Raw genomic sequence first — 230,686 nt, 5'->3', positions numbered from 1 at the left:
CCTTCGACATGTCATTAAACTTCAATGAAATCAGCTGATTATCTGGTTTTGTTGTATCGGCAACAAAATCGGCAATAATTTTAGCCATCTGTATAATTAGTCTATGAAAAACAATTCATTAGATTAGTTAAAGATCGGCATGCCAACACCAACCGAAACGCCTTATCGCATTGAGCCTTGTCTGCTGGAAAATCCGCCGCTGGATGTGGTCGATTTGGTGGCGGATTTGACTTCGCTGACCGAACAGCTAGGTGCCCGATTACATCCCGATGCCGCTGCAAGTTTGGCCGATATGGTGCGAATCATGAATTGCTATTACTCGAATCTGATTGAAGGCCATAACACCCTGCCCCGCGATATCGAACGCGCATTGGCCAACGAACTCGATCATGATCAAGCTAGGCGCAATTTACAGATCGAAGCCAGAGCGCATATTCGCGTACAAAAGCTGATCGACAAGATGCACATGCAAAATGCTTTGCCGGAACCCGCATCTTGCGATTTTTTGCAATGGCTACATACCGAGTTTTACCGAGACGCCAGTGATGAGATGCTAGTAATCAAGCAAGGTCAACAAGACTTCAAAATGGTGCCAGGCGAATTCAGGTCGTTAACCGTTCATGATGTGGCTGTCGGTCGTCACCTGCCACCCGGCACTGAAAAGGTGACGGATTTCATGCGGCACTTCGAACAAAGTTACCGGCTTGAAACCATGGGCAAAGGCAGCCGTATTTTAGCGATGGCCGCCGCGCATCATCGTTTAGCTTATATCCATCCGTTTGCCGACGGCAATGGCCGTGTCAGCCGCTTAATGAGTCACGCCATGGGGCTTAAGGCCGGAATCGGCGCATTCGGGTTATGGTCTATTTCCAGGGGATTGGCTCGCGGTCTGAACAGCAGGCAAGAATATAAACAGATGATGGATGTCGCCGACAGTCCGAGGCAAGGTGATTTGGATGGTCGTGGCAATCTGTCGCAAAAAGCATTGACCGAATTTGTCAGATGGTTCCTGTCGGCTTGTATCGATCAGGCGAAATTCATGACTTCATTATTCGAGTTTGATCAACTCGCCAACCGACTAAAAATTTACACCGAAAGACAAGGTTTGCGACCGGAAGCCTTTTTCATTTTGCATCGGATTCTATTGCAAGGGGAAATGCCACGCGGCGAAGCAGAGCGGGTGACCGGCCTGAAAGAACGTAGCGCCCGCATGGTGTTGGCCGATTTGGTCAAGGATGGCATAGTCAATTCTCAGACCCCCAAAGGCCCAATATCGCTGCGATTTACCAGCCAATCCATCGACATGCTGTTTCCCAGGTTATTTGCCGAGAGCTGATGTTGTTGGGTTGCTCAATCGAGTTCAGTTTGGCTGGATTTCAGTCAATACATACTGGCAGTCAGAATGTTTTTGTTCAGCCAAAATCCGACGGTTGGTTTGCTAATGTAGGCTGGGTTGAATGATAATGAAACCCAGCGTCGAAGGTGATTATTTGAGATATACAAATGATTGTTTTAAAGCTTTTGCTGGGTTTCGCGTTGCTTAACCCAGCTTATAGCCGTAAGCGAAATAAGGAATAAAAAATGGCAAACAATATTGACTTCATAACATCCATTAAAAGAGAGTCGGACTTTGAAGAATTAGTAAGGAGAATTGCTAAATACATATATGGAGCTGAAGCATATTTGGTAGGTGGCCCATATGATGGAGGAAGAGATCTTATATATAAAAAACTAGGAAAAGAAGCTAAAGAAGCAATTCAAATTTCAATTCAAGAGCAATCTATAGAACCAAAAATCCTGGAAGATGCTGATAAAACACGTAAACTTGTTAATGATTATGGCTATCCAGAGCGCCTTACATTTTTTTGGTCAAAAACACTTTCTGCATCCCGAAAATTAAAAATAAAGAAAAATACGCGGGACAGTACGGGAATTGAATTGGAAATATATGATGCAACTGAAATTGAGCAAATAATATCAGAAGAGCAGCCTGAATTACTACAATATCTTCTTCTTGAAATTCACAAATTTAATCCTGCACAACAGTCCTCAGTAGATGCGAAAGCAAGGGCATTTTACGATTATCTTGCACTCGGAAAGGATACATCAGATTTAAAAGGCTCGATTATCGATGCTCAGATTTTATCAATGCTACTCGACTCATCAAAAGAAAAAAGCTTGTTGATAACGGAACTAGAAGAGGCAGGAATAAAAAAAGGAGCTTCAAACTCAAGAATTCAAAAACTTATTAAAGCCGGAAAAATATTGGATATTGATAGCGTCATTTTACTTACAGAAAAAGAGGCAACAAGGATTAAAAATATCTTACAGAAAGATGAGTCGGATAGAGAAGCGTTAACTCTTCGCATTAAAGATTTTATGGAGAAAGAAATTGGTTTTGACATTTCTAATGAAGCACTTGATTTAATCAGACAAGTTTATCGTGCTGCTATAGAAATTCAAATTTCAGAATCATCCTTTGAGCCACCAAGACTCACAATAGCAAAAGACCTTATCTATAGACTTGAAAGCTTAATAAGAGACAAAGGGTTGGTGTCCGATACTGTAGCTTGCGATCTTGCAAAAAAACTCATCGAAATTGGCGCCGAAAATGAATACCTCTCAAATCAGTGTTCTTCTCTTCTTTGTGTAAACCTTTTAAACCAGAAGAAACTCGATAAATATATACAGGAAAGAGTATTTTATATTTACCTTGATGCCACTGTATTTATTCGATATTTAACATTGTTTAAATTCAAAAAGGCCGAGTCATTTGATACTGAAATGAAAGTCGCAGCGAATTTAAAAGAAGCTTTTAACGGGCTAAAATCACGCCAAATACTAATCACAAAAGAGCATTTAGAAGAGACAATACGTCATATTACTCAAGCCGAGAAAATTAGTCGGTTCGCGAATGATTCATTAATAAAACGATTCGGCGAATCAAAAAACGTATATTTCAATCTATATCTGAAACAAAAACAGGAAGTGAAAAACTACACTTTTGATAAATTTTTAGGTGATTTAATCGGCTATGAAAAAAATGTTACACCTGGGGCTAATCATTTCGAAGCATATCTTTACTGCGTAAAGCAATTCATAAACTTGGCAAATATATCTATTGCCGAATATTCAGGCGCTCCAATAGAGCATGATGGGAAGGCACGAAAAATTTTAGGGCGGTATGAACATTGGGCAGCGAATATAGGAAAACCACGAAAGCATCGTACTGCACTTAATGATCTTATTGCTTGCTATATTTTGAGCGATGATAAAAGACACGTTGACAATAATGGTTACGGTCACAACCCAATGTTTATTACATGGGATAGCACACAGCACCATTTACGAGATGAATATCGATCTGAGTATCCGTTTTCAGAATGGCTAATTTATTCGCCGCAACGTGCTCTTGAAAGATTCTTTATGATTGACTTTAAAATGCATAGCGACGTTATTAAGGACAATGTTTTAGCGATATTTGACGAGGATTACATGAAAGAAAATAGCTTGACAGACACGCTATCAATATTTCTTGGGGACGAGATGGTTGAGTCAGAAGCAATTATTTCCGTTCTGACAAAGCTATCTGGGCGGATGCACGGAGAAGCTGTGGATTCTGCACATTTTGAAATAGATGAACGTAATACTATAAGTAAAGCACTTCTAATTATTCAGAATGAATTCAGGGACAACTTTAATGTAATTTTAAAATTATTTTCAAGTCCTTCGGATGAAGAAACAATTATCGATATTCTTACTAGATATGTGGAAGGCAAGATCAAGGATGAAAGCTTAACATCTGAATTTGAAGGTTTAATAGAAAAACAAGATTTGTTGGATGGATAGAGAAGCTTATTTGCCCTTCATTATTGAATGTAGCTTTTGGGTCGCCAGCCACCAGCCAGTTCAGTCTCGATATTCTATCCAAAAAACTGACGGGCTTGATTGATGCGTAACCGTTGCCTAGCCCACCCGTTGCGCAAAGCTTTCAATTTGTTCCTGCCGTCGTTGCCTAAGTGTTGCCAAATCTTGAGCCACCGTCGCGCGTTCGGCATCTAAAGCATGGAGCCTTTGCGCTAATTCAGCGATCTCTTGTTCGAGGCTATTCATGGGTGAAAAATACCGATCGGTAACGTTTACCTGGCAAAGGGATGGCGCATCATTTAAAATTCCTGATCGGTAATATAATGACAACACGATGCCATGACAAACCCAAAACCACCGCTCGGTAATATTCAGAATGCCATGGAATTAGGAAAGATGGTTGCCAGCCAGCGTAAAGCCCAAGGCTTAACGCAATCGGATTTAGCCGGATTAGCTCAGACCGGCACACGCTTCATCAGCGATCTGGAAAATGGCAAAAGCACGGTGCAATTCGATAAGGTCATGCATATTCTGAATTTGTTAGGCTTGGATGTCGTGATCATGGATCGGCGATCATGAAACGCTTGGCCGTATTCGCTGGCGAGCAATTAGTCGGTTATTTACAGGAATGCAAACAGTACGAATTGGAATTCAGCTACACACCTGATTGGATAGCTAAATCCAATGCTTTCGCTCTTTCTCCCAGCCTACAACTCACCGAGCAAGCGCTCACTGGCGATGGCGTCACGGCGTTTTTCGAAAACCTGTTGCCGGAAGGCGATGTACTGAATTTCATCAGCCAAGCCGCGCAGATTTCTCAGGGTAATATTTTTGGCTTGCTGGAGCGATTTGGCGGCGATACCGCAGGCGCATTTTCGATTTTGCCGGAAGGCATGGAACCCACGGGCGAGCCGCATTATTTACCTGTTGCACCGGAAGCCATCAAAGCCTGGTTCGAGCGTTCAAGAGGCATTCCGCTGGATATTTCCGGCGAACAAGCAAGAATGTCGTTGTCCGGTGCTCAGGACAAGATGACCGTTTTTATCGATGCACATGGCAATCTTTTGATTCCACTGGGCGCCGCACCGTCCAGTCATATCATCAAGCCATCCATCCAACATCGGCAGGATATTCCTCATACCGCGATCAACGAAGCCTTGGTGATGACCTTGGCGGAACGAATTGGCATGAAGGTCGCCAAGATTCGCTACGCGCCGGAATTAACGGCGGCGATTATCGCTCGTTATGACCGAACCATTGATGCTGGTGGGTGCTTGCAGCGTTTGCACCAAAACGACCTTTGCCAGATTTTAGGTATCCCATCCGGCAAAAAATACGAAGCCGAAGGCGGACCTTCTCTCAAGACCTGTTTCGAAGCGGTATTGGCGCGTAGCAGTCAACCAGCGCTGGATAAAAAGCGACTGATCGAGTGGGTCATCTTCAATGTGCTGGTCAGCAACATGGATGGTCATGCCAAAAACCTGTCGTTAATGACCCAAGGTAAACGCACCCAATTAGCCCCATTTTACGATTTGGTCTGCACGGCGGTTTATCCCCAACTAAGTCAGAAGTTGGCGTTTAAAATTGGCGGAGAAAATCGACCCAAATGGTTGATGGTTCGCCATTGGCAACGATTTGCCGAGGATGTTGCCGTCAAGCCCAGATTTATCGAAAAATTGATGACTGAAATGATTGAGCGGATTGAATCGACATTGCCTAATGTCGTGGTGGAATTAAAGAGGATGATTTCCAATCAAGAAGAATTGCAGATGATTGAGAAGGTTAAAAACCAAATTGACCATTCAGTTGAATTGGTTAAATCCAGAGTCGAATCTTGATTCGGTAAAACTCAATATCCGAGCCAGCAGATTAACGAAGACCTATTTTTCAATGTTCATGCGCTGAATTTCAGAGTCTTCAATAGCAAGCCATTCAGTGATTCTCTCGCTGTATAAAAATCGGTGTGCGACTGGGCTGATCTTGAATGACATTCAGATTACTGCATTAACTAATGCAGAATATTTTTCGCTTCACAACTACCCACTATAGAATCAGCGTTTTCCCTGAGTCTTTTATAAATCCCAGTGTTCTTTGAGTCTGAACGGCAACACTTTTTTCGTCCCCTAACCGGCAAACGCCGAGAGTTGGTGGTCGCCTGTTTGCGTGTACTGTACGAGCGCTTGCACGGCCCTAGTGCGGATTATTCACAAAACCTGACGCGCGATGCTTTAAAGGATTTGCTGAGTGCGTCTGTGCAAGGATTGATGAATGATTTGGCGGTTGACTGTATTCAGGATGGTGACGAGCTTTCTGCGTTAGATTGCGCTGACGATCAGCAACTAATCACGGTGCTGATTCGTACCTTATTAAAAGACGGCTGGTTGGAAACCTTTGGTGACCGTTCAGGATTGGTCACAGCTTATCGCTTCAGTCGCGCGGGCAAACTCTTTGCCGAAGCGTTGTGGTCGCTGGATCGGATGCGTGCTCGAAGTCGTCAACGCAATGTCCGCAGTTGCCGCAATGCCCTGGAAGCCGCGCGTAAAAATATCGACGCTTACGATTTGATCGATGCCTACGACTACGCCGAAAAAATCATCAGCGACTTATCGGAAGGCGTGGATTATTTTCAGGAGTTGGTGCGTCGTTTGATGAGCGAAGCATCCAATACCCCCTGGGACGAATTCATCGAGTTTCTGGATCGCTTTGAAAAAGAGTTCAAAAAGCAACTAACTGCTGACAACGTAGATCGCCATCGTCAGGCCATCCTCGATAACTTAAGCCGCTTGCGTAATTTGGAGAGCAGCAAATTCCAGGCTCTTGAAAATCAGTTGCAGGATATTGCGAGTTGGGCAGATGCCGAACGCGGTGATAACAGTATTTTCGATTGGCTACTCGATCGGATTGAAGATCGGGTAGAAGTCGCCTGTACCGGCAAACATCCTGAACTGATCAAGGCCATGAATATCTACATGCGCCGTGCCGCCAATATTGTGCAACAAGCCTTGATGCTGCAAGGCGGACAAAGTCGGCAAGGTTTCAGTCGAGCGATTGCTCAAGTGGCGGCTCTGGAAGGTAATGATCAGACGCAATTTTTGCAGGCCTTGGGTGCTTCGATTGCCGCCAGCGAAGTGCGCTTATTGGACCCGGCGGCGTTTAAATTACGCAGTGCCTCGCAGCGCCGCAAGGCCTTAACGGTGACGGCATTGCCCAAAATCAGTCGTGATGCGCGATTAAATGCGGCCATACAACGCGCTGAAGCGGCGGCGTTTACCTTGTCTAATCAGGATGTGGTGGAATTCATACGCAGTGAATTGCGTTTGCGTCAACGACCCATTCGCTTGTCCAGTCTGCCGGTTGAAACCGTCACCGATTTATTACAAAACATGCAAATGGTGGAAGCAGTACGTGCTGCCCGCGATGAAAGTCTCACTGCAACGCAATTGCCCAGCCAACTGCAAACTCCTTACTACACCGGTAGTGACTACCAAATACAACTGAACCATGACCCTGACTCAAAGCCTGCTTGACCGTTTGCAGCCGGAAAACCTAAAGCTGCAACGTTTTCAGGAAATCGTTGCCCGTTTGTTTGCCTGGGGCATTATTGTGCGCGACGAAGACGGCGTGGAACAGCGCTGTTACGACGATGCCTGCCGCATCGAAAACTTATTGGTTGAATACTTTGCGCTTGCCGGTTTTCGGTTAATCCACGATCTGCAAAACGAGTTTTTCCGGTTGTACGCGCCTGGTGCGCAAATTCCCGGCATGGTCGAAGACGATGTCGATGTCGTGGCCTCGTTACGTGCGCGGTTATCGGCGGATTTTGTCGCAGCGGCGTTGGCTTTACGGTTTTTATATCAGCAGGGTTTAGTGGAAGGTGGTAGCCGCCTCAGCGATGCGGGTGAGATTCTGATTCGTTTTGACGAGTTGGCCACCACTTTGCAAACTCAGATCAAACGGACATTGCCCGACAATTTGGGCGACCGCGAGCGCTTGCTGAAAGACTTGAAACGCCACCGGTTGATTCAGTACAGCACATTGTTTTCCATGCAAGATGAAGATGCCCTGATCGCCATTAGGCCGACCATACTGGGTATTATCAGTGAGGATGTGCTGGCAGCCGCTCTGGAAGCCGAAGGGCAGATTGAAGTTACCAGTGAGCCGGATGGCAGCGGAGAGCAGGCATGAAGCTGGATAAATTAATTTTGGTTAACTGGGGTTCATTGCGCAGCGATGAATATCCGATGGGTAATATGACCTTGTTGACAGGCCCTACTGGCTCCGGCAAATCCACCTTGCTGGATGCCTTGCAAACCGTGATGACCGCTGCACATCAAAACATCTATAGCTACAACCCAGGACAAGACGAAACCACCCAAACCTCGCGCAGCAGCAAGAGTAAGCGCACGCTTTGGTCGTACATCGTCGGAGCCGAAGACAATCTGTTTGCCCGTCCCAACGGCGCTCATGGCTATGTGGCTGGCGTGTTCAAGCCGGATACGGGTGAAAATGGTAATCCATTTACCGCCTTGATTGCGGCGGCGGCGCGGGTCGACGGTTCCGGCGAACGTCGTCAGGCGGTGCAGGAACGTTTGGCTTTGCTGCTCATTGACGATGCGGTATTAAGCTTACCGGATTTGGTCAGCATGGACGGTGGCGAGCAGCTCTGCGTGGTTGAGGTGGAGAAAATCGAAAACCATTTGAAAGCCAAGTATCCGCAGGTGTTGAATTTACGTGATGCCAAGCGCGAATATCTGTGTCAACTCTATGGCCGGTTTCGGGGTCAACGCAATGTATCGTTTCAGGAAGCCGAACTGGCCGCTAAAGCATGGAGCCAATCGATTGCCCATAAACCCATTGGCAGCGTCGACGAGTTGGTCAAAACCCAGATTCTGGAAAACGATACCCAGCAATTGCCACAACGTATTGGACAAATCAGTGAGCTGATGCGACAGGTCCATAATCTTCGCCAGGAAGGTGATCGTCTGAAGGACAATGTACTGCGTCTGGAACGGGTGGAAAAGCTGATCGATCAGGCTAATACGGCGTATGAATCTGCCTTGCAGTATCAACTGGCTTTGTCGCAGCGTGATTTGCTACATGACCAGGGGCAAATCGATCAGGCAACCAGGGCTATCGTCGAACTGGAAAAAAACATTCACAGCGCACAGACCCAGATTGAGGGTTTAAACCGTGACAAAAAAAGCCTGTACGATAGTCAAGTACGCTTGGCCGCACGTTTAAGTGGCATTGAGGCATCCAATCAAAAACGGCACATTGAAGACCGGCTTAGCGCTGTATTGGCCCAAGCCAATGCCGCCGTTCTGAGTCTAAACACGTCGTTGCAGCAGGCCAGTCAATTGCACAGCACGGCTTTGAGCATTATTGGCATGGCTTTTCCGCCTGCCAAGCGAGAATTAGCCGAGGCCGCACAAACCCTGGCAGATATGCTGGCAGCGATTGAGCAAGCACCGTTAAATGAGCTGACACAACAAGTGACACAGCTTTGTCAGCAACCACTAGCCGACGCGCATCTATTGTTGCAGGTGGTGCGGATATTGGACGGCATGGAAGCACGGTTCCAGCAACTGCATCAAGTGCTAGCCGGTACCCAAAACAGCTTTCAAGCCGCAGTGCATAGTCAACTGGGGCAGTTACAAACTCGCCAGGAAAAAGCCAAAACGCAAGAACGACAATTGGCCGATCGCAAAGCCAACCTGGCCGAAGGTGGCGCGGATTATCCTCATCACATCGCCCGTGCGCTGAAGGCCTTTCGTACTGAGCTACCCGCTGCGCGTGCGCAAGTATTGTGTGACTTGATCGAGCCCAAAGGTCAGCAATGGCAACCGGCGATTGAAGGCTATCTGGCCGGAGCCCGTTTCAACTTTGTGGTCGATGAAGCCTGGGAAGCGCGCAGTATCGAGTTCGTCAAGCAAAAGCATCTGAATGCCAAAATCGTTCAAGGAGCTTTATGTAAACAAAAAGCCAAGCCGGAGTTGTTATCAAAAGACTCGATTGTTCATGAGCTGCATACCGAGCATCCCATTGCCTATGCCTATTTGGTGGATCAATTCGGTCCGGTAGTTAAAGTCGATACGGTTGAACAATTACGTTATACCCCACGGGGATTGATGAGGGATGGCAATGCCTCTGGCTCGCGCACCATGTTTACCTCTGAAACCGACAATTTAGTCTTTGGTAAAGAAGCGCAGTTTCAGGCCCGACAGAAGGCCATGGAAGACTACATCAGGGCCGAGCAGGAGTTACAAACCTTAAAAACCGAAGGTACACAGCTCAACGCCTTACTGGGCTTGTTAGTAAATTTACAGCCCCCCAGCTTTAGCGAGGCTGCCAAGCTAGAGCAGGCTTTACGCGATCACGAGGCAGCACAGGCCGATTTGGCACGTCTGGATTTAACGGAAGTGCAACTGCTGGAAACCGAGAAAGATACGCTAGATCAACAGATGTCCGCCTTGGAAAAACAGGTGCAACAGCACACGCTGAAAGCCGGAAAATTCTTGCATGACAAGGAGCAGCAACACAACACCCTGAGCCTTTTGCAGCGTGGTCTAGCCGCCAAACAGCAGAAAATTGAAGATGATTTACAACCGATTCAATGGCTGAGCATGGTCAACCAAGCACTATCGTTAACCAACATCCAACAACAGGTGGATGAACTGATGGTGAGTGCTTTATCCAATCATGAATTGCAGGATAAACACCGCACACAACTGATTGAGGCCACGGCAGCCTATGGTCGCATTCATGAAGGCATCGGCGATTACAACGTGCATGCACGTGGTCATGAGCAACTGCATTTACCGCACGATCATCAGATGCGTGACAGTGACTTTGCGGCGCAATATCGCCAGCTAATTCAATTATTGGAAGGCTTACGTCAGCAATTGCAGGAGCAGCGCGAGATTGGCTTCGTCAAAAATCTGGATAAATTGCGCACCGCCGAATCGTCCTTCAAAGACGTGTTCACCAAGCAATTTTGCTATGAGATCAGGAATAGTGTCGATCAAGGGGTAAAAACCCTGAAAATCCTCAACACCGAGCTCGGCAGACTGAAATTCGGCACCGATCAGTTCAAGCTGGACTGGTCGGTGTGGGTGCCAGAATTCAAGGAGTATTACGACTTCTTCTGTGCGGCCTACGATTTGTCGGAATCGCAGGATGCCGGGGATTTGTTCGACAATCAGGAACTCAGTCAAGAACAGTGCCTAATCCGTGATCGATTGGTCGGACTATTGCTGGCCGATGATCAGGAACAAGCCTTGAAGGAGTTGCAGCGGGTCGCTGATTATCGCAATTACCGCCGTTATGAAATCTGGAAAGACTCGGACAGCGGTTCGCGCGTGGCATTATCTGAATGGGGTACGGGTTCCGGCGGTCAGCTGGAAACACCGGCTTACATCATTCGCGCAGCTGTCGTCACCAATCGCCTCAAGCATTTCGATAAGGGTATGAATCTGAAATTACTGGTAAACGACGAATCATTTGCCAAAATGGACGAACGCCGCGCCCATGATGTCATCCGTTTTATCCGCGACAGTCTGGACATGCAATTGATCTGCGCCATGCCCACCAAACATGCCGGTGCCATCAAAACCGAATTCAACAAGGAATGGAGTTTTACGCGCACCGAGGCAGAAGGCAACGGCGAAGTGGATTTCATCTCGGAAGCCGATGAGCGCGATTTGCGTCCCGACAAGCTGCGTGAGCTGTGGGAATTGCGCCGCCAGCAAGTGCGTCAGCAAACCTTGTTGGCATTTGAGGCCGATGAACAATCGAACGCATGAATAGACCACACTGGCTGAATCAGTCAGACGTTCAAACCCTGCTGCATCGCCTGGTCGATAAACTCGATAGAGCCGACGACAAACCGTTGCGCCCAGTGAAACTCGATCGCAAAATTTTGCCCGCATTGTTTGATGCCGAGTTCGAAGCCGACAAAGAGGCTTATTGGTCATACTTAATGCAAATGCAGCAATGGGGCTGGCTGGCGATCAAAACCGACAAGACCCAACCCGGCAAAGCGCAATACGAATTAAATCCGCGTATTGAGATCGTTGATCCGGCGTTCTTACGCCAAGTCACCGAGCGCCCGCAACCGGTTAAAAGCTCGGCCCAGCTATGGCGTGATGCTGTGTATTCAAAATTGAATGTGGATGAAACCATTCGAGAGCAAGTTGCGGGACAGAAACTGGAAATCGCAGGCAAAACGGCAGCAAACATCGTCGAGCGGCTCAATCTGCTACCCAACTTAATCGATGAGCCTTTACTGTTACGCGAAGTCTCGGCCCGCCTATTCTGGGGGCAGTCCAAGGTGTTGGATAATCGGCAAGCTATGATCGCCACTTTGCTTAATGTGGATGAATGTCCGTTTCCAGAGTCGCCGATCCAATTACAGGTTTATTTGTCCACAACACCCTTTAGCGGCGTATTGTTCATCGAGAATCTAGCGACCTTTGAAAAAGCCAGCCGTGACACAACCGCTCGTTTTGACGGGTTGGTCTTAGTCTTTGCCTCTGGTTTTAAAGGCACTGCCAAGCGCTTACGCTCGGTTTCAGGCGTATCGGTGTATTTTGCGGCTCATGGTCATTTAGCAAATCAAGATTGCCAACGTTTTTGTGACTGGCTAATCCATGATTCAGAGAAACTGCCTGTTTGGTTCTGGGGTGATTTAGACTATTCGGGCATGCAGATTATAAAATCGCTACGTCACTCGTTTGAAGGACTCGATGCCTGGCAACCCGGCTATCAACCCATGCTGAATGAGTTACTTGCTGGCAATGGTCATGAAGCAATCGCCGCAAACAAGAGCAAGCAAAAGTCCATTGATTCAACAGGGGCCGAGTATGCCGATAATATTTTGCTATCGGCACTTGCTGCTGCCGGTAAGTTTTTAGATCAAGAATTTTAGTGTTAATCGCAAGTTTATTCCGAACTAGAGTAGTTATCGTTCAGTCAGATACTTATTAAGAATGTCTGAAGATATTTAATTACTCATTAATAACTGAAATCTCTAATAAAAACATAATCAACGCGCCCGACCGGTTGATCATCTTTTAAACTTCTAGAGTAGTCATTGCTTGTTAGGCTAATTCCTGTATGCCATATTTACGCTCCCTTTTTTCAAAGGCGTAACTTCCACCTTCAAGAATATTACATATATCAGCTCGTATCCCTGTATTTTCTTTAACATTCCCATCTTCAACAGAACCAGACTTGTAACGGATGTTTTCGCCTTGATTGTCTGCGATAATTATTTGTTCAGCATCCGTGTTTACCACTAAGTTCGCATTATGAGTAACGATTATAACTTGCCGATATTTTTTAATTTTCCTAAATAGAGGCACAAGTTGAGAGGTGGAGCCGAAAAATTGAACAGCCTGTTAAGTGAAAAACCTGCTACTTTTTAGGGTCCGCAAGGACACAGAAACGGAGCAGAAGATGTCCAAAAAACCAAGAAGAAAACATTCGCCAGCATTCAAAGCCAAGGTCGCTTTGGCGGCCTTGGCGGGCGATAAAACCCTGGCTCAGTTAAGTCAGGAGTTCGAAGTTCATCAGAACCAGATTGTCGAATGGAAAAAGCAATTGAACGAGCGAGCAGCGGAGGTGTTTGGTAAGCCGATAGAATCCGACTCGCCGCCGGTCGATCTGCAAGCCCTGCATGCGAAAATCGGCCAGCTGACACTGGAAAACGATTTTTTAGGGAACGCGCTCAACAAGGCGGGATTGCTGAGCGCAAAGCGATGATAGACCGAGAATCCAAACTGTCGATTGGTCAGCAAGCCCGGTTATTGGGGATCAGTCGCGGCAGTGTGTACTATTTGCCCCAACCACTGTCAGAACGGGATCGAGACACGATGCGCCGACTCGATGAATTGCATTTGAAGCACCCCTTCATGGGCGCGCGCCAGTTGCGGGATCAGCTGAACCTGCAAGGCATCAAAATCGGCCGTAAGCACGTGAAAACCTTGATGCAACGCATGGGCATCGAAGCGGTGTATGCAAGCCCAATACCAGCAAGAAAACGCCCGGGCACGAGATTTATCCCTACTTGCTGCGCGGCATCACCATTGATCGGGCTAATCAGGTGTGGGCCTTGGACACGACGTATATCCCGATGAGTAAAGGCTTTGCGTATCTGACAGCCGTGGTCGATTGGGCCAGTCGCAAAGTCCTGGCCGCCAAGGTCGCCATCACGCTGGAAGCCTGTCATGCAGTGGATGTGCTGGAACAAGCATTCCGGCAATACGGCAAACCGGAGATTGTTAATACCGATCAAGGTAGCCAATTTACGGCCAAGGCTTTTGTCGAGGCCGTGAAAAGCCAAGGGTGCCAGTTGAGCATGGACGGACGGGGCGCATGGCGAGATAATGTATTCGTCGAACGACTATGGCGATCGGTCAAATACGAACGGGTTTACCTATATGCGTATGATTCGGTGGCTCAGGCGAGAGAGAAGTGGCCCCATTGGTTTGAACAGTAAATCGATGATTTAAAGTGAAATCCCTGCCATGGTTTAGGCGGCCAACTTGAGGGTTGGCACCCCATCGTTATACGCCTGATGAGGCGTTTTTCGTTTCAAACTGGAATGCGGTCGTTCGTGGTTGTACCACTCGAAATAATCCAGGATTGAAGCGCGGGCTTGGCCGACGGAATCGTAGGCATGCAGGTAAACCCGCTCGTATTTGACCGATCGCCATAGGCGCTCAACAAAGACATTATCCCGCCAAGCACCCCGACCGTCCATACTGAGCAGACAGCCCTGACCTTTCACGGCATCGACAAACGCCTTGGCGGTAAACTGGCTGCCTTGGTCAGTGTTGACGATATCCGGCTTGCCGTAGCGCTTGAAAGCCTGTTCCAGCACGTCCACCGCATGACAGGCTTCCAGCGTAATCGCCACCTTGGCGGCCAGGACTTTGCGAGTGGCCCAGTCGACGACCGCCGTTAAATACGCGAATCCTTTGGCCAGCGGGATGTAGGTGGTATCCAGCGCCCAGACCTGATTGGCACGGTTGATGGTCATGCCCCGCAGCAAGTAGGGATAGATTTCATGCCCCGGCGTCTTCTTGCTGGTATTGGGTTTGCAGTACACGGCTTCGATGCCCATTTTCGCCATCAAGGTTTTCACATGCTTGCGGCCAATCGGGATGCCTTGCCGATTCAGCTGATCCCGTAACTGGCGAGCGCCCATGAATGGGTGTTTCAGGTGCAGTGCGTCGAGTCGGCGCATGATGTCAACTTCGCGCTCCGGAACCGGCTTGGGCAGGTAGTACACACTGCCGCGACTGATGCCTAATAGCTTGGCCTGCCGACCAATCGGCAATTTGGATTGACGGTCGATCATCGCTTTGCGCTCAGCAATCCCGCCTGGGTGAGCGCGCCTTCTAAAAAATCGTTCTCCAATGTCAGTTGACCGATTTTCGCGTGTAGGGCTTGCAGATCGACGGGGGGCGATTCCGGCTCCGCGGGCTTCCCAAACACCTCGGCGGCCCGCTCGCTCAGCTGCTTCTTCCAATCGACAATCTGATTTTGATGAACCTCGAATTCCTGGGTCAACTGCCCCAAGGTTTTATCGCCCGCCAAGGCCGCCAGGGCGACTTTGGCTTTGAAGGCCGGTGAATGTTTTCTTCGCGGTTTTTTAGACATCTTCTGCTCCATTGCTTTGTCCTTACGGACGTTCAAAAGTAGCAGGTCTTTCACTTAATCGGTTGTTCAATTTTTCGGCACCACCTCTCACCGGATACACCGGTTCATCCAGCGTATGGAGATGTTTACGGATGGTGGGGCGGAATAATTTGAATTGTTTGGCCAACTCGCTGACGGTCACTTTCTCCACAAAATGCAACCGCCGAATTTCGGCTACTTCTTCCACGTCTATCACTCCAGGATTCTCCGGCAAAAAGCCGGGCATTGAACAACCTGGGGTGGAAACTTTTCGACGCCCTTTTCCCCAGGACCCTGGAAAGTTTTGCACGCCGGTTAACAACTGGGATCTTGGAAAGACATGACAATGGTCATGCGTTATGCGCATCTATCGGCGGATCATCTGGCGGAATACGTCAGTAAAATCCAAAATCTTACGTGACACATTTACGACAAGCTGGATTTTAGGCATAAAAAAACCAGCCGACACATGTGCCTAACTGGTTGATTCATTTATCGAAAGTTGGTGGGTCGTGTGCGATTCGAACGCACGACCATCGCATTAAAAGTTACTTGTAACGTAACGCAATAGCATAAAAAGTAACGAAACCAATAACATACAAAGCGATAGCGTTACTACGCTAGACTATAAGCGACTATATCGTTGACGATTTGTTGACATTAACCGCCAAGTTTCTTAATGATCGATCTGGCAAGGTGTTCGTCGATTTCCGTGTGTCTTGGTACGGCCTGAGATTGTTGTGTGGTGGGGTTGGTATACCAATCGTGTTTACCGCCATGCCTGGTCAACGTGCATCCAAGCTCTTCCAGCCTCTTGATTAAATCCCTTCTTTTCATCAAGCGAACAATAACTTATCGGTATGTCGGATGAAGGGTACAGCATCGCTTTCCAAATCTGCTAACAAGTCTTTCAAGTGTTCGATGAGGTCTTCTTTAGTTTCGCCTTGGGTCATGTATTCAGGATAGGCATTTAGGTAACCCAAATAGAACTGCTCGCTTTTCCACCACGTGTATTCGATTTCTTTCATGATTTTGCCTCTTGCCTTACCTGCATTGTGTTTTTGCATTTGGGGTAATTTGGACAACCCCAAAAATTGCCGCCGGCATTTTTCCCGTTGCGGGCAGTTCGTTTAATCATCTTGACGTTGCACCTAACGCATGTAGGCGTGGTGTAATCGCCGGCTGTTGCAATTAAATCGATTCGCCGTTTGTCGATTTCATTAAGCCCATTGATTAACCCTACCAGCTCGTCGCAATCCACCAATAACAGATTTTTACCTTTTGCAAACTCTAGCGCGTCTTTGCTGTATTCCGAAGTAGTCAAAAAAATGCCGTGTTTGACTTTATCCGCTGCCATGACGCCGTATAGCTCCCGAATCAAACTGACGCCAATTTGTCGGTTCCACGCTTTACATTGCCCTATGGCAAATACCGTTCCAGCGCTGTCCGCTATCTTTATATCAATACCGCCGTCGGCACCAATACAAGTTACATTCGCTTGGCAATTCTTAATTCTTAGGTACTCCATGCAGACTTCTTCGTATCGCTTCCACTCCAGCGATTTGAGAAATGCTTTTGTCCAAATCACTTCGCTTTTTAATGCCTGTTTAGCCTGGCGGCTTTCTCGAATTTTGTTAAAAACATCTTCAGCGCGCATGTTATTGTCTATTATTCTGGCTTTATCTTGGGAGCTAAAAAAGTCGTCGTTTTCATTATCTTCATCTTGGTACTTACCGCGAAGTATGTCGTAACATACCTTGACAACTATTGTTGCGGTCATAAATGCCATTGCCAGTCCGATTAATTCATTCACGAATTATCTTCCTTAGGCTGAATAACAGCCTTCCATTTCAGTAAAGCCTTACTTGCCGTTATCCAGCCTGCTCTAGTTTTTGCCGGGTTTCCTCCAACTCGGGGCTTATTTGGCCGTTTTCAACGCATGTTTCACCAAACACTAGCCAGTATTTGTATTCTGGCCATAACTTGCTTAGCGCCTTAATGTGATCTTCGTTTGCTATTTGTTTTCCTATTTCTACAGCTTGCCATGTGTAATCGGCGATGCCTGTTACTTCTTGTAGCTTCCTTCTGCTTAACCCTTTGAATTTCCTTAGCTCTTCGATTCTTTGACCTATCACTTAGTTTTATTTCCTAAAGAACATTGACTTTGTATATTTTATTTAGTAATATTTCTCAAACCCTAGAAACGTACCCCAACCTCACCACATAGTACCCGAACCGTTAAAAACATGGAACAACCGACCGAATCACCTTTACAACCTTTCATACCCGTTATGAGCAAAGAGCGTTTCGCAGAACTAAGCGGCGTAGCCTTCGGTGTGGTGGATGGATGGTGCAATCGGGGGTATTTGCCCACGCTGCGGATAGGAAAACACTTGTTAATCAACATGGTACAGCTGAATCAAGACTGCCTCGACCAACTACCAAGATAGGAAACTGCCATGATTACCCAATCCATAAGAGAAGAGTTTCAATCCCTTATTTCTCGTTATCTTCTCGAATTCGAAGAGCTTTGTATTCGTCTTTTAGAATCGGCAGAGCAAAACCCCAATTTCAATTTTTATTTAGAACAAGAAAGATTGAACGATTATTTTTTTTCCTACCGTGGTCGTTTTGTATCTCTAATCGACCTCATTTGTTTTGAATCTGATGATCTTTTTAGATTCGCGTCTGATTCTAAAGATCATTTAATGGATATGGCTGATGATTTTTCTCGACGACTTTTGGATATTCAAATTTCAAATACACGGCGTCTTGTTGAAAGTCCTGTTTATGCTCCTACCACTAAATCAGTAGAAGGCATTTGCCTTCCCGTCAATGATGATCTGGAATTTGAAGAACTAATGGTGCCTGACAACGGCGAAACCCCGGTCCATTTTTCATGGCGCGGTAAACCCGGCGTCTATCATCAAGGTCATATCACCTTTAACGGTATGTATTCCTATCCCTTTCACTTGGCTATGTCTGACCTGCGCCAACTCATTACTCGATGCTGCGACGTGGATTCACCACGACTAATCCCATCTTCATCATAGGGACAGCAAAATGACCACAGAATTAACGTTAGACGTATTGCCGCCTATTCAGGCCGACAAACAAGCGACCGCGGTACGTCAATTACAAATCAGGCTACCTGTACAAGTATTTTTGAAACTAGAACTTGATGCTGCTAGGCGCGGCATGACTAGTTACAAACTGGCATCTGCCGTACTCAGCATGTACTTGAACGGAAAACTCGTACAAAAAAAAGAACTACTGAATGGCCCCGAAACTGACCAGCAACCTTTAGGGGGAGACCAATGATAGTAGTGTTTGGTGGGGGCCGCTCGCCGTCGCATCGGTCGCGGCTTTCCTTGCCAGATATACAGGGGCTGTCAAGGGGGAAAGCGCAGCGCACCTTGACAGCCCCTGTATATCTGGCAATCCCGCCGCAACATGACCGATGCAAAGGCGAGTGGAGCCCACCAAACACGGGTGGGGGCTGTGAGTCTGAGCTAAGGGAGCGACTTCAAAGGCCGGGGCCGCGAAAGGGATTGGAGTGGAAATTAACATTTGGTTACAGATTACAAGCCCTTAGCCAAAAATCTATGTAGCCATGCGGAATAGCATTTTTGGGTTAGGGCTTGTTTCAGTAACCAAAAGTTAATTGGAACGGAAAGCCCGTCCCGCAGGGTTCGCCCAAAACAACCAAAACAACGGGCCCCGAACGCTCCCGACGGGATACCTCGAAACCAAGGGACAAAGACAAAACACATTAACGATTAACGAACACATAAGGAAACCAACTCATGAAAACCACATTGATAGCGAACGTTCGAATGGTTCAAAAATACGACTCAGAAACCACCAAAGGCATCAATGTATTTTGCGAAGAAGACAATGAAGGCTTAAACGAAAACCTGCTTGGACCGATACAGCTCGTCATGGGTGGTCCCTTAGAACTCTTCCCCAGATTTCAAGACCTTTACAAACAAGGTCAATTACCCGGCCAACTCGAAATGACTGTAGACGTTGGTAGGGGTAGTGGTGGCAAAGCCAAGCTCACCATCCTAACAATCAAGGATCCGGCACTACAGCAACACTTAAGCCAGTCGGAAACAAACAAACAATCCTCAAAGCCGGAATCGAGCAAACAACCGGCAACCCAGAATTAGCGGAGTAATCCCTAATGCCAAACCTTGTACCCGTATGCCCGGAAACGATTACGGTCGATGTCAATGGCGCGTTGCAATGCTCGCAGCCCTGGCAAGCGGTTGAACAGCCTTTGCCGTTCGACTTCGCTCAAATCGACCCGTTAACGTTTGCCGAGTGTATGGGATCGGGGTTTGTTATTGCCTTCCCTGTGGTGCTGTTTGCCTGGGGCGGGCGTCTTATTTATCAACAAATCACAGGAAAAAAACCATGAAAAAATCAACTTTAGTGACCTTGGCAGCGGTCTTTACGTCATTGTTAGCCGCTCCGGCCTTTGCAGAAGGCGAAACGGGTCTTGCAGCGTTAACCGCGTCCGTCGATCTTACGGCGATTAGCACAGCGATGGCTGTCGTTTTCGGAGGCATGATTACCGTCGGCATTTTCCTCAAAGGCGGTTCAATGATCGCTCGCCGCCTGGGCTGGCGTTAAACCACAGTAGTGCCGCCCTCCGGGGCGGTACACCTTAACCGGGTGATGCCATGGAACATTATTATTATTTCGCGGCGTTCGTCGTCGGTCTATACCTGCCGTTCTACATCTTCAAGTCATGATTAGAATCGTTCTTGTCTTGTTGCTGCTGGGTCAATCCATGTCCGCGCATGCGGTCTCTGTTATCTGGAAAAGCGGGCGGTCTATTCTAGTCCGCACACCGTCGGGTATCGTGGCCAAACCGGGGATAGCGACGTTGTTGCAAAACGTTCCCGATTATGTCGGTGGCGCAATCAGTAAAGCCACCAATCCGATTAGCGTCGCCGGAAAAACCGTTACAGCCAACGTGAGCCGGGCAATCACCCCGGCTAATCTGGGGAAGGCGGTCGGCGTTGCGGGTCGCATGAATCCAGCGGTTTCGTTGGCCGTTCTGGCCTTCATGGGTTTGCAATACGAACGCGATCCTGAAAACAATTTACCGGCTAGACAAGTGCCTGGCGATACGACGCCACCTACGCAAACCCACGATACACCGGGCGGTTTTACGATTGTGAATGCACCCTCAAAAGCGTATGAGTGCGGCTACGTCGGGGCAACCACGAAAAGCGATATCGAACAAATCGCCGTTTGTGTCGAAAACAAAATCTATCCGAGCGGCAACGCGCGCAATCCGCGTTTTGTTACCGGACAATTTGCGGGTGAGTATGGCGTTCAGGTGACAATTTTTAGCGGTACGGCTGATACACCGTTGAATAGGGTCACGATTAACCGCAATTGTAGCGCCTTTCCCGGAACCACCTGGGACGAACCAAGCCTAAGCTGCGTTAAAACCGAATGCCCGGAAGGGTACACCTACACCGATAGCCTGGGCGGCATGTGCCAAGCCCCGCCCCAATGGCAACCGATTTCAGAAGATGAAATCGGCCAAGATGCGCAGAACGCGTTACAGCAGCAACCCGAAAAAGCCGGGCAGCTGGTAGACAAGCTCCTTGAGGAAGGCGTCGAACCTGAGTCTGAGGATACGATAGCCGATGATCCGTTACCCGAACCGATACGCGGGGATAGAACAGTAAAAAACAGCCAAGGAACCGACCCGGCAACCGGCGACCCGACCACCACCACCGAAACCACCGAAAAAACGATAGATTTTCAGAAGCAGGATTCCGGCAAGGTCGTTAACATCACCGAAAACACCACGGTAACGACAACCACCGTTAACAACGTGACCAATAACGTGATTAACAATAACGTGGTGAATAACGTCGTTAATGGCTCCGGCGATCCGGTAGGTGACGGCGGAACCGATACCGATACCGACAACGGCACTGAACAACAACCGATAGAGTGGGGCAACTTCTCCGGCCAATCGCCGAACGACGGCATAGCGGACGGCAAAGCCGCGATAAAAGACGCCTTATCATCGGCGTGCGGCGGCGACTGCACCAACGGCCCCACGGAAACCGTAAGCGACCGTATCGCAGCGTTCAAAAGTAAGTACGCCTTAAGCATGGGCGCATCGGGCGAATGTCCGGCGCTAATTGCCGATTTATCCGAGCAAGGCTACGGCAACCACAACGTAACCGGTCATTGCGATTTGATAGAGAACAATCGCGGCGCGATTGCCACCATTTTTAACATTATGATCGCGATAGCGTTCTTGTTGATTATCTGGAGCGCTTAACATGGGTCAAATCGTTTCCGATTTCTTCGCAAAGCTCATCGAATGGATCACCTACGGCGCCGAATACTTTGCCGGGGTCATTGCGGGCTTGTTTGAGGCCATGCTGGCCATTATCAAAAACCTGCTGTTTTTGCTGTTCTCCGCCTTGATGACCATCGTCGAAGGCGTCATCGACGGTTCGGGAATTTCGACCTACCTGGGGAAAATCAACACCAACTACACCGGGGCGCTTGGCTATTTCTTGGAGCTGTTCCAAGTCCCGCAAGCGGTCTCTGCCTTGGGTCTTGCTTATATCATTCGGTTTGCTATCCGGCGCTTGCCGGTTGTGGGTTAAGTCATGGCGGGCATAACAGGCATAACCGGATTACCGGGCGGCGGCAAATCGTACACCGCCACCGAACTATTCCTATTGCCAGCGCTAAGGGAAGGGCGGCCAATCGTGACCAATCTACCGCTACAAATGGACGTGATAGCCGGCCAATTTCCGGCCGCAACTATCCAGTTTATCGACTTCGAGCAATTCGACTTCAAGTTAAGCAACCTACCGGCTGGCTGCTTACTGGCCATAGACGAATGTTGGCGCAAATGGCCACAAGGCAAGCAAGCCAAGAACATCGCAGTTGATGAACTGGCAGTGTTTAAAGAACATCGCCACCACAGCGACCAAAACGGGCGGTCGATGGATATTGTGTTAATTACCCAAGACGTGGCCGACTTGGCTAAACCAATCCGCGACCTGATAGAGACCACGATTATCAGCGTTAAGCATCTGGATTTAGGCCGTGAGGATGCCTGTATTCGTTGGTATTGCAAGCGTAGCGCATCGATCACCAGCGACGGCAAGCCGCCGAAGAACGCGGTTATCCGGTCTGAAAACGTTAAATACAAGGCCGACGTGTGGCAATACTACAAAACCCATATGCACGCCCAAGGCGGGGCGGTCAACGAAACCCGCATCGTAAAAAGCACTGTGTTCGGCTCGTTCGCGTTCAAAGCCGGGGCCATCATCGCCGGCTTGGCGGTCGCCGTAACCATCTGGTCATTTATCAAAACCGGCGAAAACGTTAAAAAAGCCACCACCAAAAAAGAAATAGTAACCCAGACAGAAACACAGCCAAACCTCACGCAAGTAACCCAAACACAGGCCGCAACGTCCCCACAGCTAACCGACAAACGGCCTTACAGCATGACCTGGCGACTAGCCGGTACGCTGGAAAACTACGGCGGTCGAGGGCATACCTTATACATACTCGTTAACACGGCCGGCAGAATACGCAAATTGACCGACACACATTGCCGTTGGGCGGGTTATGAGCGGGAATGCGAAGTCGATGGTGAAATAGTCGCTAGTTACACGGGCTCAGCCGAGCCCAGCTATACCGGCGCACAAGCTCCGCAACGCGTGGCATCGCAACCAGTAGCGGTTGCAAGTGCTACTCCTTTAAAACCCCAAGAACAACCGTATGTATTCGGACTCGAAGACTAATGGGCGGCCGTTCAAGGCAATACAGCGATAGTCTCTCGCTACGCTTGGGCGATCCCCGCGAAAAATACCCGTGGGTATCTCAGCTTAGCGACGTTAGGCTGCACAACTATGGCGAATACAGCCTGATTTCATACCGTGAAGCCAGCGATTTTGGTGCAATGACGCAAACCGGCAAGCCCAAAAGCCCCGAACTACTTAATGCCGCGCTTGTTGAAGAATATATCGAACGACACAACACCATGCCGGCTTGGAGCTTGAAAGAACATCAAGACTCGGAAACAGTTCGCCGGCGCAATCTCGGCCTTAATACCGGTGAAAATCCGGATTAACGGCACAGCAAGGATCAACTGAGCAATAGCTGTACACTATGAGGCGAAATCTACCCTATATCCCTACCCTCGGCTATACCGGCGATTACCCGACTATCAGCAATAAGCGAGGTGACTTACCGCAAAGTATCAAATTTGGTCGTTACGGTAGCGGCAGCACAGGTCCATTTCATGGCTTTGTTGATGACTGGCGGCTTGAAGGGATATGGCGTGATCCTGCCTACATGTTGGATAAAGCCGGTCAAGCCGGCATAGTGATAGCACCTGACTTCTCCGTATTTCCCCACTATCCCCATTACTTCGCCTGTTACCAAGTGTGGCGCTCGAGATTAGTGGCCGCCTGGTGGCAAGCGAATGGCGTAACAGTAATCCCAGTCCTTCAATGGACGCATTCCGGCGATAGTCGCCTATCGCATTATTTCGCCGGCCTAGAGCATTGTGAACTGGTAGCAGTTAGAGCACCGTCTGTCGGTTTTGAAATGGACTGGCAAGCTGCTGCTGAATGTTTTGTATCGATGTATCCGGAAATAACGGTTTTGCATTTCGGACCACGCCGTGGTTCTGACGTTTTTCCCAACTGTATTTTGCAATCATTAAACCCCCGGATGTCCCTGTAGCACATCTTAAATAAATCGTTTATATCGATTGTTGATTGACAATAAACCTCCGTTAAGGCACATGAAAATAGGAAATAGTTATGGCTTCCAACCTTGGTAAATCGAACCCTAGAATTACAAACAATTGGTTATTTGACGAGGAAACAGCGGCCAAGTGCGGTGAGATATTTATTACATCGGCCGGCGGTCATTGGCATTCTTCAAGCGTCACTGTGCTGCATAACGACGTCGATACCGTCAAACAGTTGTATTCCGGTCTGGTGATTAAAGAATCGCTGGATATGCTCATCAAAGCCTATGATGCAAACACTCAAGAAATAGAAATTGACGGCACGCTGTGGCGCCTGGGGTCCGGCCGTCGCGGCGGTTACCGCTACTCGCTCAATAGCCGTGAACGTGGATTGGTCATACTCGTAGGTTCTTTCTATTGCCTGCCTGAATTTAATGGCCACCATCTGAAAATAGAAACCTCGCCATGTTTTACTTTGGACCGCACAGTTGATGAAATTCAGGCAGAACTAGACCGTGTGGCGAAACTATTCATTACCCAGCTTGCATATACGGGCTGTGCAGTCCACTTTTGCGCCGATGTGCAGGGCTGGGACTGTCCTCACGACCTTGATTATCGAATCACTGCGCGGGCCAAGCGCGTGATGCGCCACTCCGGCATTTCCACCTTCGAGTACAACGGCTCCGACGTTGCCATGTCTTACGGCAAAGGTCAGTCGTTTCTCTTTGGTACTGCATCATCCCTGCAATTCGCGGTATACGACAAGTCAAAAGCCGTGAAGGACAAAGGCGAAGAACATCTATGGCCGAAAATATGGGAAGCCAAACGTAACGCCGAATGTGAATCCGCTTATGATCCTGAACAAACGGTTTGGCGTATTGAAGCCAGAGCGCATCATTCCGTCGTTGAGCAATTTGCCCGCGGCATTAATGCCCAACTGAAATCTTTTAAGGCTGTGTCCGAGCATCTAACCGGACTGTGGCAATACGCCTTGAATAACTTCCGTTTGGATGCAGACAAGAACTACATTGATCCTTTCTGGCAATACTTACGTGACGATATTATTTTTTATCACGACGCTAAAGCCATTGAATATAAAAGGGTTTATAAAACGACTGATCAAAACCCTACACCGTCTGACCGTGCCGTCATGGTCTGTTTTGGTCAACTTTGTTCGCTGTACGCCAAAAACCAATTCTCCCTAGCCAAAGCGTCAAACTACCTGGTGAATTCCGGTATCTGGGCAAATCTTTGCAGTATTTACACCTCACGAAAGCTTACTCCGGACGATATATTCTTAGACCTGGACGCTAAGCTGTGTAGATTCCCGTTTTATCGTCAAAAGCAGCTTAACTTATGATAAAAAAGCAAGGTGAAAAGTGGCTGGTTGATATACAGCCTGGCGGACGTGGGCATAAGCGTTACCGCAAAGCATTCGATACCAAAGCCGAAGCCAAACGATTTGAATTGACCATTCAAAGCCGTATTGCTACGGATTCCAGTTACTCATTGCCTAAAAAAGACACGCGCAAACTAACGGATTTCGTCAATCTTTGGTATCAATCTACAGGCCAATTCTTGAATTCCGGTAAGGACTCCTATCAGCGCATGATTCAAGCCTCGGCCAAGATGGGTAATCCAGTGATGTCGATATTCAAACCTGTTATATTTATTGAATACCGCTCTGCTCGTATCAATGAAGGCTGCAAGTCGGCAACCTTAAACCGTGAACTCCAAACTTTTAAAGCCGTTTTTAACGACTTGATTCGCTCGGCTCAATACGATGGTAAAAACCATTTTGCGGCCGTCAAACAAATTAAGCTCTCCGAACCTAAGACCACCTATCTTTCAACCGATCAAATCAAAAAGCTCTTTTCGTATTTGGAGAAAAGCGAATCGGATGCTTACTTGATTGCATTGGTTTGTTTGGCAACCGGTGCAAGATGGGGTGAGGCACAATCCCTGACCTTATCGGACATATCCAGTGGAATGATTCATTACCATGAAACCAAATCCAAAAAGTCTCGTTCTGTACCTGTCACTGACGACCTGTATAAACGGTTGATGGACCGATTGACGCAAGGACCGTTTAATGACGCTTACTCCACATTTACCAGGCGTCTTTACGAATCCGGCATTAATTTGCCGGAGGGTCAACGAACTCATGTTTTACGTCATACCTTTGCCAGTCATTACATAATGAACGGCGGCAATATTCTTGCGCTACAAAAGATTCTAGGCCATTCGACTTTGAACATGACCATGAAGTACAGTCACCTAGCGCCCGACTATTTAAAGGAAGTTTTGCAAATCAATCCCGCGTTGGCACTTGGTTGACACTACAGGAAAAAAGACATAAAAAAAGGACTATCGCCTAAGCGTAAGTCCTTGATTCTGATGGTGGGTCGTGTGCGATTCGAACGCACGACCATCGCATTAAAAGTGCGGTGCTCTACCGGCTGAGCTAACGACCCGTCGTTGAATCCATACATTATATAGCTATAACCTAAATTTGCAAGTCTATTTTCAAAATTTGTCTTTTTTAGCCTGGATGGGTACTTGGCATCTTTTTACCTGAATCCGTGACCCCACATATTGCCAACCCCCTTTTATTTGTCAGGCTATTCTAAAATTCGCTGAATTCAAAAGTTCGCCCCTGGAGTCGAGTTTAACAGCTAGAAATTTTGCCAATTATCCGGAGTGTCAAACGGCTTTGAAAAGTTTCCAGTTTTCATGACTCCAGTCGAATTGACAGGTCTCGCCCGCCGGAAACAGCAGCGGCACGAAGGCTTGTTTGATCGCCGGACTCGCAGAACGCGATGCTTTCCACGTTTTACAAAACGTGGCACCGCACTGTAACCACCCACATAGCCTTCCACCTGTAAGCATTCATACAAGCGCTGAACGGTGCGTTTACGCTTTTTTGCCCGGCAAGGCCGCGCGGTCTCTAACCACGTCGTCAATTGCTCGGTAAAGGCACCCAGGCTGGCTATTGAGCTGCTCGAACTCGGATAGAGCAAACGTCGAGCGATGACGGGAAGCTGTGAGTGAATCCATAAACAAGCGGCCATTCAGTGCGGGAAGCATAACGTTGTGTTAGTCGGCGGCACAGGCACCGGCAAAACCCATCTGGTACTGCCTTGAGCGTCAAAACCATTACCGACTACGGCAAACGTGTCCGCTTCTGCTCTACCATTGATCTGGTCACGCAACTGGAACGGGAAAAGGCGGCAAGCAATCAAGGCAAATTGGCCTACCGTTTGATTCAAGTCGATTTGGTCATTCTTGATGAACTGGGCTATCTGCCATTTTCCAAGGATGGTGGCGCTTTGTTGTTTCATTTACTATCAAAACTGTACGAGCGAACCCGTGTGGTGATCACCACCAACTTGACCTTTGCCGAATGATCCAACGTGTTCAGCAATGCCAAAATGACCACCGCCTTACCGGATCGACTCACGCACCATTGCTATATCATAGAAACCGGCAATGAATCCTACCGCTTCCGGCAAAGCTCTGAAGAAGCCAAGGCAAGGATACAAGCCAGAGAGAAAGCGAAACGCAACGGAAAAACGCCAGACGATATCTTGTACGAGGAGAATCCGTTCTAAAAATCCCGCTGGGAAACGGATGGCAAAACTACCCGATTGCTATCCGTTTCCTTTACACTTATCCACAGCCGGTGACCCCAAAAACCGGTTCCGCCCCCTGGTCAAATTTCAACCGGTACGGTTGGTCAATTTTCGCCCGGCACCAACACCTTGTGTTTATTTTTTGGCCGGATTGAGAGACAACACGCCTAGCGCAACACCCCGCTAGCCGGGGTGTAACTATCCAATACCTGAATGTAATTGGCACGTTCGTAAGCGGCAGGGTCTATTGCGTGTTGTTGACTGACGCTCCCTTTCAGTTGCGCAACCGACTGGTATTCGTGAGCGTCCAGCCATTGCGCCAATTCAGTACGCATTTGGCCCAAATAATGCGGGCCTTTTTGCAACAGCACGCTGCACAATTGCACTACGTCCGCCCCGGCCAGCAACGCTTTGATGGCGTCGGCAACATGATGAAAGCCACCGGTAACCGCTAGCGACAGATTGACCCTGCCGAACATCAATGCCGCCCAGCGGACGCGCAACAACGCTTCGGCGGGGGTAGACAACTCCAATTTAGGCACTACCTCTAGGGTATCCAAATCGATATCGGCTTGATAGAAGCGGTTGAACAGCACGATACCGTCCGCTCCGGCCGCTTGCAGACGCTGGGCGAAATGAATCGGCGAACTGAATTGCGGCGACAATTTCAGTGCTAAAGGAATACTTACCTGCGCGCGCAATGCGTGCAAAATGTCCAAATACAACTGCTCCACGCAGACGCTGGACTCGGTCGAATCGGCCGCCAGATAATAAATATTCAATTCCAAGGCGTCGGCCCCGGCGTCCTGCAAGGCTTTGCCGTATTCTATCCAGCCGCCGGCACTGGTGCCGTTCAAGCTGGCGATGACCGGAATGGCCAATGCCGCTTTTATCCGCCGCAGTTCATCCAAATATTGATCTTGATAAGTCAAAATCCGCTCCGGCAAGGGATGGAACGAGTCGGCCTCGCCGTGCCCCAGGCTTTGGCTAAAAAAGAAGCGCTCCATTTGCTGAGTTTCGGCTTCTATTTTTTCCTCGAACAAGGACGGCAGCACGATAGCCGCGGCGCCGGCGTCTTCCATAATCCGCGCCGAGTCCAAATTCTTAGTCAAAGGCGAAGCGGACGGCACCAAGGGATGGGCTAGATTCAGCCCCAAATAACGGGTGGATAAATCAGCCATGTCAGGCCTCCTTGGCGGCTTCGGCCGCCGCTTGCGCTTTTAACGCCAAGACGCTGGCGGATTCGCTCCATTCCAGCTCAGACAATTGCTTGTAATAGCGATAACGGTGTTTAACCTGTTGCTGCGCTTGCGCCAGAAAAGCTTCCGCAGTCTCCGGGTGAGATTGCCATAACATGCTGAAGCGGGTTTCGCTCATCACAAACTCCCGGTAAGGTACCGACGGCTCCGGCGAATCCAGTTGCATCGGATTTTTGCCCTGCGCAATGCGCTTGGGATTGAAACGAAACAACGGCCAGTGACCGCTTTTTACCGCCAAATTCTGTTGCCTATGGTTATTGGACATGTCCACGCCGTGCGCGATGCAGGGCGCATAGGCAATAATGATGGAGGGACCGTCGTGCGCTTCGGCCTCCAAAAACGCGTTCAAGGTCTGCGTGTCCTTGCCGGCGTAGGCCACGTGGGCGACATAGACGTTGCCGTAATCCATCGCCAGTAAGCCCAAATCTTTTTTGGCCGTGGTTTTGCCGCCGGCCGCGAATTTGGCCACCGCACCCAGCGGCGTGGCTTTGGAAGTTTGTCCGCCGGTATTCGAATACACCTCGGTATCCAATACCAAAATATTGACGTTGCGGCCGCTGGCCAGCACGTGGTCCAAGCCGCCGTAGCCAATGTCGTATGCCCAACCGTCGCCACCAATGATCCAAACACTTTTCTTGCACAAAAAGTCGGCCAACTCCAGCAAGGTGTGCGCGGCAGGCTCGGCCAATCCGGACAAGCGTTGTTTGAGCTCGGCAACGCGTTGGCGTTGTTGGTAAATGCCCGGCTCGTCGGATTGGTCCGCCTGCAATAAGGCGTCGACCGTATCGCCACCCAGGGGCTCACGTAAACTATGCAACAATTCGGCGGCGAATTCGGCTTGCTTGTCTATGGATAAGCGCATGCCCAGGCCGAACTCAGCATTGTCTTCGAACAGCGAATTGCTCCAGGCTGGCCCGCGTCCGTCGGCATTTTTGCTCCAAGGGGTGGTCGGCAAATTGCCGCCGTAGATGGACGAACAGCCAGTCGCATTGGCGACTATCATACGGTCGCCGAACAACTGCGAAGCCAGCTTGATGTAGGGCGTTTCGCCGCAGCCTACGCAAGCGCCGGAAAATTCGAACAAAGGCTGCAACACCATGGCGCCTTTGATGGTGTTGAGTTTGATTTGGGTACGGTCGTACTCCGGCAGCGACAAAAAGAACCGCCAGTTTTCCCGTTCCTGTTCGCGGAGCGGCGGTTGCGGGCGCATGTTCAAGGCCTTGCGGCTGGCGTTGGACTTGTCCCGAATCGGACAAATATCCACGCACAAACTGCAACCGGTGCAATCTTCCGGCGCCACTTGATAACTCATCGCCAAGCCGGCCGGGAAATCCTTGCCCAGCATAGGCGCGGACTTGAAGGTCGGCGGCGCCGATGCCAGCGCTTCCGTTGGATAAATTTTGCTGCGTATGGCTGCATGTGGGCATACCATCGCGCATTTTCCGCACTCGGTGCATAAATCGGTTTCCCATACCGGGATTTCCAAGGCCAGATTGCGTTTTTCGTAAGCAGCGGTACTGGTGGGAAAGGTACCGTCCACCGGCAAAGCGCTGACTGGTAGGGCATCACCGCGGCCGGCGATGATCTCCGCGGTCACCCGCCGCACGAATTCCGGCGCGGTTTCGTCGATCCGGCCTTGCAAGTCGAAACTGGCAGTAGCCTGTTTCGGCAAAAGCACGTTATGCAAACCGGCCAGGGTGGCGTCTATGGCCTTGAAATTCAATTCCACGATACGCGGACCCTTTTTCCCGTAGGTTTTTTCGACCGCGTGCTTGATGGCGGCTATAGCCTGCTGTTGCGGCAACACACCGGAGATCGCGAAAAAACAAGTCTGCATGATGGTATTGATGCGTTTTCCCATGCCGCAGGCTTGCGCCACCCGATAGCCGTCTATCACATAAAAACGGATATTTTTATCCAGCATTTGTTGTTGCATGCGCAGGGGTAGGCTGTCCCAAACCGCGTCGGGCGCGACCGGAGTATTCAGCAAGAACACCGCATGATCGGCAGCGTTGGCCAACATGTCGTAATGGTCCAGAAATACCGTTTGATGGCAACCGATGAAATTGGCATCGTTTTCGCCGATCAGATAGGTCGATTTAATCGGCTTTGGCCCGAAACGCAAATGCGACACCGTAACCGCGCCGGACTTTTTGGAGTCGTAAACGAAATAGCCTTGCGCATAGGAATCGGTTTCTTCGCCTATGATTTTAATGGTATTTTTATTGGCACCCACCGTACCGTCGCTGCCCAAACCGTAGAACATCGCCTGCACCACGCCGCCATGGGCGTCGGTACGAAAAGCGGCATCCCAGTCCAGGCTGCTATGGGTAACATCGTCGTGTATACCCAGGGTGAATTGATTCTTCGGTTTGTCCTTAGCCAACTCGTCGAACACGGCCTTCACCATGCCGGGGGTAAATTCTTTGGACGATAATCCGTAACGACCGCCTACCACGACCGGCATTTGCGCAAACCGACCGTTGCCGGTCATCGCCGCTTGCGCGATGGCTGTCAACACGTCTTTATATAACGGTTCGCCGTCCGCCCCCGCTTCCTTGGTCCTGTCCAGCACGGCAATTTTTCGGCACGAGGCCGGCAACGCGGCCAACAAATAGTCGGGGGAAAACGGCCGGTACAAACGTACCTTCAACAAACCGACGTTTTCGCCTTGCCGATTCAAAAACTCGACGGTTTCCTCGGCAGCCTCGGCGCCTGATCCCATCATGATAACGATTCGATCGGCATTGTCCGCACCCACATACTCGAACAAACGGTAACGGCGCCCGCTCAGATCCGCGAACCTATCCATCGCTCGTTGCACGATGTCCGGTAATGCCGCATAAAACGGGTTGACCGTTTCGCGCGCTTGGAAATACACGTCCGGATTTTGCGCCGTTCCGCGCAACACCGGTTTGTCGGGAGTCAATGCCCGGCCGCGAAAGGCGCTAATCCATTCCTTTTCTATCATGGCCTCCAAGATTGCGTCGTCCAGTGCGAATAATTTAGCGACTTCGTGCGAGGTGCGAAAACCGTCGAAAAAGTGCATGAAGGGGATTCGGCCCTCCAGGCTGGCGGCCTGGGCGATCAACGCGAAATCTTGTACTTCTTGCGGAGCGTTGGAACACAGCATCGCAAAGCCGGTACTGCGCGCCGCCATCACGTCGCTGTGGTCGCCGAAGATCGACAAGGCCTGACAAGCCAGCGAGCGAGCCGCGATGTGAAACACGGTCGGCGTTAGTTCGCCGGCAATCTTGTACATGTTGGGCAGCATCAGCAGCAACCCCTGCGACGCGGTGAACGTGGTCGCCAGGGTGCCTGCCTGCAACGCGCCGTGAATGGCCCCCGCTGCACCACCCTCGCTTTGCATTTCGATGACCTGGGGTACGCTACCCCAGAGATTTGTCACGCCGCGCGCCGACCAGTCGTCGGCCCATTCCCCCATGGGCGACGACGGGGTAATCGGGTAAATGGCGATGACTTCGTTCAATTTATGGGCGACAGCGGCAGCCGCCTGATTGCCGTCGATAGTGAGTGTCTTAGAGGTAGTCATGACACACTCCTGTAGTTTGCGAAACCGTCATGGTAAAGTCGAAGAATAACCCTACGACTTGTCTAGGAAGTATAGTCCAGCGCAAACCGACAAGCGCTCCATTGCTACGGCGCTAAAAAACCGAGGCCTGCTTGACGAATCGGCAATCATGTTCTAGCGGGCTAAAGATATACACAAATTCTGTGGATAACTTTGTGTATTACGTGTCGAAAATTTGCTGCACCCCTAGAATTTCAAGGGCTAAGCTTAAATTGGCGCAAACTTTATCAGCCAAATAACTCTTTAAATATCAATAGCTTAATTTTTTTGAACTTTTTTCAACGAGTTGCAGTGTCAAGCGTTTTTTTATCGTGAGCACAATTCCGCTCTGTGCATAACCGAGATCGAACTGTCAAGGACGATTCGCTGAACCTGCAAACTTACCAAGGCGCAATCCTGCCGTCGTAACGAATGAAACCCCCGGTTTGCTTCAGTGTGAAAGCGTCCAATTGCGTCCGCATTCCCGCCACGCTTTCGCTCGCGTCAATCAACGCGTTTTTACCGCCCATATCGGTCTGCACCCAACCGGGATGCAAAATCAACACGCCCACCCCGCGAGGGCGCAAATCGATGGACAAACTCTTGTACGCCGCATTCAAAGCGGCCTTGCTCGTCCGATACAAATAACTGCCGCCGCTGGTGTTGTCGGTCATGCTGCCCATTAAGCTGCTGACAGCCGCGATTAATTTACCCTCGCTACGCTCAACTTGGGGAAGAAACGCTTCGGCCATTTTTACCGCCGCCAGTGTATTCACCCAAAATGCCTGCGCCCATACTTGATAATCCAAGTTTCCCAAACCGCTGTTATCCGGGTAGATTCCGGCGTTATTCAGCAACAAATCGCACGACTCTCCGGCCAATTCCGCACTTAAAGCGTCTATTTGCGAGAAATTTGCAACATCCAGAGCATGCAAGCTCAACAACGGAAAACGACTTGCCAATTCCGCCAAGGCAGCCGCATCCCCAGGCTCGCGGCAAGTCGCAAACACCCGCCACCCGGCCGCGGCGTATTGACGGCAAAACTCCAGACCCAAGCCGCGGTTGGCTCCGGTTACTAAAATGCTAGACATGACTAACCTCCCGCTAATGGATAGGAAAATGATTGTAACCCACTGCCTCCGGAACGCTGTATTTTCGGGTCAAACAGCGAAACGGCAATATTTCTAGGCCGGGAACATAGCAGTCAAACCCATGCTCGGCAGCATTTTGGAGCTAAGCGATTGGATAGGCCGACGCATGTCCTTACGAATCGATTAGTACGGACCATGCCTTACTGCGTATCCGAAACAGGCGAGCGGTGACCTTTCTGGCGGCCGGTACACGCCGCGGTGCCGCTATCCGCGGTGCAGATCCAGTCCGGTGGCGAGCACACAGCCAGCCGAGACTCGAAAATCGCTCACCCCATACAAGCGCAACGATGAACGCCGCCTCAGAAACGCCAGCACCGTGCGAGTCCAACAGCCATGAAACCGCTGCATCGCCGCGAAAAACGACAGGTCGCCGGAAAGAGCGACGTCCTTGTCGCGACCGTGGTGCCCCTCCCACAATGAGGTTCAGGGTGACGAATTATTGCCGCCCGCCGCACAAACAGGAGTACCATAGCCCGGTTAGGTTTTTCAATGCCCTCGCTATGCTGTCACACATCCTCCCCAAAGCCGAAATCTCCATTCGGGAAAACTTAAACTGGTTGTACATCCTGCGTAACCTGTTGTTGTTCGGAGTGGTCATCCTGGTGTTCATCGCCGTACACGGCTTGGGCATCGAACTACCGATGAACCAGTTATGGCTGGCGATTTTCGCGATATCGATTTTAAATCTGTATACCTGGCTGCGGCTGCGCACCCCGGAACCGGTGACCGAACACGAGATTTTTTCGCAAATCTGCATGGACGTATTGGCCTTGGCCTATCTCTTGTACTTGACCGGCGGAGCCTCCAATCCGATCATCTGGGTATTTTTGTTGCCGCTGATCGTCACCGCAATCATGCTGCCGCAATCTTACGCCTGGAACATGGTGATCATCACCTCCTGCGTCTACACCGTTCTGATTGCCTACAACATTCCGTTGCCGGCGCTGGCACCGCATGCCGAACACCACATGACCAACTTGACGCCGGAAATGAGTTTGCGCATGCAGCTGCTGGAAGACCGGCGCTATTTCAATCTGCACATTTTCGGCATGTGGTTCGGCTTCGTATTCAGTTCCGGCCTGGTGGCGTTTTTCGTGGTCGCATTGGCCAAGACTCTGAAAGAACGCGAGCGCAGCCTGGCCGAAGCGCGCGAAGCGGCCCTGCGCGACGAGCGAGTCGTATCGCTGGGCACGCTGGCCGCCAACGCCGCCCACGACATGGGGACGCCGTTAGGGACGATTGCCATCCTGACCCATCAAATCGCCGAAGACTTCCCCGAATGTCGCTTTCCGGAACTGAACGAAAAGTTGGTCATCCTCAAACAGCAATTAGACCGCTGCAAACAAGCCTTGTCGGTTATGTCGGCGTCGGCCGGCGAAATGCGCGCCGAATCCGGCAAAGTCGTCCACGTTAGCGAGTATTTGGACGACGTACTGAAACAATGGCGCACCCATAAAGCCGCCACCAAACTAAAATTGTTCATTGCGCATAATGTCGACCTGGACGCGCGAATCATCGCCGAACGCACGCTGACGCATTCCTTGATCAACATTCTCAACAACGCCTCGGAAGTCACTCGAGAGGATGCCGGTATCGAGTTTCACGCCGAATGGGACATAGACAACTTATGCGTTAAAATTCGCGACTTCGGCCCCGGCCTGCCGCCCGGACTGGTCGGTTTCGCCGGGCAACAGCCGGTCAAGAGCAACAAACAAGGCATGGGAGTCGGCTTGTTTTTGGCATGTACCACAATTAGACGCCTCAAGGGTACGATCAGCTTCAACAATTTGGATTCCGGCGGCGCTTGCGTCGAAATCCACTTACCGTTAATTACTAAGGAGAGTGCTTATGACCGAAGTTACCACGGATAAACCCAATTTATTGCTAGTCGACGACGACGTGACATTCTGTACGGTACTGAAGCCCGCCTTGGAAAAGCGTAACTTTCAAGTTACCATTGCCAACGACGTCAACACCGCCATTGCGCTGGCGGAACAAACCGAACCCGAATATGCGGTCATCGACTTGCGCATCGGTTACGACTCCGGTTTGGAGATGGTCAAAAAATTGATCTCGCTCGACAGCAACACCCAAATCGTCATGCTGACCGGTTTCGCCAGTATCGCCACCGCGGTCGAAGCCATTAAATTGGGCGCGATTCACTATCTGACCAAACCCGCCAGTCCGGACGAAATCGTCAGCGCCTTGCATAGAAACGAAGGCGACGCTAGCGTGGCAATCAGCGACAACCCGTTATCGGTCAAACGTTTGGAATGGGAACACTTGCAAAAAGTGCTGATGCAGCACGACGGCAACATTTCCGCCGCGGCCCGCGCCTTGAACATGCACCGGCGCACCTTGCAACGCAAACTGGAAAAGCGTCCGGTTAGGGAGTGACCCGATGTTAAACAACCGCACCTTAGACTTCAGCGTTTTGCTAGGCTTTTGCAGCCTGATTTTCTGGCTATCGGCCCAGGAAACCCTGCCGGTTCCCATGATGTTCGACTGGCAAGACAAGCTGGAGCATGCCGCCGCTTATTTTGCGATAGGCATTTGCAGCTGGCGCGCACTGCGCCACACCGGATTCGGCGAGTTGCGTCTGGCACTGGCGAGCGCTGCATTTTGCAGCCTGTACGGCCTTAGCGACGAATGGCACCAATCCTTCGTTCCCGGCCGGGAAACCAGCGCATTGGATTGGCTGGCGGATACCTTGGGCGCAAGCGCCGCGTCCGTCCTATGTTACCGCCGGCGTTTGCTGCCTCTGTTCAACGCCGTACCTTAACCGCCTGCGCCCCTAGGCCCTTTTCGTCCGGCCAACCCGATATTGCTCGGCAGCCCACCGCCTTCTGCCCGGATCGGACAACTCGGCCTCGTCCCAAAGCCGACAGCGTGTCTGCGTATTTCGGATTAAAGCAAAAAAAGATAAAATCGTTACATTCGCGTTAATTTTCGGAGTTTTAGGTGAGTATTTTGACGATCCTGGAATTTCCCGACCGCCGCTTGCGCAATGTGGCCGAGGAAGTTCCCGTAGTCGACGACCATATCAAAAAGTTGGTGGACGACATGTTGGAAACCATGTATTCCGCCAAGGGCGTCGGCTTGGCCGCGACCCAAGTCAATGTGCACAAACGCGTGATCGTGATGGACGTCAGCGAAAACAAGGACGAGCCGATTTGTTTGATCAACCCGCAAATCATCCAAGAAACCGGCAAAGAAGAGTCGGAAGAAGGTTGCTTGTCGGTGCCGGGTTTTTTCGAAAAAGTCAGCCGGGCCGAACGCATCAAGATCAAAGCGCTGAACCGGGCGGGCGAATCTTTCGAACTGGAGGCCGACGGTCTATTGGCCGTGTGCATACAACACGAAATGGATCATTTGCAGGGCAAGTTATTCGTGGATTATTTATCCGCCTTCAAGCGCAATCGCATCAAAGCCAAGCTGGAAAAAATTCACAAACAACAGGGCCAATAACATCGCCATGGACATCGTTTTCGCCGGGACGCCGGAGTTTGCCGTACCCAGTTTGCAAGCCTTGCTGAATTCGCAGCACAAGGTTTGCGCGGTTTACACCCAGCCGGACAGGCCCGCCGGCCGGGGCCGCAAATTAAGCCCCAGCCCGGTCAAGCACTTGGCGTTACAGGCCGGCCTACCGGTTTATCAGCCGGAAAACTTCAAAGCCGCCGAGGCCATTGCAGCGCTAAAGGCTTTAAACGCGGATTTAATGATTGTGGTGGCCTACGGCCTGATTCTGCCGCAGGCCGTGATAGACGCCGCCCGCTTGGGCTGCATCAACGTCCACGGCTCGCTGTTGCCCCGCTGGCGCGGCGCGGCGCCCATACACCGCGCCCTGATGGCCGGCGACCGGGAAACCGGGGTTACCATCATGCGGGTCGTCAAAAAGCTGGACGCCGGCGACATGCTGCATAAAGTCGCCTGTCCGATCACTGCGGCCAGCACCAGCAGTAGTTTGCACGATCAATTGGCGCAGATGGGTGCCGTAGCTCTGGTCGAGGTGGTCGATCGCATCACCGCCGGCAATGACTCGGCACAACCCCAAGACGAAGCCTTGGTCACTTACGCGCATAAACTCGACAAGCACGAAGCCGAACTGGATTGGCGGCTCAGCGCCGAGGAATTGGACCGCAAGATCCGCGGCCTGAACGGCTGGCCGGTCGCGCAAACCTTATTGCACGGCAAAGTGCTGCGGGTATGGAACTCCTGCCTGCCCGGCACGCGCAGCAACCTGCCGCCCGGCAGCGTCGATTGCGGCGCACATGCTCTCGACGTCAGCACCGGCGACGGCGTAGTCAGGTTGTTGGAAGTACAAATGCCCGGCGGCAAACGCGTCGCCGGCAAGGACTTTCTCAACGCCCACGCTATCGACGGCGTTCGACTGGGCGCATGAAACAACGCAACTGCGCAGCCGTAATACTGGCCAGAGTGATCGGCGACGGCCAATCCCTGACGGCGGCGCTGGACCAGCATCTAGGCAAGATCAAGGACAACCAAGACCGCGCCTTTATTCAAGCGGTTTGCTACGGCGTGATCCGCCATTACTTCGAACTGGACTACCTACTCGGGCGCTTGTTGGACAAGCCCTTGAAAGCCAAAGACAGCGACGTCAAAGCTCTGCTGCTGGCAGGCCTGTACCAGTTGCGCTATATGCGCGTCAAACCGCATGCGGCCGTCTCCGAGACCGTGGCCGCGGCCCATCACAAACCCTGGGCAAAATCCTTGGTCAACGCGGTGTTACGCCGCTATTTGCGCGACAGCGAAACGCTGCTGCAAGCCGCGGCGACCGAACGGCAGGCCAGGCAAAACCATCCGGCCTGGCTGTTGGATTTGCTAGAAAGCGACTGGCCCGAGCAGGCCGGCATGATTTTAACCGCCAACGACCGTTCGCCGCCGTTGGCTTTACGCGTCAACCTCAGCCGCAACGACCGGGCGCAATACTTAGAGAGCCTGACCGAACAAGGTATAGGCGCCAAACCGATAGCCGATTGCGCCAGCGGCCTGGTGCTGGATCAGGCCATAAGCGTCGAACAACTGCCCGGTTTCGCCGACGGCCGGGTCTCGGTACAAGACGGCGCCGCGCAACTGGCGGCCGAGCTATTGGAACTGCACAGCGACCAAAGGGTTCTGGATGTCTGCGCGGCACCCGGCGGCAAAACCGCCGCCATTTTGGAGCGCGAACCCCGTTTGCGTTACCTGCTGGCCGTCGACGTCGATCCGCAGCGGCTGGAACGGGTGGCACAAAATTTACGCCGCCTGGGACTGCAAGCCGAGCTGCGCGCTGCCGATGCGGCAGACCCGGCCAGCTGGGCGAGTGATACCGCGTTCGACAGGATACTGCTGGACGCGCCGTGTTCCGGCTTAGGGGTGATTCGCCGCCACCCGGACATCAAACTGCTGCGACGGCCAAGCGACATCGACCAACTGGTCGGCTTGCAGCGCGCTATCCTGGAAAGCGTATGGCCGTTGCTGGCGCCGGGCGGGCTATTGTTGTACGCGACCTGCTCCATATCGAAGCGCGAAAACGAACGGCAAATCGCCGAGTTTTTAGCCGGGCACCCCGAAGCGAGGGAATTGCCCATCAAGGCGCATTGGGGCATCGCCCGTCCGCACGGCCGGCAAATTCTGCCGGGCGACCGGCAAATGGACGGTTTTTATTATGCCAAGCTCGGTAAAACGGTTTAGCTGGGCGATTTTATTGTGGGCTTGGCAACTTGCGCCTGGCCAGGCCTTTGCAACTGACTTGGGTTTTGGTGTCGGCATCCGCCACGCACAACTTTCCGACACCTCGCAACACGCGCCGCCGGCCTACACGGTCGAGGCCCGCATCGATTATCAGCTGAGCCCCACCGCCAAAGACGCTTTGCTGAAAGGGGTAGCGCTAACCTGGATGGTAGACTTGCAAATCCGCGAAATCGGGCGCTGGTACGACGCGGTGGTATATGCCCGGGAACTGCCCTATACCCTGCAATTTCACGCCTTGTTGAACCAATACGAAGTCACCCCGCCCACCCGGCAAAGCGAAATGTATTTAACCCTGAATGCCGCGCTGAACTTCATGTCCGGCTTGCAAGGCCTGGCCCCAATTCCCGCAGCGCTGTTTCAGCCCGGCAAACGCTACAAACTGGCGTTAAAAATCAGATTCGACCGGGAAACGCTACCCGTTCCGCTACGCCCTTTCGCGTATCTGGATTCCCAATGGTCTTTATCCAGCGCTTGGTTCATATGCCCAATTCCAAAATAAAACTGCCCGCCAGCGCCTCCATTGCCATCCTGTTCGGCTTCATCGTCCTGTCCTTGCAGTTAATGAGCAGTTCCACCCAGGAATCCTCCAAACTCAGCGAGATGCATTCCTGGTTGTTGGTCATCAACACCCTGGGTTCCATCATGCTGTTGGCTCTGGTCGTGGTCAACGCCTATTCGCTGATCCGCGAACTGAAGAAAAAAGAAGCCGGCTCGCGTTTGACCACGCGCATGGTGTCTTTATTCGTCGTGCTGGCCCTGGCGCCGGCGGCCATCGTTTATTACTTTTCGGTGCAGTTCCTGCATCAAGGCATAGACAGCTGGTTCAACGTGGAAATCGACCGGGCGATGGACGACGCGCTGGAGCTCAGCCAATCGAGCTTGGCGCAACGCATGAACTGGCATATCAAACAAACCCGGCAGATCGCCGCCCGCTTGGAAGATAACTCCGACAGCCTGATCGCGCTGGAAATCGGCAGCTTATGGTTGGAATCCGGCGCCACCGAAATGGCGGCTTTTTCCAGCCAGGGGCGGATATTGGCCTCCAGCAGCGCCAATCCGACCGACATTTTGCCGCATATGCCGGACGAACAAATCTGGCTGCAACTGCGGCAAAACAAGGAATACTTCGCCTTCGACCCCGGCGACAACGACGAAATGCTGGTACGCATCATTTTGCCGATAGACCGCAATCAAAGCCGCTTTCTGCAAGTACTGTATCCGATTCCGGTTCGGGTCACGGATTTGGCCGATTCGATCGAATTCGCCTTTATCCGCTATCAGGAAATGACGTTTTTGCGCAATGCGCTGAAAACCAGCTTTTCGTTGATTTTGCTGCTGGTATTGCTGCTCAGCTTATTGGCCGCGATATGGGTGGCGTTTATCAGCATACGCAACATCGTGGCTCCGGTTAGAGAGCTGGTCAAGGGCACCCAAGCCGTGGCGGCCGGCGACTATCAACACGAACTGCCGGTGATGAGCCAGGACGACTTGGGCTTTTTGGTGGAATCCTTCAATCAAATGACCAAACGCATCGCCCGCTCGCGCGACGAAACCCGCGCCGCCGGCCTGGAAGTGGAAAACCAACGCGCCTATCTGGAAACCATTTTGTCCAACCTGACCGCCGGCGTGATCAGTTTCGACGCCACGTTTCATATTCGCACCGCCAATCAGGCCGCTTACCGGATTCTGCACATTCCGGTCAGCCATTTCGTCGATCAAACCCTGCCGGAGCTGGCCGGCCGCCACCAGGAACTGGCCGACGTATTGTTGACCATAGAACAGTTGCTGGAAAAAGCCGACGACATTTGGGAGCAGCGCATCGTGTTTTTAGGCCCGAACGGCCGCCAAGAACTGTTATGTCGCGGTACGCCGCTGTTTTCGCAACACGGCAGCCGGGTTGGCGCCGTGGTGGTATTCGACGACGTCACCGACTTGATCCAGGCGCAAAAGAATGCAGCCTGGGGCGAGGTCGCGCGCCGCTTGGCTCACGAAATCAAGAACCCGCTGACGCCGATTCAGTTATCGGCCGAGCGCTTGCAGCACAAATTGTCCAAGGAACTGCAAGACGGCCCGGCCGAATTTTTGCAACGCGGCACCCGTACCATCGTGCAGCAAGTAGAGGCCATGAAGCGCATGGTCGACGATTTTTCCGAATACGCTCGTCCGTCCAAAAAGCGGGTGGAAAAAATCAACTTGATCGAATTGATCCAGGAAGTGCTGGCCCTCTATCAAAGCGCCATCGTGTTTACTACCAAGTTCGCCACCCGGCAAGCCATCGTCGAAGTCGATCCGATCAGCATCCGCCAAGTGCTGCACAACCTGATCAAGAACGCCCAAGAAGCCACCGGCGAGCAATGCCACATCGAAGTCAGAATCGGCAAAGCGGAACGCAACAACGTCGATTTCGTCGAATTGGCGCTTTACGACAACGGCAGCGGTTTGAATACGGAACAAATCGAAACGATTTTCGAGCCCTATGTCACCAGCAAGGCTAAAGGCACGGGGCTGGGCCTGGCCATCGTCAAGAAAATCGTCGAGGAACACGGCGGCGTGATTTGGGTGGATACATCTTATAATGCGGGCGCTGGTTTCGTAATCCAGCTCCCGGTCTTTGAATATGGAAACAGTGCATGAACAAGCAAGCGCCCTACATACTGGTGGTAGACGACGAACAGGACATTCGTCAATTGGTATCTGAAATTCTGGCCGACGAAGGCTACGAAGTGGCCATGGCGGAAAACGCCGCCGAAGCCAGACGGCAAAAAAATCTGCGCCAACCGAATTTAATCCTGCTGGACATCTGGATGCCGGACTGCGACGGGATTACCTTGCTGCGCGAATGGGTGGCCGAAGATGGCGCTATGTGCCCGGTGATCATGATGAGCGGCCACGGTTCAGTGGAGTCGGCCGTGGAGGCTACCCGTTTGGGCGCCTACGATTTTCTGGAAAAGCCATTATCGATGGCCAAACTGCTGTTGATCGTGGAACGCGCGCTGGAAGCCAGCTTGCTGCAAAGGGAAAACGCCGGACTAAAACAACAATTGATGATCACCGTCGAACCGGTCGGCAAAAGCGCCGTGATCGAACGCACCAAAGACAAGGTCAAACGCTTGGCGCAACACGATACCCGTGTGTTGTTCGTCGGCGAACCCGGTGTCGGCAAAGAGATGTTCGCCCGCTATCTGCACAACAACAGCCCGCGCCGCGACGGCCCGTTCGTCGACGTCTCGGTGGGCAGCATCGCCCCGGAAAACGCTGCCGTGGAATTTTTCGGTCGGGAAGATAACGGTCGCATATATCGCGGTTTGTTGGAACAAGCCCATCGCGGCACTTTGTTCTTGGGTGAAATCGGCGGTATGGATCCGGAAACTCAGGCACGCCTGCTGAGCGCCATGGAGTCCAGCTCGTTTTTGCGGGTCGGCGGCAGCCAAGCGGTGCGGGTGGACGTACGGGTTGCCGCTTCAACCCGGATGGCCTTGGACGAAGAAGTCAACAGCGGCCGCTTCCGCCAGGATTTGTATTACCTGTTGAATGAGGTAACCCTGGAAATTCAGGCTTTGCGCGAGCACAGCGAAGACGTGCCCAGCCTGCTGAATTATTACGTGGACCATTTCATCATTCACGAAAAACTGCCGTTCCGCCGCTTTTCCATGGCCGCGCAAAACTATCTGCGCAACTACGTCTGGCCCGGCAATGTGCGCGAACTGCGCAATCTGGTTCAGCGTCTGATGATACTGGGCGCCGGCGACGACATCGAACTGGACGAAGTCAAAAACGCCCTGGGCTCGATCGCCGAGCAACCGAAATTGGGCAGCAACGTACCCGAGTTTTTCAACCTGCCGCTCAAAGAAGCCAGAGACCATTTCGAAAAGTCGTATCTGGAATACCATTTCGAAAAGAACGGCGGCAGCGTCGCCAAACTGGCCTCGGCCATAGGCATGGAACGCACCCATTTGTACCGTAAACTACATTCGTTGAAAATTAAACTGTAGGATAGTGCGACGCCGGTTTTCAACCGATAACAATAACAACAACGCTCAACCCTCGGAGACTGAGATGGAAACCAAACCACCCTTACCGCCCTTTACCGTCGAAACCGCCGCGCAAAAAGTGCGCATGGCCGAAGATGCTTGGAATAGTCGGGATCCCGAGCGAGTCGTGCAGGTGTATACCGAAGACAGCGGCTGGCGCAACCGAGCCGAATTCCCGATAGGCCGCGGCCAAATTCGCGAATTTTTGCAACGCAAATGGGCGAAAGAATTGGATTACCGCTTGATCAAGGAGTTGTGGGCCTATACCGACAACCGCATTGCGGTCCGCTTTGCCTACGAATGGCACGACGATTCCGGCAGCTGGTTTCGCAGCTACGGCAACGAGAATTGGGAATTCAATGAGCACGGCCTGATGTGTCGCCGCTTCGCCAGCATCAACGATTTACCCATCATCGAAAGCGAACGCCTGTTCTTTTGGCCGTTGGGCCGCAGACCGGACGATCATCCCAGCCTTAGCGAACTCGGGTTGTGAGGTCTTAGCCTATCTCGTTCGGTTCGCGCGCATTCGGCCGGGTATTTGCGCTAAGCTAGGCGGCATTTGAGACTCAGGTAATTTCGATGAACGCAGCCCCCAATACCGTGTTAAGCGCCGCCGGCGTCAGCATGCCGCGCATCCTCTACGGCACCGCGTGGAAACAGGAACGTACGCAAGAACTGGTCGAGCTGGCCATAGCCCAGGGTTTTCGCGGCATAGACACCGCCTGCCAACCCAAACACTATCACGAGGCCGGCGTCGGAGCGGCGATTGCCGCGGCCTGCGCCCGTTCCGAAATAGAGCGCAGGGACTTGTATCTGCAAACCAAATTCACCCCGCTGAACGGCCACGACCCGCTCCGCATCCCCTACGATGCCAACGCCGGACTGGCCGAACAAGTGGCGCAATCGTTCGCAACTTCACTCGACAATCTGCAAACCGACTATCTGGACGGTTTGATCCTGCATTCGCCGCTGGCCGATCGGAAACAAACCCTGGAAGCCTGGCGGGCGCTGGAGGCCTTGGTCGCGCAAGGCGACGTCAAACAACTGGGGATCAGCAATTGCTACGAGCCTGAATTGCTCGAATACCTTCACCAAACCGCGCAGGTTAAACCGGCCGTTGTGCAAAACCGTTTTTATGCGCAAACCGGCTACGACCAAGCCATCCGCGCCTTCTGCCGCAGGCACGGCATCGTCTATCAAAGCTTTTGGACGCTGACCGCCAACCCGCACGTGCTCAAACACGCGCTGCTCGTTAGCTTAGGCGAACGATACGGCGTGATTCCGGCGCAGATTTTCTTTCGTTGCCTAACCCAGTTGGGCATCGTACCGTTAACCGGCACCTCATCCCCGCAGCACATGCAACAAGATTTGGCGATTTTCGGCTTCGAGCTCAGCGCTTCGGAATGCGCCGAAATCGAGGCCCTATTGCTCGCGACTACGGATCAATCCTGATGCTCTCGCCGGTACCGTGACGCCAAACACAACCAAGGTCGCCGTCATCGGCGCAGGACCGGCCGGCCTGATGGCCGCGGAGGTTTTGTCGCAACGCGGTATCGAAGTAGACGTGTTCGACGCGATGCCGTCCGCCGGACGCAAGTTCCTGATGGCCGGCAAAGGCGGTTTGAACCTAACCCATAGCGAAACCTTCGATGCGTTTTTGTCCCGCTTCGGCAGCGGCAGTCGCGATTTGGAACCCATGCTGCGCGCCTTCCCGCCGCAAGCCCTGCGAGCTTGGGCCAACGATTTGGGGATAGAAACCTTCGTCGGCAGTTCCGGTCGGGTGTTTCCGAGCGAAATGAAAGCCGCGCCGTTATTGCGCGCCTGGCTGCACCGCTTGCGCGGGCGAGGCGTAGGTTTTCACATGCGCCACCGCTGGCTGGATTGGCACGACCGGCAGTTACGGTTTCACACTCCGCACGGCGATACGCTTTGCCGGGCCCGGGCGGTGTTACTGGCGCTGGGCGGCGGCAGCTGGCCGCAATTAGGTTCCGACGCGGCTTGGGTACAGGCATTAACCCGGCACGCCATAGACATCGCCCCGCTACGCCCGGCCAATTGCGGCTTCGAAGTCGACTGGAGCGCTCGCTTCCGGGAAACTTACGCCGGTCAGCCGCTCAAGCCGGTTCGCTTGGAATTTTCCGACTCATCCGGCCGCAGCCATGCCCTGCAAGGCGAATTGACCGTCAGCGCATACGGTTTGGAGGGCGGTTTGATCTACGCCGCTTCCGCACAGTTGCGCGACGCTATCGCAGCGGCAGGTCAGGCCGAAATCCGATTGGATTTATTGCCGGGCCGCTCGCTGTCCTCGACCTTGGAAAGGCTGCAACTGCCGCGCGGTAAGGAATCGACCAGCAATTACTGGCGCAAACGTTTGGGCTTAAGCGCCATTAAAATCGCCTTGTTGCGGGAAATTGCTGCGCCAGCCGTATTGAACGACGGCGACAAGCTGGCCGAGCTGTTGAAGGCCTTGCCCGTGCAGTTGCGAGCGCCCAGGCCGCTGGCGGAGGCGATCAGCAGCGCGGGCGGGGTAAAATTCTCGGAAATGACCGACCACCTGATGCTGCGAAAGTTGCCCGGCGTATTCTGTGCTGGCGAAATGCTGGATTGGGAAGCCCCCACCGGCGGCTACTTGCTCAGCGCTTGCCTGGCCAGCGGTCATTGGGCCGGAACCGCCATCGCCGACTGGCTGGCAACCGCCCCGGCCGACGGCGACTGACACTCATAAAGCCTGGGCGCCGTCCCTAAATCCATAGGTCAATCTGGTGGGAACGAGGCCGTGCCGCTACGAGACCGCGCCCCAGCAAACACATGCGCCTACTAACGCTTCGGGGCAAAGTCGCGCGGCAACGCGAGGTCGTCATAGTTATTACAAACAACTAAACTATCCGGACTTTCGACCGAACCGTAACCACAATCCCCGTAAACCTCATGGTAGATAGTCATTTTTGCAAGATGCTGGTTGCCCTTGTCTGTTGCTTTTGGCAAACCGGCTCTGCGGCACCTAGCGTGAAATTGACGGTAACGGCTCCCGATACCACCGCCGGAGCCGACAGCACTCTCACCGGCATTTACGCCACGATGCCCTGGCTTCCTTGCACCGAATCCAACGAAAGCTTCGGCCTGATCAACCCCGTCTCGCCGGCCGGCACCACCCAGCCAAAAGATGCCTTGCAATTCGATATTACCGTCACCAACCAGGATTTAAACGGCGACAACAAAATGGATTACGACTTGTATATCTTTTTATTGAACCCCAACGCGACCGGATCGGCGTCCGCCTTCAAATCCGCCGCCGATATGAGCGAAATCGTGCCGGTCGCCCAGGTTTGGGCGGTGATGAATGCGTCGTTTTCCGGCAATCCGTCGTTATTGAAACCATTTGCCAATTTGAAAACCCTAAAGCCGGCGCAAGCGGTGTTCAAAAAAGCCGGCAGCTTCACGTCGCCCACTTTTGCCGCAACCTTATTGGAGGGGCCGATGTTTTTCGACACCGCCTGGCGCGGGACCAGCGCCCTTGCCCAATACATGCCGCAAGGACCGTGGATCGCAGTGGCCATGCTGATCAACGCCAAAAAACTGCCCTGGAACACCATTAGCGCCAACCAGCTGCAGAATCCGCAAAATTGGGACGCTTGGGATGCGCGTAGCTTTTTGCTCGGTACGCCGTTTCCCAAGCCGACCACCGGCACCGGCTTAAGCGGAGGCAACGGCCAATGTCATTAAGGTTATGGTTACACATCAATTCCCTGTTTCGGGTAACCAGGACTTTCCCGTTCGTCCTAAGCTTGTCGAAGGATGGACGGGAAAGTCCGAGCATCCACCGCGCCAAACCGTTCATGCGTCGACCGAGCTCGGCACGCACGGTTTGGCAGGAAAAGTCATTTCGCGAAGTTATTTTTAGCCAAATCCTAAACAGCCCCCAAACCCTTCCGCACCGCATAAAGTTCTACCTCTATCCGCTCGCTTGCCTTCTGACCCTGCCGGTTTTAGCCGCGCCGTCGGTAAGCATTACTGTCACCGCCCCGGTCGCCAGCGCCGGTGCGGACGCGAATCTCGCCCGCATCTATTCGACTCAGCCCTGGTTGCCGTGCACCAAAACCAATCAAAGCTTCGGACTGGCGAAAGCCAATAAAGTCAAACCGGCCGCTACTACGCTGCCGTCCGACCAATTGAATTTCGAGATTACCGTCGTCAACGAGGACAACTTGACCGCCTCCGGTGCCGCCGCTAGCGACGGCATCATGGACAACCATCTATACGTGTTTTTGGTCAATCCGAACGCCAACGGAAGCAATAGCCAATTTCAGCAAGCCTGGCTGGCCGGCGGCTCCGACGCCGTCTTCCCATACGCGCAAATATGGGTAGTGACCAATCCGGCTTTCAACGACAACCCGGCTTCGCTGCAACCTTATTCCAATATCACGGAAGTAGATCCGGCCAAGGCCATTTACAAACCCGCAGACAGTTTTCTCGGCAGCGAGTTCTCGACAACCTTGTTCGGCGCACCGATGCTGTTCGACAAAGCGGCGCGCGGCAAGCGCCTACCACAAGGACCTTGGCTGATTACGGCATTTTTAGTCAATGCCAACCGGGCGGTCACCCTGAGCTCGGCCGAAATCCAAAATCCGCAATACTGGGAAGCCTGGGACGCAAAACCGTTTATCCTAGGTACCCCGTTTTTTAAACCCAATACCGGCAGCGGTCGCGGCCCGGTAAAAGGCGCTTGCCATTAAGATTATCCTGAATCCGTGACTTAAAAAGCCAAGCATGCCTGTATCTTAATGATTTAAAACGATGATTACTGGATAATACGCGCATTCCATAATTCGCTCGGATAGAGGCCGGCTTGGCTGTGGCGGAAACATCGGTCATGCGGTCATCAGTATTTTTCAATCCGGACACATGAGCCTGGACGAGGGTTGTTTGCGAGAACGATCTTAAGCGCCACTCTGTTGGGATTTATTGATTGAAAGAGTGTCGCCCTAGCCTCATTGAGGTGTTGGGCGGCGAATATCTCCAGCTTTTCCAAGGTGGTTTCCGGTTTGAGATAGCTTGCCGCCTCGGGCAATGAGCGAAACTTTTCATATATCGGCACGGGTGCAGCGGGCACAACGAAACTGCTTAAGCGTATCGCTCATCCAGCCGTAAGCCTCGACCCGATCCGCAGCGTAAACGCGACGGCCTGATTGCCGGAAACAAAGGCTCGTACTTACGCCAGCGTTTTAGTCCTTGAGTTTGTATCGTCACGAATGCCTCTATGCCCCCAACTTTTGCGCTTCCAAGCTCATCTCGCGCTGGAAATACAACGCCTCGCTCAGGCTCATGTGTCATTGGACAAGGCTGCGAAATTCCAACCGTTTGCTTGACCTACCGATAAAGTCCGGCTGCTGCCCTGCCAACCATATTTTCAAAATAGCCCAATTCTTTTGGCACGGCATTTAGCGCAACCGGCGCAACAGCGCCAGTTTCAAGTGCGTCTGTTCCTCCACGGCGCACTCCTGCAGGAAATTGACCCCGCCTTGTTGGCTGGCGGCCAGCGGCAGGCCGTCGCGGTACAGAATGCGCCGCCCGGTTTGCTTGGCGATGCGTTGGCCGGGCGTGACGATGCCGGTTAAGTTCAACGGATCGGCGGCGCCCAGGGTGACGAATTCGCCCGCCTTGGCCTGGCGCTTGACGGCGCGCAACATGTCCAAGGCCTCCGGCAAGGCAAACTGTTCTCCGGCAAAGCCTTGCACGAAGCGGCCGCCGCGCAGTTCGCCGCGCGCCTCCAGGCGGCGGAATACATACAATAAATCGCGCCAGCTCGGCAGTACGTCTTCCTGTTCCAGCAGTTTGCGGAATACTACGCCGTAACGGCGCAGCAGCACTTGCGCCAAGTATTCACAGTGATGGTAACGATCGGCGTCGACGACTTGCGGCGGCTGACGTAGCAAGGACCAGCGTCCGGCCGCGGCGAAGGGATCGTAGCCCGGATAGCGCTTGCTGCGCCGATGCAGTACCGGCTGCGGGGTAATCAAGGTGCGCAGGCCCTGAAAGCTGTCGGCGCTGACCAGACCCCAGGCCGCCAGTTCCGCCAGCGCACTTTCGGTTTGGGTTTTCAGCAAGCCGGCTTCGGCCACCAACTCTTCGAAAAAGCTGGCGCCCAAGCCTTTCAACACCTGGTATACCCTGAGCGCGATGCCGGACAGTTCGATGTCGGCTAAGGACGGCAGCGGCGCATAGGCGCGCCAGTGCGGCAAGCTGTCGCGGCCGAGCAGGCTAATAGCGCTGGCTTTGCCGGCCGGCAGTTTGCGCTGGCCGGGGCTTTTGCCGGCGGACGGGGCCAGTCGTAGCCAGACAAGTTTGCCGCTGGCGCACAGCGTGTCCAGTTCGCTCGGCAAATAGCCCGGCACCCGCGCCGGCAGCACCTCGGCCTCCCAGCTGATCGCCGGCAAGCTCAGGCCCTCCAGTTGCTGTAGGCGCTGCGGCAGATTGCTCTGTTCCCGGCCGGTCGCGTCCACGCCCTGCCAGCGGAATAGAAAGCGCATGAAATCGGCCGGGGCAACCGCCTCAATCTCGCTACGCAGCTGTTTCAAGGTATAGCGATGGATACGCGCCAACAGGCCGCGCTCGCACCATTCCACTTCGCTGCCGTCGCTAAACCGGCCTTGAATCGCGAAACCCTCGCTTTGCAAAGCCAGTAGAGCGGGTTCCAGCGCAGTCGCCGGCAGTGCCAAAGGTTCGGCCAATTGTGCGGCGCTGACCGGTCCCAAACCTTCCAGGCGGCTGCGAACGATTTCCCGCAGTGCGCTGTCGCGGTCGTCGGTTTCTACGTCTAACGCGGCAATCTCCGGTTCCATACCCGCCGCAGGAAATACGCTCAACAAGGCGTGCAAGCGTTCCGCCGCTACCCATAACGAATGACCGCCGGGAATCGTCAGCAAGGTGGCGCGGCGGTTGCGACGTAAATTGTCGAACCAGGGTGTGCAGTCCGGGCCGACTTCAGCCAGCGTGGCCGCCGCGCCGCGCCGCCCTTCCGCAGCGCTGATAAATCCCAGAACCGACAACGCGTCGTGCAATTCGTCGGGATTGGCGACCTCCGGCCAGGCTTCGCGCCGCACCCGAGCGATGGCGTCCGGATTCAGACGGCCGATCTCGGCCGCATCTTCCGGCGCTAGAAAACGCCGTTGTTGCACCGCCAGCGTGCGCCGCTCTTCGGCCGGCGCGTCGTCGAGAAAGGCGTAGGGTCGGGCGTTCAGGATTTCCAGCGCCAACGGCGAAGGGCTGGTCAAATCGCGCGCCACCACCGCGATAGTGCCCTGTTCGATACCGCTGAGGATGTTAAGCAAACCGTCGACGTCCATGATCTCGTGCAGGCAGTCGTACAAGGTTTGTTGCACCAAGGGGTGATCCGGCACTTGCCGCTCGCCGCTGATGTTTTCCTGGCAGGCCAATTGATCCGGGAACACCAGTGCGATCAAATCCTCGGCGTCGTTGCGCTGAAAATAGGCCGGGACTTTCTTGCCGCCGCGCATGCGCGGCACGGCCAACGCGGTATTGGCCACCCAACGCCAGCGGGTCGGGAACATGGGCGCGGCCAGCAAGGCCTGTATCAGTACTTGTTCCGCAGTGGCGGCCTTCAAGTATTGAGCGGGTTCGGCTACCGGAAAGCTGTGGGTCGGCCCCAGCGACAGCACCAGACTGTCTTCGTTGGCCGCCGCTTGCAGCTCAAAATTGAAGCGCCGGCAAAAGCGCTTGCGTAGCGCCAAGCCCCAGGCGCGGTTGATCCGCGAGCCGTAGCAGGAATGCACCACGAAATGCATGTCGCCGGTTTCGTCGAAAAAACGCTCGAACACGATGGTTTGTTGGGTAGGCAGCACGCCCAGCGCAGCTTTGGCAGTGGCCAGATAATGCAGCAATTGTTCGGCCGCCGCTGCCGGCAACGCCAACTCGCCATGTAAATAGCGGCTGGCGGCCTCTGTGCCCGTTTCCAGCAAGACGTCGATACGGCTGCGCAGCTCGGACACCGCTTGCGACAGTTCGTCGCTGCGCCCCGGCGCCTCGCCGAACCAGAACGGAATGTTGGGCGGTTGGCCGTGAGCGTCTTCGACGAAGACCCGGCCTTGTTCGATTTTCAGCATCCGGTAGGAATTGTTGCCGAGCTGAAAAATATCGCCCGGCAGGCTTTCGAAAGCGAAGTCCTCGTTCAGCGTGCCGATGAACAGGCCTTCCGGCTGCATGATCACGTCGTAGTCGAATTGGTCGGGAATCGCCCCGCCGTTTAAGACCGCGGTCAGGCGGGCGCCTTTGCGCGGCCTCAGCTGGCCGTGTACCGCGTCGCGGTGCAAGTAGGCGCCACGCCGCCCGCGCCGGGTGTGGTAGCCGTCGGCCAGCATCTTGACCACGTTGCCGAACTGCTCGCGACTAAGCGCGCGGTAGGGCCAGGCTCCGGCGAAGCTTTGAAACAAGTCCGGTTCCGAACACTCGCCGCAAGCGACTTCGGCGACGATCTGCTGAGCCAATACGTCCAGCGGATGGTCGGGGATGCGGATGCGGTCCAGTTCGTCGCGGCGGATGGCCGCCAGAATCGCGGTGCATTCCACTAAATCGTCGCGCGATAGCGGAAACAGCCGGCCCTTGGGCACTGCGCCCAGCCGGTGGCCGGAGCGGCCCACCCGTTGCAAGAAGGCTGAGATCGCGCGCGGCGAACCGAGTTGGCATACCAGATCGACCTCGCCGATGTCTATGCCCAGCTCCAGCGATGCGGTGGCAACCAAGGCGCGCAGCTTGCCCTGCTTGAGCCGCTGTTCGGCGTTCAAGCGGTGTTCCTTGGCCAGACTGCCGTGGTGAGAAGTGACGCAGTCCTCGCCCAGGCGCTCGGCCAGAGCCGCCGCCGCCCGTTCGGCCAGCCGGCGGGTGTTGACGAAGATCAAGGTCGTGCGATGCTCTGCGATCAAGTCTTCCAGCCGCTGATAGATTTCGCTCCAGACTTCGGCGGCCATCACCGCCTCTAGCGGCGAGCCGGTGACTTCGATTGCCAGATCGCGCCGGCGCACGTGCCCGGTATCAATGACGGTGCAAGGCCGCGCCTCGCTGCCGGTCAGGAATGCGGCCATCAACTCAATCGGCCGCTGGGTGGCGGAGATGCCGATGCGCACCGGCGGCGTCGGACACAAACGGTCCAGCCGTTGCAGCGACAGACTCAGATGGGCACCGCGTTTATTGCCGGCCAAGGCATGGATTTCGTCGACGATGACGCTATGCACCGTGCTCAGCATTTCTCGGCCGGAATCCGAAGTCAACAAGATGTACAGAGATTCCGGCGTGGTGACCAGGATATGCGGCGGATTACGTTTCATGGCTTGCCGCTCGGCAGGCGAGGTATCGCCGGTGCGGGTTTGGGCGCGAATCGCTACGTCCGGCAGGCCGGCCTCCAGCAACATGAAGCGGATTTCGGCCAAGGGTTGTTCCAGGTTCTTGCGGATGTCGTTGGACAGGGCTTTAAGCGGCGACACGTATAACACCCGGGTTGCGTCCGGCAACGGTGCACGCAATCCTTGCTGCAACAAGTCGTCGATCGCCGCCAAAAATGCCGCCAAGGTCTTGCCGGAGCCGGTCGGCGCCGCAATCAACGTCTGCCGTCCGGCCCGGATTGCCGGCCAGGCCTGGGTCTGTACCTGCGATGGCGCGGCAAATCGCCCGGTAAACCAATCGGCCACGAGGGGATGGAAAGCGGTTAAGGGCATAGGCGGTTCGCGCGCAACTGCAAGACGTAGTCTGGACGGGATGGCTTAGCCGCCGGCGGCACCTGGTACCGACGCATAGTGGGACACGGCCGGAAAAGGCTGATAAAAGTGATGGAGCAGCCATTTCCATTCCTGGTACCTCGGCGACTGGCGAAAGCCGGCTTCGTGGGCTTGCAGCGACGCCCAGCGCACCAACAGAATATATTCATTGGGATGCTCGAGACAGCGCCCCGGTTCGTGAGACAAGCAGCCGGGCATTGCCGAAATGATGTGCTGCGCTTCCAGGAAGGCGGCTTGGAATTCTTCAGCTTGACCGGCTCGGACCCGGAGTGGGGCGACCTCGAGAATCATGGTACGGACGCTACCTCTCCCAGCTGGTGCGGCGCAAGGACGGCGCGTCGACGCAATCCCGGTTTGAGCGAGGGACTGTGCGTGTTCATAGATGAATTGCCTCGATCCAAAGCTGTTGTTTGCCGACCTGCTGATACCAATTCTTAAACCGGGAACGGTCATGTTCAAAGGACTCGGATAACTGGGGACGCGGATCTTCGCTCAATGCGTACGCCATCCCTTCGATAAACCATTCGGGACCATGCCACACCTTTATTATGCCAAGTTGCTCGTATTGCAAGTGATGAATCATTTCGTGGCGCACATAGTAAGGCTTCCAAGCGCGAGGGCTGATCACAATACCCAAGGTGCCGATAGTAGCGGCCGAACGTTTCCCTAAGCCAAAGGCTTGAAAGCAGGCTGCGGTCGCGCAGAACGTGACGCGAGGCTTTTTTCCGATCGGGCCGGCGGCCGACTCGACAAAATGCACAGCCTCATCGTAAAGCGTAGCGGCTTCCGGGTATCGAGCCGGGGCGTCCGTGCAGATGAATTCGCTGCTGCATGAAATACCTGTCAGCCGGGGGGCAACGACCCGTACGGGCTTGATGAATGCCCAAGCGGCGGCGGGAAGTAAAAGTACAGCAATGAGTAATGAACGTTGCACCATAAAAGCCTTTCATGACGAATACCATAGCGCCAAGCTGCGTAAGCCGCTGTGGTTGCGCCGAATCGTGCTCACGCGTCAAATCGATGCCGGTCTGAGCCTCGCCGATAGTAACCATAACCATCGCGGAAAAAACGGTTGCCGGTTTCGATGCCGGGGCCTGCGAGGCGCGGGTAGAACGTCTCGTTGCAATCAATGCCCAAGATTTTGATTGGATCCGGTCGGGCTTGAAACCAGCACTTTGTCCACCCGGTTGCCGTCCATGTCCACAACTTCGATACGCAGACCTTGCAACTCGAAATGATCGGTGGCTTTGGGCACATAGCCCAGATGCAACATGACGAAGCCGCCAACGGTGTTGACGTGACTATCGGACTGTTCGGGGACCGGCGTCAAGCGAAAATGCGTCCGAAATTCGTGAATGTCCAGCATACCGTCCACCAGCCAGGAACCGTCCTCGCGTTGCAACATTTCCGGCCTATCTTCCAACGGACTGGTCGCCAAAGTGCCGACGATCGCTTCCAATACGTCGCCTAACGTCACCAAACCATTGATCTCCCCATATTCATCGGCTACCAGCGCGGTATGCAGGTGGGCTTGCTTGAATTGTTCCAAAAGGCCCATCAAGCTAATCGAATCGGGGACGAACAGCGCCTTGACCATGATTTTGTCGAGGCTGGGCTGGTCTCCCATCAATACCCGATCAAGAATATCCTTGACTTTGATAAAGCCAACGACCGTCTCCAGCCCGCCGGCGCAAAGCGGTAGCACCCCATGCGAGCTTTCGATGATCAGCCGGCGATTTTCCTGGAACGGTTTGCGCAGATCCAGCCAAACGATGTCCTGACGCCACGTCATGATGGAGGCGACATTGCGCTTGTCGAGTCTCAAGATGTTTTCCATGAAATGGAATTCGGCCTCTTCCAGTACGCCTTCCTCTGTACTTTGGGCCAACAGAAGCTTAATTTCCTCCTCGGTCATCGATGGTTCGTTTTTGGGCTTGATGCGCATCAGCCATAACGAGACTTCCGTGGCTAAGCTCAACAGCTTTACCGCCGGCAAAGCCAGCAAAGACAAGCCATGCATGGGTCGGGCTATCAGCGCGGCTATCCGTTCCGGAAAATTCAGCGCCAGGCGTTTAGGCACCAACTCGCCGACAATCAAGGACAAGAAAGTAATTAAAATCACTGTGGCGGCTAAAGCCAATTTTTCGGCATACGGCGCTAGGTAAGTAAACGACTGTAGCCAAGGTATCAATGGTTTGGTAATGGCCTCTTCGCCCAACGCGCCGCTAAGAATGCCGATAGAGGTGATGCCAACCTGTATCGTAGACAAAAAGCGGGTGGGTTGTTCTGCCAGTTCCAGGGCCTTGGCCGCTCCGCTGTGGCCCCGCTCGAGCATTTGTTGCAAGCGGATCTTGCGTGACGAGACGACCGCCATTTCCGACATTGCAAAAATGCCGTTTAGAAATATCAATATTAAAATCAAACCGAATTCAAAAGACATGCGATAACAGCTCTGTGCTGAAGAGGGAAATAAAGTAGGGACATGTTCGCGCAGTTAGTAGGGGGCTAAATCCGACGCCCGACAGGCTTTGACGCCGGCAGTGCCGTGCCCGGACGATTTCGACCTATCGGTCCTGGGCCGATGTTGGCCCGTGGCTTAACTGCGGGTCGGTTCGGCGCATGGCGGCGGGCTAAACGCTATACGTGGTCGAGGTAGTCTTGCCGCCGTGTCCGGTCCAGTCGGTATGAAAGAACTCGCCGCGAGGTTTGTCCACTCGTTCGTAAGTGTGGGCGCCGAAATAGTCGCGTTGCGCTTGCAGCAAGTTGGCGGGTAGGCGCTCGCTGCGGTAGCCGTCGTAATAGGCCAGCGCCGAGGAAAACGCAGGCGTGGGGATGCCGGCCCGGATGCCCAGAATCACAGCCTGCCGCCAGCCGGATTCGGCTTGTTGCATCGCAGCTACGAAAAAATCGGCCAACAGCAGATTCTCCAAATCCGGTTTTTTTTGATAAGCCTGTTTGATCGCTTGCAGGAATTGGCTGCGGATGATGCAGCCGCCGCGCCACATCAAGGCGATTTCGCCGTAATTCAAGGCAAATCCGTATTCCTTGGACGCTTCCCGCATCAATTGGAAACCCTGGGCGTAGGAAATGATTTTCGAGGCGTACAAGGCTTGCCGTACCGCGCCGATCATGGCTTGCCGATCGCCTTCGAAAGGCTGCACTTGTTTTTTAAGGACTGCCGCGGCTCTAACCCTTTCGTCTTTTTGCGCCGACAAACAGCGGGCGAAGACCGATTCGCCGATCAAGGTCAGCGGTATCCCCAAGTCCAGCGCATTAATGCCCGTCCATTTGCCGGTGCCTTTTTGCCCGGCGGTATCCAGGATTTTATCTAATAGCGCTGAGCCGTCTTCGTCTTTATAAGCCAGGATGTTGGCGGTAATTTCGATCAGGTAGGAGCTGAGTTCGCCGCGGTTCCAGTCGGCGAAAATCGTCTGCATTTGGTCGGTACTCAAGCCCAGCCCTTCGGAAAGCAGTTGGTAGGCTTCGCAAATCAATTGCATATCGCCGTACTCGATGCCGTTATGCACCATTTTTACGTAATGTCCTGCACCGTTGTCCCCTACCCATTCGCAGCACGGCTCGCCATCGACCTTGGCGCTGATCGCTTGGAATATCGGTTTAACCGCCGGCCAGGCCGCGGCGTTGCCGCCCGGCATGATCGAGGGGCCGTGGCGGGCACCTTCTTCGCCGCCGGACACGCCGGTGCCGATGTACAGCAAACCCCTTTCCTTCAGGTATTGGGTGCGACGGTTGCTGTCGGTAAACAGCGAATTGCCGCCGTCTATGATGATGTCGCCCGCAGACAGCAACGGCAGCAGGTCTTCGATGTATTGGTCGACCACGTTGCCGGCTTTGACCATCAACATGATTTTACGCGGGGTTTCGAGTTGATCTACCAGTGCTTGCAGGGAATATGCGCCTATGACTTGCGTTCCCTTGGCGGGACCTTGTAAAAATTCGTCCACTTTGGACCTAGTGCGATTGTAAACCGCGACTTTGAAACCATGGTCGTTCATATTCAAGACCAAGTTTTGGCCCATGACCGCTAGGCCGATTAAACCGATGTTCGCTTGCATATTAGCCTCCAGCGCAACAGTACTCTCCGGATAGTAACACGGCAGGCGGCTAACGGTGGCTCGCTTTGTTTAACAATCTTTTTCAAGCTTTTTCCGTTTCCTCGCTTGAGAACTACGCCGTGCTTCCGATATTAATAAAGCATTAATCAACTTTCTACGGTTTTTCGGGTCTGGAACAATAAACGGGTTGGCGCAACAGATACTTATGGGCTACTGCATGACGCCGCCAAACCTGATAATATGTCTGTAATTTATTGATTATTAAGATTAAAGTTTGGTAATCGCCTGGTGCACTCCTGCTCGTTAACGTTTTATGTATTGAATATGACTGCTAAGCACGTACTAAGCATGAATTCTGAAACCGAAGTTCGCCGCACCTACGTGCGCAGGCAAAAAGAGCGGCGGGTCAATACCTTTGCTTTTAATTCGCCGGAATGGATAGCCATGATGCAGGAGCATTATGTGATGTGGCCGAAAACCGAGCGTCGAAAAAAGGATAGACGCGCCAAGGACAGACGCAAGATCGATAGGCGCAGGGCATTGCGCAGGGCTGACCAGCCCAAATATTCGCGCGCACCCTATTTCTTCAGCACCGAAAGCATCCTGGACGAAGAAGAAAAGCAGATGATTTTGGAGCTGTTCCGCGATGCGGATTAAGTCCCGCAGGCTAGCGGGCCGACATCCCTGTGCCGCGTCTTGAATTTACCCGGCGCAGCCTTTATAGTGCGTAACCCTTTTGCATTGAAAAATCAACGCCATGCCATCGTTTGATATCGTTTCCGAATTGGATAGTCACGAAGTGACCAACGCAGTCGATCAGGCTAATAAAGAAGTGTCTACCCGTTTCGATTTTAAAGGCAGCAACGCTAGCTTCGAGCAGCAGGAAGACGCCATCTTGATGAAAGCGGAGTCGACCTTTCAACTGCAACAAATGCTGCCGATTTTGTATTCCAAAATGGGCAAGCGCGGTATCGACATTTCCAGTCTGGAAAGTGGCAAGATTCAAGATACCGGCAAAACCGCGCAACAGCCGATTACGTTAAAACAAGGCATAGGCAGCGACTTGGCGAAAAAAATCGTCAAATTGATCAAAGACAAAAAACTGAAGGTGCAAGCGGCGATCAACGGCGACAAAGTTCGCGTCACCGGCAAAAAGCGCGACGACCTGCAAGAAGTCATCCAAATGCTGCGGGCCGAAGATTTAGGCCAACCGCTACAATTCAACAATTTCCGCGATTAATCCTGTTCCGCAGTTTGCCGAATCGGTGGCGTGATTTTACTGCGACCGCTTTACGGCATCACCTGTTACTCCCATGAGCCGCATGACTGTTTTCGACCATAACCTAGGGCTGCGGCGTGCCGAGCAGCTGAACAGGGATTGCCATTGCGTGTCTTTAAGTCGCCCGCAGTTGCGACGGCAACTGGCGCAGCAGCCGGACGGCGAACGCTTGTTTAAGATGATTACGGAAGAACGGCCGCATTTATTGTCGGATGCGGCGGTGTTTGTCGCCGAGTCCAGCTTGCAACGCCAGCGCGAAATCATAGAAGCGCTGGAACGGGTGATTGCACATCCTGGGTATAGACAGCAGGTGTTGAGCTACGCGCCGCAGTCCGCGCGGTTTCAGCCCAAGGCGCGCGGGGTGTTCCTGGGGTTTGACTTCCATCTGGGTCAAGACGGGCCGAAACTGATAGAGATCAATACCAACGCCGGCGGCGCCTTGATCAATTTGTTAATGGCCAGCGCGCATAGCGCTTGCGACAGCTGCCCTTGCAGCTTAGCCTTTCCGGACTCTCCGGTGCAAGCGGCCTTGGCCATCGTCGCGATGTTTCGGAACGAATGGCGCTTAAGCGGAAACCAACGGCCGCTGGCCAGCATCGCTATCGTCGACGAACAGCCGAACCGGCAATACATGTTGCCGGAATTTTTGTTGTTTCAAAACTTGTTTGCCGGACACAGAATCCAAGCGGTGATATGCGATCCGGCAGAGTTGCAATTGCGGGCCGGCCGATTGTGGCACGGCGAGCTGGCGATAGATTTGGTTTACAACCGCTTGACCGATTTCGGGTTGGAACAGCCGGCGCACCGGCAATTATTGCAAGCCTATCTCGATCAGGCTGTCGTGGTGACCCCGCATCCGCACAGTCATGCTTTGTATGCGGACAAGCGCAATTTGGCGTTATTGACCGATGCCGAGTTCTTGCGCAGCTTGGGGCTGGACGAACGGACGCAGGCCGTATTGCTGGACGGGGTGGCAAAGACGCTCAAAGTGGCCGGTATGGATGCGGATAGTTTATGGCAGCAGCGCAAGCAATGGTTTTTCAAGCCGGCCAAAGGATACGGCAGCAAGGCCGCCTATAGGGGCGACAAGCTAACCCGCCGGGTGTTCGGGGACATCATCGCGGCCGACTACGTGGTGCAAGCCATCGTGCAACCCAGCGAACGGCAATGGCAGATAGGCGAGGAAACGACCGAATTGAAGCTGGATATACGCAATTACGTGTACGACGGTCGAGTTCAATCGGTATGCGCCCGTTTGTACCAAGGGCAAACGACTAATTTTCGCACAGTGGGCGGCGGATTCGCCAATGTCGTGGTCGTACCGGAACGGCCTTTGGGCAACGAGTCGGAAGCGTTCTAGCCGAATTGGCGGATCGTTCCGCACTGTGCCGGCGCAGAGCCGGGTTCAACCCGGTAAGCGATGAATCCGAGCGGCCGGGATGCCGACCGAAGTGAGAAAGGCTCCGAGCTTATCCCGGCAGCCGGAGGTATAGAACAGTGTGGGCCGCGATTGCGCGGAGCGTGGAATGGCCGCCTGTTCCAAGCGGTAGGCTAATTGCCGGGCAACCGCTACGGACGGTTCGAGCAATTGCACGTGTTTGCCCGCTACTTCGCCGATTTGTTCCGCTAAAAACGCATAGTGGGTGCAACCCAGGACTATCGTATCCGCGCCCGCCGCGATACCCGGTTTCACGTAGGCCTCCAGCAAGGCGTAAGTAGCGGGGGAATCCAATTCGCCGCGTTCGACTTGGTCCGCCAAGCCGGGGCAAGCCTGCAAAATGATGTGCACCCCTTGCCCGAACGAGGCGCATAGCCGGGCAACCGAGGCGCTTTGTATCGTGTTGGCGGTGGCTAACACGAGTACCACCCGGGAATGGCTGTTTAAAGTCGCGGGTTTGATCGCGGGTTCCATCGCGACTATCGGTAGATCGTAACTGCTACGCAAGGACGCCGCCGTGGCGACGCTGATGGTGTTGCAGGCCAGCACCAGGGCTTTGGCGCCCAGTTCCACGACGAAGTTGGCGATGCGATGCGCCCGTGCTTGCAAAAAGGCATGGCCCTGGTTGCCATATGGCGCATGGCCGCTGTCTGCGATGTACACGAAGGACTCTCCCGGTAAAACCGCTTGAATGGCACGCAATACCGACAATCCGCCTACCCCGGAATCGTAAACGCCGATGGGACTGTCGAGAGTGGCTAACCGAGCCTTGCTGTCGAAAAACGGTGCTGCAGTCGTCATTCAATAACCGAACGACTGCGCAAAGCTAGACGGTTTGGGTAGCGTGCAAATGCGACGGAGCGGGATATGCGGCATTTTTTCTAAACTCGATGGCAAGGCGTTGTTGCTAGGGATGGGACAAATCGAAAATCCCCTAATTAAAAGGCTTGCCGGCAGTGAAGTCAATTTTTCGAGGCGCGGTGTGCCCGTCGACCTTAGCGGTCCCTGCGGCCCCCGGATTTCAAGGTTTTTATGCTATAGTTTGCGGCCATTTTGCGCACATCCCGCGCGGTAAACCTCAGTCTATCAGCATGTTATCGTTTCGAATTTTCTTCCTGATTACCTTAGCGTATTTCGCCCAAGCTTGCGGCCAAACCGGGGCTTTGTATTTACCGGATAAGCCGGAGAGCGCCAAACAAGCCAAACCTTTACCTTCGGACGAGCGTTGAGCATGGATTATTTCAACTATCGCGAAAATCGTTTGTATGCCGAAGACGTTGCAGCCGAGCAGATCGCCGCCCGGTTCGGTACCCCGTGCTACGTATACTCGCGCGCAACCTTGGAACGGCATTGGCGGGCATTCGACCAAGCCTTCGGCCAACACCCGCACTTGATCTGCTACGCGGTCAAAGCCAATTCCAACTTGGCGGTGTTGAACGTGCTGGCGCGTTTGGGATCGGGATTCGACATTGTGTCGATCGGCGAAATGCAGCGCGTGTTGGCGGCCGGCGGCCGGGCGGACCAAATTGTGTTTTCCGGGGTCGGCAAACGCGAAGACGAAATTCGCATGGCTTTGAATACCGGTATTCGCTGCTTCAACGTGGAAGTCGCCGGCGAGTTGGACCGCATCGATCGCATCGCCGGCGAGTTGGGCATGGTAGCGCCGGTGTCGTTTCGGGTAAATCCGGATGTGGATGCGCAAACCCATCCCTATATTTCGACCGGCCTGAAGGAAAATAAATTCGGCATCGACATTCAACTTGCCGCGCACGAATTCCGGCGTGCCGCGCAAATGACTAACGTCCGAGTAGTAGGGATCGATTGTCACATCGGTTCGCAATTGACTGCCACCCTGCCGTTCCTGGACGCTTTCGAGCGGGTGCTGGCTTTGGTCGATCAACTGCAAGCCGAAGGCATAGTCTTGCAACACATCGACTTGGGCGGCGGCTTGGGCATTCGTTATCGCGACGAAACGCCGCCGGAACCGGCCGAATACGTCGCCGCGCTGCTGGACAAACTGGGCGGGCGCACGGCGGAAATCATGCTGGAACCGGGCAGAGCGATTGCCGGTAACGCCGGCATTTTGCTGACTAAAGTCGAATATTTAAAACCGACCGACGGCAAGAACTTCGCCATCGTCGACGCGGCGATGAACGATTTGGTTAGGCCGTCGCTGTACGGCGCCTGGCAGGACATAATTCCGGTGGACGCTGAATCCGCTGGCGGCGAACAGCTTTGGGATGTGGTTGGCCCGGTTTGTGAAACCGGCGATTTTTTAGGCAAGAACCGAGCTTTGGCGATTGCGCCGGGGGATTTGCTGGCGGTGCGCTCGGCCGGCGCCTACGGCTTTACCATGAGTTCCAATTACAACTCCAGGCCGCGCGCCGCGGAGGTGATGGTCGACGGCGACAGCGCGCATCTGGTGCGCCGACGCGAATCCCTGGAACAATTATGGGCCGGCGAACAGCTATTGCCGTAACAGCATGAACATCGTTTTCAGAAAAATGCACGGCTTGGGCAACGACTTCGTGGTGATAGACGCAGTCAACCAAGCGATTGCCTTGAGCCCGGAGCACATTCGCTTCATCGCCGACCGGCATTTCGGCGTCGGTTGCGACCAATTGCTGCTAGTCGAAAAACCGCAGGCCGCCAATGCCGATTTCAAATACCGGATTTTCAACGCCGACGGCAGCGAAGTCTCGCAATGCGGTAACGGCGCCCGCTGCTTCGCCCGCTTTGTGCGGGAACAGGGTTTATCCGATAAAGATTTGCTGGTGGTCGATACCGGCGCCGGGCAGTTGCAGCTCAAATTCGATAGCGACGGGGCGATTACCGTCAACATGGGCGTTCCTAGGCACGCTCCTGAGCAGATTCCGCTTCAAATGCCGGCCGAGTCTGTGCTATATCATACCCGGATAGCGGGTCAAGACTTAACCTTCGCGGCAGTGTCCATGGGTAATCCGCACGCGGTGATTGCGGTGGACGACGTCGATACGGCGCCGGTCGAGCGCATCGGGCCATTGATGGAGAGCCATCCTTTGTTTCCGGAGCGGGTCAACGTCGGCTTCATGCAAGTGGTCGACCGAAGCCATGTCAAGCTGCGGGTTTACGAACGCGGCGCGGCGGAAACGCTGGCATGCGGCAGCGGGGCTTGCGCGGCGGTGGTTGCCGGCATAGAACAGGGGCTACTGGATAACCGGGTCGAAGTCAGTTTGCCCGGCGGGTCGTTGCGCATCGACTGGCCCGGGCGAGGCAGGCCGGTAATGATGACCGGTCCTGCCGTCACGGTATATCAAGGACAAATAACGTTATGAACGAGACAGCACAGATTTCTTCGCTGAGCGAAGCCGAAGTCGTCGAGTATCTGGGACGGCACCCGGAATTTTTCCACAGCCATTTGGATTTGCTGGAACGCATGTGGATACCTCACCCGAGCGGCGACGCCATTTCGCTGATTGCCAAGCAATTGGAATTGTTCCGGGTTAAACACCAGGAGCAGGAAAACCAATTGAACGCGCTGATCGATATTGCCCGGGAAAACGATGCGGCCTTCAGCCGCATGCACGAGCTGACCCTGGCCATGCTGGAAGCAAACAGTTTGGAGGAAGCGGTCGCCAATCTGACCGACGTGATGGCGGAATGCTTTATAACCGATTTTGTGGCGGTAAAAATCGTCGGTGCTTGCCCGGACTCGCCGCTCAGCAATCTGTTTGTGGCAGCAGACGATGCGAACTTGAAGCTTTTCAATCAGGAAATGACCACTAATCAGCCCAAATGCGGGCGGCCGACCTTGGCCCAAGCGCGTTTTCTATTCGGCGACGCCGCGGTGGAAGTCAAGTCCTGCGCGATCATTCCCATGGCGTTTACCCAACTGGACGGCTTGCTGGCGATAGGTAGCCGCGACGAAGGACGCTTCCATTACAGCTTGGGCAGCTTGTTTTTAACGCAGATGAGCGAAATCGTCGGTACCCGGCTGATTTCCTTGTTGTCGCAATTAAACCGGCAATGACACCGGAAGCCACGCAGGCGATCGACAGTTTCATCGATTACTTGCGTGGCGAGAAAAGGGCCTCTGCGCACACCCTTAGCAACTATCGGCGCGATTTAAAGCAGTGGCAACAATTCTGTGTCAGCCGGAAATTGGCGGATTGGACCCAAGCCGGCGCGGCCGACGTGCGGCAATTTATCGTTTTTCGCCACCAAAATCGCCTTGGAGCCAGTTCGCTACGCCGGAAATTGGCCGCCATCCGCAGTTTTTACCGTTTTTTGATGCAAAAAGGCAGGGCTGTCGACAATCCGACCCAAGGAATCCGAGCGCCCAAGCCGGCTAAAAAGTTACCCAAGCTTTTGGATGTCGATCAAGTGGCCGGCATGTTGGATGCTCCTGCCGACAGTAGCTTGGAATTGCGCGACATCGCCATGTTCGAGCTGTTTTATTCGTCAGGTTTGCGTTTGAGCGAACTGGTCATGCTGGATATCAAAGACCTTAATCAGAGCGAAGGCATGTTATTGGTTCGCCACGGCAAAGGCGGCAAACAACGTTACTTGCCGGTAGGCGCTAAGGCCGTAGCGGCCTTGCGCGCTTGGTTGGCGCAGCGGCCGGATTGTGAGTCGCCCGCTTTGTTCGTTTCCCGTAGCGGAGCTAGATTAAGCCAACGCAACGTGCAACTGCGCTTGCGGCGCTGGTGCGAGCGGCGCGAACTAAAGGAACATATCCATCCGCACATGCTCAGACATTCGTTCGCCAGTCATCTGCTGGAGTCCAGCCAAGATATTCGCGCGGTGCAAGAATTACTGGGTCATGCCGACGTCAGTACGACGCAAATCTATACGCACCTGGATTTTCAGCATCTAGCAAAAGTCTATGACAACGCTCACCCCAGAGCGAAAAAACGTGGATCCGAATAAACTCTCGGTGCGCATTTCCCGTGGTAACCCCAATATCTGGTGTTCAGTGAACAGAACCTTCCGCCCCCCGGACGTCGAGCCAAATATGTTGGAATAATCGTCCCAAGTTATAAATTCCGTAGCAACGGCGCTTGATCACCTTGATCTTATTGTTGAGTCCTTCGACAAAACCGCTGGTTGTGCACCCAACAAAGTAATGGATGATGTGGTCGCAAAGGCGGCAAAACAGGTAAGCCCTAATGCCGTGATCCGTTCCAGCCATTGGGTTCATACGAAACGCCAACATAGCCCCTTTCAACGCGATTTTATCGATACCGATCGATTTCAATGCCGGCACGGTCGATTAGTACACGTGTTTCTGAACATGTGGTTTTGACGATTACGACGAAATTGAGATATTCTTCGGTTATTAAAAACTTTTTGTTAACTCATATTGAAAATTTAAAACTCCAAAATCTGTATAGAGGAATAAATCGATGTACCCATTTTGGTTCAAGCTAGCAAACGTTTTAATTTTGTGGACATTTGTGTTTCCATCCATCTCAATTGCCTCAACAGCAAGTTGCCAATCTGCGCAGCTTAAAGCAGTAGCCACTTTATGCAAGAAAGCATTTTCATGCGAGAGTACTTACACAAAGAAACCTGGCAAAGACCCGCAAACCACCAAAAGAGATAGCTGTATTCTTAAAACCAAAGACAAATTTGTCAGCAGCTGGGATAAGGTATTAGCCAAAGAAGCAAAAAAAGGGGTTCAGTGCACATTATCCGACAGTGGCAATACGCTAGTGGCTGGTGAAATTCTCGATATAGAAACTTTGTTGTCCGACTTTAAAATCGGTTGGGATTCATCCGATACAGCTAGCAATTCTCTCTACTCCGGTTTATTGTCTGCCGCTGGCACACATTGCACATCGGCATTGACTGCTCATGCAACCAACGCCGCCAAGGCCAATGCAGACAAGCTCGCCTCAGCCCTGTTAAAAGCGCAAAACAAGTTTATCGCCTCTGCAAACGCCAAAATAAACAAGGCGACTGCCAAGGGATTTAGCTATTCAGGGCTTGAATCATCCGCAATAGCCACATCGATGCTTTCATTTGTCGATGCCGTTGTAACTGAAACGGGTGGAGTGAATGCTGGTGGAAATAATGGTGGCAGCACCTCGATTAAAGCCGTTTCTGCCAGCTTAGGGAATGAACACAGCTGCTTCCTGTTGAGTAATCAAAAAGTTAAATGCTTTGGTTACTCCATTGGAGGGCGGCTTGGCCTTGGCTTCATTTTTGATTTATTTACAGACGATGACTCTCTGGGAGTCGGCGATCACCCAAAAGAAACAGCAAATACTGTCCCCTATGTTAACTTGGGAACAGGACGCACCGCCAAGGCAATTGGTTCCGGCTACGCTCATACTTGCGCCCTTCTCGATAACAATGATGTAAAGTGTTGGGGTAGCAATCTATCCGGTGAACTTGGCCTGGGCTCTTTCGGCGATATTGGATTCAATAACAACGAAATGGGCGATAACCTGCCCTCTTTGGATTTTGGCGTTAACCAAAAAGCTATTCAGTTATCAGTAGGTGGCGACCACAACTGTGTCCAACTGGACAACAATTCATTAAAGTGCTGGGGCAATAATTTGTGGGGAGAACTTGGTAACGGTTCCGATAATCAATCAGTTGGCAGCCAACCTGGGCAAATGGGAGATGCGCTGAAGGCAACCGATTTAGGTACGGGGCGAACTGCCATGCAGGTTGCGCTTAGCCAAGCGGCTCCCGATTCAGCCCATTCCTGCGCTCGACTGGATGATGGCAGTGTCAAATGTTGGGGTAGTGATGATCATGGCCGTCTAGGCATTGGTTTGTTCGACCCCCACGAATTCATCGGTAATATTGGTGATGAACCGGGACAAATGGGCGACAACCTGCCTGCCGTAAATCTCGGGGTAGGCCGCTCTTCAGTTCAATTGGCGGCGGGCGCACTGCATAATTGTTCGATCCTCGATAATAACCAGCTAAAGTGTTGGGGCGCCAATGAATCAGGGCAATTAGGCCTTGGCGACACCCAAGACCGTGGTACCGACGTTGTGTCGGAAATGGGCGACAATCTACCCGCTGTCAACTTAGGCGTGGACCGCTATGCCGTTGAAATTGCCCTAGGAATAACCCATTCTTGTGCCCGGTTGGATAACGGAACCGTCAAATGCTGGGGAGCCAACAGCTTTGGCCAATTGGGACTGGGCGATACCAAATTTCGTGGCCGCTTATCAACCGAAATGGGCGATAACCTGCCTACAGTCAACTTGGGAGCCGGTCGCACTGCCAAACGAATCTTTGCTGGCGGCAATCACAGCTGCGCATTGTTGGACAATGACGCTATGAAATGCTGGGGCGCAAACACTAACGGGCAACTTGCTCTAGGCGACAGCGAAAACCGCGGCGATCAAGCAAACGAAATGGGTGGCAGCCTGCCAGCTATTGATTTTGGTAATAAATAGATTTCGGCTGCCTTCTCCAGCGGTAGCCGGCATGGTAGTCAGCTCTTGCTGGCGCAGTTAAGCTAGTTGTCGCTTCGAAGTAAAGATTATGCAGCCTATCTGGTCCTGGTTGGCGTTGTTTTGGATTTCGGCGCGATACGAACTGAGATGCGCCGTATGGATGCTGTTCAAGTTATGGATGTCTTTACTGCACGACGAGATCTTGTGCGTGGGTTTGTTCGAAAAGCGCCTTGCGTTGTGCCGACACGTCCCAAAGGCGGCGGATCGGTTTACAGGGTTCCTTTGTATGCTGATGATGAAGTCATCCATTCGATTTGGCGGATTGCCGAGCGGCATCCGCCCCGAACGGTTTCCGAAATTGTCCAACGATTTGGCCGCTTAAGACACCCTATATATCGTCAACGTCACCAACGATTGTTGATATGGCACCAGGCAGGAACCCTTCCAGCGCCTGTACACGACCTTGGCCCACGGCGTGGAATTTCGCCGACCGGTTATGCGGGTGACCCATACCGACATATCCACCGTGGCCTTGGCCGATGGCACGGTGCTGGAACAGTCGCCGTCCGACGCTCGCTGGGCCGGCGCATACCGCGTGCCTTTCGTCACCGAGCCACAGCCAACTTTTTACCAACGGCATTTTTATCTGATGCCGGGGTTGTATAAGAAAGACAAAATTCGCACGCGCTATCAATATCAAGACATGATGACACCCTATGAAAAGTTCCGCTCATTGCCCGAGGCGGAAGCCTATCTCAAACCGGGAATCACGTTGGAAAAATTGGACGCATTTGCCACCTAAGCAATTTTCATACCCCCTTCTCTCAGGCTCATGTCTGGATTGGAAAATACTTTTGCGACTTACCCCAAGGGTTAACGCGTTTTCGGTCTACTGTAAATTTGCGACACGAGCATTGAACGTTTGACGGAAAGAGTGTGGCCGCGTTGAATTACGCGGCCGCCGGTAGGCGCTATTTCGAAATCGTCAGCGTGGGCGCGCCGCGTTGCGCGAGCTCGGTCATGGTCATTTGAAACAGCTGATGCAACAGACGGAAGCCTTCGCGATTCCATTGGTAGCCGGCCTCCGGGGCGATGGCGTAGTAATTGCCTGCGTATTCGACGTAAAGCGAGTCATCGTTCGGTGCGTCTTCGGTAACCGAAATGCCCAGCGTGTGAATCGGGTTTTCTTTGACGTGCGGCGTGGCCTGCAGCTTTTCGACGGGATATTCGGATTCGTCGTCTATGCCCCTACCCAGAAAATTCACGACATTGTAAAAGCTGCGCAAGCGGAAAAAACCGTGTACCGGCACTTCGCCGCCGGGATAGTCCGAACGGATGTCGACCATGACATCGTTGAGCAAGCCTTTATCCGCTTCGTCGTTCAAGGCGATACGTTGTGCGTTAGTGAGGGATTGCGGATCGTAATTGGTTATCACGGTATGGCCGATTAAGCGTTTGGTTAAGGTTAGCCGCTTGCCGGCGGCATCAAAATCGAGGTCGTATTCTTTTTGCAAGCCGGCGAATTGTTCCGCAGCCAACGTATCCGCGGGAATATGCCAGCTTTGCTCGAATTGCAAAGGTTCTACAAACAGGCGGTGACGGTCTTGGACGGTGGATATTTGCGTAACTAGCTGGCGAAAGCGTTTGTAGCCTGTTTTATCGCTCGGTTTGTTGTAGAAAACGGCGTCTTGTGCTTCGGTATTCCCTTTGAGGCGCAGTTCTCCGGCCAGCAAACGCAGCACCAGATCTATATCCGCACCCTGACGCAGTAACATGGTCAGCTTATGCTCGTGAAAGGGTGTGAGCAAACGTTGGGTAAACTCCTCGCCTTCTATCGGGACGATGCTGATGGTCGGGTTTTCCGAAACGGTGCCGCCGAAAATAGGGGTCAGCAACGAGCCGGATTCGCCGGTCAAGGCCGGCGTGGCGCCGGCGTTGAATTGAAAATTAAAGGTGGCGGCGATGTTGGAGATGCCGGTGAAATGCAGCGGTTGGTGCTGATGAGCGCGGGCGACATTCAACAACAGCTGTTGCGATTGAATATCGGAGGTACTCTGGTCGTAGGCCATCACTGCGTTATTCAACGCTATCGGCGACAGGCAGCCCGGTAAAACGATCGCAGTTGCAAGTGGGCTGAGCCAACGTAAAAGTTGGCTAATTATGGGGATTTGCCTGGGATTTGGCATATATAATTCCGGCGAATGGTTTTAGGCGGCATTGTAGCGTAGGCGCCGGGTCGGCCGAGCGGTCAGGCCGACGGCGCGATTGTTTTCGCAGGCTTTGCCCGCCGCAACGATAGTAATGACTTTAGTCACGGCACAATGGCGAAATCACTATGTCCGGAAACATCAACGCTTTGCGGGTTGCTTTAACTTTAAGCCTGTTTGTTCGGGTATCGCCGGTTGTTGCGCAAGACAATACCGCTACTACAGCCATCGTGCTGAAAGCGGATAAGCAAGGCCACTTTACCGGTAGCGCCAGGATCAACGAGGTGGCCGTGCCGTTTATGATCGATACCGGGGCGACGCTGACGGTAGTGCCTATGCAACTGGCCTCTAAGGCTCGTTTGCCCTACGGCGCGCAAGTGGAGGCGCATACCGCAGGCGGCCGGGTTTTCAATAAATCGACCGTGATCGGCAGTCTGAAATTGGGCGATTGCGAATTGCACAACGTCGATGCCCATCTGAGCCAACATCTGTCCGAAGTGTTGATCGGCATGAATGTACTGAAGTCCTTCAAAATTAATCAAACCGCCGATAGCATGACGCTGACACCGAATGAGGCGATGCAAACCGAGGCGCAATCCAAGACGACCGGATCCGCGCCGTCTGCGCCGGTCGACCAAAGACCGTCATCGCCGATTACCAAGCAGGTGATGTGCGACCGGAACCAGCGCTGTATTACCCGCTTTAGCAACTAAGCGTGCTTAACGGTGACGGCGCAAGCGGCGAATCAGTAGTTTTTCCAGACCGACGCTTAGGTAGATCGTCAAACCGACTGCGGCAATCAGACGCCATTCGTCCGAGCCAATGGCGGCGGTGCCGAATAAGGCTTGCATCGGCGGCCAGTAGGTAAACAGGGCTTGCAGGGCGGCCATGAGCGTGACGCCGCCGAGCAGCCACGGATTGGAAAACAGGCCGACGCGCAGCATCGAATAGTGTAGGGAGCGGCAATTGAACAAGTAAAACAATTCGCCGACTACGAACACGTTGCTGGCGACGGTGCGGGCTTTTGCCAACGGTTCGCCTTGCTGCAATTCCCATTCGAACAGGCCGAACGCCCCGGCCAGCAGTAACAGGCCGACGATGACAATACGCAGTATCAATTGACCGGTCAGTATGGGTTGGCCCGGCGAGCGTGGCCGGCGCCGCATCAAGCCGGGTTCTTTGGGTTCGAAGGCCAACATCAAACCCAGCAGTACTGCGGTAGTCATATTGATCCACAGAATTTGCAATGGGGTAATGGGCAAGGCGACGTTGGCGAATACCGCCACCATGATGACCAGGCCTTCGCCTAAGTTGGTCGGTAAGGTCCAGGCGATGAATTTGACCAGATTGTCGAATACCCCGCGGCCTTCTTCGACTGCCGCTTTGATGGTGGCGAAATGGTCGTCTGTTAGAATCATGGCGGCGGCTTCTTTGGCGACCTCGGTACCGCCCATGCCCATGGCAACGCCGATGTCGGCTTGGCGCAGTGCCGGGGCATCGTTGACCCCGTCGCCGGTCATCGCTACTACCCGGCCGTTGGCTTGCAAGGCTTTGACCAGCAGCAGTTTTTGTTCCGGCGTAATGCGGGCGTAAATGTCGCATTGCTCGACCCGGCGCCGGTAAGTTTCGGGGGCGAATTGCGCCAATTCCGCGCCGCTGGTCACTTGATCGGTTTGGCGCATGCCCAGGCGTTTGGCGATGGTTTGCGCGGTCAGAGGGTGGTCACCGGTGATCATTTTGACGGCGATACCGGCTTGGTAGCAGGCGGCTATTGCAATAGCCGCCTCCGGGCGGGGCGGATCTATCATGGCCTGCAGGCCGAGCAGGCCGAGTCCGCCGGCGACTTGTGCATGCTCCAGGGTGCGGTCGCCGTGTTCGACCCGGGCCAGCGCCAACACCCGTAAGCCTTGAGCCGCCAAGAACTCGGCTTGGCGGCGGACGGCGGCGTGTTCCAGTGCAACCGGTTTAAGTTCGCGGTCCAAGCTGTGATCGCAACGCTCCAGCACGCTTTCCAACGAGCCTTTCAGGTAAATGTGCTGCACGTCGTCGCGTTGGTTATGATGCAAAGTGGCCATGAACTGCCGTTCCGATTCGAACGGAATCGCGTCCAGGCGCGGATGTGCGTCACATACCGGGCTATGGTGCAGGCCGGCTTTATGGGCCGCAACCAGCAAGGCAGCCTCGGTCGGATCGCCTTCGATACGCCAGCAGTCGAGGTCCGCATAGATCCGCGCATCGTTGCACAGCAAACCGGCTTTCAAGCATTCCATTAAAGCCGGATAGGCGCGCGGCTCGATGCGTTGACCGGCAAGCGAGATAGCGCCTTCCGGGGTATAACCGCTGCCGTCGACGTCGAACAACTCGCCGCCGGCATAAACCGCCTGTACGGTCATTTGATTCTGCGTCAGGGTGCCGGTTTTATCCGAGCAAATCACGGTGGTACTGCCCAAGGTTTCCACGGCCGGCAGTTTGCGTATGATGGCGTTGCGTTTGGCCATGCGCGATACCCCTATGGCCAGCGTGATGGTGAGGGCCGCCGGCAGGCCTTCCGGGATAGCGCCGACCGCCAGCGCCACCGAGGCCATGAACATGTCCAGCCAGCTTTCGCCGCGCCAAACCCCGACCGCAAAGGTAGCTACCGCAAATCCGACGATGACCCACAGCAGCCATTGACTGAAGGCGGTCATCTTGCGGGTTAACGGGGTTTCGAGGGGTTCGGCCCCGGCGATCATCCGGTTGATGCGGCCGATTTCGGTGCAATCGCCGGTAGCGACTACAACGGCAATGGCGCTACCGTAGCTGACCAGCGTGGACGAATAGGCCATGTTGCTGCGGTCGGCCAGCAACGTAGCGGCGGCTAACGCTTGCGTTTGCTTGTCTACCGGTACCGATTCGCCGGTAAGCGCGGCTTCGTCGATACGCAGCTCCCTGCATTGCAGCAGCCGCAGATCGGCCGGGATGCGGTCGCCGGATTGCAAAAACACAATGTCGCCGGGTACCAGTTCCGTGGCGCTCAATGCGCGGCGACGGCCGTCGCGCAACGCGGTGGCGCCCGTATCCAGAGTGCGGGCCAGCGCGCCTATGGCCTGCAAGGCATTGCGTTCCTGCACGAAGCCTATGAGGGCGTTAACGATGACCACCCCTAAAATCACGCTGCTGTCCGTCCATTCGCCCAACAGTGCCGTGGTTGCGGACGAGAACAACAGAATATAAACCAAAGGCTGTTGAAACTGGCTCAACAGCAGGCGCCACGCGCCTTTGCCGCGAGCCGGCGTCAAGCGGTTGGGGCCGTGTTCGGCTAACCTGCGCACCGCTTCGGCGCTGTCCAGTCCGCTGTCGGCGGATACGGCGAACTGTGCCGCTACGTGCTCGGCCGATAAGGCGTGCCAGTCAATTTCGTGGTTTTTTTGCATCGTTAGACGGTCATCCGCGCAGTGAAAAAAGACTCAGCGTATTATCCGACATCCATTGCCGAAAATTCGAAGCGAAAGGGACAACCAAGATGGGGTTGTAGATAAATATGGGGAAAACGCTGGGTGTTCCGTCGCCTTTTCTTATTACGGCAAGTGGCTTATCCCTTATTCCCACGCGCTACGCTCAGCGTTATACATAAGTGCCAAAAATATTTATGGATCAACAGGGTTGCCAAGCGACAACAGCGTTGATTTTATCGGACCGAACCGTCCGATTGCGTATCTCTAATCGAATCAGTTAACCTGTTAGCTAGCCTTGACAGTATTTGCGAATCAGCTCACTATTTCAGCTGAATGACATCATTCGGATTATTGACATTTATAATTTTTTCGTGCGCCTTTGGCAACGCCGCAAGCTAATCAAACAAACAGGGATCATACGATATGAAGAATGCCAACTCCTTATCGGCGCTTGTCGGTGCTATCGCAATGATTCTGGGCGGGTCAGCGCCGGTAGGGGCGACCGTGGTACTCGGCGGCACCGGCCTGGTCATCGACAGCCCGGCCGTCATCGGCGACAGCGCGCTGGCTATTCTCCCTTCCGGTCTGGGAAACACGGGCAGCTTATTCTTCCAAAACTCGATGGTTCTAACGAATCCAATCTCGATTTTCAGCGGTGCCACGGCGAATTTCCAGACTTTCGCGCCTACTGTCGAATTATCCGGCGAGATCAGCGGCGCCGGCGCCCTGTCCAAACAACTGGCGGGAACGCTGATATTGTCGGGCACCAATTCATACTCGGGCGGCACCACCGTCAATGCCGGCACCATCGCAGTAACAAACGACGTTGCATTGGGCAGTGGCGCGGTAAAGTTGGCAGGCGCTACGCTCCGCGCCTTGGCGACCACCAATCTGAACAACGCTTTTGAGCTAACCGGGAGCAATCTGATCGCCGCGGCCGCCGGCACGACGCTCACGCTTGATAATATTCAGACTATCGCGCAAGCCGCCCAAACCCGGATAGGCATGGCCGGTGCCGATGGCACGGTCATCCTAGCCGCCTCACCAACGATTAACTCAGAATTGTTGCGGACCACCAGCGTGGACGTTTCCGCCGGCTCACTTAAACTTGGGAACGCACCGGCGGGTGCGTTGCTAAGCAATCTTAGCGTGCAAGCAAAGGCTGCTGTTGAACTCAACGGATACGATTTAGTGTCCAGCCTTTCCGGCGGCACGGGGCATATTAGCAACTCGGGATCCAAGGCCATATTCGCGGTCGCGGGTGGAAACTTCGCGGGGAAAATCTCGGGCAATCTGCAACTCGACGCAGTGGCGGGCGACACCATCCTATCCGGGGAGATTCGCCCCGATCAGGGGACCGTGATTGACGATGGCGCCACGCTGACGCTACAAGGCGAAGGCACGTTGACCGGCCCGGTCGAAAACAACGGAGCATTCGTCATCGACACCCCTTTCGACATCCGCCTTGATGCGCCCATTACCGGAACGGGTTCAGTCAACAAGCAAAACAGCAGCTTCCTAACCCTCAATGCCGTCAACACTTTCTCCGGCGGTTTGGATGTTGAGGGTGGGGCAATTAATTTGAAACCAGGGGCTACCCCAGGCTCCGGGCAGATTAGTTTACGGTCGGCGGAATTTCATACCCTTTCCGACACCACACTCACCAATCGGCTGTTCGTTGCAGGCACATCGGTGATAACCGCCGCTCACGGCACCATCCTACGCTGGAATCCAGCCGATGTTCATGGCGAGCAACCGGGCTACACCTTGCGCTTCGGCGATAGACTCGCGGATGGAACTATTAATTTTGGTTTCACTGATGTCGATGTTGTCGACGTTGTTGCCGGCACGGTCAGGGCTTCGGCCGCCAGCGTACAACATCATCAGATCAATCAACTGAATATCGAAGCGCAAGGAATATTCGACCTCGGGGGGAAGTCCGCCCACATCGCGCAGCTAACCGGCGAGGGTGCAATAGAAAACTCCGGTCCATATACAACGCTGTTAATCGGCACTGGGGAGTTTGCCGGTCGGATGAAAGGTGAATTTGGCGTGAACTTCGCAAACTCGCTCGTGCTGAACCATGCGGATATCGACATTTGGCAAGTCAAACTGATCGATTCCAACAGCGTCGCTATGGACGGGGGAGCCTTGACCGTGCACGACATGGACATTCAAACGCGCTTCATCCAGGGGCCGGACAGCACAGTGACGATTAAGAATCTTAGAGTCGATGCAGCCGAATCGAAAAACGTCGGGCAATACTTTCAACTCGGTGGAGAAACTCAAATCAACGACCGCTTCGAACTGGGCGTTGGAAAGCGTGGACTTTACGTATTGCAGGAAGGTACTCTGTCCTTGAACGCAGGCAAGGTTGTCGTTGGAAATTCGGCTAACGCTCAGTTCGACTGGCGCGGAGGCCGTCTGCGATTTCTCGATGACTACACGCTAACTGCAGGCGCACCGCTGCTCCCCCGGTCTCTTGCGCTTGACAACACTCAGACGCTCCAGGCCCGCAATCTGACGCTCGCCGCCGATGCACGGGTCCAACTGGATGGCTCAACGCTTAACGCAGACCAAACGTTACGCAACGCGGGAACCATCGTCGGCAAGGGCACGCTGCGAGCCGATACATTAGTGAACGAGGGTCGTATCGAATTTCTCGCCGGCCACAGCGAAGTGCATGCCGACCTCAATAATACTCAAGGACAGATCAGTCTTGCGGACAAAAGCGCGGTCACTTTTTTCGATGGTGTCGAAAACAATGGTACATTCAATGTCGAACTGGGCGCCACGGCGACTTTTAAGGGCCGGGTTAGCGGCCTTGGCGAGTTTAGCGGAGACGGCAAATCCATTTACGAAGCGGAGTTCCATGTCGGAAACCGTCAGACGTTTTTAAACCTCGACGGCACTCACGTCTTCGAGACCACCTCCATCATCGACTTTGACATTTCCGGGCCCTCCTCCGATCGCTGTTCGGATTGCTATGCACCACTGGTCTTCAACGATTCGGTGGTATTTAAAAAGAACACGCTTGAAGTGAATCTGATCGAAGGCTACGTTCCACATGCCGGCGACAGCTTCATGCTGTTCGCTTTCAACGGTACGCATATCGGGCAGTTCGGTGAGGTCGTGTTGCCTGAACTGTTCGGCAAGCTAGCGTGGGACACGAGCCGACTTGAAACCTTCGGCGAACTCAAGGTCTCGGGCGTTCCGTTACCGAGCTCGGTGTGGATGTTCATTACCTCCGTAATTCTGGTCATTCGAACTCAGGGCCGTAGATGCGGTGAGGCACGAACCGCATCATTCGCGTAACCCGCTTAAAGCTGTTCACCATGACCGATTGCCGAGGTGCTTATCTTCCCGGAACCACCTGCGTTCCCGGCCGGGAAACCAGCGCATTGGATTGGCTGGCGGATACCTTGGGCGCAAGTGCCCGCGTCCGTCCTATGTTACCGCCGGCGTTTGCTGCCTCTGTTCAACGCCGTACCTTAACCGCTGCGCCCCCAGGCCCTTTGCATCCGACCAACCCAATATTGCTCGGTAACCCACTGCCATCTAACTCGGCCCCATCCCAAAGCCGACAGCGTATCTGCGTGAATTGCGTTATTAGGCGCTAATAATGTAACCTTAGAGACATGTCACGAGTAGCTCCAAAATTGGATGTTCCGCGGAAGCACACGAGCGGAGTTGGAACGCCGCCCGGCAAGCTGTACGGAAGAGCTTTGCGTAGTCGAGCGAGTGCAGATGATTCTGGGTTGCCTGAAATGGCGAGCAGATACAAAAGGTTGTTGAGACCAACAGCGGTAAAATTGCATGCGGTTTCAAGAGTACCTACAAGTGACATAGGACACTCAACTTGCTTGCTACTCTGCAGATCGCGATCGGCAATGTCACTACCCGGAGCACCGAAACCAAGCGCCGTATCTCTCGGCTTTATGGACAGCTTTGTTGCGGAGACACTGGTGGACAAAAAATTGCCTGTGATTTTGGACAATTACTGTACCTACAAAAATGCGATGCTTGGTCAGCACAGCATCCGAACCTCCACTTCACGCGATCTCTGCCAGTTGGCTGAATCAGGTGGAAATCTGGTTCGGTATTTTGCCGCGTAAAGCGTTGCGGGGTGCGAGTTTCCAAAACATCGTAAGCCACGCCAAGCGATTGAAGACTTCGTTGCCGTATACAATCCTGCGGTACACCCTTTCGTTGGCGGAAACGAGAGGTCCGCAGTGCGCAATTACGAAATACTATCGCTAACTTACGGAATTAAGCAATAGTTCGTGTCGTCGTTATCAAGTTTCTGATAGGAAATGTAGTCAAGAGCGCTCCAGAGTCGTGTGGCGCTATAGCAGGGTGTTGAAATTTGCCTATATGCCTTCGGCTTCAAAACCATTTTTTGGTTTTGTTGGGCTTCTGGAAGCCCGATCACACCTCAAAAACCGGTTTTAGCCGGTTATATTCGCCCCGAAGGGCGTTAAATTCCGCCTTTTGGCGGATTTCAGGCGCACCACCGCCTAGGCGGTACTGTATCGCCAGCCGAAAATGGTACCCATGCGCGTCAGGTTATAGGCGGCAAAGGTAAAAATCGTTTGCGCGGCGACCTTCTTTAACCCCCGGAACTTGGTTTGGCGTAGCGGGCCGACCGTCTTGGCCCAACCGAAGACTTCTTCGATCCGCTTGCGGACGTTGAGGCTTTTCCGGTAACCCTCATGCCGTGTGGTACGTCCGTCGATGGCCGAACCTTTTTCCTTGCTGGCGACATGCGGCGTGACTTTGCGCTGGCGTAACTTGGCGACAAAATCCTGCGTATCGTAATTTTTGTCGGCGGCCAAGGTCGCGCCCGGTTTGTGGATCGTGCGTTTGACCATGGCATGGGCCGCCTCGCGTTCTGCGGTGCCGGTGGCCTGGGTGACTTCGACGTCGACGACCAAGCCATTACGGTTCTCCATCAAGGCATGACCGAGGAAAGCCAGCTGAGACTTGTCGCCCTCGCTCTTTTTGTACAACCGGGCATCGGGATCGGTGCGTGATGCGTGGGTTTCGTTGCTGCGTTTCTCGCCCTTGAAGTTGATCGTGGGATTGCGGCCGCCGTCTTCCGGCGGCGGGGTCGAGCCGTCTTTCTTCACGAAACTCTTGTGCGAGGCCCAAGCTTGGATCAGCGTGCCGTCCACCGAGAAATGCTCGTCAGAGATCAGCTGTTTCCACTCCGCCAAGGCCAGTACCCGTTCGAAAAACAAACGACTGATCCGTTCGTTGAGCAAACGGTCGCGGTTGGCGCTGAAGGTCGAGTGATCCCATACCTCGTCGTCCATCGTCAAGCCGACAAACCAGCGGTACAAGAGGTTGAAGTCGATATGCTCCACCAGTTGCCGTTCCGAACGGATGGAAAATAGCACTTGCAACAAACTGGCGCGCAACAAGCGTTCCGGCGGAATGGAATCTCGACCGCGACGAGCGTAGAACGCGTCGAACTCGTCGTTTAGCGTGGCGAGCAACAAGTCGACCACTTGACGCAGCTTGCGTAGCGGATGCTTTTTGGGAATCCGGCTTTCCAGGGTTCGGTAACTGAACAGGTCTTCTTGAGTAATGTCGGCGCCGCGCATGGGGACAGTGCAATATATTGGAGATAGAACTATTTTATCATTTAGAACAATACTTTATGATTTACCAACACATCTGATTCAACCAGCCAATGCGGGTTACAGGGGAGATAAAATCAACAGCCTGATAGTTTGGGAGTGAAGAACACTCTTTATAATTCATTACAATCAAAATATTTGAACAATAGGGGTAATTATGGGTATATCTATTCCGAAGCCAAGCAAACTAAATGTTTTAGCGAGAATTTATAATGCGATACCTGTAACTTCTATTGTTGACGTGGGCGTCAGAGAATGTACCGGAGAATTAATTCAATGTTTTCCAAGTAAAAAACATTATTTATTTGAGCCAGTAAGTCTTTTCTTCAAGGATATTGAACGGAACTATAGTAATATTAATTACCAGTTATTTCCGATTGCCTTGTCCAATGAAAGCTCCCAAATTTATTTAATTCTAACTTCATTACATAAAGATGGGAAAGTTACTCACAGTAAGATTAGTACTCAATCGGTATCGATTGACGGCAAAGATGTCGTTGATTGTTTGCCGATCGACGTAAAAAGATTTGATGCATTAGCGTTAACATCAACTATAGATCCTAATTTTTTACTAAAAGTTGATGTTGATGGTCAGGATTTGAATGTTATTAAAGGCTTTGGGTCAAAACTAAGCCTCGCGTCAGTCGTAATTATTGAATGCACTTATTTGAGCGCAATAGAACGAATGGGGTATCTGCAAAGCAATGGATTTCAGCTAATTGATATAGTTGATATTGTTTATTATGGGCAATCATTGTATCAGTTTGATGCTGTTTTCGTACGTAAAGATATGATCACTGTTGATTTATGTCCATCCATTTCTGCTTTTAAACGTGAGCTCTGGCAGCCTTTACAATTTTGATCATAAGTTTATGAAAGTTTTCATTGTCTGAAGTTTCCAAAAAATAATCAAACTACTGCATTAACCGCCAGCGGTGTATTAATGCCTGAATCCGTGACTTTAAAACCCAAAACCACTAAAACTCATTGAAATAAAATACGAAAACTGGTTTTTAAGATTTCACCTAAGCCGGTTGGAAAATAACCTACATTCAATGATTTATAGATGAAATCACGGATTCAGGATATTGTCAGCCCTTTTATTCGGAAACTATTACAAAAGTGGCTGAATTTAAAATTACATTCCATGCAATCGAGTTTATACCCCCAGCAAATCCCTCAAAAGCACTACCTATCGAACTAAACATCGAACCAAAACTAAACGACTCGAAGTACGAACCAATATCTTCGAGCGCGAAAGTCCCCGTCGGATCGGTAAACATCACCGGGTTGCCGTTGGCGTAAGTATACACATTGGTGCCGCCTTCCAGGCCGATCAGATCCGGTTGCAGGTAGCGGCACGTCGCCTAGCCAGTTGCGGGCGCTACCGTTGCCGGCCTGTTCGTAAATCAAGCGGCCGTCAGTGTCGGAGACATAGCGGGTTTGCCCGGCCCCGTTGGTTTTCAACAGCCGGCACGCGTTCCACCTTACGGCCTTGATTTGGGAGCGATATTCGATTTTTGGGAGTGCTTTTGAAAAAGCTTTTTTGATAGCTCGCCATCGATTGGAGTATTGATCATCACCAGATGGCAATGTCCAAATGGCGTGCATGTGATCCGGCAAAACAACCCAGGCGTCGATATGAAAGGGCTGTTGTTGCCGAGTTGCGCGGACCGCTTCCCGTAATTCGGCAATATGCTCGATCAACAATGCCGATTTTCGCTCAAGCAAATTAACCGTGAAAAAATAAGTCCCGCCCGGAATGCGATTGCGTCGATAGTTTGGCATGGAACAAGTTTATTTCATTCGGCGGATGACGCAAGCTTATCCGCCCTACGGCCCTATTCACGATATTTTAATTCTCCTAAAAGGATATATATGTGTTTAAAACGTGAAGAAAAATACTTAGAATGGTTCTTAAAAACCGCAATTCTATCCTATATATCCCTTATTTTAGCCAATATTTCCTTTGCCAAACCTATTGAAGGCCTATGCTTGAGCGCACTTGGCCAACGGCCTGTAGCGCAACGGAGCGACGATGAATACGACGAACTGTCGGTTACCAGCAGTCCGCTAATGGTCGAATACAAAGATAACGGCAAGACCTACTATCTCGTCGCCGGCAGACACCACGTCGCCCTTCAAGACGATCAACACAAGGTATTGCAAATTGCGTCGGCACATCAGGACGAAGGTCGGATCACCAAGTTAAAAGTCGGCAAGGGGTACTTTATCGTGGAAGGTGGCACGGACTATATCGGCTCGCTCACTCCTCCCTACATCCAAACCAAGGAATTCGTCAATCTGGAGTTTATTGCCGGCGGCAAACCCTACCGATTTTTGACGAAAGGCTTCCCTGAATATGGCATTTATGGCTTTTTGGGGTTATTTGATGGCGAAGGTAAACAGGTAACAAGCGTTCCCATCTTTTCGGCAGACCCTGTGAATGGCAGCGAATATTATACCGTCTGGAATCTGGCGCTAACCAAAGACGGTTGGTTGTGGGTGGATGGCAGCGATACCGATTATCTGGTGCCGGTCGATACTAGCACTGCACCACCAACCATCGGTGAACCGCTGGAATTATCCGCGCTGCTCGGCAACGAATGTTTGCCGGGAACCGGCTTTTTTTACACTGCTTTGGTTCCAGCGGCTATTACAGCCGAACGCTGGAGAGGGTTTTCGTCTATAGCATCCGGCGCTCGTTTTTCGGCTTATTACCGGCGACGGCAGTAGAAATCGTCAACGGCCAAGCCAGACTCCTGCCTCCGGAATTAGCCGATGCCATTGCCAAACAAGCCGAGAAATCCGTTCTAAGTCCACCTTTTCCCTGGGGTCATCTTAAGGTGAATTTCAAGGAATTACCTTCGTTGGGCGGCGTAGTGTTTGAAGGAGCAGATGGAGAAGCGCTGTTTTATGACGGAAAAAAAGTAAATTCCTTATTCGATAAAATAAAAAACGAAAAAGTTTTGAATTGGTTTGTCATATCGGAGAGGACAATTTTAATTACTGCAGAAAAAAGGCGCTTACTAGGCGAGCTAACTCCTGATCTCAATGTTTCAATTACTCCTGAACCTGATGATTTTAAATATTTTCCTCGTCTGCTTGGAAGGATATTTAGAACGCCTGATTTAATGTTTTGGATGGGCAATTATGCGATTGGTATTGGGGATGGCAAAATCATTCGCCCTATTATTGTATCGTCAACACCTACCTCTTTAGGAAATGTTGGTTACGCAGCGAACGCTATGGAGAATTTTCTCGTTTTTGAAACAAAAAACACTACAACCGGAAAACGTAAGGATTATTTCATCGTTCGAGATACGCCAAACTCTCATTGCGTAGCAAAACTCGATCCGGATAAGCCTATCGATCTTAGTATAAAGAACTAATAGACTTTTTTTATTAGTTATATAGCCACTGTTTTTATCATTAAAGGAATATTGTCATGGCAAATTACGATCCTATAGAACTTATAAAACTGTACTTATTCGGTACCAAAACACCATCCGCCGAAGATTACAACCTACATATTCGTCCTTGGAACACAAATATTACAGGTACGCCGAGTCAGGTAAGCATTCAATACGACATGCAGGATTATATGTTTAGCGGCGCTGGTCGTTATGCCTATCCCTCTTTATTCAAAGCCCGCGTAGGTACGATTAGCTTTGCGTAATCGTACGAATGTTTGGATTTTCATTCCTCCGATTACGCTTCGCTAATCGGACCTACGGCCCTAAATCCCTCGAAAAACGCGGCAACCGCTTCAAGGGCATAAGTCCCCGTCGGATCAGTAAACATCACCGGGTTGCCGTTGGCGTAAGTATACACATTGGTGCCGCCTTCCAGGCCGATCAGGTCCGGCTGCAGGTAGCGGCCGGTGCGGGGCGAGAAGTAGCGGGTGTGGTTGTAGTGCAGACCGGTGCTGCTGTCGTAGTATTGGCCGGGGTAGCGCAGGTTGAACGTCACCTTCGCACCGTCGCCGTCCGGGTCTTCCTGGGCGACGGGGCGTCGCCGTAGGGCGCAAACGGCCAGCTCCACACCGGCTGGCTGAGATTGCCGGCGGCACGGCGCAGATAGCGCGGGGTGTTGGCGAAGTCGGTTTCGATGTAGTAGATCGCGGCCAGGCTGCCGTCGGCTTTTTGGTCGCACGGCCAGCGGCACGTCGCCCAGCCACACGTAGTTGCGGGCGCTGCCGTTGCCGGCCTGTTCGTAGATCAAGCGGCCGACGGTGTCGTAAACGTAGCGGGTTTGCCCGGCTCCGTTGGTTTTCAACACCTTGTGGTCAATTTTTGAGATTTTGTATTCTCGGACAGGCTTCTAGTAACCTTAATTAGAAAATCCAGGCGCTTAAGGCGTAGGGCATACCAAATCGCCGCGGCTTAGCACCGTGGCGTCGCAGACGATGCTGTTGGCGGACGATGCACGAATATCGCTACGGGCGCCGAAGGACAGCATCAGGTCGGTCGCATTGCCGCTCAGGGTGGCATTCAACAAGGTAGCCATACTGCCGTTATCGGCGAAAAAGCCGGCGCCGCCGTTGCCGCTGCCGGTCAACGCCACTTGGTTGACCATGGTGAAATTGGAAGCATGCAATGCGGCTACGCCATTGCCGCCGTTATCGTGCACGCGCAAGGTGGTGCTGCCCGGCGCGCCGGAAAACGCGGTGGTATTGAACAGCGTCATCACCGACGATTCGGCCAGCTGTACACCGTTAGCGCCGTTGTCGTAGCTTTCCAGTACGGACGCGGCATCCAAATCCAATCCCGCTTTGGAATTTACCGATACTCCGTTGCGGCCGTTGCCGCTGGCGACGATGCTGCCGCCAAAAGACACCAGATGGGAGCCGGACACCACAGTCAAACCGGTACTTTGATTGTTGGCGGCGGTGATTTTAGCGCTGGGGTCCGCTAAAAACCCGCTGGCCGCAGTACCCAGTTGTACGCCCAACAAGTTGTTTTGCGCGACGATTTGGCCACGGCTGACGGTCAGGCCGGAACCGCCGTTCACGTTGATGCCGAACACTTGATTGTGTTCGCTGGTGAATAAACCGGTTATCGTGGCGGAGGAGGTGTTTTCGACGTCCAGGCCGCTGACGATATTATGATCGGCCGTGACGTTGCTCAGCGTGACTTGGCCATGCGCATCCACCAAAACGCCGATCAAGCCGTTGCGCACGGCCAAATCCACCATTTTGACGTTTTGCGCGCCGCGCACCGTGACGGCGTTTTGTTGCTTGCCGTCGATAACCGCCGTTCCTTGGCCTTGCAGCACGATGCCGTCGGTATCGATGACGATGGGGCCGCTACAGGTACCGGTAAACAGGATGGTTTTCCCTTCATGGCTGTGGGCAAGCGCTTTAGCGAGCGATGCGCCGCGGTCGCAGTCCACCACTCTTTGCGCAAAGACGCTAGGCGACAAACTCAGTGCAAGCAGATAAGCCGGAAGTAGGGCGTATTTCATTGACATGGTGGAACTCCTAAGTTGTAAAGCAGCAAGAACGATGCGGAAATTAGAGACGAAACTCCCCTGCCCTTGCGCTTCATCGGCACATAACGCCATGTTCCGGTTGTTTGCGTTTCGAGGGCGGCGTCTGATTGGTATCTATCCGAACAGACAGTCGGTATGTACGCGGTTCTTATTAGCCTGTTTTGCGTTTGGGCGGACACGAGTTCGTCAAACAAAAGTGTAGGCCAGTCTAAAAATAGCGGAGCGATTGCAGTAATCTGCCATAATTTTCTGCGTTAGATCTAGCGGCGGCCGATCCGGCCGGAAACGGTGGTGAATATGAGCATACTGACCTGGAACGACCAACTGTCAGTCGGTATCGACAACGTCGACGGCGAACATCAGGCATTAGTGGATTCCATCAATCGCCTGGAAGAAGCGGTCGCGCTGGGCGCCGACCAACGCACCATCATTGATACCATAGCGGAATTGGCGGCCTACACCCAAGACCATTTCCAGCACGAAGAAGATTTGATGGCGCAAGCCGGTTACAACCCGGAGTATTTCGCCAAGCACTGCCAACAGCATCGGGAATTCATCGAAAAAATCCGACAGGTCGAACGGCAGGCCATTACCGACGCCGGCAGCATCTCTAAAGATTTATTGGATTTTTTGGTCGATTGGGTGTGTCACCACACCTTGAAATCCGACAAACTGATGGCGATCAGCCTGAACAAGGGCATAGACCCGGCGCAAATTCAACTGGACCGCTACCAGCAAATGGACATCTTGCACAGCAATCTGTATTCGGCGCTACGGGAAAGCGAAGACCGCTTCAAGGAACTGGCGGATAACCTGCAGGCCCTGATTTGGATCACCAATGCCCGGCATTTGCCGATTTTTTGCAATACCTTTTGGTATAAAACCTTCGGCATCCAGCGTGGCTTTGTCGAAAAAGATCAGTGGTTGAATACCATCCACCCGGAAGACAGAGAACCGGTGGTAGACGCGTATCGCAAAGCCGCCGAGGAATTGGTACGTTTCAAAATTCAATACCGCTTGAACAATCCGGACGGCAACACGGTATGGATACTGGAAACCGCGGTGCCCAGGGTGCGCAAAGACGGTAAATTCGCCGGCTTGATGGGTTGCGGCATGGACATTACCAGCCAAAAACAAGCCGAAGCGGCCTTGGCCGCGGTCAATCAGCAGCTGGAAAACCGGGTCAGCGAGCGTACCCAGGCTCTGACCGCGGCCAATCTGGCCTTGCAAAGGGAAAAAAACCAGCAAGTCGAATTGAACCGACAATTGCAGGAGGCGCAAAGCCACTTAATCCAGTCCGAAAAAATGGCCTCCCTCGGCCAGCTGGCGGCCGGAGTGGCCCACGAAATCAACAACCCTTTAGGCTATATCTATTCCAATTTGCATACCTTGCAGCAATACGTCGCGGATTTGCTGCAACTGGCCGATTTGGCCGAACGCTTGGCCGCGTCGCTACCTGCCGACCATCCGTTGACCATGGCATTTGCCGGCCTTAAGCAAAGCGCCGATTTGGATTTCATGAAGCAAGACGCGGCGGAATTGGTGAGCGAATCCTTGGAAGGCGCCACCCGAGCTAAAAAAATCGTTCAGGATTTACGCGATTTTTCCCGGGTGGACCATCAAATTCTGGAAATGTTCGACCTGGAGGCCGGCATGGACGCCACATTGAATATCGCCAGTAACGAAATTAAATATAAGGCCGAAGTCGTCAAGGAATATAGCGGGGTTAAGCCGTTCGAATGCGTGGGCGCGCAACTCAATCAAGTGTTCATGAACTTGCTGGTCAACGCCGCCCAAGCCATAGACAATTTCGGCAAAATCACCATACGCACCGGCTACCGCGACGCCGACTGGGTGTGCGTGGAAATCGAAGATACCGGTAGCGGGATGGACGAAGCCACCAAGGCCAAGATCTTCGATCCGTTTTTTACCACCAAGCCGATAGGCAAGGGGACAGGCTTGGGTTTATCGCTATCCTACAAAATCATTCAGGACCATCAAGGCCGCTTGGAAGTCCATTCCCAACCGGGAGTCGGCACGCTGTTTCGGATATTGCTGCCGGTGCATCCGCTGCATAAACCCTAATCAAGCCCGGTCCCGTCTATTTTCGACTACCCGACAACCCGCTGGTGCCCGTAGGCGACCAAACCGCTTCGCCGTCACTTAGTAAGGCCTCACCGATATTCCACCGCTTCTACTAGAATCTTCTTTCGACCTATCGATCTTCTGTTTACGATGAGCCGCTCGAACTTGTGTGCACTTGTCGTAGTGATGCCCCAATGTTAGGATTTCCTTAAATTGATTAAGAAATAGTTATGACTAATGCCCACGTGAAGAGTGCGCTTTCCGCTCGGATCACCGATTATAAAATTCCGCCGGTCAAAGATGCCTTGGTTTTGGGACGAGAATCCCCGATTGGTTGCCTGGCGATGCGCCGGGCCTTGTCTCTATTGATCAAAGCCCCATATGCGCACGTCGAATTGGACGACGATACCGTTTCGGACATTCTGGTGCGGGAATCTTTGTTGAAGCGTTTGCCGCAAGAGCAATTGGTAAATTTCGTGCTATCGCAAATCAAACCCATCATGGCGGCGGACGAGGTATTGCACCTCGAGTTGGATGTAGAGGTCATCGTTTCCGGCGGCGGAACATGAAACCCACGGTAGCGAGCCAGTGCTTGTGGCCACTGGTCGAACGGGTATTGGAAGAAGAGCGACCGGGCGCGCTAGCGGAAGGCGCCGTTTACGCCGTCTTCAGCGAAGACATTCATCGCGGGACTTTTTGCGGGGTGGCGACGCACAGCGATATCGCCGCACATCCCGAGTGGATATTCGCCGATTTAGTCGAACACCGGCCTAATTTACACGTCACTAGCGAAGCGCCTTTGCATCACGTGCTGAAACAGATGCACTTAAGCAAACGCGACGCACTGCCGATTTTAGATCAAGCAGGGCAATTTATCGGGGTTGTCACGCAAACCAGCATATTGCAACAGCTGTTACGGCGGGAAATGCAGTTACTGGCGGAAACCCGCCGTCTATATCAGGTCGCCAAACTCGAGCGCAATGAATTACAGCAGTGGTCCGGACGCTTGGAAAAGCTGCACGAAGCCTCGCGTACCTTGCTGAACGTGTTGGCGCGCACGTCGCTGGAAGAAGACTTGTTGCAAGTCGGTATCGAGGCGTTGACCAAATTGTTGGAGGCTAAATACGGCGCCATCGGGATTTTGGACCACGGCGGTCAATTGTTGCATTTCATCTATACCGGGGTGAATAGGGAACAGGCGAGCTTGATCGATCGATTCCCCGAAGGGAAAGGTTTGCTGGGCGAAGTGACGAGGGATAACGTGGCTTTGCGGCTCGACGATTTGAAAAAGCATCCGAATAGCATCGGCTTCCCGGCTAACCATCCGCCCATGACTTCGCTGCTGGCGGTACCGATATCGCGCGGTAGCGTGGTATACGGACGGATATACATCAGCGATAAGTTAAACGGGATGCCTTTTTCCGACGAAGACGAGTTACTCGCTTGGAGTTTTGCCCGGTCGCTGTCCTTGGTCTTAGAAAATGCGCGGGAAATCGAGGAAATTCGCACCGCCCGCTTGCATCTGGATTATCTGGCGCATTTCGATACCTTGACCGGCTTGCCTAACCGCGAATTGGCGCTGGATCGTCTCAGGCAAGCCCAAGCGCACGCCCAGAGGTACTCCGGAAAGCTGGCTGTGCTGTTCATCGATCTGGATAATTTTAAACACATCAACGATGCATTCGGGCATAACATTGGCGACGAATTGCTGCAGATCGTGGCAGCGCGTTTTCAGTCCTGCGTCAGGGAAGACGATACGGTCGCCCGACTATCCGGCGACGAATTCATGGTAATGTTGCCGGACATCGCCGACTTGCAAGACGTGGCCACCGTGGCGCAGAAAATCTTGGACGTGTTGGCCCCGGCTTGCACGTTGCTCGACCACGAATTTTATACCACCGCATCTATTGGCATCAGTATCTTTCCGACCGATGCGGTCAATATCGACGATTTGTTGCGAACGGCGGATACGGCTATGTATCAGGCCAAGGCAGCAGGCCGAAATTCCTACCAGTTTTTCGATTCCAGCATGAATGAGGCGGCGCAACGCTATAGCGAATTGCGGCAAGCATTGCGACGCGCGTTGGAGCGCAACGAGTTTCGCCTGGTGTTCCAACCGCAAATCCATACCGGCAGCGGCACGGTTGTCGGCGTAGAGACCCTGATTCGCTGGGAAAGCGCCGAATTGGGGGAGGTGGCACCCGTGGAATTCATTCCGGTCGCCGAAGAAACCGGAATGATAGTCGAAATCGGCGAATGGGTGCTCCGTAAAGCTTGCGAGCAGGGTAAACTGTGGCTGCAGCAGGGTTTCGGGCATTTGCGGGTAGCGGTCAATCTATCGCCGCGGCAATTCTACGACAGACAATTTACCAGTATTTTGACACGGGTGTTGCAAGACACCGGTCTGCCGGTCGAAATGCTGGAGCTTGAACTTACCGAAAGCCTGATGATGCAAGACGTTGGAGCGGTAATCAAGCAATTGCACGAGATCAAAGCAATGGGTATCAGCATTTCCATTGACGATTTCGGCACCGGCTATTCATCTTTGAGCCATTTGCGCCGCTTTCCGATCAGCCGGCTGAAAATAGACCGCAGCTTCATCCATGACGTTACCACCAATCCGGACGATGCGATCATCGCCCATTCGATCATCAGCCTCGCGCATAGCTTGAATCTTTGCGTGATTGCTGAAGGAGTGGAGACCGAAGCGCAATTGGCGTTTTTGCACCGCCACCATTGCAACGAAATTCAAGGCTACCTATTTTGCAAACCGCTGAGTGCTAAGACTATGACCGAATGGCTATGCGAAGACCGGCGCTTGGATTTGCCGGTCGAGGCGGTATAAAAAACTTGGCTTGGCTGCTTAACGCTACGATTTGCGCCGGGAATGCCCGAAGCGCTCGCAGCCGTCACGGTTCGCGCAGTTTGCTGTGTTTAATGCCGTAGCTGAAATAGATCGCGAATCCGACCAGCAGCCAAACCAACAAACGTATCCAGGTATCCAACGGCAACCCCGCCATCAAACTCAAACATACCAAAATTCCGCTGGCGGGCACGTATGGCGAACCGGGACAACGAAAATGCCGGTGCAATTCCGGTTGGCTAACTCTCAACACCATCACCCCGCTGCAGACCAGAACAAAGGCGAACAATGTGCCGATGCTGACCAGTTCGCCTAATTTTTCGATAGGCATGAAACCCGCCAACAAGGCCACCGCCACGCCGACCAGCAAGGTAGACAAATGCGGGGTTTGAAAGCGGGGATGCACTTTGGAAAACAACGGCGGCAGCAGCCTGTCGTTTGCCATGGCGAAAAATATCCGGCTTTGCCCCATCAACAGTACCAACATTACCGAGGTCAACCCGGCTATCGCGCCGATTTTGATGATGGGCGATAGCCAACTCATGCCGATACGATCGGCCGCCAATGCAATAGGCGCAGCCACGTTCAATTCGGTGTATGGCACCAAGCCAGTCAATACCGCGGCCACCACGATATACAGCACGGTACACAAGGCTAGGGAAACGATAATGCCGAACGGCACGTCCCGTTGTGGGTCGACGGCTTCCTGAGCGGCGGTCGACACCGCATCGAAGCCGATATAGGCAAAGAATATGACGCCGGCGCCGGTGAGCACCCCGCCGAAACCGAACGGGGTGAAATCGGCCCAGTTTGCGGTTTGAATGTGCCCGCTGCCGGCGACGATAAAGCCCAGGATCACCGCTAGCTTGATCAGCACCATAAAAAAATTGAACACGGCGGATTGGCGTATCCCCACGATCAGCAAACCGGTCAACAGCAGCACGATCACCACCGCCGGCAAATTGACGAAACCGGCCGCCGGGTCGGCCAAATAGGCAGTGCTTAAATAGGGAGGCAATTGCCAGCCCAAGGCTTGCAAAAAACTATTTAAATAACCGGCCCAACCAATTGCCACCGTGCTGCTGGCCAAAGCATATTCCAATACCAAATCCCAGCCTATGATCCAAGCCATCAGCTCGCCCAGTGTCGCGTAGGCATAGCTGTAAGCGCTGCCGGATACCGGCATCATCGATGCGAGTTCGCTGTAGCACAAAGCGGCCAACGCGCAAGCCACCCCGGCCAGCACAAACGATAGCGTGATGGCCGGGCCGGCGTATTTGGCAGCGGCAATACCGGTCAACACGAAGATGCCGGCGCCTATGATAGCCCCGACGCCGAGCAGGGTCAGGTCCTTGGCGCTCAGGGTTTGTTTCAGGCTATTTTCGATCGCGGTCAGGGCGTCAACCGGTTTGCATTGCAACAGTTGTTTAGGAATGCGCATGTCACCGTCCTTAGCGCGCCAAACTGGGCGGCAGATTTTGGGCGTTTTCCAGCCGCACGCCTTGTGTAATCGCCCCGGTTAGCACCGCGTCCTGCAAATTGGCGGACGACAAATTGGCGTTACTCAAATCCGCGCCGCTCAAATCCGCGCCGGCCATTTCCGCCGAAAACAAATCGGTATTACGCAGTTTCGCGCCCTTCAATTTGGCGTTGCGCAGCAGCGCCCGGCCGAACTGACTGTCGCTCAAATCCGCGCCGCTTAGATCCGCGCCTTTTAGATTGGCGCGCATCAAGCCCATGGACTGGTTTTTCATGTCCGCCGCCCAGTCTGCACGGGTAATCTTGGCGCGGCTGAAATTGGCGCCTTCCATCACCGCGATGACCCGGCTGCCGCTGAAATTGGCGCCGGATGCGTCGGCCCGCGCCAAACTGACCCCGAATATGCTGGTGTTCGACAAATCGGCGTCGACGAGTTTAATCGCCGTCATCACGGTTAAATCCAACACCAAACCGGACAAATTGCTGCGGCTCAAATCCGAGCGGCGCAAATCCGCACCCCACAGGTCGGCGTTGCGAAAATCCAGGCCGGATAAATCCAGATCGGTCAAATCCTTGCGGCGCAGTTGGGCCGGGTGCTGTATATCGGCCTTAGCCAACAGTTGCTCGACTTGCGCCCTGCTCATTTCGCCGGCGGTCGATGTAAAACCGGCCAGCGCCAGCAAGACCGCGGCCAGATGGTTTATCGAACGAGTCACGTTACCTCCCGAAATAGCTGTCATTGTCATTTTCCCACAGCATAACACCGGCTAAAGGCCGGCGTCGATCATAGGTAAGCGGCGGCGATACCGGCGAAAACCGCCATGCCGAACCAATGATTGTTCAGAAACGCCTTGAAGCAATCGGGTTTGTGAAAATGGAAAATCAGCATCTGTTGGTATATCGCCAAACCGGCGGCGACCGTCAGACCCAGGTAAAAAGGCCAAGTCAGGCCGCGCATTGCGCCGACTGTGCCCAGCAAGGCCAAGATGACGATTTGCAAGCTTGCGGTGATTTCGCGTACCCGACGGCCGAACAAGATTGCGGTGGATTTGACGCCGATTTTCAAATCGTCGTCTATGTCCACCATCGCATACATGGTGTCGTATACCAAGGCCCACAACAGTACCGCCAAATACAAAATCCAGGCGAGCGGCGGAATGCTGCCGGTCTGCGCGGCGAACGCCATCGGCACGGCAAAGCCGAACGCGGCGCCCAGATAGGCTTGCGGCAAATGCGTGTAACGCTTCATGAAGGGATAGCTGGCGGCCAAAAATGCGCCGATAAACGATAGTGCGATGGTGTACCAGTTCAGTAACAGCACCAGCGCAAACGCGGTCAGACACAAGGTAACGAACACGGCCAAGGCTTCTTTCGGCGACACCTTGCCGGCGGCGATCGGCCTAGCCTTGCAGCGGTCCACATGCGGGTCGAAATCGCGGTCGGCATAATCGTTGATCACGCACCCGGCCGCCCGCATCAACACCACTCCCAGCACGAACACGGTCAATACCAAACCGTCCGGCTTGCCCTCGCCGGCTATCCACAAGGCCCACAAGGTCGGCCACAACAAAATGTAAATGCCGATAGGCTTATCGAACCGGGCCAATAACCAATACTGCTGTAAACGCTCGCGGATGTTCATGGGGAAATCGTTCTGTTTTCTAAAAGCCGCTATTTTCCGTTAGAAACAACGGGTTTGTCTGGTTTTTGCGCCATAAGCACGTTTCAGGGCAAGATTCCCGGTCAACGCACTTGGATGATCAAAATACCCTGCTACAGCTACTATTTCACCGGACCAGCGTCCGTTTGAATCGGCTTATGGTCATCCTCGGCCTAACTTTTCCTGCGCATCCGGTTTTTATCCACCGCGCTAACCGGTAGAATCTACCTACCATAGCGTATCGCGGCAAGCCGCGTTAGGCACAAGCGCCGGGCGGTGCGCCGATCTCGCCGGCCATCGGTTTGGCGGCATGCGCCACAGGCCGCGCCCAACATCGGATTCGTCAATTAGGAGTGTCATTATCATGAGCAACACACAAACTCACGCCGAAGTCTTGGTCCTTGGCGGCGGCCCCGGCGGTTATACGGCGGCCTTTCGCGCTGCCGATTTAGGCAAGCAAGTGGTTTTGGTAGAACGCCATCCGGTGTTGGGCGGGGTGTGTTTGAACGTGGGCTGCATTCCGTCCAAGGCATTGCTGCACGTGGCGCAAATCATCCACGAAGCCGAGGCCATGGCCGAACACGGGGTTAGCTTCGGCCAGCCGCAAGTGGATTTGGATAAAGTCCGCGAGTGGAAGCAAAGCGTCACCAACACCTTGAACCAAGGCCTGAGCAAACTGGCCAAGCAACGCAAAGTCACGGTGATCCACGGCACCGGCCAATTCGCTTCGGCTAACAGCTTGACGGTGGAAGGCGACGGCGGCACTCAGACTATCACCTTCGACCACGCCATCATCGCCGCCGGCTCGCAACCGACCAAGATTCCGGGTTTTCCGCACGACGATCCGAGAGTTTGGGATTCCACCGACGCGTTAGCCCTGCAATCCGTGCCGGAAAAGTTGTTGATCGTCGGCGGCGGCATCATCGGTTTGGAAATGGCCACGGTTTACCACGCGCTGGGTTCTAAAATCAGCGTGGTGGAATTGATGGACCAAATCATCCCGGGTTGCGATAAAGACTTGGTCACACCGCTGCAACGCAAGATCAAAAAGCAATATGCTAACTTGTGGCTGAAAACCAGCGTCAAAGCCATGGAAGCCACTGCCGCCGGCATTAAAGTAACAATGGAAGGCAAGGATGCACCGGAAAGCGAAACGTTCGACGCGGTGTTGGTCGCGGTCGGCCGCCGCCCCAACGGCAAGCTGATAGGTGCCGAGCACGCGGGAGTCACGGTCGACGAGCGCGGTTTCATTCCGGTCGACAAACAAGGCCGCACCAATATCGCCAACATTTTCGCAATCGGCGACATCGTCGGCAATCCGATGCTGGCGCACAAAGCCACTCACGAAGGCAAAATCGCCGCCGAAACCATCGCCGGCCACAAAGCCGGTTTTGACGCGCTGACCATTCCGTCGGTAGCCTACACCGATCCGGAAGTGGCCTGGATGGGTTTGACCGAAACCCAAGCGCAGCAGCAAGGCATGGAATACGACAAGGCCACTTTTCCCTGGGCCGCCAGCGGCCGCTCATTGGCGTTGGGCCGTAATGAGGGCTTGACCAAAATCCTGACCGACAAACAAACCGGGCGGATACTCGGGGCCGGCATGACCGGACCGGGCGCCGGCGAATTGGTCGCCGAGGCGGTGCTGGCGCTGGAGATGGGTGCCGATGCGACCGACATCAGCTTGAGCATTCATCCGCATCCGACCTTGTCGGAAACCTTCGCGTTTGCGGCGGAAATGATAGACGGCACGATTACCGACTTGTACGTCAAAAAATAAGCGGTTCCATTCGGCCGCCGCCGACTTGGCGACGGCCGGAATTTAAGCACTGACGCTACACTTAGTTTTTGCGGCTGGAATTGAAGGTGTAAGAGCGCACCACACCTTGATTGTCGAAACGAATCAGCAAATCCTGGGTATCGTCGGCACCGAACAGCGAATATTTGTAAATGCCGTAAGTCCAGGTGGTGTGGCCGTCTTCCATGCCGGTGCGCCAAGGCCGCCCGAAAATATTGGTTATATCTTGTTTGGTGGTTTGACCGATTTTGATCTCCGGTACTTTGGAGCCGGCAAATTCCTGGCCTACCGTGAAACACCCGGTCAGTTGCGTGGCGGCCAAACCGGCCGCGATTAAAAGATAACTCAGTTTCAGCGCGCGTAAGTTGCGATTGAGAAACAGTGTTTTCATAAATTGAACCTTAATGTCTGGGATGGTTGTTATAAAGTAGCGGACAGACCTTTTAGCCGCCGCCGACCGTTAACGATTTTATCCGATTGCCATGACCGACTCATTAGCCTGTTCGCCGCTAGACGAACTGAATTTCGACAACCGCTTCGTGCTGGAATTGCCGGGCGATCCGGAACCGGACAATTACCGTCGCCAAGTGTATCAAGCCTGTTATTCCCGGGTACAACCGCGCGCCGCCAAACAACCCAGCCTGGTGGCTTACTCGCCGGAAATGGCGGCGGAGTTGGGCCTAACGGAGCAAGATTGCCAATCCGACGATTTTTGTCAGATTTTCGCCGGCAATAAACTCGCTAAAGGCATGCAGCCTTACTCGATGTGCTACGGCGGCCACCAGTTCGGTCAATGGGCCGGACAATTGGGCGACGGCCGCGCGATCAACCTGGGAGAAATCGTTAACGCCGAAGGACGCCGTTGGGCCTTGCAGCTGAAAGGCGCCGGCAAGACCCCGTATTCGCGCAGTGCCGACGGCTTGGCCGTGCTGCGCTCCTCTATTCGCGAATTTTTATGCAGCGAAGCCATGCACCATTTGGGGGTGCCGACCACCCGCGCGCTGAGTGTAATTTTGACCGGCGACCAAGTCATCCGCGACATGTTTTACGACGGCAATCCGCAATTGGAGCAGGGCGCGGTGGTATGCCGGGTAGCGCCGACGTTTACCCGCTTTGGCAATTTTCAGCTGTTCACGGCCCGCGACGATCTGGACACCCTGGTTCAATTGCTGGACTTTACCTTGCGTACCGATTTTCCGCACCTGGGCGAACCGAGCAAAGCCGTCTATTTGCAGTGGTTCGAGGAAGTCTGCCGTTTGACCGCGCAAATGATCGTGCATTGGCAGCGCGTCGGTTTCGTGCACGGGGTGATGAACACCGACAATATGTCGATTCTGGGCTTGACCATCGACTACGGCCCATACGGCTGGTTGGAAAATTACGATCCGGATTGGACCCCGAATACCACCGACGCGCAGGGCCGCCGCTATCGCTTCGGCAACCAGCCCAAGATCGCTTATTGGAATCTGGTCCAACTTGCCAATGCGTTATATCCCATCATCAAAAAAGCCGATCCCTTGCAGCAAGCGCTTAACGCCTTCAGCGAAACCTTCGACAGCCAATGGCAAACCATGATGGCCGACAAATTGGGCTTTAGCGGTTACCAAGGCGACGACCAACTGGTCAAGGATTTGTTCTCGCTGTTGCACACCGCTGAAACCGATATGACTTTGTTCTTCCGTGCGTTGGCCGGGGTCGATCAGGATTCGACCGGCGCCGAGTTCGCCGGCTTGATGGATAAAGCCGGCTACAAACCGCTGGAAGACGACGTGCACGTGCAAGTATTAGCCTGGTTCGAGCAGTATCAAGACCGCTTGCGCCAGGACGGCAGGCCCAAGGAACAACGCCGGCTAGCCATGAACGCCGTCAACCCCAAATACGTGCTGCGCAATTACTTGGCCCAGCAAGCGATAGACGCTGCCGAGCAAGGCGATTTCGCGCTGGTCGACGAGTTGCTGGAGGTATTGCGCAAACCTTACGACGAACAACCGGGCCGTGAACGCTTCGCGGAAAAACGCCCCGATTGGGCCCGACACAAACCGGGCTGTTCCATGCTGTCTTGCAGTTCTTAACGGCTGTTTTACGCAACCCGGCGCTACACGCTTGGCAGGGCGGTTGGTTGGCGTTACGCTATTTCCAGCAGTGCGATGCAAAATCGCATCGATCCCGGCAATGCGCGGTTCACCATTGCCGACGGCAGGAAGCCTTAGTCTCACACATCACTTCGAGCGCTTGACATTACCGGATGCGGAAAAACCTTTGTTCTAAAGTCGCCGACCGGCCGTTTCCCAACGGAAGGCCGCGATGCGAACCTTGGGGGGACAAAAAAGATGCTGAAGCCCGGTAATTCAGGTATCCTTTTCAGGCTAAGCTAATGATCTTCCAGGTTGCGAAATGACCAACAATACCGACAACGTCGCCAAACACGATATTGATCCCGCGGAAACTCAAGAATGGATGGAGGCTTTGCAAGCGGTCATCGAAAAAGAGGGTAGCGAACGCGCCAGCTTTTTGATAGAGACCTTGCTCAGCACCGCGCGGCAAGCGGGCTTGGATATCCCGTTTTCCGCCAATACGCCTTACGTCAACACCATCCCGGTCGACAAGCAACCCAAATTTCCCGGCAATTTCGACATCGAACGCACCATCCGCTCCTATGTCCGCTGGAATGCGATGATGATGGTGCTGCGCGCCAACAAGCATACCAATGTCGGCGGTCACATCGCCAGTTTCGCCTCGGCCACCACGCTATACGACGTGGGGCAAAACCATTTTTGGAACGCCCCTTCAGACAAACACGGCGGGGACTTGGTGTTTTCTCAAGGCCATTCGGCGCCGGGCATGTATGCCCACGCCTATTTATTGGGTCGTTTGAGCGAAGCGGAACTGGATAGTTTTCGGCAAGAAGTCGGCGGCAACGGTTTGTCCTCTTACCCGCATCCTTGGCTGATGCCGGAGTTCTGGCAATTCCCAACGGTATCGATGGGTCTAGGCCCCATCATGGCGATTTATCAAGCCCGTTTCATGCGCTACATCCAAGACCGCGGCCTGGCCAACACCGACGGCCGCAAAGTCTGGGCGTTTTTGGGCGACGGCGAATGCGACGAACCGGAAACTTTGGGCGCTATCGGCATGGCCGGCCGGGAAAAACTGGATAATCTGATTTTCGTGATCAACTGCAACTTGCAGCGGTTGGACGGCCCGGTTCGCGGCAACGGCAAGATCATTCAAGAGCTCGAAAGCAACTTCCGCGGCGCCAACTGGAACGTCATCAAAGTGATCTGGGGCCGGCGTTGGGATCCCATCATCGCCCGCGACAAAAAAGGCTTGGTGGTTAAGCGCATGATGGAATGCGTAGACGGCGATTACCAAACCTTCAAATCCAAAGACGGCGCTTACGTGCGGGAAAAATTCTTCAATTCCCCGGAATTGCAGGAGCTGGTCAAAGACTACACCGACCGCGACATTTGGGAATTGAACCGCGGCGGCCACGATCCGATCAAGGTGTTTACCGCCTTCAACGCGGCGGTAAAACACAACGGCCAGCCTACCGTAATTTTGGCCAAAACCATCAAAGGGTATGGCATGGGAGATTCCGGCCAGGCACAAAATACCAGCCATCAGCAAAAGAAGATGAGCGTGGAATCGATCAAGGCCGTGCGCGACCGCTACCAACTACCGATCAGCGATGAAGAGCTGCCTAACCTGCCTTACATCCGTTTCGCGGAAGACTCGGAAGAATTCAAATACCTGCGCCAACGCCGCGCCGATCTGGGCGGTTTCCTGCCGTCGCGTCGGGCCAAATCCCACTCGCTGGAAATTCCGGCTTTGTCCGCCTTCAAAGCCTTGTTGGAAGGCACCGGCGAAGGTCACGAAATTTCCACGACCATGGCTTTCGTGCGCATCCTGAACGTACTGGTTAAAGACAAACAAATCGGCAAACGCGTGGTCCCCATCGTGCCGGACGAATCGCGCACCTTCGGCATGGAAGGCATGTTCCGTCAACTAGGCATCTGGTCGCAGGTCGGTCAGCTGTACACGCCGCAAGACGCCGAGCAGCTGATGTTCTACAAGGAAGACAAGCACGGCCAAGTGTTGCAGGAAGGCATCAACGAAGCCGGCGGCTTGTGCGACTGGATCGCGGCGGGTACCTCGTATTCGACCCATGGCGTGCCGATGATCCCGTTCTTTATCTACTACTCGATGTTCGGCTTCCAGCGGGTGGGCGACCTGATCTGGGCCGCCGCCGACCAACGTACCCGCGGCTTCCTGCTGGGCGGTACCGCAGGCCGCACCACGCTGAACGGCGAAGGCCTGCAGCACGAAGACGGCCACAGCCATCTGATGTCCGCCAGCGTGCCGAACTGCTACTCTTACGACCCGACCTTCGCCTGCGAATTGGCGGTGATCATCCACGACGGCTTGCGCCGTATGTACGTGGAGCAAGAAGATATCTTCTATTACATTACCTTGATGAACGAAAACTACGAGCAGGCGGCCTTGGTCGAGGGTTCGGAAGCCAACATTCTCAAAGGCATGTACTTGTTCAAACCCGGTCCGCATAGCCATAAACCAAGGGTACAGTTAATGGGTTCCGGCACCATCTTCATCGAAGTGATATATGCCGCCCAATTGCTGCACGACGACTGGGGGGTAGACGCCGACTTGTGGAGCTGCCCGAGCTTCACCGAACTGGCCCGCGACGGCTACAGCTGCGAGCGTTGGAACCGCCTGCATCCGACCGAGACCGCACGCGTGCCGCACGTCGAACGTTGCTTGCAAGACGCAATCGGTCCGGTCATTGCGGCGACCGACTACATGCGCAGTTTCGCCGAACAAATCCGGCCGTGGGTTAAACGGCCGTATACCGTGCTGGGCACCGACGGCTTCGGCCGTTCCGACACTCGCGCCAACTTACGCAAATTCTTCGAAGTAGACAGATACCACGTCGCGGTGGCAGCCTTGAACGCACTGGCGCAAGCCGGCGAATTCGACGCGGCCAAAGTCGACGTCGCCATCGCCAAATACGGTATCGACCCAGACGCCACCGCCCCTTGGCTGATTTAACCATGCCCGATACCTTGCGTATCGAACCCGCCTTTCCCGTTGCCAACCGGCTAATGCCGGTGAGCGGCGGTCGGGGCGAGGTCATTCCATTCGACATGCGACGACAATAACGGAAATCGACCCATGAGTTCTTTAGTTGAAGTAAAAGTCCCCGACGTCGGCAACGTGCCGGAAATCGATATCGTCGAGGTATTGGTCAAACCCGGCGACCTGGTCGCCGTCGAACAAACCCTGGCGGTGATGGAAACCGACAAGGCGACGATGGATTTACCGTCCAGCGCCGCCGGCGTGATCAAAGCCGTACATATCAAACCGGGCGATAAAGTCGCCGAAGGTACCTTGATCGCCACCGTGGAAGTCGGCGAAGCGATAGCAGCGACTGCAAAGCCGGCACCTGCACCAGCAGCCGAACCGGCGCCAACACCCGCGCCGGTCGCGGAAGCGCCCAAACCGGTCGAACCGGCCGCCCAACCGGCTCCGGTAGCCGTAGCCGGCAGCGAAGGCGTTAAACCGCACGCCACGCCCAGCGTGCGCCTGTTCGCCCGCGAACTCGGAGTAGACCTAAGCAAAATTCAGGCCGGCAGCGGTCGCAAGGGCAGAATTTTGCAGGAAGACGTCAAGAACTTCGTCAAGCAAGTCATGAGCTCCGGCGCGACCGCTAGCAGCGGCGGCGGGGCCGGCATTCCGGCGATTCCGGCCGTGGATTTCAGCCAATTCGGCGAAATCGAGGAAAAGCCGCTCAGTAAAATCAAACGCCTGACCGGCCAGAATCTGACCCGAGTCTGGCTGAACCTGCCGCTGGTAACCTACCACGACGAAGTCGCCATCGACGAGATGGAAGACTTCCGCAAGGCGGTCAATGCCGGCCAAGGCAAGGACGGCATCAAAGTCACCGGCCTGGTGTTCATCATGAAAGCCTTGGTGGCGGCGCTGCAAAAGTTTCCATCCTTCAACAGCTCGCTGTCTCCGGAAGGCGACAAGCTGTATTTGAAAAAGTATTACCACCTCGGCATCGCCGTCGATACGCCCAACGGCCTGGTGGTGCCGGTGATTCGCGACGTCGATAAAAAAGGTATCTTCCAACTGTCCAAAGAACTGGCCGAGGTCAGCGAACTGGCCCGGCTGGGTAAATTGAAACCGGCCGACATGCAAGGCGGTTGCATGACCATTTCCAGTCTGGGCGGCATCGGCGGCACCGCGTTCACCCCTATCGTCAACGCCCCGGAAGTGGCTATTTTGGGCGTCACCCGCTCCAAGGTACAACCGGTCTGGAACGGCAAGGAATTCGAGCCCAAGCTAATGTTGCCGCTGGATATTACCTACGACCACCGCGTCATCGACGGCGCCGAAGGCGCCCGCTTCATGGAGGCCTTGAAGGCCAACCTGGCGGATATTCGCCGTTTGTTGCTGTAAAACCCACTCGGCCTGATCCGAGATTCGGCGTAAGGCCGCCGCTGCAGTTCGGGTTTTCGCCCTTAAATTGCGCTACCGGCAATTTCAGATCGATCGGCTATCGTTTCAGACCGCCGTTCCGGCAGAGAATGCCGGAACCCAAACTGCAAGGAAGCGGCTTGTTCTCGTCTCTTTGACCGGCAACTCAAGCGGTAGGCGCCGTGCTTTCAAATCCCTGTGCACTAGACATTGGCATTCCCTGCCGATATGACGGCTGTTGCCGGCCTGTGATCAATGCCGGTCGGCTGAGCTTTACGGGCAGATACGGGCGGGCAAATCGCAAGCTTGCCCGAATAAGCCGGGTAGCAGGTAAAATCCAGGTATTCGAAATTCGACGGCATGGCCATGACAACGCTAGAGGAAACCGAAAACCGATTATGGGGCGGGTATTTAAATCTTTGGCAAACCGATTGGCTGTTTGCCGTTGCGTTGACGCTAACCGCGATATGGCTGATTTTGTACGTTCTACAGCTACCGGCTTGGGCAGCAGTTGGTTGCCCAGGCGCAAAACGTTGGCAGAAGCATTACAAAAGGAACGCCCGGATGAAAACGGCCGTAACTACGTCGATTACGGCATCAAATACCGCGCTCGCATCTCCCAAATCGCCGCCGGCCGCAGCGCCGCTGATACGGCGCAACAAGTATTAGCGGCCTTATACCATCCGCTGCCGTTCGTGCCGGCGGCTTTCGCGAAAGCCTTAAACTACGCGGTGGCTTATACCCTGCTGTTTTGGTTGTTGCCGTGGATTTGCGTGGCTTCCGGCAAGTTGGGCAAAGTTGCCTTATTACCAGACAATTTGGATTGGCCAACGCGCGTGTTAGTGGTTTTGCCGATGGCGCTAACTTTGCATACCAATGGGTAACTCATCGTTGTGGCGAACGTATTTGGCTTGTATTTTGTTTTTTGGTTCTTGCCGTTGGCATTATGCTGATTGAATTAAGTTTGTTCGTTGATGAACTTGATTATTTATTAGCGGTAAATGTCATTTTCGCTGTGACTGTAGCTTTAATAGTCGCCAAGTTTATGGCTGAGTTGTTCATCGGCGTTAGTACGGTAATCATAGTATCCGTCTTCGTATACGCGGGAGCCGTCCATAATGTAACCGATATTAGAGCGGCTGTGTTTACAGCGGTTTCTGTCGTTTTCGGCGTCGTTTGCCTTTCATTTTTGAGAAATACAAAGGTTCAAACAAGGAGCGGCGAGTTTTCATTCGTTAATTTCAAACATTCATTTCGTTTGTCGAGCTTATTGATTTGTTGGTTAATAGGCGTGTCTTCCATGCCCCTATGGCTAGAGCATTTATCCTCTGGGATCCAAACAGATTGGGCAACAGTGGATAGACCAAGTTTTGTTTTGCTATTTTTCCTCGGCTGGCTGCCGCTACTGAACGCGGTGTGCGATTATCTGTCGGTCGGCGCTACCCAGTATTTCCTGGGCCTGATGCGGCGGGACAAATGGCGGCTGGCGTGGTGGGCGGCTGGCGTGGTGGGCGGCAGACGCGGCGGTGGCGGTGGTATTGGTGGCCGCATTGTACTTCGCCGCAGCCGGCCTGTTGTGCTTGCTGCGCTGGCTGGGTTGGGGGGTGGAGCCGAAAGCTGTAATCGAGCAGTTCAACGCCGATCCGTCCTCGGTCATGTGGCTGTTGCTGTTGGCCGCCACCAACGTCCTGCCGACCCTGCTGCACTGGAGTTTGGGCCTGGCCGGGCTGTGGGCCGATAGCATAGGGCCGGATGCCGCAAACGCCAGAGCCTGGGTTACGCAGGTGCTGAAGGGCACCGCGTTGGGCAAGATCGACGCCGAGGATTTCGCCGATTACCTGTTCGGCCACCGTTTACTCAGCCTTATCTTCGCCCTGTGCCTTTTGGCCTGGGCGCTATGCGCCTTGCGTAATCTAGTGCCTTACAGCTTGAGATGGTTGCTGTAAGCGGTGTCTAGCCAAGCGGCCGCTGGCGATCCGCCGGAATAGGCTGGCTAATAGCGGGCGCAGCCGGATGGACGGCTTCCGCCGGGCTGGCCCTCGGCCCGATTTGCATCGGCCGCTGTCGAACCGGATCGGTGCCGCTTCTTTGGTGCCTTAGCGCGGTACCCCGATTCGCTTGGTAAACATCACTCGCTGTAACCGCGAAAGATATGGGTATGATGCTATGTTTAACTCTTCGGACGGCGGTCGGGCGCTTGTTGTTATTGGGTGATCAAATGGTTCTAAGGGCATGACAAGCTGTGGTTAAAACATCGACAAATCGCAACGCGGATACGGCGTCTTTTTCGGTCGCTACCTTTCTAACCCCCTCCGTTTTTAGAAATTATCCGCAACTCAGTTTGCATGCCGAGAGTTTGCAAGCCCTGCGCGTGCGCCTGCTGTATGCCAATCTGCCTGTATCCATCGGCGTCAGCGGCATGTTGGCGTTTATTCTGGTGACGGTTCAGGCCACGGTTATCGATCCGGAACGCCTGACCGCATGGTCTTTGGCCTTGACGCTGGTGCTGAGCGCTAGGGCGGTATTATTCGCGGCATGGCGGCGAAGCGCGAACGAAAGCAGTCACGCGGCCATGCGCCGCTGGTTGTTGCTGTTTCGCATCGGCGCCGTGCTTGCCGGTACGGTTTGGGGAATAGGCGGCGTGGTGTTGGCGCCGCCCGGCAATACCGGGCATATCTTTTACGTGTCTTTCGTTCTGATAGGCTTATGCGCCGGCGCCGCATCGTCGCTGGCGGTAGATCGCCTGACCATCAACGGGTTTTTGATTGCGGTTTTGTTGCCGCATACGTTTTTTCTCGCCAATCTAGGCGGCAGCGCGTCCTTGGGCATGAGTGTCATGAGTTCGCTGTTTTTGTTTTTTCTGGCAGCAAGTGCCCGACACTCCGCGCTGCAGTTGGAAGAAAATTTTCGCTTGCAGCACATCGCCACCGAGAACGAAACCAAACTGCGGCAGATGCTGGAAAACAGTCCCATCGCGACCTGCATTGCCGATGCGGCGGACAACCGGATCTTATTCGTCAATCAAAGTTATTTGGCGTTGATCGAAGCTTCGCCGGAACAGATCGTCGGAGTCTCCCCCGTCGACTACTATGCCAAACCCGAAGATTATACAGCGGTGTCGGAACACATTCGTGCGGGTACCCAGATCAGTAATAAATTGCTGGAACTACGTTCGCTCGATGGACAAAGTTGGACAAAATGGACCTTGGCTTCTTATTCGCCCATAGAATATCAACACAAAGCGGCAATATTAGCGTGGTTTTACGACATCACGGAACGCAAACTCAAGGAAGACCACGTCGAACATATGGCCTATCACGATGCGTTAACCGGCTTGCCGAACAGGTCGTTGATCTTGGATAGATTGCAACAGGCGCAGACTGAAGCCGAACTTACCGGCAATATGGTGGCTTTGATGTTTATCGATTTGGATAAATTCAAACCGGTTAACGACCTGCACGGCCACAATATCGGCGATTTGCTGCTGAAATTTGTCGCGGAACGTATCCGCGGCTGCCTACGAAAAACCGATTCGGCGGCGCGTATCGGCGGTGACGAGTTCGTGGTGCTACTACCAGCCTTACCGGCGGTAAAGAATGCGGTGGACGTGGCGGAAAAACTCAGACAGGCGCTCAATTTACCGTTCGAAATCAACGGATTGATATTAAATATCTCGTCTAGCATAGGTCTGGCGGTTTACCCGGAACACGCCGAAGACACCCAATCGCTGATCAAGCACGCGGACATCGCCATGTATTACGCCAAAGCCGAGGGTAGAAATTGTGTACGGGTTTTTCGACCGCAAATGCAAGATCGGGGTATGTCTTCTCCATAAGATTCGACGTGATCGCACGTTGTAAATATTGAGCAGCGATTCCTAGGCAATGGAACTTGTTTGTTGACCCATTCGGCCAAAATCATCCGGACAGGGATTTGTCCGACGATAAACCCGAATGCTTGATTGGTAAAGCCTCCCGGTACATTAAGCGCGCTGGCTTACCGGCCTTGGCAATCCCCCTTTGGCTCAAGCACCTATCCTGGCAATAACCGACTTTGAAGCGTGTCGGCGGGGGTAAAAATCTCCCCTTTCCCGACGGCGCGCTGGTATGCTTTGCGACCGATTTAACCATTCGCAGCATTCAATGAAATCATTGCAACTCTATGCCACCGCACCTAAAGCCTTGGAAGGCATTTTAGCCAACGAATTGCGCGGCCTCGGTGCGGCCGAAGTCAACGAAAAAATGGCGGGAGTGAGTTTCCAAGGCGATTTGGCATTGGCGTATCGGGTGTGTTTGTGGTCGCGGGTGGCTAACCGGGTATTTCTAGCCTTGGACAGCTTTCCGGTCCGGTCGCAACAAGACTTGTACACCGGCGTGCAGCGCACGGACTGGAGCCGCCATTTGTCGGCCGACGCCAGTCTGGCGGTATCGTTCAATGCTAAAAATAGCCCGGCGATCAAGCATACCCATTTCGGCGCCCAGAAAGTCAAAGACGCCATCGTCGATCAACTGCGCACTAAGTTCGGTCTACGGCCCAGCGTGGATACCGAACGGCCGGCGATACGCGTCAACATATATCTGCATAACGATGTCGCTCAGCTGAGTTTGGATTTATCCGGCGATAGCCTGCATAAACGCGGTTTTCGCGACGTCGCCATTACCGCGCCGATCAAAGAGAATTTGGCGGCGGGCATTTTACTACGTACAGGCTGGCCCCAAATTGCCGCGCAAGGCGGCACATTGCTGGATCCGATGTGCGGTTCCGGCACCTTGCTGATGGAGGGTGCGTTGATGGCGGCCGACATCGCCCCTGGTTTGCGACGCGATTATTTCGGGTTTTTAGGTTGGCAACAGCATGACGCTGTGTTATGGCAAACCTTGTTGGAGGAAGCCGAACAGCGCCGTGCGGCCGGTTTGGCGAAACTGCCGGTCATCGCCGGTTTCGACCAAGACCGGCGCACGGTCGCGACCGCGCTGCAGCATATCGAAAACGCCGGTCTAGCCGGCAAGATTCACGTGGAAAAGCGCGACATAGCCGATGCGGCGTCGGCCGAAAGCTGGCCGCCGGGGCTGATAGTCTGCAACCCGCCCTACGGCGAACGCTTGGGGGATGAAGCGGAAACCGCGGCGTTGTATCGCCGTTTCGGCGAAGTGTTGAAACAGCGCTTTGTCGGTTGGCGGGCGGCAATGATCATCAGCAATCCGGAACTCGGGTTTCGCTTGGGGCTGCGTTCGCAAAGGCCGGTGACGCTGTTCAACGCTGCGCTGGAATGCAAGTTATTGCGTTTCAATATCGAGGAAAAAGCATTTTTCGAACCCAAGGCCAAGTCGCAGCAAGAGCGTATCGAATCGATCAATCGCCGCGCACAAACCGAGCAGCAAGATCCGCAAGCGGAAATGTTCGGCAACCGTTTGCGCAAGAATCTGAAAAAACTCAGCAAGTGGCTCGCCCAAAACGACGTGCGTTGTTATCGCGCCTACGATGCCGACCTGCCGGAATATGCCGTGGCGGTGGACGTATACCGCGGGGAAAAGATTTGGGTGAGCGTACAGGAATACGAATCGCCTAAAAGCATAGATCCGGCCAAAGCCAATCTGCGCTTGGCGGGTGCCATGGCGGAAATCCCTAAAGTCATGCAGGTACCAGCCGATCAAGTGTTTTTGAAAGTCCGGCGCAAACAGAAAGCCAGCGATCAATACGAAAAGTTAGGCGAGCGCGGCTGCTACCATGTCGTGGAAGAAGGCGGCTGCAAGTTTTGGGTGAACTTCGAGGATTATTTGGATACCGGGTTGTTTTTGGATCACAGGCCTATCCGTTTGTTGATTCAGCAGCAAGCCGCCGGCAAACGCTTTTTGAATTTATTTGCGTATACCGGCAGCGCCACGGTACATGCCGCCGTGGGCGGAGCGGTTTCCAGCGTCACGGTGGATATGTCCAACACTTATCTGGATTGGGCCGGACGCAATTTCGAACTAAACGGCATCCGCGGCGGACATAAACTGGTGCGGGCCGACTGCGTGCAATGGCTGGCCGAACAAGTCGCAGCCCGCAATAAACCGCAATTCGATTTAATCTTTTTGGACCCGCCGACCTTTTCCAATTCCAAGAAAATGGAAACAGTGTTCGACGTGCAACGCGACCACGTGCAGCTGATTCGAAACGCGCTGGCCTTATTGGTACCGGGCGGGGTATTGTATTTTTCCACCAACTTCCGTCGCTTTAAAATGGACGAGCAGGCGTTGACCGGTGTGACGCTGCAAGACATCAGCGCGGCAACAATACCGGAAGATTTTGCTCGCGACCCAAAGATTCATTATTGTTGGAGGATTAGCCGATGAAGGATTGTTTGCACATCATCGTCAAAGGCCGGGTGCAGGGTGTATGTTTTCGCGCCAATACGCAAAAACAGGCGGTCAAACGCAATATCAGCGGCTTTACCCGCAATCTGGCCAACGGCGACGTAGAAATCGTTGCCGTCGGCGAGCGCGACGCCTTGCAGGAATTGGTCGCTTGGTGTCATAAAGGCCCGCTGCTGGCCAAAGTCAGCGAAGTATTGGTGTCGGCTTATTCCGATCCGAAAAGCTACGCCGGTTTCGAAATCGTTCAGTAAGCGAACGCTAGATTAGGGGCAGATCATACCGCCTGCCTAGCATTATCCGGCGTTTGCCGTCCATGGCCCCTATCCCGCGCTATCTTGTCTAAGCAGCACCCTGAGCCAGCAAGAATCAACGATTTTTGAAAAATTCCGCCAACGCGGCGTTACGGCCGGCGGTGACGGTTTGCGCATGCGGCCGACTTTCTATCAATTTGATGTAATCTGCGGCGCCTGGAATATGCTCGGCAACCAAATCGCGGCCGTAAATTTGTTGAGTCACGAATCCGACCAATTGAAAATGCGGCCAAGCCACGATGTCGGCGGCGGTAAACTGTTCCCCCAGCGCGAACGGCGCAAAGCCGGCGATGCGGGCTAAACCTTTCAAACCGTTTTCTACTTTAGGTAAAACTTCGTCCTTAGTTTCTTGGGAAATTTTTGCCCCAAACAACACTTCGCCGTACAAACGGCGGGCGATCAATTCCATGTTCAATTCGATGTGCTGAATGAACTCGCGGCATTTCGCACGCTGAAACGCATCGGCCGGATACAAGGGATTGTCCGGAAACACGTCTTCCAAATATTCCAAAATCGCTTGCGATTCGGACAAATAGCCGGCGTCGGTTTTGATGAACGGGATTTTACCCAGCGGCGAACGTTTCAATACGGCTTCTTCCTGGCTAGGCGGAATGACCTCTTCTACAAACCGAATGTTTTTTTCCAGCAGAGCAAATTTAACTTTATTGTAATAATTGCTAATGGCAAAACCGTACAGTGTGATCATGGTGCATCTCCCGTTTGATTAAAGAATAAATATATACAGACAGACCGGTCGGTCTGTTGTAATAATACATACCGGTCTGTATATTTGCAACTTTGTTTTTCGACTTTTATGACACGCGATCTCCGTTTACATATTCTGAATACCGCATCCGATTTGTTTTATAGCCAGGGCATCAAAGCCACCGGGGTGGACGCCATCGTCAAAGCCGCCGGCACTACCAAAATGAGCTTATACAAATATTTTCCGTCCAAAGACGATTTGGTACTGGCACATTTGCATCGAAGCGGCGATACCATGAGAGCGAAAATTCTGGCTGGAATCCAACATCAGGGTATGAGTCCGGCACAACAATTATTAGCCGTATTCGACGTATTTGCCGAAATGCACAGCAACCCCGCTTTTCGCGGCTGCCCTTTCATCAATGCCACGGCCGAATTCGCCGACGGCGACAGTCCGGTAGCACAAGCCGTTGCCGAGTTTTACCTATCCCTGCAAACGGCATTAACCGAGCTGGCCAAGCAAGCCGGATGCGACAACCCGGAAACCCTAGCCGAGCAGATACTGATGTTATTGGCAGGCGCGACCGTGCGGGCGCAGATGCAAACCGGCTTGCCTGTCATCCCGGCTGCCAAGCAAGCGGCCGAAATGTTATTGGCGGCTGCGGCAACCTAAATGCTGTAACCGGCAAGAACAGGGCTAAGCTCAATCGGATTACTTGGCTTTGCGCTGTAAGGCGGTCAGTAAAGGCAATCCGTCCGGCATTACCGCAAGCGAATGTTCGCCGTTATGTATAGAAAGGGTATAAGGCCGCTCTTGCGCCGCTATGGGTTCGTTGAAAGCTTTCAAGCACCGGTAGACGGCTAAGTCAGCCTCGGAAGCGTCCTGTGCTTGGATTTGCCGCCGCTGTATGCGTTGTATCAGCAAAGGCTCCGGACAATCGATGTCCAAAATCATAAACTCCACCCCGCATTCGTTTGCCAAGTCGGCAAAACGGCAGCGTTCTGCCTGACGTAAAAATGCCGCATCGACGATCACGCTAAATCCACTTTGTAGAATCAAGCGACTCAGCTCCAGTAAGCGGTCATAAGTTTTTTCAGTGGCCGCTTGGGTATAAATTCCACCGTCGATAGGCGAGCCGCTCCGTTGTTCGGCAGCCATGCCGAACAAACGCTTGCGTTCCACGTCGGATCGGATCCGAATAGCCGGTAACTGTTCCAGCACTTGTTGAGAAACCGTAGTTTTACCGCAACCCGGCAGGCCTTTGGTGATAAGCAACCGGGACGAGACCGGCGCATAATAGTCTTCCGCAAGCTGCAGATAGCGTTGCCAGCGTCCGTTTTCAACTCCACCCTGTTGCGCGGAACGTATCGCCCCGACCTTGGCCATTACCATGGCTCTATACCCCAAATAAAAATGCAGTACCTGTAAAGCCGGGTAATCGCCGCCGTATTGCAAATAGGCGTTTAAAAAGCCATAGGCCAAATCGCTTCGTTGCCTAAATTGCAAGTCCATCACTAAAAAAGCAATATCGTTGATGACATCTATCCAACGCAAATTCGGGTTGAAATCTATACCGTCGAACGGAGTGGGCCGACCGTTGAGCATGACAATATTGCCCAAGTGCAAATCGCCGTGGCATTCCTTAACGTTGCCGGCGTGCAGGCGCTCGGCGAACTGCAGCCGGCAACGCTGGAATTCACTTTCACTAGCAATACGCAATGCACTGAGGCGCGGTTGATGCTCAGTGCCAAGCAAACGTACTAGCTGCTCGAAATTTTGCCGTGCCGGAACGGCGATGGCGTCCGGCGTCCCGTAGTCGGAACCGGCAGCGGCCGGGGGTAATTCGGCATGAAAAACCGCCAACGTTTCGGCTAAAGCGGTGATGTCTTCATTGGTTAAGGCGTTTTGCTGCAGTTTGTGATCCAACAAATCGGTCTCGGCGAAACGGCACATTTTTACCGCATATTCGATGGCGGGCTCACAGCCGAATTCCGGTTGCACCGGGCTACCGCCGATAGGGATGACATCCAAATATACCGTTGGAGCCAAACGTCGATTTAAGCGCAATTCTTCCTGGCAAAAGAACCGGCGCCGCTCCAGACTGGAAAAATCCAAAAACCCAAAATCAACCGGCTTTTTGATTTTGTATACGTAATCGCCGGCCAATAACAGCCAGGAAATATGTGTTTCCAAGCGTTCAACCGCGCTTACCGGATACGGGTAGCGATTGGGTTGCATCAACGCTTGGATCAGGCTGTCGTCTAGTTCACCAGTGTTCATTCAGATTTGCTTGTTCCCCTCGAAATAAATCGAATCGTGTCATTTTCAGCGGTGGCCAACAGCGTGGCACACAAGCGCCTCAAAAACCAGGCGAAGAAATTATACAGCCCGTAAATTTGCTAAATCGGTTTGTGGGCAAGATTGTTGTCTACTTTCGGTTTATGATGTGGACAAAATGTGTAGTGTTTGATTCCTCGTTAAGACACACAACTTATCAACAGCCTGTTTTGCTAACAAACAACAACTGTATAAATGTCATAAACAATTGATTTTTATATAAATTAATCACTTATACACAACTATTTCAGCACCTAATAATAAGCATAAAATATTTATATGAAGTTTATTACTAATAGAGACCAGCTACTCGTGGTATTACAACGGATAGTCAATGTAATCGAAAAAAGGCAAACAATGCCGATTTTGTCTAATGTGTTGATTCAACTAAAAGACAATCGTCTGTTCCTAACCGGTACTGATACCGAGATTCAAATTATTAGTTCTCTTGTTGTTAACGACGATAATGACGAAGGAGAGATTACAGTTCCGGCACGCAAATTTCTGGACATTTGCCGCTTATTACCCGTAGGTGCGGAAATCAAATTTGAACAACAAGACGATAAGGTAAAAGTGACATCCGGCCGTAGCCGATTTCTGTTAAATACTTTGCCCGCTGACAGTTATCCTGAGTTCAATGAGCCGGAAGCCGACTATCAGCTTGCTATAAAGGGCGGAAAATTTAAGAAAGGATTGGATAAAACGTTATTTTGTATGGCCAATCAAGACGTCAGATACTATCTAAACGGCTTGTTATTACACATCAGCAACTCTAAGTTGAAATTAGTAGCGTCGGACGGGCACCGATTGGCACTTTTTGAAGACGACTTGGAAGCCGCAACGGGTTATGAAGCCAGGATTATTTTGCCGAGAAAAGCGGTACATGAAATCAGCCGGCTTATTGACGACGAGGATATTGACCTGAAAATAGAATTTTCGTCGCAGCATATAAAAATATTTTACGAACAAATGATATTTTCGTCTAAGCTCATCGACGCAAAATTTCCGGATTTTTCCAAAGTATTTCAGCAATCCATGAATGTGCCTATATCCATTCCTAAACAGGCACTAAGAGATGCTTTAGTCAGGGTTGCCATTCTAGCGAATGAAAAATACAAGGGGATAACTTTTGACATTATTGACCGGATATTAAAGCTAAGTACCCATAACCCGGAACACGACGAAGCCGAAGAGGAAATTTCTATCGACTATGAAGGTCAGGCGATCAATATTTCATTTAATGCGCAATACTTGTTAGATGCCGTTTCTAATTTGGATTCCGAATCTATTTTGATCACAATTGCGGCAAATCTTAGTAGCTGTTTTATCGATGATGAAGATGTCAATGCCGGTTATCGATATATCGTAATGCCTATGCGTTTGTAATTGCTTTTATGGCGTTACGTAAGCTGGATATTCGCTTCGTCAGAAATATCCGGTCTGCATGTATATTTCCGTCCCCCGGTATAAATTTCATCATCGGCGGTAACGGTTGCGGAAAGAGTTCTCTATTGGAAGCAGTTTTTTTGCTGGGAAGAGGACGGTCTTTCCGCACTCATCAAGTTAAGCAGGCTATTCACTACCATGCTACTGAACTTGTAGTGGTTGCCCAACAATCCGCACATAGCGGCGTTAACCGTCATCTAGGCATTCAAATAGACTGCAAGCAGACCCAAATTCATATCGATCGAGAAACCCGCAGCAAATCCGACTTAGCCTATTTGCTTCCAATTCAATTAATCAATCCCAAAAGTTTCAATTTGCTGGAAGCCGGTCCGCAACATCGACGAGCATTTTTGGATTGGGGGGTATTCAACGATGACGAACGATTTTTTCAATATTGGCGCAGATATCAACGTGCGCTTGTGCAACGTAATGCCTTGCTGAAAAGTCGACACGCTAATCAAATTCCAGCCTGGGACAAAGAACTCATTGAAAACGGCTTAATGATTGACGAACTAAGGAAAACGTATGTCACAAAACTCTTACCCGTATTTACTCAATTGGTAGATTTCTTTATTCCTTTTCAGTCCTTGGACGTTAATTTCTTTTCCGGTTGGAATCAGGCGTTGTCTCTCAATGAAGTTTGCAAATCCGACCTGGACAAAGATTTAAGGTATGGATTTACTCATTCCGGTCCACATAGAGCAGACCTAATTATTCGCAACCACTGCGGCTTAGCGAGGGATTTTCTTTCCCGCGGGCAATTGAAATTATTGATTGTGGCGCTATTGTTGGCCCAAGTTCATTTACTAGAAGAATTCGCGCGTGCTAACTGTTGTATCTTGTTAGACGACATTAGTTCCGAATTGGATTTAGAAAACAGGCTTAAGTTGTTAAAATACTTAACTCAGATGAATTGCCAAGTGTTCATTACCTGTAATGAAACAAAAGACTTAGGTGATTTACCGCACATTGAAAATTATAAAGTGTTTCACGTGGAACAAGGATGCATTTCTGAAGCATAGTGTTTCACGTGAAACACAATAAAAATTCGCATCAACAACAGCAATTGGTGTCGAACAACCGCAAAGCGCCTAGCTGGCGCTAATAAACCAGGTTATGGATAAAGTATGAGCGAACAATACGACAGTTCAAATATCACTGTGCTTAAAGGCTTAGATGCAGTTAGAAAACGACCCGGAATGTATATCGGAGATACGGACGACGGGTCCGGGCTGCACCATATGGTGTTTGAAGTTGTTGATAATGCGATAGATGAAGCTTTAGCAGGGTATTGCACGGGGGTTGAAGTCATCATTCACGAGGATGGTTCTGTATCGGTTTCCGATGACGGTCGTGGAATACCGGTCGATATCCATGCGGAAGAAGGTAGATCGGCTGCCGAAGTAATCATGACCGTATTACATGCCGGCGGTAAGTTCGACGATAACGCTTATAAGGTCTCCGGTGGCTTACACGGAGTAGGGGTGTCGGTCGTTAACGCTTTATCTGAAGAGTTGATTCTTAAAATACGTAAAAACGGCAAACTGCACATGCAGAAATACGTTTTAGGCGAGCCGCTTGAACCTTTAGCGGTGATTGGAGATGCTGAAGGGACCGGTACCTATATCAATTTTAAACCTAGCTCGAAAATCTTCACTAATGTCGAATTTCAATATGATGTACTGGCTAAACGATTGCGAGAATTATCGTTCTTGAACTCCGGGGTGAAAATCGTCTTGACCGATGAGCGTAGCGGTAAACAGGATGTATTCGAATTTGAAGGGGGAATAGGTGCGTTCGTACAGCACTTGAACAAAAATAAGACACCGCTTTTTGAGCAGGTTTTTTATTTCCAAGTGGAAAAGGAGGGGGTAACTGTCGAAGTCGCCATGCAATGGAATGATTCCTATCAAGAAAATGTGTTTTGCTACACCAACAATATTCCTCAGCGTGATGGCGGAACTCATTTGGCTGGGTTTAGATCGGCGCTTACACGTACGATAAATCAATACATTGAAATGAATGGGCTGGCTAAAAAGGAAAAAGTAGCAACTACCGGGGATGATGCGCGGGAAGGACTCACCGCTGTTTTATCGGTTAAAGTACCCGATCCAAAATTTTCGTCACAAACAAAAGACAAATTGGTTTCCTCCGAAGTAAAACCGCTTGTCGAATCGACGCTGAGTGAAAAATTAAACGATTTCTTGTTGGAAAATCCAAGCATAGCTAAATCCATCGCCGGTAAAATTATTGATGCAGCCCGTGCTCGGGAAGCTGCACGAAAAGCTAGAGAAATGACTAGGCGTAAGACTACGTTGGATATAGCTGGGTTGCCTGGGAAATTGGCCGATTGTCAGGAAAAGGATCCCGCTTTATCCGAACTGTTCATCGTGGAAGGAGATTCTGCAGGCGGGTCGGCTAAACAAGGACGGGATAGGCGAACCCAAGCGATATTGCCGTTGAAAGGTAAAATTCTGAACGTGGAAAAAGCCCGTTTCGACAAAATGATTTCATCGGAAGAGGTTGGAACCTTGATCACCGCTTTGGGCTGCGGTATAGGTAAGGATGAATACAATATTGATAAATTACGCTACCATCGAATCATAATTATGACGGATGCCGATGTCGATGGCTCTCATATCAGAACACTGTTGCTGACTTTTTTTTATCGCCAATTGCCGGAATTAGTCGAAAGAGGTCACATTTATATCGCACAACCGCCTTTATACAAAGTTAAGAAGGGAAAACAAGAACACTATGTCAAGGATGACAACGCGCTAAACCAATACCTCATACAACTAGCGTTGGACAAAGCTCAATTGCAACCCAATCCTGAAACTCCAGCCATTCAAGGCCAGGGTTTGGAAAAGCTAGCGACCGAGTTTGCAAGAGTAATGTCGATCATTAATCGCTTGGCAAAGCGTTACGATGATTTGTACTTGGAGCAAATGACCTATATCGAACCGTTAAGCGAATACATCAAAACAGATAAGACAAAATTGCTGGATTGGTTCTCTAGGTTGGAAAAAGCATTAAACGCTAGTGACCGCAATGTAGATTACAGTACGGATATAAAGTACGAAGGTACCGACGATTTCGATGTTACAGTCACTAAGCGATTGCATGGCGTCACCAAAACTTTCGTACTTCACGCCACCTTTTTTTCAGGCCCGGACTATCAAAAGTTAGCTTCCTACGCAGCACAAACACTAAGCCTATTTGGACCGGATTCTTTGATGAAAATGGGGGAGCGGGAAATTTCGGTAACGAACTTTAAACAAGCTTTCGAATGGCTGATGAAAGAAATCAAGAAAGGTCAACACATCCAACGATACAAAGGGCTGGGAGAAATGAACCCGGAACAACTTTGGGAAACTACATTGGATTCAAATAGCCGTCGATTGCTGCAAGTTACTATACAAGATGCGATAACCGCGGATGAAATTTTTACGACTCTAATGGGGGATATAGTCGAACCGCGTAGAGACTTTATCGTTAAAAACGCATTGGATGTAGCTAATCTTGATATATAAGATGTTTGTCTGTCAGATCTCATAATTTCTTAAATTTGTCTCACAATTCTTATGTGAAATCTCAAAATTTATTAATGCTGCTATGAAGTGGTCTGCGAACGGCGGACCACATGTTTTTGGGGACACACCTTAAATGAAAAAGCAGTAGATGAGATTGGTTCTTATCTAATAGGGATCGGTTGTAGCGAGGGGTGAAGTCCTCTCCTCATAGCCCTGCCGTTATTTAAAGACGAATAGCTGAATGCTAGATGGCTTCGAACCAGACTCGAAGCGCTGTATGATTCATGGATTATGCATAACGGACCATTAAATGCCGCTAACCCTGCCCCAACTGGAACGCCATCTCTTCAAAGCCGCTGACATTTTGCGCGGCAAGATGGATGCCTCGGAATTTAAGGAATACATCTTCGGCATGCTGTTTTTGAAACGCTGTTCGGACGTGTTCGAGCAGCGCCGGGAAGAGGTGATTCAACTCGGCTTAGACAACGGCAAAACCCAAACGGAAGCGGAAACCGATGCCGAAATCTCCCGCTGGTATAAAACCGAAGGCACGTTCTGGGTGCCGCCGCATTCGCGTTACGACTTTCTGTTGAACGACGCCCACCATAATGTCGGCGATTATCTGAATAAGGCCCTGGCCGGCATCGAAACCGCCAACACCAGCCTGCACGACGTGCTGGAACACATCGACTTCACCCGCAAGGTCGGTCAAAGCAAAATCCCCGACATCAAACTGCGTCAGCTGATCAGTCACTTTGGCCAGCACCGGCTGCGCAACGAAGACTTCGAATTTCCCGACCTGCTCGGTGCCGCTTACGAATATCTGATCGGCGAGTTCGCCGACTCGGCCGGCAAGAAAGGCGGCGAGTTCTACACGCCGCGCGCCGTGGTGCGGATGATGGTCCGGCTGATCAAGCCGGAACTACAGCATCATGTTTATGATCCGTGTTGCGGTTCCGGTGGCATGCTGATTGCCGCCAAGGAATTCATCGACGAACACGGCGCCGACGGCCGCAAGGCCAATCTGTTTGGTCAGGAGTTCAACGGCACGGTCTGGTCCATCGCCAAGATGAACATGCTGCTGCACGGCATCAGTACCGCCGATCTGGAAAACGAAGACACCCTGGCCGATCCGCGCCACATCGAAAACCGCGAACTGCGTCGCTTCGACCGCATCCTGACCAATCCGCCGTTCTCCATCAACTGGGGTAATACCGAAAAGAACGCCGACGGCACGCCGGCCTGGGCGCCGAAATTCCCCGAGCGTTTCCGCTATGGCCAAGTGCCGCTCGGGGCCAAAAAAGCCGACTTGATGTTTCTGCAACACATGCTGGCCGTATTGCGCGATGGCGGCCGCATGGCCACCGTCATGCCGCACGGCGTGCTGTTTCGAGGCGGCGAAGAAAAAGCCATCCGTGCCGGCATCATCGAAGACGATTTGCTGGAAGCGGTAATCGGCGTCGCCCCCAACCTGTTCTACGGCACAGGCATCCCAGCCTGCATTCTGGTGTTGCGCCAACACGTGCAGGACGGTGCCAATCGCGTCAGCGGCAAACCCACCGAGCGCCAAGGCAAAGTGCTGTTCATCAACGCCGACCGCGAATACTTCGAAGGCCGGGCGCAGAATTTCCTGCTGCCGGAACACATCGAAAAAATCGTCACCACCTTCGACCAATACCAGGCTATTGATGGTTTTTCGGCGATCATCGACAACGCCACACTGAAAGCCAACGACTACAACCTCAATATCCGCCGTTATGCCGACAATGCCCCGCCGCCGGAACCGCACGACGTCCGCGCCCATTTGCTCGGTGGCGTACCCAAAGCCGAAGTCGACGCCAAATCGGCGTTGTTCGATGCTCATGGTCTAAATCCATTGGATTTGTTTGCCCAGCGTCCAGGCAGCCCAAGCTATTACGATTTCCAGCCCCAGCTGGACAGTCGCCAGTCGCTAAAGCCCGCCATCGAAGCCAACTCCGGCCTGAAAGCCAAGGAAGCCGCGATCCGCGTTGCCTTTGAGCAGTGGTGGACGGAACACAGTACCCGCATCACCGCGCTGGCCGGGCAACGCGACAATGCCGCCAGTCTGGTGGCATTGCGCACTGAACTGCTGCATAGCTTTTCCGACAACCTGGAACGCATCGGCCTGCTCGATCCGTTTCAAGTGCGCGGCATCGTCGGCGGCTTCTGGTATCAAAGCAAATACGACTTCCTGACCCTGATGGCCCGCGATAGCAAGGGCGTGGTCGACGCCTGGCGCACCGGCATTGTTACCGCCCTGGAAGACAAGGCCGGCAAGGATAGCCCGCTGGAACACAAACTGGTCAAGTTCCTGCTCGGCGACTTCGTCAGTGCCTTGAGCGAACTGGAAGCGCAAAAAGCCGAACTGGAAAGCCAGCTCAAAGCCGCCGCTCCGGTGAAAAGCGATGACGACGAAGAGGTCAGCGAAACCGAAGACGACGAAAACCCGGTCGACGAAGCGCAAATCAAGGCCTGGAAAAAACAACTGGCCGAGGTCAAGAAGCAACTGAAATCCCAGCAGGACGGCTTTACCCAACATCTGAACCGCGCAGTCGATGCCCTGACGCCGGAACAAGCCGCCGAGCTGCTGTTGAAAATTTTGCATCACGACATGCAAGCCATCCTGGAACGCTACATCGCCGCCCAGCGCAAACAAATCGTCGCCGCGTTCGAAAACTGGTGGGACAAATATCGGGTGACATTGACTGAAATCGAAAGTCGGCGCGATTCGGCTTCCAAAGCGTTGCAAGGGTATTTGAAAGGGCTGGGGTATGTTTAACGACCGTCGTTCCGGCAGGGATTGCCGGAACCCAGATGCCATGGATGGTAAAGGCTATTCACATCGCTGTGGCCTGGATACCGGCAATCCCTGCCGGTATGACAGTACATTGGTAAATACTTTAATCCCTGCTAAATTCCAGTCTCCGTTCAAGCCGGGGACAGACTATTCGCGGGAATGACATAAAGTTGCTGGCGTTCGCAATACAATGAAACAACCCGCCGTCTACATCCTCGCCAGCCAACGCAACGGCACCTTGTACATCGGCGTTACCAGTAATTTGCTGCAACGAATTTGGCAACATAAAAACGACTTGGTAGAAGGTTTTACCAAACAATACCGGGTGCATACTTTGGTTTATTACGAACTGCATGCCGACATGCTCGCCGCAATAACCCGCGAAAAGCAGTTGAAGAAATGGAACCGCAAATGGAAGCTGGATTTAATCGAGCAACAAAACCCAAACTGGCGCGATCTATGGGACGACATCAAAATCCCCTAATCCGTCGTCCCCGTTCGAGCCGGGGACAGGCCATTCACGGGAATGACAAATGGGGCAATGCAAAACGGTTGGCAGGAGTCAGGTATGTTTAGCCATTCCCGTCGTCCCCGTGTAAACGGGGACCCAGCAAGCACCCTCAGCCCTCGCTGGATTCCCGCATTCGCGGGAATGACGACTTCGTTTAGAGGTTATTCCTGTGATTAAGCTGGGATCATTGTTATCGTTGGAATACGGATGCGCTCTTCCCGCAGAAGCTCGATCCGACTTTGGTTTTCCAGTGTTTGGCTCAAACGGAGAAGTCGGACGGCACCATGCTTATATCGTGCCCGAATCTGGGGTAGTCGTAGGACGCAAAGGTAGTGTTGGAAAAATTGCCTGGTCAGAAGAGGCATTTTGGGCGATTGATACAACCTATTGGGTTAAATGTTCCTCTGAGGACAAGCGATGGTTGTATTGGATTTTGAGTTGGCTACCATTGCATCGTTTGGATACATCTACCGGGGTGCCTGGGCTTAATAGAAACGATGTTTACGAACTTTCGATTTTTGCACCGGAATTGGGGGAGCGCCAAAAAATCGCCCAAATCCTTGACATCCTCGATACCGTCATCCGTGAAACCGAGGCGATCATTGCCAAGCTCAAGGCCGTCAAGCAGGGCTTGCTGCACGACCTGCTGACGCGCGGCATCGACGCCAACGGCGAACTTCGCCCACCCCAATCCGAAGCCCCGCATCTCTACAAGCGCTCGCTGCTGGGCTGGATACCGAAGGATTGGAAAGTTAATTCGTTGGAGTCTTATGTCGATTCGGATATTACCTACGGTATAGTTCAAGCGGGGCCTCATGTGCCAGGAGGAATTCCATACATTCGTACCGGTGATATGTCAGGTGAGGAACTGGAGCGAGAAACTATGCTTTGTACCTCTACAAGAATTGCTGCAAGTTATAAACGTTCAGAGGTTTCTTTCGGGGATATTGTGATTGCTATTGGAGCAACGGTCGGAAAAGTCTTGCCTATTCCTTTGGAACTGGATGGTGCGAATTTAACTCAAGGAACCGCAAAAATTTCGCCAAATTCGGCTACCGACAAAGATTTTTTGCTGTGGGCAATCCGGCATCAAAGAGCGCAAAACTCTATTCAGCTTGAGGTTAAGGGGACTACTTTTGCCGAAATAACCCTGGCCGCGCTCAGAAAAATTCCGCTTGCAGCGCCAATTGATTTGATTGAGCAAACCGCTATAGGTCAAAAGTTAGAGTCAATTGACTATCAAATCCGAACTGAGCGCGCATCATTGATGAAGCTACAATCTCAAAAAACTGGACTAATGAACGACCTCCTCACCGGCCGCGTTCGCGTCACGCCCTTGCTTGAGTTATCCTGAGCATTCTTCGCCAGATTCCGAGCTTAACCATGTATGCCCATCGAACCACCCGCAAGTTGAACGGCTTGACCGTGCAGTTGGAATTACCTGAGCAATTTGCCGACTGCGCGGAAGCCGAAATCATCGTGCTGCCGTTGTCGCAAAAATCCGATGCCGATATTTCGGGGCCGGCGGACGGGTTGCCCGTCGCCGCAGCGAGTTTTTCCAAGCGTTGGTTGGGTAAATTCGCGTTAACTGCTGAGGAAGACGCCGCCAAAACCGATTATGTTCCTGGTTCCCAATCTTGAGTTCTCATCGTTATACATATCTATGTTTGATAACTGTCATTCCGGCATGGATTGCCGGAATCCAGGCTTCAGGGATGATTGAAACTCGCCATCCTTGGCACTGGATGTCCGCTTCCCGGCGGGCATGACGGCGTTGTTAAATCTGACAAAGTAGATTAAGTGATCGATGAAAGCTGGATCAAGGCGTGTGCGGCAAACAATCAGTACCGCTATTCTCGCCACGCCGACCGCGAACGGCAGAATGATGCTTTATCGTTGGCGGATGTGGAACAGGCCTTGCGTTCTGGGCGCATTATCGAGCAGTATCCAGATACCGGCCGCGGCGAAAGCTGTTTGTTGGTGGGATTTACTGACGTCGGCAAGCCGATCCATGCGGTCTGCGGCACACTAGGTGAATGGCTGGTGATCATTACGGTGTATATTCCTACGCCACCTAAATTTAAAAATCCTTATGAGCGAGGATAAAACCATGAGTGAACAATGTAGCTTCTGCGGCCACAAGCATTTAAGCCATAAGCTAACGCGCTATCTGCATCAACATAGCGACGAGTTGTTGATTATCGATGATGTCCCCTGTCTGGAATGCGACTTCTGTGGGGAACAATATTTCGATGCAGTCGTGTTGAAAGCCATCGAAGCCGAGCACTTGGCGATTATCAATCACCAAAAAAAGCCGACTTGGACCAAACCGGTAGCGGTCGAGTCATTCGCTGCTTTGAGTCGGTGAATTTGAAGTTCGCCTGACGATAGTTTTTGTTAGAGCGTTTGCTATCAGATTTCTATACGCCACTATAGGTGGCTGTTACATGTTATGAGCAGCTATTGGATGGCTATTTGATTGCCGAGCCTTGGACGATATTACGGAAGAAGGATTTTTGGTCCAAGGCATTGATTTAATTGGCTTGTTATTATTTGACGGCTATTTGATTGTCAGGGGCAACATAACTATTTTTTACCCGTCGGATGGGAAGCTTGGGCCGTTTACCCATTGGTCTATAAAGCTGGCTATGAGCCGCTATGAGGTTTCTATGAGCCTCTATGAGCGGCTATAGGACAATCGCAACTTGAAATGAGTTAATCAAACACGGAATAGATCATGGGCCGGGAACTGGAAGACGTTGAAAAACCATTTATCGCGCAGTTAACGCAACTCGGGTGGTCGCCAGTCGAAGGCAGTTTGGACGATCCCGCTGTCACCGGGCGTGGTAGTTTTGCCGAGGTGATTCAGGAAGCGGTTTTACGTGAGCGGTTGCGTGCATTGAATTTGCACGATGGCCTGCCCTGGTTGGATGACGAGAGGATAGCCGAAGCGGTAGCGGCGATTAGCCGCTTGAGTGGCCGGTTGATGGAAGCTAACGAAAAGGTCACCCGCTTGTTGATAGACGGTATTACCGTGGAGGGCTTGCCGGGTTGGGACGGCGGGCGCGGCCAGACCATCCGTTATATTGATTGGGAAACGCACGGTAATAACCGCTTCACGGTGGTTAACCAGTACCGTGTCGATTGCCCGCCGGGCTTTAATGGCGCCAAGGCTTTTATCGTGCCGGATTTGGTGTTGCTGGTGAACGGTTTGCCCATCGTCGTGGTGGAATGCAAAAGTCCGTCGATACCGGAACCCTTGGCCGAGGCGGTTGATCAATTGCGCCGCTACGCTAATCAACGCCACGCAGCGTTGGAAGTAGACGACAACGAGGGCAACGAAACTTTATTTGCCACGGTGCAATTGTTGATTGCCAGTTCCTTCGACGAAGCGCGGGTTGGTTGCATCGGCGGCGGGTTCGAACATTTTGCGCAGTGGAAAACGGTGGTCGGGCCGGACGGTTCGGGCAACGAAGCCGAGGTGGCCGACCGGTTAGGCAAGACGATAGTATCCGAACAACAGCGTCTGATTGCGGGCCTTTTAACGCCAGCGCATTTACTGGATGTCATCCGGCATTTCATGCTGTTCATGCAGGCAGAAGGTCAGACCATTAAAACCGTGTGCCGCTACCAACAATATCGGGCGGTGAACAAGGCACTGAACAAGCTGAAAACCGGAAAAACCCGCAAGCAGCATGGCGAATCGGATCAGCGCGGTGGCATCATTTGGCACACACAGGGTTCCGGTAAGAGTTTGACCATGGTGTTTTTGGTGCGAAAACTGCGTGCGGAACCCTTGCTACGCCGATTCAAAGTGATCGTTGTTACCGACCGCAACGATTTGCAGCGGCAACTATCGGCGACTGCGACGCTGACAGGCGAGACGGTGGAAGTCGCCAGCAATACCACCGGCATCAAGAATTTAGCCAAGCGTAAGGGGCCGGGGCTGATTTTTGCCACCATCCAAAAATATCGCGATGCGGAGCTGGTTGACGACGCACCGTTGACTGCCGCCGATTTGCCGAAACAAGCGGGTATCTCCACGCCAAAATCTACTTACAAAGCCCAAGCCACCTTCGAGGTGTTGAACGACGACGAAGCCATTTTAGTGTTGGTGGACGAAGCGCACCGCACCCAGGCCGGTGATTTGCACGCCAATCTGCTGGCCGGTTTGCCGAACAGTGCCCGCATCGGCTTTACCGGCACGCCTATCATCATGGGCGAGAAAAAGCGCACCCACGAAATTTTCGGCGAGTTCATCGACCGTTACACCATCAAGCAAGCCGAAGCGGACGGGGCCACGGTGCCGGTATTGTATGAAGGTCGCACCGCCAAGGGCGCGGTGAAGGATGGTGCCAGCCTGGATGAGTTGTTCGAGGACTTGTTTCGGCAGCACAGTCCGCAAGAGCTGGAGCTGATCAAACAAAAATACGCCACCAAAGGTCAGTTGTTCGACGCACCGGCACTGATTGCCGACAAAGCCCGCGACATGCTGCGTCACTACGTCACTTTCATCCTGCCGAATGGTTACAAGGCGCAGGTGGTGGCTTATAGCCGCTTGGCGGCGGTACGTTATTTCGAGGCCTTGCAGCTTGCCCGCGACGAGTTGTTGCGCGATGCCGAAGTTTTATCGGCGGACGACAAGATGTTGGACGATGAAGCTTTATGCCAAAGGCCGCCAAAGGTGCAGGCCGTGGTGCAAGCTTGGCGGTATCGGGAAACTTTGCGCGCGTTGCAATTTGCACCGATCATTTCCGGTAGCAACAACGATGATCCAGGCTGGAAGCCGTGGACCGATGATTCGGCACATGAGCAATTGATCAAGCGTTTCAAAAAGCCGCTGTTGCATGCCGATCCGACCAAGACCGACCCACTGGCTTTTTTGGTGGTTAAATCCATGTTGCTCACCGGTTTCGATGTGCCGATCGAAGGCGTGATGTACCTGGATAGGCCGATCCGCGAAGCTGAATTACTGCAAGCTATTGCTCGGGTCAATCGCACCGGCTTTGGCAAGCGTTGCGGGATTGTGGTCGATTACTACGGCGTGGCGCGGCATTTGCGGGAAGCGCTGGCGGCTTATGCCGACGAGGATATTGAAGGCGCGTTGACCAGTCTACAGGATGAAATTCCGATACTGCGCGACCGGCATGTGCGGGTGGTGGATGTGTTTCGCCAGTGCGGCGTGGAATCGTTGGCGGAAACCGAAGCCTGTATCGAGGCACTGGCCAGCGAAAAAATACATGCCGAGTTTGCGGTTAAGTTGAAGGCGTTTTTGGCGTCGCTGGATACCGTGTTGCCCCGCCCGGAAGGTTTGCCATTCATCAAAGATGCCAAGCAGTTGGCCTATATCTATGCCCGCGCTCGTAACCGCTACAAAGACACGCCAGTGTTGGGCAAGGATGTCGGCGCCAAGGTGCGCAAGCTGATCGACGAGCATGTGATTTCCTTGGGTGTGAATCCGAAAATTCCGCCGATCCAGCTAACCGATGCCGATTTCGAGCGACACGTCGGTCGTGCCGCCAACGACCGGGCCAAGGCCTCGGAAATGGAACACGCGATTCGCTCGCATATTAGAAAGCACCTCGATGAAGACCCGGTCGGTTACCGCAAACTGTCCGAGCGTCTTAGTGAGATTCTAAAAAGCCTGGATCAGCAATGGGACGAATTGATCGCGCAATTGCAAAAAATCATTGCCGAACTGCGCAGTGGTCACGTCGCCAATGATGAAACATCCAGCGAGCTGCCGGAACATTATTTGCCGTTTCTGCGCACCGTGGTCGATGTGGTTAAGGGTGGTGAAGTGCCGATTCCTGTTGAAGTCGTGCGTTTAACCGATGTAACTGTCGAGTTGGTTGATTTGCTGATCGACGAGTTGAAGGGCAATCCGGAAATTTGGGCGCCGCGTAAGGCTGCCGACCAGGATGCGCTGAACGGTCGCTTGTTCGATTATCTGATGCGCTTACGTCCGGCCTTGATTGATGGCAATGGTGCCGGGGTGTTGGCAGATAAACTGATGGAACAAGCCAGAGCCAGTCACGATAAGTTGCTCCAGGTTTGACGTGGAAACGACCGGCAATTCCGAATTAACGATTGACGACCTGTGCTTTACCGTAAAACGTAGCGCACGCCGCCGCACCTTGCAGATCACTGTGGAGCGGGATGGCAGCTTGTTGTTGTCAGCGCCGCCCGAAGTCGATGTGACTGTATTGCGCGATTTCGTGATCGAAAAGCGCGAATGGATTTACACCAAGCTGGCGGAAAAAGAACGTCTGCAAAAACAGGTGCCGATCAAGCAATTCCTCGATGGTGAAGGCTTTTTATACCTGGGCCGCAGCTATCGTTTGCAGTTGGTTGATGTGCAGGCCGTGGCGTTGAAGCTGGTCAACGGCCGATTTCGTTTGCGGCGCGACCACGTCGAACGAGGACGGGAAGCCTTTGTCGATTGGTACACCATCCACGCCACCCGCTGGTTGTGGGCCAAAGCTAGGGAATTCCAGAGCCGCATGGAAGTAAAACCTTCCGGCGCCAAGGTGCAGGATTTGGGTTACCGCTGGGGCTCATGCGGCAAAGGCGATTGGCTATACTTTCACTGGAAAACCGTTCTGTTGCCTCCGCATATAGCAGAATACGTCGTCGTGCATGAATTAGCCCATCTGCACCAACCGCATCATACGACAGAGTTTTGGCGGTCAATTGAACGGGTGTTACCTGATTTCGAGAGACGAAAGATTTGGTTAGCCGAGAATGGCATCAGCGTAGATGGGCTTTGACGTGAAAACGCGAAACTATTTCAACTTGACAGTAGTCGATGGCTGGAAACTACGCTGGCGAGTTGGCGGACAAAAAGCACCATTCAAATGCACGTTAGAATACAAGCCGCTTGCCGATTCCGAAGAATAAGCGGTGTAACGATCCTGTAATTCCAGGTCAACCTTATAAGATTTCTCGTCGATGGGAAAACCAATCAAACTTTGTGTTTTTTCTTTCATGAGTCCACTCGAAAGTCAATGCGGTTAATCGTCGAAGTTTAGACGTGGATTGAAGCTACGGGATTTAGCTGTCATGAATAAGTACTAGGTGTTGTCGCAATTCCGCAAGATCCCTGTCCACAAAGTTCAAGCGCGGCATTGGACACACCTATCTCAAATTATACGAAAAACCGAAGAAATAGTGCTTTAGCAAAAAGCTAGGTCATTGCTTATAAATGGCGTGTTATTTGCCTTTTAGATTTCTATGGCAAGGGGCTCATAAATTTTTAGCCGCTAAAATTACGCGCAAGCCGAATCAATCAAGTGCAAAGCTGTTTTTTGTCTTTGAATAATAGAAATTTTATTTAATTAATAATTTAGCTTAACTAAATGTTTCGCTAAGAATTTAGTTAATCTAAACATATAGGACATAATGTCCTATATTAAAAATATTATGATAAAAATTGAATATCATTAAAAATTATATTAGTATCGAAATGAAATTTATTAGATTTGGTGAACTGGTTGATGAGTCCTTTTGGTTTGTTTTTGGAACGTGTGAGGCGTAGCCGCCAATTGCAACAAAAGCAATTAGCAGCTGATCTTGGCATTCAGGCGAGTTACCTCAGCTTGCTGGAAAAAGGCCGCAAAGTACCTCCATCAAAACAAGTCTTAGAAAAGTTGATACACGTTCTGAATTTAGACGAGGAAGAGCAAGCGGGAATGTGGGATAGCGCAGAACAATCTCAAAGAAACTTTCAGTTGCCTGATGGCTTGCCGCTTGAGGAATATCTCGTGGTAAACGAGTTAAGAAAACAATTGGGAAGGTTAAGCAAAGGACAAATCAAACTGATGTTGGATGTCCTGGCCCTAGGCACAACCTCAGACAAACAATCAAATTTTAGGAGAACAGAGATGTAAAGTGCAGCACGGAACAAACCAGACGGCTTGCCCCGCACTGCAAGCGAAGTAGGTACCTCGCCCGTGGAGAACTCAGTATCCTCTCGCCCAAGTTCTCGTCAAGCCGCCCTGGCATCAATTACCACTAACGTAAAACTTTATTACCGAAATCGGTAAGGTTCAACTCGATTCAGAATCGGTGTTCAAATTAAATCAGAATGGGTGTTCAGCTTGGGCCAGAATATGCAGAAAGTTTTGCACGCCGGTTAACAGGGCAAATCCAGCGGGAAATCGTGTCCTTATAGGGTTTGAGAATATCCTCGCCCAACCCGAATCGTGCATGCAGAAACGTTTGATTATCTTTATTGGCTGCGTATAGATCCTGTATCAGCCCGATCAGGCCAACACGATCGACGTCAGCCAATTTGGATTTAACGTCGCTCCAGGTTGCTTTGGATTTTTTCTGTTTGCTAGTCATTTGCTGTCGATTGGTTTCTTTTTTGTTCGTTCTCGCCGTAACTGCAAGTTATATCACCAGCTAGTGATGCTATCCATCCCGGCAACACTGAGCGGGAGAAGCGCTGACACTGAAAAGGGCGAATTTTCCCGAACGGGAATACTGTTACTTATGTATAGCACATTTTTAATAAAATTTACCGTTCGGGAAATTAAACTTGCATATTGATTGTTTTGCCTAATAATATCCCGAACGGGAAAAACACTATGATCAACATCCATTCCACCCAACAACTTGGCCAAGCGCTACGCAACGCCCGCAAACAGCTCGGATTAACTCAATCCGAATTGGCGTTGGCGGCAGGTGTTGGCGTTCGCTTTATCGTCGACCTCGAAGCAGGCAAGCCGACCGTGCGTCTGGAAACGGTGATGCGCGTTATTGAAGCACTGGGCGGGCAGGTCATGCTTGATGGCCTGCCCAGCGTAACCGGTGACGAAATGCCATGAGCCATCTACTGGCAGTCTATTTATTTGATCGTCGAGTGGGAGAGTTGACCTTGGTCGAAGGCAGACTGCAATTTAGCTATGACGCCGACTGGCTGCAACAATCCGACGCAGTCCCGCTGTCCTGTTCGTTACCGTTGCAAGTAGAACCGTTCAACGACTTGCAGGCGCGGCCTTTCTTTGCCGGACTGTTGCCGGAGGGCAAGTTACGCCAATTGGTCGCACGCCAGTTTCAGGTCTCGAAGCAAAACGACTTTGCCTTGCTCGATCATATTGGCGGTGAATGCGCCGGCGCCGTTTCGCTATTGCCGCCAGACGGTTTACCCGCTGTGTCTAATTCAGCGAGCGATATTGACTGGCTGTCCGACGATGACCTGCTTGCCGTGCTGGATGAATTGCCGCAGCGGCCGGTGCTGGCCGGTCAGGATGGTTTGCGCTTATCGTTGGCGGGCGCTCAGGATAAATTACCGGTGGTATTTGATGGTCAACGAATCGGTCTGCCCCGCAATGGTACGCCCAGTAGCCATATTCTCAAACCGGCTATCGCTGCCGTTGAAGACAGCGTGATCAATGAAGGGTTCTGCCTGGCATTGGCAGCTGCGATGCAATTCCAGACCGCACAGTCGAGGATTTGTGCCATTCGCGACCGCTCATTTTTGCTGGTCGAGCGTTATGACAGAACTCAAGCTGCCAATGGCCAACGCTTGCGTCTGCATCAGGAAGATTTCTGCCAGGCACTGGGCGTGGTACCGGAACTGAAATATCAGAACGAGGGGGGGCCGGGTTTGGAACAGTGCTTTGACTTGGTCCGCCGCGTGACCCGACCGAGTGCGCCGCAGGTACTGCGTCTGCTGGATGCAGTCATTTTCAATGCTTTGATCGGCAACCACGACGCCCATGCCAAGAACTTTTCCATCTTGTATGCCGACAAGGGCGCAGTTCTGGCGCCGCTCTACGACGTCTTGTCAACCGCCGTTTATTCCAGCCTGACACCCAAAATGGCGATGCAGTTGGGTGGCAAATACAAATTCAGCGAAGTACAGGCAAGACACTGGGAGCGCTTTGCCCAAGCGGCGGGCTTATCGGTAGCGCAAACCCGAAAACGTATCCTCGGCTTGTGCCAACGGCTACCCGTGGTCGCTCGCAGGTTGCAGACATCGGCGAACTATCAATTCGCCGGAAATCCGGTGGTTGAACACATCGTACAGCTGATCGAGCAACGCGCGGCGCTGACGGTCAGACGGTTGACTGATAACGCCTAAAGCCAATCGGCTGGCGTTGATGCTGGCTACATCATTTCGATGACTCTGTCATTGCAGCGAAGAAAATTCCTGACACCGCCGCCACTTATCCACCACAATCCGCCAGCCGAATTGGCTGCATCGTTGTTCTGACACTTGCAGCAATCGACAACTGGCACAGCGCACAAATCCCCTTGTATCGCCATGGTGAATTCGCAGAATATCTTCGGCCAGCTGCAGGGCGTAATGCAGGATCTCGGGGCCCCGCATTCACTAAAAAACTCCTCGATGACCGATTGCCGGTTCCAAACCGGCCGCGATAGCGGCTATGCAATCTGAAAGCGCCGATTTTTGCCTTTCGATGTCGTCGCACAAGGCAAATAAGGCTTGGCTACGTTGTAAGTTGTGCTCGGGATGCTCGATTTTGAAATAGCGGTTGCCGCGTAAATAATCGGTAAAAAATCGTAAACCTAGTTCGAACGGGATCAACCAGATGGCCGGATACAAATAGGCGAAGTCGGCGGCGGTTAAAAAGCCGCCGGCGGCTTGCAGATAGCTGTGCAGGATGAGCCGCGCCCTCGGCAAATCGAAGCGGTTAACGCTTTTGTCGTGACAACAGGAGCGTATGCAGTCGCCGATGTCGTAATGGATCAAGCCGGGCTTGACGGTGTCCAGGTCGATCAGGCTGACGATGCGGTCGCCGTCCGGTTCGAACAGAAAATTGTTCAATTTCGGATCGCCGTGTATCACTCGCTGGCGCAACTCGCCGCGCCGCTTGGCCTGCTCCAGCACGTCCAGCTTATCGCTACACGATTCGATATAGGCGCAGCATGCGCGGACTTGGTCTGCTTGTTCGGCAGGCAATTCCGGGCGCAACTGCCGGTATTCGGCAAAATATTCCGGGGTAATGTGGAAGCCGGGCAGGGTGTCGTGCAACAAATCCGGCGACAAATCGCTGCACAATGTATGAAATTGCGCCAAAGCCAGACCGACCGCTCGCGCTTGCGCCGCGTTTTGCATGTTATCCCGGCTTTGCGCCGGAGCAATTCGCTCCAGCGCGCGCCAGTAGTGGCCATCGCCGTCCCGATAAACCGGGTGGCCGCTGAGGGTAGCGATGATCGCCGGGATGCGCAATTGAACTTGATCGGCCGGTTTGGTTTGCGCGTGCCGGTTTAACTGAGCCAAATTGTCCATCACCAAGGCGGGCTGCGGGAATACCCGGCTGTTAAGACGTTGCAGCACCAAATCGCCGCCGGGCCAGGTTACCAGAAAGGTGTCGTTGATTAGACCGCTGCCCAGCGGTACTACCGTATCGGGAGTGCCGCCGGTAAATTGCCGGGCAATCTCGGCGGCACAAACGCTCACGAGCCTGCCAGCTGTTGACTTAGCAAACTCAAGGCTTGGCCGCGGTGGCTGAGGCTGTTTTTCAACTCCGGAGCCAATTGGGCCGAGGAGCAGCGGTAGGCTTCGACCCAAAACACCGGATCGTAACCGAAGCCGTTTGCACCGACCGCTTCGGTCAGAATGCTGCCTTCCCAAACCCCTTGCGCGATTATTGGAATAGGGTCGTCGGCCCGGCGTAAATAAACCATCACGCAAACGAAACGGGCGCTACGTCGCCCGGCCGGTACGTTTTGCATGGCTAACAATAATTTATCCAAATTGGCTTGGTCGGAGGCACCGATACCGGCATAGCGGGCCGAAATCACGCCGGGCGCACCGTCCAGCGCGTCGACTACCAAACCGGAATCGTCGGCAATCGCCGGTAATTTGCTATGTAAGGCGGCGTTGCGGGCCTTGATGATGGCGTTTTCGACGAAGGTAGAACCGGTTTCGTCGGCTTCCGGTACGGCGAATTGCGACTGCGGGACGATGCGTTCGTTTTGCAAGATGGCTTGAATCTCCCGGATTTTGCCGGCGTTGCCGCTGGCCAACACAATGCTGCTCATAGTGCTACGAGGCTAGGCTGCGGTTTGTTTGGCCTGTTGCAAGGCGGCGCGCTGCTTTTCCAGCAGTTGGTTGATGCCCGCCTCGGCTAATTCCAGCATGGCGTTCAGTTCGTCTTTACGGAAAGCGTGCCCTTCCGCCGTGCCTTGTACTTCGATGAAATGGCCGGCTTCGTTCATCACCACGTTCATATCGGTTTCGGCCTGGCTGTCTTCGGCGTAGTCCAAATCCAGTACCGCCACGCCGTTGTAAATACCCACGGACACCGAAGCGACTTGGCCGTGTAGCGGATTGGTTTTGATTCTTTTAGTTTTCAGCAAATGGTCGACGGCTATCGACAAGGCGACGAAGCCGCCGGTAATGGAGGCGGTGCGGGTGCCGCCGTCGGCCTGGATCACGTCGCAATCCAGGGTGATGGTGTGTTCGCCCAGCGCCTTCAAATCCACGGCGGCCCGTAGCGAGCGGCCGATTAGACGTTGAATTTCCAAGGTGCGGCCGCCTTGCTTGCCGCGGCCGGCCTCTCTGTCCATGCGGCTGTGGGTGGAACGCGGCAGCATGCCGTATTCGGCGGTTACCCAGCCCTCGCCCTTGCCTTTCAAAAAGCGCGGCACCGAGGCGTCCACGCTGGCGGTGCACAACACGCGGGTATCGCCGAATTCCACCAGCACCGAACCTTCGGCATGTTTGGTGTAATGGCAGGTGAAGCGAATTTCGCGTAGTTGTTCGGGTTGGCGTCCACTGGGTCTCATAACGGTCTCGACATTAAAAATTGCCGCATTATACCGACATTGTTAGCGGGTTCGGGTCGGTAACCGGAGGCACTGCTGATCGAAAGCATCCTAATCTCGGTCAGACGCGCGGTTTACAACACGGTACGCTCCAAAAACCAATACCCACCCAGCAAGGCCACCAGCATGGAACCTGCTTTCAAAAAAACCGGCGCCCGTTCGGTTTTGCCGTTCAACTGCCAAATGATGGGCAAGACTGTAGCGGCCACGGCGATTTGGCCGGTTTCTATGCCGAGGTTGAAAGACAGCAAGGGTAACAAGATGCCGCTGGAGGCCGTGCCTATCTCCAGTTCTTGCAGCACGCTGGCGAAGCCGAAACCGTGGATCAAGCCGAAAGAGAAGGTTAACCAATGCCGGCCTTTGGGCTGGTCGCCGCGGATCAGGTTTTCCAGCGCCACATAGACGATGGTCGCGGCGATAAACGGCTCGACGAAACTGCTCGGCAAGGTGATTAGATTCAAACCGGCCAACGCCAGGGTAAGCGAATGGGCGACGGTGAAAAAGGTAATGATTTTAATCGCCGGCCAAAAGCTATGGGTAACCGCCAATAACGCGAACAAGAACAACAAGTGGTCGTAACCGGTGACGATGTGTTCCACCCCGAGCTTGAAAAAGGCCGAAAATACTGTGGCCCAGCCGCTATCGCCGCCGTCGGACACGGACATTTGCAGCTTATCGTCGGTCCGGCTTAGCATCTTTTCCTGCAGGATGCGGCCGTCGGCGCTGCGAATTTGTAAAAACTGCTGATGCCCTTCCGGCAGCTCGGCTAAAAACTTCGACTCGAGCGCCAGCGTTTGCTTGGGTGCCGGTTGATAGCGCAACTGCACGTGGGCGTTGTTCTGCGCGTCGTAATCCACGCTGCCGGGCTCTTCGGGCGCCAGTTGTACGCCGTCCGCCGCGATGGCCAGCTTGCCGGCGACGAACGCGGCGACTGCCGGTTTGGCGGCGTCGCGTTCCGCATCGCTGACTTCGGCGTCCAAGTCGCTGTCCATCGGCGCGAACGCTTCGATGTCTTGCAAGGCAAACGTGGCTTTCACCGCCAGTTGTCCGGCTTGCAGGCTCAGCTCCAGCGAGCTCAAGCCGGGCGGATGGGCCCAAGCCGGCACCAGGAATACCGTACACCACAATAAAACGTAGCGCGGCAATAGCCGCGCAGTAAACTGGCCGGTCTGCATCATTCGCCGCCTTCCAGCGTGACCGAGCGCCGTTTGCTGCGCAGCACCAGCCAAATCAACAAGCCGACGATCGACAAGCCGGCCGCGGCCAGAGAAGTTATCATCAGCCACGGGATCTGAGCCGGGCCGGTTCCAACCTGCAACGGCACTTTGAATTTGTCGTCTTCTTCGATAGCGTCGCCTATCAAGAAGTACAGCAGGTAATCGCCGTTTCGGTCGATTTCCGCTTGCGCCTCTACCGCACCGCGGGGATAAAGTTTGGCCGGAATCTCCACCAGGGTGCGTACCTCGCGGACATCGTCCGGCGCAGGCTGCCCGGTTTTTTCCACTTCCACCAAGCGAATGCCGATAGGCGTTTCCCGAATGTCGCGGTCGATCAAATCCGCAGTAAAGAACATTTTGCCGGTACGCGGAATTTGTTGGCAAAACGGCACGAAAGCCGCCTTGTTGCCGCTGGCCAAATCTTCTTTGCCGGGCTGCAGATAGGCGCTGAAATGCACGGCGTAAAAATCGTTGGCGATGATGCAATCCAAATCGGGCCGGTTGCCGAGAGCGTTGGATTGTTTAGCGCCTATGCCCAGCTGTTCGCAACCCGGCAACAATAGCCCGAACGCGGCTAACACCAGCACGCGCAATGAAAAAGCGATACGACGATTCATTTGAATAAAGGGAGGGTATGAAGGTTAAGGTTTGACGGTAAATTGAAATTTGCCGGTCACGATGTGGGTATCTTCGGATACCACCCGGTAGCGTACGGTGTAGGTACCTGCCGGCAAATCGCCGACCGTGGCATGAATGTGCGAGCCGTCGGTCAAACTTTGCTCCACGTCGTGGTTATCGACCCGCTTGCCTTCGGCATCGATAACCGCCAGCGCTTTGTATTGGCTTCTGACCGGATCGTTAAACCATAAATCGATTTGTTTGGGCGCCGCGCTGACGGTTTCGTCTTTGGCCGGCTGCGATTTGACCAAAATCGCGTGAGCTTCGGCGGCCAGCGAGCCGCACAAGCCGGCCAAACCTAGCAATCCGGCCGCAATAGAACTTGAAATACGCATATCACTCTCTCGTTTTAGTTGTAGTTATTGGATGATTAAGGCTGCCAGTCGCTTGTCGCCGCCGGGCGCCTGGTCGGTCCAAACGGCGAAAAAGCCGCTTGCGGTGGCCACGGCGCGCGGGAAGCCGGCCTTATGCTCCGGCGCGGACAACGTATTTAGCGGCAGCCATTGCCGGCCGCCGGTCGTAGACAGTGCGGCCTTGATTTCCGAGCCTTGTTCCCCTAGCTCGTCCCAAACCGCCAACAAGCGCTCGTCGCGGTGGGCCAAATCGCTATGAAACGCGGCTTGCGGTTTGCCCATAGCTAGAGGTTCGCTCCAGGAGACGCCGCCGTTGGAGGAGCTGAGATAATACAAGCCGATGCGCTGCTCCGCTCCGGTCCAAACCAAGGCGTGGGCCTTGTCCCCGGCAATGCTGAACGCCCCGCCGTTATGCGGGCAGCCGTCGAAAATCCAGTCGAAAGCCCCTACCCGGTTTAAACGCCGCCAGGTTTGGCCGTTATCCGACGATTTCACCAAGGCCATGTCGCGCGGTTCCATGTCGCGGTACAAGGTGTAGATTTGATAAGCCGGCCCCGGCGCCAATCGGTTCCAACAGCAAGAGCAACTGGATTCGTCTATGGTTTGCGCATATTCCCAACGCCGGCCGGTATCGCTGGAGCGGGCGTAACGCAAGCCTTGGTAACCGTTTTCGTCCCTATCGTCCAGCCAAACCAAATGAAAGCGGCCGACTTTATCGGCCAGCAAATCCGCGTGCGATTGGTCGGTTTCCGCCCCGGTCGGATTGGCGCCCGCCGCCCAGGTTTTACCGCCGTCTAAGGAATACTGCGCTTGTAACGGCCCCATGCCGGGGATCTCGCCGGTTTTCTGCCATACCGCCAGCAGATTCGCGCCGCTGGCGGCGATTTGCAGATCGTTGCCGTTGTGCGACTCCAAACGCCCGACGCTCGGTTGCTCCAGCTGCTGCGCCGGCGACCAGTGATGGCCGCCGTCTTCGGAATAGCTGTAGCCGATGTAAACCGGCTGCGCGGCTCCGGCGGCGCTGTTGGCGGCAAATAATAGATGCAGCTTGTTGGCTTCGGCGTAGAGATCGTAGCTGATTAAGCTGCCGAGATTCAGGGCGGCGGGATCGAACACTTCGACCGTTTCCAGCTTGGTTTCGGCGTTGCTCTTTTGAAATTCGGGTTGTTCGGAACACGCACTGATCCAACACAACAGCGCCAGCGGGATAAAACGACGCATTCGGTTAACTATCAAAGTCGGCATAGTACACACAACAGCAAAAAATCGGCCCGTGATTAGACCATATCGGCGCTCAAAGCAGAACCGGCAAATGCAGGTCAGCCCGTCTTTGCCGCTACATCGAAACTCAAAGATGCTTTCAAGCCGCCGAGTTCGGCCTTGGAAAAGCCGATATCCGCGCCGTGCAGGCGGATGATGCGCTGCACGATGGACAGGCCCAAGCCGCTGCCTTCCGCACTTTGCGCGGTTTCCACGCAACGGTAAAAACGCTGGCTGATGCGTTCGTAATCTTGGTCGGCCACGCCGGGGCCGCTGTCTTGGACGTGCAGCGTTACGCGTCGGTTTTCCAGCACCAGTTCGGCCAACACTCGGCCGCCGGCCGGGGTATATTTGATCGCGTTGTCCAATAAATTGCGCAATAAAATTCCCAGCAATTGGGCGTCGGCCTCGATTTCGATCTTCCCGGGACTCGCCAGCTCGATTTCGATCTGCTTGGCGTGCGCGGAAAATTCCAATTCGGCGATGGCGTTGATGATGGCTTGATTCAAGTCCACCCGCTGCCGGCCGAGTTGCAGGTTTTGATGCTGCACGCGCGATAAGGTCAATAATTGCTGCACCATATGGGTCATCCGGGTAACCGCTTGCTGACATTTTTGCAAGGCTTGGGCGCGCATCCGGTCGTCCGGGGCTTTTTGCGCCACTTGCAACTGGGTCATCAGCCCGGCCAGCGGGGTTTTCAATTCGTGCGAAGCGTCGGAGGTGAAATTGCGCTCATTGGCGAAAGCACGGTGCAACAATTCGAACAAGTCGTTCAACTGTTGGACGATGGGGATCACCTCGTCGGGCAGACCCTGTAAAGGCAAGGGCTGCAGATTGTTGACCTCGCGGGCCGCCAGTTGCTCCTTGAGCCGGTTGACCGGTCTTAGGGTTAAGCGAATGCTCCACCAGATGACCAGGCCCAACACCGGTAAGGCCAACAACATGGCCAGGATTTGCTGGTTGGCCAACGATTTGACCAATTCGCGGCGAATGTCGTCGCGCTGGCTGGTGTGGATCACGTAGTCGCCGTTTTCCGTGCTGATGCTGAACACGTGCCACAATTGGCCGTCGATGGTGGTTTCGCTGTAGCCGTTACGGGTTAGTGACAGTGCAAACTCCGGCGCGCTTTCGGAGCGCAGCACCACGCCTTCTTTGACAGAGCGCAATTGAAAGGCGATCTTGCGTTCGTATTTATGCCCCAAGATCGGCATGTAGAACAAATCGGGCGATTTGTCCTGGTCCCACAATTTGGTCAGGCGCCGTTGTTGCAGCAAGTTTTCCACGAAGGCGTGCACTACCCGGGCCGATTGGGCCAAGTCGGCGTTGAACAATTGGGTGATTTCGTCGCGGGTTTGCTGGTAACTGACATAAACAGTGCCTCCCCAAACCAGCAATAGCGACGACAGCAGCGACAGCAACAGCTGCTTGCGAAGCGAGCGCGGGCGCAATCTCAACGCCGTGCCCTAATCGTGGTCTATGACGTAACCCACGCCGCGTATGGTGCGGATTAAACCGGCCTCCAACTTCTTGCGCAAATGGTGGATATGCACTTCCACCGCATTGCTTTCCACCTCCGAACCCCAGGCGTATAAAGCTTCTTCCAAGCGGGCTCGCGAGGTGACGTGGCCGATGTGGCTCATTAGATAATTCAGAATTTCGTATTCTTTTTGCGACAACTCCACCGCCGCGCCGTTATAGGTGACCTGGTGAGCGGCCGGATCTATCACCACGCCTTTGTGCTCCAGCAGCGGCGACGCGTGGCCTTCGTTGCGGCGGGCCAGAGCCCGTAAGCGGGCGCAGACTTCGGCCAAATCGAACGGCTTGCAGACGAAATCGTCCGCGCCGCTGTCCAGTCCGGCGATTCGTTCGGATACGCCGTCGCGCGCGGTCAACACCAACACCGGGGTGTTGTCCTTGCGTTTGCGCAGGGTTTTCAGAATGCTGAGGCCGTCCATGCGCGGCAGATTCAGGTCCAGCACCACCAAGTCGTAATGGTTCAGGCGTAACGCTTCGTCGGCTTGTTTGCCGTCCGTCAACCAGTCCACCGCGTAACCTTCCAAGGTTAAACCGGCTTTCAAGCCGTCGCCGAGAATGGCATCGTCTTCTACCAATAGCAGTCGCATGATTTATCACTAGTTTTTGATTGATCAGAGGCGCATTGTAACAATTAATCCTTGACTGCCGAGAGCGGCATTGCGCTTGTTCAACTACGGCGAATGGATCGGATTTGGTTTCCGTATGCAGCCGGAGCATAGAGAATTTAACCGTGCGCGGTATTTCATCGCGGTAAAGCGTGTACGCTCAATCCGGTCCGGTCATCCTATCGACCAGCCATGCGCCGAATCCGGCCAAAATTCCGGCGGCCGCAGGCGTTTCCACGACACTGTCCAACAAGCGCCCGCTGTTGAATCCTGCCGCATCCAGCTGCTCGCGCTGCACCCTCGATATAAGCGCGCATCAGGATGTGGACGTATTACCCATGATTCAACGAAGAGTCCGGTAGGGTGCGGTCGGACGAACCGCATCAAGCGCTAACCGTACCCTGAGCAAATGGTGATTCCGTAAAACCTGCAAGTTCTGAAAGCCTATTCGGCCGGGGCGATTGGGTGCTTGCATGTGCGTTGCTATCAAAGTCATTTTGTTTACGGGCCATCGTCACGACGATGACCCGTTAACGCTAACCGGCTCTGAATTGCCGGGGGCGATGCAGCCGTTTCATGATCGTTAGGACATTGACTTAGTTATCCGCGTCGCGCTCTTTGGGAGCGTCTTGCTCTTCCGGTCTGTGGCGCCATTTCTCGTGGCGATTTTTACGTTTTTCGTCGAATTTAGCCAATTGCTCGGCACTCAATACGGTTTGTAGCTGTTGGCGCAATTCCTGCCGTAACGCTTCGTGCTTTTGGTGATGTTGCTGAAAAATGTCCTTCAATTGGGTTTTTTGCTGGTCGGATAAGTTTAGTTCTTTGGTCATCCGTTCGATACGATCGCCTCTGTGGTATTGATTGGGTTCGCCCTCCGTTTGAGAGGCGGCAATCACTGCGAACGGCACAGTAACGGCTAAGGCGATTGCAATTATGGTTTTGTTCATGTTGGTTCTCCGGGTTTAGTTCACGTCCAACGGTTTAGCACCGTTTTCAGTGATTACTTTAACGAGGAAAATCGCAAATAATTGGTAGCAATTGAGGAAAGATTGTGCAAATTTTGCCCGCTTAATCCGCCTCGGGTGGATCGAAACGGTAGCCGGCACCGTAAACCGAATGTATCAGCTCTTGCCCCGGCAGCAGGTCTTGCAGCTTTTTGCGTAGTTTTTTGATGTGGCTGTCTATGGTTCGGTCGGAGACGATGCGTTGATCTTGATAAATCAGCTCCATCAGTACCGCTCTGGAGAATATATGTCCCGGCCGCCGTTGTAAGGTCTGCAACAGCTGGAATTCCACCGCGGTCAATTCGATTTCTTTGGCTGCCGCCGCCACGCTTAAACGATCGGCGTTCAAGCGCAGCAGAGTTGCCGATAAAGGTGGCGCTACTGGGGCGTCCGGGTGCGGCAAACGCCGCAGCACCGCTTTAACCCGGGCAACCATTTCCCGCGGGCTGTAAGGTTTGCAAATATAGTCGTCCGCCCCCAATTCCAGCCCCAGCAAGCGATCGATTTCCTCTACCCGTGCCGTTACCATGATGATGGGTACTTGGCTGAAGCTGCGAATTTCTCGGCAAAGCGTTAAGCCGTCTACCCGCGGCAACATCAGATCCAGTAAGATCAAATCGGCATGCTGCTGCCGCAGCCAGGGCAACACCAAATCTCCGGCCGTAAGAATTTGGCTGTCAAAACCTGCGTTATGCAAATAATCGGCGGCTAGTTGAGCCAGTTTGAGTTCGTCTTCTACGATTAAAAGTCGGGGCGTGTCGTTCATTGCGGTTGTATGGGGAGTTCGATGCGGATAGCCAAACCGCCTAACGAAGAGGGATGAGCGCTGATAGAGCCGTTATGCGCGGCTACAATGTTGCTGCAAATAGCCAAGCCCAAACCTGCCCCGCCGTAATATCTGCTGCGTGACCCTTCCACCCGGTAAAAGCGTTCGAATAAATGCAGCCTATCCGCTTCGGATACCCCGGGGGCGCTGTCCGAGAATTCGATCAACAGGTGTTTTTCGCCCCGGATGGTAACGCCGATTTCCAGTTTGCCGTCCGGATCGGTGTAATTGACGCTGTTATTCAATATATTACGGAAGAGTTGCGAAAGCCGGTCGGGATCGGCGTGTAACAGCAGATTGCGTTGCGTTTTATCGTGCAGTTCGACGCTAATGTGTTTTTGCTGGAACGCCGGTAATAAAGCCGCTAGGTCGCCGGTCAAAACTTGCAGGGGATCGATGTCGTTTTTACGGTAACTCAAGGCACCTTGATCGGATAATGCCAGCTGGTATAAATCGTCGGTCAGCCGGTTCAGCCGCAATACGTCGGCGAGTAACGATTCCAGCGCTTGGGCATCCAACGGGCGAATGCCATCCTGCAAGGCTTCCAATTCGCCTTGCAGCACGGCCAGGGGGGTTCGCAATTCATGAGAAATATCGGCTACCCAGCGTCTTCTGGTCAGTTCGGATTGTTCCAAGGCGGCGGCCATGTCGTTAAAGTCGCGGGCTAACTGGCCTAATTCGTCGGCCGACTCGACCGGTAAGCGGATGGAATAAGCTCCCACCGCCAATTGTTTGGCAGCCGCGGCTATACGTTTGATCGGTTTGCCTAAAACGTAAGCCAGCAACAGCGCCAGACCGGCGGATAAAGCGACCATCAATAGCGCAATCCAAGCGAAAGCTTGTGCTTGATGCTCTATAAAACGAATATCGTTTAAGTGGTTGTCCGGTCTGCCCGGCAATAGCCCCAAATAGCCGACGGTGCGGCCGTGCGACTCGATAGGATGTAGGCCTAGTTGCGCCTGCAATTCCGGCCGGCCGAATACCAAGCTTTTGTCGGCTCGCAGCAACATGGCGCGTAATTCCAAAGGAATGTAATGACGCGGACGATCGTGATCGGAGTCGATGTGCGGCGGCCACTGGTTGCCGGGTTCCAGCAAGGCTCTAGCCATCCAGGGGCGCGGCGGCCTGTTGCGGCGCGGGTCGGATTGCATCAGCAGATGGATCCATTGCGGTTTGTTTTGGCCCAACGCTTCCCAGCTGTCGGTTTCGGCGTAGGTTTCGCTTAACGAGTCGATTAAATTTTCCACCCGCTCGCGTTGACGGGATTCGATTAATTCTTCGAAACCGCGTTGCAACGACCAGCGCATAAACAGGTACATGCCGGCCACGACAAACAATGTGGTTAGTAAAAAGGTTAGAAATAATTTTAGGCGTAAGGATTTGCGCACGGATGACTCGCAAGGCTTTTAGCTAGTTTGCACGGCAAATGTGCAAAAATTTGGGATTTTAACGCTTGAATCGCGGCGCGGAAAAAGCGTTTTGCCCGGGTCGAACCATGCCGTTATGTTCGTCGACGAAATCGCATGAACAAGGCTGAGCATGCTGATCCGATTGAAACTATCCAGCGTTGCCGGTCGAACGATTATCCGGCTGAGTACACCTTGGGTAGGAGAGGTGCGAGTCGCGTTGCTCCTATAGCCCGGGACGGCAAAACTCGAAGCGGCGGCAAACGATTATGGGCCGGGGGCTCTTGACGCTTCGGATAAGCTAGCCGGTGAATCGGCTAACGGAAAAGTCAAGTAACCTGGGTGCGGTTCGCTGCAGCTTTTTGGCATTCCAAGCGGGCGATTTCGGCGTATTCGTTGAAGTGCACGGTAACCAGCTCGGCCTGCCGGGCTTGTTTGAGTTCGGCATCCGCGACGCGAAAGCGCGCCGACAAATCCGCGTCGCTGACTTGGGTATGTGGCTGCGGCCTGATGGAGGCATGCAGCCAGGATAAAAAAAACGACCACAGCAGCCAAGCCAAACCGATCGCTACGATGATGGCGCAATACATGCCCAAAAGTTCCAGCAAGGTTTTGTAGCCGCCGAACCAGCGGATTTCGTCGGATAAACTTTTGACGCCCAGTAGCCAGCCTCCTAAAGTAAACAGCGGCAACAAAAAATACAGCCACAACAGCCAGCTCGTTAGTGCCAACAGCTTCGAGCCCAGTTTTTGTTGTGCGCTTTGCAAATGCGGTTGGTCGATGATGACGTGCTTCATTTTTGCCGTAAACCTCTATCCAATGTAACCCAGACCGCGCGCTGACCTTTTTTCTTGCGCAAGGCTTTGATGCAGCCGTTGATGGTGGTGCCTACGTTGATCAGCCAATACACGATCGGATACCAGATCATCCAATAATAATGTTGCGCGTTACTGCCGCTGCGCTTTTCATATATCGAATCGATGGCCAGACTGACCCAAAACTGAATCAAACAGGTGACGCACAGCAACATGCTGGTCCAATGCGGCGACAAATCTTCCAGGGCTTCCGCGGGTTGTTTGGCCGCCAGCCATTCCAGCGGCGCAGACGCTAACATGCCAACCACTAAAAACGCCCAACTCAAGCTGACCAGACATTCCAAATATAATGGCCACATGCCGCGCGCGCGCCAACGCCACAAACGCGAAAAATAGCGCAGCAGCACTTCAACGCCGCCTTGCGCCCAGCGGCTGCGCTGTTTCCATAAGCCTTTGACGGTCTCCGGCATCAACACCCAGCACAAAGCATTGGGTTCGAAACGGATGCGCCAGCCGGCCAGTTGCATTTTCCAGCTGATGTCGATGTCCTCGGTCACCATGTCCGGGCTCCAATAGCCGACTTCGTGCAGCGCGGTTTTGCGAAAACCGGCAATCACGCCCGAGACGGTAAATACATGGCCGTAAGCGCGTTGCGCGCGTTTGATCATGCCGACGATGGCGGAAAATTCGCCGACCTGAATTTTGCCCAGCAGGGTGGAACGGTTGCGGATGCGCGGATTGCCGGTGACGGCACCGACGTGCGGATCGTCCAGAAAATGTTTGACCATCCAGGCCGTGGCGTTGGGCGCCAACAAGGCATCGCCGTCTATGCCGATCAAGTATTCGCTGTTGGCCAACAGTGCGGCGGTGCGCAAGCCGACGGCCTTGCCTTGGTTGCTGGCCAGATTGACTACCCGCAAGCGCTCGTGTTGTTTAGCCAATTCGCACAAAATGGCTAACGTGTTATCTTTGCTGCCGTCGTTGACGGCGATGATTTCGTAGTTCGGGTAGTCCTGTTGCAACAAATAATCTATGGTTTCTCTGACGTTTTCTCCCTCGTTGTAGCAAGGCACCAGAATGGATACCATCGGAAACTCGCTCAGCTCAGGCAAGTCGCTGAACAGATTGTGCGGCCGCCTTTCCCAACGTAAGTAGTAGATTATGCCGCCTATCATCCATACATAGGCCATCAGCAAGGGGTAATAAAATACGAAGCGCGACAGCCACTCTTCCCAAAGCGGCCAAGGCATATCCTCCAAGCGCTCCCGACTCATGAACCACCAGTCGATCAGTTTTTGCACCCAGGCTTGCGCCAGAAATTCGTTCATCACTATCAATCCGGGTTAGCGACCGAAAAGAAACGCTGCAAATCGCTCAGCTTGGGGTGGTCGTGATGCACGTTGTCCGGGTAATAACCGATGTGCTTGGCACCGAGTTTTTTCAGTAACTCGAATTGCTCGATGAAGGTCGGCATCGGCAGGTCTCGTTGTTTTTTCCAGTCCACCGCTTGCAGCTCGAATACCATCTTGTCGATAGCGCCCGGGTATTCGGCGGTTTTTTTGACCAATTCGCTCAGCCACTGCTTGGGATTGTCGGCTTCTTCCATAAACGGCATGGCCTCGATGGCGATGTAGTCGTAATGTTTCATGAATGACGGTAACGATTGGGCATACCATTCTTCGCTGTAGGGCTTTAGTAACGGTAAGGCGTAGAAATTGCGCGCGGTTTTGACGTAAGGCCGGTAATAACGTACCCGGTCGGTCAAATAATCGGTGAATTGACCGATCCATTCGGTTTTATGTTGCGCCCAAGCCATGCGCGAGGCCGGTGTGGCGTGCAAGGCATCGAAATTATCCGGCAATCCCCACAGAGTATGCGCGACTTCCATGGCCGGCGCCGACACGTCTTCGAAATCCGACAAAATGCCGTCGTCGTGAAACAGTATGCCGTTAAAATCGCAATATTTGGCCAAGTCTTCGTAAATATCGCCGATGAACTGCCGCGCTTCCGGATTGAACGGCGATAGCCGGGTGTAGATGTGGCGGGAAAACTGCGGACCGCCGTCGCGCCATTCCTTGACGTACCATTTCAACGGCACGTCGGCCTTGTAAGCCATGATGGGCAGCCAAGCATAGACTTTGACGTTGGCCTTGGTGCGCAGTAGCAAGGCGGCGTGGCTGAACAAATCCTGCCTGACCGGCAAATGGCGGTTGTTAAAGTACAAAGCGTCGGCATTGCCGTCGCCGTCCGGGTCGGAAAACGCCTGCAAGTATACGGTGTTGGCGCCGCTGGCTTTGATTCTTTCCACCAGGGCTTTCAAATTACGCTCGGTTTGCACGTTATCGTCGTCGTAAATGTAATCCAAATCCACGTGCGCGACCCGTAGCGGCAAATGCTGACGTTGGGAGGTAACGATACGGCCGAATTGCTCGCCGTTGACGTCGTCGGTGATCATCAGCCGCTTCATGACGCCGAGGTCGGCTAGGGTATTGCTGCCGTCGTTAAGCCCCATGGTTAAGGTTATGCCGTATTGTTTGGCCGCTTCCAGCGCGATGGCGTTGTATTCGCCATACGGCCACACCATGACCCGCGGCCGTACGCCTACCAGTTGGAACAAGCGCTCCGAGCTTTTTTCGACTTCCTGGAATATGCGCTTTCGGTAATCTTCGTCTTTTTCGTATTCTTCGTATTCGCTATTGTACAAACGCGAAGTGACCGCGCTGTGTTTGTCGCCTAGCGGATTCATCGGAATGCCGTGGTGCAGGTCGTGGCTGTGACTGGCGATTTCGACCAGGCCTGACGCCATCACCTCGCGGATTTGCGCCGCGCTCATCAAGGGTTTGACTCCTGCGGTATCTTGCCCTTCCAGCCAAGTGCCGACCACCGCCAGCGTGGCCGGATAGCGGTATTTTTTCAGCAAGGGCATGGCCCGGTTGTAAAAACTCAGATAACCGTCGTCGAACGTCAGCAGAACGGCGCGTGGGGGTAAGGATTTCTCGCCTTTGGCGGCGTCCAACAAGTCTTGAATGCTAACTACCCGGTAATCGTTTTTCTTCAGCCAGGCAAAATGTTGTTCTAAATGGTCTTTATTGACGGCGATGCGGTCGAACGGCGGTACGCGTTCTTCCTCTTCCAATATGTCGTGGTAATTCAGTACTAAAAATCCGGGAACTTCGTTAGCACGCGGGTAAGATACGCCGGTAGCCAATAACAAAAAGACAGCAATCAATATTCGTAACATAACCTGGTTTAGTCGGAAGGCAATTAACTCGTTATAGTGTAGTGAGTCGGGAGGTAGCAGGGAGGCTAATCGTCAAGCTGCCCGGCGAAGACGTTCTACTTCAATTGAAGTTATTTCCGCGGCGGATTCGTTCAGCGGAAAACCGGGTCGTAGTGGTGTCTAACTTAGCGCGTCGCACTTTGTCGGTATACTTGAGCAACCCTGCCGGCAAACGCTAATGAATCGGCAGTAAATGTATTTCCCGGTTATATACGTCGGCCACACGGAGTCGGCTGGATGCAAAGGGCTTATCGAAGCGGCTCGGTCAATAATCAATTGGTGTTAAGTGGAAAGAACACAGGGAGCCTGCTGATAGATTATGGGTAGCATTCCATCTGCCGATTGTCTCCTGCCTCATTCGGACGGCGAATTTTATATTTTTTCAGCGGCGCAGTCTCTTTTTACAAATATTTAGTTGCTCATCTTAAAGTATCTGGCCGTTCCTGCGCCCTTAAGATAGAATTCAAAAGTTAACGAAGGGAACTCGAAATAGTCCGGGTTCCCGCTCCTCCAATTTGGACTAACCGCAATCTCGACTGTCGCCTCGCAAACCGAGGGCCAAGGATGGACGGGTTCGCATCGGTTTGACCGCATTATTTACGGCGTAAGCATAGGGTAGGCATGGCCCCGTATCAACTGATCTCAGCACTTGTATTACTTTTGACCGCTCCCGTGGCTTCCTGGGCGGGGGGCTCGGTAGAGTCCGCATCCCGAGTCGATTTAACCGGCCATTGGATTGGCTTCGCCGCCGTTGCGATATTTGCCATCGCCTACGTGCTGGCCATGATCGAAGAAGTCATCGAACTGCATAAATCCAAACCGATGGTGTTGGCCGCTAGTTTGATTTGGGGACTGATAGCCGGCTATTACGTTTACAGCGGTTTCGATACCCAAGTAGGCGTAGCCTTTAGAGCGGTACTGGAAGGCTATGCCGAACTGTTCTTGTTCATCATGGTATCCATGGCTTATTTGAACGCCATGCAAGACCGCGGGGTATTCGACAGTTTGCGGATATGGCTGTTGAGCAAGGGCTTCAGTTACCGACAATTGTTCTGGATTACCGGGGTGATGTCGTTTGCACTGTCGTCGGTGTGCAACAATTTAACGACCGCCTTGTTGATGGGTGCGGTTATCATGGCCATGGGCAAAGACAATCCGCGTTTCTTAGGCATCGCCTGCATCAATATCGTGGTCGCGGCCAACGCCGGTGGTTCGTTCAGCCCGTTCGGCGACATTACCACCTTGTTGGTTTGGCAAAGCGGAGTGGTGCCGTTTGCCGATTTTTACAGCCTATTCATTCCCGCCGTGGTCAACTTCGCGATTCCGGCCGCGATCATGCATTTTTGGATACCGGCGCAGCAGCCGGCCGCAATCGGCGTGGCCCAACCGATGAAACGCGGCGCTCTGTCTATGGTCGTTCTGTTTTTATTGACCATCGTTACGGCGGTGTGCTTTGAGAATTTTCTGGATTTGCCGCCGGTCGCCGGCATGCTGGCCGGCCTGACTTACCTGAAATTCCTAGGTTTTTACCTGCAGAAAACCGAGCCGAAGTCCGAACAAAACCGCTTCGAGTACGTGTACAAGTTTTTCGACGTCGAATTGCCGAAACCGGCCAAACCCGAGCGGTTCGACGTTTTTAAAAGTGTGGCGGATTTGGAATGGGACACACTATTGTTTTTTTACGGTGTTATGGTTAGCGTCGGCGGCTTGAGCTTCATCGGTTATTTAACTTTGATGTCCGATGTGCTTTACGCGGGCATGGATCCGACTTACGCTAATATACTGGTCGGGATTTTGTCGGCCTTCATCGATAACGGTACCATCATGTTTGCGGTATTGACCATGCATCCCGATATTTCGGAAGGCCAATGGTTGTTGGTGACTTTGACGGCCGGCGTCGGCGGTAGCTTATTGGCAATAGGTTCCGCCGCCGGCGTCGGTTTATTGGGGCAGATGAAAGGCGCTTACAGCTTTAGCCGGCATTTGCGTTGGATGCCGGCCATTCTTTTGGGATTTGCCGGCAGCATTGCCGTGCATTTTTTGCTCAACCAACGGTATTTTTGAGCGCTATCGGCGCAGGAGTTGTCATGGGTTTCAGCATTCCGCATTTATTGGTCGTTTTAGCTATCGCACTGGTAGTTTTCGGCGGTAAGCGCCTAAGAAATTTGGGAGAGGATTTAGGCGGGGCAATCAAAGGTTTTAGGCAAGCTCTCAAAGAAGGCGAAGCCAAGCAAAGCGAGGCCGGTCGGTCTCCGGACGAATCGGATTGAAGGAATAGATTGTAAATATGGATTTTCAACAACTGATCATCGATTACGGTTATTGGGCGCTTTTGGTAGGTACTTTTCTGGAGGGCGAAACCATCTTGGTGATCGCCGGTCTTTTTGCACACTTAGGCTATCTGCAGCTGCCCTGGGTTGTGTGTACCGCTTTTGCGGGAACTTTTGCCGGCGACCAGCTGTTTTTCCATCTTGGCCGCCACAAAGGTATCGCTTTTCTGGAAAAACGCCCGCTTTGGCACCGTAAAGCCGACAAGGTATTCAAATTGCTGCACCGGCATCCACTTAAAATCGTGTTGGGTTTTCGTTTTTTATACGGTATACGCAACGTAACCCCGTTCGTTATCGGCGCAAGCGGTTTGCATTCGGGTAAATTTTTCGCACTCAACGGCTTAGGTGCTCTGTTGTGGGCAATCGCCGTAGGCTATCTGGGGTACGAATTCGGCGATATTGCTCATACTTTTCTTGGCGACATCAAACAATACGAGCGCCACTTGCTCATTGGCTTGCTTGTGCTCGGCGCATTTCTGTTTTGGCGTTCTTCCCGCAACTCCGAAAAAACCGAATAAAGCTCGTTCCGCTTGTTAAGGGCAGGTCCATCCCCCCTAATGAATCGCTTTTATAACTTAATTTTCGTGCTTGGGCTGATCCTGATGGTATTCGGCCTAACGTACTTGTTGCCGATTACTGCCGCGTTGATTTACAAGGACGGTACCGAAGCGTTTTTTGTGGACGGCATGTTGTTGAATATCGGCAGCGGTTGCTTGTTATCCCTGGCGACCATGCGCTTTCGCGGTGAATTGAAGAACCGCGACGGCTACTTATTGGTAGCGTTTTTTTGGATATTGATGTCTTCGGTAGCCGCCTTGCCGCTGATGTGGGGCATTCCGGGTTTGTCGTTTACCGACGCATTTTTCGAAACGGTATCCGGCTTTACCACTACCGGCGCAACGATATTGAGCGGACTGGATCAATTGGCGCCGGCATTGAACCTGTGGCGCCACGAATTGAATTGGATAGGCGGATTGGGCATTATCGTATTGGCCGTCGCCGTTTTACCCTTGCTGGGTGTCGGCGGCATGCAGCTTTACAAAGCCGAAATCGCCGGTCCTGTCAAAGACGGCAAAATGACGCCGCGTATCACCGAAACCGCCCGATTGTTGTGGTTCGTTTACGCCGGTATCACTGTGCTGTGCATACTTTGTCTGAAACTGGCCGGTATGGGTTGGTTCGACGCAATCTGTCATGCGTTCGCGACCTTGTCTTTAGGCGGTCTTTCCACTCACGATGCCAGTATCGGGTTTTACGATTCGCCGGCCATCGAATGGGTGTTGACCGTGTTCATGTTGATTTCGGCGATGAATTTCGCCATTCATTACGACGCCTTCCATCGCCGTAGCGTTGCGCCTTATTTTGCCGATCCGGAAGCGCTCCCCATGCTGGGACTTTTGGCCTGTAGTATTTTGCTGTGTAGCGCGTATTTGTATCAGATGCAGACTTATCCGGAGTTTCTGGTTAGTCTACGCCACGTTACTTTCAATTTAGTGTCCATTGCGACCGACTGCGGTTTCGTCAGCGTCGATTACGATCAATGGCCGGCATTTGTTCCCTGGTGGATGCTGTATCTGAGTTGTCTGACGGCTTGTACCGGCTCGACTGGCGGAGGCATCAAAATGTTTCGCGCTTTGCTGTTGATTAAACAAGCCGGGCGGGAAATGTTCAGAATTTTGCACCCGCGCGCCATCAATCCGATCCGCATCGGCAATACCATCGTCGCCAATAAAATCATCTTCGCGGTATTGGCTTTCATTTTTTTGTATTTCATATCCATCGTTGTGCTGACGTTCACGCTGATGTTCGCCGGGATGGAGCCGATTTCCGCGCTTAGCGCCATTCTCGCTTGTATCAACAACGCCGGCCCCGGTTTGCATCAAGTCGGGCCCGCAACCAACTACGCTAGCCTCAGCGATTTTCAAACCTGGATTTGCTCAATTGCCATGCTTCTGGGGCGTTTGGAAGTCATTACCCTGATAATGTTGTTCAACCCGACTTTTTGGAAAAGCTGAAGCGGCGTTTACTTTGCTCGAACTTTGTCATTACTTTTACTCGAAAACTTACTCATGAAACCTTCCACCCCCATCGATTTTCTAGGCAAACGTAAACTAGCGTTCTTTTTCTCCGGAACCTTATTTTTAATTTCCATTGCCTCGTTTTTCGTCAACGGCATGCACCTTGGCATCGATTTTACCGGCGGCAGCGTTTACGAACTACATTATCCGCAATCGGTGGATTTGGAGAAAATGCGCGCTACTTTGGAAGGCCAAGGATTCGAAGACGCCAACCTTCAACATTACGGCAGTTCGCAAGACGTATTGATTCGCCTGAAACCGGTGGCGGATATCGAGCAGAAGCAACTGACCGAACGCATTTTGAACGTTGCGAACAGCAGCCAAACCGAAGCTGGCGATATGCGCCGGGTGGAATTTGTCGGGCCGCAAGTCGGCGAAGATCTGTTCAATGACGGTGGTATCGCGATTCTACTGTCGTTTATCGGCGTTATGATTTACGTCAGTGTTCGATTCGAGTGGAAATTGTCGATCGGAGCGATAGCGGCTCTGTTTCACGATACCATCATTACCATGGGATTTTTCTCGGTGTTCGGCTGGGAATTCGATATGACCGTACTATCCGCGATTCTGGCCTTGGTGGGATACTCCATCAACGACACTATCGTGGTTTATGACAGGATACGCGAAACCGTGCGCAGCAGTCGGCAAGAGTCGATCTCCGACATCGCCAACCGGGCTTTGAACGACACCTTGAGTCGAACCATTCTAACTTCGTTCACCGTATTTCTGACCTTGCTGGCATTAGCATTGCTCGGCGGAAAAACCATACATGGATTCGCAATTGCCATGCTGATCGGCGTGATAAAAGGCACATATTCGTCTATATACATTGCCAGCTCCCTTGCGTTGAGCATGGGATTGAGCCGCGAAGATTTACTGCCTAAAGCGCAGGAAGCAACGCTGGACGACCTTCCTTAACATCTATCCACCTTAAAGGCGAATATGTTTGTCATCATCGGTTATGTGATCATTTTAGGTTGCGTGCTCGGCGGCTTTTTAATGGCCGGCGGCCATTTAGGGGTTCTGGTACAACCTGTCGAACTGCTGATTATCGGCGGTTCGGCCTTCGGCGCATTCGTCGCCAGTAACTCGATGAGTACGATTAAGGACGCGATCGGCGGCGGCATGGGAACGCTGAAAGGTAGCCGCTATAGCAAAGAATATTATCTGGACTTATTGATGAGTTTTAGCGCTTTGGCGCAAAAGGCCCGCAAGGAGGGCTTGCTGTCGTTGGAAAAAGTGGTGGACGACCCGGTGGGCAGTTCGGTGTTTGGCGGCAAGGTGGCCGACGACCATCATTTGATGGAATTCGTATGCGATAAGTTACGGATGGTATTGACCGGGGTCGATTTGAATCAATTGGAGGATTTGATTGACGCGGAAATCGAAGTACACCATGAAACCGGTCATGCCCCTATCAAAGCTGTACAGCGGGTCGGAGACGGTATGCCGGCTTTCGGTATCGTCGCCGCGGTGATGGGCGTGGTCCACACCATGGAATCGGTGGGGATTCCGCCCGCCGAATTGGGCAAATTGATTGCGGCGGCACTGGTTGGTACCTTCTTGGGTATTTTAATTTCGTACGGTTTTGTCGGTCCGGTTGCCGCGGTGATGGAAGACCGGTTGGAAGAGGAAGCCCACGCTTACCGCTGTGCGCAAAAAGGTCTACTGAATTGCGCCAAAGGCACTTCGCCGCCGATGACGGTGGAATTCATGCGCTGCAGTATCCCGCATCACGTTCGCCCTAGCTTTAGCGAAATGGAAAGTTTTCTGAAATCGGGTAAATAAGGCTCAGGCGCATGTCCGAAAATCCTATTATCATCAAAAAAATCAAAAAGAAAGCAGGACACGGCCACCATGGCGGCGCTTGGAAAATCGCCTATGCCGATTTCGTGACGGCGATGATGGCATTTTTTTTATTGATGTGGCTGTTGGGTACAATGGATGAAAAATCGCTGCAAGGAATCTCCGAATATTTTCAAAATCCGTTCTCGGTATCGTTAAACGGCGGCCAAGGTGTAGGCGACCGTACCGCGATTATCCCCGGCGGCGGCCAAGATCTTTCCGCCAAAGAAGCCGGACAAGTGCACATGGGTGAGGACAAACCTCCCAGTGAACCTACTCAGGAGCAAATCGAAAAACTCGCAGAAGAGCAGGAACAGGTCAAATTGGAGCAATTGCAGCACAAAATAGAGTCGATGTTGGATGCAAATGCACAATTGGCCGAGTACCGGGATCAAATTCAGTTGGAACAAACGCCTGAAGGTTTGAAAATTCAGATCATCGACGCCAAGAACAGGCCGATGTTCAAATTGGCCAGCTCGCGCATTGAGGACTACGCGCGCCTGATCCTGCAAGAGATCGCCAAAGTTATCAACGAATTGCCGAATAAAATTACCATCAACGGCCATACCGACGCCTTGCCTTTCCCGGATAACGACGCCGGTTATTCCAATTGGGAATTATCCAGTGATAGAGCCAACATCGCGCGGCGGGAATTGGTTCAAGGTGGGTTGGCGGCGGATAAGATGTTGCGGGTGGTCGGTTTGGCGTCCAGCATTCCTTACAACGTCCAAGCGCCAAATGATCCGATGAACCGGCGCATCTCCATCATCGTGATGAATAAAAAAACCGAAAACCAAGTGATACGCGGCAATCTGACTGAGCAGAACAAGCAACAAATTCAGGATAATTTGCGGCAATAGCGGGATATGTTTTTGGTTGGCTTTGTTGCAAGGCCTGAAAAAGGCAGAGTTTGAGGCAAATTACAACGAAAACAAGCTGATGCACAGTGCGCCGGTTTACCGGGTTGACTAGCAGCGGGAAAGTCTTGCCTAGGCTGTAGAATCGGAGGAACGAGCAAAGTTATGCGTCTCTAACTTCGAGCTCACCTTGAATGGGATAAAAATGTGTTGACATAAGACGAGTATGAGTTAGAATAGTCGGCTCCTTTCGAGAGAGTGGAAGATTGTAGGGATGTGAGGGGATTGCGCAGGGTGTGCGAAGCTCGGGAAGGTGGAAAAAATAAGTTTGACAAGTCTGTGAAATGCTGTAGAATACACAGGCTCAACGGGGTGCTAAGCCGCCGGCTCTTTAACAAGAAAATCGAAATAATGTGTGTGGGCATGTAGGGCGACGAATTTCTGTTAAGAAATAGTCGACATACAGACCACGTCAATTAATGTAATGCACGTTCTGTAGTCGAGTCAAGATTGGATACTAGTCTTTCTTAGTATCGCTTTAGATTTAAACTGAAGAGTTTGATCATGGCTCAGATTGAACGCTGGCGGTATGCTTAACACATGCAAGTCGAACGCTGATAAGGTGCTTGCACCTTTGATGAGTGGCGGACGGGTGAGTAATGCATAGGAATCTGCCTATTAGTGGGGGATAACGTGGGGAAACTCACGCTAATACCGCATACGATCTACGGATGAAAGCAGGGGACCTTTTGGCCTTGCGCTAATAGATGAGCCTATGTCGGATTAGCTAGTTGGTAGGGTAAAGGCCTACCAAGGCGACGATCCGTAGCTGGTCTGAGAGGATGATCAGCCACACTGGGACTGAGACACGGCCCAGACTCCTACGGGAGGCAGCAGTGGGGAATATTGGACAATGGGCGCAAGCCTGATCCAGCAATACCGCGTGTGTGAAGAAGGCCTGAGGGTTGTAAAGCACTTTCAATGGGAAGGAATACCTATCGGTTAATACCCGGTAGACTGACATTACCCATACAAGAAGCACCGGCTAACTCCGTGCCAGCAGCCGCGGTAATACGGAGGGTGCAAGCGTTAATCGGAATTACTGGGCGTAAAGCGTGCGTAGGCGGTTTTTTAAGTCAGATGTGAAAGCCCTGGGCTTAACCTGGGAACTGCATTTGATACTGGAAAACTAGAGTTGAGTAGAGGAGAGTGGAATTTCAGGTGTAGCGGTGAAATGCGTAGAGATCTGAAGGAACACCAGTGGCGAAGGCGGCTCTCTGGACTCAAACTGACGCTGAGGTACGAAAGCGTGGGTAGCAAACAGGATTAGATACCCTGGTAGTCCACGCCGTAAACGATGTCAACTAACCGTTGGGCGCTTTAAGTGCTTAGTGGTGGAGCTAACGTATTAAGTTGACCGCCTGGGGAGTACGGCCGCAAGGCTAAAACTCAAATGAATTGACGGGGGCCCGCACAAGCGGTGGAGCATGTGGTTTAATTCGATGCAACGCGAAGAACCTTACCTACCCTTGACATCCAGAGAATCTGTTAGAGATAGCGGAGTGCCTTCGGGAACTCTGAGACAGGTGCTGCATGGCTGTCGTCAGCTCGTGTCGTGAGATGTTGGGTTAAGTCCCGTAACGAGCGCAACCCTTATCCTTAGTTGCCAGCGGTTCGGCCGGGAACTCTAGGGAGACTGCCGGTGATAAACCGGAGGAAGGTGGGGACGACGTCAAGTCATCATGGCCCTTATGGGTAGGGCTACACACGTGCTACAATGGCCGGTACAGAGGGTTGCGATCTCGCGAGAGCAAGCTAATCCCAAAAAGCCGGTCTTAGTCCGGATTGCAGTCTGCAACTCGACTGCATGAAGTCGGAATCGCTAGTAATCGCAGATCAGAATGCTGCGGTGAATACGTTCCCGGGCCTTGTACACACCGCCCGTCACACCATGGGAGTGGGTTGCAAAAGAAGTAGGTAGTTTAACCTTCGGGAGGGCGCTTACCACTTTGTGATTCATGACTGGGGTGAAGTCGTAACAAGGTAGCCCTAGGGGAACCTGGGGCTGGATCACCTCCTTACAAAGACAGAAACGGCTCTACGTGCTCACAACACATTATTTCGATACCACACGACACACCTGGGTCTGTAGCTCAGTTGGTTAGAGCGCACCCCTGATAAGGGTGAGGTCGGAGGTTCAAATCCTCCCAGACCCACCAACGCATACACAAAGCACGAATAAGCGTGTAGTGAATCGTATTCGGGGCCATAGCTCAGCTGGGAGAGCGCCTGCCTTGCACGCAGGAGGTCGGGAGTTCGATCCTCCCTGGCTCCACCATTCTGTGACGTCGATCTGAAGTCAAGATGCCGGCATCAACTCTATAAGCTTTTACGGTCAAGAGACCTTGCGTCGTTGGCCTTAAGACTTTATAGACTTGATATTTGTATCAAGTGCTCTTTAACAATATGGAAATCTGTAAACAAGTCTTGATCGGAAACGATCAAAACTGATGCGAATTGCCGTTTAATCGGTCTCGAAAGAGGACGGTGAAAACAGCAAATCGTTCTCAAGCAACATCAGCGAACATGTCAGCTGACTAGAATAACACCATCGACTGTGCTCAAACACAGACGCATTCGGGTTATATGGTCAAGTGAATAAGCGCATACGGTGGATGCCTTGGCAGTCAGAGGCGATGAAAGACGTGGTAGCCTGCGAAAAGCGTCGGGGAGGTGGCAAACAACCTGTGATCCGGCGATGTCTGAATGGGGAAACCCGGCGAGGATAACCTCGTCATCTTTGAGTGAATACATAGCTCACTGAAGCGAACCCGGAGAACTGAAACATCTAAGTACCCGGAGGAAAAGAAATCAACCGAGATTCCCTTAGTAGTGGCGAGCGAACGGGGACCAGCCCTTAAGTGGTTGACGAGTTAGTGGAACGGTCTGGAAAGTCCGGCGATACAGGGTGATAGCCCCGTACACGAAAACTCATTGATCATGAAATCGAGTAGGTCGGCGCACGTGAAACGTTGACTGAATATGGGGGGACCATCCTCCAAGGCTAAATACTCCTGACTGACCGATAGTGAACCAGTACCGTGAGGGAAAGGCGAAAAGAACCCCGGAGAGGGGAGTGAAATAGAACCTGAAACCGTATGCGTACAAGCAGTGGGAGCCCCTTCGTGGGGTGACTGCGTACCTTTTGTATAATGGGTCAGCGACTTACATTTTGTGGCAAGCTTAACCGAATAGGGGAGGCGTAGGGAAACCGAGTCTTAATAGGGCGTTCAGTCGCAAGGTGTAGACCCGAAACCGGGCGATCTATCCATGACCAGGTTGAAGGTGTGGTAACACACACTGGAGGACCGAACCCACTCCCGTTGAAAAGGTAGGGGATGAGTTGTGGATCGGAGTGAAAGGCTAATCAAGCTCGGAGATAGCTGGTTCTCCTCGAAAGCTATTTAGGTAGCGCCTCGTGTATCACTCTCGGGGGTAGAGCACTGTTTCGGCTAGGGGGTCATCCCGACTTACCAAACCGATGCAAACTCCGAATACCGAGAAGTGCGAGCACGGGAGACACACGGCGGGTGATAAGGTCCGTCGTGAAAAGGGAAACAGCCCAGACCGTCAGCTAAGGTCCCCAAATCTATGCTCAGTGGGAAACGATGTGGAAAGGCCCAGACAGCCAGGAGGTTGGCTTAGAAGCAGCCACCCTTTAAAGAAAGCGTAATAGCTCACTGGTCGAGTCGGTCTGCGCGGAAGATTCACCGGGGCTAAGCATAGTACCGAAGCTACGGGTTCATCGAAAGATGAGCGGTAGAGGAGCGTTCTGTACGCCTGCGAAGGTCGATTGAAAAGTCGGCTGGAGGTATCAGAAGTGCGAATGCTGACATAAGTAACGATAAAGGGGGTGAAAAACCCCCTCGCCGTAAACCCAAGGTTTCCTGCGCAACGTTAATCGACGCAGGGTTAGTCGGCACCTAAGGCGAGGCCGAAAGGCGTAGTCGATGGAAAACAGGTTAATATTCCTGTACCAGTGATCACTGCGATGGGGTGACGGAGAAGGCTATATCAGCTGTCGGTTGGAAGTGGCAGTTTAAGCAAGTAGGCAGGTCTCTTAGGCAAATCCGGGAGGCTATATGCTGAGACGTGATGACGAGTGGTTCCTCGGAACCGCGAAGTGATAGATGCCAAGCTTCCAAGAAAAGCCTCTAAGCTTCAGGTGATCGGTGGCCGTACCCTAAACCGACACAGGTGGGTGGGATGAAAATTCTAAGGCGCTTGAGAGAACCCAGGTGAAGGAACTAGGCAAAATGATACCGTAACTTCGGGAGAAGGTATGCCCTTGGTACGTGTAAGCCCTCGCGGCTGAAGCGGAAGGGGGTTGCAAAAAATCGGTGGCTGCAACTGTTTAGCAAAAACATAGCACTCTGCAAACACGAAAGTGGACGTATAGGGTGTGACGCCTGCCCGGTGCTGGAAGGTTAATTGATGGGGTTATCCGTAAGGAGAAGCTCTTGATCGAAGCCCCAGTAAACGGCGGCCGTAACTATAACGGTCCTAAGGTAGCGAAATTCCTTGTCGGGTAAGTTCCGACCTGCACGAATGGCGTAATGATGGCCACACTGTCTCCACCTGGGACTCAGTGAAATTGAAATCGCTGTGAAGATGCAGTGTACCCGCGGCTAGACGGAAAGACCCCGTGCACCTTTACTATAGCTTGACACTGGACTTTGAACCTACTTGTGTAGGATAGGTGGGAGGCTGTGAAGCAGGAACGCTAGTTCTTGTGGAGCCATCCTTGAAATACCACCCTGGTATGTTTGGAGTTCTAACCTCGACCCGTGATCCGGGTTAGGGACAGTGTCTGGTGGGTAGTTTGACTGGGGCGGTCTCCTCCTAAAGAGTAACGGAGGAGCACGAAGGTACCCTCAGCCTGGTCGGAAATCAGGCAATGAGTGCAAAGGCATAAGGGTGCTTGACTGCGAGACGGACAAGTCGAGCAGGTACGAAAGTAGGTCTTAGTGATCCGGTGGTTCTGTATGGAAGGGCCATCGCTCAACGGATAAAAGGTACGCCGGGGATAACAGGCTGATACCGCCCAAGAGTTCATATCGACGGCGGTGTTTGGCACCTCGATGTCGGCTCATCACATCCTGGGGCTGAAGCAGGTCCCAAGGGTATGGCTGTTCGCCATTTAAAGTGGTACGCGAGCTGGGTTCAGAACGTCGTGAGACAGTTCGGTCCCTATCTGCCGTGGGCGTTTGAGATTTGAGGGAAGCTGCTTCTAGTACGAGAGGACCGAAGTGGACGAACCTCTGGTGTTCCGGTTGTTTTGCCAAGAGCATTGCCGGGTAGCCACGTTCGGACAGGATAACCGCTGAAAGCATCTAAGCGGGAAGCCCCTCCCAAGATGAGATCTCACTGGGACCTTGAGTCCCCTGAAGGGCCGTTGGAGACGACGACGTTGATAGGCACGGTGTGGAAGTCCGGTAACGGGCGTAGCTAACGTGTACTAATTGCCCGTGAGGCTTGACCATATAACGCCCAATGCGTTTGGTCAGCGACAGTAGCTGAAAAGTAAGAGAACAATCGCAACTACAGATTTCCATAGGGCAGGTACAAGAAGCAAGGTACAAGGTTCAAAAAACCGGAAGCCTTTATCAATACTGCTCATGACGAAGGGAAACGAAAGGTAAAGTAGGATAGACGCTACACGGCGAAGCGCCGCTGTTTTGAACCCTGAACTTTTTACCTTGCGCCTAACCCCTTCAAACCAGTTTGCTTGGTGACCATAGCAAGCGTGAACCACCCGATCCCATCCCGAACTCGGAAGTGAAACCGCTTCGCGCCGATGATAGTGTGGCAGTTTGCCATGTGAAAGTAGGTCATCGCCAAGCTCTTATTCCTAAGCCCATCCCTCGATGGGCTTTTTTAATTGAATTTAGACCTTTGAGGCAATGGCTGAATAGATCGAGTTTATAAGGCATTGTCGCTGATGTGGCGTATTCCAATAGCTTGCGGCTATTATATTCGGGATAAATTTTATACTATAAGAACATGCCTCGGTGGCGAAATAGGTAGACGCACGAGACTTAAAATCTCGCGACCGCAAGGTCGTACCGGTTCGATTCCGGTCTGAGGCACCATTTATGCATCCAATAGGGTGCAACCCAATCCAAAACCCGCAAGTTTACTGGCTTCGCGGGTTTTTTACTGTCCGACGCAATCCAACGAAAACTAGCCAAGTACACACCAAATCGTGTATTTTTCGTGTACTCACTGATACCTTCCGGAAAAAGTACACACTGGGGCGTGCAAGATGGCTGAAAAACTCAATAAGGACGCGGTCTACAAGGCTGCCAAGCCAGAAGAAAAAGATTATTTCATCAATGATGGCGGCGGACTTTATCTGTGGGTTAAGTCTGGCGGCTCCAAACTTTGGCAATTTGTATATACTGAATCGCCCCGGTTTTCTCGTAGGCTCCAACTTTTGAGAGAATGGAGCCATGAAAGAGAAAACTACAAAACACTATTCATCGGAAATTCGAGAACGAGCAGTTCGTATGGTGCGGGAGCATCAAGACGAATACCCGTCGGAATGGGCAGTGATTCAATCGATTTCGGCCAAGTTTGGCTGTACGGCTGGGCGCTTACGTTGTAACAGTTTATTGTGTGGTTTTGACTCGACGAGTTGCCAAGGCAGCAATGCCTTGAAATCTTCGACGGTTTTTGCCGGAGGCAGTTGGCGGAACAGCTCCACCAATGGCGTGATTTAAAGGGCGCTTACAATCTTGTCGAATAGAATCACAACCCCGAGCAAGGCTATAGCGTCGCCAATCGAGGATAAATTCGGGTCAAGTCAAGTATGCTCGCCGGATGGGAATAGACTATTTGCTGCAATTGCCTTGCTTCCGATGATACGAACGCCCGGATGTAGACCGGCAAGCCATCGGAGGGAAAACAAACGCGGTGGATTAGGCTGCCAGAGTATCGGTTTTTTTAGGCCGTTCCAGAAACAAAAAACACATCATCGCACCGCACATCATCCAAGCTAACTGCGGCAACGCCTTGTTGCTAATATTGCCGATAGGGTTGTTGACGAGCAGAGCCGACTTTGATGCCGAATTGTCCGAGAAAACCGGGATAGAGAAATGGGCTATCAATGGTTCGACGCCGGTTTGCGCTCCGCGAAATAATATTCCGTGCTTGGCCATGGCGAAATCAGTAAAAGCCAACTCGGTTAACGCCGGCCGGCTAATAAAACTATCCGGGTTTGCTGCGGAATCGGCATGGATAAACGTAGACGCCGGTAGGCTGAAAGAAAAATTCGGCGTATCGAAAAGTTGAAAATCTGTACTATCCGCTTCGACGAACGGCATCACCCCGTTTAACAGGTCGCCGTGAGTAGCTACGGGTGTCCAGACTCCGGCGTGGACCAAATTGCCTGAACATAAAAAAACGAAAAATACAATATGCTTGATGATTTGCATGGCAATTCTCCCTTGAAGGCTGAAACTACATTACGTTTATCATCTCAGTGAAACCGTTTGCTGCCTCTTGTTTCACCCACAAGCAATTCAAAGCATAAAGCACACCATTATAGTTAAAGTATTGAAAATACTTGAATTAAATGGATTACCTAAGTTCTGCATCCTGCAAAACAAACTGGTTTGGCGCAAAGTTGCACTGATTTGTTGCAAACTCGTCAACATCGTCGCTTAACCGTCAAAGGTATCGGCAACAACGACAAACCCGCTCACTCGGTAAAACTAAGCCTTTTCCGCTCGTTAAATAAAATCCGTTGGCTCAGGTAACAGCAGGCGATTAGTCCGCTGAGCTTTTGTTGTAGAAATTCAACGCAAGCCCCGTTTTAAAACGACGTTCGTCACGTAAGCTTTTAAAATTCAAAGTAGTTCTAAAAGTTTGCTTTGTGGCAAATTTGCAACGGATTTACCTGCTGCAAAGCCCTATGTCATAAAACTGTCATATTCAATCCCTACAATCGCCGCAGGCTAGTCGGTCAAGCGCCGACTGTTCAAACATAAATATTTGAATATAAATAGATCTTTTGGAGAATTGCGGGATGAAGCTTTCGAAATTAGGCTTGGCGGTGGCATCGATAATCGGCGCGAGCATAGGCACCGACGCCATGGCTTTGGAGTTGTATGTGGATTCAAAGACCCAACAAATTTTTGCCGAACCCGGTAAAGGTCGAGTAAAACTGGGCTCATTTGAAAGGGTAGAGGATTCAACTTCAGGAAAAGCCGCGCTGGAAGCTCAAAAAGCGGAAATCGAGCAAATTAAAGAGGACTTGGCGCTCAAAAACAACGAGTTGAAAGCGTTGGACGAACATGTAAAAGCCACGGAGGAGGTTAAGGTTAAAATGGGTCAGAAAGGTGTTGAATTCGAGTCCAAAGATAAAGACTTTAAATTCAGAATGGGCGGCCGTATCCACGCGGACGCTTCGTACACCAGCGGCGATGATAACTTGGCCGAAGACGGGGATCGTATCGAAGCAAACGATGGCACGGAAGTTCGTCGCGCGCGGATCGAAATGCTGGGAACGTTTTACAAAGACTGGGATTTCAAAAGTCAGTGGGATTTCGCGGATAACAGAGTATCGACTAAAGACTTGTTCATCCAGTACACCGGCTTAAAAGATATGGAAATCACTGCCGGCCAACAAAAACAAGCATTTAGCCGGGAGTTGCAAGAAAGCTCCAACGATATGATGTTCATGGAACGCTCGCTGATGAACGCGCTCAACGAACCTACGGTTGACCGGGCCATCGGCTTGAACGTAGGCAGCTTCCAAAATGACTGGACGGGACAAGTCGGTATTTACGGTGAGACTATTGATCCTAATGCACAAAACGATAAAGCCGATGAAGGCTGGGCGATCAACACCCGTTGGACGTACGCGCCGATTAACGAAAAGACCAAACTGATTCATTTGGGCATAGCCGGTAACTATAGAGATCCGAATGCTGCAGATGCCGTTCAAGGACCTACCAGCAGTTTGAGGCTGCGTTCCGAAACCTCTCATATGTCTAACCTGCATTTGATCGATACCGGTTCTATAAGCAATATCGACGCCATCAAAATGGTAGGTTTAGAAGCCAACGGCTTATACGGACCTTTTACTTTGGGCGGCGAGTATACGCAAATGTGGTTGGAGCGTAAAAACGGCAACGACGACGCCGAATTTAACGGCTGGTACACGGAAGCGTCTTACACACTGACAGGCGAATCGCGTAAATACAAGAAAGGTAAATTCTATAAAGTTGAACCCAAAAGCAACTTTAGTTTGAAGAACGGTACTTGGGGGGCGTGGGAGCTTGCAGCACGGTATTCCGAAGCCGACTTGAATAGCGGCGTAGTCAAAGGAGGCCAGATGTCTTTGTTAACCGTAGCGCTGAACTGGTACATGAACAACAACATCCGCTTTATGGCTAACTACAACAAAACTCTGGATATGAATAATCCAAGAGTGACCACTACGGATGGTGGGGAGCCTAATGTAGACACCTTTATGTTACGCGGCCAGTTGGCGTTCTAATCTATCCTATACGCCTTATCGCTCGCGCAAAAAGCCGCGCCGGAAATTCGGCGCGGCTTTTTTAATATGCACTGTTTTACGATATGATCCCGCTCTGAATCTTTTGTCTGTCGAGGAACGTAGTTGAAAGCCCTTTGTGCCTTATCATTCCTTCTGTTGTCCGGCTGTAGCATGCAATCTCCGGTATTGCGGAGCGAAAATTATCCGCAGCTGCAACCACATTGCATCTATTACTCGGGCTACGACGCCGGCACTGAAATCATCAGCGTCCAGCAGTCCACTCTGCGCGCGGTCTTGAGTAATTTTAAAACCGGAGAAGCAGACATCCTTGATTTGAACCATCCCGCGAAAATTGCGCGAATCCGGCGCTTTAACCTTGGTTTACACCAAGGTGAAGAATTAACCTCCGTAGCGTTTCATCCGAGTTTGGATGTTTTCGCCGCCGTGATCGACGCGGGAGAATGGCGCGGCCGACTGGAAATTCGTTCCGCCCTAACCGGGGCTTTATTGGACCACGTCGAAACCGGTTACGGCTCCGACTCAGTGATATTTTCAAACGACGGCAAAGTGATTTTAGTGGCCAACGAGGGCGAAGAGTTTTCCTTCGATCCGCATACGCAAGAATTTTTTTCTGCCGAAGGCAGTATTTCGATCGTGCGTCTGGACGATAAAGGGCGAATCAAAGCCAATGCCAATATCGAGCTTGCCGATGTCGCCCATCGGGAAGGCTTCGTCATCGCTGAAAAAGGCCATTATTTAGAACGCGAAATCGATTGGAATCGGGACGGCAAAATCGCTAAGAAAGTCGATTTCGACGGAGACGGTAAATTCGACAGTAAACACGTCAAGTTGGGGCAGTTCGACGGTGCCGACGTCTACGGCAATGAAAAGAAGGGTGAAGCTAAAATTCTGATTCCGATCACCGCCAATTCGAAAACCTTGCTGGAGCCTGAATATATCGCAGTTGCACCTGACGGTAAGCGGGCTTACGTGACTTTGCAAGAAACCAACGAGGTAGCGGAAGTCGACGTGGAAAACAGTAAAGTACTGGGTTATTTCAATATGGGCATTGCCGAACACGAGGCTGACCGCAAATCGGACGGCTGGATCGAGTTTAACCAATCGGTGATGGCATTAAGAGAGCCGGACGGTATTGCGCTAACTCCCGACGGGCGATATTTCGTGACTGCCGACGAAGGCGATACGGATATCGAGGCCCAAGATGGCGAAGAACCTCTGCAAAGCGGCGGACGCACCGTGAGTGTGTTCGATGCTGCCACCGGGGATTTTGTTGCCGATACCGGTAATCAAATCGACGAAATCACTTTCACCCATCAAGTATATCCGGACAGGCGCAGCCAGAAAAAGGGCGCGGAACCGGAAGGTTTGGTGGCATTCGAGATGAACGGCAAAGCTTGGGCCGTGGTGGGTTTGGAACGGGCGGATTCCCTAGCATTGATTGCTTTGCAAAATCCCAAACAGCCGCGAGTCGTTGCCTTAGGAAAAATTCCGGGCGATGAAATTAGTTCGCCTGAGGGGCTTGCTCACTTCCAAATCGAAGGCGCGCATTATTTGCTGGCGGCAAACGAGATGAATGGTACCGTGGCTTGTTTCGAAGTGGTGCACAGCGTTACGCCTATCGAGCATTAAGGCTAACCAAACTGCGTAAGTGCCGAGAGGCAACCACTTTCAATCCGACGAATACCAACACGGTAGAACCGGCGTAGCTTACCGCAACGCCTAACATGCCGTAACGGCTTCCCAGCCAACTAGCCAATACTATCAGCATTATTACTCCAGTCCCCATCAAACCGAGAACCAACCGGTTCATTCCCATAAACTGTAAGTAGTAGGGCGCATCCGAAAACAGCGAATGAAAAACCGCACCGGCCGCACAGACTAACAGGGTAGGGTATCCGAAATCGAATTTGGCGCCGAACAAATGCAATATCGATGGTCCGTAAAGGACCACAATGCCAAAAAAGATGACGCTAAGGCAGGCTATCAAACGCATGCGCTTACCTAACAAGGCAAACGCTTCGGCATATCGTTGCCTCTCCATCAACACCACCAACATCGGCAAGTAATAGCGGTTGGTGGATGTACCGATTAACCCGATTAAGCTACTGGTTTGAATGGCTACGGCATAAGTGCCCACCATGGCTTCCGAGGGATGTAAAATTTTTAAAATCAGCGTGCCGGCACTCACTAACACGGTCATTAGCAAACTGCTGAGCAATAACGGCAAAGATCGCTTTAACCATCCAAATCGTCTGGCTGTGTCGGCCTTGGCCGGCCAAGCCGCAACCGGACGAGCCGAACGGATAGTTGCGCCTAACAAACAAAGGGTCAAGCTCCATGCTGAGCCTAAACAAATCAGAGCCGTATTGTCGTTTAAAGTTAACGGTGAATTGCCGACCGCAAATAGCATTAGTAAATAACTGGCCGGTAGCAAAAAGCGATAGAGAAATAATGCCCAAACCTGTCTGCCGTAAACGGTCGCGACTTCTAACGCAAACAGACACAAGGCAATAATCGGTAAGAATCCGGTATAGATAATCAGGCCAATATGGAAGTCGATAGCCAGCCAGGTCAGCCAGGTAGTCAAGCCTGCGCTGACAAACCCCATTAATACAATGCTGAACAAGAAAATCGCTCGCAACGAAAACAACCAATAGCCACGTAAGCGCGGCCAGTTCTCTCGTTCGATATATAAAGCAACCAAGCGTAAAGCGCTCTTTTCCAAACCCAGTGTGGCAAGGGTAGAAAGAATATTCACTAGGGAAATGGCCACGCTGTAATCTTCGAACGCATCAAGAGTCAGATGAGTGGCTAGGTAAATGTGGGCGAAATACATCAAGCCGAAATTACTCAGACTCAACCCAAACAACACCGCAGAATCGTAATTTTGCGGTTGAATGGAAAAATCCTGGTTCAATTTATCCTACCCTGTTAATTGGCGTTTTAAGGATTCTCCCCGAATCGTGATCGGGTAGGGGAGCCGGGCTATAAAAAGTGCAAGCTGGATAGCCGCCATGCTTGAGCAGCCTTGTGTATGCTTTCGCGGTTTGTACCAGCTATACGGATTGTTTAAACGGGAAAAAGTTGCGCGTGATAGGCGCGATTCAGTCCAAAACGCAAACCGGCTAATGCGGCCATTCGGTTGCGTTTAACTTCTAGTGATAGATACAGTTGCAATTAGACAAGAAAATAGCAGCAATACGAGCGTAATTCAGAGATGGGGGGCTGCGCAATATTCAACGCGGTTGCTGACAAATCAATTTGAATGCGGCGCTCGATCCGTTACGACTCAATACGATCCGTCTTGGAATGTGTGGCGGCTTTGCTGGTAAGATTTTCCAGCAACATCAATCCCACCCCGATACAAATCGCCGAATCGGCTACGTTGAACGCCGGCCAATGCCAATCCTGGTAATACACGTGCAGAAAATCGATGACGTAACCGTAAGCCACCCGGTCTATCAGGTTGCCGATTGCCCCGCCCAGAATCAGGGATAACGAGACGGCCATCAGGGTTTCGTGCCGTTGCAAGCGTTTCAGCCAGACCGCAATCACCGAGCTGATGCCTAGCGCCAAACCGGCGAACAGCCAACGCTGCCAGCCGCCGGCATGAGCCAGCAAACTAAAGGCCGCGCCGGTATTGCGGGCATAAGTCAAGTTGAAATAGGGCAGCAGCGGTATGGATTGGTAAAGCTGCATGTTGGCATCGATCGCCAATTTGCTGGCTTGATCCAGCAGCACGATCAGCGCCGACAACCATAACCATTTAAGCATAATGGCGCGCCTCGCCGGCACCGGCCACGTTTTCGACGCAGCGTCCGCACAGCTCGGGATGTTCGGCGTGTTCGCCGACGTCGTAGCGCTGGTGCCAGCAGCGTACACATTTGGGGTGTTCGGACACGCTGACTTTGAGTTTGATACCCTCAATATCGGTCGACACCGCATCGTCCGGGCAAAACTGCATCGCCGACACCCCGGCATTGGACGTGATGAACACAAAATGCAGTTCCTTGCCCAATTTGTTCAGTTCATCGGCATAACTTTCGTCGCAATATAACTCGACTTCCGCATTCAGCGAGGCGCCGATTTTGCCGTCTTTACGCAGCGCTTCCAGTTCTTTTGCCACTACCGCCCGCACCGTCATGACTTTGTCCCACGTGTCGCGGCTGATTTCTGCGTTAGCTGTCAGCGGGAACAGGCCTTGGTACCAGGTTTCCAAAAATACCGACTCGCTGCGTTGGCCGGGAATGAAGTGCCAGATTTCGTCAGCGGTGTAACTGGTAATCGGCGCCAGCCAGCGCACCAGCGCTTCGATGACGTGGTACATTGCGGTCTGGCCGGAGCGGCGCGCCAGACAATCCGCCTTGGCGGTATATTGGCGGTCCTTGACAATGTCCAGATAGAAACCGCCCAGGTCGATGCTGCAGAAGTTCAAAACTTTCTGATAAATCACCTGAAATTGATAACTATCGTAAGCGGCCTTGATCTCTTCCTGCAGTTGCCAGGCTTTATCGACCACCCAACGATCCAGCGCCAGCAAATCGTCCTTGCCGACCAAATGGTGCGCAGGATCGAAGCCGTCCAGATTCGCCAGTAAGAAGCGCGCGGTGTTGCGCAAGCGCCGGTAGGCGTCCGAGGTGCGTTTCAGGATTTCGTCGGACACCGACATTTCGTAGCGGTAGTCGGTGCCGGCTACCCACAAGCGCAACACGTCGGCGCCCAAGGACTTCATCACCGTCTGCGGCAATACCACGTTGCCCTTGGACTTGGACATCTTCTTGCCTTCGGCATCGACGGTGAAGCCGTGGGTCAACACTTGTTTGTACGGCGCGACCTCGCTCATCGCGACCGAGGCCATCAACGACGACTGAAACCAGCCGCGGTGCTGGTCCGAGCCTTCCAGATACAAATCGGCCGGGAAGCGCAATTGCTCGCGCCGTTCCAGCACGGCGGCATGGGTGACGCCGGAATCGAACCAAACGTCCAGCGTGTCGTTCACCTTTTCGTACTGCTCGGCTTCCGCGCCCAACAGTTCGGCGGAATCCAGCTCGAACCAGGCTTCTATGCCTTGCCCTTCGATGCGTTGCGCTACCTGTTCGATCAGTTCGGCGCTACGCGGATGCAGTTCGCCGCTCTCTTTGTGGACGAACAACGCAATCGGCACGCCCCAGGTGCGTTGGCGCGAGATGCACCAGTCCGGACGATTGGAAATCATTGCTTCAATGCGCGCCTGCCCCCAATCCGGCACCCAATCGACCCGCTTGACTTCGTCCAGCGCGGTGTCGCGCAGACCGTTTTGATCCATCGCGATGAACCATTGCGGCGTGGCGCGGAAAATGATCGGGGTTTTGTGGCGCCAGCAATGCGGATAACTGTGCAACAGGGCGTGATGGTGCAACAGTTTGCCGCGCTCGCGCAGTACCTCCAGCACTTTATCGTTGGCAGTAAACACGTGCAGTCCGGCGAACAATTCGGTATTGGGCAGGAACACGCCATTGCTGCCGACCGGATTGTCGACCGGCAAACCGTATTTCATGCCAACCACGTAGTCTTCCTGGCCGTGGCCCGGCGCAGTGTGCACCGCGCCGGTGCCGGCGTCGGTGGTGACGTGTTCGCCCAGGATGATAGGCACCTGGCGGTCGTAAAACGGATGTTGCAGCAGCAAGCCTTCCAGTGCGCTACCCTTGCAATAGCCGACTACGTGATGCTCAGCGATACCGTAGCGCACGGTCGCGTCTTTTAACAAGGCTTCGGCAAGCAGCAAGCGCTCGGCTTGACCGTCTATTTCGCATTGCACCACCGCGTATTCCAATTCCGGATTCAGCGCGACCGCTTGGTTGGCGGGCAGGGTCCAAGGCGTGGTGGTCCAAATCACCACCGATAGCGGCCCGTGGCCTTCGCGGTCGCCGGCGTGGTGACAGCGGGCCATCAAAGCATGCTCGTCGAGTACGGCAAACCGCACGTCTATGGCCGGCGAGTGCTTGTCTTCGTATTCGACTTCGGCCTCGGCCAACGCCGATCCGCAATCGGTACACCAATGCACCGGCTTGAAGCCCTTGCTCAAGTGGCCTTTGGCGGCGATGCGACCCAAGGCGCGAACGATGTCGGCCTCGAACACGAAATCCATCGTCAGATACGGATTATCCCAATCGCCCAATACGCCGAGGCGGATGAATTCTTCTTTCTGTATGCCGACTTGCTTGGCCGCGTAGCTGCGGCAATGTTTGCGAAACTCGGCGGCCGATACCTTAACCCCGGCCTTGCCGACGGTTTTTTCCACTTGCAACTCGATAGGCAAGCCGTGGCAATCCCAGCCCGGTACGTAGGGTGCGTCGAAACCGGCCAAGGTTTTGGATTTGACGATGATGTCCTTCAGCACTTTGTTGACCGCATGGCCGATGTGGATCGCGCCGTTGGCGTAAGGAGGGCCGTCGTGCAAGACGAATTTAGGCCGGCCGGCACAAATCTCTCGAATTTTTTGGTAAAGCTGTTTTTCCGTCCATTGCTTGAGCATGTCCGGTTCGCGCTGGGCCAGATTGGCCTTCATCGCGAACTCGGTTTTGGGGAGATGCAAAGTCTGTTTGTAATCCATGGTCATTGTGTTCTTTCTATGCCGCCTTTTACGGCCTGAAGCAGGATGAGAAAAGCATTCGAAAACTAATTTCCGATCAGCGCAATCCGGGCAAATTTACGTTTACCGACTTGGTAAACGTGGGTGGTTGCCGTCGAGATTGCCAATTTGCCGTCTTCCACCTTTTCGCCGTCGATTTTCACCGCATTTTGCTTGATTAAGCGAATGGCTTCCGACGTGCTGGCTACTAAGCCGGCTTCTTTGAGCAAGTTGGCGATTGCCATGCCGGTTTCGCCGGTCTGTAGCTCTATATGCGGCATCTCGTCCGGAATAGCCCCGCGCTGAAACCGCGCCTCGAAATGTTCCAAGGCCTTTTGCGCGGCGGCGTGGCCATGAAAACGAGCCACCAATTCCTGGCCCAATCTGACTTTAAAATTGCGCGGATTTTCGCCGCCATCGCAAGCCTTACGCCAAGATTCGATGTCCGCCATCGCTTCGAAACTGAGCAACTGGTAATAACGCCACATCAATTCGTCGGATATCGACATGATTTTGCCGAACATATCGTCAGGCGGATCGGAAATGCCGATGTAATTGTTCAAGGACTTGGACATTTTTTGCACGCCGTCCAGACCTTCCAGAATCGGCATGGTCAACACTACTTGCGGTCTTTGCCCCTCCGATTCCTGTAAGTGGCGGCCCATCAACAAGTTGAATTTTTGATCGGTACCACCGAGTTCTACGTCCGCTTTCATTACCACGGAATCGTAGCCTTGTATCAAAGGGTACAAAAATTCGTGGATCGCGATAGGCTGACCGCTTTTGTAGCGTTTGTGAAAGTCGTCGCGCTCCAGCATGCGCGCGACGGTATGTTTGGCCGCCAGTTGTATCATCTCGGCACTGGATAGTTTGCCCATCCATTCCGAATTGAAGCGGATTTCGGTTTTATCCGGGTCCAGGATTTTGAATACCTGTTCCTGGTAGGTCTTGGCGTTTTCCGCCACTTCGTCTCGGCTCAAGGGTTTGCGGGTGACGTTTTTACCGGTCGGATCGCCTATCATCGCGGTGAAATCGCCGATCAGAAACTGCACCTTGTGGCCGGCGTCTTGGAATTGTTTGAGCTTGTTGATCAGCACGGTGTGGCCGAAATGCAAATCCGGCGCGGTAGGATCGAACCCCGCTTTGACGATCAAAGGCCGATTTTCTTCCAGTTTCTTGATCAATTCGGCTTCCAGCAACAGCTCGTCAGCGCCGTAACGCAGCTGCGCCAAGATTTCTTGTGACAAGGTCTTCTCCCCAAACAAATTTCTTGTCTGCATTATAAAGTAACAGTTTACCGATTTAGCACAAATTTCCCCGCCGCATTCGCCATGCGCGACAAAATTGCCTACAATGGAATCGAACTAACATTGAAGTGTGATTGCTGTGCAGAACAGAATTCTCAAAACAGTGCTATTGAGCACTTGCACTGTTGTGGCCGCGAGTGCAAGTTACGGACTCATCCCTTACAAGTCTTTCGATAACTCTAAAGCGCTCGAACAAGAGCGACTGATCTCGGCCAAGGTCAACCAATACGCCAATATCGTCAGTCCGCCGGCACCCGGTCAGGCGGCCGAATTTTCTCAAGACATGGAGCATACGGTCAGAGCGGGGGAAAATCTTTCCACGATTTTTTCCACATTGAATTTAAGTTCGGAAGATTTGCATAAAATCGTCCACAGCAACGCGGCCGGCAAACAATTTGCCGATGTGCTACCCGGACAAGACGTCGTCGCCACGGTCGACGCCGACGGTCAGCTGGAGCAATTGACCTACGCGAAGAACCCGTTCGAAACCCTGGTCGCCACCCGCATGGAAGACGGCTTCGACGTAAAGCTGTTCAGCAAGAAAGTCGATCATCAAATCAGCAGCGCGGCCGCCGAAGTCCATTCTTCGTTATTCGAAGACGGTTTAGGCGCAGGGCTTTCCGAAAAAATCATCCTGAAACTGGCCGATATTTTTGCCTGGGACATTGACTTCGCTCTGAATTTGCAAGACGGCGACCGCTTCAGCGTGGTTTACGAAAAACTGTACGTAGACGGTCAGGAATTTGATACCGGCGACATTTTGGCCGCCGAGTTTACCAATCAAGGCAAAACCTATACCGCGTTGCGCTTTACCGACAACCACGGCCACACCGGGTATTACACGCCGGAGGGCAACAGTTTGCGCAAGGCGTTTCTGCAAAATCCCATGGACTTTGCCAAAATCAGCTCGCATTTCAATCTGCACCGCAAACATCCCATTCTGAACACGATACGGGCGCACAAAGGCGTGGATTATTCTGCGGCGGTGGGCACACCGGTCAAAACCACGGGCGACGGCAAGATCGTGTTTCGCGGGGTTAGAAACGGTTACGGCAACGTGGTGGAAATTCAGCACGGGCAAAACTATTCGACCTTGTACGCTCATCTGTCCCGCTTTCATTCCGGACAAAAATTGGGCGGTAAGGTCAGCCAAGGCGAGGTCATAGGTTACGTCGGCAAAACCGGGTTGGCGACCGGCCCGCATTTACATTACGAATTTCGGATCGGCGGCCAGCATGTTAATCCGGTCACCGCCAAATTGCCGAGAAACCTACCGATGGATAGCAGCTTGCTGGCTAAATTCAAATCGCAGGCCCAACCATTATTGGCGCAATTGCAAGCAGCTAAAGGCGAAGCTCAGCTTGCCCGCAACTAAGCGTTCCGAACTGTATATCGGCTTGATTTCCGGGACCAGCATCGACGGTGTCGATGCCGGTCTGGTCGACTTTAGCAGCGGCATCCCGCGCTTGCTGGCCAGCTTCTATCAACCTTTTACCGTACAGTTACAACAGCAATTACACCGGTTTTGCCAACCTAATGGTAGCGTGTCGTTGCAAGAATACGGCACGCTGGATGCGCAATTGGGCGAATTGTTCGGGCAAGCCGCATTGGCCTTGCTGGACAAAGCCGATGTTGCGGCCGGCGCGGTTGCCGCGATCGGCAGCCACGGGCAAACCATTTATCATGCCCCTGACGGCGAATACGGGTTTACCCTGCAAATCGGCGACCCCAACCGTGTAGCGCAAATAACCGGTATCACCACGGTCGCCGACTTCAGGCGCAGGGACATTGCCGCCGGCGGACAAGGCGCACCTTTGGTGCCTGCTTTTCATAGTGCCATGTTTGCCAAACCGGACCAAACCATCACAGTGCTGAACATCGGCGGCATTGCCAACCTCAGCATCTTGCGGCCCGACGGCGTGATCGGCTTCGATACCGGCCCCGGCAATACCCTGATGGACTACTGGTGTCGCAAGCATCAAGGACAAGCATTCGACGCCGGCGGCCAATGGGGCGCGCAGGGTGGCGTCGATAGCCGGTTATTGCAACATTTGCTCGACGATCCTTACTTCGACCTGGCCCCGCCCAAAAGCACCGGGCCCGAGTATTTTTCCGGCGATTGGCTGCAAACCAAAATCGCCGCATTCTCCAACCTTAAGCCGGAACACGTTCAAGCCACGTTGTGCAAATTGACCGCCGCCAGCATAAGCCGAGCGATTGTCGAGTACGCGCCGGCAAGCGCTTATATTCTGCTATGCGGTGGCGGCGTGCATAACCCGTTGTTGGTCTCTATGTTGACCGAACAATTAGCGATGCCGGTTGTATCGACCGCCGAGTTCGGAGTAGACCCGGATTATGTCGAAGCCATGACGTTCGCCTGGTTAGCCAGACAAACCCTGCACGGCTTGCCGGGCAATCTGTGCAGCGTGACCGGTGCCGCCGCGCCGACCGTTTTGGGCGGAATTTACCCGGCCTTTCCAGCATCGTAGATTTCTCTACGGCGATTTCGCGTTATCGTTTTAAAATAAGGTTTTAGCTAGAAACCGTACCGCTTTGAAACCGATTCCTGTTGATTCCAACTCAATCCAAGCCGCCGCAGAACTCTTGCGCCAGGGAAAATTAGTCGCAGTGCCGACCGAAACCGTTTACGGTCTGGGGGCGGACGCAGCCAATCCTGCCGCAGTCGCCAAAATATTCGAGGTAAAAGGCCGACCGGCCAATCACCCCTTGATAGTGCACATCGCCTACGCCACGCAAATGCAGGACTGGGCGCGGGAAATTCCGGATAGCGCCCGGCGTTTGGCTGCCGAATTCTGGCCCGGACCTTTAACCATGATCTTGCCCGGAAAAGCCTCGGTTCCCATGGAGGTAACCGGCGGCCAGGACACGGTAGCGTTGCGAGTACCGGGCAGCCCGGTTGCCGCTTGGTTGCTGCGCGTATTCGGCGGCGGCATCGCCGCGCCTTCGGCTAACCGTTTCGGCCGGGTTAGCCCTACTACTGCCGCTCACGTGGCCGAAGAACTCGGCGACGCGGTCGATTGCATCTTGGACGGCGGTCCTTGCAGCGTTGGGGTGGAATCCACCATCATCGACTTAAGTGCCTCCCAACCGGTTTTGTTGCGGCCGGGACGCATTACTCGCAGCGAACTCGAAACCGTGCTGCAACAACCGGTAACGCTAAAATCCCAGCATGCGGTCAGAGCTCCGGGCATGTTGGCCGTGCATTACGCCCCCAATACCCTGGCTTATCTGTGCGCCACGGAACAATTGCCGGCCAGCGCGCAAGCGCTGAGCAAGGCCGGTAATAAATTGGCCCTACTATTGTTCGAAGACAATCCCTACCAAGCCTGCGACGCACAAATTCTGCGCCTGCCTAAAGTGTCCGATCGCTACGAGCAGGCTTTATACGGCGCATTGCGCGAGTTGGACAATTCAGCTTGCGACCTCATTTTGATCGAAAGCCCGCCGGACGACGAAACCTGGCACGCGGTGTTGGACCGCTTGAGCAAAGCCACGGCGGTTTCCCCGGTATGACGGCCGATTTAACACGTTGCGCCGGACCAAAAATAGTTCAATCGCTCACAGCGTCACCGGACCCGAATAGCGACGATGAAGCTTGGATGCGCCATGCCATCCGTTTGGCACAACGGGCCGAACAACGCGGCGAGGTTCCGGTCGGTGCCGTGCTGGTTTTGGCAAACCAGTGCGTAGCGGAGGGCTGGAACCAGCCGATTCAAACCTGCGACCCGACCGCGCACGCCGAGATTATGGCCTTGCGACAAGCCGGGCAACGTTTGGACAATTACCGCCTAGTCGATAGTACCCTATACGTCACCTTGGAACCCTGCGTGATGTGCATGGGCGCCATCATGCACGCCAGGGTTAGACGTTTGGTGTTCGGCGCGTTCGATCCCAAACGCGGTGCAGTTTGTGGGCCGCTGCAACTGAGTGACGCGCCGTTTTTAAATCATCAGTTAAATTGGACAGGCGGAGTGTTAGCGGCTGGCTGCGGCGAGCTGTTGATCGAGTTTTTCAAAGCCCGCCGCTAACCGCAAAGATTTATCGAACCTATCGGGTCCGCCGTAACACCGGCGCGGATTTCGCCGGCTTTTTCGGTCCGGTCCCAACCGATTTCGCCGATCCGGCTTGTGGAGTAGCGGTAGGCTCGGCCGCTGCGGATTGCTGAGCTGCGGCATTGATGCAATAAGCGTAAATTCTCTGCATGTCCTTGGCCATCGCCGTCCAGTCTTCCCACGCTCTGCGGATGGAACTATTTTTTTGCTGCATGGCGGCAAGAATATCCGGCAAACGGCCTAACAGGCTGCCGATAAACGCTTGATCATGGCTGGACAGGTTTTGCCAAACCCCCAGATCCATCGCGTTCGGTAAGGCGAATCTCAGTTCCAATTTGCCGCCGAAATCGTCGTAAGATTCCTCGTACCAAGAATCCAGTAGCGCGCAGTTTTCAACCGGCGGAAACTCCAGTTTGGGATGAGTGCCGAAGTGGCCCGGTCTGACTTGCGCACAAGCCAGGCGGAAGTCAAAATTCGCACATTCCTTGCCGTTGAACGAAATTTGCTCGAAAGTCAGCCACAAATGTTCGTAGTCCGGATTGACCTGCTCTCGTTTCAGATACACGTTATCGTAGCGTAGCGTCACGGCCAATTTTTCAATGGCTTCCAACCATTGCGCTAAGCCGGTTTGTAACGCACGCAATAGGTCTGCTGAACCGATGGATTGTTGCATTGCGGCAGACTCCAACAGCTTGAAGAGTTGCTTTAAGACCACTAGCATAAATTTACAATCGCTAGGGCCCAAGTCCAAGATGGTCGCTATTGCCTTGGGGTCGTGAGCCAGTTTCGATATCGGCGGAAATACGATGCAAGCGTCGTTCATCGCGGCGCAAGGCCAACGATTCAACGGGGTGTCGGCCGACCCTTGCCGATTTAAACGTAATTCCAATTCGCCGCCGTATACACTAGTCTCTATTTCCACTTTTTCGTTGATTCGCCCGGCGGCATCCAAATCGGCTATCGACCATACTAACGTACTCGGATCGTCGGCGTTCTTTTGCGCGACGTCGATAGATCGGTAATCGCAATAGTCCGGGTAGCGTTGCAACATCCGTTTCCAGCGTTCTTCGCCGGCCTTGAGCTGCTTTTGCTGCTCCTGGTTTTTCAGGAAGTAGCTTTCCAATTCCTCTTGGACCTGATGCAGTTGCATCATCAACAGCTTGGCCTCGTGTTCGCCCTCTTGTTTGGCTTTGGTCAGCTGTTGATTGAGTTTTTCCAACTCGTCCCGCCGCTTGGCGAAAGTTTGCGCTTCCTGTTGCAGTTTTTCGATGCGCTCGTTCAATAGCGGAATCTGTTTTTGCAAGTCCGCCGCGGCATCGGCCTGTTGTTTTTTGTCGTGACTTAACTGCTCGATCGTCTTTTCGAGCGCGGCCTTAGACTGATTCAAGTGAGCAAGATGCTTTTGTTGCTCGCTGATATGCTGCTTATGCTCATGCGCAACGCGAATATGCTCCTCGATATTCTTGTTGGCGTTTGCCAGTTGATGTTTGTACTCCTCAATTTTCTTGTCGGCTTCGGTCAGCCGGTGTTTGTGCTCCTCGATTTTCTTGTCGGCTTCGGTTAGCCGATGGTTGTGCTCGTTGAGCTTTTTATCGGCTTCCGCCAGTCGGCTACCCAGGCTGTTATTCTCCAAATACTGATTTTTCAGTTCTTCTTGAACCTGTTGTACTTGTTCCAGGAGCAACTCGTTTGCTTGTTGATTGCGCGACAGCTCCGCTTCCAGTTTTTGCGCGTTTGCAGAACTTTGTTGCAGCGAGCTAGTTAACTGCTGATTTTCGGACTCGACCGTCTGTAACCGAGCGACCAGCACTCGCTGTTTTTCCAATTCCTCGGAGCGATCCTGCAACTTCCTGTAATCGCTAACGGCTTGTTCGATGGGAATCCTGATCCAGGGATCGGCCGCCGTCTGGCCGGGCGCGAGTGCGCAAATGCTGGCGGATAGTTCGTTGCGCAATTCCGCGGTTTGCGGATAGGACGCGCAGATTTGCTGGGCCAGGAATCCGGCCACCCTTTCCTCTTCGTTGACCGGCAAATCTTCCAGTTGCGCGGCATTTAGCGGCAATTGCCAACGCGAGCGGCAAGCCTCAACCAGTGCCGAGCGCTGCTGCAGGCATTGAGCGGCATCCAGCAACAGGCAGCGTTGCGGGTTACGATGGAAAAACTGAAGCAGCAACTGGTGACGTTTCGACCAATCGTCCACAATCTTGCCGACCGTGGCTATATCGTTTGCCGACCTGACCAATTGAGCCACCATACGCTCCGGCGTAGTCGTCACCAACACGAACTTGATGTGCGGGTCGAACTGCGCCCAAAAATCCAACAGCCAAATACTGTCGCTTTCAGCCCAGCCGCACACCGGCGCGTCGATGTTGGTCAAGAAAACTTCAGTCGCCAACTGCTCCCACAAACGTCCCGGTGCGTCTATTGAACTTAAGGCTTTGGTTTGTTCGAAATTTGCAGCGAGCACTTGCCGATGCCAAAACGCCATGGTTAGTTTTGGGTCGTGGCGCGCGGCTTTAACTATTTCCATCCCGGCTTGAGCAAAGGTGCTAGCGACGAGTTCGAGGTCTTCTTGCATTGCGCCGGTAATACAGAGGCTTTTCATTAGTATTCGATCGTTTTCACAAAGTAGAAAGTATATTTATAGCTTACGATACCATCTTGACCAAGCGCGGAACAGTGATCGGCAATTTACCGAATACGCCGATGCGCTTGGCAAGCGGACCCGCTCCCAATAAATTCAGGCAGGTAAACGGCGAAAGCGGCGGTAATACCGGATAAGCTCAGCTTCGCACCGGCAGCAAACACACCAGTTTGCAATCCGGCTGCAATGCGGCCAGTAAAGTGGTTTGCTTATAACGCATTGCGCCGTGAACCGGATGCACGAAACGGCGCTCGCCGCCTTCCCGGCTCAACACCGCCTGATCGCGCCACAACCGCTCGAAGTCCGCACTGTCGTTGCCAAGATTGTCTATCAAGGCTTGCATGGCCGCGTGTCGCGGTTGGCGGCTAAAATCGGCGCGAAATTCGGCGGCAAGCCGTGCGGCCCGCTCCGGCCAATCCGCCAATAACTGCCGGGCCTTGGGATTTAAAAACACAAAGCGCAGCAAGTTGCGCTCGCCGCTGTCCGCATCCAGCCAACCGGCAAATAACTCCGCCGCCGCCGGATTCCAAGCCCTGGCAGTCCAACAGGCATCCAACAGATAAGCCGGCCCGGCGAATTGAGCCGGCAGGTCGAGCAAATCCGGCAAAAGATCCGCTTGCGGTTCCGCCAAAAGCTCCGGATCGCGCTTGCCGGCCAAATCGAACAAGCTGGCGCGCTCGGCTGCGCTCAATCTCAATACGTTCGCCAAGCGGGATAGAGCGGCCGGCGATACGGCTATCTCCCGCCCTTGTTCCAGCCAAGTAAGCCAAGTCACGCTAACGGCAGCGGCGCCAGCGACTTCTTCGCGGCGCCAGCCCGGGGTCCGGCGGCGTCCGGCGGAGTTGGCGGGAGCGCTTAGTTGCTCGCGGTGGGCGCGCACGAAAGCCGCTAGCAAGCGTCTAGGATCGGATTCTGTCATGGTAGCTTTTATACCAGTATAAAACAGGCTCTTGTACCGGTTTACCGGCAGGGAAACAATAGTCCCGCACTGATTAACCGAGGAGCATCCCATGTCAAACGCATCGCACCAAACCCTAGTCGCTCAACAATTCGGCTCGAAAGCGCAAGCTTATCGACAAAGCAGCGTCCACGTCCAAGGCGAAGACTTGGACAAACTGGTCGAACTGGTGGCCAAGCGCCCTGAGGCTAGTGTGTTGGACGTCGGCTGCGGTGCCGGTCATGTCGCTTTGCGCTTGGCGCCGCAAGTCGGTCGAGTGATTGCCTACGATTTGAGCCGCCAAATGTTGGCCGAAGTGTCCGCACAAGCCCAAGCTAGCGGCTTGGACAATCTGGTTACGCAAATCGGATCGGCAAGTGAATTGCCGTTTGCCGATGCCAGTTTCGACATTATCGTTACCCGCTACAGCGCGCACCACTGGCAGCACTTGGCGGCCGGGTTGCGGGAAATGCGCCGCGTTCTCAAGCCGGGCGGATCGGCCGTCATCGTAGATGTAATCAGCCCGGGTTCGGCCTTGCTGGATACCTGGCTGCAAACCATGGAGTTACTGCGCGATCCGTCGCACGTGCGCGACTTGGCGCTGGACGAATGGCTGACGTTTTTGCAACAAGCCGGCTTTGGAACCAAGCAAACCATCGGTTTTAAAATACAGATGGAATTTACTCCGTGGTTGGAGCGGATGAATGCCGATCCCTTGCATGGCCAGGCGATTCGCTCGTTGCAGCAATGTTGCAGTAGCGAAGTTGCCGACTATTTTCGCATCGACCGGGACGGCAATTTTTGGGTGGACACTGCGTTAATTGCCGCGACAACCGTTTGAAGCCGGCTACTTTAGCTCGGCGGCGGCCAGCAGGTGCAGGAGCCGCCGCCGTGGGGCGATGGGGCAAACGCGAAAACGGATCAATGGCTGCGGGTATGTCGAGTTCCGCTAAACTCGCAGTTCAATAGTCATTTTGCAGAACGAGATCGAAGGCGTAAAATCTTTTTTGGTCAGTAGGTTAGCAGTGTTTGAATGAGCCGGTCGCGCTTTCGGTCGGCAACTTCGTTATCGATTGCCGACCAAAATATGACTATGGTCTTACAGGTAAACGAACAACACTTAAAAATGGGGGTGGAACATGACTGTCAATGCTGTTTGCAAATTGTTTGCAGCCTGTGCGCTGTCGGTTGTCGGCGCATCGGCGCATAGCGCGGAAACGGCGGTCAACGCGCAATTCACGATCAAAGCGCTGTCCGGTTACGTGGTGCAAAACGACGTGTTAGTCAATCCGGGAGTCAAGCCGCCGGTAGGCAAATTCAACGCCAAAAAGGCAGCCCATTGCATACAAGCCACGCAGGACAGCGACTCGTTTTGCGATATCTATTTGGATAATAACGATCAGGGAGTCGCCTATTTGTATTACGACTCCAACCGGAGTTGGCGCTTGAAAACCCATTTGGACGGCGCCGTTACTACGCTGACCGGTAACGTCGATCCAACCGGCGCGTTCATGATGACCGGCGTGCACGCCTTGTCCGGCGCACAAATCTATGCGGTCGGCAAAGCCAAATTGAACAAAGGCTCGTTGACGCCCAAATCACTGTCCGGCACCCTGTATTTCACCAGCACCGACATCGAAGAATTCGGCGTGATCAAATTCCGTAGCGCCGGCGAATTTTAGCCGGCCGGCTGTTTCGGCAGGGTATCCGCGTGGAACCGCGCCGTTAAGCCCACATAATCCAGTTTACCGTTGGCCAAACGCGGTAACTCGTCCAGCCGTATGAAGCGGCTGGGCTGCATATAGGCCGGCAGTCGCCGGCTCAAGGCTTCTCGAATGGCGGTGATGTCGGCGCCGGCCGATACCCATGCCACGGCCGGTCGTTGCCCGGCGGTAAGGTCCGGCAAACCGACCACCGCGCAAGCGGCTACACCGGGAACGCTACAAACTGCGGCTTCCAGCTCGGCCGGCTCCACTCTATAGCCTGAACATTTCAACATCCGCCCCAAGCGGCCGTGAAACTGCAATTCTCCGTGCTGCCGGCTCACCTTGTCGCCGGTTTGGTACCAACCTAAGGAATTCAACATGGGTTGTAAACGCCCCGCTTGCCAATAACCTTTGGCTAAGGTTGGTCCGCGTACCCACAATTCGCCGTTGTCTTGCTCGATATGCAGACTGCAACCGGCTGCCGCCACACCTATCGGTATCGCTTGATCCGCTTGCAGGCGCGACCTTTGTACCTGCCAATAACAGCAGACGTTGGTTTCGGTGGGGCCGAACAAATTGAACAATTCCACCCGCGGCAAAGCTTGGCTCAAAGCGATTAAAGCCGGCGGAGAAAAGGCTTCGCCGGCGAACAATAAAAACCGCAAAGCTGGTAACGGCGTATCGGCCAGATTGCCTTTATAAGCCAGAAAGCTCAGCAATGCCGGTACCGTGTACCAGCCGGTCACGCCGGTCTGCGCCAACCAGGCGCTCAAGCGGGCCGGGCTTAGCGTCAGCCCCGGTGGCACGAAACATAGGCAGGCGCCGGCGCACAGTACTGCGTACAAATCGAAGGTGGACAAATCGAAGAACAACGGCGCACTGCCGGCGATGCGGTCTCCGGGGCCTAAATTGACCAGCTTGGTCGCCCAGTCGGCAAAAGCGCCTATCGCCGAATAGCTGAGTGCGACGCCGCGCGGCTGGCCGGTAGAGCCTGAGGTATACAGCACCGCGGCTAACGCGTCCGGCCGGATCGGCGTCGGTTTGAATTCGGCTTCTGCGCTTGCAGATAGCTGCAGCCAACGATCCGCACAGCTCCAAGTCGGTGCCGCAGTATTTCCGAGGGTAAGCGTGGCGCCCGAATCGGTGCAGATGAAAGCCAGCCGCTGCGGCGGGCTGTTCAAATCCAGCGGCAGATAAGCCGCGCCGCTCAGCAAGGTGCCGAACACCGCCACACTGGCGTCTATACCGCGCTCCAGGGCAATTGCCACTAGGCTTCCCGGGCCGACGCCCTTCGCTTGTAAAATTCCGGCTAGTCGTTGTGCGCGCTGGTATAGCTCGAGATAACTAAAACGGCGTTCGCCCTCTTGCAAAGCACAGGCCTGCGGTCGCAGCCGGCATTGTGCGATAAAGCCTTGCAGCAACATTTAGACATCGACTCCGAACAACTCGGCTTCCATCCGGTTGGCAACGCGCTCCAGCCAGCCAGCGTCTACCGCCGGTTTCAGATAGTTGAACGACAAACTCAGTTCGCCGTTCACGTATCCGATCAATAATGCCAGGCCGGGCGGCAAGGTCATCCAGCACAGCATCGTCATGCCGGTTACCGGAATGCCTAAAAAGCCCTTATCGCCCCAAGTCAAATCGCCGACGTCCGAAAACCATAGCGAGCTCAATTCGTTGCCGCTGTGTTGTTTGCGCAGCAATTTGGCGTAACGCGGCGGCGGCAGCCATTGCCCCAGCCACATCAGCGGCAAATAAGCCATGTCCAATTCGTCGCGTACCGCGCGTTGGTGCTCGGCCAACAGGTGGGCAAACAGACCTTGCCGGTCGCGTGCTTGCGACCGGCTGGCGCGGGCGAACAGGCAGCCGACGTGGTTGCCCAATATCGGCGTCGGTGCATGTTGCCGGCGTAAATTGAAAGCATAGGGAATACAGTAGCCTTCGCCGACGGCCGGCGGACCTTCCAATTCCATTGCCCGGATAAAACACCCTAGATAATACAAAGTCCGTCCGGCTAAACCGGTATGTTGTTGCGCCAGCCGGGCGACGGTTTGCGATTGTTTGCGATCGTAGCGGCGTATCAGCACCTCCAGGCGCTGCGGGCCGGATTCGGCTTTTGTCGGCAAACAGCTATCCACGCTATTGGCCAATTGGTTGTGGCGCTTGGCCTTGATCAGCAGGCCCAGTTTCTTCAGCCAACTCCATTGCGTCAGTTTGGCGGCGATCAGCGAACCGGATTCGAAAAACCGTTCCGGTTGATCGGAAGTTAAAAAATCCAGTACGATTTTGGCGCCGCGCGCGTCCAAAAGCGGATGGTTCCAGTTGAACAACAAACTGCCGGCTACTCCATCGGCGATCCAAAACAGGCTGAGCGGCTGGTCCGGGCAGCGGTTGAAAATCTCGACGATGCGTTGCAGCAGCGTTTCCCCGGCCCGGCATTGTTCCACTTGAAGTGCGATGCGCTTGCCGTTGGCTTGCCAAACCTGGCGTTTGCCTTGCCGGACAATTTCCGCGCTGACCTTGGGAAAGCGTTCCACCAGCAGATCCAGTCGTTGCTGCAATAGCTGTAAATCGGGCGTCGCCTGCAAGTGCAGCGCAAATCCGCAGTAGCCGCCGGGCATGCCGGCAGAGCGGATTTCCTGATCCAACACGTAGGTGAAATAATCGGCGGGATTGAAAGCCAAGCTGGTGCTCATGCCGGTTTGGCCCGCATGATCCAATGTTGCAACGTGTTCAAACTGCGCAGGTTGTCCGGTTCGATTTCGGTATCCGGCAAGCAAACCCCAAAGGCCTGTTCGGCAAACATGACCAGACGCATGGTGCCCATGCTGTCCAGGCCGGCCGCCAGCAAATCGTCGTCGTCGCCGAAGGCGTCCGGATTTTCGTGATAAATCAGCTCGGAAAATATGAACTGTTTCAGTTGTGCTTTCATAGTGCTCTGTAGCTTAAAGCATTAAAAATAATCGGCTACGCCAACAACGAACCAGAGCGTTTTTAGCAAAACGCTCATAATGACCTCCAGGGGGGCACCAATAAAAAACACATTTTTCTGTTGTTGGTGCCCATTAATTATGCGCCTCCCTGGGATGATATGAAACAGATAGGCACAAAAAAGCCGCGAATTACGCGGCTTGTAGCGGGTGGTTGATACCCGGATAAACGCTATGGAACGCTACTCGATGTTCTGAATTTGCTCACGCATTTGCTCGATCAGAACTTTTAAGTCTATGGATATTTGCGTCATTTCCCGATCGGAAGATTTAGAGCCTAGGGTGTTGGCTTCCCGATTCATTTCCTGCATTAAAAAATCCAAGCGGCGGCCCATGGGTTCGTTTTGTTTTAAGGCTCGCAACACTTCGGCGAGATGCGCTTGCAAGCGATCCAGTTCTTCGGCAACGTCCAGCTTTTGCGCCAGCAATACCAATTCCTGTTCCAGGCGGTCGAAGTTGGGCTCCGCCACCAATTCTTGAATCCGGCCGACCAATTTGCTGCGCAGGTTGCTGAGCACGTCCGGCATGCGTTTACGGCCGAATTCCACGAGTTCGGCGATTTTTTCGCAGCGCTCGCCGATCAACGCGGCAAGCTGAACGCCTTCCCTGGTCCGGGTGTCCAGCATTTGTTCCAAGGTGTTGTCCAACAGGGTAACAACGCTTTGCTTTAAGGTTTCTTTATCGATTTCGTTTTCCTGTTGAATGCCGGGAAATTGCAACACCTCCAGCGCGGAAAAAGGGGCCGGATGCGGCATGGCCGCTTCGATTTTAGCGGCGGCCGCCATCAGATTGCCGACCGTTTGCATGTCGATATTGAAGTTTTGATTGCCCGGCTGCTTTTTAAAGCTTAAACCGCATTCAATTTTGCCGCGTTTTAATTTGTCGGAAATTAAGCGGCGAATGTCGAGTTCCGCAAAACGCAGGCAATCTGGAAGCTTTACACTGATGTCGTTATAGCGGTGATTGACAGAGCGCAGTTCACACAAAATCGTCAAGTTGTTGACAGTAATTTGGCCGTCTGCAAACGCTGTCATGCTTCTAATCATTTTTCACCTATAATCGCTGGGAATGCCCGCTCTTTACATTGAGAATGGCCGAATATTACGATCCGCAAACCTATCCGCAGCAGTGGAATTACCTGCAGCCGTGCACCATTATAGATCAGTATATGGTCGAGCGTGAGCTTGCTCACGGCGGCTTCAGTTCGGTGTATCTGGCTAGGCAAATACAAGACCAGGTGCAGGTAGCCATCAAGGAATATTTGCCGCGCAAATTAGCCCACCGCACTTGGAACAACTTGGTGGTGCCTAACAGCGAAGAAATGCGGCCGATGTTTATGCGCGGTCGCTCGTTGTTTTTCGAAGAGGCCAAGGTACTGGCTACTTTGAAGCATCCGAATATCGTCGAAGTCATCAATTTTTTTCAAGCCAACGACACGGTGTACATGGTTATGACTTACGACTACGGCATCACGTTGGACAAGATCCTGCAAAAACGGTTACTAGCTATTTCCGAAGAGTTTTTGCTGAAGGTGTTTCGCTTATTGTTAAACGGCGTGGCCGTGATTCATAGCCGCAGTTTCATTCATTTGGACATCAAACCGGCCAACATTTTGATCCGGGCGGAAAATGACCCGCTGTTGCTGGATTTCGGTGCCATCCGCAAATATCCTCAGCAGAGTTCGCCGCGCCAAGCCAAGATATTGACCACAGGTTTTTCGCCTATCGAACAATACGATAATCAAAGTTTGTTAGGGCCGTGGTCGGATATATACGCGATAGGGGCTAGCATGCGTGTCTGCTTGGATGCCAAATTACCGCCACCGTCGACCGACAGGCTGAAACAAGATCAATTACCGCTTGCGGTGAAAGCCTTTAAACGCAAATATCCGGAATATTTGTTGAAAGCCATCGATTGGGCCATGGCCGTCCAGCCGCAAGAACGCCCGCAATCCGTAGCCGAATTGCAAAAGGCCTTGGACGGCTAAGGGTCTCGTCAAAACGACTTCCCGAAATATTCCGCACCGGCAGGAAATCTTGTCATTCCGGCAGAGAAAAATCGTCAGTCACGATTCGCATGTCAGGGCTGAACGCAGGATAAACCGGGCAACAGCCTATCGGACAATACAAACCATTGAAGATCGGTTATGGACATCAAACATCATTGGCTAGAGGAAGCCGAACGAATAGTGTCCCCAAATAGCGACGAGCGGCCCAATCCCGGCGATATTTCGTTATTGGTCATTCATTGCATCAGTCTGCCGCCCGAACAATTCGGCGGACCATATATCAACCAACTTTTTCTCAACCGTTTAGACCCGCAGCAACATCCCTATTTTGCCGAAATTCACGCATTGCGCGTGTCTGCCCATGTTTTGATTCGAAGAAACGGAAGCCTGACTCAATTCGTGCCGTTCGATCGCCGCGCCTGGCACGCCGGGCTCTCCTGCTATCGCGGGCGCGAACGGTGTAACGATTTTTCTATCGGTATAGAATTGGAGGGCTCGGTCAACCGGCGCTTTGCCGACAGGCAATACGACAGCCTGATAGAGCTAAGCAAAGCCATAATGGCAAGTTATCCGGCTATCGGCAAACAGAACATAGCCGGTCATAGCGATATTGCCCCTGGCCGCAAACAAGATCCGGGGCCGTTTTTCGATTGGCCGCGCTACTTATCCGGTTTGGACCGTGCTTAAGCCATAAAAAAGGCGCGCGGTCGAAACCGTGCGCCTTGCAACTATTATTTAAGCGTAACGCTTACAGTTTATCGGCGTTTTTGCTTAGATAATCGGCTACTCCGGCCGGGCTGGCATTCATTCCGGAATCGCCTTTGTTCCAGCCTGCCGGGCAGACTTCGCCGTGCTCCTCGTGGAATTGCAGGGCGTCTATCATGCGAATCATTTCATCGACATTACGGCCCAGCGGCAAGTCGTTAACTACTTGGTGGCGAACCATGCCGTTTTTGTCGATCAAAAAGCTGCCGCGGAACGCAACGCCGCCGGCTGACTCTACGTCGTAATCTTTGCAGATGCTGTGAGTCATGTCCGCCGCCAATGTGTAACGGACAGGACCGATACCGCCCTGGTTGACCGGAGTGTTGCGCCATGCGTTGTGAGTGAAATGAGAGTCGATGGACACGCCGATGACCTCTACACCGCGGCTGGTGAATTCTTCAATGCGATGGTCAAATGCGATCAATTCGCTAGGGCAGACGAAGGTAAAGTCTAACGGATAAAAGAAAACTACCGCATATTTGCCGCGAGTCGCTTCGGAAAAAGTAAACGAATCGACGATTTGGCCGTCAGCCAAAACAGCTGGAACTGTAAAATCGGGTGCTTGCTTGCCTACTAAAACGCTCATTGATCTTCTCCATAGAGTTCTTGAAAAACAAAGGGTTATAACTATAACTGCGCCTATCGGATAGGTCGACAACTTATTCTACACGAAAATAGTAGGGATTAATCCAGCAATCCTTGTAAATTAAACTTGCGCAGCTGACAAATTCACGTTAACTTGTAATCAATCGCTTACATGACTAACGGACGGTGTTTGGGATATTCAGGACATCGTGTAGGCTTTTTATCACCAGGGTTAACGTATATGGCAAAAGTGAAGCATATTACCGAACCCGATGCCTTCGGTTATCAGGTTCGCATTGTTCGGCGCGGCAAAGAAAGCAGCCGCTACTTCTCTCACAAGCTATGGGGCAGCAAGACTAAGTCGCTTAAAGCCGCCATTACTTGGCGCGACCAAATGTTGGTCGTGTTGAAAGGTAGTAAAACTCGCTTTCTGAAACCCCCAAAAAACAAAACCACCACCGGAGTTACCGGCGTATCCAGGACCATCAAATTCGATCACCGCAAAGATAAAAGCTATCTGTGTTATACGGTGTTCTGGGTTAAAGACGGCAAATCCCGTAATAAAACCTTTCAGGTCGGCAACGTACAGACCGTCACGGCAGACGACGAACTGCACGCGTTTCGCACTGCGCGCTTGTTCCGCAGCTGCTACGAGCATGCTATCGATCACGATGCCTATTTCGACGACAGCAAATTTGCAAACTGGAAAAAATTAAGGCTTTACGAAAACGAGCATCTTAATGCCGTGTCCTAATGGGCTGGAACTGAAGGGAATCAATAGACAGTAACGCGGTAAATATTGATTTCGAGAAATCGAACTCGTGTATTTAGCTACAACAAAAAACGCTACTACCCGCTCCGTTTTTACGCAGCGCTTGTCAGTAGCGATTGCAATACCTCGGCCAAAAGCCTATACGCGCTCAGCCTGTGCTTACAGTATTTGTAATGCCAGGCTGATAGGCACCGACCTCACCATTGCCCGCCGGGACAGAGTGGCATTCACACCATTTTGTCGAATAAAGACATAATAATCTCTACCGCAATCAACCAGATGATGATCCATTCCAGCGCGGAAGAATGCTGGTGTTTTTGCTCGTCTGCCAATACTTCCAGCAGCTCGTGTATGGTCTCCAGCTTCTTGGACAGTACGTCGGTGCGCTGGCGGATTTCCAGGTAATTGGCGGCCATCGAATAGATGTGTTGGTATTCCGGGTGCTCCCAAAAAAATTCCGGAATATCCAATAAATCGAAATTCAGAATAATGTCGCTTTTGGTCAAAAACAGCTGACCGCGAATTTTGGCCATGGTTTTTCGGTTTAAATTAATCGTGCCTTCTCGCGCCAAAGACTCCGGCAGATGGCTGGTGGCGTGGATGGTATCCAGGGCGTTGCCCTCGAAAGCCGCCAGTTTGATTGATTGCGCCATGGCATGCGACAAGGCCAGTAACACTTTGACGTCGCCGGATTGTAATTCGATATGGTCGTGCTGGATTCTGTCGTGTTCGCAGCCTATTTCGTAACTGAACGCGTCTTCTTGCGGGTCGGCGTCCGGGCGTTCAGCGTAATCGAGCAAAACCTCCTGCAAGGCGCGGCGTTCGTCTAATGCAACGTTCCAGTGCACAACCACGCCGTAAGCAAAGACAATGGAGCAACCGGTTTTAAAATCGACGATGACCGCGTTGCGAAATATCTGGGTTCTGGCGACGTCGAGCAACTTTTCCCGCAACGCCGTAAATCGGAAAGATTGCGCCAGACATACCGTCAGGCAGTGTTTGATTAACCTGTCATCCGCCATTGGGTGGGCTACCGTATTAGTTTGTAACAGCGTCCGGCAAAAGGGTTAAAATACGCTTTTGTTCGAATCGTGCGCGTTTATCGCTAGATACCTCATGCCAACTAACTATAACACCGATGATCTTAGAATTTGCGAAACCAAGGACGTGGTTCCGCCAATTCAAGTCCACGAAGAAATTCCGATCTCCGAAACCGCTGCCAACACCATTTTGCGCGCCAGGGCAGCGATACACAAAATATTGAGCGGCGAAGACGATCGTTTGCTGGTGATTATCGGCCCGTGTTCCATTCACGACCCTAAAGCCGCGGTGGAATACGCCGGCAAACTGAAAACCATGATAGCCTCGCTGGAGGACGACTTGGTCATCGTCATGCGCGTTTATTTCGAAAAACCTCGGACCACGGTAGGCTGGAAAGGCTTGATTAACGATCCGGACTTGAACTCCAGCTTCAACATCAACAAAGGCTTGCGCATGGCTCGCCAGGTATTGTTGGATATCAACGATCTAGGCGTGCCCGCTGCGACCGAATATCTGGATTTGATTACCCCTCAATACGTGTCGGATTTGATTTCCTGGGGGGCCATAGGCGCGAGAACCACGGAAAGCCAAGTGCATAGGGAGTTGGCTTCCGGTTTATCCTGCCCGGTCGGTTTTAAAAACGCCACCGACGGCGGTGTCAAAATTGCCATAGACGCGATCAATGCCGCGATGAGTCCGCATCATTTCCTATCCGTCACCAAAGAAGGCCGCACGGCGATTTTTTCCTCGCGCGGCAACGAAGATGCCCACATCATCCTGCGCGGAGGCAATAATCGGCCGAATTACGACGAAGTCAGCGTCGAGCAAGTGGCCGACGGCCTGCAGCAAGCCGGCTTGCCGAGCAACATTATGATCGACTTCAGCCACGCCAACAGCATGAAGAAATTCGAACGGCAAATGTTGGTGGCGCAAGACGTCGCAGGCCAGATTGCCAACGGCGATAGCCGTATCATCGGCGCCATGGTGGAAAGTCACTTGGTGGGTGGCCGGCAAGACGTGGAGGAAGGTAAACCCATGACTTACGGACAAAGCATTACCGATGCCTGCTTGGGCTGGGACGACAGCGTTAAATTATTGAACGAATTGGCGGTAGCGGTGCAACAGCGCCGGGCCGCCATCCGTAGAAAGGGTTAAACGATGAAGATACAAGTCAACGGCGAATGGCGCGACTATGCGGAAGGCTGCAGCGTCGCCGACGTCATTGCCGATTTGGGATTGAGCGGTAAACGCATTGCGGTGGAGTACAACAAGGAAATCTTGCCGTTTACCCAGCACTCCGAGCAGCGGCTGCAAAACGACGACCGGCTGGAAATCGTGCAAGCCATAGGCGGCGGTCAGGACGATCACTTTATGCTGGCCGGCAAAGCGTACCACTCGCGCTTATTGGTCGGCACCGGCAAATACAAGGATTTAGAAGAAACCCGCTTGGCCACGGAAGCGAGCGGAGCGCAAATCGTCACCGTGGCGATTCGCCGTACCAACATTGGCCAAAACCCTAACGAGCCGAATTTGTTGGATGTGATTCCGCCGGATAAATACACCATACTGCCGAATACGGCCGGTTGCTACAGTGCGGAAGACGCGGTGCGCACTTGCCGCTTGGCGCGCGAATTATTGGCCGGGCACAATCTGGTCAAACTGGAAGTGTTAGCCGATCAGTTGACCTTGTTTCCCAACGTCGCAGAGACCTACGTCGCCGCCGAGCTGTTGGTCAAAGAGGGTTTCGACGTGATGGTCTACACCAACGACGACCCGATTGCGGCCAAGCGCTTGGAAGAGATCGGCTGCGTAGCGGTCATGCCGCTGGCGGCCCCTATCGGTTCCGGTTTGGGGATTCGTAACCCCTACAACATCCTAACCATCGTCGAAAACGCCAAAGTGCCGATTTTGGTCGACGCCGGGGTCGGTACCGCCTCCGATGCGGCGATTGCCATGGAATTGGGCTGCGACGGGGTGTTGATGAATACCGCTATCGCGGCGGCAAAAAACCCAGTGCTGATGGCATCGGCAATGAAAAAAGGCATAGAAGCCGGCCGCGAAGCCTTTCTGGCCGGGCGCATGCCGCGCAAGCGCTTCGCTTCCGCGTCTTCGCCCATCGACGGCTTGTTTTTATAAGATTCTCCACGCTCCGATAGACCGAACATGACGGTAGCCCTCCCCGAACAGGAATCTCAAGTGATTTGCGCCTGCAGCGGTACGACCGACGTGCAGATCGAACATCTGCTTAACCAGGGTGTAACCGATCCGGAGCGCTTGTCACGCATCACCGGTGCCTGTTCCGGCTGCGGCGGTTGCGAATTCGAGGTACGGCAGTTGCTAGAAGCGCAAGCAAACCGAAATTGTGCAAGCGGAAATCGCAGTCGTGGCCTGCTGTGACGATCCGACCGAACCGAAGAAACTCGACAGGCGCGAGCTAATCCGTTTGCAAGAGCAATACGGCGAATTGGTCCGCGACCTGTTTACCGCCAACCCTGAACTGGTGATGCTGAAATTGCTGCAATCCAGCAACCGCTACTTGACCGAATTAGCGGCTTTGAACGCACATTTCCCGTCGGTACGCTTACGCGCCATCGCCATGCTGGAGTCACCCAGTCAGCCGGTACTGGAGCGTATCATTGCCCGGCAGCCGGATTCGGAATTTGCCGAAGCGGCAAAAAAGCGCCTCAGACAATTCGCCGAATAAAGCATTCGCAAGCCATCACCGCCGCTCGCTGACTAAAATCCTTCGCATTCAATTATCTATTTCGCCGATAATAAGCGGCTGTGTAAAGTTTTCCCGAATCCGCTCCGACTGCATGAAGCTGGAAAAAATCAAACTCTCTGGTTTCAAATCCTTCGTCGATCCGACCACGATACCGATTAACGGCAATTTGACCGCTATCGTCGGCCCCAACGGTTGCGGCAAGTCCAACATCATCGACGCGGTGCGCTGGGTCATGGGAGAAAGCTCGGCCAAACATTTGCGCGGCGGCAACATGGCGGACGTGATCTTTAATGGTTCGTCCGGGCGCAAGCCGGTCAGCGTGGCTTCGGTGGAACTGGTGTTCGACAACAGCGAAGGCAAGGCCGGCGGCGAATACGCCAAATACGCCACGATTTCCATCAAGCGCCAGGTCAGTAGGGACGGCCAATCCTTGTTCATGCTGAACGGCTCGCGTTGCCGGCGCAAAGACATCACCGATTTGTTTTTAGGCACTGGCCTAGGTTCGCGCAGCTACGCCATCATCGAACAAGGTACGATTTCGCGGATGGTGGAGGCCAAACCGGAAGATTTACGCGTGCACATCGAAGAGGCCGCCGGAGTCTCCAAATATAAGGAAAGACGGGCGGAAACCGAAACCCGCATGCGCCATACTCGGGAAAATCTGGAGCGCTTGAACGACTTGCGCGAGGAAGTCGACAAACAAATCAAAAACCTGGCTAAACAAGCCGAAAAAGCCGAGAAGTACACCGAACTGAAACGCCAAGAACGGCAAACCAAACAGGAATTACTGGCCATGCGCTGGGCCGGCTTCCAGCGCAACGCCCAACAGCTGGAAGACAAGCTGCAAGGCATTGCCGAAGAACATAACCGCTTGTTCATGCTGTTGCGCGACACCGAAAAAGCCATCGAACTGAAACGCGGCGAACAAAAAGGTCAGCAACAACAACTGGACACCGCCCAGGCCGAATATTACGCCATCGTCGGCGAAGTCGGCCGCTTGCAACAAGCGATTAAACATAACGAAAAAAACCACGAGGAAACCCTGCTGGAAATCCGGCGGCTGAAGCAGCAAGCCGAGCAGGCTCAAGACGATTGCGCCTCGGATCGCGCCCAATTGGAAGAAATCCGGCAAACCCTGCTGGAAGCGGAAGAAACCCTGATCGTTGCCAAACAACGCGAGGAAGATTTATTGGATTTGCAGCAAGACGCGCAAGTGCAAAAACAGCGTTGGCAACAACAATGGGAGCACTTTTTGGCCGAGAACGCCGGCTACCGCGAACAAGTCGAAGTGCAGCGCGCCAAACTGGCACAATGGCAAAATCAACAACGGCAATTGCAAACCCGCCTGGATAAATTGCTGGGCGAACGTCACGCCATTGATGACAGTCAATTACAGTACGAATTGGAAAGCTTGGAAAGCGACATCGAACAGACAGAAATCGAACGCGGCAACGTCCACAGCCAAATCGAAACCGCGTTGGCCCGCATTGCCGAGTTGCGTCCGCACATCAAACAATTGCACGAGCAACTGCACGACCGCCGCGCCGAACTACAAAAAGTTAACGGCAAAATCAGTTCTTTGGAGCTGTTGCAGCAACATGCGATGGGTAAGGACAAAAAGGAACTGGCGGCTTGGTTAACTCAAGTCGGCTTGGCGCAGCAACCGCGCTTGGCCGAATTCCTGGAGGCCGAGGAAGGTTGGGAAACGGCGCTGGAAACTGTGCTCGGCAGTTCGTTGGAGGCCGTTTGTCTGGACAATGCCGACGAGGTATTGCCGGCGCTGGAATCGCTGGGCAAACAATCCTTAACCTTGTTCGAAACCCGCAGTCCGGTCGCCGGTGCAGTCCAACCGGACACGGCACTGGCCGGCAAGCTCCGCAGCCGCTGGGATGTGTCCGGTTTGTTAAGCGGCGTGTATTGCGCCGAGTCGCTGTCGCAAGCCCGACAAATGCGACTGCAAGCGCACGAATCGGTGATTTTGTCCGACGGTACGTGGCTAGGAACTAACTGGATAAAGATCAGCCGCGGTAGCGACAGCAAAGCCGGCGTATTGCACCGAGAAAAGGAACTAAGGGAGTTGAAGCAATACCAGCACGAAGTGCAACAAACCATAGAGGACGACGAGCAGCGGCTGGAGCATAACGAGCAGGCGTTAAAAGCCGCCGAAACCGCGTGCGAGCAATGCCGGCAGCGGGAAAAAATATTAGCCGCCGAGTATTCGGCAAAAAGCGCCGAATTCAGCGCCCAATCGGCGCGCCTGGAACAACAAACCCGCCGCTTGCAACAACTGGATCACGAAATCGAAGAAGTCGGCCAGCATTTGGCCGAAATTAATGAAGCGATTGCCGAAGCGACTTTGATTTGCCAAGAAGCCGAAGCCGCACTCAGCGAACTTGGCGACAAACGATTGGAACTGGAACAATTAAATCAGCGCCTGCAGTCCCAACAACAAGACACCGACGCCTCCGTTCAGGAAGCGCGCCAACACTTGCAACGCTTGCACGCGCAAATCGAATCCCTAAAGGCTTCGGAAGTGTTGACCGAAAAACAAATCGAACGTTTACAGCACCAGCACCAACAATCGGCCGACCGCATCGCCGAGCTGGAGCATAAATTGGAAACCGTGTTGACGCCGTTGGACGACGAAAAAATGCAGCTGGACCGGTTGCTGGAGCAAAAACAGCAATTCGAGGCCGGTCTGGCGCAACAACGGCAGGCACAACAAGCCGCCGAGCAAAGCATAGGCGAACTGACCCGCCAACAGCACGAGGCCCAGTTAGCCTTGGAAAAACAGAAGGAAGCCCTGGATAAAGTACGGTTCGAACAACAAGACAGTAAAGTACGCCAGCAAACCGCAGCCGAACAGCTGAACGAAATCGACGCCGACCCGCAAGCGCTTTTGGCAAACCTGCCGGCCGATGCTAGAGAACCTGCCTGGAAAAACCGTTTGGACGATTTGGTCGAGCAACTGGAAAAACTCGGTTCGATCAACCTGACCGCGATTGAGGAATACCGCAGCCAATCCGAAAGAATGAAGTTTTTGAACGAGCAACACGACGATTTGGTCGATGCGCTGAATACCTTGGAACAGGCGATAGCCAAAATCGACCGCGAAAGCCGGCAGCGTTTCAAGGAAACTTTCGATAAAATCAACGGCGGCTTGCAAGAAAAATTTCCTCGTTTGTTCGGCGGTGGCCAAGCCTATTTGGAGCTGACCGAAACCGATTTGCTGGAAGCCGGCGTCAACATCATCGCCCGTCCGCCGGGGAAGCGCAACAGCTCGATCCATTTGTTGTCCGGCGGCGAGAAGGCCTTGACTGCGGTGGCCCTGGTGTTTTCCATCTTCGAATTGAATCCGGCGCCGTTTTGCTTGTTGGACGAGGTCGACGCGCCTTTGGACGACGCCAATGTGGTACGGTTTTCCAAAATGGTGGAGGACATGTCCGCCACCGTTCAGTTTTTATACATTTCCCATAACAAGGTCACAATGGAAATTGCAAAACATTTGGCAGGTGTTACCATGAAGGAACCGGGGGTATCCCGCATGGTGGCAGTTGATATTGACGAAGCGGTGAGCATGGCGGAAAGCTGATGGACAAAGAACTACTACGAGTCGTGATAATTTTGATCGGCCTGCTGGTCATGATAGGCATGCTGATCTGGCATTTCTTCAAATCGCTGCGGGAACGGCGCGAAGCCGACGACTATTTCGACGATCCGCATTACAGCGGCCCGGACGTATTCGACGAGGACGAAGAGGAAGAGCTGGATCTGTTTCCCGGCGAAGTGATGGTGGACGGCGACGGCTTGCTGGACGACGAGGCGATCAAACCCAACCACAAACCGGCCACGAAACCCGAGGCGCAAAAAAGCCCGGCCAAAACCACCTTGCCGGCTTTGATCGAATTCAGCATCGTCGCTCGCGCCGACGAAGGCTTTAACGGCGTGGACTTGTACGACGCCTTCGAGCGGGCCGGCTTGGAATACGGTAGCGTTAGAGTATTCGAACGGGTCGATAAAAACCGCTTGGTCGATTTCGCGGTGGCCAGCATGGTAGAGCCGGGTACCTTTCCGGATAGTCACATCGAACAATTTTATTGCCCCGGCATCGTGTTCTACATGCAGCCGCGGGAGGTCGACAATCCCTTGGCGGTATTCGACGATTTCGTCGAAACCATAGACATATTAGCCACCGAATTGGACGGGGTAGTCTGGGATAATCAAAGACAACCGTTGACTGCGGACACCGTAGAGCAGTTCCGGCAAATGCTGGCTAGGCGTTGAGGTTTCGAACTTAGTCAGCTACAGCGCTATACAGCCGGAAACGCCGCATGGATTCGTTTGCCGAATCAGAGCATAACTAAAACAACAAGGGGGGATAGGACATGGCGAACGATGCGCATAAAATTTTAATCGTGGGCGGCGGCGCGGCTGGCTTGGAGTTAGCCACCGAACTGGGCCACAAACTAGGTAAATCCGGCCTGGCGGACATCACGCTGCTGGACGCCGCTTCCACGCACATCTGGAAACCGCTGCTGCACGAAGTTGCCTCCGGTACCTTGGCCGAAGCCGAGGAAATCGAATATTTGGCCCAGGCCTACCGCAACCATTTCCGCTTTTTGTTCGGCCGCATGGAAGGCCTGGACAGGGCCGCCAAGGAAATCATTGTCGGCCCGATACCCAATAAAAAGGGCGAAATCGTCGTTCCGCAACGCCGTTTCAAATACGATACGCTGGTCATGGCGGTCGGCAGCGTCAGCAATACCTTCGGTATCAAAGGCGTAGACCAATTTTGCCGCTTCATCGACACCACCAAGGAAGCATTCCGTTTCCAGAAACAACTGGTGGAAACTTACTACGTGGAATCCTATGCCAAACAAAGCCAACAACGCGACAAACCCTTGTCCATCGTCATCGTAGGCGCCGGCGCAACCGGGGTGGAATTGTCGGCCGAGTTGCTGCAAATGACCAAATTGTTGGCATCGTACGGCCTGGAAGGTTCGATTCAAGTCGACATCACCATCATAGAAGCCGCCACCCAACTGCTGCCGGCTTTACCGGCGCGGTTGTCGCAAGCGACCATGGAACAATTGTCCAAGCTGGGTATCAATCTGAAGTTGGGCCGCAGGGTAACTGAAGTCACCGAAACCGCCGTGTATACCCACGACGGCGAAGTGATAGACGCGGATCTGAAAGTCTGGGCGGCCGGCATCAAGGCTCCGGATTGGCTGAAAAACTTGGATGGACTGGAAACCAACCACATCAATCAGCTGCTAGTGGATGCCACATTGCAAACCAGCGATCCCGACATCTTCGCCATCGGCGATTGCGCCGCTTGCGCTTGGAGCGGCCGCACCGGCAACGTGCCGCCACGCGCCCAAGCCGCGCACCAAATGGCCTCTACAGTGGCCAAAACGCTGAGCAACCGTTTAAAAGGCAAACCGCCGGTTAATTTTATCTATCAAGATTACGGCTCGCTGGTATCGTTGGGGAAATACAGCACGGTCGGCTCGTTGATGGGCAGCTTGATGGGTACCGTCAGCGTCGGCGGTTTTATCGCTTACATGGTGTATTTGTCGTTATACAAAATGCATCAGGTAGCGATTCACGGTTACTTCCGCACCGCCATGTTGACCTTGTCCAATCTGTTTCGGCGCAGTACGCACGCCAAAATCAAAATGCACTAAACCCCATCCCCACGAGACGTTTGCATGTTTGAAATCGAATACGAATTTCGCGATAAAGACTTAGTCCACTTTAACGAGCTGCGCATGGCCGGCGATGCCGAACTACAAAAGAAGATTCGCACCAACCGGATGCTGGTACCGGGCGTGATGCTGGTATTCGGCTTGTTTTACTACGTGTATTACACCGATATGATGACTACGGCCTACATAACCTTGCTGGCGCTGGGCTGGGCTATCGCCTCGCCGTTCATCATGAAAATCGACATGCGCCGGCAATTTTTCAACCAGTACACCGATGCCGAAAAAAAAGCCATGTTCGGTATTCACCAACTGAAGATAGAGCCCGAACATTTGTTGGAAAAGTCTCCCGGCGGCAAACACAAAACCCCTTGGGCCGAAATGCTGCGGGTAGAGCGGCATAAGGATTATGTTTATATTTACGTGGCGATCGACGCGGCTATCGTCATTCCCAGAGAAACCGTGAAAAGCGGAGATTTGAAAGCTTTCGCCAAACAAGCGGAGAACATGATCGAACGATTCAGCTGAGGCCATTCAGCGGCACAGCTAGCCGTTAAAGAATACGGGCCGCGGCATCGCTGCGCGAATGTTCAGGGGCCGGATAATCCCGCCTCTGCTACACTTTAACCCTAGCCATGTTTCCGGCGATAGGCCGTAATTATAATTTAACTGGAGATAGCCCTATGCACCACCACACCAAAACGCTTGCTTACGCCGCGCTGGCGCTGGCTTTGCTCGGCGGATGCACCCCTAGTTATTATCGCCATGACGTCGAGGACGACGATTTGGTGGAAGTCAGCTACGACGCCGCCGAACTGTTGTTGCAAAAACTGAAAACTCCGCTCCCCCGAGGCAGTCTGGTGGTGATCAACTCCTTGGTCAACGTCAATGATCTGGGGCAAACCCTACCGTTCGGCCGCATTGTGTCGGATCAGTTGAGTTCCGCGCTGCATAACGCCGGTTATCGGGTTATGGGTATGGAATTGCCCACCGAAATCCTTGCCAAAAACGAAGCCGGCATTTTAGAGCTACCGCAGCCGACTAAAGACGCGTTGAACAACGTGCACGCCAACGCCATCGTACTCGGCACTTATGCTGCCGGCCGCAAAAACGTTTACATTTCATTGCGCGTGGTCGAGCTGTCCACCCAAAACATCATATCGTCCACCGATTATTCGATCCCCATGGGACCGGATGCCAAAGCGATGACGACGCCGCCCGTCAGCGAAGACAAATAACAGAGAATTCGGCTGGCGGCCGCGTACGCCAGCCTTTTTCCGCCATGCCTCGTTCGCTACTCATCCTTGCTTTTTTATCGGCCGCTTTTTTCAGCCTGACTTCAGCCCGGGCGCAATTGTCTCCGTTGTACCGTCCGGCCCCGTCGTTAAGCGCGGACGATCTAGCGGTGATCGTAAACGATAACGATCCGCTAAGCCGGCAAATCGCCGATTACTATGCCGAACAGCGGCATATCCCGCCGGATCGGGTCATTCATGTGCAATTTCCACCACGGAAAGCCATGTTGACCGAAAGCGAATTCAGACACATCAAACAGCAAGTAGACGCCAAAACGCCGAAGCGCGTGCAAGCCTTTGCCTTGACTTGGCTGCAGCCGTTTCGAGTCGAATGCATGTCGATCACCACGGCTTTCGCCGCCGGGTTCGATCGCGAGTTTTGCGCAAAAGGCTGCCAACAAACCCGCGGCAGCCCGTATTTTGCCAGTGACACCGGCAAACCTTTCGACACCTACGGTTGGCGCCCGGCCATGACGCTTGCGGCCGCCGATTTTGCCGAAGCCAAGCGCCTGATAGACCGAGGTATCGCCTCCGACTTTTCGCAGCCACGCGGCACGGCGTATTTGCTTAAAACCAAGGACAAAGCCCGTAGCTCACGCGCGGTAGCATTTCCAAAAGTCGCCGCCGCTTTAAATCCTTACTGGTCGGTGCAATATCTGGAAACCGACTATATCCAGGGACGTAAGGACGTGATGTTTTATTTTACCGGTCTGATTCGGGTGCCTCACCTCAGCGACAATGTGTTTCTGCCCGGTGCGGTTGCGGATCATCTGACCTCGGCCGGCGGCGTGATGTCAGGCAGCGATCAAATGAATGTCATGGAATGGCTGCGGGCAGGGGCCACCGCCAGCTACGGAGCGGTCGTGGAGCCGTGCAATTTTCCGGTAAAGTTTTCTAACCCCGGCCTGTTGCTGTACAACTATTTGCGCGGCAGCACAGTCATCGAAGCTTACTGGAAAAGTGTGGCGCAACCCGGCCAAGGCCTATTCGTCGGCGAACCGTTAGCCAGACCGTTCGGTTTTCGTTAACCCTAACTTGTTAGTTCGCCGTAGCAGATCGCGGCGCCGATATTCGGAGAAGGGGAGATTGGTTGATAAGGGTAAAAGCCGGCAACCGCCAATCCGATTGCCGGACTCTATCGATGTTTATTGATGAGTCATGAAGAAATACAAATACTTGCATTTCAAAACCATCTTCTTGCCTTCCATTTCCACTACATGACAATCCTCGTATTTCTCGCGTCCCGGCGACGTTTGTTTTTTGATCACCCCATCTTCAACGCTGTAATTCACGGCAATATCCATTTCTTTGGTTCTGCCGCGGGTGTCTTCAGCGCTCGTCATTAAAGTACCGTCTTTACGGAATTCCCACGTCACGTTCAAAGCTTTCTTCTCTTTGTCCAACGCCGCCGCTTCGGCGTCGACCCGCCAGGTTCCAAGTATTTTAGAGCTATTTTCGAGTTTGATGTCTGCGTTGGCGGAAAAGGCCGTTAGCGCTGCACACAGGGACAAAAGTGTTGTTATTGTTCTCATTGTATTCTCCCGACAGAGCGAATATTAGGTGGAGTCAGGACTATAGCATAATCATTTTTCACTGCCGGGTTTTTCGGCCGGCAGGTGCAGCAGGCGGGTTCCGGACAGACGGTCGTGCCAAGCCAACGCTTCGGGGTCGAACAGACACCACATGAAACCCAATCCGAAACAGGCCCAGGATAAAGCTGCGGCACAAAATCGAATCGCCGCCTGTTTCCAGCCGATAGCCCGGCCGCTTGAGCCGCACAACTTCAAGCGCCAGGCCTTTAGCCCGAGAGTCTGGCCGCCGTGGGTCCAAAACCAGCCATAAAACAAGAAGCTGATAGCCAACAGGTATAGCGGAAACCACCACTGCCCGGACCGAAAGGCCTCTCCGCCATTTAGCGGCAACAGCAAAGCCGTGGCGAAAAACCACACGGCCAACAGTAGCAGCGCGTCGTAGCACGCTGCGCCTAAGCGGCGTAAAAAACCCGCCGGCGACGCGCGGTCGACGGCGGGTTTAACAAAACCTTGGACTTTATCTTGCGACAATTACTTGCGGAATAACTCGAATTTTTGTCCCATGTACATACTCATGCCAACCAGTGCTCCCACCATCATCAAGGAGAACAGGAATGGCGGTCTATGGAACAATAGAATGGCGAAATCAGCCACAAACAAACTAGTAAACAAAGGCTGGTCGATTAAACCGAGCATCAATTTTTTAAACATATCCCCTCACTCCTAACAATAGCTACCAAACCGAACGTGTTGTTCTTATGCGCCGTGAAATCGAATCTATCGGAGCATGATTCTACTATATCGAGTAGGTATATAAAAGTGTGAGGCAGTCACGCGTCAAAAAGCTAAGCGGCTGATGTAGCGCCAAAACTCCAGCGCAGTTCTTATCGGCGCCTTTTTCGGTTAGAAAAACCGAGGCAACCCCAAGCGCAAAAACGTTGGTCGCTGCAAATGGCGGAAGCTATGTTGCTTTGGAGAAGCGGCTGCTTTAAGCGGTTAAACCAGGCAAGAAATCTATACGCGTTCCTCAGGCGCGCCGCAATTCGGCACGCCCGGTCGTTCAGCTCAACAAGCGCTAAAACGGCTGATAAAGGTTACGACTAACTGCGGTGGCAAGTTTAAAGCGAAAACAGCTCGCGCAACAGTTTGAGCAACTTAGGGCCAACGCCTTTAACTTTCGACAAATCGTCGAACGAATCGAAAGGTTGCGCCGCAACAATATTGTCTACTGTTTTCTTGGGTACACCCTTTAACTCGGCCAGCTGATCCGCCGTCGCCAAATTAATGGAGGTGGTGCGCGGAGTGGCGACAGCAGCCACCGGCAGTTTAGCGGGAGCTACGGTTTTTTTTGTATCCTGAAAGCCGAGGTTGATGACGTTATCTGGGTCTTTACGGCTAACTGTATTTTTAGTCCTGACCGATAAAGGTAGCGCAAAGTTAATGCAATCGCGGGTTTCGTAGGCTTGCCCGTTCCACTCGCGCAGCATCAGACTCAACTGCCAGGTGCCTTCCGGCGGTTCTTGATAGTCCAGCTCGTACTGAGAGGCGTAAATCGAATGTTTACCGCACAATTCGCCGATAGGGATGCCGGCAAGTGCAAAACCGTCGAAATCGCCGTCTTGATAGGCTTGCTTCAAAGCCCATAACTCGAGCGACAAGTCGCCGCTGACAGTATTTTCGGCACGCAGATTAGCGATTTCACCGACATGTAGGGTGATGCGCTTATCCAATACCTCGTAACCGCAATTGCCATGCAAGGCCAGACCGGCCGCAGCAGGCTTAGTCGCTTGCGCTTCAATCGCGGATTCGTTACAAACTGTATGACCGGATTGTGCGTCCACCGAGATCGCTTTTTTGTACTCGACGAAACTGACGTTGATTACGTTGTTCCCCGGATTACGAACCACGGCCGGTTTGCCCGCCGCAACATAAGGAACCGCAAAGTTGACGAAATCCCGGGTTTCGTAGGCCAAACCGTTCCATTCACGCAACATCAAGGTTAAATACCACTCGCCTTCCGCCGGTTCTTGGGCCGCTAATTCCCAAGTGCTTGGACCAATAAAGTGCTGTCCTCTTAGTTCGCCTATCGTTGTGCCGGCTAGCGCTAATCCGGAAAATTGGCCGCCCCGGTACGGCTTTTGCAGGGCCCACAACTCGATGGAAAGCGTGCCGCTAAGGTTGCCGTGTTCGCGGCGATTAGCAATATTGCCGATATTAATCGCGATACGGCCGTTGTAGATATGATAACCGCAATTACCGTCGAGAGTGAGTTCCGCCGCCGAAACCGGGATTATCGGATTTTGTATTGCATACATGGAATTATCTCCATAGTTAAGGAAATTCCATTATATAAAAATTATTTTTAAAGCAATAATTATTTAAGCATAAAAAACCAGTAAAAACAAATTGTTATGCACTAATTGAGTGCATTTTGGTTTATTTGAAGTATTGGAGCTGGTAATTTTGTTTGGAATATTGCGTTGTATTTTGGTGCAAAAATCAACCGGTTATTGTCGCTTTAGTCGATCCGAAAATAAGCGGGATAAATGGATTTCGCTTCGCTTGCCGGTAACGGCGTCGGTGTGGAGAAAGGATACGGCGACATGGTTGGAACGGTGCTGTGCCGCGCCGCCGCCCGGCCCTATCTCGCTCCGTCAGTCATTGGCTATCACTGCCGACGCTGACGTTGATAATCGTCGTAGCTTAGTTTTGCATCGCAATTGTCCGCCGGTGCCCGTAGACATTGCTGTTGTCTGAAGCTCTGCACGGCATCGTATCCCAGGCGTTCAGCCTGATCCAAACTACAGCCGCCGAGCACTAGACTCAGCCAAAGCATTTTTACCCAATTGCCGGCCATCTTTTTTCTCCCGAATGTACCCATTCATCAGATTGTTTTAACAACTGCCTTCCCGGCCGCAGCCTGCGATGACCAAGAATCAATATCTCCGCATGAGGCCGGTTTTTGTTCGGCGGCAAAGCGCGAAAAACAGCCGCGTCGTTGGCGTTATGCAAGCTTTTGTGCGTTGCGGTAGACGGACAAAAGGTCGGTTGGGGATCGTTTGCGTCGCAAATCGCCGAGTGTCTTAAAATGCTGCAAAGTGATCGGCTACTAAACGCTGAAACCGTGCCGAAGGCTGCTAAAGTCAAGCATTCGTCTAACTGGCAAGCTTGACCGACATATGGCTCGGATAAGGTATCATGTTATACCGCGCTGTTGAATAGAGGGCTAAGCCGACAGGGATAACGAATTTTCACTCGTAAAGGCCGCAAACCGATTAGAACGCTGTTACAGATGAATAAATCCGGATTGAAGTATGTTCGCCGTCAATTCAAGGCCATGGGGACACCCTGCGAAATTCAGGTATTCGCTAGCAGTGTCGCTCGGGCCAATGCAGCCATCGATGCGGCGGTCGCCGACGTGCAGCGTTTGGAAGCCCGTTATTCGCGCTATCGGCCGGATAGCTTTTTATCGGAGATTAATCGGGTTGCCGCTGCAGGCGGGGCCATAAACATAGACGACGAAACCGCCAGCTTGCTGGACTATGCGGTAACCTGCTACGAGCAAAGCGACGGTTTGTTCGATATTACCTCCGGCTTGTTGCGCCGCGCTTGGCGCTTCGACAGTGGGAAATTGCCGGAATCCGGGGAAATCGAGACTTTAATCGCCAAAGTCGGTTGGGACAAAGTCTTGTGGCATAGGCCGCAGCTGGCTTTTTCGGTTGCCGGCATGGAAATCGATTTCGGCGGCGTCGTTAAAGAGTACGCGGCCGATTGCGCGGCTGCATTGTGCAACAGCCATGGCGTAAAACACGGCGTAGTGAATTTAGGCGGCGACATTAAAGTCATCGGCCCGCGCAGCGATGGTAGCCCGTGGCGCATAGGGATTCGGCATCCTAGACGGCACGATGCGTTGTTGGATACGCTGGAGTTATACGAAGGCGCTGTGGCTAGCAGCGGGGATTACGAACGCTGCATTACCTTAGATAACGTTCGTTACGGACATATATTGAATCCTAAAACCGGTTGGCCGGTCGCTCATTTGGCGGCTGTGACCGTGGTCGGACAATTTTGCGTGGTTGCCGGCAGCGCATCGACGATTGCCATGTTGAAAGAGGAACAAGGTATCGACTGGTTAAACAATCTGGAATTGCCTTATTTATGGGTGGACGTACATGGCGCCAGTGGCGGCCGAATAACGCCGCACCCCTCTTGAATCCTTAATGAATCGGTATGTCGCGCTCACGTATAGATCACTTGGTTGTCACCGCACCAACGCTGGAGGCGGGAGCCGATTACCTGCGCAATCTGCTCGGGGTGGAACCGGTACCGGGCGGGACTCATCCGCGCATGGGTACGCATAACCGTCTGTTAAAGCTGGGCGAAAGCTGCTATTTGGAAGTCATCGCCGTAGACCCGGCCGCAGCGCGACCAAACAGGTCGCGCTGGTTCGAGCTAGATGCTTTTGGCCTGACCCCACCCTGTTTGCGTGCTTGGGTAGCCAATACCGACAGCATAGAGGCCGCTTGCGCTGCATCCTCGCTGTCTTTGGGCCTGATCGAGCCCATGTGCCGAGGCGAACTGGAATGGTTGATTTCGATACCTGCAAACGGCGATTTGGTGATGCAAGGCGTAGCTCCGCAACTGATTCAATGGCCGGCAGATCGGCATCCCGCCGCCAAGCTCGCGGATAGCGGCTGCAAGCTTGTGGGTTTGGAAGGTTTTCACCCCCAAGCAAAACAAATCGAGCAATGCTTGGCAAACATAGGTTTTGACGATTGCTTCTCGGTTTCGCTACCTCCGCCGGGAATGAGTCCGCATCTGGCTGCAACCATTCAAACGCCGGCCGGCCTGCGCCGAATCGGTGGAGCTAGCGGCTTCCGGCTTTAGAAACGTAGATCTACCCACGCAAATGCCAACCATTATCACTCATGCCGCCGTACCGCTCGCCCTGGCTTGCGGGCTGGGCCGCGACCACATTCCCGGACGATTGTTGCTGGCGGGTATCGTCGCCGCCATGTTACCCGATTTGGATGTACTGGCCTTTCGGCTGGGCATTGCTTACCAGAATGATTTCGGCCACCGGGGCTTCAGCCATTCGCCTGCGTTTGCTTTGACGGTTGCCGCTGTGGGGGCTCTGTTGACCAAGTTCTTGCGCGTGCCGGCCAAACGGGCATTTTGGTTTTTGGCTGCGGCGACCTTGTCGCATGGCGTGTTGGACGCGTTCACTAACGGCGGTTTTGGCATCGCGTTTTTATGGCCGTTTTCCGGCGAACGATTTTTTGCGCCGGTCAGACCGATCGCCGTATCACCGTTAAGCCTGAGCCGATTTTTATCGGAACGGGGACTTTCCGTATTGGCATCGGAAGTTCAATACGTCTGGCTACCGTGCTTGGCGCTACTCGGTTTGTCCACAGTGCTACGCTATTTTCGGCAACGCTAGCATTGACCAGTCAACCCGTCCGCTTTAACGCGACAAAGCGCCGCTACGGCTTACCAGCGGGTATGCTTGCGTTTCCCGGCTCGTATGGTTTTTAGCCGAGCCGTACAGGTAGTCATCGGCGGATTTCGCGGTTAAGCCGGTTGAGTAAGGCCGCACGGCTTTTGCTGGCAGAAGTGCTAAAATCCGCGGCACGCAGCTACTGCGCAGCTCTATATATGAGCTGCGGCATTATTCGGCCGACACGGGATACGAATAGACCGGCTCCACATTACCCATCTTCTCGCTTTACGCCATGCAAACCCAATTCGATTTCGACGTTATCGTAGCCGGCGGCGGGCCGGCCGGCTGCACTGCGGCTACGCTATTAGCTCAATACGGCCACAAGGTTTTACTGCTGGAACGCGACCAACATCCGCGCTTTCACATCGGCGAATCCATGCTGCCTTTTAGCGAGCCGATAGTCCAACGTTTGGGTATAGATTGGAGTCAGGGCAACCTGTTTAAAAGCGGTGCGGTATTCATTGACGAGCACAGTGGGCAGCGCATGAGTTTTCCGCTGAGCGCCTACCGGAAAACTTACCAGCTGGAGCGGGCGCCGTTCGACCAATTGTTATTCGAAAACGCCGGCAAACACGGCGTAACGACGCGCGAGCGGGAAGGCGTGATCGGCGTGGAATGCCTAACCGAAGCGGTAAACGTGCTGAGCGAACAAGGTCGTTACCGCTGTCGCTACTTGATAGACGCCAGCGGGCGCGCCGCCATCATGGGTAAGCAGGCCAAAAGCATAGAGCAGATAGAAAACCTGGGTAAGTTTGCCGTTTATACCCATTTCGACAATATCCCACCTGGCGACGAAGCGGATGAACTGTTTCGAACCGGCAACATCTACGTGCCTGTGGTCGATATCGGCTGGATTTGGATTATTCCGCTATCCGGACGGCGGTTAAGCGTCGGTTTGGTGGTACAACAGCGGCGCGCCAACGACGGCAATGCGGATAGCTTGCTGCGCCGCTACTTAGCCGCATCCCCCCTCTTGACGCGGTTGTTAACCGGCGTCGAACAAAGCGGGCCGATAAGAGTGGAAGCGGATTTCAGTTACAGCAATCAACGCCGTTACGGGCTGCGCTATGCCTGCTGCGGCGATGCGGCGGGCTTTTTGGATCCGGTTTTTTCCTCCGGGGTATTTTTGGCCTTCACCAGCGCGGCTCGCATCGCCGACCGGATTCATCAAGGTTTGGCCGATGGCTGCGAAGCCGACCCGGCTTTGCACGCAACCGACGACGAAGCCTATCGGCTGGGTTTCAACACCATGCGCATGTTCGTGGAGCGTTTTTATCAGTCGAACATCGTGCATAACTTGTTTTTCGAAGCCGACCGTAATCCGCAGTTGAAGGATCAAATCGCCCGTTTGTTGGCAGGCGATTTGTGGGTAAGCGATAACGCGTTGCAAAAAACGCTGTTAGCCGGCCGACAAATGCCGGCATGACCAACAGGGTAAGCGTTGTTTTTTGCGCCATCCCGAAACATCAATTTCCGATAAAGGCGCTATCCGCTCCGTATCCAGCCAGAGTTCCAAGATGACTAGCCGTTCAAGCTACAATTGTTGATCGATTAACTTACGGTAACTGGTGGCATGGTGTTGCAGCAAGATGTCGGCTTTGATCTTGCCGTCGATAGCTTCTATCGGATATAGGTCTCCGCCTTTTTCCAAACCGAATACCGGAATCAATTGGCCGGCTAATGTGTAGTTCAAGGATTTCGCTTTGGCGTCGGTTAACGGCGCCCGGTAATCGGTGAAGTAACGTGCTAACGACTCGCTAATCTCGGCGTCTTTAAACTTTTTGACCATTGCATCTATCGGTACTTCCGAGAAAAAGCCGCGCACGTCGTTTTTTGCATCGGTAATTTTACTGGCCAGCTGGGCTACTTTGCTGCCCACGGTAATATCGGCATTATCGGCTTCGACGATGGTGGTCACCTCGGAGACCGATTCCAAACTCAACGGTACTTGCGGGATGGGATCGCGGTCGTTATTGATCACGAATGCCTGATTTTTGCTGGTGCGGGCGAAATCGTATCCGAATTGCATATTGCCCGGCTTGGGTTGGGCGTACAGATAGGATTTAATTTGGGTGTGTTTTAATGTCTCCAAGCCGTAAGGAATGGTCTCCTCTTGAATGGCGTAATACAGAAACGCTTGAATCAAGGTCGCTACCGCCGCCCCTTGGCTGTGGCCGGTAATATACAGCTTGGAAATGTCCTCGTTTGCTAACACGCGTTTTATCTGGGTCAGCACGCCGCGTTGGTCGTCTAACAACAACCCTAAGGCCGCATAGGCAAAACCCAGATGCACTTCCGCCATGGGGGTAGAGGCAAAAACTATGGGTAGCGTGTGATTCTTGGGATATTCAACGCCGGCGAAAGCCGGTATTGTGGTGGCGTAGGCGTCTGTTAGTATACTTTGCCATTCAGCTACCGTACCGCGCACCGCCAAGGCATAAACCCCGCGATGGATTTGCGATTTTGCTAACAGCCAAGCCCCGTTCAAAGGTTTGATGCCGTTAGTCTTGATATCGTTCGGGTTTGGTTTGTCCTCTGCTCGGTCGGCATCCGTGTAGGGAAATTGCCGATTCCATTGGGTATTGCCCGGCATACGGCTGTCGTACACCAAATCCCAGCCGACAGGATTTGCATAAAACTGGTGTTCAGGGTCGGGCAGATCCGGATTGTTGCGGTCGTCCTGGTTATTCAGTTCTATGCACATTTCCAACATAGTTTTTGCCTCATCGGTGTCGAAACCGCTGGTGGCTTGTATTGCTTGCGTGGTTGCCGCGTCACGTTGAATTTGATACGGCTGAATAAAATTTTCGTTTGTCATGGTCGAACACCCCGAAATTAGAAAAGTGAGTAGTAACGCCGGCCGGTACTTATAGTCATTGTCTGCGCTGCGCGGATGCGCTTGCTTGGGGGATTTTGGGTAAGAATGGGGTAACATGGACGTATCCTCCTCTGCTCGCCGGAATAAGCGAGTATTTTGCACCGGCAATCCGCTTAAGAATCGACCGGTGCGGAGAATCGCTGCGGTTATTACCTGCCTATAAGGCAAGAAATACCAATCGAAATCCCCGCAAGCCGGTAAAACTCTCTAGCCATCGAGCACCAAATATTTAAAATTATTTTTAGGCTGCGCAATCCGCCGTCAAAATAAGGCAATGGGACTTAAGCAAATGCGCCAAATCAGTATAGGCGCTAGGCATGTCATCCGCCAAATTCGTTAAAACTGTTAATCGGCCTCGGATCAGAGTCGACCTCAGGCATTCAGCGAGGCTGACGAATGAAAGGGACTCTTTGCGCACAAACTTTCGTAAGACAATTCCGTCTTTCATCAACTGTCTGCTTGCTTGGCAAACCCGTCAAGCAACGGCGATAACGATTCGGGAGAAATAAAATGGCTGTGGAATGGGTATATTCGCCTACCCGAATCGATTGGGTGGTGTTATCCGAACTGTACAAATTAGCCCCGTTGGGTGACAAAGATCCGAACGATCTAAAAACCGCCTTCGGAAATAGCCGGTATTTTTGTTTTGCATTCGATGCCGGCAAGTTGGTGGGCGCCGGCCGGGCCTTGGCTGACGGCGTGGATTGTTCGTATATCTGCGACGTAGCGGTTTTACCCAGTCATCAAGGTATGGGGATAGGTAAAACCATCATAAGTAAGTTAGTCGAATTTTCCAGCGGACACCGCAAAATCATTCTTTACACCGCCCCGGGCAATGAATCGTTTTATAGACGTTTGGGTTTTAAGCGGATGCGCGCGGCCATGGCCATCTTCGCCGATGCCCGGCAAGCCTTGGATTGGGGATTGCTCTACGAGGATTAATCGGCTATTTGCATTCTAGGCTTGGAAATCAGCTCGACTCATGTTTTCAGACTGCACCGTTTTGAGCAAAACACGGTTGGATTGTAGCTGGGCGCAATAGCTCGTTATATGCAAAAGTTGGTTGAGAGGAATACTTGTTAGCGGCCACGGCCATTCTCGAACGGTATGCTCGCCGTTAGGGCATCGATCCCTTGTTTCATCATCCGAAACGCTGCTGGGGCATTAGCAATCTGTGGCAACAGTCGCGCACCGTGCTGGAACCCCGGATGCAAATTCGCTCCACCGCTTGGATGCTGGCACAGTTGTTGGCTTTGGCCGTTGACGAGCCCTTCCCGCCACGTGAAATTGCGCCCTGGCGCGAAGGGCATCCCTTGCGGCGGGTCTCGTCGCGCAAGGGCTGCGGATTGAATTTACAGGACTTGCCTTTCGCGACGGTTTTGACCCGAAGTCGCAAAAATTCAGCGTCCCAGAACAGCGCGGCGACCCTCGATTGTCGCCTTGACCAGTTGGTCTCACGAAAATACGCGGGTCCATCGCTACGCGGCCCCTTCGTCTTTAGGTCAAGCTGGCGCGGCGTGGCCAGCGCTGTGTCTAAAATTGAGTTAACGCAACAGAACCGGATTTCTGATCAACCCGTTAAACCCTGGGCATTTGACGCAGCTTTTCCACCACTTTGTCACCAAACTCGTCGGTACTGATCATCGTCACACCGCTGCCGGGTTTCGACAAATCAGCGGTCGAATAACCGTCGCCGAATACGCCCTGCATGGCCGCCCAAACGTTTTTGGCTTCAGCCGCCATGTCGAAGCTGTTTTCCAGCATCATCGCCACCGAGCCTATCATCGAATAAGGGTTGGCGATGTTTTTACCGGCGATGTCCGGCGCCGAACCGTGTGAGGGCTCGTAGTAAGCTTTATCGGGCCCGATGCAGGCCGAAGGCATCAAGCCCAGCGAACCCAAAATACCACCGCCTTGGTCGCTGAGTATGTCACCGAACATGTTCTCCATCACCATTACATCGAACTGGGTTGGCTTCAGACACAGCGCGGTAGCGGCTGCATCGACCAGCATGTTGACCACCTGTACATCAGGATATTCCTTGGCGACTTCTTCCATCACCTCGTTCCACAATACACTGGATTTCAAGACGTTGCTTTTGTGAATGTTGTGCAGCAATTTGCGGCGTTTGCTGGCCAACTTAAAGGCTTGCTGCATGATTTGCCGAATTTGTGCCTCGTCGTATTCCAGGGTTTCGCGAACGTAGCGCAAACCGGTAGCGTTGATGCCCGTCTCCTTCTCGCCGAAATATAGGCCGCCCACCAGTTCGCGAACGATGATCAGATCGATACCTTCACCGATTATTTCGGGCTTCAACGGTGAAAAATGCGCTAACGATTTTGGCAGCGAAACCGGCCGGAAATTGGCATAGGTATTGTAACGGCGGCGTAGAGGTAATAATGCACCGCGTTCCGGCTGCTCGTCGATAGGGATTCGTTTTGAATCTTCGTGGCTCAAGCCGATCGGCCCTTTCAAAATCGCGTCGGCTTGATCGCAAATGGCTTTGGTTTGATCGGGAAAGGCTGAGCCGGATTCGAAATAAGCGCAGGCACCGAATGCGGCGGGCAGTAACTCGAATGTCACATCGTTACGTTCTTCGATGAGTTTCAAAACTTTGATGGCTTCTTTGGTGATCTCGGGGCCGATACCGTCACCGGCCAATATTGCAATTTTATAATGTTTCATGCTTCTGTTTGATTTTATGTAAACTTTTATTTTATAAAGACTTAATCAAGGTTGCCTGCGTCTCGTGCAACTGGATATTGATGAGTTTGATCGTGGCTAAAATCGCCGCAAATACCTGATTGACGTGAACGCCGCGGGTTTTGCGAAACTCACTGCCGCAATCCCAAGTGATAACACATTCTGTCAATGCACTGGCGTGTCCGCCTTTAGGAATACGAATTTCGTAATCAGCCAGAGTCGGTAAACGGTAGCCGTACTTGTCCAGCACCTTGCCGATAGCGTCAATAAAGGCATCGAAACCGCCACTACCGGCACCGGTAGCTTGGTGTTTATCGCCCTTGATATCGACACGCAGGCTGACGGTGGAGGGTAGGTCAAGACCGCTGCTGATGGAACAAGCCAATAATTTAATGTGCTGATAATCCTTGCTTTCCAGGACGTCGGCAATGATAAACGGCAGGTCGTCGATGGTGATGGTTTGCTTGGAATCGCCAATGCTGACGATACGCGCCAAGACCTTTTTTTGATCTTCTTCGGAAAGTTGCAACTCCAGCTGCTCAAGGTTTTTTTTCAGAGAGGCTTTGCCGCTCATTTTTCCCAAGGCATAGCTGCGAGTCCGCGAAAAGCGTTCCGGCCCCAATCGGGTCTTGTACAACCCGCCCTTTTGATCGCCATCGGCATGGATGCCGGCAGTCTGCGTAAACACGTCCGAACCGACGATGGGCGCATTGGCGGCAACGCGTTTGCCCGAAAAGTTTTCGACCATGTTGCTGATGCGGACCAAGTCGCTTTCATTAATGGACAACTGCATGTTCATCTTATCGCGCAACACCACGGCCACCTCCGCCAAGGAGGCATTGCCTGCCCGTTCACCCAGGCAATTGACGGTACAGTGAACGGTACTGACACCCGCCCGTACCGCAGCCATGGCATTTGCCGTGGCTAAGCCGTAGTCGTTATGGGGATGAAAATCAAACTGTAGGTCCGGATAGCGCTGACACATATCGCTAAGGCTTGAATAAACTTCGTCCGGCGACATGACACCCAGCGTATCCGGCAGCATGAAGTGGCAGATCGGGCTGTGTTGCAAGCTATCCATCAACCCGTATACATACTCCGGACTGTCTTTATAACCATTCGACCAATCTTCCAGATAAACATTTACCTTCAGACCTTGCTCATGCGCATGGGCGATGGTTTGTAAGACATCGGCGCTGTGTTGCTCCAAGGTTTTACCGAGTTGCTCACGGCAATGCTTCTCGCTGCCTTTAGCCAGAAGGTTGATCACCCTGCCGCCGGTAGACTTGATCCAGTCGACGCTGAGGGTATGGTCAACAAAGCCAAGGACTTCCACTCGCTCGGCAAAACCTTCTTGCTGGGCCCATTGGTTGATCTGACTAACAGCGGCCTTCTCGCCTTCCGATACCCGGGCCGAAGCCACTTCAATACGATCTACGCCTAAAAATTGCAACAAGGCCTTGGCGATGCTGACTTTTTCCGTAGGCGTAAAGGCAACGCCTTGGGTTTGCTCTCCATCGCGTAAGGTAGTATCCATGAGTTGGATATGTCTTGGCTTTTTCAACATGATTTTCGTCTGTGTTTTCGGTGCGGCCCAATGTCGGCATGGTTAGGCCCAAAGCCAGGGAAAATCCTGCTTATGCTGCTGCTCGAACAGGTCGATCTTATCGACGTGTTTTAAGGTCAAGCCGATGTCGTCCAACCCACTGAGCAGATTACCTTTGCGAAACGGATCAATTTCGAAACTAAAGCCATTACCGGCTGGCGTACTCAACTGTTGGTTTTCCAGATCGACGGTAAAACGCACCCCCTCGTTTGCCGCGATTTCAGCCATCAATGTGTCCAGTTGATCTTTATCGACCTTGATCGGCAGAATGCCGTTTTTAAAACAATTGTTATAAAAAATATCGGCATAACTCGTAGAGATGATGGTGTTGAAACCATAATCGGCAATGGCCCACGGCGCGTGTTCACGTGAGGAGCCACAGCCGAAGTTGTCACCCACCACCAGGATTTTGGCGCCTTTAAAAGCCGGATTGTTCAGCTCGAATTCGGGGTTATCGCTGCCGTCGTCATTGAAACGCCAGTCGTGAAACAGATGCTGGCCAAAGCCGCTACGTTCCACTTTCTTTAAAAACTGCTTGGGAATAATTTGATCAGTATCGACGTTGCTGCGGTTCATCAGCACAGCGATGCTTTCATGCTTTTTATACGGTTCCATAACTTATCTTGCTCTTGCTCGTTAAAGGGTACGAATGTCGACAAAATGGCCTGCAGCCGCCGCGGCAGCAGCCATGGCAGGCGAAACCAAATGCGTACGTCCGCCTTTGCCCTGACGGCCTTCGAAATTTCGGTTTGATGTAGACGCGCAACGCTGACCTTTGGACAGCTCGTCGCCATTCATTGCCAAACACATCGAGCAGCCGGGCTCGCGCCATTCCCAACCGGCATCGACAAAGATTTTGTCCAGTCCTTCTTGTTCTGCTTGCTGCTTAACATGGTAGGAACCGGGCACTACAATCGCGGTGACGCCGTTGGCCACTTTAGTCCCTTTCGCCACTTCCGCGGCTATACGGATATCTTCGATACGGCCGTTGGTGCAAGAACCGATGAACACGAAATCAATCGGAATATCGGTAATTTTGGTGTTGGGCGTCAGTCCCATATAGGCTAACGCGCTTTCACAAGCTTTACGCTTGATGTCGTCGCTGAAGCTTTCCGGCGAAGGCACCAAGCTATCGACTCCGGCGACTTGCTCGGGCGATGTGCCCCATGACACTTGCGGAGCTATTTCATTCGCATCCAGAACCACAGTGGCATCAAAGACGGCGCCTTCGTCGCTGGGTAGAGACTTCCAATAAGCCAGAGCCTGATCCCAGTAATCGCCAGCCGGTGCAAATTCGCGGCCTTTAAGGTATTCATAGGTCTTTTCGTCGGGGGCAACCAAACCAGCTCTGGCGCCCGCTTCGATTGCCATGTTGCACAAGGTCATCCGGCCTTCCATGGACAACGATTTGATCGCCGAACCGGTATATTCGATCACATAGCCAGTACCACCTGCGGTGCCGATCTTGCCAGTGATGGCCAGGGCAATATCCTTGGCGGATGCATATTTGGACAGTTCGCCGTTGATGACGATTTGCATGGTTTTGGATTTTTTCTGCGGCAGGGTTTGCGTGGCCATCACATGTTCGACTTCGGAAGTGCCTATGCCGAACGCCAGTGCGCCAAACGCACCATGGGTTGCGGTATGACTGTCGCCGCATACCACGACCATGCCGGGATGGACGAAACCGTGCTCGGGAACCACCACGTGAATCACGCCGTTGTTCGCGTTTTTCATGTCGTAAAGGTTTAGGCCGTTTTCCCTGCAATTTTCGGCCATGGTTTCTATCTGTTTTTTAGCAATCGGATCGGCAATCGGCAGATCGCGATTTTTTGTCGGTACACAATGATCCATCGTCGCCAAAATACTGTGCGGATTGCGCACTTTGCGATTGCTCAAGCGCAGACCTTCAAAAGCCTGAGGGCTGGTGACTTCGTGCATCAGGTGCCGATCGACATACAGTAAAGGCGCCTGTCCTTCGGTATCCACCACGAGATGGCTATCCCAAATTTTTTCATACATGGTTTTTTTCATAGCATTTTCCAAAGCTTGCATAGAGACTCTTTAATCGAGTTTACTATGTGTTACGGGTCTAATCTGAGGCATAGTTTAACCTTGTCGCCTTTCCGGTAAAAACCAGACCTTCATTTTGTTTATGTTCTGGTATCCGACGGCTGCAAAGGGTCGGGACAAGACGATCATGCCTTGCTTACCAAACGGTGAATTTTCCGAGCACTGAAATCCAACCAAACCAAACTGGACTTAACATTACATTACATCCCAGTGGCTTTCATTCCAACCTCAGAATGCAAATAGCCGATTAATTTAGCTTTGACGAATGCCCGTTTTCAAATCGGCCCTTGAGCGCTTGGCTCTATCCGGCAAAGCGATTGAAAACATAGCCAGTCCACAGGGCAATCGCGCTTGACCTTTGCGAATCAATCGCAACACTCAATCATTTGCCCAACGCAAATCTCTCAGCGTAAGGCAATGACGAAAATATCCCGCAGACGATGTTTGTTTTCGGCGTGCGATGCGCCGGTCGGTGCGGGTAGCAAAATGATGGAAATTGGCGGTACTTGGCATGCTCATCTTCGCTATCAAATAGATAGACCGTTTACCGCATTCAAAGTGCGATTGCCCTACCATCCGACGGCGCGGCCATGTAAGCCGGGCGGTTTTATGCAATAATTCCGCCTCGTTTTTTGCCTACACCTAATCATGTCTACTCGAAGAATCCTGGTCACGAGTGCGCTGCCGTATGCAAACGGCCCTATCCACTTAGGCCATCTGGTCGAATACATCCAGACCGATATTTGGGTGCGTTTTCAAAAGATGCGCGGCCACCAATGCCATTATGTGTGTGCCGACGATACCCACGGTACGCCCATCATGTTGCGCGCCGACCGAGAGGGGATTACGCCCGAACAATTGATCGCCCAAGTAGAGACTCAGCACAAAGCCGATTTCGCCGAGTTCGGGGTGGCTTTCGATCATTACCACAGCACGCATTCCCCGGAGAACAAGCTGTTGTCCGAGTTGATTTACACCCGTTTGCGCGAGGCCGGGCACATCAACAGCCGCAGCATCACCCAGGCCTACGACCCGGTCAAAAATATGTTCCTGCCGGATCGCTTCATCAAAGGCGAGTGCCCCAAGTGCGGTGCGCCCGACCAGTACGGCGACAACTGCGAAGCCTGCGGCGCCACCTACTCGCCTATGGAATTGAAAAACGCGGTTTCGGCGATTTCCGGCGAAAAGCCGGTCGAAAAGGAATCGCTACATTATTTTTTCAATTTGGCTGATTTCAGCGCGTTTTTGCACGATTGGACCACGGCCGGGCATTTACAGCCGGAAGTGGCCAACAAGATGGCGGAATGGCTGGGCAACGGCTTGCAAGAATGGGATATTTCCCGCGACGCACCGTATTTCGGCTTTGAAATCCCGCAGGCGCCGGGCAAATATTTCTACGTCTGGTTGGACGCGCCCATCGGCTACATGGCCAGTTTTCAAGCCCTGTGCGACAAACAAGGCCTGGATTTCGACGCCTATTGGGGCGAAAACAGCACTGTCGAGCTGTACCATTTCATCGGCAAGGACATCATCTATTTTCACTCGTTGTTTTGGCCGGCCATGTTGCACGGTTCGGGCTTTCGCACCCCAAGCGCGGTTTTTGCCCATGGGTTTTTGACCGTCAACGGCGAGAAGATGTCCAAGTCGCGCGGGACTTTTATCAAGGCTCGCACCTATCTGGAGCATCTGAATCCGGAATATTTGCGTTATTACTTCGCGGCCAAATTGGCAGGCGGGGTGGAAGACATCGATCTGAACTTCGAGGACTTCAGCCAACGCGTCAATTCCGATCTGGTCGGCAAAGTCGTCAACATTGGCAGTCGTTGCAGCGGCTTCATCGCCAAGCGATTCGACAACCTATTGGCGGCAGAATGCAGCGAGCCTGAGTTGTTTCAGTTTTTTATCGATGCGGAAAGCGGGATTGCCGAGTTGTATGAAAAGCGCGAGTTCGGCAAGGCGATGCGGGAAATCATGGCGCTCGCGGATAAGGCCAACCAATACATAGACGAGAAGAAACCCTGGCTGATCGCCAAGGAAGACGGCCGGGATACGGAGTTGCATCAGGTTTGCAGCATGGGCTTGAATTTGTTCCGGATTTTGGTTGCCTATCTGCGTCCGGTCATTCCTTCGTTGGCGGCTAATGCAGAGGCGTTCTTGGCCATACCGGTTCAACCTTGGCCGGCCAAAGCCCAGCCTTTGCTGAATCAGCGCATCAACGCGTTTACCCCGTTGATGACCCGGGTCGATGCGGACAAGATAGCCGCTATCGTCGAGGCTTCCAAGGAAAGTTTGGAAAAATCGCCCAAGCCTAAAGAAAAAACCTGCGAGCCGATTGCAGACACTGTCGACATAGAAGATTTCGTTAAAATCGATCTGCGGGTGGCCCGCATTGTTAAAGCCCAACCGGTGGACGGCGCGGAAAAGTTGCTGCAACTGACCGTCGATGTCGGCGACGAAACCCGTACCATCTTCGCCGGAATCAAATCCGCGTATTCCCCGGAACAATTGGAAGGCCGGTTGACCGTAGTGGTCGCCAATCTGAAGCCTCGCAAAATGCGCTTCGGCACCTCGGAAGGGATGGTGTTGGCGGCCGGTCCCGGCGGCAACGATATTTGGGTACTGTCGCCGGATGCCGGCGCCCAACCCGGCATGAGGATCAAATAGCCGGATGTCCGACGAGTTGGTGGACCGCATCGATGCGCTGTTGCCGCAAACCCAATGCGGTCAGTGCGGCTATAAAGGCTGTTTGCCTTATGCCCAAGCGCTGGCTAAGGACGAGGCGGACATTAACCGCTGTCCACCGGGCGGAGATGCCGGGATCCGCCGGTTGGCGCAGTTATTGGGTAGGGCTTACCTGCCTTTGGATCCGGCATGCGGCGAGGAAAAGCCAAGGCAAGTGGCGGTCATTGTCGAAGCGGATTGCATAGGCTGCACAAAATGCTTACCGCCTTGTCCGGTGGATGCCATCGTTGGCGCGGCCAAGCACATGCACAGCGTGATTGCCGGGCATTGCACGGGGTGCGGGCTGTGCGTGGCGCCTTGTCCGGTCGATTGCATTCGCATGGAAGACGTCGCGGACCCTATTTGGGACGCCACCGCGGCGGACAAGGCTCGTTCGCGTTATCAAGCCCGCAATCGGCGTTTGCAGCAGCAAGAATTGGCAAAAGCGGAACGTTTGGCGCGGCAAAAACAGTTGCTGGCCAAGTTAAAGCAAAACTGAATTTTTCAGCACAAGCTGTGCTCGGCACCTTCTCGGGCTAAATACAGCTGTAAGCCGACAGTATCGGAATCGTTTGTTAAGCCGGCGAAGATGCTTTCCAACTCGTCGTCGCTGCGGTTCGGTTCGTGGTGGGTCAAAAACAGTTTCTTGATCTTGGCCAGCCTGGCGACGCGTAGCGAGCTCGCGTAGGTGCCGTGCCCCCAGCCTTGTTTGCTCGAATATTCGGCGTCGGTATAGGACGAATCGATGATCAGGCCATCCACGCCGCTCATCGCTTTAATCGCTTCCTGCCGTTCCTGCTCGACGACTCGTTGAAAATCGGCGTACTCGACAGTTTCGGGCGGGTACGGGTTGTATGGCACTTCGTAATCGCCGGTAAAAAATAGACTGGAGCCGTCGTCGTCGTCTATCCGGTAGCCGAAATTGAGGACCGGGTGGTTGAGTATGGTCGGGACGATGCGCAGGCTGCCTATGCGCAGCTCTGCGCCGGCAGTTAGATTTCGATAGTGCAACCGGCATTTCAACTGGCTCTCGCTGATCGGAAAATAACTGTTTTGCAATTGCACGCTCAGCGACCGCTCTATGCCGCAGCCGGTCAGCGGGTCTTGGCCGCCGTAGATGCGGATTTCGTTTTGCGCGGTAAATAAGGGATAAAAAAACGGCAGGCCTTGTATGTGATCCCAATGGGTGTGGGTGATCAGAATGTGGACCGGGCGGTTGAGCTGTTTCGGTAACTGTTTGGCCAGGGCATGGATACCGGTACCGGCGTCCAGAATGACCAGGTCGCCGCTGGAAGGCAGCACTTGTATGCAGGTGGTATTGCCGCCGTAGCGTACGGTTTGAGGCCCGGGGGTTGGAATGGAGCCTCTAACGCCCCAGAATTTCAGCTTCATTCGATCTCTAGCGGCATTTCAGGCGCCGGTTTAATGGGCTTGATCCCAGTTGACGCCGCTGCCGACTTCCACCAGCAACGGAATGGCCAATTCGGCGGCACCGGTCATCAAACTGCGGATTTTTTCGCGATAGGCGGCCAGGTCCGCAGTGGCGACTTCGAAAACCAATTCGTCGTGTACTTGCATAATCATCTTAACGTCGGCGTTGCTGTCGGTTATCCATCGGTCGCAGGCTATCATGGCGCGTTTGATGATGTCTGCGGCGCTACCCTGCATGGGCGCATTGATGGCGGTGCGTTCGGCGTATTGGCGTAAAGCCTGGTTTTTGGCATTGATGTCGGGTAGATACAGGCGTCGGCCGAATAGGGTTTCCACGTAACCTTGCCGCTTGGCTTGCTCCCGAATGTCCTCCATGTATTGCCTTACGCCGGGGTAACGGTTGAAGTATAGATCAATGTAGGCTTGCGCTTGGTTGCGCGGCAAGCCTAGTTGTTGAGCCAAGCCGAAGGCGGACATGCCGTAGATCAAACCGAAGTTGATCGCTTTGGCGGAGCGGCGCAGATCGTGAGTGACGCTGTCCGGCGCCACTTCAAATACTTCGGCGGCGGTGGCGCGATGGATGTCTTCGCCTTTGGAAAACGCATTGAGCAATCCGGCGTCGCCGGACAAATGTGCCATGATGCGCAACTCGATTTGCGAATAGTCGGCGGCGACAATGGTGTAACCGGGTGGGGCGATAAAGGCTTGGCGGATTTTTCGCCCCTCTTCGCTGCGAATCGGGATGTTCTGTAAATTGGGTTCGGTCGACGACAAACGTCCGGTGGCGGCCACGGCCTGTTGGTAAGACGTATGCACACGTCCGGTTTTCGGGTTGATCTGCTGCGGTAATTTGTCGGTATACGTGGATTTCAGCTTGCTCATGCCGCGGTGTTCCAAAATCAGGCGCGGCAATGGGTAATCTTGTGCCAGCTCCTGCAACACCGATTCGTCGGTGGACGGTTGCCCTTTAGGGGTTTTTTTCAGTACCGGTAATTTCAAACGGTCGTACAGAATGTCTTGAATTTGCTTGGGCGAACCCAAGTTGAATGCGTGCCCGGCGACGTCGTGTGCTTGCTGTTCTATGCCCAGTATGCGGTTGGCTAATTCCAGGCTTTGTTGCGCCAGCATGTCGCTGTCGATTAACACGCCGTTTTGTTCGATTGTGACCAACACCGGCAGTAGCGGCATCTCGATATCGCTATACAAAGACCAAAGGCCGGGCTGCTGTTGCAATTGCGCCGATAGGGTTTGGTGCAGGCGCAGCGTAATGTCCGCATCCTCGGCCGCATAGTCGGCGGCGGGTTCCAGCGCGACTTCGCTGAAGCCGATTTGTTTGGCGCCTTTGCCGCAAATGTCTTCGTAGTGAATGGTGTCCACGCCCAAGTAATGCTTGGCCAAGTCGTCCATGTTGTGCCGGGTGGCGGTACTGTTGAGCACGTACGACTGCAGCATAGTGTCGTGGCGCATGCCGCGCAGGGTGATGCCGTGGTTGTGCAGTACGTGGGCGTCGTATTTTAGGTTTTGCCCGACTTTGGCGCGCCGCGGGTCTTCCAGCAGCGGCCGTAGTGCGTTCAATGCGGCGTGGCGGTCTAATTGCTGCGGAGCGTCCGGATAAGCGTGTGCCAACGGCAGGTATGCCGCCTGTCCGGCTTCGACTGCAAAGGAAACGCCGACGATCTCGGCATCGCTATAGTTCAGGCTGGTGGTTTCGGTGTCGAAGGCAAACAGCTCGGCCTGTTTGAGTTTATCCAGCCACGCGGCGAAATCCGCCTCGGACAGTATCAATTGATAGTCTTTGGCGATTACGGCCGGCACGGGCGTCGATACCGTAGAGGTCGGTTCGACCAAGCTCCCGGCTGCGGCATCGTCACCGTTCAGGGTTTTAAGCCAGCTGCTGAAGCCCAATTGGCCGAGTTGTTGTTTTAGGGCAGCAAGGTCCGGTTGTTTGCGCTTCAAGTCTTCAATGCCGTAATGCAGGGCGACGTCGCAGCGAATGGTGGTCAGTTGGCGCGACAAAGGCAGTTGCGGCAGGCTGGCGCGTAGGTTTTCGCCGATCTTGCCTTTGATGTCGGCCGCGCCGGCCATCAAACTATCCAGATCGCCGTATTCCTGCAGCCACTTGGCGGCGGTTTTGGGGCCGACCTTGGGTACGCCGGGGATGTTGTCGACCGTATCGCCCATCAGCGCCAGATAGTCGACGATTTGTTCCGGCTTGACCCCGAATTTTTCCTGTACCCCGGCAATATCCATCACTGTGCCGGTCATCGAGTTTTCCAGGGTGATTTGTTCGTTCACCAGCTGAGCCATATCTTTGTCGCCGGTGGAGATGATGACGCTAAAGCCATGCGCGGCAGCGGTTTGCGCCAGACTGCCGAGCACGTCGTCGGCCTCGACCCCGGGTTCCATGATCAACGGCAAACCCAAAGAGCGGATCAACTCGTGCAAGGGTTGGATCTGTACCCGTAATTCGTCCGGCATGGGTGGCCGGTTGGCCTTGTATTGCTGGTACAAATCGTGGCGGAAGGTTTTGCCGGGCGCATCGAATACCACGGCAAAATAAGGCGTCGCATAATCGTTGATCAGCTTGCGCAGCATATTCGAAACGCCGTAAATGGCGTTGGTGGGTTGGCCTTGGGCGTTGGTTAAGGGCGGCACCGCGTGAAAGGCGCGAAATAAAAACGACGAGCCGTCGACTAGGATCAGTTTGTTTTCCGACATTGGCGCAACAGATTGATGAATGACTGCCGAAACAATAGCGCCTGCGGCGCCGCTTGTCGACGGCTGTATATTTTTCGCGACTGCCAGGCGGGCTGAACTGAATGAATCTATAACCGGCAATATAGGATAATGTCCGCCTCACACACGTAGCGCGCAGCCCATGAGCAAGGCTAAGCGCTGTAACGTTTTCTTTTTTTGCCACGATACGTCATTGATGAACGCGCAGAAACGACTCGCTATTTTCGACCGTTTAGCTATCGCTACCCCTGAACCGACCACAGAGCTGAATTTCAGTAGTCCATTCGAGTTGTTGGTGGCGGTGGTGCTCTCCGCGCAAGCGACCGACAAAGGCGTCAACAAGGCCACGGCAAAATTGTTTCCGGTGGCTAATACGCCGCAAGCCATCTTGGCGTTGGGCGAAGCGGGTTTGAAGGAGTACGTTAAAACCATAGGCCTGTTCAACAGCAAAGCCGCCAATATCATCAAATTGTGCGAAAGCTTGATAAGTAAACACGGCGGTGAAGTGCCGCGATCCCGTGAAGATTTGGAGGCCTTGGCCGGCGTCGGCCGCAAGACGGCGAACGTCGTTTTAAACACCGCGTTCGGTTTGCCTACCATAGCGGTCGATACCCATATTTTTCGGGTGTCGAATCGCACCGGCTTGGCACCCGGCAAAAACGTTCTGGAAGTCGAGAAAAAATTGGAGAAAAGCGTGCCGCGCCTACATAAAAAAGACGCGCACCATTTGTTGATTTTGCACGGGCGCTATGTGTGCATAGCCCGAAAACCCCGCTGTCAAACTTGCTGTATTGCCGATTTATGCGAGTTTAAAGAAAAAACCACATAGAGCGTTTACAATGAAACAGGACTGAACTTAAGGAGTGCGAGTCGGTCGCATGGGCTCGGCTCTATGGGCTGCAGCTGATAACAACAATCCGAACATCTTAAGAGAGAGCGTCATGAAAAAATTTAGCAAAACTCCTTTGACATTGGCGATGGGTACCGCCGTTTTATCCGGCTTTGCGGCCGGCGTGCAAGCCGAATCCAATCCATTTGCGTTAAGCGAATTGTCCAACGGTTACATGGTTGCCGAAGTATCCAATAAAACCGCTCACGGCGCCTGCGGCGGCAACGTCGCTGACGAAAACGGCCGCAAAATCAGTAACAGTAAAAAAGCCGACGGCTCCTGCGGTGAAAATAAGTGCGGCGCCATGATGAAAGGCGGCGAAATGAAAAAAGGCATGGAAGGCCAATGCGGTGAAATGATGAAGGGTAAAGAGGGATCTTGCGGCATGAGCGCTAAAAAAGCCGAGTCCAAAAAAGCCGACGGCTCCTGCGGTGAAGGCATGTGCGGGGCGATGATGGAAGGCGGCAAAATGAAAAAAGGCATGGAAGGCATGTGCGGTGAAATGATGAAAGGCAAAGAAGGCGCATGCGGCATGATGGGGGGTATGTCCGGCGATGCGGATAAGTCCGCGCAAGGTTCTTGCGGGGCCATGATGAAGGGTGGGGAAGGCTCTTGCGGCGCCATGATGAAAGGCGGCGAAGGTTCGTGCGGTGCCGCGATGAAAAAGGAAGACGCTGAAAAAGCCGGCGAATAGGCTAGGGTGTGACCAATTATCGGTCTGCCGGCGCTTGCCGGGCGGGTTTAGGCCTTAGACGGGCGTTTTTGCCCGAGGTTTTGGCCAACCCGCCCAGCCAAGTGGATTTTTACGAGGTGGCGCCGGAAAACTGGATGACGATAGGCGGCAAGTTAGGCAAACAATTTAGGGCCGTGACGGAGCGCCATGAAGTTGTTTGCCACGGCTTGTCGCTGTCTATCGGCAGCTGCGATCCGCTGGACGAAGCATTCGTGTATCAGCTGAAAGCCTTCATGGCCGAACACGGTATCCGCTTTTACAGCGAGCATTTGAGTTATTGCAGTCATAAAGGGCATTTATACGATTTGATGCCGATACCGTTCACCGAAGAGGCCGTAACCCACGTTGCGGCGCGGATCAGGCGGGTGCAGGACATTTTGGAGCATAAAATCGCGATGGAAAACGTCTCGTATTATGCGACGCCGGGGCAGGAGATGTCGGAAATCGATTTTTTCAACGCGGTGGTCGCCGAGGCGGACTGCAACGTCCTGATCGACATCAACAATATTTACGTCAATAGCGTCAATCACGCTTACGATGCGCTTGCATATTTACGAGCGATTCCTGGGGAGCGCATAGCCTATGCGCATGTCGCCGGGCATTACGTCGAGGCCGAAGATTTTTTGGTGGACACCCACGGGGCACCGGTCATCGATCCGGTATGGCGCATGCTGGAAATCGCCTATCAGGAATTCGGGGTGTTTCCGACCTTGTTGGAGCGCGATTTCAATTTGCCGCCGTTAAGCGAGTTGTTGCAGGAGGTCGATACGATACGGTCGCTGCAACGGCAGGCGGAGCCGGCTGACTTGATTTTTGCATGACTGCCGTCGATTTCAGGGCCGAGCAAGCCCGTTTTGCCGCCTACATCCGCGATCCGGAGCAAATCGACCCGCCTGCCGGCGTGCATCCCGTGCGCATGGCGATGTACCGGGAGTTGTTTTTTAACAACATCAACAGCTTTTTGTGCAGTAATTTCCCGGTAATGAAATCGATTTTGCCTGATGCCGATTGGTTGGCGTTGGCCCGGGATTTCTTTTTGCAGCATCGGTGCAAGACGCCGCATTTTTCCGAAATTGCCGAAGAGTTTTTGGATTATTTGCAAAACGAAAGGCGCAATGCCGCGGATTTGCCTTTCTTGCTGGAATTGGCCCACTACGAATGGGTGGAAATGGCGTTGGCGATTGCGAGGGACCAGCCCGAATTCGGAGGCGAGGCGTTTGCGGAGTACATACACGACCGCGCATTGCAATTGTCTCCGCTGGCTTGGCCGTTAGTCTACCGTTTTCCGGTGCAGCGGATAGGTCCCGGGTTTGTGCCCGAGCAAGCGCCCGAACAAGCCACCTATTTGATCGTCAATCGCGACAGCAACGATGAAGTCAGGTTTATGCAAACCAATGCGATGACCTATTTGTTGCTACAAACTATAGAACAACAGCCGAATCGGCCGGGCGCTTATTATTTGGACAGTTTGGCGGCCCGGACGGCCGGGCAAGCGGCAGGGGAAGCAACGCGCCGGTTCGGTTTGGATACCTTGCAAGAACTGGCGCGCAAGGATATTGTTATTCCGGCTGTTGACGTTTAAAGCTATGCACCCACACCAAGCCGTTCTCGTTCCATTCCATATTGGCGTGCATTTTTAAAATCAAATCCTTATAAACAGCCATGTTCGGGTAGCCTTCGGCTTGCGCGTCGGCATCCGTCATATCGCCGATACGCTGACGCTCGACCGCCGTGACGATGAAATCGATGCCTTCCAATTGAAAATGCTCACCCGGATAAGCATATAAACCGTCGCGACGTTGCTGAGTTTTTTGGCCGCTCAAAGCAGCGGCTACCAGCTTGGGATGACGAATCAAACGGTCAATTTCGCAGGTTTTTTCGGGGTATTCACTCATCGGCAGGTCCTATCGGTGCATAGAAAAAGGCGCATTATTATGCAAAGCGGGAAAAATAGCAGGGGCTTGCCGAATTTTAGTGATGCGCAAAGCGCCGGCAGTCCGCTCAATTACTGGCGACAGTAGGGAAGCGGGCGCGGAATTTGCTGTTGCCTTTGTCGAATTTGTTTTGCTGTACCCGCACTAAGGCCAGCTTTGCCTCGTTCTGCAATTGGCTGTCGGCGAACTTTTGTTGACGGCGGACCGGCGCATTGATTGCTTTCATAAAAAACGCTTCGGCTTCTTCGATTCTATCGTGGCGCAGTAAATAATCGGCGTAAAAGTAGTTGGCGTCGATGCCGTTAGGGTTGATGCCGAGACTGGTTTTCAGCAATTGTTCGGCAGTATCGTCGTCGCCGAACGAAACCGGCCAGCCCGGCAACATGTAATACAGCGTGCCCAGCGTCACGTAAGCGGCTCCGTCCAATGCCTTGGGATTGATTTCAATCGCTTCCTCCAGCAACTGCTTGGCTTGTGCAAGCGTTGTCAATGCGGTTAGCGGCGATTCCAAAGCGGCATTGGTGGCCATGATGGTAGCCAGCCAAATCTTAGGTTCGGCAGCATTGGGAAAGCGACGTTCCAATTCGGCCGCCTTCGTTTGCAGCTGAGGGTAGGTTTGCTTTTGTACGGCTTCGTCCGGCTGGTAATAGACGGACGCCCAGGCGCTTTCCAAGTTGTCTATGGATGCGCCAAGCTCCGACGCGTAAAGCGGACGGCATAAAAGTAACAAAAAAACAACAATAGTCGCTATATTCATACAGAAAATATAGAGCATTGTTGTAAGAAATTCAACGCCTCATTTAACTGTTTGTTATTTATTCCAATTTTTGAATGGATTTTTGCATAAGGCGTTGTTGTAGTAGCGCAAATCGCTGGTTACTTCGGCACCGATCCAGGCGGGTTTTTCGAAGTTTTCGCCAATTTGCAACAATTCTATCTCCGCTACGACTAGGCCTGCGTTTTCCCCCAGGAATTCGTCGATTTCCCAGGTGTGTCCGCTGTTTTGGACAAAATGCCGGATTTTTTCGATCAAGGGCTTATGGCACAGATCGGCTAAAATGGTTTGCGCGTCGGCTAGCGGAATTTCATATTCGAACTCTTGCCGGTGGGTGCCTATTACGGCGCTTTTGATGTTCAACCAGGCTTTGGTGTCGGAAATTCTGACCCGGACAGAGCTATGCCGGTCGCTGCTTAAATAACCTTGCTTGTAATAAACCGAGCGTTCAACCCGCTCGCGCCATCCGTCGTTCGCTAATAAAAACTTGTGTTCGATTTCCAAGGCCATTAACAGGCTCCAATTCGATAGTGAAAACAATATCCATTATGGCGTGTTTACCTTAGGCTCACATAAAGTCCGGTAGGTATGAGCGGGCAAGACCATGCAGTGACGCGCGCAGTCGATTCGACTATAATCCCGCCCTGTTCGCGCGTGTATTGTTTGGCGCGACTACTCTAATTAATCCCGTCATTTTATTCCTAAATTATGTTGCAGCTTCATTTGGACAGGTGTGTCGAGGGGCCAAGCCATGGATGTTGAATTGCTTGTCAAGGCCTTAATCTTAGGTATAGTCGAGGGCTTGACCGAATTTTTACCTATTTCCAGTACCGGCCATTTGATCCTAGCCGGCGACTTGCTGGATTTCAACGACGATAAAGCCAAAGTGTTTAGCATCGTCATCCAGGTGGGAGCGATTTTGGCCATTTGCTGGGAATATCGGCGCAAAATCGGCAGCGTGCTTTTGGGGCTGCCCAGGGACAGGAAGGCGCAAAGATTCGTGTTGAATTTGGCGATAGCGTTTATGCCGCTGGCGCTGCTTGGCCTGGCGTTCGGTAATCACATCAAAGCGCTGTTGTTTAAACCGGTTCCGGTCGCACTGGCTTTTATCGTGGGTGCGTTTGTCATCATGTGGGCGGAAAGACGCGAACATAAAATCCGCGTTGACGACGTCGATGATTTGAGTATGTCGGATGCCTTGAAACTGGGCATCGCTCAAGCGTTTGCGTTGATACCCGGCACTTCGCGTTCGGGGGCGACGATTATAGGCGGATTGTTGTTCGGCTTGTCGCGCAAGGCCGCCACCGAGTTTTCGTTTTTCTTGGCGATACCCACCCTGGTGACCGCCAGTTTGTACGATTTGTATAAACATCGAGAGTTATTGGGCGGCGATAACGATATCGCATCTTTCGGCGTCGGACTCGGCGCGGCGTTCATCAGCGCTTTGATCGCCGTCAAAGGCTTGTTGCGTTACATCAGCCGCCATGACTTCATCATATTTGCTTGGTACAGGATACTGTTCGGCGCCGTCGTGATTGCTACCGCCTATAGCGGCTTGGTGCAATGGACGGTAGATTGATTCGGTCTTAAAGTCCGGTTTCATGGTCGATAGATTTGAATTTCGCATAATTTATTAAGGTATTTCATGGCTTTGCCTCTGTTAATGATCGTGTTCGGCTTGATTGTGTTGGTTTGGAGCGCCGATTTGTTCGTCGAAGGGGCGGCGGCTATTGCCAAGCACTTAGGCCTGTCGCCCTTGTTGATCGGCATCGTGATCATCGGCTTCGGTACCTCGGCCCCGGAGTTGTCGGTATCCGCTCTGGCCGCGTTGCAAGGCAATCCCGGCATCGCACTCGGCAACGGCTATGGTTCCAACATCACCAATATTGCCTTGATACTGGGTTTGACCGCCCTCATCAGCCCGATTACGGTCAAATCCGGATTGATTAAAAAAGAGTTGCCGATATTGTTTCTGGCTACCTTATTGGTCTACCTGAATCTTGCCGACGGCGAATTGTCGCGTAACGATGCCATTGTGGAATTGCTGGCGTTTGTCGGCGCCATGCTCTGGCTGGCTAAATCCGATAAACAAGAGGATAGGCCGGACAGTATAGAGCACGATATCGAGGCCGAACTGGAAGAACATGCCATGTCGGAATTTCAAGCCTGGATCTGGCTGATTGCCGGCATCGTGTTGTTGATGCTGAGCTCCAGGGCTTTGGTTTGGGGTGCGGTATCCATCGCTCAAGATTTGGGCGTCAGCGATTTGATCATCGGCTTGACCATAGTTGCGGTAGGCACTTCCCTGCCTGAATTAGCGTCGTCCATAGCGGCCGCCCGCAAAGGCGAACACGACTTGGTGGTGGGGAACATCATAGGCTCCAATCTATTCAACACGCTGGCGGTGGTCGGTTTGGCGGGCTACATTCAGCCCATGCCCATCCCGCATGAGGTATTGGCCCGGGATTGGCCGGTGATGGCGGCGTTGACTGCCGCGTTATTCGTCATGGGTTACGGCAGTAACGGCAAAGGTTGTATCAATCGCCCGGAAGGCGGGGTTCTGCTAACGGTTTATACCGCGTACACGTTGTATCTAATTAACACTGCGCTTTAAATTTCATTTGCATGTTAATCGAAACCCATTTGCGTAACTGGGTGTTTCGCTGGAGCAATTGGCTGCTGTATCGGCCGTGCTTTTCGCTGGCGATTGCCTTTTTTTTCGCTTACTTGGCCATCGGCTATGTCGGCAATAATCTCAGCATCAATACCGATACTGCGGAATTAGTTGCGCCGGATGCGCCGTTTCAGCAAAACCGGCGTAAATTCGAACAAGCGTTCGGACAGGACATTCATACCGTTCTGATATTGCTCGACTCTTCCAGTCCCGAGCTTACCAAGGCCGCCGCTCAGCGTTTGGCTAGAGAATTGCGTGCCGACACCGAGCATTTCAGCAATGTCTACAGGCCGGATGAAAGTGCTTTTTTTCAGCGTAACGGTTTGTTATACCTGGATACCGATAAATTACAGGATTTTTCGGTCACTTTGGCGCAAGCGCAGCCCTTCATCGGCCGAATTTCCCAAGATCCCAGCCTAAACGGATTTTTTTCGATTTTCATAGACGCGCTGCAAGGCAAGCAGGGTAGCGGCGAAGTACCCATCGACTTGATGTCTTTGATCGGCAAGGTTGCCGCGTCTTTACATAAAACCTTGAACGGCGAAACCGACTTGCTGTCGTGGCAGAATTTGATTGCCGAAAATCGCATCAGCGAAGCGCAATCGGACAAGGCTTTTATATTCGTGCAACCGAAATTCGACTTCAGCCGCATTTTGCCGGCCGAGCAAGCTATTGAAGCGATTAGGGCCGCGGGGGCCAAGATTCAAGATCCGAATTTGCCTGCGGTCAGGGTAAGGATTACCGGCGAGGTCGGCTTGGAGCACGACGAAATGGCCGGCATGAGCAAGGGCACGTTTACCGCGAGCGTGTTTTCCATCGTATTGGTATGCGGTATTTTGCTGATTGCTTACCGTTCCTGGTGCCTTACCTTGGCGACCTTGTTCGTATTGAGCTTGGGCATGGTGTTTTGCGGTTTGTTCGCAGCGGCGGCTGTCAAGCAGCTGAACTTGATTTCGGTTGCGTTCGCGGTATCCAACATCGGTTTGGGGGTCGAATACGCTATCCATTTGTGTTTGCGCTACCGCGACAATATCGACGTATTGGTAGGCGATAAGTTAAAAGCGATACGCACCGCCGTGTTGGATACCAGTCCTTCGTTGATTTTGTGCGCGGCGACCACGTCGATCGGCTTATACGCTTTTGTCCCCACCGATTATCAGGGTATTTCCGAGCTAGGTCTGCTGGCCGGTACCAGCTTGTTTATTTGTTTGTTCGTAACGCTCAGCGTGTTGCCGGTGTTGCTGAGGTTGTTGCCGAAGCCGCCGCTCCATCATTTGCTGAAAGGCCAGCATCCCGGCGCGTCGAAATGGTCGCAAGCCTTGGCTCACCTGACTTTGCATTACGCCAAGCCTATCAGTGTAGCCACCGTCTTGCTGGCCTTAGGCGCCGCGGCACTATTGTTCGGGGTTAAAACCGATTTTAATCCGATCAATTTGCGCGATCCGGAAACCGAGTCGGTGCGGGCGTTTAAGGAATTGTTGCAAACTAAAGATACGTCACCCATGACCTTGTCGGTTTTGGCGGCTAACGCTGAAGAAGCACGGACATTGCAGCACCGTTTGGCCAAATTGCCGGTAGTCGATAAAACCTTGAGTTTGTTCGATTTGGTGCCGGACGATCAGCAGGAGAAATTGAATTTAGTCGACGAAATGATGCTGACTTTAGGGGCGCAAAGCCGCTCGTTTCCGCAATTGAAAACCGGGGGCGATCCGAAGCCGGCCATCGTCGGCATGCTGGCCGCCATCGATGCGACGTTGCCCACCCGCACCGATCCGGCGCAGATTCATTGTCTACAAAGCTTTCGCCACGAACTGCAAGACGTGTTGACTGAGCTGGATGCTCGTTTTCCGCCGGATAGGGGAGTATTCGTGGAAAAAATTCAGACATCCTTGCTGGGTACTTTGCCTACCGTGATGAACCAATTGCTGACCGGTTTTCAAGCCGAGGAAATCGATGCCGGCAGTATTCCGGAACCCATCAAGCAGCGCTGGCTGTCGGCCGGCGGCCTGTATCGCATCCAAATCTTTCCGAAACAGGACTTGAACGACTTGGGGCATTTGCAGGAATTCATTACCCAGGTGCAAGCGATAGCGCCTAACGTGACCGATTTGCCGGTGATGTATTGGGAATCGATGAAGTCGGTGCTGGCCGCTTTTCGGCAAGCTATTTTGACCGCCTTGGTTTCGATTGCGCTATTGCTGTTGGTGATCCGCCGTAGCGTGGTGGATACCTTGTTGGTGATGACGCCATTAGTATTAGCCGGCTTGTTTACCATGGCCAGCACCGTGCTGACCGGCACCCCGGTGAATTTTGCCAATATTATTGCTTTGCCCTTGCTGATGGGGTTAGGGGTGGATAACGGCATTCATATGGTGGAGCGTTTGCATCATTCTCTGGCCGAAGATCAGAACATCTACGAATCCAGCACGGCTAGAGGGATGTATTACGGCGCGCTAACCACGATATCCAGTTTTGCCGGCTTGGCGTTTTCCCCGCACCAAGGCATAGCCAGCATGGGTTTGGTGATTACCATAGGCATTTTCTGGATTATGGTATGCACCTTTATCCTGTTACCGGCGTTAAGCAAGTTGGTATTGAAACCGCGGGTTAAAGTTGTGGAACAGGCGTGATTCGCAGCGTCGACCCTGTTGCCAAGTAAGCGGATGGGGCCGGTGTCAGTGCGATAAGGTGCGCAATAGGTTTTTGTAATCCTCGGCGATTTTGATGTCTTCGTTTTTTAATTCCGCGACCCGTTTACAGGCATTGATTACCGTGGTGTGATCGCGGCCGCCGAAGGCTTCGCCGATTTCCGGATAGCTGTGCGAGGTCAATTCCCTGGCCAAACACATCGCTATTTGCCGTGGCCGGGTTAAGGATTGTTTGCGGCTTTTGGCGGATAAATCGGTTACCCGGATTTTGAAATATTCGGCGACGGTTTTTTGAATGTTGTCGATGCTGACCAATTTGTCTTGCAAGCTAATCAAATCGTGCAGCGCTTCTTTGGTGAACTCCACGGTAATCTCGCGGCCGGTAAATTGCGAATTGGCTACCACTCGCCGCAAGGCGCCTTCCAAATCGCGCACGTTGGAGGGAATGCGCTGAGCGATGAAAAACGCCACTTTTTGATCCAGCGCCACGCCGACTTGTTCGGCTTTTTTGATCAAAATCGCGGTGCGGGTTTCCAAGTCCGGCGGCTCAATCGCCACCGGCAAGCCCCAGCTGAAACGCGATTTAAGCCGGTCTTCCAAGCCGTCGATTTCCTTGGGATATTTGTCGCAGGTTAGAACCACCTGGTGCTTTTGGTCTAACAAATTGTTGAAGGTGTGAAAAAACTCCTCTTGCGAACGTTCCTTGCCGGCCAGGAATTGGATATCGTCCATCAACAGCACGTCTATGTTGCGATAGTAATCCTTGAAGTAATTGATGCTGTTTTGTTGTAAAGCTTTCACCATGTCCTGCACGAATTTCTCCGAATGCAGGTACACGATGTTGACGTCGGGATTTTTTTGCAGCACTGCGTTGCCTATCGCGTGCATCAAATGGGTTTTGCCCAAACCGGACGCGCCGTATATGAACAAGGGATTGTAAATTTTGCCGATGCTGTCGGATACCGTGACCGAGGCGGCCCGTGCCAGTTGATTGGATTTGCCTTCCACAAAGCTCTCGAAGGTAAATGCACGGTTCAAAAAGTTCGGTTGATTCTTTTTTTGCGCCGGCGCTTTGTTTATAGCCGGGGTCTTTAGCGCGGGCGCTTTTTTGCTGCCGATTTCGTAATGGACTGCCAAAGTAGCGTTGGAAAACTCGTTGACTGCGTCTTCGATCACCGAAAAAAAATGTTGTTTGATATGGTCGATGATGAAGCGGTTAGGGGCCAACAATTTCAGTTGGCTGCCCGATTCCACCGCCTGCAGCGGGCGTATCCAGGTATTAAAGTCGCCGGACGGAATCTCGTGTTCGAGTTTAGCCAGACAATTATTCCAGATTGCGCTCAT

At 53.0% G+C, this 230,686-nt stretch carries 198 protein-coding genes, 4 tRNA genes, 3 rRNA genes and 4 pseudogenes (1 of these 209 cut by a window edge); 129 read left to right on the top strand and 80 right to left on the bottom strand.

Features of this window, described 5'->3' with window-relative positions; genetic code table 11:
- Positions 1-88 carry the 5' portion of a hypothetical protein gene (locus F1E05_RS20495; protein ID WP_190303216.1) on the bottom strand. Its footprint begins 56 nt before the window's first position, so the window shows 88 of its 144 coding nt (coding positions 1-88); its start codon is at positions 86-88; the stop codon falls past the left edge of the window.
- Between the two features lie 51 nt (positions 89-139).
- Between F1E05_RS20495 and F1E05_RS01045 the strand changes: the two genes are divergently transcribed.
- Both F1E05_RS01045 and F1E05_RS01040 read left to right on the top strand, forming a co-directional pair.
- Entirely contained in the window at positions 140-1,336 is a 1,197-nt protein-coding gene (locus F1E05_RS01045; RefSeq protein ID WP_150046143.1) for a Fic family protein, read from the top strand.
- 245 nt (positions 1,337-1,581) lie between these two features.
- Complete coding sequence (locus F1E05_RS01040; RefSeq protein WP_150046142.1) at positions 1,582-3,849, top strand: hypothetical protein; 2,268 nt, start codon at positions 1,582-1,584, stop codon at positions 3,847-3,849.
- Positions 3,850-3,966: 117 nt separating this feature from the next.
- Here the strand turns inward: F1E05_RS01040 and F1E05_RS20140 are convergent, their stop codons facing one another.
- Complete coding sequence (locus tag F1E05_RS20140) at positions 3,967-4,113, bottom strand: hypothetical protein (RefSeq protein ID WP_190303215.1); 147 nt, start codon at positions 4,111-4,113, stop codon at positions 3,967-3,969.
- Between the two features lie 93 nt (positions 4,114-4,206).
- Here F1E05_RS20140 and F1E05_RS01035 point away from each other — a divergent pair, with 93 nt between their 5' ends.
- The 6 genes from F1E05_RS01035 (at position 4,207) to F1E05_RS01010 (ending at position 12,793) form a co-directional block, all read left to right on the top strand.
- Positions 4,207-4,446, top strand: a complete 240-nt coding sequence (locus tag F1E05_RS01035; protein ID WP_150046141.1) for a helix-turn-helix transcriptional regulator — start codon at positions 4,207-4,209, stop codon at positions 4,444-4,446.
- Positions 4,443-5,705 carry a type II toxin-antitoxin system HipA family toxin gene (locus tag F1E05_RS01030; protein WP_150046140.1) on the top strand — a complete coding sequence of 421 codons (1,263 nt, stop codon included), beginning with the start codon at positions 4,443-4,445 and terminating at the stop codon, positions 5,703-5,705. The genes F1E05_RS01035 and F1E05_RS01030 overlap by 4 nt, the downstream gene beginning before the upstream one ends.
- 246 nt (positions 5,706-5,951) lie before the next feature.
- Positions 5,952-7,394: a Wadjet anti-phage system protein JetA family protein gene (locus F1E05_RS01025; RefSeq protein ID WP_150046139.1), complete on the top strand. Its 1,443-nt coding sequence runs from the start codon at positions 5,952-5,954 to the stop codon at positions 7,392-7,394.
- Positions 7,369-8,052, top strand: a complete 684-nt coding sequence (locus F1E05_RS01020; RefSeq protein WP_150046138.1) for a DUF4194 domain-containing protein — start codon at positions 7,369-7,371, stop codon at positions 8,050-8,052. The genes F1E05_RS01025 and F1E05_RS01020 overlap by 26 nt, the downstream gene beginning before the upstream one ends.
- On the top strand, positions 8,049-11,669 hold the full coding sequence (locus F1E05_RS01015; protein ID WP_150046137.1) for an ATP-binding protein: 3,621 nt from the start codon (positions 8,049-8,051) through the stop codon (positions 11,667-11,669). The genes F1E05_RS01020 and F1E05_RS01015 overlap by 4 nt, the downstream gene beginning before the upstream one ends.
- Positions 11,666-12,793, top strand: a complete 1,128-nt coding sequence (locus F1E05_RS01010) for a Wadjet anti-phage system protein JetD domain-containing protein (RefSeq protein WP_197737398.1) — start codon at positions 11,666-11,668, stop codon at positions 12,791-12,793. Before F1E05_RS01015 ends, F1E05_RS01010 begins: the two co-directional genes overlap by 4 nt.
- A 172-nt stretch (positions 12,794-12,965) precedes the next feature.
- Here the strand turns inward: F1E05_RS01010 and F1E05_RS01005 are convergent, their stop codons facing one another.
- Positions 12,966-13,163, bottom strand: a complete 198-nt coding sequence (locus tag F1E05_RS01005) for a hypothetical protein (protein WP_197737397.1) — start codon at positions 13,161-13,163, stop codon at positions 12,966-12,968.
- 160 nt (positions 13,164-13,323) lie between these two features.
- On the opposite strand from F1E05_RS01005, the pseudogene F1E05_RS20490 reads away from it, so the two are divergent.
- A pseudogene (locus F1E05_RS20490) lies at positions 13,324-14,335 on the top strand (IS3 family transposase); the annotation flags it as partial.
- Positions 14,336-14,398: 63 nt separating this feature from the next.
- On the opposite strand, the gene F1E05_RS00985 reads toward F1E05_RS20490, so the two are convergent.
- The 6 genes from F1E05_RS00985 to F1E05_RS00960 all read right to left on the bottom strand — a co-directional run bounded on the left by F1E05_RS00985 (position 14,399) and on the right by F1E05_RS00960 (position 17,684).
- Positions 14,399-15,531 (bottom strand): IS3 family transposase gene (locus F1E05_RS00985; RefSeq protein WP_232056670.1). Its coding sequence is split into 2 segments (ribosomal slippage): positions 14,399-15,270 and positions 15,270-15,531, totalling 1,134 coding nucleotides; the frame shifts between segments, so codons are not numbered across the junction.
- A gap of 22 nt (positions 15,532-15,553) precedes the next feature.
- Positions 15,554-15,796, bottom strand: a complete 243-nt coding sequence (locus F1E05_RS00980; RefSeq protein WP_232056735.1) for a hypothetical protein — start codon at positions 15,794-15,796, stop codon at positions 15,554-15,556.
- Positions 15,797-16,209: 413 nt separating this feature from the next.
- Positions 16,210-16,386, bottom strand: a complete 177-nt coding sequence (locus F1E05_RS00975) for a type II toxin-antitoxin system HicA family toxin (protein ID WP_150046133.1) — start codon at positions 16,384-16,386, stop codon at positions 16,210-16,212.
- Positions 16,386-16,577, bottom strand: a complete 192-nt coding sequence (locus tag F1E05_RS00970) for a type II toxin-antitoxin system HicB family antitoxin (protein WP_150046132.1) — start codon at positions 16,575-16,577, stop codon at positions 16,386-16,388. The genes F1E05_RS00975 and F1E05_RS00970 overlap by 1 nt, the downstream gene beginning before the upstream one ends.
- The gene (locus F1E05_RS00965; RefSeq protein WP_232056734.1) at positions 16,574-17,362 is read right to left on the bottom strand and encodes a restriction endonuclease; all 789 of its coding nucleotides are present in this window, start codon (positions 17,360-17,362) and stop codon (positions 16,574-16,576) included. Before F1E05_RS00965 ends, F1E05_RS00970 begins: the two co-directional genes overlap by 4 nt.
- 58 nt (positions 17,363-17,420) lie before the next feature.
- Positions 17,421-17,684 (bottom strand): helix-turn-helix domain-containing protein, encoded by a 264-nt coding sequence (locus F1E05_RS00960; protein ID WP_150046131.1) that lies wholly within the window; start codon positions 17,682-17,684, stop codon positions 17,421-17,423.
- 324 nt (positions 17,685-18,008) lie between these two features.
- On the opposite strand from F1E05_RS00960, the gene F1E05_RS00950 reads away from it, so the two are divergent.
- From F1E05_RS00950 to F1E05_RS00895, 12 genes are all read left to right on the top strand, one after another.
- Positions 18,009-18,602: a hypothetical protein gene (locus F1E05_RS00950; protein ID WP_150046129.1), complete on the top strand. Its 594-nt coding sequence runs from the start codon at positions 18,009-18,011 to the stop codon at positions 18,600-18,602.
- Between the two features lie 10 nt (positions 18,603-18,612).
- Entirely contained in the window at positions 18,613-18,870 is a 258-nt protein-coding gene (locus tag F1E05_RS00945; protein WP_150046128.1) for a hypothetical protein, read from the top strand.
- A gap of 485 nt (positions 18,871-19,355) precedes the next feature.
- Positions 19,356-19,721 carry a hypothetical protein gene (locus tag F1E05_RS00940; RefSeq protein ID WP_150046127.1) on the top strand — a complete coding sequence of 122 codons (366 nt, stop codon included), beginning with the start codon at positions 19,356-19,358 and terminating at the stop codon, positions 19,719-19,721.
- A gap of 14 nt (positions 19,722-19,735) precedes the next feature.
- Positions 19,736-19,972: a hypothetical protein gene (locus tag F1E05_RS00935; RefSeq protein WP_150046126.1), complete on the top strand. Its 237-nt coding sequence runs from the start codon at positions 19,736-19,738 to the stop codon at positions 19,970-19,972.
- Positions 19,969-20,187: a hypothetical protein gene (locus F1E05_RS00930; protein ID WP_150046125.1), complete on the top strand. Its 219-nt coding sequence runs from the start codon at positions 19,969-19,971 to the stop codon at positions 20,185-20,187. Before F1E05_RS00935 ends, F1E05_RS00930 begins: the two co-directional genes overlap by 4 nt.
- A gap of 118 nt (positions 20,188-20,305) precedes the next feature.
- Positions 20,306-21,868: a hypothetical protein gene (locus F1E05_RS00925; protein WP_150046124.1), complete on the top strand. Its 1,563-nt coding sequence runs from the start codon at positions 20,306-20,308 to the stop codon at positions 21,866-21,868.
- A 1-nt stretch (position 21,869) separates the two neighbouring features.
- Positions 21,870-22,202 (top strand): hypothetical protein, encoded by a 333-nt coding sequence (locus tag F1E05_RS00920; RefSeq protein WP_150046123.1) that lies wholly within the window; start codon positions 21,870-21,872, stop codon positions 22,200-22,202.
- 3 nt (positions 22,203-22,205) lie between these two features.
- Positions 22,206-23,354: a zonular occludens toxin domain-containing protein gene (locus F1E05_RS00915; protein WP_150046122.1), complete on the top strand. Its 1,149-nt coding sequence runs from the start codon at positions 22,206-22,208 to the stop codon at positions 23,352-23,354.
- Positions 23,354-23,683 carry a hypothetical protein gene (locus tag F1E05_RS00910; RefSeq protein ID WP_150046121.1) on the top strand — a complete coding sequence of 110 codons (330 nt, stop codon included), beginning with the start codon at positions 23,354-23,356 and terminating at the stop codon, positions 23,681-23,683. Before F1E05_RS00915 ends, F1E05_RS00910 begins: the two co-directional genes overlap by 1 nt.
- A 38-nt stretch (positions 23,684-23,721) precedes the next feature.
- Complete coding sequence (locus F1E05_RS00905; protein WP_150046120.1) at positions 23,722-24,300, top strand: DUF4417 domain-containing protein; 579 nt, start codon at positions 23,722-23,724, stop codon at positions 24,298-24,300.
- An 80-nt stretch (positions 24,301-24,380) separates the two neighbouring features.
- Complete coding sequence (locus tag F1E05_RS00900; RefSeq protein ID WP_150046119.1) at positions 24,381-25,670, top strand: hypothetical protein; 1,290 nt, start codon at positions 24,381-24,383, stop codon at positions 25,668-25,670.
- Positions 25,667-26,647: a phage integrase gene (locus tag F1E05_RS00895; protein WP_150046118.1), complete on the top strand. Its 981-nt coding sequence runs from the start codon at positions 25,667-25,669 to the stop codon at positions 26,645-26,647. Before F1E05_RS00900 ends, F1E05_RS00895 begins: the two co-directional genes overlap by 4 nt.
- Positions 26,648-26,708: 61 nt before the next feature.
- Here the strand turns inward: F1E05_RS00895 and F1E05_RS00890 are convergent.
- A tRNA-Lys gene (locus F1E05_RS00890) sits at positions 26,709-26,784 on the bottom strand.
- A 610-nt stretch (positions 26,785-27,394) separates the two neighbouring features.
- Here F1E05_RS00890 and F1E05_RS00880 point away from each other — a divergent pair.
- Positions 27,395-27,921 (top strand): annotated as a pseudogene (locus tag F1E05_RS00880) (ATP-binding protein); the annotation flags it as partial.
- A 188-nt stretch (positions 27,922-28,109) separates the two neighbouring features.
- Here F1E05_RS00880 and F1E05_RS00875 read toward each other — a convergent pair.
- The 3 genes from F1E05_RS00875 to F1E05_RS00865 form a co-directional block, all read right to left on the bottom strand.
- A complete protein-coding gene (locus F1E05_RS00875) occupies positions 28,110-29,123 on the bottom strand; it encodes a dihydroorotate dehydrogenase-like protein (protein WP_150046117.1) in 1,014 nt (337 codons plus the stop codon).
- Position 29,124: 1 nt separating this feature from the next.
- Positions 29,125-32,754 (bottom strand): pyruvate:ferredoxin (flavodoxin) oxidoreductase, encoded by a 3,630-nt coding sequence (nifJ, locus tag F1E05_RS00870; RefSeq protein WP_150046116.1) that lies wholly within the window; start codon positions 32,752-32,754, stop codon positions 29,125-29,127.
- 419 nt (positions 32,755-33,173) lie between these two features.
- Positions 33,174-33,863, bottom strand: coding sequence for an SDR family oxidoreductase (locus F1E05_RS00865; RefSeq protein WP_150046115.1), 690 nt, complete (start codon positions 33,861-33,863; stop codon positions 33,174-33,176).
- A gap of 560 nt (positions 33,864-34,423) precedes the next feature.
- On the opposite strand from F1E05_RS00865, the gene F1E05_RS00860 reads away from it, so the two are divergent.
- The 14 genes from F1E05_RS00860 (at position 34,424) to F1E05_RS00795 (ending at position 48,441) form a co-directional block, all read left to right on the top strand.
- Positions 34,424-35,794, top strand: a complete 1,371-nt coding sequence (locus F1E05_RS00860) for an ATP-binding protein (protein WP_150046114.1) — start codon at positions 34,424-34,426, stop codon at positions 35,792-35,794.
- A complete protein-coding gene (locus tag F1E05_RS00855; RefSeq protein WP_150046113.1) occupies positions 35,772-36,320 on the top strand; it encodes a response regulator transcription factor in 549 nt (182 codons plus the stop codon). Before F1E05_RS00860 ends, F1E05_RS00855 begins: the two co-directional genes overlap by 23 nt.
- 4 nt (positions 36,321-36,324) lie before the next feature.
- Positions 36,325-36,705: a VanZ family protein gene (locus F1E05_RS00850; RefSeq protein WP_150046112.1), complete on the top strand. Its 381-nt coding sequence runs from the start codon at positions 36,325-36,327 to the stop codon at positions 36,703-36,705.
- A 179-nt stretch (positions 36,706-36,884) separates the two neighbouring features.
- The gene (gene def / locus F1E05_RS00845) at positions 36,885-37,391 is read left to right on the top strand and encodes a peptide deformylase (protein ID WP_150046111.1); all 507 of its coding nucleotides are present in this window, start codon (positions 36,885-36,887) and stop codon (positions 37,389-37,391) included.
- Positions 37,392-37,398: 7 nt separating this feature from the next.
- Positions 37,399-38,325 carry a methionyl-tRNA formyltransferase gene (gene fmt / locus F1E05_RS00840; RefSeq protein ID WP_150046110.1) on the top strand — a complete coding sequence of 309 codons (927 nt, stop codon included), beginning with the start codon at positions 37,399-37,401 and terminating at the stop codon, positions 38,323-38,325.
- On the top strand, positions 38,322-39,617 hold the full coding sequence (gene rsmB / locus F1E05_RS00835; RefSeq protein WP_150046109.1) for a 16S rRNA (cytosine(967)-C(5))-methyltransferase RsmB: 1,296 nt from the start codon (positions 38,322-38,324) through the stop codon (positions 39,615-39,617). Before fmt ends, rsmB begins: the two co-directional genes overlap by 4 nt.
- On the top strand, positions 39,592-40,176 hold the full coding sequence (locus tag F1E05_RS00830) for a DUF4390 domain-containing protein (RefSeq protein WP_150046108.1): 585 nt from the start codon (positions 39,592-39,594) through the stop codon (positions 40,174-40,176). Before rsmB ends, F1E05_RS00830 begins: the two co-directional genes overlap by 26 nt.
- Positions 40,158-42,311: a sensor histidine kinase gene (locus tag F1E05_RS00825; protein WP_150046107.1), complete on the top strand. Its 2,154-nt coding sequence runs from the start codon at positions 40,158-40,160 to the stop codon at positions 42,309-42,311. Before F1E05_RS00830 ends, F1E05_RS00825 begins: the two co-directional genes overlap by 19 nt.
- Entirely contained in the window at positions 42,308-43,669 is a 1,362-nt protein-coding gene (locus F1E05_RS00820; protein ID WP_150046106.1) for a sigma-54-dependent transcriptional regulator, read from the top strand. The genes F1E05_RS00825 and F1E05_RS00820 overlap by 4 nt, the downstream gene beginning before the upstream one ends.
- 64 nt (positions 43,670-43,733) lie before the next feature.
- A complete protein-coding gene (locus F1E05_RS00815; protein WP_150046105.1) occupies positions 43,734-44,201 on the top strand; it encodes a nuclear transport factor 2 family protein in 468 nt (155 codons plus the stop codon).
- An 86-nt stretch (positions 44,202-44,287) separates the two neighbouring features.
- Positions 44,288-45,160: an aldo/keto reductase family protein gene (locus tag F1E05_RS00810; RefSeq protein WP_150046104.1), complete on the top strand. Its 873-nt coding sequence runs from the start codon at positions 44,288-44,290 to the stop codon at positions 45,158-45,160.
- A gap of 16 nt (positions 45,161-45,176) precedes the next feature.
- A complete protein-coding gene (locus tag F1E05_RS00805) occupies positions 45,177-46,424 on the top strand; it encodes a TIGR03862 family flavoprotein (RefSeq protein WP_150046103.1) in 1,248 nt (415 codons plus the stop codon).
- Positions 46,425-46,636: 212 nt separating this feature from the next.
- Entirely contained in the window at positions 46,637-47,431 is a 795-nt protein-coding gene (locus F1E05_RS00800) for a hypothetical protein (RefSeq protein WP_150046102.1), read from the top strand.
- A gap of 113 nt (positions 47,432-47,544) precedes the next feature.
- The gene (locus tag F1E05_RS00795) at positions 47,545-48,441 is read left to right on the top strand and encodes a hypothetical protein (protein WP_150046101.1); all 897 of its coding nucleotides are present in this window, start codon (positions 47,545-47,547) and stop codon (positions 48,439-48,441) included.
- A gap of 705 nt (positions 48,442-49,146) precedes the next feature.
- On the opposite strand, the gene F1E05_RS00790 is transcribed toward F1E05_RS00795, so the two are convergent.
- From F1E05_RS00790 to gnd, 5 genes are all read right to left on the bottom strand, one after another.
- A complete protein-coding gene (locus F1E05_RS00790) occupies positions 49,147-53,433 on the bottom strand; it encodes a DEAD/DEAH box helicase (protein WP_150046100.1) in 4,287 nt (1,428 codons plus the stop codon).
- A 45-nt stretch (positions 53,434-53,478) separates the two neighbouring features.
- Positions 53,479-53,784 carry an antibiotic biosynthesis monooxygenase family protein gene (locus F1E05_RS00785; RefSeq protein ID WP_150046099.1) on the bottom strand — a complete coding sequence of 102 codons (306 nt, stop codon included), beginning with the start codon at positions 53,782-53,784 and terminating at the stop codon, positions 53,479-53,481.
- An 85-nt stretch (positions 53,785-53,869) separates the two neighbouring features.
- Positions 53,870-54,430: a hypothetical protein gene (locus tag F1E05_RS00780; RefSeq protein ID WP_150046098.1), complete on the bottom strand. Its 561-nt coding sequence runs from the start codon at positions 54,428-54,430 to the stop codon at positions 53,870-53,872.
- A gap of 189 nt (positions 54,431-54,619) precedes the next feature.
- On the bottom strand, positions 54,620-55,933 hold the full coding sequence (locus tag F1E05_RS00775; RefSeq protein ID WP_150046097.1) for a hemolysin family protein: 1,314 nt from the start codon (positions 55,931-55,933) through the stop codon (positions 54,620-54,622).
- Between the two features lie 190 nt (positions 55,934-56,123).
- On the bottom strand, positions 56,124-57,569 hold the full coding sequence (gene gnd / locus F1E05_RS00770; RefSeq protein ID WP_150046096.1) for a decarboxylating NADP(+)-dependent phosphogluconate dehydrogenase: 1,446 nt from the start codon (positions 57,567-57,569) through the stop codon (positions 56,124-56,126).
- 348 nt (positions 57,570-57,917) lie between these two features.
- On the opposite strand from gnd, the gene F1E05_RS00765 reads away from it, so the two are divergent.
- From F1E05_RS00765 to F1E05_RS00755, 3 genes are all read left to right on the top strand, one after another.
- A complete protein-coding gene (locus F1E05_RS00765; RefSeq protein ID WP_150046095.1) occupies positions 57,918-58,226 on the top strand; it encodes a hypothetical protein in 309 nt (102 codons plus the stop codon).
- Positions 58,227-58,326: 100 nt separating this feature from the next.
- Positions 58,327-58,809, top strand: a complete 483-nt coding sequence (locus tag F1E05_RS00760; RefSeq protein WP_150046094.1) for a YajQ family cyclic di-GMP-binding protein — start codon at positions 58,327-58,329, stop codon at positions 58,807-58,809.
- Positions 58,810-58,882: 73 nt separating this feature from the next.
- Complete coding sequence (locus F1E05_RS00755; protein ID WP_232056733.1) at positions 58,883-60,208, top strand: tetratricopeptide repeat protein; 1,326 nt, start codon at positions 58,883-58,885, stop codon at positions 60,206-60,208.
- A gap of 45 nt (positions 60,209-60,253) precedes the next feature.
- Here the strand turns inward: F1E05_RS00755 and murI are convergent, their stop codons facing one another.
- A complete protein-coding gene (gene murI, locus F1E05_RS00750; RefSeq protein WP_150046093.1) occupies positions 60,254-61,087 on the bottom strand; it encodes a glutamate racemase in 834 nt (277 codons plus the stop codon).
- Positions 61,088-61,377: 290 nt separating this feature from the next.
- Here murI and lptM point away from each other — a divergent pair, with 290 nt between their 5' ends.
- The 5 genes from lptM to xerC are packed head-to-tail and all read left to right on the top strand — an operon-like array spanning position 61,378 to position 65,194.
- Complete coding sequence (lptM, locus tag F1E05_RS20135) at positions 61,378-61,515, top strand: LPS translocon maturation chaperone LptM (RefSeq protein WP_190303213.1); 138 nt, start codon at positions 61,378-61,380, stop codon at positions 61,513-61,515.
- Positions 61,516-61,517: 2 nt separating this feature from the next.
- On the top strand, positions 61,518-62,765 hold the full coding sequence (lysA, locus tag F1E05_RS00745) for a diaminopimelate decarboxylase (protein WP_150046092.1): 1,248 nt from the start codon (positions 61,518-61,520) through the stop codon (positions 62,763-62,765).
- A 4-nt stretch (positions 62,766-62,769) separates the two neighbouring features.
- Positions 62,770-63,600, top strand: coding sequence for a diaminopimelate epimerase (gene dapF, locus F1E05_RS00740; protein WP_150046091.1), 831 nt, complete (start codon positions 62,770-62,772; stop codon positions 63,598-63,600).
- Entirely contained in the window at positions 63,597-64,295 is a 699-nt protein-coding gene (locus F1E05_RS00735) for a DUF484 family protein (RefSeq protein ID WP_150046090.1), read from the top strand. The genes dapF and F1E05_RS00735 overlap by 4 nt, the downstream gene beginning before the upstream one ends.
- Positions 64,292-65,194, top strand: a complete 903-nt coding sequence (xerC, locus tag F1E05_RS00730) for a tyrosine recombinase XerC (protein ID WP_150046089.1) — start codon at positions 64,292-64,294, stop codon at positions 65,192-65,194. Before F1E05_RS00735 ends, xerC begins: the two co-directional genes overlap by 4 nt.
- 43 nt (positions 65,195-65,237) lie before the next feature.
- Here the strand turns inward: xerC and F1E05_RS20810 are convergent, their stop codons facing one another.
- Positions 65,238-65,531, bottom strand: a complete 294-nt coding sequence (locus F1E05_RS20810) for a transposase (RefSeq protein ID WP_150046088.1) — start codon at positions 65,529-65,531, stop codon at positions 65,238-65,240.
- A gap of 139 nt (positions 65,532-65,670) precedes the next feature.
- Between F1E05_RS20810 and F1E05_RS00720 the strand changes: the two genes are divergently transcribed.
- The gene (locus tag F1E05_RS00720; protein ID WP_150046087.1) at positions 65,671-67,686 is read left to right on the top strand and encodes an RCC1 domain-containing protein; all 2,016 of its coding nucleotides are present in this window, start codon (positions 65,671-65,673) and stop codon (positions 67,684-67,686) included.
- Positions 67,687-68,161: 475 nt separating this feature from the next.
- Positions 68,162-68,488 (top strand): hypothetical protein, encoded by a 327-nt coding sequence (locus F1E05_RS20780; RefSeq protein WP_150046086.1) that lies wholly within the window; start codon positions 68,162-68,164, stop codon positions 68,486-68,488.
- A gap of 169 nt (positions 68,489-68,657) precedes the next feature.
- Here the strand turns inward: F1E05_RS20780 and F1E05_RS00710 are convergent, their stop codons facing one another.
- On the bottom strand, positions 68,658-69,770 hold the full coding sequence (locus F1E05_RS00710) for a hypothetical protein (protein ID WP_232056732.1): 1,113 nt from the start codon (positions 69,768-69,770) through the stop codon (positions 68,658-68,660).
- A gap of 251 nt (positions 69,771-70,021) precedes the next feature.
- Between F1E05_RS00710 and F1E05_RS00705 the strand changes: the two genes are divergently transcribed.
- On the top strand, positions 70,022-70,606 hold the full coding sequence (locus tag F1E05_RS00705) for a retropepsin-like aspartic protease family protein (RefSeq protein WP_150046085.1): 585 nt from the start codon (positions 70,022-70,024) through the stop codon (positions 70,604-70,606).
- A gap of 6 nt (positions 70,607-70,612) precedes the next feature.
- Here F1E05_RS00705 and F1E05_RS00700 read toward each other — a convergent pair whose 3' ends face one another.
- Positions 70,613-73,306 (bottom strand): cation-transporting P-type ATPase, encoded by a 2,694-nt coding sequence (locus F1E05_RS00700; RefSeq protein WP_150046084.1) that lies wholly within the window; start codon positions 73,304-73,306, stop codon positions 70,613-70,615.
- Positions 73,307-73,750: 444 nt separating this feature from the next.
- On the opposite strand from F1E05_RS00700, the gene F1E05_RS00695 reads away from it, so the two are divergent.
- Complete coding sequence (locus tag F1E05_RS00695; protein ID WP_150046083.1) at positions 73,751-76,642, top strand: autotransporter-associated beta strand repeat-containing protein; 2,892 nt, start codon at positions 73,751-73,753, stop codon at positions 76,640-76,642.
- Positions 76,643-77,844: 1,202 nt separating this feature from the next.
- Here the strand turns inward: F1E05_RS00695 and F1E05_RS00685 are convergent.
- Entirely contained in the window at positions 77,845-78,933 is a 1,089-nt protein-coding gene (locus tag F1E05_RS00685) for an IS5 family transposase (RefSeq protein ID WP_150046082.1), read from the bottom strand.
- Positions 78,934-79,126: 193 nt separating this feature from the next.
- Between F1E05_RS00685 and F1E05_RS00680 the strand changes: the two genes are divergently transcribed.
- Positions 79,127-79,831, top strand: coding sequence for an FkbM family methyltransferase (locus F1E05_RS00680; protein ID WP_150046081.1), 705 nt, complete (start codon positions 79,127-79,129; stop codon positions 79,829-79,831).
- A 238-nt stretch (positions 79,832-80,069) separates the two neighbouring features.
- On the opposite strand, the gene F1E05_RS20805 is transcribed toward F1E05_RS00680, so the two are convergent.
- Both F1E05_RS20805 and F1E05_RS20800 read right to left on the bottom strand, forming a co-directional pair.
- Positions 80,070-80,300 (bottom strand): RHS repeat-associated core domain-containing protein, encoded by a 231-nt coding sequence (locus tag F1E05_RS20805; protein ID WP_408631331.1) that lies wholly within the window; start codon positions 80,298-80,300, stop codon positions 80,070-80,072.
- Entirely contained in the window at positions 80,188-80,757 is a 570-nt protein-coding gene (locus tag F1E05_RS20800) for an REP-associated tyrosine transposase (protein WP_408631322.1), read from the bottom strand. Before F1E05_RS20800 ends, F1E05_RS20805 begins: the two co-directional genes overlap by 113 nt.
- A 90-nt stretch (positions 80,758-80,847) precedes the next feature.
- On the opposite strand from F1E05_RS20800, the gene F1E05_RS00665 reads away from it, so the two are divergent.
- The 3 genes from F1E05_RS00665 to F1E05_RS00655 all read left to right on the top strand — a co-directional run bounded on the left by F1E05_RS00665 (position 80,848) and on the right by F1E05_RS00655 (position 82,648).
- Positions 80,848-81,705: a hypothetical protein gene (locus F1E05_RS00665; protein WP_150046080.1), complete on the top strand. Its 858-nt coding sequence runs from the start codon at positions 80,848-80,850 to the stop codon at positions 81,703-81,705.
- A 134-nt stretch (positions 81,706-81,839) separates the two neighbouring features.
- On the top strand, positions 81,840-82,361 hold the full coding sequence (locus F1E05_RS00660; RefSeq protein ID WP_232056731.1) for a hypothetical protein: 522 nt from the start codon (positions 81,840-81,842) through the stop codon (positions 82,359-82,361).
- Positions 82,362-82,417: 56 nt separating this feature from the next.
- Complete coding sequence (locus F1E05_RS00655) at positions 82,418-82,648, top strand: hypothetical protein (protein ID WP_150046078.1); 231 nt, start codon at positions 82,418-82,420, stop codon at positions 82,646-82,648.
- 32 nt (positions 82,649-82,680) lie between these two features.
- Here F1E05_RS00655 and F1E05_RS00650 read toward each other — a convergent pair whose 3' ends face one another.
- Complete coding sequence (locus F1E05_RS00650; RefSeq protein WP_232056730.1) at positions 82,681-83,250, bottom strand: RHS repeat-associated core domain-containing protein; 570 nt, start codon at positions 83,248-83,250, stop codon at positions 82,681-82,683.
- A gap of 72 nt (positions 83,251-83,322) precedes the next feature.
- Positions 83,323-84,441, bottom strand: coding sequence for a right-handed parallel beta-helix repeat-containing protein (locus F1E05_RS00645; RefSeq protein WP_150046077.1), 1,119 nt, complete (start codon positions 84,439-84,441; stop codon positions 83,323-83,325).
- Between the two features lie 318 nt (positions 84,442-84,759).
- Here F1E05_RS00645 and F1E05_RS00640 point away from each other — a divergent pair, with 318 nt between their 5' ends.
- From F1E05_RS00640 to F1E05_RS00630, 3 genes are all read left to right on the top strand, one after another.
- Positions 84,760-86,547 (top strand): bacteriohemerythrin, encoded by a 1,788-nt coding sequence (locus tag F1E05_RS00640; RefSeq protein ID WP_150046076.1) that lies wholly within the window; start codon positions 84,760-84,762, stop codon positions 86,545-86,547.
- 230 nt (positions 86,548-86,777) lie between these two features.
- Positions 86,778-87,116, top strand: coding sequence for a hypothetical protein (locus F1E05_RS00635; protein WP_150046075.1), 339 nt, complete (start codon positions 86,778-86,780; stop codon positions 87,114-87,116).
- Entirely contained in the window at positions 87,113-89,392 is a 2,280-nt protein-coding gene (locus F1E05_RS00630) for an EAL domain-containing protein (RefSeq protein ID WP_150046074.1), read from the top strand. The genes F1E05_RS00635 and F1E05_RS00630 overlap by 4 nt, the downstream gene beginning before the upstream one ends.
- A 64-nt stretch (positions 89,393-89,456) precedes the next feature.
- On the opposite strand, the gene F1E05_RS00625 is transcribed toward F1E05_RS00630, so the two are convergent.
- The 3 genes from F1E05_RS00625 to ubiA form a co-directional block, all read right to left on the bottom strand.
- Entirely contained in the window at positions 89,457-90,851 is a 1,395-nt protein-coding gene (locus tag F1E05_RS00625) for an amino acid permease (protein ID WP_150046073.1), read from the bottom strand.
- A gap of 10 nt (positions 90,852-90,861) precedes the next feature.
- On the bottom strand, positions 90,862-91,605 hold the full coding sequence (locus F1E05_RS00620) for a pentapeptide repeat-containing protein (protein WP_232056729.1): 744 nt from the start codon (positions 91,603-91,605) through the stop codon (positions 90,862-90,864).
- A gap of 68 nt (positions 91,606-91,673) precedes the next feature.
- Positions 91,674-92,531 (bottom strand): 4-hydroxybenzoate octaprenyltransferase, encoded by an 858-nt coding sequence (gene ubiA / locus F1E05_RS00615; protein WP_150046071.1) that lies wholly within the window; start codon positions 92,529-92,531, stop codon positions 91,674-91,676.
- A 382-nt stretch (positions 92,532-92,913) separates the two neighbouring features.
- Here ubiA and lpdA point away from each other — a divergent pair, with 382 nt between their 5' ends.
- Positions 92,914-94,329 (top strand): dihydrolipoyl dehydrogenase, encoded by a 1,416-nt coding sequence (gene lpdA, locus F1E05_RS00610; protein WP_150046070.1) that lies wholly within the window; start codon positions 92,914-92,916, stop codon positions 94,327-94,329.
- A 61-nt stretch (positions 94,330-94,390) separates the two neighbouring features.
- Here lpdA and bamE read toward each other — a convergent pair whose 3' ends face one another.
- The gene (gene bamE, locus F1E05_RS00605) at positions 94,391-94,738 is read right to left on the bottom strand and encodes an outer membrane protein assembly factor BamE domain-containing protein (protein WP_150046069.1); all 348 of its coding nucleotides are present in this window, start codon (positions 94,736-94,738) and stop codon (positions 94,391-94,393) included.
- A 91-nt stretch (positions 94,739-94,829) separates the two neighbouring features.
- Between bamE and F1E05_RS00600 the strand changes: the two genes are divergently transcribed.
- From F1E05_RS00600 to F1E05_RS00565, 8 genes are all read left to right on the top strand, one after another.
- A complete protein-coding gene (locus F1E05_RS00600) occupies positions 94,830-96,419 on the top strand; it encodes a protein adenylyltransferase SelO (protein ID WP_150046068.1) in 1,590 nt (529 codons plus the stop codon).
- Between the two features lie 322 nt (positions 96,420-96,741).
- Entirely contained in the window at positions 96,742-99,414 is a 2,673-nt protein-coding gene (gene aceE, locus F1E05_RS00595; RefSeq protein WP_150046067.1) for a pyruvate dehydrogenase (acetyl-transferring), homodimeric type, read from the top strand.
- A 123-nt stretch (positions 99,415-99,537) separates the two neighbouring features.
- Entirely contained in the window at positions 99,538-100,827 is a 1,290-nt protein-coding gene (gene aceF / locus F1E05_RS00590) for a dihydrolipoyllysine-residue acetyltransferase (RefSeq protein ID WP_150046066.1), read from the top strand.
- A 485-nt stretch (positions 100,828-101,312) separates the two neighbouring features.
- Positions 101,313-101,729: a hypothetical protein gene (locus F1E05_RS00585; protein WP_150046065.1), complete on the top strand. Its 417-nt coding sequence runs from the start codon at positions 101,313-101,315 to the stop codon at positions 101,727-101,729.
- Between the two features lie 657 nt (positions 101,730-102,386).
- Positions 102,387-102,791 carry a hypothetical protein gene (locus F1E05_RS00580; RefSeq protein WP_150046064.1) on the top strand — a complete coding sequence of 135 codons (405 nt, stop codon included), beginning with the start codon at positions 102,387-102,389 and terminating at the stop codon, positions 102,789-102,791.
- A gap of 296 nt (positions 102,792-103,087) precedes the next feature.
- Positions 103,088-104,680, top strand: a complete 1,593-nt coding sequence (locus F1E05_RS00575) for a sensor domain-containing diguanylate cyclase (RefSeq protein ID WP_150046063.1) — start codon at positions 103,088-103,090, stop codon at positions 104,678-104,680.
- 307 nt (positions 104,681-104,987) lie between these two features.
- Positions 104,988-107,183 carry a bifunctional 23S rRNA (guanine(2069)-N(7))-methyltransferase RlmK/23S rRNA (guanine(2445)-N(2))-methyltransferase RlmL gene (gene rlmKL, locus F1E05_RS00570; RefSeq protein ID WP_150046062.1) on the top strand — a complete coding sequence of 732 codons (2,196 nt, stop codon included), beginning with the start codon at positions 104,988-104,990 and terminating at the stop codon, positions 107,181-107,183.
- On the top strand, positions 107,180-107,455 hold the full coding sequence (locus F1E05_RS00565) for an acylphosphatase (protein WP_150046061.1): 276 nt from the start codon (positions 107,180-107,182) through the stop codon (positions 107,453-107,455). Before rlmKL ends, F1E05_RS00565 begins: the two co-directional genes overlap by 4 nt.
- A gap of 115 nt (positions 107,456-107,570) precedes the next feature.
- Here the strand turns inward: F1E05_RS00565 and F1E05_RS00560 are convergent, their stop codons facing one another.
- Entirely contained in the window at positions 107,571-108,221 is a 651-nt protein-coding gene (locus F1E05_RS00560) for a glutathione S-transferase family protein (RefSeq protein ID WP_150046060.1), read from the bottom strand.
- 108 nt (positions 108,222-108,329) lie between these two features.
- On the opposite strand from F1E05_RS00560, the gene F1E05_RS00555 reads away from it, so the two are divergent.
- Positions 108,330-108,893, top strand: coding sequence for a TetR/AcrR family transcriptional regulator (locus F1E05_RS00555; RefSeq protein ID WP_150046059.1), 564 nt, complete (start codon positions 108,330-108,332; stop codon positions 108,891-108,893).
- 39 nt (positions 108,894-108,932) lie between these two features.
- On the opposite strand, the gene F1E05_RS00550 is transcribed toward F1E05_RS00555, so the two are convergent.
- Complete coding sequence (locus F1E05_RS00550) at positions 108,933-110,501, bottom strand: bifunctional aminoglycoside phosphotransferase/ATP-binding protein (protein WP_150046058.1); 1,569 nt, start codon at positions 110,499-110,501, stop codon at positions 108,933-108,935.
- A gap of 336 nt (positions 110,502-110,837) precedes the next feature.
- Between F1E05_RS00550 and dnaN the strand changes: the two genes are divergently transcribed.
- The 11 genes from dnaN (at position 110,838) to F1E05_RS00495 (ending at position 125,636) form a co-directional block, all read left to right on the top strand.
- On the top strand, positions 110,838-111,944 hold the full coding sequence (dnaN, locus tag F1E05_RS00545; protein ID WP_150046057.1) for a DNA polymerase III subunit beta: 1,107 nt from the start codon (positions 110,838-110,840) through the stop codon (positions 111,942-111,944).
- Positions 111,945-111,952: 8 nt separating this feature from the next.
- Positions 111,953-113,026, top strand: a complete 1,074-nt coding sequence (gene recF / locus F1E05_RS00540) for a DNA replication/repair protein RecF (protein ID WP_150046056.1) — start codon at positions 111,953-111,955, stop codon at positions 113,024-113,026.
- 105 nt (positions 113,027-113,131) lie between these two features.
- Complete coding sequence (gene gyrB / locus F1E05_RS00535; protein WP_150046055.1) at positions 113,132-115,537, top strand: DNA topoisomerase (ATP-hydrolyzing) subunit B; 2,406 nt, start codon at positions 113,132-113,134, stop codon at positions 115,535-115,537.
- Positions 115,538-115,847: 310 nt separating this feature from the next.
- Positions 115,848-118,337: an N-6 DNA methylase gene (locus tag F1E05_RS00530; protein ID WP_150046054.1), complete on the top strand. Its 2,490-nt coding sequence runs from the start codon at positions 115,848-115,850 to the stop codon at positions 118,335-118,337.
- 208 nt (positions 118,338-118,545) lie between these two features.
- Positions 118,546-118,839, top strand: a complete 294-nt coding sequence (locus F1E05_RS00525; RefSeq protein WP_150046053.1) for a GIY-YIG nuclease family protein — start codon at positions 118,546-118,548, stop codon at positions 118,837-118,839.
- A 196-nt stretch (positions 118,840-119,035) separates the two neighbouring features.
- Entirely contained in the window at positions 119,036-120,220 is a 1,185-nt protein-coding gene (locus F1E05_RS00520) for a restriction endonuclease subunit S (protein WP_150046052.1), read from the top strand.
- Positions 120,221-120,249: 29 nt separating this feature from the next.
- On the top strand, positions 120,250-120,507 hold the full coding sequence (locus F1E05_RS00515) for a hypothetical protein (protein ID WP_150046051.1): 258 nt from the start codon (positions 120,250-120,252) through the stop codon (positions 120,505-120,507).
- Between the two features lie 159 nt (positions 120,508-120,666).
- On the top strand, positions 120,667-120,972 hold the full coding sequence (locus F1E05_RS00510) for a DUF4258 domain-containing protein (RefSeq protein WP_150046050.1): 306 nt from the start codon (positions 120,667-120,669) through the stop codon (positions 120,970-120,972).
- Between the two features lie 4 nt (positions 120,973-120,976).
- Entirely contained in the window at positions 120,977-121,234 is a 258-nt protein-coding gene (locus tag F1E05_RS00505) for a YgiT-type zinc finger protein (protein ID WP_190303212.1), read from the top strand.
- Positions 121,235-121,603: 369 nt separating this feature from the next.
- On the top strand, positions 121,604-124,924 hold the full coding sequence (locus F1E05_RS00500; RefSeq protein WP_150046048.1) for a type I restriction endonuclease subunit R: 3,321 nt from the start codon (positions 121,604-121,606) through the stop codon (positions 124,922-124,924).
- A 1-nt stretch (position 124,925) separates the two neighbouring features.
- Positions 124,926-125,636: a M48 family metallopeptidase gene (locus F1E05_RS00495; protein ID WP_197737396.1), complete on the top strand. Its 711-nt coding sequence runs from the start codon at positions 124,926-124,928 to the stop codon at positions 125,634-125,636.
- 15 nt (positions 125,637-125,651) lie between these two features.
- On the opposite strand, the gene F1E05_RS00490 is transcribed toward F1E05_RS00495, so the two are convergent.
- On the bottom strand, positions 125,652-125,855 hold the full coding sequence (locus F1E05_RS00490) for a hypothetical protein (protein ID WP_150046047.1): 204 nt from the start codon (positions 125,853-125,855) through the stop codon (positions 125,652-125,654).
- A gap of 507 nt (positions 125,856-126,362) precedes the next feature.
- On the opposite strand from F1E05_RS00490, the gene F1E05_RS00485 reads away from it, so the two are divergent.
- Positions 126,363-126,755, top strand: coding sequence for a helix-turn-helix domain-containing protein (locus F1E05_RS00485; protein WP_150051703.1), 393 nt, complete (start codon positions 126,363-126,365; stop codon positions 126,753-126,755).
- Between the two features lie 205 nt (positions 126,756-126,960).
- Here F1E05_RS00485 and F1E05_RS00480 read toward each other — a convergent pair whose 3' ends face one another.
- Positions 126,961-127,212, bottom strand: a complete 252-nt coding sequence (locus F1E05_RS00480) for a hypothetical protein (protein ID WP_197737395.1) — start codon at positions 127,210-127,212, stop codon at positions 126,961-126,963.
- 245 nt (positions 127,213-127,457) lie between these two features.
- Here F1E05_RS00480 and F1E05_RS00475 point away from each other — a divergent pair, with 245 nt between their 5' ends.
- Together F1E05_RS00475 and F1E05_RS00470 are read left to right on the top strand one after the other, a co-directional pair.
- The gene (locus F1E05_RS00475) at positions 127,458-127,697 is read left to right on the top strand and encodes a helix-turn-helix transcriptional regulator (RefSeq protein ID WP_150046046.1); all 240 of its coding nucleotides are present in this window, start codon (positions 127,458-127,460) and stop codon (positions 127,695-127,697) included.
- Complete coding sequence (locus F1E05_RS00470) at positions 127,694-128,956, top strand: type II toxin-antitoxin system HipA family toxin (protein WP_150046045.1); 1,263 nt, start codon at positions 127,694-127,696, stop codon at positions 128,954-128,956. The genes F1E05_RS00475 and F1E05_RS00470 overlap by 4 nt, the downstream gene beginning before the upstream one ends.
- Positions 128,957-129,208: 252 nt before the next feature.
- Here the strand turns inward: F1E05_RS00470 and F1E05_RS00465 are convergent, their stop codons facing one another.
- The 16 genes from F1E05_RS00465 to pgaB form a co-directional block, all read right to left on the bottom strand.
- Positions 129,209-130,300: a phosphotransferase enzyme family protein gene (locus tag F1E05_RS00465; RefSeq protein ID WP_150046044.1), complete on the bottom strand. Its 1,092-nt coding sequence runs from the start codon at positions 130,298-130,300 to the stop codon at positions 129,209-129,211.
- Positions 130,297-130,884: an RdgB/HAM1 family non-canonical purine NTP pyrophosphatase gene (gene rdgB / locus F1E05_RS00460; RefSeq protein ID WP_150046043.1), complete on the bottom strand. Its 588-nt coding sequence runs from the start codon at positions 130,882-130,884 to the stop codon at positions 130,297-130,299. The genes F1E05_RS00465 and rdgB overlap by 4 nt, the downstream gene beginning before the upstream one ends.
- A 12-nt stretch (positions 130,885-130,896) precedes the next feature.
- A complete protein-coding gene (rph, locus tag F1E05_RS00455; protein ID WP_150046042.1) occupies positions 130,897-131,631 on the bottom strand; it encodes a ribonuclease PH in 735 nt (244 codons plus the stop codon).
- A gap of 113 nt (positions 131,632-131,744) precedes the next feature.
- Positions 131,745-132,848 (bottom strand): HupE/UreJ family protein, encoded by a 1,104-nt coding sequence (locus F1E05_RS00450; protein ID WP_232056728.1) that lies wholly within the window; start codon positions 132,846-132,848, stop codon positions 131,745-131,747.
- Complete coding sequence (locus tag F1E05_RS00445) at positions 132,845-133,504, bottom strand: hypothetical protein (protein WP_150046041.1); 660 nt, start codon at positions 133,502-133,504, stop codon at positions 132,845-132,847. Before F1E05_RS00445 ends, F1E05_RS00450 begins: the two co-directional genes overlap by 4 nt.
- A gap of 24 nt (positions 133,505-133,528) precedes the next feature.
- Entirely contained in the window at positions 133,529-133,900 is a 372-nt protein-coding gene (locus F1E05_RS00440) for a copper resistance CopC family protein (protein ID WP_150046040.1), read from the bottom strand.
- Between the two features lie 24 nt (positions 133,901-133,924).
- Entirely contained in the window at positions 133,925-135,139 is a 1,215-nt protein-coding gene (locus F1E05_RS00435) for a sialidase family protein (RefSeq protein WP_190303211.1), read from the bottom strand.
- A gap of 98 nt (positions 135,140-135,237) precedes the next feature.
- Positions 135,238-136,632, bottom strand: a complete 1,395-nt coding sequence (locus F1E05_RS00430) for an ATP-binding protein (RefSeq protein ID WP_150046038.1) — start codon at positions 136,630-136,632, stop codon at positions 135,238-135,240.
- A gap of 9 nt (positions 136,633-136,641) precedes the next feature.
- On the bottom strand, positions 136,642-137,301 hold the full coding sequence (locus F1E05_RS00425; RefSeq protein WP_150046037.1) for a response regulator transcription factor: 660 nt from the start codon (positions 137,299-137,301) through the stop codon (positions 136,642-136,644).
- A 178-nt stretch (positions 137,302-137,479) separates the two neighbouring features.
- Positions 137,480-137,617: a hypothetical protein gene (locus tag F1E05_RS20130; RefSeq protein WP_190303210.1), complete on the bottom strand. Its 138-nt coding sequence runs from the start codon at positions 137,615-137,617 to the stop codon at positions 137,480-137,482.
- A 298-nt stretch (positions 137,618-137,915) separates the two neighbouring features.
- Complete coding sequence (locus tag F1E05_RS00420) at positions 137,916-138,266, bottom strand: Spy/CpxP family protein refolding chaperone (RefSeq protein WP_150046036.1); 351 nt, start codon at positions 138,264-138,266, stop codon at positions 137,916-137,918.
- A gap of 121 nt (positions 138,267-138,387) precedes the next feature.
- Positions 138,388-139,089, bottom strand: a complete 702-nt coding sequence (locus tag F1E05_RS00415; RefSeq protein ID WP_150046035.1) for a response regulator — start codon at positions 139,087-139,089, stop codon at positions 138,388-138,390.
- Positions 139,086-140,537, bottom strand: coding sequence for an ATP-binding protein (locus F1E05_RS00410; protein WP_150046034.1), 1,452 nt, complete (start codon positions 140,535-140,537; stop codon positions 139,086-139,088). Before F1E05_RS00410 ends, F1E05_RS00415 begins: the two co-directional genes overlap by 4 nt.
- 347 nt (positions 140,538-140,884) lie before the next feature.
- A complete protein-coding gene (gene pgaD / locus F1E05_RS00405; RefSeq protein ID WP_150046033.1) occupies positions 140,885-141,352 on the bottom strand; it encodes a poly-beta-1,6-N-acetyl-D-glucosamine biosynthesis protein PgaD in 468 nt (155 codons plus the stop codon).
- The gene (gene pgaC / locus F1E05_RS00400; protein WP_150046032.1) at positions 141,349-142,698 is read right to left on the bottom strand and encodes a poly-beta-1,6-N-acetyl-D-glucosamine synthase; all 1,350 of its coding nucleotides are present in this window, start codon (positions 142,696-142,698) and stop codon (positions 141,349-141,351) included. Before pgaC ends, pgaD begins: the two co-directional genes overlap by 4 nt.
- Before the next feature lie 5 nt (positions 142,699-142,703).
- On the bottom strand, positions 142,704-144,611 hold the full coding sequence (gene pgaB / locus F1E05_RS00395) for a poly-beta-1,6-N-acetyl-D-glucosamine N-deacetylase PgaB (protein ID WP_150046031.1): 1,908 nt from the start codon (positions 144,609-144,611) through the stop codon (positions 142,704-142,706).
- Positions 144,612-145,271: 660 nt separating this feature from the next.
- Between pgaB and nhaD the strand changes: the two genes are divergently transcribed.
- The 15 genes and pseudogenes from nhaD to F1E05_RS20470 form a co-directional block, all read left to right on the top strand.
- A complete protein-coding gene (gene nhaD, locus F1E05_RS00390) occupies positions 145,272-146,714 on the top strand; it encodes a sodium:proton antiporter NhaD (protein ID WP_150046030.1) in 1,443 nt (480 codons plus the stop codon).
- 23 nt (positions 146,715-146,737) lie between these two features.
- Positions 146,738-146,920: a Sec-independent protein translocase subunit TatA gene (locus tag F1E05_RS00385; protein WP_150046029.1), complete on the top strand. Its 183-nt coding sequence runs from the start codon at positions 146,738-146,740 to the stop codon at positions 146,918-146,920.
- Positions 146,921-146,937: 17 nt separating this feature from the next.
- The gene (locus F1E05_RS00380; RefSeq protein ID WP_150046028.1) at positions 146,938-147,498 is read left to right on the top strand and encodes a DedA family protein; all 561 of its coding nucleotides are present in this window, start codon (positions 146,938-146,940) and stop codon (positions 147,496-147,498) included.
- A 39-nt stretch (positions 147,499-147,537) separates the two neighbouring features.
- On the top strand, positions 147,538-148,995 hold the full coding sequence (locus tag F1E05_RS00375; RefSeq protein ID WP_150046027.1) for a TrkH family potassium uptake protein: 1,458 nt from the start codon (positions 147,538-147,540) through the stop codon (positions 148,993-148,995).
- A gap of 54 nt (positions 148,996-149,049) precedes the next feature.
- Positions 149,050-149,976, top strand: coding sequence for a protein translocase subunit SecF (gene secF, locus F1E05_RS00370; RefSeq protein ID WP_150046026.1), 927 nt, complete (start codon positions 149,050-149,052; stop codon positions 149,974-149,976).
- A gap of 24 nt (positions 149,977-150,000) precedes the next feature.
- Positions 150,001-150,846 carry a flagellar motor stator protein MotA gene (gene motA / locus F1E05_RS00365; RefSeq protein WP_150046025.1) on the top strand — a complete coding sequence of 282 codons (846 nt, stop codon included), beginning with the start codon at positions 150,001-150,003 and terminating at the stop codon, positions 150,844-150,846.
- A gap of 11 nt (positions 150,847-150,857) precedes the next feature.
- Positions 150,858-151,763, top strand: a complete 906-nt coding sequence (motB, locus tag F1E05_RS00360; protein ID WP_150046024.1) for a flagellar motor protein MotB — start codon at positions 150,858-150,860, stop codon at positions 151,761-151,763.
- Positions 151,764-152,306: 543 nt separating this feature from the next.
- A 16S ribosomal RNA gene (locus tag F1E05_RS00355) occupies positions 152,307-153,841 on the top strand.
- A gap of 61 nt (positions 153,842-153,902) precedes the next feature.
- Positions 153,903-153,979, top strand: a tRNA-Ile gene (locus tag F1E05_RS00350).
- Between the two features lie 43 nt (positions 153,980-154,022).
- A tRNA-Ala gene (locus F1E05_RS00345) sits at positions 154,023-154,098 on the top strand.
- Positions 154,099-154,408: 310 nt separating this feature from the next.
- A 23S ribosomal RNA gene (locus tag F1E05_RS00340) occupies positions 154,409-157,303 on the top strand.
- A gap of 244 nt (positions 157,304-157,547) precedes the next feature.
- Positions 157,548-157,663: ribosomal RNA gene (rrf, locus tag F1E05_RS00335) — 5S ribosomal RNA — on the top strand.
- The 16S, 23S and 5S rRNA genes sit together here with 3 tRNA genes alongside, the layout of an rRNA operon.
- 162 nt (positions 157,664-157,825) lie before the next feature.
- Positions 157,826-157,912 (top strand) — tRNA-Leu (locus tag F1E05_RS00330).
- 173 nt (positions 157,913-158,085) lie between these two features.
- Positions 158,086-158,223: pseudogene (locus F1E05_RS20775) on the top strand (integrase arm-type DNA-binding domain-containing protein); the annotation flags it as partial.
- Between the two features lie 49 nt (positions 158,224-158,272).
- A pseudogene (locus tag F1E05_RS20470) lies at positions 158,273-158,422 on the top strand (IS3 family transposase); the annotation flags it as partial.
- Positions 158,423-158,740: 318 nt separating this feature from the next.
- Here the strand turns inward: F1E05_RS20470 and F1E05_RS00320 are convergent.
- Positions 158,741-159,256, bottom strand: coding sequence for a hypothetical protein (locus tag F1E05_RS00320; RefSeq protein WP_150046022.1), 516 nt, complete (start codon positions 159,254-159,256; stop codon positions 158,741-158,743).
- Positions 159,257-159,849: 593 nt separating this feature from the next.
- Here F1E05_RS00320 and F1E05_RS00315 point away from each other — a divergent pair.
- On the top strand, positions 159,850-161,325 hold the full coding sequence (locus F1E05_RS00315) for an OprO/OprP family phosphate-selective porin (protein WP_150046021.1): 1,476 nt from the start codon (positions 159,850-159,852) through the stop codon (positions 161,323-161,325).
- A gap of 171 nt (positions 161,326-161,496) precedes the next feature.
- On the top strand, positions 161,497-162,975 hold the full coding sequence (locus F1E05_RS00310) for a choice-of-anchor I domain-containing protein (RefSeq protein WP_150046020.1): 1,479 nt from the start codon (positions 161,497-161,499) through the stop codon (positions 162,973-162,975).
- Here F1E05_RS00310 and F1E05_RS00305 read toward each other — a convergent pair.
- From F1E05_RS00305 to tyrS, 4 genes are all read right to left on the bottom strand, one after another.
- A complete protein-coding gene (locus tag F1E05_RS00305) occupies positions 162,962-164,263 on the bottom strand; it encodes a lipopolysaccharide biosynthesis protein (protein WP_150046019.1) in 1,302 nt (433 codons plus the stop codon). The two genes, F1E05_RS00310 and F1E05_RS00305, sit on opposite strands and share 14 nt — an antisense overlap.
- A gap of 365 nt (positions 164,264-164,628) precedes the next feature.
- Positions 164,629-165,120, bottom strand: coding sequence for a signal peptidase II (gene lspA / locus F1E05_RS00300; RefSeq protein ID WP_150046018.1), 492 nt, complete (start codon positions 165,118-165,120; stop codon positions 164,629-164,631).
- On the bottom strand, positions 165,113-167,944 hold the full coding sequence (ileS, locus tag F1E05_RS00295) for an isoleucine--tRNA ligase (RefSeq protein WP_150046017.1): 2,832 nt from the start codon (positions 167,942-167,944) through the stop codon (positions 165,113-165,115). Before ileS ends, lspA begins: the two co-directional genes overlap by 8 nt.
- A 59-nt stretch (positions 167,945-168,003) precedes the next feature.
- A complete protein-coding gene (gene tyrS / locus F1E05_RS00290) occupies positions 168,004-169,203 on the bottom strand; it encodes a tyrosine--tRNA ligase (RefSeq protein WP_232056727.1) in 1,200 nt (399 codons plus the stop codon).
- 187 nt (positions 169,204-169,390) lie between these two features.
- On the opposite strand from tyrS, the gene F1E05_RS20380 reads away from it, so the two are divergent.
- From F1E05_RS20380 to tadA, 4 genes are all read left to right on the top strand, one after another.
- On the top strand, positions 169,391-170,638 hold the full coding sequence (locus F1E05_RS20380; protein ID WP_232056726.1) for an OapA family protein: 1,248 nt from the start codon (positions 169,391-169,393) through the stop codon (positions 170,636-170,638).
- Positions 170,625-171,752: an anhydro-N-acetylmuramic acid kinase gene (locus F1E05_RS00280; RefSeq protein WP_232056725.1), complete on the top strand. Its 1,128-nt coding sequence runs from the start codon at positions 170,625-170,627 to the stop codon at positions 171,750-171,752. The genes F1E05_RS20380 and F1E05_RS00280 overlap by 14 nt, the downstream gene beginning before the upstream one ends.
- 64 nt (positions 171,753-171,816) lie before the next feature.
- A complete protein-coding gene (locus F1E05_RS00275; RefSeq protein ID WP_150046013.1) occupies positions 171,817-172,797 on the top strand; it encodes an L-threonylcarbamoyladenylate synthase in 981 nt (326 codons plus the stop codon).
- Positions 172,798-172,829: 32 nt separating this feature from the next.
- A complete protein-coding gene (gene tadA / locus F1E05_RS00270) occupies positions 172,830-173,312 on the top strand; it encodes a tRNA adenosine(34) deaminase TadA (protein ID WP_269473516.1) in 483 nt (160 codons plus the stop codon).
- Between the two features lie 19 nt (positions 173,313-173,331).
- Here tadA and F1E05_RS00265 read toward each other — a convergent pair whose 3' ends face one another.
- Together F1E05_RS00265 and F1E05_RS00260 are read right to left on the bottom strand one after the other, a co-directional pair.
- Entirely contained in the window at positions 173,332-175,941 is a 2,610-nt protein-coding gene (locus F1E05_RS00265) for a coiled-coil domain-containing protein (protein WP_150046011.1), read from the bottom strand.
- Between the two features lie 178 nt (positions 175,942-176,119).
- A complete protein-coding gene (locus tag F1E05_RS00260) occupies positions 176,120-176,899 on the bottom strand; it encodes a helix-turn-helix transcriptional regulator (protein ID WP_150046010.1) in 780 nt (259 codons plus the stop codon).
- A gap of 91 nt (positions 176,900-176,990) precedes the next feature.
- Here F1E05_RS00260 and F1E05_RS00255 point away from each other — a divergent pair, with 91 nt between their 5' ends.
- Together F1E05_RS00255 and F1E05_RS00250 are read left to right on the top strand one after the other, a co-directional pair.
- On the top strand, positions 176,991-177,758 hold the full coding sequence (locus F1E05_RS00255) for a class I SAM-dependent methyltransferase (protein WP_150046009.1): 768 nt from the start codon (positions 176,991-176,993) through the stop codon (positions 177,756-177,758).
- Between the two features lie 298 nt (positions 177,759-178,056).
- Positions 178,057-178,599, top strand: a complete 543-nt coding sequence (locus F1E05_RS00250; protein ID WP_150046008.1) for a hypothetical protein — start codon at positions 178,057-178,059, stop codon at positions 178,597-178,599.
- Here F1E05_RS00250 and F1E05_RS00245 read toward each other — a convergent pair.
- From F1E05_RS00245 to F1E05_RS00230, 4 genes are all read right to left on the bottom strand, one after another.
- Positions 178,596-180,047, bottom strand: coding sequence for an amino acid adenylation domain-containing protein (locus tag F1E05_RS00245; RefSeq protein WP_150046007.1), 1,452 nt, complete (start codon positions 180,045-180,047; stop codon positions 178,596-178,598). The two genes, F1E05_RS00250 and F1E05_RS00245, sit on opposite strands and share 4 nt — an antisense overlap.
- A complete protein-coding gene (locus tag F1E05_RS00240) occupies positions 180,048-181,319 on the bottom strand; it encodes a hypothetical protein (RefSeq protein WP_150046006.1) in 1,272 nt (423 codons plus the stop codon). It abuts the gene before it with no gap.
- Positions 181,316-181,555: an acyl carrier protein gene (locus F1E05_RS00235; RefSeq protein ID WP_150046005.1), complete on the bottom strand. Its 240-nt coding sequence runs from the start codon at positions 181,553-181,555 to the stop codon at positions 181,316-181,318. Before F1E05_RS00235 ends, F1E05_RS00240 begins: the two co-directional genes overlap by 4 nt.
- A gap of 240 nt (positions 181,556-181,795) precedes the next feature.
- Positions 181,796-182,659 carry a YicC/YloC family endoribonuclease gene (locus F1E05_RS00230; RefSeq protein WP_150046004.1) on the bottom strand — a complete coding sequence of 288 codons (864 nt, stop codon included), beginning with the start codon at positions 182,657-182,659 and terminating at the stop codon, positions 181,796-181,798.
- A 44-nt stretch (positions 182,660-182,703) separates the two neighbouring features.
- On the opposite strand from F1E05_RS00230, the gene F1E05_RS00225 reads away from it, so the two are divergent.
- Together F1E05_RS00225 and ampD are read left to right on the top strand one after the other, a co-directional pair.
- A complete protein-coding gene (locus F1E05_RS00225; RefSeq protein ID WP_150046003.1) occupies positions 182,704-183,600 on the top strand; it encodes a serine/threonine protein kinase in 897 nt (298 codons plus the stop codon).
- A 159-nt stretch (positions 183,601-183,759) separates the two neighbouring features.
- The gene (gene ampD / locus F1E05_RS00220) at positions 183,760-184,308 is read left to right on the top strand and encodes a 1,6-anhydro-N-acetylmuramyl-L-alanine amidase AmpD (RefSeq protein WP_150046002.1); all 549 of its coding nucleotides are present in this window, start codon (positions 183,760-183,762) and stop codon (positions 184,306-184,308) included.
- Positions 184,309-184,369: 61 nt separating this feature from the next.
- On the opposite strand, the gene F1E05_RS00215 is transcribed toward ampD, so the two are convergent.
- Complete coding sequence (locus tag F1E05_RS00215; RefSeq protein WP_150046001.1) at positions 184,370-184,972, bottom strand: peroxiredoxin; 603 nt, start codon at positions 184,970-184,972, stop codon at positions 184,370-184,372.
- Positions 184,973-185,212: 240 nt separating this feature from the next.
- Here F1E05_RS00215 and F1E05_RS00210 point away from each other — a divergent pair, with 240 nt between their 5' ends.
- The gene (locus F1E05_RS00210; protein WP_150046000.1) at positions 185,213-185,725 is read left to right on the top strand and encodes a hypothetical protein; all 513 of its coding nucleotides are present in this window, start codon (positions 185,213-185,215) and stop codon (positions 185,723-185,725) included.
- Between the two features lie 245 nt (positions 185,726-185,970).
- Here the strand turns inward: F1E05_RS00210 and F1E05_RS00205 are convergent, their stop codons facing one another.
- Entirely contained in the window at positions 185,971-186,765 is a 795-nt protein-coding gene (locus F1E05_RS00205) for an RMD1 family protein (RefSeq protein WP_150045999.1), read from the bottom strand.
- 94 nt (positions 186,766-186,859) lie between these two features.
- On the opposite strand from F1E05_RS00205, the gene aroG reads away from it, so the two are divergent.
- The 10 genes from aroG to F1E05_RS00155 all read left to right on the top strand — a co-directional run bounded on the left by aroG (position 186,860) and on the right by F1E05_RS00155 (position 197,537).
- Positions 186,860-187,939, top strand: a complete 1,080-nt coding sequence (aroG, locus tag F1E05_RS00200) for a 3-deoxy-7-phosphoheptulonate synthase AroG (protein WP_150045998.1) — start codon at positions 186,860-186,862, stop codon at positions 187,937-187,939.
- A 3-nt stretch (positions 187,940-187,942) separates the two neighbouring features.
- Positions 187,943-188,920 (top strand): sulfur carrier protein ThiS, encoded by a 978-nt coding sequence (thiS, locus tag F1E05_RS00195; protein ID WP_150045997.1) that lies wholly within the window; start codon positions 187,943-187,945, stop codon positions 188,918-188,920.
- Positions 188,921-188,947: 27 nt separating this feature from the next.
- The gene (locus F1E05_RS00190) at positions 188,948-189,181 is read left to right on the top strand and encodes a (2Fe-2S)-binding protein (RefSeq protein ID WP_150045996.1); all 234 of its coding nucleotides are present in this window, start codon (positions 188,948-188,950) and stop codon (positions 189,179-189,181) included.
- On the top strand, positions 189,168-189,488 hold the full coding sequence (locus F1E05_RS00185) for a hypothetical protein (protein ID WP_150045995.1): 321 nt from the start codon (positions 189,168-189,170) through the stop codon (positions 189,486-189,488). The genes F1E05_RS00190 and F1E05_RS00185 overlap by 14 nt, the downstream gene beginning before the upstream one ends.
- 112 nt (positions 189,489-189,600) lie before the next feature.
- Complete coding sequence (smc, locus tag F1E05_RS00180; protein WP_150045994.1) at positions 189,601-193,101, top strand: chromosome segregation protein SMC; 3,501 nt, start codon at positions 189,601-189,603, stop codon at positions 193,099-193,101.
- On the top strand, positions 193,101-193,793 hold the full coding sequence (locus F1E05_RS00175; RefSeq protein ID WP_150045993.1) for a cell division protein ZipA C-terminal FtsZ-binding domain-containing protein: 693 nt from the start codon (positions 193,101-193,103) through the stop codon (positions 193,791-193,793). Before smc ends, F1E05_RS00175 begins: the two co-directional genes overlap by 1 nt.
- Positions 193,794-193,894: 101 nt before the next feature.
- Positions 193,895-195,196 (top strand): NAD(P)/FAD-dependent oxidoreductase, encoded by a 1,302-nt coding sequence (locus tag F1E05_RS00170; RefSeq protein WP_150045992.1) that lies wholly within the window; start codon positions 193,895-193,897, stop codon positions 195,194-195,196.
- 24 nt (positions 195,197-195,220) lie between these two features.
- Positions 195,221-195,742, top strand: coding sequence for a YcxB family protein (locus F1E05_RS00165; RefSeq protein ID WP_150045991.1), 522 nt, complete (start codon positions 195,221-195,223; stop codon positions 195,740-195,742).
- A 155-nt stretch (positions 195,743-195,897) separates the two neighbouring features.
- The gene (locus F1E05_RS00160; protein ID WP_150045990.1) at positions 195,898-196,452 is read left to right on the top strand and encodes a FlgO family outer membrane protein; all 555 of its coding nucleotides are present in this window, start codon (positions 195,898-195,900) and stop codon (positions 196,450-196,452) included.
- 44 nt (positions 196,453-196,496) lie between these two features.
- Positions 196,497-197,537, top strand: a complete 1,041-nt coding sequence (locus tag F1E05_RS00155) for a TIGR03790 family protein (RefSeq protein WP_150045989.1) — start codon at positions 196,497-196,499, stop codon at positions 197,535-197,537.
- Between the two features lie 117 nt (positions 197,538-197,654).
- Here the strand turns inward: F1E05_RS00155 and F1E05_RS00150 are convergent, their stop codons facing one another.
- From F1E05_RS00150 to F1E05_RS00130, 5 genes are all read right to left on the bottom strand, one after another.
- Entirely contained in the window at positions 197,655-198,041 is a 387-nt protein-coding gene (locus tag F1E05_RS00150; protein ID WP_150045988.1) for a hypothetical protein, read from the bottom strand.
- Positions 198,042-198,092: 51 nt separating this feature from the next.
- Positions 198,093-198,572 (bottom strand): RDD family protein, encoded by a 480-nt coding sequence (locus tag F1E05_RS00145; protein ID WP_150045987.1) that lies wholly within the window; start codon positions 198,570-198,572, stop codon positions 198,093-198,095.
- A complete protein-coding gene (locus F1E05_RS00140; RefSeq protein WP_150045986.1) occupies positions 198,573-198,752 on the bottom strand; it encodes a hypothetical protein in 180 nt (59 codons plus the stop codon).
- A 407-nt stretch (positions 198,753-199,159) separates the two neighbouring features.
- Positions 199,160-200,356 carry a ComEA family DNA-binding protein gene (locus F1E05_RS00135; protein WP_150045985.1) on the bottom strand — a complete coding sequence of 399 codons (1,197 nt, stop codon included), beginning with the start codon at positions 200,354-200,356 and terminating at the stop codon, positions 199,160-199,162.
- A gap of 353 nt (positions 200,357-200,709) precedes the next feature.
- Positions 200,710-200,898 (bottom strand): hypothetical protein, encoded by a 189-nt coding sequence (locus F1E05_RS00130; protein WP_150045984.1) that lies wholly within the window; start codon positions 200,896-200,898, stop codon positions 200,710-200,712.
- A 435-nt stretch (positions 200,899-201,333) separates the two neighbouring features.
- On the opposite strand from F1E05_RS00130, the gene F1E05_RS00125 reads away from it, so the two are divergent.
- From F1E05_RS00125 to F1E05_RS00110, 4 genes are all read left to right on the top strand, one after another.
- Positions 201,334-202,254: an FAD:protein FMN transferase gene (locus tag F1E05_RS00125; RefSeq protein WP_150045983.1), complete on the top strand. Its 921-nt coding sequence runs from the start codon at positions 201,334-201,336 to the stop codon at positions 202,252-202,254.
- 17 nt (positions 202,255-202,271) lie between these two features.
- Positions 202,272-202,928, top strand: coding sequence for a VOC family protein (locus tag F1E05_RS00120; RefSeq protein WP_150045982.1), 657 nt, complete (start codon positions 202,272-202,274; stop codon positions 202,926-202,928).
- Between the two features lie 22 nt (positions 202,929-202,950).
- Positions 202,951-203,481, top strand: a complete 531-nt coding sequence (locus F1E05_RS00115) for a metal-dependent hydrolase (protein ID WP_150045981.1) — start codon at positions 202,951-202,953, stop codon at positions 203,479-203,481.
- Between the two features lie 292 nt (positions 203,482-203,773).
- Entirely contained in the window at positions 203,774-204,967 is a 1,194-nt protein-coding gene (locus tag F1E05_RS00110) for an NAD(P)/FAD-dependent oxidoreductase (RefSeq protein WP_150045980.1), read from the top strand.
- 108 nt (positions 204,968-205,075) lie between these two features.
- On the opposite strand, the gene F1E05_RS00105 is transcribed toward F1E05_RS00110, so the two are convergent.
- On the bottom strand, positions 205,076-206,359 hold the full coding sequence (locus F1E05_RS00105; protein ID WP_190303209.1) for a lipase family protein: 1,284 nt from the start codon (positions 206,357-206,359) through the stop codon (positions 205,076-205,078).
- A gap of 570 nt (positions 206,360-206,929) precedes the next feature.
- On the opposite strand from F1E05_RS00105, the gene F1E05_RS00100 reads away from it, so the two are divergent.
- Positions 206,930-207,361, top strand: a complete 432-nt coding sequence (locus F1E05_RS00100) for a GNAT family N-acetyltransferase (RefSeq protein ID WP_150045978.1) — start codon at positions 206,930-206,932, stop codon at positions 207,359-207,361.
- A gap of 636 nt (positions 207,362-207,997) precedes the next feature.
- On the opposite strand, the gene leuB is transcribed toward F1E05_RS00100, so the two are convergent.
- From leuB to leuC, 4 genes are all read right to left on the bottom strand, one after another.
- Complete coding sequence (leuB, locus tag F1E05_RS00095) at positions 207,998-209,104, bottom strand: 3-isopropylmalate dehydrogenase (protein ID WP_150045977.1); 1,107 nt, start codon at positions 209,102-209,104, stop codon at positions 207,998-208,000.
- Between the two features lie 31 nt (positions 209,105-209,135).
- Positions 209,136-210,659 carry an alpha-isopropylmalate synthase regulatory domain-containing protein gene (locus F1E05_RS00090; RefSeq protein ID WP_150045976.1) on the bottom strand — a complete coding sequence of 508 codons (1,524 nt, stop codon included), beginning with the start codon at positions 210,657-210,659 and terminating at the stop codon, positions 209,136-209,138.
- A gap of 72 nt (positions 210,660-210,731) precedes the next feature.
- Complete coding sequence (leuD, locus tag F1E05_RS00085; protein WP_150045975.1) at positions 210,732-211,343, bottom strand: 3-isopropylmalate dehydratase small subunit; 612 nt, start codon at positions 211,341-211,343, stop codon at positions 210,732-210,734.
- A gap of 21 nt (positions 211,344-211,364) precedes the next feature.
- Positions 211,365-212,762 (bottom strand): 3-isopropylmalate dehydratase large subunit, encoded by a 1,398-nt coding sequence (gene leuC, locus F1E05_RS00080; protein WP_150045974.1) that lies wholly within the window; start codon positions 212,760-212,762, stop codon positions 211,365-211,367.
- A 687-nt stretch (positions 212,763-213,449) separates the two neighbouring features.
- On the opposite strand from leuC, the gene metG reads away from it, so the two are divergent.
- Complete coding sequence (gene metG / locus F1E05_RS00075) at positions 213,450-215,465, top strand: methionine--tRNA ligase (protein WP_150045973.1); 2,016 nt, start codon at positions 213,450-213,452, stop codon at positions 215,463-215,465.
- Positions 215,466-215,469: 4 nt separating this feature from the next.
- The gene (locus F1E05_RS00070; RefSeq protein WP_150045972.1) at positions 215,470-216,021 is read left to right on the top strand and encodes an RnfABCDGE type electron transport complex subunit B; all 552 of its coding nucleotides are present in this window, start codon (positions 215,470-215,472) and stop codon (positions 216,019-216,021) included.
- A gap of 5 nt (positions 216,022-216,026) precedes the next feature.
- On the opposite strand, the gene F1E05_RS00065 is transcribed toward F1E05_RS00070, so the two are convergent.
- Both F1E05_RS00065 and polA read right to left on the bottom strand, forming a co-directional pair.
- Positions 216,027-216,914 carry an MBL fold metallo-hydrolase gene (locus F1E05_RS00065; protein WP_150045971.1) on the bottom strand — a complete coding sequence of 296 codons (888 nt, stop codon included), beginning with the start codon at positions 216,912-216,914 and terminating at the stop codon, positions 216,027-216,029.
- A gap of 30 nt (positions 216,915-216,944) precedes the next feature.
- Positions 216,945-219,671, bottom strand: coding sequence for a DNA polymerase I (gene polA / locus F1E05_RS00060; protein ID WP_150045970.1), 2,727 nt, complete (start codon positions 219,669-219,671; stop codon positions 216,945-216,947).
- Between the two features lie 214 nt (positions 219,672-219,885).
- On the opposite strand from polA, the gene nth reads away from it, so the two are divergent.
- The 4 genes from nth (at position 219,886) to F1E05_RS00040 (ending at position 222,893) form a co-directional block, all read left to right on the top strand.
- Positions 219,886-220,518 carry an endonuclease III gene (nth, locus tag F1E05_RS00055; protein ID WP_150051699.1) on the top strand — a complete coding sequence of 211 codons (633 nt, stop codon included), beginning with the start codon at positions 219,886-219,888 and terminating at the stop codon, positions 220,516-220,518.
- Positions 220,519-220,630: 112 nt separating this feature from the next.
- A complete protein-coding gene (locus F1E05_RS00050) occupies positions 220,631-221,272 on the top strand; it encodes a hypothetical protein (RefSeq protein WP_150045969.1) in 642 nt (213 codons plus the stop codon).
- 8 nt (positions 221,273-221,280) lie between these two features.
- Positions 221,281-222,132 (top strand): HvfB family MNIO-type RiPP peptide maturase, encoded by an 852-nt coding sequence (locus F1E05_RS00045; protein WP_150045968.1) that lies wholly within the window; start codon positions 221,281-221,283, stop codon positions 222,130-222,132.
- Positions 222,129-222,893, top strand: a complete 765-nt coding sequence (locus F1E05_RS00040) for an HvfC family RiPP maturation protein (protein ID WP_150045967.1) — start codon at positions 222,129-222,131, stop codon at positions 222,891-222,893. The genes F1E05_RS00045 and F1E05_RS00040 overlap by 4 nt, the downstream gene beginning before the upstream one ends.
- On the opposite strand, the gene F1E05_RS00035 is transcribed toward F1E05_RS00040, so the two are convergent.
- The 3 genes from F1E05_RS00035 to F1E05_RS00025 all read right to left on the bottom strand — a co-directional run bounded on the left by F1E05_RS00035 (position 222,871) and on the right by F1E05_RS00025 (position 224,530).
- Positions 222,871-223,206 (bottom strand): ASCH domain-containing protein, encoded by a 336-nt coding sequence (locus F1E05_RS00035; RefSeq protein ID WP_150045966.1) that lies wholly within the window; start codon positions 223,204-223,206, stop codon positions 222,871-222,873. The genes F1E05_RS00040 and F1E05_RS00035 overlap by 23 nt on opposite strands.
- Positions 223,207-223,312: 106 nt before the next feature.
- Positions 223,313-223,918, bottom strand: coding sequence for a tetratricopeptide repeat protein (locus tag F1E05_RS00030; RefSeq protein ID WP_232056723.1), 606 nt, complete (start codon positions 223,916-223,918; stop codon positions 223,313-223,315).
- A gap of 138 nt (positions 223,919-224,056) precedes the next feature.
- Complete coding sequence (locus F1E05_RS00025) at positions 224,057-224,530, bottom strand: CYTH domain-containing protein (RefSeq protein ID WP_150045964.1); 474 nt, start codon at positions 224,528-224,530, stop codon at positions 224,057-224,059.
- Between the two features lie 241 nt (positions 224,531-224,771).
- On the opposite strand from F1E05_RS00025, the gene F1E05_RS00020 reads away from it, so the two are divergent.
- The 3 genes from F1E05_RS00020 to F1E05_RS00010 all read left to right on the top strand — a co-directional run bounded on the left by F1E05_RS00020 (position 224,772) and on the right by F1E05_RS00010 (position 229,324).
- Positions 224,772-225,599 (top strand): undecaprenyl-diphosphate phosphatase, encoded by an 828-nt coding sequence (locus tag F1E05_RS00020; RefSeq protein WP_150045963.1) that lies wholly within the window; start codon positions 224,772-224,774, stop codon positions 225,597-225,599.
- 66 nt (positions 225,600-225,665) lie between these two features.
- Positions 225,666-226,634 (top strand): calcium/sodium antiporter, encoded by a 969-nt coding sequence (locus F1E05_RS00015; RefSeq protein WP_150045962.1) that lies wholly within the window; start codon positions 225,666-225,668, stop codon positions 226,632-226,634.
- A gap of 11 nt (positions 226,635-226,645) precedes the next feature.
- A complete protein-coding gene (locus F1E05_RS00010) occupies positions 226,646-229,324 on the top strand; it encodes an MMPL family transporter (RefSeq protein ID WP_150045961.1) in 2,679 nt (892 codons plus the stop codon).
- 45 nt (positions 229,325-229,369) lie between these two features.
- Here F1E05_RS00010 and dnaA read toward each other — a convergent pair whose 3' ends face one another.
- The gene (gene dnaA, locus F1E05_RS00005) at positions 229,370-230,686 is read right to left on the bottom strand and encodes a chromosomal replication initiator protein DnaA (RefSeq protein ID WP_150045960.1); all 1,317 of its coding nucleotides are present in this window, start codon (positions 230,684-230,686) and stop codon (positions 229,370-229,372) included.

It is taken from the genome of Methylomonas rhizoryzae, from assembly GCF_008632455.1.
Classification (GTDB): domain Bacteria; phylum Pseudomonadota; class Gammaproteobacteria; order Methylococcales; family Methylomonadaceae; genus Methylomonas; species Methylomonas rhizoryzae.
Note: the sequence above shows the minus strand (reverse complement) of the source record. Positions and strands in the feature narration are given on the sequence as shown.

Coding starts and splice junctions, on each gene's coding strand:
- F1E05_RS00040 (WP_150045967.1), top strand. CDS start 222,129: ATGACTGCCGTCGATTTCAGGGCCGAGCAAGCCCGTTTTGCCGCCTAC.
- ileS (WP_150046017.1), bottom strand. CDS start 167,944: ATGACCATGGATTACAAACAGACTTTGCATCTCCCCAAAACCGAGTTC.
- rph (WP_150046042.1), bottom strand. CDS start 131,631: ATGAGACCCAGTGGACGCCAACCCGAACAACTACGCGAAATTCGCTTC.
- F1E05_RS00930 (WP_150046125.1), top strand. CDS start 19,969: ATGAAAAAATCAACTTTAGTGACCTTGGCAGCGGTCTTTACGTCATTG.
- F1E05_RS00810 (WP_150046104.1), top strand. CDS start 44,288: ATGAACGCAGCCCCCAATACCGTGTTAAGCGCCGCCGGCGTCAGCATG.
- F1E05_RS00230 (WP_150046004.1), bottom strand. CDS start 182,659: ATGATTAGAAGCATGACAGCGTTTGCAGACGGCCAAATTACTGTCAAC.
- F1E05_RS00105 (WP_190303209.1), bottom strand. CDS start 206,359: ATGACAAACGAAAATTTTATTCAGCCGTATCAAATTCAACGTGACGCG.
- F1E05_RS00550 (WP_150046058.1), bottom strand. CDS start 110,501: ATGAACACTGGTGAACTAGACGACAGCCTGATCCAAGCGTTGATGCAA.
- F1E05_RS00225 (WP_150046003.1), top strand. CDS start 182,704: ATGGCCGAATATTACGATCCGCAAACCTATCCGCAGCAGTGGAATTAC.
- gnd (WP_150046096.1), bottom strand. CDS start 57,569: ATGCAAGCGAACATCGGTTTAATCGGCCTAGCGGTCATGGGCCAAAAC.
- F1E05_RS00425 (WP_150046037.1), bottom strand. CDS start 137,301: ATGCGACTGCTATTGGTAGAAGACGATGCCATTCTCGGCGACGGCTTG.
- lspA (WP_150046018.1), bottom strand. CDS start 165,120: ATGCTTAAATGGTTATGGTTGTCGGCGCTGATCGTGCTGCTGGATCAA.
- F1E05_RS00255 (WP_150046009.1), top strand. CDS start 176,991: ATGTCAAACGCATCGCACCAAACCCTAGTCGCTCAACAATTCGGCTCG.
- F1E05_RS00900 (WP_150046119.1), top strand. CDS start 24,381: ATGGCTTCCAACCTTGGTAAATCGAACCCTAGAATTACAAACAATTGG.
- F1E05_RS00820 (WP_150046106.1), top strand. CDS start 42,308: ATGAACAAGCAAGCGCCCTACATACTGGTGGTAGACGACGAACAGGAC.
- F1E05_RS00440 (WP_150046040.1), bottom strand. CDS start 133,900: ATGCGTATTTCAAGTTCTATTGCGGCCGGATTGCTAGGTTTGGCCGGC.
- F1E05_RS00630 (WP_150046074.1), top strand. CDS start 87,113: ATGAAACCCACGGTAGCGAGCCAGTGCTTGTGGCCACTGGTCGAACGG.
- F1E05_RS00600 (WP_150046068.1), top strand. CDS start 94,830: ATGACCGACTCATTAGCCTGTTCGCCGCTAGACGAACTGAATTTCGAC.
- nhaD (WP_150046030.1), top strand. CDS start 145,272: ATGGCCCCGTATCAACTGATCTCAGCACTTGTATTACTTTTGACCGCT.
- aceE (WP_150046067.1), top strand. CDS start 96,742: ATGACCAACAATACCGACAACGTCGCCAAACACGATATTGATCCCGCG.
- F1E05_RS00860 (WP_150046114.1), top strand. CDS start 34,424: ATGCTGTCACACATCCTCCCCAAAGCCGAAATCTCCATTCGGGAAAAC.
- F1E05_RS00160 (WP_150045990.1), top strand. CDS start 195,898: ATGCACCACCACACCAAAACGCTTGCTTACGCCGCGCTGGCGCTGGCT.
- F1E05_RS01015 (WP_150046137.1), top strand. CDS start 8,049: ATGAAGCTGGATAAATTAATTTTGGTTAACTGGGGTTCATTGCGCAGC.
- F1E05_RS00815 (WP_150046105.1), top strand. CDS start 43,734: ATGGAAACCAAACCACCCTTACCGCCCTTTACCGTCGAAACCGCCGCG.
- F1E05_RS00190 (WP_150045996.1), top strand. CDS start 188,948: ATGACGGTAGCCCTCCCCGAACAGGAATCTCAAGTGATTTGCGCCTGC.
- fmt (WP_150046110.1), top strand. CDS start 37,399: ATGGACATCGTTTTCGCCGGGACGCCGGAGTTTGCCGTACCCAGTTTG.
- F1E05_RS00780 (WP_150046098.1), bottom strand. CDS start 54,430: ATGGTGCAACGTTCATTACTCATTGCTGTACTTTTACTTCCCGCCGCC.
- F1E05_RS00210 (WP_150046000.1), top strand. CDS start 185,213: ATGGCAAAAGTGAAGCATATTACCGAACCCGATGCCTTCGGTTATCAG.
- F1E05_RS00695 (WP_150046083.1), top strand. CDS start 73,751: ATGAAGAATGCCAACTCCTTATCGGCGCTTGTCGGTGCTATCGCAATG.
- ubiA (WP_150046071.1), bottom strand. CDS start 92,531: ATGAACATCCGCGAGCGTTTACAGCAGTATTGGTTATTGGCCCGGTTC.
- F1E05_RS00705 (WP_150046085.1), top strand. CDS start 70,022: ATGTCCGGAAACATCAACGCTTTGCGGGTTGCTTTAACTTTAAGCCTG.
- F1E05_RS00755 (WP_232056733.1), top strand. CDS start 58,883: ATGAGCCGCATGACTGTTTTCGACCATAACCTAGGGCTGCGGCGTGCC.
- F1E05_RS20800 (WP_408631322.1), bottom strand. CDS start 80,757: ATGCCAAACTATCGACGCAATCGCATTCCGGGCGGGACTTATTTTTTC.
- F1E05_RS00665 (WP_150046080.1), top strand. CDS start 80,848: ATGTGTTTAAAACGTGAAGAAAAATACTTAGAATGGTTCTTAAAAACC.
- F1E05_RS00165 (WP_150045991.1), top strand. CDS start 195,221: ATGTTTGAAATCGAATACGAATTTCGCGATAAAGACTTAGTCCACTTT.
- metG (WP_150045973.1), top strand. CDS start 213,450: ATGTCTACTCGAAGAATCCTGGTCACGAGTGCGCTGCCGTATGCAAAC.
- F1E05_RS00240 (WP_150046006.1), bottom strand. CDS start 181,319: ATGAGCACCAGCTTGGCTTTCAATCCCGCCGATTATTTCACCTACGTG.
- F1E05_RS00090 (WP_150045976.1), bottom strand. CDS start 210,659: ATGGATACTACCTTACGCGATGGAGAGCAAACCCAAGGCGTTGCCTTT.
- F1E05_RS00830 (WP_150046108.1), top strand. CDS start 39,592: ATGCCAAGCTCGGTAAAACGGTTTAGCTGGGCGATTTTATTGTGGGCT.
- pgaC (WP_150046032.1), bottom strand. CDS start 142,698: ATGAACGAATTTCTGGCGCAAGCCTGGGTGCAAAAACTGATCGACTGG.
- F1E05_RS00125 (WP_150045983.1), top strand. CDS start 201,334: ATGAATAAATCCGGATTGAAGTATGTTCGCCGTCAATTCAAGGCCATG.
- recF (WP_150046056.1), top strand. CDS start 111,953: ATGGCGTTACGTAAGCTGGATATTCGCTTCGTCAGAAATATCCGGTCT.
- F1E05_RS00250 (WP_150046008.1), top strand. CDS start 178,057: ATGACTGTCAATGCTGTTTGCAAATTGTTTGCAGCCTGTGCGCTGTCG.
- F1E05_RS00170 (WP_150045992.1), top strand. CDS start 193,895: ATGGCGAACGATGCGCATAAAATTTTAATCGTGGGCGGCGGCGCGGCT.
- F1E05_RS00680 (WP_150046081.1), top strand. CDS start 79,127: ATGGGTATATCTATTCCGAAGCCAAGCAAACTAAATGTTTTAGCGAGA.
- F1E05_RS00415 (WP_150046035.1), bottom strand. CDS start 139,089: ATGAACGACACGCCCCGACTTTTAATCGTAGAAGACGAACTCAAACTG.
- F1E05_RS00050 (WP_150045969.1), top strand. CDS start 220,631: ATGAAAAAATTTAGCAAAACTCCTTTGACATTGGCGATGGGTACCGCC.
- F1E05_RS00585 (WP_150046065.1), top strand. CDS start 101,313: ATGGCTGATTTTGTACGTTCTACAGCTACCGGCTTGGGCAGCAGTTGG.
- F1E05_RS00120 (WP_150045982.1), top strand. CDS start 202,272: ATGTCGCGCTCACGTATAGATCACTTGGTTGTCACCGCACCAACGCTG.
- F1E05_RS00435 (WP_190303211.1), bottom strand. CDS start 135,139: ATGCGTCGTTTTATCCCGCTGGCGCTGTTGTGTTGGATCAGTGCGTGT.
- F1E05_RS00025 (WP_150045964.1), bottom strand. CDS start 224,530: ATGGCCTTGGAAATCGAACACAAGTTTTTATTAGCGAACGACGGATGG.
- F1E05_RS00265 (WP_150046011.1), bottom strand. CDS start 175,941: ATGAAAAGCCTCTGTATTACCGGCGCAATGCAAGAAGACCTCGAACTC.
- F1E05_RS00310 (WP_150046020.1), top strand. CDS start 161,497: ATGCAATCTCCGGTATTGCGGAGCGAAAATTATCCGCAGCTGCAACCA.
- aceF (WP_150046066.1), top strand. CDS start 99,538: ATGAGTTCTTTAGTTGAAGTAAAAGTCCCCGACGTCGGCAACGTGCCG.
- F1E05_RS00375 (WP_150046027.1), top strand. CDS start 147,538: ATGAATCGCTTTTATAACTTAATTTTCGTGCTTGGGCTGATCCTGATG.
- F1E05_RS00560 (WP_150046060.1), bottom strand. CDS start 108,221: ATGATCACACTGTACGGTTTTGCCATTAGCAATTATTACAATAAAGTT.
- F1E05_RS00915 (WP_150046122.1), top strand. CDS start 22,206: ATGGCGGGCATAACAGGCATAACCGGATTACCGGGCGGCGGCAAATCG.
- F1E05_RS00910 (WP_150046121.1), top strand. CDS start 23,354: ATGGGCGGCCGTTCAAGGCAATACAGCGATAGTCTCTCGCTACGCTTG.
- F1E05_RS00655 (WP_150046078.1), top strand. CDS start 82,418: ATGGCAAATTACGATCCTATAGAACTTATAAAACTGTACTTATTCGGT.
- F1E05_RS00720 (WP_150046087.1), top strand. CDS start 65,671: ATGTACCCATTTTGGTTCAAGCTAGCAAACGTTTTAATTTTGTGGACA.
- F1E05_RS00135 (WP_150045985.1), bottom strand. CDS start 200,356: ATGTATGCAATACAAAATCCGATAATCCCGGTTTCGGCGGCGGAACTC.
- dapF (WP_150046091.1), top strand. CDS start 62,770: ATGAACATCGTTTTCAGAAAAATGCACGGCTTGGGCAACGACTTCGTG.
- F1E05_RS00925 (WP_150046124.1), top strand. CDS start 20,306: ATGATTAGAATCGTTCTTGTCTTGTTGCTGCTGGGTCAATCCATGTCC.
- F1E05_RS00420 (WP_150046036.1), bottom strand. CDS start 138,266: ATGAACAAAACCATAATTGCAATCGCCTTAGCCGTTACTGTGCCGTTC.
- F1E05_RS00445 (WP_150046041.1), bottom strand. CDS start 133,504: ATGAATCGTCGTATCGCTTTTTCATTGCGCGTGCTGGTGTTAGCCGCG.
- thiS (WP_150045997.1), top strand. CDS start 187,943: ATGAAGATACAAGTCAACGGCGAATGGCGCGACTATGCGGAAGGCTGC.
- F1E05_RS00975 (WP_150046133.1), bottom strand. CDS start 16,386: ATGAAAAGAAGGGATTTAATCAAGAGGCTGGAAGAGCTTGGATGCACG.
- murI (WP_150046093.1), bottom strand. CDS start 61,087: ATGACGACTGCAGCACCGTTTTTCGACAGCAAGGCTCGGTTAGCCACT.
- F1E05_RS00205 (WP_150045999.1), bottom strand. CDS start 186,765: ATGGCGGATGACAGGTTAATCAAACACTGCCTGACGGTATGTCTGGCG.
- F1E05_RS00825 (WP_150046107.1), top strand. CDS start 40,158: ATGCCCAATTCCAAAATAAAACTGCCCGCCAGCGCCTCCATTGCCATC.
- F1E05_RS00100 (WP_150045978.1), top strand. CDS start 206,930: ATGGCTGTGGAATGGGTATATTCGCCTACCCGAATCGATTGGGTGGTG.
- F1E05_RS01010 (WP_197737398.1), top strand. CDS start 11,666: ATGAATAGACCACACTGGCTGAATCAGTCAGACGTTCAAACCCTGCTG.
- F1E05_RS00685 (WP_150046082.1), bottom strand. CDS start 78,933: ATGCGCGGCGCCGACATTACTCAAGAAGACCTGTTCAGTTACCGAACC.
- F1E05_RS00765 (WP_150046095.1), top strand. CDS start 57,918: ATGAATTCTGAAACCGAAGTTCGCCGCACCTACGTGCGCAGGCAAAAA.
- F1E05_RS01020 (WP_150046138.1), top strand. CDS start 7,369: ATGACCCTGACTCAAAGCCTGCTTGACCGTTTGCAGCCGGAAAACCTA.
- secF (WP_150046026.1), top strand. CDS start 149,050: ATGAAACCTTCCACCCCCATCGATTTTCTAGGCAAACGTAAACTAGCG.
- F1E05_RS00935 (WP_150046126.1), top strand. CDS start 19,736: ATGCCAAACCTTGTACCCGTATGCCCGGAAACGATTACGGTCGATGTC.
- F1E05_RS00505 (WP_190303212.1), top strand. CDS start 120,977: ATGAGTGAACAATGTAGCTTCTGCGGCCACAAGCATTTAAGCCATAAG.
- pgaB (WP_150046031.1), bottom strand. CDS start 144,611: ATGTTACGAATATTGATTGCTGTCTTTTTGTTATTGGCTACCGGCGTA.
- F1E05_RS00875 (WP_150046117.1), bottom strand. CDS start 29,123: ATGGCTGATTTATCCACCCGTTATTTGGGGCTGAATCTAGCCCATCCC.
- ampD (WP_150046002.1), top strand. CDS start 183,760: ATGGACATCAAACATCATTGGCTAGAGGAAGCCGAACGAATAGTGTCC.
- F1E05_RS00500 (WP_150046048.1), top strand. CDS start 121,604: ATGGGCCGGGAACTGGAAGACGTTGAAAAACCATTTATCGCGCAGTTA.
- F1E05_RS00380 (WP_150046028.1), top strand. CDS start 146,938: ATGGATTTTCAACAACTGATCATCGATTACGGTTATTGGGCGCTTTTG.
- F1E05_RS00215 (WP_150046001.1), bottom strand. CDS start 184,972: ATGAGCGTTTTAGTAGGCAAGCAAGCACCCGATTTTACAGTTCCAGCT.
- F1E05_RS00920 (WP_150046123.1), top strand. CDS start 21,870: ATGGGTCAAATCGTTTCCGATTTCTTCGCAAAGCTCATCGAATGGATC.
- F1E05_RS00760 (WP_150046094.1), top strand. CDS start 58,327: ATGCCATCGTTTGATATCGTTTCCGAATTGGATAGTCACGAAGTGACC.
- F1E05_RS00980 (WP_232056735.1), bottom strand. CDS start 15,796: ATGCCCGGCTTTTTGCCGGAGAATCCTGGAGTGATAGACGTGGAAGAA.
- xerC (WP_150046089.1), top strand. CDS start 64,292: ATGACACCGGAAGCCACGCAGGCGATCGACAGTTTCATCGATTACTTG.
- rsmB (WP_150046109.1), top strand. CDS start 38,322: ATGAAACAACGCAACTGCGCAGCCGTAATACTGGCCAGAGTGATCGGC.
- lysA (WP_150046092.1), top strand. CDS start 61,518: ATGGATTATTTCAACTATCGCGAAAATCGTTTGTATGCCGAAGACGTT.
- F1E05_RS00940 (WP_150046127.1), top strand. CDS start 19,356: ATGAAAACCACATTGATAGCGAACGTTCGAATGGTTCAAAAATACGAC.
- F1E05_RS00775 (WP_150046097.1), bottom strand. CDS start 55,933: ATGTCTTTTGAATTCGGTTTGATTTTAATATTGATATTTCTAAACGGC.
- lptM (WP_190303213.1), top strand. CDS start 61,378: ATGTTATCGTTTCGAATTTTCTTCCTGATTACCTTAGCGTATTTCGCC.
- motB (WP_150046024.1), top strand. CDS start 150,858: ATGTCCGAAAATCCTATTATCATCAAAAAAATCAAAAAGAAAGCAGGA.
- F1E05_RS00525 (WP_150046053.1), top strand. CDS start 118,546: ATGAAACAACCCGCCGTCTACATCCTCGCCAGCCAACGCAACGGCACC.
- F1E05_RS00565 (WP_150046061.1), top strand. CDS start 107,180: ATGAAGGATTGTTTGCACATCATCGTCAAAGGCCGGGTGCAGGGTGTA.
- F1E05_RS00635 (WP_150046075.1), top strand. CDS start 86,778: ATGACTAATGCCCACGTGAAGAGTGCGCTTTCCGCTCGGATCACCGAT.
- gyrB (WP_150046055.1), top strand. CDS start 113,132: ATGAGCGAACAATACGACAGTTCAAATATCACTGTGCTTAAAGGCTTA.
- F1E05_RS00555 (WP_150046059.1), top strand. CDS start 108,330: ATGACACGCGATCTCCGTTTACATATTCTGAATACCGCATCCGATTTG.
- dnaN (WP_150046057.1), top strand. CDS start 110,838: ATGAAGTTTATTACTAATAGAGACCAGCTACTCGTGGTATTACAACGG.
- dnaA (WP_150045960.1), bottom strand. CDS start 230,686: ATGAGCGCAATCTGGAATAATTGTCTGGCTAAACTCGAACACGAGATT.
- F1E05_RS00175 (WP_150045993.1), top strand. CDS start 193,101: ATGGACAAAGAACTACTACGAGTCGTGATAATTTTGATCGGCCTGCTG.
- F1E05_RS00015 (WP_150045962.1), top strand. CDS start 225,666: ATGGCTTTGCCTCTGTTAATGATCGTGTTCGGCTTGATTGTGTTGGTT.
- F1E05_RS00905 (WP_150046120.1), top strand. CDS start 23,722: ATGAGGCGAAATCTACCCTATATCCCTACCCTCGGCTATACCGGCGAT.
- F1E05_RS00735 (WP_150046090.1), top strand. CDS start 63,597: ATGAACGAGACAGCACAGATTTCTTCGCTGAGCGAAGCCGAAGTCGTC.
- F1E05_RS00515 (WP_150046051.1), top strand. CDS start 120,250: ATGTATGCCCATCGAACCACCCGCAAGTTGAACGGCTTGACCGTGCAG.
- F1E05_RS00490 (WP_150046047.1), bottom strand. CDS start 125,855: ATGAAAGAAAAAACACAAAGTTTGATTGGTTTTCCCATCGACGAGAAA.
- F1E05_RS00320 (WP_150046022.1), bottom strand. CDS start 159,256: ATGCAAATCATCAAGCATATTGTATTTTTCGTTTTTTTATGTTCAGGC.
- leuB (WP_150045977.1), bottom strand. CDS start 209,104: ATGAAACATTATAAAATTGCAATATTGGCCGGTGACGGTATCGGCCCC.
- F1E05_RS00895 (WP_150046118.1), top strand. CDS start 25,667: ATGATAAAAAAGCAAGGTGAAAAGTGGCTGGTTGATATACAGCCTGGC.
- F1E05_RS00850 (WP_150046112.1), top strand. CDS start 36,325: ATGTTAAACAACCGCACCTTAGACTTCAGCGTTTTGCTAGGCTTTTGC.
- F1E05_RS00450 (WP_232056728.1), bottom strand. CDS start 132,848: ATGATGCAGACCGGCCAGTTTACTGCGCGGCTATTGCCGCGCTACGTT.
- F1E05_RS00480 (WP_197737395.1), bottom strand. CDS start 127,212: ATGACTAGCAAACAGAAAAAATCCAAAGCAACCTGGAGCGACGTTAAA.
- nifJ (WP_150046116.1), bottom strand. CDS start 32,754: ATGACTACCTCTAAGACACTCACTATCGACGGCAATCAGGCGGCTGCC.
- F1E05_RS00640 (WP_150046076.1), top strand. CDS start 84,760: ATGAGCATACTGACCTGGAACGACCAACTGTCAGTCGGTATCGACAAC.
- aroG (WP_150045998.1), top strand. CDS start 186,860: ATGCCAACTAACTATAACACCGATGATCTTAGAATTTGCGAAACCAAG.
- F1E05_RS00970 (WP_150046132.1), bottom strand. CDS start 16,577: ATGAAAGAAATCGAATACACGTGGTGGAAAAGCGAGCAGTTCTATTTG.
- F1E05_RS00065 (WP_150045971.1), bottom strand. CDS start 216,914: ATGAAGCTGAAATTCTGGGGCGTTAGAGGCTCCATTCCAACCCCCGGG.
- pgaD (WP_150046033.1), bottom strand. CDS start 141,352: ATGAAGCACGTCATCATCGACCAACCGCATTTGCAAAGCGCACAACAA.
- F1E05_RS00385 (WP_150046029.1), top strand. CDS start 146,738: ATGGGTTTCAGCATTCCGCATTTATTGGTCGTTTTAGCTATCGCACTG.
- F1E05_RS00035 (WP_150045966.1), bottom strand. CDS start 223,206: ATGAGTGAATACCCCGAAAAAACCTGCGAAATTGACCGTTTGATTCGT.
- leuD (WP_150045975.1), bottom strand. CDS start 211,343: ATGGAACCGTATAAAAAGCATGAAAGCATCGCTGTGCTGATGAACCGC.
- F1E05_RS00950 (WP_150046129.1), top strand. CDS start 18,009: ATGATTACCCAATCCATAAGAGAAGAGTTTCAATCCCTTATTTCTCGT.
- F1E05_RS00790 (WP_150046100.1), bottom strand. CDS start 53,433: ATGCCCTTAACCGCTTTCCATCCCCTCGTGGCCGATTGGTTTACCGGG.
- F1E05_RS00020 (WP_150045963.1), top strand. CDS start 224,772: ATGGATGTTGAATTGCTTGTCAAGGCCTTAATCTTAGGTATAGTCGAG.
- lpdA (WP_150046070.1), top strand. CDS start 92,914: ATGAGCAACACACAAACTCACGCCGAAGTCTTGGTCCTTGGCGGCGGC.
- F1E05_RS00115 (WP_150045981.1), top strand. CDS start 202,951: ATGCCAACCATTATCACTCATGCCGCCGTACCGCTCGCCCTGGCTTGC.
- F1E05_RS00475 (WP_150046046.1), top strand. CDS start 127,458: ATGATCAACATCCATTCCACCCAACAACTTGGCCAAGCGCTACGCAAC.
- F1E05_RS00785 (WP_150046099.1), bottom strand. CDS start 53,784: ATGATTCTCGAGGTCGCCCCACTCCGGGTCCGAGCCGGTCAAGCTGAA.
- F1E05_RS00795 (WP_150046101.1), top strand. CDS start 47,545: ATGCGTCGACCGAGCTCGGCACGCACGGTTTGGCAGGAAAAGTCATTT.
- leuC (WP_150045974.1), bottom strand. CDS start 212,762: ATGAAAAAAACCATGTATGAAAAAATTTGGGATAGCCATCTCGTGGTG.
- F1E05_RS00470 (WP_150046045.1), top strand. CDS start 127,694: ATGAGCCATCTACTGGCAGTCTATTTATTTGATCGTCGAGTGGGAGAG.
- motA (WP_150046025.1), top strand. CDS start 150,001: ATGTTTGTCATCATCGGTTATGTGATCATTTTAGGTTGCGTGCTCGGC.
- F1E05_RS00070 (WP_150045972.1), top strand. CDS start 215,470: ATGTCCGACGAGTTGGTGGACCGCATCGATGCGCTGTTGCCGCAAACC.
- F1E05_RS00010 (WP_150045961.1), top strand. CDS start 226,646: ATGTTAATCGAAACCCATTTGCGTAACTGGGTGTTTCGCTGGAGCAAT.
- F1E05_RS00110 (WP_150045980.1), top strand. CDS start 203,774: ATGCAAACCCAATTCGATTTCGACGTTATCGTAGCCGGCGGCGGGCCG.
- F1E05_RS00855 (WP_150046113.1), top strand. CDS start 35,772: ATGACCGAAGTTACCACGGATAAACCCAATTTATTGCTAGTCGACGAC.
- F1E05_RS01030 (WP_150046140.1), top strand. CDS start 4,443: ATGAAACGCTTGGCCGTATTCGCTGGCGAGCAATTAGTCGGTTATTTA.
- F1E05_RS00625 (WP_150046073.1), bottom strand. CDS start 90,851: ATGCGCATTCCTAAACAACTGTTGCAATGCAAACCGGTTGACGCCCTG.
- F1E05_RS00245 (WP_150046007.1), bottom strand. CDS start 180,047: ATGTTGCTGCAAGGCTTTATCGCACAATGCCGGCTGCGACCGCAGGCC.
- nth (WP_150051699.1), top strand. CDS start 219,886: ATGAACGCGCAGAAACGACTCGCTATTTTCGACCGTTTAGCTATCGCT.
- bamE (WP_150046069.1), bottom strand. CDS start 94,738: ATGAAAACACTGTTTCTCAATCGCAACTTACGCGCGCTGAAACTGAGT.
- F1E05_RS00155 (WP_150045989.1), top strand. CDS start 196,497: ATGCCTCGTTCGCTACTCATCCTTGCTTTTTTATCGGCCGCTTTTTTC.
- F1E05_RS00530 (WP_150046054.1), top strand. CDS start 115,848: ATGCCGCTAACCCTGCCCCAACTGGAACGCCATCTCTTCAAAGCCGCT.
- F1E05_RS00865 (WP_150046115.1), bottom strand. CDS start 33,863: ATGTCTAGCATTTTAGTAACCGGAGCCAACCGCGGCTTGGGTCTGGAG.
- F1E05_RS00260 (WP_150046010.1), bottom strand. CDS start 176,899: ATGACAGAATCCGATCCTAGACGCTTGCTAGCGGCTTTCGTGCGCGCC.
- polA (WP_150045970.1), bottom strand. CDS start 219,671: ATGTCGGAAAACAAACTGATCCTAGTCGACGGCTCGTCGTTTTTATTT.
- F1E05_RS00800 (WP_150046102.1), top strand. CDS start 46,637: ATGGTAGATAGTCATTTTTGCAAGATGCTGGTTGCCCTTGTCTGTTGC.
- F1E05_RS00485 (WP_150051703.1), top strand. CDS start 126,363: ATGAGTCCTTTTGGTTTGTTTTTGGAACGTGTGAGGCGTAGCCGCCAA.
- F1E05_RS00945 (WP_150046128.1), top strand. CDS start 18,613: ATGACCACAGAATTAACGTTAGACGTATTGCCGCCTATTCAGGCCGAC.
- rdgB (WP_150046043.1), bottom strand. CDS start 130,884: ATGAGCAGCATTGTGTTGGCCAGCGGCAACGCCGGCAAAATCCGGGAG.
- smc (WP_150045994.1), top strand. CDS start 189,601: ATGAAGCTGGAAAAAATCAAACTCTCTGGTTTCAAATCCTTCGTCGAT.
- F1E05_RS01040 (WP_150046142.1), top strand. CDS start 1,582: ATGGCAAACAATATTGACTTCATAACATCCATTAAAAGAGAGTCGGAC.
- F1E05_RS00645 (WP_150046077.1), bottom strand. CDS start 84,441: ATGTCAATGAAATACGCCCTACTTCCGGCTTATCTGCTTGCACTGAGT.
- F1E05_RS01045 (WP_150046143.1), top strand. CDS start 140: ATGCCAACACCAACCGAAACGCCTTATCGCATTGAGCCTTGTCTGCTG.
- F1E05_RS01035 (WP_150046141.1), top strand. CDS start 4,207: ATGACAAACCCAAAACCACCGCTCGGTAATATTCAGAATGCCATGGAA.
- F1E05_RS00130 (WP_150045984.1), bottom strand. CDS start 200,898: ATGGCCGGCAATTGGGTAAAAATGCTTTGGCTGAGTCTAGTGCTCGGC.
- F1E05_RS00315 (WP_150046021.1), top strand. CDS start 159,850: ATGAAGCTTTCGAAATTAGGCTTGGCGGTGGCATCGATAATCGGCGCG.
- rlmKL (WP_150046062.1), top strand. CDS start 104,988: ATGAAATCATTGCAACTCTATGCCACCGCACCTAAAGCCTTGGAAGGC.
- F1E05_RS00140 (WP_150045986.1), bottom strand. CDS start 198,752: ATGTTTAAAAAATTGATGCTCGGTTTAATCGACCAGCCTTTGTTTACT.
- F1E05_RS00150 (WP_150045988.1), bottom strand. CDS start 198,041: ATGAGAACAATAACAACACTTTTGTCCCTGTGTGCAGCGCTAACGGCC.
- F1E05_RS00700 (WP_150046084.1), bottom strand. CDS start 73,306: ATGCAAAAAAACCACGAAATTGACTGGCACGCCTTATCGGCCGAGCAC.
- F1E05_RS20140 (WP_190303215.1), bottom strand. CDS start 4,113: ATGAATAGCCTCGAACAAGAGATCGCTGAATTAGCGCAAAGGCTCCAT.
- F1E05_RS00235 (WP_150046005.1), bottom strand. CDS start 181,555: ATGAAAGCACAACTGAAACAGTTCATATTTTCCGAGCTGATTTATCAC.